The organism is Anaeromassilibacillus sp. SJQ-1 (genome assembly GCF_046693725.1).
Taxonomy (GTDB): Bacteria; Bacillota; Clostridia; order Oscillospirales; family Acutalibacteraceae; genus Anaeromassilibacillus.
Map to the genome: position 1 here is coordinate 56,769 of NZ_JBKEIV010000034.1, position 228,617 is coordinate 285,385.

At 49.5% G+C, this 228,617-nt stretch carries 226 protein-coding genes, 1 tRNA gene, 2 other RNA genes, 22 pseudogenes, 1 riboswitch and 2 other annotated features (2 of these 254 cut by a window edge); of the genes and pseudogenes, 120 read left to right on the forward strand and 131 right to left on the reverse strand.

What is annotated here, in order from left to right; genetic code table 11:
* From ACGCCZ_RS07745 to ACGCCZ_RS07755, 3 genes are all read right to left on the reverse strand, one after another.
* A protein-coding gene (locus tag ACGCCZ_RS07745; protein WP_054323171.1) for a MarR family winged helix-turn-helix transcriptional regulator crosses the window boundary here: on the reverse strand, positions 1-397 show its 5' portion. It extends 53 nt beyond the left edge of the window; the window shows 397 of its 450 coding nt (coding positions 1-397); it begins with the start codon at positions 395-397; its stop codon lies beyond the left edge, outside the window.
* A 177-nt stretch (positions 398-574) separates the two neighbouring features.
* A complete protein-coding gene (gene nox, locus ACGCCZ_RS07750; RefSeq protein WP_411655729.1) occupies positions 575-1,909 on the reverse strand; it encodes a H2O-forming NADH oxidase in 1,335 nt (444 codons plus the stop codon).
* 89 nt (positions 1,910-1,998) lie between these two features.
* Positions 1,999-2,409 (reverse strand): hypothetical protein, encoded by a 411-nt coding sequence (locus tag ACGCCZ_RS07755; RefSeq protein WP_054323044.1) that lies wholly within the window; start codon positions 2,407-2,409, stop codon positions 1,999-2,001.
* 174 nt (positions 2,410-2,583) lie between these two features.
* On the opposite strand from ACGCCZ_RS07755, the gene ACGCCZ_RS07760 reads away from it, so the two are divergent.
* From ACGCCZ_RS07760 to ACGCCZ_RS07780, 5 genes are all read left to right on the forward strand, one after another.
* The gene (locus ACGCCZ_RS07760) at positions 2,584-2,730 is read left to right on the forward strand and encodes a hypothetical protein (protein ID WP_411655730.1); all 147 of its coding nucleotides are present in this window, start codon (positions 2,584-2,586) and stop codon (positions 2,728-2,730) included.
* A 9-nt stretch (positions 2,731-2,739) separates the two neighbouring features.
* Positions 2,740-3,465 carry a polysaccharide deacetylase family protein gene (locus tag ACGCCZ_RS07765; RefSeq protein WP_082402046.1) on the forward strand — a complete coding sequence of 242 codons (726 nt, stop codon included), beginning with the start codon at positions 2,740-2,742 and terminating at the stop codon, positions 3,463-3,465.
* 16 nt (positions 3,466-3,481) lie between these two features.
* Entirely contained in the window at positions 3,482-3,718 is a 237-nt protein-coding gene (locus ACGCCZ_RS07770; RefSeq protein ID WP_054323041.1) for a hypothetical protein, read from the forward strand.
* A gap of 106 nt (positions 3,719-3,824) precedes the next feature.
* Entirely contained in the window at positions 3,825-4,367 is a 543-nt protein-coding gene (locus ACGCCZ_RS07775; RefSeq protein WP_085532387.1) for a hypothetical protein, read from the forward strand.
* Positions 4,368-4,472: 105 nt separating this feature from the next.
* Positions 4,473-4,670 (forward strand): alpha/beta-type small acid-soluble spore protein, encoded by a 198-nt coding sequence (locus ACGCCZ_RS07780; RefSeq protein WP_054323039.1) that lies wholly within the window; start codon positions 4,473-4,475, stop codon positions 4,668-4,670.
* An 82-nt stretch (positions 4,671-4,752) separates the two neighbouring features.
* On the opposite strand, the gene ACGCCZ_RS07785 is transcribed toward ACGCCZ_RS07780, so the two are convergent.
* Positions 4,753-5,133 carry a hypothetical protein gene (locus ACGCCZ_RS07785; protein WP_054323038.1) on the reverse strand — a complete coding sequence of 127 codons (381 nt, stop codon included), beginning with the start codon at positions 5,131-5,133 and terminating at the stop codon, positions 4,753-4,755.
* A 108-nt stretch (positions 5,134-5,241) separates the two neighbouring features.
* On the opposite strand from ACGCCZ_RS07785, the gene ACGCCZ_RS07790 reads away from it, so the two are divergent.
* From ACGCCZ_RS07790 to glgB, 7 genes are all read left to right on the forward strand, one after another.
* Positions 5,242-7,338, forward strand: a complete 2,097-nt coding sequence (locus ACGCCZ_RS07790; protein ID WP_411655731.1) for a transglycosylase domain-containing protein — start codon at positions 5,242-5,244, stop codon at positions 7,336-7,338.
* A gap of 120 nt (positions 7,339-7,458) precedes the next feature.
* Entirely contained in the window at positions 7,459-7,680 is a 222-nt protein-coding gene (locus ACGCCZ_RS07795) for a hypothetical protein (RefSeq protein ID WP_411655732.1), read from the forward strand.
* A gap of 270 nt (positions 7,681-7,950) precedes the next feature.
* The gene (locus tag ACGCCZ_RS07800) at positions 7,951-9,195 is read left to right on the forward strand and encodes a homoserine dehydrogenase (RefSeq protein ID WP_085532389.1); all 1,245 of its coding nucleotides are present in this window, start codon (positions 7,951-7,953) and stop codon (positions 9,193-9,195) included.
* Positions 9,196-9,224: 29 nt separating this feature from the next.
* Positions 9,225-10,121: a homoserine kinase gene (thrB, locus tag ACGCCZ_RS07805; RefSeq protein ID WP_085532391.1), complete on the forward strand. Its 897-nt coding sequence runs from the start codon at positions 9,225-9,227 to the stop codon at positions 10,119-10,121.
* 127 nt (positions 10,122-10,248) lie between these two features.
* Complete coding sequence (locus ACGCCZ_RS07810) at positions 10,249-11,469, forward strand: aspartate kinase (RefSeq protein ID WP_054323036.1); 1,221 nt, start codon at positions 10,249-10,251, stop codon at positions 11,467-11,469.
* Positions 11,470-11,666: 197 nt separating this feature from the next.
* Positions 11,667-11,810, forward strand: a complete 144-nt coding sequence (locus ACGCCZ_RS07815) for a hypothetical protein (protein WP_411655733.1) — start codon at positions 11,667-11,669, stop codon at positions 11,808-11,810.
* Positions 11,777-13,594, forward strand: a complete 1,818-nt coding sequence (gene glgB / locus ACGCCZ_RS07820; protein ID WP_411655734.1) for a 1,4-alpha-glucan branching protein GlgB — start codon at positions 11,777-11,779, stop codon at positions 13,592-13,594. The genes ACGCCZ_RS07815 and glgB overlap by 34 nt, the downstream gene beginning before the upstream one ends.
* 172 nt (positions 13,595-13,766) lie before the next feature.
* Here the strand turns inward: glgB and asnA are convergent, their stop codons facing one another.
* On the reverse strand, positions 13,767-14,774 hold the full coding sequence (gene asnA / locus ACGCCZ_RS07825; RefSeq protein WP_411655840.1) for an aspartate--ammonia ligase: 1,008 nt from the start codon (positions 14,772-14,774) through the stop codon (positions 13,767-13,769).
* Positions 14,775-14,911: 137 nt separating this feature from the next.
* The gene (locus tag ACGCCZ_RS07830) at positions 14,912-15,079 is read right to left on the reverse strand and encodes a hypothetical protein (protein WP_153802338.1); all 168 of its coding nucleotides are present in this window, start codon (positions 15,077-15,079) and stop codon (positions 14,912-14,914) included.
* Between the two features lie 338 nt (positions 15,080-15,417).
* Between ACGCCZ_RS07830 and ACGCCZ_RS07835 the strand changes: the two genes are divergently transcribed.
* The 7 genes from ACGCCZ_RS07835 (at position 15,418) to ACGCCZ_RS07865 (ending at position 22,297) form a co-directional block, all read left to right on the forward strand.
* Positions 15,418-16,605, forward strand: coding sequence for an acetyl-CoA C-acetyltransferase (locus tag ACGCCZ_RS07835; RefSeq protein ID WP_054323035.1), 1,188 nt, complete (start codon positions 15,418-15,420; stop codon positions 16,603-16,605).
* Between the two features lie 21 nt (positions 16,606-16,626).
* Positions 16,627-17,403: an enoyl-CoA hydratase-related protein gene (locus tag ACGCCZ_RS07840; protein WP_085532397.1), complete on the forward strand. Its 777-nt coding sequence runs from the start codon at positions 16,627-16,629 to the stop codon at positions 17,401-17,403.
* 93 nt (positions 17,404-17,496) lie between these two features.
* Positions 17,497-18,336, forward strand: coding sequence for a 3-hydroxyacyl-CoA dehydrogenase family protein (locus ACGCCZ_RS07845; protein WP_054323034.1), 840 nt, complete (start codon positions 17,497-17,499; stop codon positions 18,334-18,336).
* Between the two features lie 39 nt (positions 18,337-18,375).
* On the forward strand, positions 18,376-19,515 hold the full coding sequence (locus ACGCCZ_RS07850; RefSeq protein ID WP_054323033.1) for an acyl-CoA dehydrogenase: 1,140 nt from the start codon (positions 18,376-18,378) through the stop codon (positions 19,513-19,515).
* Positions 19,516-19,544: 29 nt separating this feature from the next.
* Positions 19,545-20,327 (forward strand): electron transfer flavoprotein subunit beta, encoded by a 783-nt coding sequence (locus tag ACGCCZ_RS07855; RefSeq protein WP_411655735.1) that lies wholly within the window; start codon positions 19,545-19,547, stop codon positions 20,325-20,327.
* A 50-nt stretch (positions 20,328-20,377) separates the two neighbouring features.
* A complete protein-coding gene (locus ACGCCZ_RS07860; RefSeq protein ID WP_054323170.1) occupies positions 20,378-21,394 on the forward strand; it encodes an electron transfer flavoprotein subunit alpha/FixB family protein in 1,017 nt (338 codons plus the stop codon).
* 312 nt (positions 21,395-21,706) lie between these two features.
* Positions 21,707-22,297, forward strand: coding sequence for a GNAT family N-acetyltransferase (locus tag ACGCCZ_RS07865; RefSeq protein WP_158088959.1), 591 nt, complete (start codon positions 21,707-21,709; stop codon positions 22,295-22,297).
* Here the strand turns inward: ACGCCZ_RS07865 and ACGCCZ_RS07870 are convergent.
* Both ACGCCZ_RS07870 and ACGCCZ_RS07875 read right to left on the reverse strand, forming a co-directional pair.
* Positions 22,294-24,024, reverse strand: coding sequence for a sensor histidine kinase (locus tag ACGCCZ_RS07870; protein ID WP_411655736.1), 1,731 nt, complete (start codon positions 24,022-24,024; stop codon positions 22,294-22,296). The genes ACGCCZ_RS07865 and ACGCCZ_RS07870 overlap by 4 nt on opposite strands.
* Position 24,025: 1 nt before the next feature.
* Entirely contained in the window at positions 24,026-25,534 is a 1,509-nt protein-coding gene (locus ACGCCZ_RS07875; protein WP_085532403.1) for a response regulator, read from the reverse strand.
* Between the two features lie 179 nt (positions 25,535-25,713).
* On the opposite strand from ACGCCZ_RS07875, the gene ACGCCZ_RS07880 reads away from it, so the two are divergent.
* From ACGCCZ_RS07880 to ACGCCZ_RS07895, 4 genes and pseudogenes are all read left to right on the forward strand, one after another.
* A complete protein-coding gene (locus ACGCCZ_RS07880; RefSeq protein WP_411655737.1) occupies positions 25,714-27,402 on the forward strand; it encodes an extracellular solute-binding protein in 1,689 nt (562 codons plus the stop codon).
* A 321-nt stretch (positions 27,403-27,723) separates the two neighbouring features.
* Positions 27,724-27,879, forward strand: coding sequence for a hypothetical protein (locus ACGCCZ_RS07885; RefSeq protein ID WP_411655738.1), 156 nt, complete (start codon positions 27,724-27,726; stop codon positions 27,877-27,879).
* 19 nt (positions 27,880-27,898) lie between these two features.
* Positions 27,899-28,054: pseudogene (locus ACGCCZ_RS07890) on the forward strand (InlB B-repeat-containing protein); the annotation flags it as partial.
* Between the two features lie 9 nt (positions 28,055-28,063).
* On the forward strand, positions 28,064-31,111 hold the full coding sequence (locus tag ACGCCZ_RS07895) for an alpha-amylase family glycosyl hydrolase (RefSeq protein ID WP_411655739.1): 3,048 nt from the start codon (positions 28,064-28,066) through the stop codon (positions 31,109-31,111).
* Positions 31,112-31,388: 277 nt separating this feature from the next.
* Here ACGCCZ_RS07895 and ACGCCZ_RS07900 read toward each other — a convergent pair whose 3' ends face one another.
* Positions 31,389-31,640 carry an AbrB/MazE/SpoVT family DNA-binding domain-containing protein gene (locus tag ACGCCZ_RS07900; protein ID WP_054323025.1) on the reverse strand — a complete coding sequence of 84 codons (252 nt, stop codon included), beginning with the start codon at positions 31,638-31,640 and terminating at the stop codon, positions 31,389-31,391.
* Positions 31,641-31,807: 167 nt separating this feature from the next.
* On the opposite strand from ACGCCZ_RS07900, the gene ACGCCZ_RS07905 reads away from it, so the two are divergent.
* From ACGCCZ_RS07905 to feoB, 3 genes are read left to right on the forward strand one after another with little or no spacing between them, the layout of a single operon-like run.
* Complete coding sequence (locus ACGCCZ_RS07905) at positions 31,808-32,389, forward strand: nucleoside recognition domain-containing protein (protein WP_054323024.1); 582 nt, start codon at positions 31,808-31,810, stop codon at positions 32,387-32,389.
* On the forward strand, positions 32,382-32,906 hold the full coding sequence (locus tag ACGCCZ_RS07910; RefSeq protein ID WP_411655740.1) for a spore maturation protein: 525 nt from the start codon (positions 32,382-32,384) through the stop codon (positions 32,904-32,906). Before ACGCCZ_RS07905 ends, ACGCCZ_RS07910 begins: the two co-directional genes overlap by 8 nt.
* Positions 32,907-32,921: 15 nt before the next feature.
* Positions 32,922-34,778, forward strand: a complete 1,857-nt coding sequence (gene feoB, locus ACGCCZ_RS07915) for a ferrous iron transport protein B (RefSeq protein ID WP_411655741.1) — start codon at positions 32,922-32,924, stop codon at positions 34,776-34,778.
* Between the two features lie 60 nt (positions 34,779-34,838).
* On the opposite strand, the gene ACGCCZ_RS07920 is transcribed toward feoB, so the two are convergent.
* Complete coding sequence (locus tag ACGCCZ_RS07920) at positions 34,839-35,624, reverse strand: YhfC family intramembrane metalloprotease (RefSeq protein ID WP_054323021.1); 786 nt, start codon at positions 35,622-35,624, stop codon at positions 34,839-34,841.
* A 288-nt stretch (positions 35,625-35,912) separates the two neighbouring features.
* Here ACGCCZ_RS07920 and ffs point away from each other — a divergent pair.
* The 8 genes and pseudogenes from ffs to ACGCCZ_RS07960 all read left to right on the forward strand — a co-directional run bounded on the left by ffs (position 35,913) and on the right by ACGCCZ_RS07960 (position 41,233).
* Positions 35,913-36,011, forward strand: an RNA gene (gene ffs, locus ACGCCZ_RS07925) — signal recognition particle sRNA small type.
* Positions 36,012-36,208: 197 nt separating this feature from the next.
* Positions 36,209-37,843: a DNA polymerase III subunit gamma/tau gene (gene dnaX, locus ACGCCZ_RS07930; RefSeq protein WP_054323019.1), complete on the forward strand. Its 1,635-nt coding sequence runs from the start codon at positions 36,209-36,211 to the stop codon at positions 37,841-37,843.
* Between the two features lie 99 nt (positions 37,844-37,942).
* The gene (locus ACGCCZ_RS07935; RefSeq protein ID WP_054323018.1) at positions 37,943-38,293 is read left to right on the forward strand and encodes a YbaB/EbfC family nucleoid-associated protein; all 351 of its coding nucleotides are present in this window, start codon (positions 37,943-37,945) and stop codon (positions 38,291-38,293) included.
* Between the two features lie 3 nt (positions 38,294-38,296).
* Positions 38,297-38,899, forward strand: coding sequence for a recombination mediator RecR (recR, locus tag ACGCCZ_RS07940; RefSeq protein ID WP_054323017.1), 603 nt, complete (start codon positions 38,297-38,299; stop codon positions 38,897-38,899).
* A 200-nt stretch (positions 38,900-39,099) separates the two neighbouring features.
* Positions 39,100-39,273 (forward strand): annotated as a pseudogene (locus tag ACGCCZ_RS07945) (sigma factor); the annotation flags it as partial.
* Positions 39,274-39,305: 32 nt separating this feature from the next.
* Positions 39,306-39,593, forward strand: coding sequence for an RNA polymerase sigma factor (locus tag ACGCCZ_RS07950; RefSeq protein WP_411655742.1), 288 nt, complete (start codon positions 39,306-39,308; stop codon positions 39,591-39,593).
* The gene (locus ACGCCZ_RS07955) at positions 39,590-40,468 is read left to right on the forward strand and encodes an RsiV family protein (RefSeq protein WP_082402041.1); all 879 of its coding nucleotides are present in this window, start codon (positions 39,590-39,592) and stop codon (positions 40,466-40,468) included. The genes ACGCCZ_RS07950 and ACGCCZ_RS07955 overlap by 4 nt, the downstream gene beginning before the upstream one ends.
* A gap of 108 nt (positions 40,469-40,576) precedes the next feature.
* Positions 40,577-41,233 carry a Crp/Fnr family transcriptional regulator gene (locus tag ACGCCZ_RS07960; RefSeq protein WP_411655743.1) on the forward strand — a complete coding sequence of 219 codons (657 nt, stop codon included), beginning with the start codon at positions 40,577-40,579 and terminating at the stop codon, positions 41,231-41,233.
* A gap of 23 nt (positions 41,234-41,256) precedes the next feature.
* Here the strand turns inward: ACGCCZ_RS07960 and trxA (ACGCCZ_RS07965) are convergent, their stop codons facing one another.
* The 16 genes and pseudogenes from trxA (ACGCCZ_RS07965) to nth all read right to left on the reverse strand — a co-directional run bounded on the left by trxA (ACGCCZ_RS07965) (position 41,257) and on the right by nth (position 51,214).
* Entirely contained in the window at positions 41,257-41,571 is a 315-nt protein-coding gene (trxA, locus tag ACGCCZ_RS07965) for a thioredoxin (RefSeq protein WP_054323014.1), read from the reverse strand.
* Positions 41,572-41,834: 263 nt separating this feature from the next.
* Positions 41,835-42,299 carry a metallopeptidase family protein gene (locus tag ACGCCZ_RS07970; protein WP_054323013.1) on the reverse strand — a complete coding sequence of 155 codons (465 nt, stop codon included), beginning with the start codon at positions 42,297-42,299 and terminating at the stop codon, positions 41,835-41,837.
* A gap of 26 nt (positions 42,300-42,325) precedes the next feature.
* Entirely contained in the window at positions 42,326-42,514 is a 189-nt protein-coding gene (locus tag ACGCCZ_RS07975; protein ID WP_411655744.1) for a hypothetical protein, read from the reverse strand.
* A gap of 11 nt (positions 42,515-42,525) precedes the next feature.
* Positions 42,526-42,840, reverse strand: a complete 315-nt coding sequence (locus tag ACGCCZ_RS07980; RefSeq protein ID WP_411655745.1) for an SAM-dependent methyltransferase — start codon at positions 42,838-42,840, stop codon at positions 42,526-42,528.
* Complete coding sequence (locus ACGCCZ_RS07985; protein WP_411655746.1) at positions 42,750-43,010, reverse strand: SAM-dependent methyltransferase; 261 nt, start codon at positions 43,008-43,010, stop codon at positions 42,750-42,752. The genes ACGCCZ_RS07980 and ACGCCZ_RS07985 overlap by 91 nt, the downstream gene beginning before the upstream one ends.
* Positions 43,011-43,083: 73 nt before the next feature.
* Positions 43,084-43,212, reverse strand: coding sequence for a hypothetical protein (locus tag ACGCCZ_RS07990; protein ID WP_411655747.1), 129 nt, complete (start codon positions 43,210-43,212; stop codon positions 43,084-43,086).
* Positions 43,209-43,871 (reverse strand): tryptophan synthase subunit alpha, encoded by a 663-nt coding sequence (gene trpA, locus ACGCCZ_RS07995; RefSeq protein ID WP_411655748.1) that lies wholly within the window; start codon positions 43,869-43,871, stop codon positions 43,209-43,211. The genes ACGCCZ_RS07990 and trpA overlap by 4 nt, the downstream gene beginning before the upstream one ends.
* Positions 43,858-45,051: a tryptophan synthase subunit beta gene (trpB, locus tag ACGCCZ_RS08000; protein WP_411655749.1), complete on the reverse strand. Its 1,194-nt coding sequence runs from the start codon at positions 45,049-45,051 to the stop codon at positions 43,858-43,860. Before trpB ends, trpA begins: the two co-directional genes overlap by 14 nt.
* Positions 45,048-45,701 (reverse strand): phosphoribosylanthranilate isomerase, encoded by a 654-nt coding sequence (locus tag ACGCCZ_RS08005; RefSeq protein ID WP_054323011.1) that lies wholly within the window; start codon positions 45,699-45,701, stop codon positions 45,048-45,050. Before ACGCCZ_RS08005 ends, trpB begins: the two co-directional genes overlap by 4 nt.
* On the reverse strand, positions 45,698-46,477 hold the full coding sequence (gene trpC, locus ACGCCZ_RS08010; RefSeq protein WP_054323010.1) for an indole-3-glycerol phosphate synthase TrpC: 780 nt from the start codon (positions 46,475-46,477) through the stop codon (positions 45,698-45,700). Before trpC ends, ACGCCZ_RS08005 begins: the two co-directional genes overlap by 4 nt.
* A 12-nt stretch (positions 46,478-46,489) precedes the next feature.
* Positions 46,490-47,548 carry an anthranilate phosphoribosyltransferase gene (trpD, locus tag ACGCCZ_RS08015; RefSeq protein WP_411655841.1) on the reverse strand — a complete coding sequence of 353 codons (1,059 nt, stop codon included), beginning with the start codon at positions 47,546-47,548 and terminating at the stop codon, positions 46,490-46,492.
* A gap of 81 nt (positions 47,549-47,629) precedes the next feature.
* Positions 47,630-47,761: pseudogene (locus ACGCCZ_RS08020) on the reverse strand (glutamine amidotransferase-related protein); the annotation flags it as partial.
* Positions 47,734-48,168, reverse strand: a complete 435-nt coding sequence (locus ACGCCZ_RS08025; RefSeq protein ID WP_411655750.1) for an anthranilate synthase component II — start codon at positions 48,166-48,168, stop codon at positions 47,734-47,736. The gene ACGCCZ_RS08025 and the pseudogene ACGCCZ_RS08020, both read right to left, overlap by 28 nt.
* Positions 48,146-49,611: pseudogene (gene trpE, locus ACGCCZ_RS08030) on the reverse strand (anthranilate synthase component I). The gene ACGCCZ_RS08025 and the pseudogene trpE overlap by 23 nt, the downstream one beginning before the upstream one ends.
* 56 nt (positions 49,612-49,667) lie before the next feature.
* Positions 49,668-49,940, reverse strand: a binding site (T-box leader).
* Between the two features lie 89 nt (positions 49,941-50,029).
* Positions 50,030-50,554 (reverse strand): cysteine hydrolase family protein, encoded by a 525-nt coding sequence (locus tag ACGCCZ_RS08035; protein ID WP_054323007.1) that lies wholly within the window; start codon positions 50,552-50,554, stop codon positions 50,030-50,032.
* Positions 50,551-51,214, reverse strand: a pseudogene (gene nth, locus ACGCCZ_RS08040) (endonuclease III). Before nth ends, ACGCCZ_RS08035 begins: the two are co-directional and overlap by 4 nt.
* A 206-nt stretch (positions 51,215-51,420) precedes the next feature.
* Here nth and ACGCCZ_RS08045 point away from each other — a divergent pair.
* From ACGCCZ_RS08045 to uraA, 6 genes and pseudogenes are all read left to right on the forward strand, one after another.
* Positions 51,421-51,858: pseudogene (locus tag ACGCCZ_RS08045) on the forward strand (TraX family protein); the annotation flags it as partial.
* A gap of 47 nt (positions 51,859-51,905) precedes the next feature.
* On the forward strand, positions 51,906-52,055 hold the full coding sequence (locus ACGCCZ_RS08050; protein ID WP_411655751.1) for a TraX family protein: 150 nt from the start codon (positions 51,906-51,908) through the stop codon (positions 52,053-52,055).
* A 178-nt stretch (positions 52,056-52,233) separates the two neighbouring features.
* Positions 52,234-53,486: pseudogene (glyA, locus tag ACGCCZ_RS08055) on the forward strand (serine hydroxymethyltransferase).
* Positions 53,487-53,675: 189 nt separating this feature from the next.
* The gene (locus tag ACGCCZ_RS08060) at positions 53,676-54,950 is read left to right on the forward strand and encodes a replication-associated recombination protein A (protein ID WP_054323003.1); all 1,275 of its coding nucleotides are present in this window, start codon (positions 53,676-53,678) and stop codon (positions 54,948-54,950) included.
* A gap of 148 nt (positions 54,951-55,098) precedes the next feature.
* The gene (locus tag ACGCCZ_RS08065) at positions 55,099-55,755 is read left to right on the forward strand and encodes a flavin reductase (RefSeq protein ID WP_411655752.1); all 657 of its coding nucleotides are present in this window, start codon (positions 55,099-55,101) and stop codon (positions 55,753-55,755) included.
* A 356-nt stretch (positions 55,756-56,111) separates the two neighbouring features.
* A pseudogene (gene uraA, locus ACGCCZ_RS08070) lies at positions 56,112-57,420 on the forward strand (uracil permease).
* Between the two features lie 201 nt (positions 57,421-57,621).
* Here uraA and ACGCCZ_RS08075 read toward each other — a convergent pair.
* The 3 genes from ACGCCZ_RS08075 to ACGCCZ_RS08085 form a co-directional block, all read right to left on the reverse strand.
* Positions 57,622-58,215: a hypothetical protein gene (locus ACGCCZ_RS08075; RefSeq protein WP_411655753.1), complete on the reverse strand. Its 594-nt coding sequence runs from the start codon at positions 58,213-58,215 to the stop codon at positions 57,622-57,624.
* Positions 58,216-58,219: 4 nt separating this feature from the next.
* The gene (locus tag ACGCCZ_RS08080) at positions 58,220-58,372 is read right to left on the reverse strand and encodes a hypothetical protein (RefSeq protein ID WP_411655754.1); all 153 of its coding nucleotides are present in this window, start codon (positions 58,370-58,372) and stop codon (positions 58,220-58,222) included.
* Between the two features lie 128 nt (positions 58,373-58,500).
* Entirely contained in the window at positions 58,501-59,613 is a 1,113-nt protein-coding gene (locus tag ACGCCZ_RS08085) for a threonine aldolase family protein (protein ID WP_411655755.1), read from the reverse strand.
* A gap of 113 nt (positions 59,614-59,726) precedes the next feature.
* Here ACGCCZ_RS08085 and ACGCCZ_RS08090 point away from each other — a divergent pair.
* From ACGCCZ_RS08090 to ACGCCZ_RS08105, 4 genes and pseudogenes are all read left to right on the forward strand, one after another.
* A pseudogene (locus tag ACGCCZ_RS08090) lies at positions 59,727-60,171 on the forward strand (YaiI/YqxD family protein).
* 12 nt (positions 60,172-60,183) lie between these two features.
* The gene (locus ACGCCZ_RS08095; RefSeq protein ID WP_054322997.1) at positions 60,184-61,572 is read left to right on the forward strand and encodes an MATE family efflux transporter; all 1,389 of its coding nucleotides are present in this window, start codon (positions 60,184-60,186) and stop codon (positions 61,570-61,572) included.
* 197 nt (positions 61,573-61,769) lie between these two features.
* Entirely contained in the window at positions 61,770-63,191 is a 1,422-nt protein-coding gene (locus tag ACGCCZ_RS08100) for an NAD(P)/FAD-dependent oxidoreductase (RefSeq protein ID WP_085532433.1), read from the forward strand.
* Between the two features lie 79 nt (positions 63,192-63,270).
* The gene (locus ACGCCZ_RS08105) at positions 63,271-64,284 is read left to right on the forward strand and encodes a hypothetical protein (RefSeq protein ID WP_054322996.1); all 1,014 of its coding nucleotides are present in this window, start codon (positions 63,271-63,273) and stop codon (positions 64,282-64,284) included.
* Positions 64,285-64,422: 138 nt separating this feature from the next.
* Here ACGCCZ_RS08105 and ACGCCZ_RS08110 read toward each other — a convergent pair whose 3' ends face one another.
* A complete protein-coding gene (locus tag ACGCCZ_RS08110; RefSeq protein ID WP_411655756.1) occupies positions 64,423-65,253 on the reverse strand; it encodes a MerR family transcriptional regulator in 831 nt (276 codons plus the stop codon).
* Between the two features lie 91 nt (positions 65,254-65,344).
* On the opposite strand from ACGCCZ_RS08110, the gene ACGCCZ_RS08115 reads away from it, so the two are divergent.
* Positions 65,345-66,748, forward strand: a complete 1,404-nt coding sequence (locus tag ACGCCZ_RS08115; protein ID WP_054322994.1) for an MATE family efflux transporter — start codon at positions 65,345-65,347, stop codon at positions 66,746-66,748.
* A 70-nt stretch (positions 66,749-66,818) separates the two neighbouring features.
* Here the strand turns inward: ACGCCZ_RS08115 and ACGCCZ_RS08120 are convergent, their stop codons facing one another.
* The 5 genes from ACGCCZ_RS08120 to ACGCCZ_RS08140 all read right to left on the reverse strand — a co-directional run bounded on the left by ACGCCZ_RS08120 (position 66,819) and on the right by ACGCCZ_RS08140 (position 72,512).
* Complete coding sequence (locus ACGCCZ_RS08120; RefSeq protein ID WP_175055197.1) at positions 66,819-67,115, reverse strand: hypothetical protein; 297 nt, start codon at positions 67,113-67,115, stop codon at positions 66,819-66,821.
* Between the two features lie 49 nt (positions 67,116-67,164).
* Complete coding sequence (locus ACGCCZ_RS08125; RefSeq protein WP_054322992.1) at positions 67,165-67,413, reverse strand: IreB family regulatory phosphoprotein; 249 nt, start codon at positions 67,411-67,413, stop codon at positions 67,165-67,167.
* 296 nt (positions 67,414-67,709) lie between these two features.
* Positions 67,710-70,094 carry a phenylalanine--tRNA ligase subunit beta gene (pheT, locus tag ACGCCZ_RS08130; protein WP_411655842.1) on the reverse strand — a complete coding sequence of 795 codons (2,385 nt, stop codon included), beginning with the start codon at positions 70,092-70,094 and terminating at the stop codon, positions 67,710-67,712.
* Positions 70,095-70,131: 37 nt separating this feature from the next.
* On the reverse strand, positions 70,132-71,154 hold the full coding sequence (gene pheS / locus ACGCCZ_RS08135; protein WP_054322991.1) for a phenylalanine--tRNA ligase subunit alpha: 1,023 nt from the start codon (positions 71,152-71,154) through the stop codon (positions 70,132-70,134).
* 69 nt (positions 71,155-71,223) lie between these two features.
* Positions 71,224-71,459: a binding site (T-box leader), on the reverse strand.
* Between the two features lie 60 nt (positions 71,460-71,519).
* Positions 71,520-72,512, reverse strand: coding sequence for a LacI family DNA-binding transcriptional regulator (locus ACGCCZ_RS08140; protein WP_054322990.1), 993 nt, complete (start codon positions 72,510-72,512; stop codon positions 71,520-71,522).
* 354 nt (positions 72,513-72,866) lie between these two features.
* On the opposite strand from ACGCCZ_RS08140, the gene malQ reads away from it, so the two are divergent.
* From malQ to sigE, 10 genes and pseudogenes are all read left to right on the forward strand, one after another.
* Positions 72,867-74,339, forward strand: a complete 1,473-nt coding sequence (gene malQ / locus ACGCCZ_RS08145; RefSeq protein WP_411655757.1) for a 4-alpha-glucanotransferase — start codon at positions 72,867-72,869, stop codon at positions 74,337-74,339.
* Positions 74,336-76,690 (forward strand): glycogen/starch/alpha-glucan phosphorylase, encoded by a 2,355-nt coding sequence (locus ACGCCZ_RS08150; protein ID WP_411655758.1) that lies wholly within the window; start codon positions 74,336-74,338, stop codon positions 76,688-76,690. Before malQ ends, ACGCCZ_RS08150 begins: the two co-directional genes overlap by 4 nt.
* A gap of 143 nt (positions 76,691-76,833) precedes the next feature.
* Positions 76,834-77,208 carry a holo-ACP synthase gene (gene acpS / locus ACGCCZ_RS08155; RefSeq protein ID WP_054322988.1) on the forward strand — a complete coding sequence of 125 codons (375 nt, stop codon included), beginning with the start codon at positions 76,834-76,836 and terminating at the stop codon, positions 77,206-77,208.
* A gap of 72 nt (positions 77,209-77,280) precedes the next feature.
* Positions 77,281-78,816 carry an NAD(P)H-hydrate dehydratase gene (locus ACGCCZ_RS08160; protein ID WP_082402039.1) on the forward strand — a complete coding sequence of 512 codons (1,536 nt, stop codon included), beginning with the start codon at positions 77,281-77,283 and terminating at the stop codon, positions 78,814-78,816.
* Positions 78,817-78,831: 15 nt separating this feature from the next.
* The gene (locus tag ACGCCZ_RS08165) at positions 78,832-79,323 is read left to right on the forward strand and encodes a hypothetical protein (RefSeq protein ID WP_411655759.1); all 492 of its coding nucleotides are present in this window, start codon (positions 78,832-78,834) and stop codon (positions 79,321-79,323) included.
* A 240-nt stretch (positions 79,324-79,563) separates the two neighbouring features.
* Positions 79,564-79,974 carry a type II toxin-antitoxin system PemK/MazF family toxin gene (locus ACGCCZ_RS08170; RefSeq protein WP_411655760.1) on the forward strand — a complete coding sequence of 137 codons (411 nt, stop codon included), beginning with the start codon at positions 79,564-79,566 and terminating at the stop codon, positions 79,972-79,974.
* Between the two features lie 205 nt (positions 79,975-80,179).
* Positions 80,180-80,362 (forward strand): spore coat protein, encoded by a 183-nt coding sequence (locus tag ACGCCZ_RS08175; protein WP_054322985.1) that lies wholly within the window; start codon positions 80,180-80,182, stop codon positions 80,360-80,362.
* Between the two features lie 13 nt (positions 80,363-80,375).
* The gene (locus ACGCCZ_RS08180; RefSeq protein WP_054322984.1) at positions 80,376-80,639 is read left to right on the forward strand and encodes a spore coat protein; all 264 of its coding nucleotides are present in this window, start codon (positions 80,376-80,378) and stop codon (positions 80,637-80,639) included.
* Positions 80,640-80,813: 174 nt separating this feature from the next.
* Positions 80,814-81,641, forward strand: a complete 828-nt coding sequence (locus ACGCCZ_RS08185; protein WP_054322983.1) for a sigma-E processing peptidase SpoIIGA — start codon at positions 80,814-80,816, stop codon at positions 81,639-81,641.
* Positions 81,642-81,699: 58 nt separating this feature from the next.
* Positions 81,700-82,465, forward strand: a pseudogene (gene sigE, locus ACGCCZ_RS08190) (RNA polymerase sporulation sigma factor SigE).
* A 193-nt stretch (positions 82,466-82,658) separates the two neighbouring features.
* Here the strand turns inward: sigE and ACGCCZ_RS08195 are convergent.
* The 6 genes from ACGCCZ_RS08195 to ACGCCZ_RS08220 form a co-directional block, all read right to left on the reverse strand.
* Positions 82,659-83,969 (reverse strand): alpha-amylase family glycosyl hydrolase, encoded by a 1,311-nt coding sequence (locus tag ACGCCZ_RS08195; RefSeq protein WP_054322982.1) that lies wholly within the window; start codon positions 83,967-83,969, stop codon positions 82,659-82,661.
* 646 nt (positions 83,970-84,615) lie between these two features.
* On the reverse strand, positions 84,616-85,116 hold the full coding sequence (locus tag ACGCCZ_RS08200) for a DNA-deoxyinosine glycosylase (protein WP_054322981.1): 501 nt from the start codon (positions 85,114-85,116) through the stop codon (positions 84,616-84,618).
* A 46-nt stretch (positions 85,117-85,162) separates the two neighbouring features.
* Entirely contained in the window at positions 85,163-86,518 is a 1,356-nt protein-coding gene (locus tag ACGCCZ_RS08205; RefSeq protein ID WP_411655761.1) for a CCA tRNA nucleotidyltransferase, read from the reverse strand.
* A gap of 190 nt (positions 86,519-86,708) precedes the next feature.
* Positions 86,709-87,626: a translation elongation factor Ts gene (gene tsf, locus ACGCCZ_RS08210; protein ID WP_054322980.1), complete on the reverse strand. Its 918-nt coding sequence runs from the start codon at positions 87,624-87,626 to the stop codon at positions 86,709-86,711.
* 96 nt (positions 87,627-87,722) lie between these two features.
* Positions 87,723-88,463 (reverse strand): 30S ribosomal protein S2, encoded by a 741-nt coding sequence (rpsB, locus tag ACGCCZ_RS08215; RefSeq protein WP_054322979.1) that lies wholly within the window; start codon positions 88,461-88,463, stop codon positions 87,723-87,725.
* A gap of 171 nt (positions 88,464-88,634) precedes the next feature.
* Positions 88,635-88,913, reverse strand: coding sequence for a YlmC/YmxH family sporulation protein (locus ACGCCZ_RS08220; RefSeq protein ID WP_054322978.1), 279 nt, complete (start codon positions 88,911-88,913; stop codon positions 88,635-88,637).
* Between the two features lie 210 nt (positions 88,914-89,123).
* Here ACGCCZ_RS08220 and ACGCCZ_RS08225 point away from each other — a divergent pair, with 210 nt between their 5' ends.
* Entirely contained in the window at positions 89,124-89,654 is a 531-nt protein-coding gene (locus ACGCCZ_RS08225; protein WP_054322977.1) for an inorganic diphosphatase, read from the forward strand.
* 171 nt (positions 89,655-89,825) lie between these two features.
* Positions 89,826-90,626, forward strand: coding sequence for an RNA polymerase sporulation sigma factor SigG (sigG, locus tag ACGCCZ_RS08230; protein WP_085534543.1), 801 nt, complete (start codon positions 89,826-89,828; stop codon positions 90,624-90,626).
* A 75-nt stretch (positions 90,627-90,701) separates the two neighbouring features.
* Here sigG and ACGCCZ_RS08235 read toward each other — a convergent pair whose 3' ends face one another.
* The 4 genes from ACGCCZ_RS08235 to asd all read right to left on the reverse strand — a co-directional run bounded on the left by ACGCCZ_RS08235 (position 90,702) and on the right by asd (position 93,981).
* Entirely contained in the window at positions 90,702-91,157 is a 456-nt protein-coding gene (locus ACGCCZ_RS08235) for an ACT domain-containing protein (RefSeq protein WP_054322976.1), read from the reverse strand.
* Positions 91,158-91,170: 13 nt separating this feature from the next.
* Positions 91,171-91,923, reverse strand: a complete 753-nt coding sequence (gene dapB / locus ACGCCZ_RS08240; protein WP_082402036.1) for a 4-hydroxy-tetrahydrodipicolinate reductase — start codon at positions 91,921-91,923, stop codon at positions 91,171-91,173.
* 28 nt (positions 91,924-91,951) lie between these two features.
* Positions 91,952-92,839 (reverse strand): 4-hydroxy-tetrahydrodipicolinate synthase, encoded by an 888-nt coding sequence (gene dapA, locus ACGCCZ_RS08245; RefSeq protein ID WP_054322975.1) that lies wholly within the window; start codon positions 92,837-92,839, stop codon positions 91,952-91,954.
* Between the two features lie 62 nt (positions 92,840-92,901).
* Positions 92,902-93,981 (reverse strand): aspartate-semialdehyde dehydrogenase, encoded by a 1,080-nt coding sequence (gene asd, locus ACGCCZ_RS08250; RefSeq protein ID WP_411655762.1) that lies wholly within the window; start codon positions 93,979-93,981, stop codon positions 92,902-92,904.
* A 306-nt stretch (positions 93,982-94,287) separates the two neighbouring features.
* A riboswitch (Lysine riboswitch) is annotated at positions 94,288-94,465 on the reverse strand.
* A 123-nt stretch (positions 94,466-94,588) separates the two neighbouring features.
* Here asd and queA point away from each other — a divergent pair.
* Entirely contained in the window at positions 94,589-95,680 is a 1,092-nt protein-coding gene (gene queA, locus ACGCCZ_RS08255) for a tRNA preQ1(34) S-adenosylmethionine ribosyltransferase-isomerase QueA (protein ID WP_411655763.1), read from the forward strand.
* A 111-nt stretch (positions 95,681-95,791) separates the two neighbouring features.
* Here queA and ACGCCZ_RS08260 read toward each other — a convergent pair whose 3' ends face one another.
* The 3 genes from ACGCCZ_RS08260 to ACGCCZ_RS08270 all read right to left on the reverse strand — a co-directional run bounded on the left by ACGCCZ_RS08260 (position 95,792) and on the right by ACGCCZ_RS08270 (position 99,927).
* Positions 95,792-97,543, reverse strand: coding sequence for an ABC transporter ATP-binding protein (locus ACGCCZ_RS08260; protein ID WP_085532461.1), 1,752 nt, complete (start codon positions 97,541-97,543; stop codon positions 95,792-95,794).
* Complete coding sequence (locus tag ACGCCZ_RS08265) at positions 97,540-99,291, reverse strand: ABC transporter ATP-binding protein (protein WP_054322973.1); 1,752 nt, start codon at positions 99,289-99,291, stop codon at positions 97,540-97,542. The genes ACGCCZ_RS08260 and ACGCCZ_RS08265 overlap by 4 nt, the downstream gene beginning before the upstream one ends.
* A gap of 69 nt (positions 99,292-99,360) precedes the next feature.
* Entirely contained in the window at positions 99,361-99,927 is a 567-nt protein-coding gene (locus ACGCCZ_RS08270) for a TetR family transcriptional regulator (protein WP_411655764.1), read from the reverse strand.
* Positions 99,928-100,245: 318 nt separating this feature from the next.
* On the opposite strand from ACGCCZ_RS08270, the gene ACGCCZ_RS08275 reads away from it, so the two are divergent.
* The 3 genes from ACGCCZ_RS08275 to ACGCCZ_RS08285 are packed head-to-tail and all read left to right on the forward strand — an operon-like array spanning position 100,246 to position 104,250.
* Positions 100,246-100,701 carry a MarR family winged helix-turn-helix transcriptional regulator gene (locus ACGCCZ_RS08275; RefSeq protein ID WP_054322972.1) on the forward strand — a complete coding sequence of 152 codons (456 nt, stop codon included), beginning with the start codon at positions 100,246-100,248 and terminating at the stop codon, positions 100,699-100,701.
* Complete coding sequence (locus tag ACGCCZ_RS08280; protein ID WP_054322971.1) at positions 100,677-102,440, forward strand: ABC transporter ATP-binding protein; 1,764 nt, start codon at positions 100,677-100,679, stop codon at positions 102,438-102,440. Before ACGCCZ_RS08275 ends, ACGCCZ_RS08280 begins: the two co-directional genes overlap by 25 nt.
* Positions 102,406-104,250 (forward strand): ABC transporter ATP-binding protein, encoded by a 1,845-nt coding sequence (locus tag ACGCCZ_RS08285; RefSeq protein ID WP_054322970.1) that lies wholly within the window; start codon positions 102,406-102,408, stop codon positions 104,248-104,250. Before ACGCCZ_RS08280 ends, ACGCCZ_RS08285 begins: the two co-directional genes overlap by 35 nt.
* 244 nt (positions 104,251-104,494) lie before the next feature.
* Here ACGCCZ_RS08285 and ACGCCZ_RS08290 read toward each other — a convergent pair whose 3' ends face one another.
* Positions 104,495-104,650, reverse strand: coding sequence for a helix-turn-helix domain-containing protein (locus ACGCCZ_RS08290; RefSeq protein ID WP_082402035.1), 156 nt, complete (start codon positions 104,648-104,650; stop codon positions 104,495-104,497).
* 731 nt (positions 104,651-105,381) lie between these two features.
* On the opposite strand from ACGCCZ_RS08290, the pseudogene ACGCCZ_RS08295 reads away from it, so the two are divergent.
* From ACGCCZ_RS08295 to ACGCCZ_RS08310, 4 genes and pseudogenes are all read left to right on the forward strand, one after another.
* A pseudogene (locus ACGCCZ_RS08295) lies at positions 105,382-106,258 on the forward strand (helix-turn-helix domain-containing protein).
* A gap of 69 nt (positions 106,259-106,327) precedes the next feature.
* On the forward strand, positions 106,328-106,474 hold the full coding sequence (locus tag ACGCCZ_RS08300) for a hypothetical protein (protein ID WP_153802337.1): 147 nt from the start codon (positions 106,328-106,330) through the stop codon (positions 106,472-106,474).
* A 1-nt stretch (position 106,475) separates the two neighbouring features.
* A complete protein-coding gene (locus tag ACGCCZ_RS08305; RefSeq protein ID WP_054322968.1) occupies positions 106,476-108,251 on the forward strand; it encodes an ABC transporter ATP-binding protein in 1,776 nt (591 codons plus the stop codon).
* Positions 108,244-110,009, forward strand: a pseudogene (locus tag ACGCCZ_RS08310) (ABC transporter ATP-binding protein). Before ACGCCZ_RS08305 ends, ACGCCZ_RS08310 begins: the two are co-directional and overlap by 8 nt.
* Positions 110,010-110,181: 172 nt before the next feature.
* Here ACGCCZ_RS08310 and ACGCCZ_RS08315 read toward each other — a convergent pair.
* Positions 110,182-110,340: a hypothetical protein gene (locus tag ACGCCZ_RS08315; protein ID WP_153802336.1), complete on the reverse strand. Its 159-nt coding sequence runs from the start codon at positions 110,338-110,340 to the stop codon at positions 110,182-110,184.
* 386 nt (positions 110,341-110,726) lie between these two features.
* Positions 110,727-110,816 carry a hypothetical protein gene (locus tag ACGCCZ_RS08320; RefSeq protein WP_161803640.1) on the reverse strand — a complete coding sequence of 30 codons (90 nt, stop codon included), beginning with the start codon at positions 110,814-110,816 and terminating at the stop codon, positions 110,727-110,729.
* 452 nt (positions 110,817-111,268) lie between these two features.
* Here ACGCCZ_RS08320 and tgt point away from each other — a divergent pair, with 452 nt between their 5' ends.
* From tgt to xerD, 7 genes are all read left to right on the forward strand, one after another.
* The gene (gene tgt, locus ACGCCZ_RS08325) at positions 111,269-112,399 is read left to right on the forward strand and encodes a tRNA guanosine(34) transglycosylase Tgt (protein WP_054322965.1); all 1,131 of its coding nucleotides are present in this window, start codon (positions 111,269-111,271) and stop codon (positions 112,397-112,399) included.
* A 113-nt stretch (positions 112,400-112,512) separates the two neighbouring features.
* Positions 112,513-112,917, forward strand: coding sequence for a preprotein translocase subunit YajC (gene yajC / locus ACGCCZ_RS08330; RefSeq protein WP_411655765.1), 405 nt, complete (start codon positions 112,513-112,515; stop codon positions 112,915-112,917).
* Positions 112,918-112,985: 68 nt separating this feature from the next.
* Positions 112,986-113,396 (forward strand): TIGR04086 family membrane protein, encoded by a 411-nt coding sequence (locus ACGCCZ_RS08335; protein WP_054322963.1) that lies wholly within the window; start codon positions 112,986-112,988, stop codon positions 113,394-113,396.
* Positions 113,397-113,468: 72 nt separating this feature from the next.
* Positions 113,469-113,615: a six-cysteine ranthipeptide SCIFF gene (scfA, locus tag ACGCCZ_RS08340; protein ID WP_082402034.1), complete on the forward strand. Its 147-nt coding sequence runs from the start codon at positions 113,469-113,471 to the stop codon at positions 113,613-113,615.
* Positions 113,616-113,731: 116 nt separating this feature from the next.
* Positions 113,732-115,099, forward strand: coding sequence for a thioether cross-link-forming SCIFF peptide maturase (scfB, locus tag ACGCCZ_RS08345; protein ID WP_411655766.1), 1,368 nt, complete (start codon positions 113,732-113,734; stop codon positions 115,097-115,099).
* Between the two features lie 307 nt (positions 115,100-115,406).
* Complete coding sequence (locus ACGCCZ_RS08350) at positions 115,407-116,042, forward strand: stage II sporulation protein M (RefSeq protein WP_085532486.1); 636 nt, start codon at positions 115,407-115,409, stop codon at positions 116,040-116,042.
* A gap of 14 nt (positions 116,043-116,056) precedes the next feature.
* Positions 116,057-116,950 (forward strand): site-specific tyrosine recombinase XerD, encoded by an 894-nt coding sequence (gene xerD / locus ACGCCZ_RS08355; protein ID WP_054322961.1) that lies wholly within the window; start codon positions 116,057-116,059, stop codon positions 116,948-116,950.
* A gap of 220 nt (positions 116,951-117,170) precedes the next feature.
* Here the strand turns inward: xerD and ACGCCZ_RS08360 are convergent, their stop codons facing one another.
* The 10 genes from ACGCCZ_RS08360 to ACGCCZ_RS08405 form a co-directional block, all read right to left on the reverse strand.
* Entirely contained in the window at positions 117,171-118,322 is a 1,152-nt protein-coding gene (locus ACGCCZ_RS08360; RefSeq protein ID WP_411655767.1) for a glycosyltransferase, read from the reverse strand.
* A complete protein-coding gene (locus ACGCCZ_RS08365) occupies positions 118,309-119,376 on the reverse strand; it encodes a tyrosine recombinase XerC (RefSeq protein WP_411655768.1) in 1,068 nt (355 codons plus the stop codon). Before ACGCCZ_RS08365 ends, ACGCCZ_RS08360 begins: the two co-directional genes overlap by 14 nt.
* Positions 119,377-119,780: 404 nt before the next feature.
* Positions 119,781-120,272 carry a tyrosine-type recombinase/integrase gene (locus ACGCCZ_RS08370; RefSeq protein ID WP_411655769.1) on the reverse strand — a complete coding sequence of 164 codons (492 nt, stop codon included), beginning with the start codon at positions 120,270-120,272 and terminating at the stop codon, positions 119,781-119,783.
* 114 nt (positions 120,273-120,386) lie between these two features.
* Entirely contained in the window at positions 120,387-120,626 is a 240-nt protein-coding gene (locus tag ACGCCZ_RS08375) for a hypothetical protein (protein WP_411655770.1), read from the reverse strand.
* Positions 120,627-120,670: 44 nt separating this feature from the next.
* The gene (locus ACGCCZ_RS08380; RefSeq protein WP_411655771.1) at positions 120,671-121,633 is read right to left on the reverse strand and encodes a protein rep; all 963 of its coding nucleotides are present in this window, start codon (positions 121,631-121,633) and stop codon (positions 120,671-120,673) included.
* A gap of 704 nt (positions 121,634-122,337) precedes the next feature.
* Complete coding sequence (locus tag ACGCCZ_RS08385; RefSeq protein ID WP_411655772.1) at positions 122,338-122,511, reverse strand: hypothetical protein; 174 nt, start codon at positions 122,509-122,511, stop codon at positions 122,338-122,340.
* Between the two features lie 100 nt (positions 122,512-122,611).
* Positions 122,612-123,001: a hypothetical protein gene (locus ACGCCZ_RS08390; RefSeq protein ID WP_411655773.1), complete on the reverse strand. Its 390-nt coding sequence runs from the start codon at positions 122,999-123,001 to the stop codon at positions 122,612-122,614.
* A gap of 260 nt (positions 123,002-123,261) precedes the next feature.
* Positions 123,262-123,492 carry a tyrosine-type recombinase/integrase gene (locus ACGCCZ_RS08395; RefSeq protein WP_411655774.1) on the reverse strand — a complete coding sequence of 77 codons (231 nt, stop codon included), beginning with the start codon at positions 123,490-123,492 and terminating at the stop codon, positions 123,262-123,264.
* A 190-nt stretch (positions 123,493-123,682) separates the two neighbouring features.
* Positions 123,683-124,867, reverse strand: coding sequence for an ABC transporter permease (locus tag ACGCCZ_RS08400; RefSeq protein WP_054323160.1), 1,185 nt, complete (start codon positions 124,865-124,867; stop codon positions 123,683-123,685).
* On the reverse strand, positions 124,860-125,861 hold the full coding sequence (locus tag ACGCCZ_RS08405; protein ID WP_411655775.1) for an efflux RND transporter periplasmic adaptor subunit: 1,002 nt from the start codon (positions 125,859-125,861) through the stop codon (positions 124,860-124,862). Before ACGCCZ_RS08405 ends, ACGCCZ_RS08400 begins: the two co-directional genes overlap by 8 nt.
* A gap of 205 nt (positions 125,862-126,066) precedes the next feature.
* Here ACGCCZ_RS08405 and ACGCCZ_RS08410 point away from each other — a divergent pair, with 205 nt between their 5' ends.
* Positions 126,067-126,240 (forward strand): hypothetical protein, encoded by a 174-nt coding sequence (locus tag ACGCCZ_RS08410; RefSeq protein WP_153802335.1) that lies wholly within the window; start codon positions 126,067-126,069, stop codon positions 126,238-126,240.
* An 11-nt stretch (positions 126,241-126,251) separates the two neighbouring features.
* Here the strand turns inward: ACGCCZ_RS08410 and radA are convergent, their stop codons facing one another.
* Complete coding sequence (gene radA / locus ACGCCZ_RS08415) at positions 126,252-127,622, reverse strand: DNA repair protein RadA (RefSeq protein ID WP_411655776.1); 1,371 nt, start codon at positions 127,620-127,622, stop codon at positions 126,252-126,254.
* 113 nt (positions 127,623-127,735) lie between these two features.
* Complete coding sequence (locus ACGCCZ_RS08420; protein ID WP_411655777.1) at positions 127,736-128,464, reverse strand: N-acetylmuramoyl-L-alanine amidase; 729 nt, start codon at positions 128,462-128,464, stop codon at positions 127,736-127,738.
* Between the two features lie 266 nt (positions 128,465-128,730).
* Between ACGCCZ_RS08420 and ACGCCZ_RS08425 the strand changes: the two genes are divergently transcribed.
* Together ACGCCZ_RS08425 and ACGCCZ_RS08430 are read left to right on the forward strand one after the other, a co-directional pair.
* Positions 128,731-129,297, forward strand: coding sequence for an RNA polymerase sigma factor (locus ACGCCZ_RS08425; protein WP_143255248.1), 567 nt, complete (start codon positions 128,731-128,733; stop codon positions 129,295-129,297).
* A gap of 54 nt (positions 129,298-129,351) precedes the next feature.
* Positions 129,352-130,668, forward strand: coding sequence for an anti-sigma-I factor RsgI family protein (locus ACGCCZ_RS08430; protein WP_054322957.1), 1,317 nt, complete (start codon positions 129,352-129,354; stop codon positions 130,666-130,668).
* A 159-nt stretch (positions 130,669-130,827) separates the two neighbouring features.
* On the opposite strand, the gene ACGCCZ_RS08435 is transcribed toward ACGCCZ_RS08430, so the two are convergent.
* A complete protein-coding gene (locus tag ACGCCZ_RS08435; RefSeq protein WP_411655778.1) occupies positions 130,828-132,270 on the reverse strand; it encodes a sodium-dependent transporter in 1,443 nt (480 codons plus the stop codon).
* 335 nt (positions 132,271-132,605) lie between these two features.
* Here ACGCCZ_RS08435 and ACGCCZ_RS08440 point away from each other — a divergent pair, with 335 nt between their 5' ends.
* The 10 genes from ACGCCZ_RS08440 to ACGCCZ_RS08485 all read left to right on the forward strand — a co-directional run bounded on the left by ACGCCZ_RS08440 (position 132,606) and on the right by ACGCCZ_RS08485 (position 141,367).
* The gene (locus tag ACGCCZ_RS08440; protein ID WP_411655779.1) at positions 132,606-132,875 is read left to right on the forward strand and encodes an RrF2 family transcriptional regulator; all 270 of its coding nucleotides are present in this window, start codon (positions 132,606-132,608) and stop codon (positions 132,873-132,875) included.
* Between the two features lie 47 nt (positions 132,876-132,922).
* The gene (locus ACGCCZ_RS08445) at positions 132,923-133,045 is read left to right on the forward strand and encodes a hypothetical protein (protein WP_411655780.1); all 123 of its coding nucleotides are present in this window, start codon (positions 132,923-132,925) and stop codon (positions 133,043-133,045) included.
* Between the two features lie 291 nt (positions 133,046-133,336).
* Positions 133,337-134,221 (forward strand): methylenetetrahydrofolate reductase [NAD(P)H], encoded by an 885-nt coding sequence (gene metF, locus ACGCCZ_RS08450; protein ID WP_054322955.1) that lies wholly within the window; start codon positions 133,337-133,339, stop codon positions 134,219-134,221.
* Positions 134,218-134,862, forward strand: coding sequence for a vitamin B12 dependent-methionine synthase activation domain-containing protein (locus ACGCCZ_RS08455; protein ID WP_411655781.1), 645 nt, complete (start codon positions 134,218-134,220; stop codon positions 134,860-134,862). The genes metF and ACGCCZ_RS08455 overlap by 4 nt, the downstream gene beginning before the upstream one ends.
* A gap of 4 nt (positions 134,863-134,866) precedes the next feature.
* Complete coding sequence (locus tag ACGCCZ_RS08460) at positions 134,867-137,251, forward strand: homocysteine S-methyltransferase family protein (protein WP_411655782.1); 2,385 nt, start codon at positions 134,867-134,869, stop codon at positions 137,249-137,251.
* Positions 137,252-137,267: 16 nt separating this feature from the next.
* Positions 137,268-137,579 carry a TfoX/Sxy family protein gene (locus ACGCCZ_RS08465; protein WP_411655843.1) on the forward strand — a complete coding sequence of 104 codons (312 nt, stop codon included), beginning with the start codon at positions 137,268-137,270 and terminating at the stop codon, positions 137,577-137,579.
* Between the two features lie 344 nt (positions 137,580-137,923).
* Entirely contained in the window at positions 137,924-138,631 is a 708-nt protein-coding gene (gene pgeF / locus ACGCCZ_RS08470) for a peptidoglycan editing factor PgeF (protein WP_411655783.1), read from the forward strand.
* Positions 138,619-139,518 carry a hypothetical protein gene (locus ACGCCZ_RS08475; RefSeq protein WP_054322952.1) on the forward strand — a complete coding sequence of 300 codons (900 nt, stop codon included), beginning with the start codon at positions 138,619-138,621 and terminating at the stop codon, positions 139,516-139,518. The genes pgeF and ACGCCZ_RS08475 overlap by 13 nt, the downstream gene beginning before the upstream one ends.
* A 57-nt stretch (positions 139,519-139,575) precedes the next feature.
* Positions 139,576-140,274 (forward strand): PAQR family membrane homeostasis protein TrhA, encoded by a 699-nt coding sequence (trhA, locus tag ACGCCZ_RS08480; protein ID WP_242967268.1) that lies wholly within the window; start codon positions 139,576-139,578, stop codon positions 140,272-140,274.
* A 142-nt stretch (positions 140,275-140,416) separates the two neighbouring features.
* Complete coding sequence (locus tag ACGCCZ_RS08485; protein ID WP_411655784.1) at positions 140,417-141,367, forward strand: alpha/beta fold hydrolase; 951 nt, start codon at positions 140,417-140,419, stop codon at positions 141,365-141,367.
* Positions 141,368-141,441: 74 nt separating this feature from the next.
* Here ACGCCZ_RS08485 and ACGCCZ_RS08490 read toward each other — a convergent pair whose 3' ends face one another.
* Positions 141,442-142,194, reverse strand: a complete 753-nt coding sequence (locus ACGCCZ_RS08490; RefSeq protein WP_054322950.1) for a hypothetical protein — start codon at positions 142,192-142,194, stop codon at positions 141,442-141,444.
* A 116-nt stretch (positions 142,195-142,310) separates the two neighbouring features.
* Between ACGCCZ_RS08490 and ACGCCZ_RS08495 the strand changes: the two genes are divergently transcribed.
* Both ACGCCZ_RS08495 and ACGCCZ_RS08500 read left to right on the forward strand, forming a co-directional pair.
* Positions 142,311-143,198: a polysaccharide deacetylase family protein gene (locus ACGCCZ_RS08495; protein WP_085532518.1), complete on the forward strand. Its 888-nt coding sequence runs from the start codon at positions 142,311-142,313 to the stop codon at positions 143,196-143,198.
* 53 nt (positions 143,199-143,251) lie between these two features.
* Positions 143,252-143,995, forward strand: coding sequence for an N-acetylmuramoyl-L-alanine amidase (locus tag ACGCCZ_RS08500; RefSeq protein ID WP_085532520.1), 744 nt, complete (start codon positions 143,252-143,254; stop codon positions 143,993-143,995).
* Between the two features lie 82 nt (positions 143,996-144,077).
* On the opposite strand, the gene trxA (ACGCCZ_RS08505) is transcribed toward ACGCCZ_RS08500, so the two are convergent.
* The 5 genes from trxA (ACGCCZ_RS08505) to ACGCCZ_RS08525 form a co-directional block, all read right to left on the reverse strand.
* Entirely contained in the window at positions 144,078-144,389 is a 312-nt protein-coding gene (gene trxA, locus ACGCCZ_RS08505) for a thioredoxin (RefSeq protein WP_054322949.1), read from the reverse strand.
* A gap of 76 nt (positions 144,390-144,465) precedes the next feature.
* The gene (locus ACGCCZ_RS08510; RefSeq protein ID WP_411655785.1) at positions 144,466-145,800 is read right to left on the reverse strand and encodes a cytochrome c biogenesis protein/redoxin; all 1,335 of its coding nucleotides are present in this window, start codon (positions 145,798-145,800) and stop codon (positions 144,466-144,468) included.
* A gap of 46 nt (positions 145,801-145,846) precedes the next feature.
* Positions 145,847-146,278 (reverse strand): RrF2 family transcriptional regulator, encoded by a 432-nt coding sequence (locus ACGCCZ_RS08515; protein WP_411655786.1) that lies wholly within the window; start codon positions 146,276-146,278, stop codon positions 145,847-145,849.
* A gap of 561 nt (positions 146,279-146,839) precedes the next feature.
* Entirely contained in the window at positions 146,840-147,361 is a 522-nt protein-coding gene (gene bilS / locus ACGCCZ_RS08520) for a flavodoxin family protein BilS (protein WP_411655787.1), read from the reverse strand.
* Between the two features lie 293 nt (positions 147,362-147,654).
* The gene (locus tag ACGCCZ_RS08525) at positions 147,655-148,512 is read right to left on the reverse strand and encodes an AraC family transcriptional regulator (RefSeq protein WP_054322946.1); all 858 of its coding nucleotides are present in this window, start codon (positions 148,510-148,512) and stop codon (positions 147,655-147,657) included.
* Between the two features lie 327 nt (positions 148,513-148,839).
* Between ACGCCZ_RS08525 and ACGCCZ_RS08530 the strand changes: the two genes are divergently transcribed.
* The 8 genes and pseudogenes from ACGCCZ_RS08530 to ACGCCZ_RS08565 all read left to right on the forward strand — a co-directional run bounded on the left by ACGCCZ_RS08530 (position 148,840) and on the right by ACGCCZ_RS08565 (position 156,257).
* Positions 148,840-149,706, forward strand: a complete 867-nt coding sequence (locus tag ACGCCZ_RS08530) for an amidohydrolase family protein (RefSeq protein ID WP_085532532.1) — start codon at positions 148,840-148,842, stop codon at positions 149,704-149,706.
* Positions 149,699-150,127, forward strand: a complete 429-nt coding sequence (locus tag ACGCCZ_RS08535; protein ID WP_054322944.1) for a secondary thiamine-phosphate synthase enzyme YjbQ — start codon at positions 149,699-149,701, stop codon at positions 150,125-150,127. Before ACGCCZ_RS08530 ends, ACGCCZ_RS08535 begins: the two co-directional genes overlap by 8 nt.
* 12 nt (positions 150,128-150,139) lie before the next feature.
* A complete protein-coding gene (locus ACGCCZ_RS08540; RefSeq protein WP_054322943.1) occupies positions 150,140-151,144 on the forward strand; it encodes an aldose 1-epimerase family protein in 1,005 nt (334 codons plus the stop codon).
* Between the two features lie 46 nt (positions 151,145-151,190).
* Positions 151,191-152,129 carry a sugar kinase gene (locus ACGCCZ_RS08545; protein ID WP_054322942.1) on the forward strand — a complete coding sequence of 313 codons (939 nt, stop codon included), beginning with the start codon at positions 151,191-151,193 and terminating at the stop codon, positions 152,127-152,129.
* 64 nt (positions 152,130-152,193) lie between these two features.
* Positions 152,194-152,751 (forward strand): annotated as a pseudogene (locus ACGCCZ_RS08550) (pyruvate formate lyase family protein); the annotation flags it as partial.
* Positions 152,747-154,582, forward strand: a complete 1,836-nt coding sequence (locus ACGCCZ_RS08555; RefSeq protein WP_411655788.1) for a pyruvate formate lyase family protein — start codon at positions 152,747-152,749, stop codon at positions 154,580-154,582. The pseudogene ACGCCZ_RS08550 and the gene ACGCCZ_RS08555, both read left to right, overlap by 5 nt.
* A 12-nt stretch (positions 154,583-154,594) precedes the next feature.
* A complete protein-coding gene (locus ACGCCZ_RS08560) occupies positions 154,595-155,491 on the forward strand; it encodes a glycyl-radical enzyme activating protein (protein WP_411655789.1) in 897 nt (298 codons plus the stop codon).
* Complete coding sequence (locus tag ACGCCZ_RS08565) at positions 155,481-156,257, forward strand: DeoR/GlpR family DNA-binding transcription regulator (RefSeq protein ID WP_054322939.1); 777 nt, start codon at positions 155,481-155,483, stop codon at positions 156,255-156,257. Before ACGCCZ_RS08560 ends, ACGCCZ_RS08565 begins: the two co-directional genes overlap by 11 nt.
* Positions 156,258-156,434: 177 nt before the next feature.
* Here the strand turns inward: ACGCCZ_RS08565 and ACGCCZ_RS08570 are convergent, their stop codons facing one another.
* The 3 genes from ACGCCZ_RS08570 to ACGCCZ_RS08580 form a co-directional block, all read right to left on the reverse strand.
* Positions 156,435-156,791: a rhomboid family intramembrane serine protease gene (locus ACGCCZ_RS08570; protein ID WP_411655790.1), complete on the reverse strand. Its 357-nt coding sequence runs from the start codon at positions 156,789-156,791 to the stop codon at positions 156,435-156,437.
* A 47-nt stretch (positions 156,792-156,838) separates the two neighbouring features.
* Complete coding sequence (locus ACGCCZ_RS08575; protein ID WP_411655791.1) at positions 156,839-157,009, reverse strand: hypothetical protein; 171 nt, start codon at positions 157,007-157,009, stop codon at positions 156,839-156,841.
* A 176-nt stretch (positions 157,010-157,185) separates the two neighbouring features.
* Positions 157,186-157,410 carry a pyruvate formate lyase family protein gene (locus ACGCCZ_RS08580; protein ID WP_411655792.1) on the reverse strand — a complete coding sequence of 75 codons (225 nt, stop codon included), beginning with the start codon at positions 157,408-157,410 and terminating at the stop codon, positions 157,186-157,188.
* A 94-nt stretch (positions 157,411-157,504) separates the two neighbouring features.
* On the opposite strand from ACGCCZ_RS08580, the gene ACGCCZ_RS08585 reads away from it, so the two are divergent.
* Both ACGCCZ_RS08585 and ACGCCZ_RS08590 read left to right on the forward strand, forming a co-directional pair.
* Positions 157,505-157,580 (forward strand) — tRNA-Ala (locus tag ACGCCZ_RS08585).
* A gap of 102 nt (positions 157,581-157,682) precedes the next feature.
* Complete coding sequence (locus ACGCCZ_RS08590) at positions 157,683-158,315, forward strand: CatA-like O-acetyltransferase (RefSeq protein ID WP_411655793.1); 633 nt, start codon at positions 157,683-157,685, stop codon at positions 158,313-158,315.
* 202 nt (positions 158,316-158,517) lie between these two features.
* Here the strand turns inward: ACGCCZ_RS08590 and ACGCCZ_RS08595 are convergent, their stop codons facing one another.
* Together ACGCCZ_RS08595 and ACGCCZ_RS08600 are read right to left on the reverse strand one after the other, a co-directional pair.
* A complete protein-coding gene (locus tag ACGCCZ_RS08595; RefSeq protein WP_411655794.1) occupies positions 158,518-159,282 on the reverse strand; it encodes an O-antigen ligase family protein in 765 nt (254 codons plus the stop codon).
* Positions 159,261-159,752 carry a hypothetical protein gene (locus ACGCCZ_RS08600; RefSeq protein ID WP_411655795.1) on the reverse strand — a complete coding sequence of 164 codons (492 nt, stop codon included), beginning with the start codon at positions 159,750-159,752 and terminating at the stop codon, positions 159,261-159,263. The genes ACGCCZ_RS08595 and ACGCCZ_RS08600 overlap by 22 nt, the downstream gene beginning before the upstream one ends.
* A 484-nt stretch (positions 159,753-160,236) precedes the next feature.
* On the opposite strand from ACGCCZ_RS08600, the gene ACGCCZ_RS08605 reads away from it, so the two are divergent.
* A complete protein-coding gene (locus ACGCCZ_RS08605) occupies positions 160,237-161,553 on the forward strand; it encodes an HAD-IC family P-type ATPase (RefSeq protein ID WP_411655796.1) in 1,317 nt (438 codons plus the stop codon).
* Positions 161,535-162,575, forward strand: coding sequence for an HAD-IC family P-type ATPase (locus ACGCCZ_RS08610; RefSeq protein ID WP_411655797.1), 1,041 nt, complete (start codon positions 161,535-161,537; stop codon positions 162,573-162,575). Before ACGCCZ_RS08605 ends, ACGCCZ_RS08610 begins: the two co-directional genes overlap by 19 nt.
* Positions 162,576-162,770: 195 nt before the next feature.
* On the opposite strand, the gene ACGCCZ_RS08615 is transcribed toward ACGCCZ_RS08610, so the two are convergent.
* The 3 genes and pseudogenes from ACGCCZ_RS08615 to ACGCCZ_RS08625 form a co-directional block, all read right to left on the reverse strand.
* Complete coding sequence (locus tag ACGCCZ_RS08615; protein WP_054322932.1) at positions 162,771-162,965, reverse strand: hypothetical protein; 195 nt, start codon at positions 162,963-162,965, stop codon at positions 162,771-162,773.
* 41 nt (positions 162,966-163,006) lie between these two features.
* Positions 163,007-163,753 carry a tRNA threonylcarbamoyladenosine dehydratase gene (locus ACGCCZ_RS08620; protein ID WP_085532546.1) on the reverse strand — a complete coding sequence of 249 codons (747 nt, stop codon included), beginning with the start codon at positions 163,751-163,753 and terminating at the stop codon, positions 163,007-163,009.
* Positions 163,743-164,443, reverse strand: a pseudogene (locus ACGCCZ_RS08625) (sugar transferase). The gene ACGCCZ_RS08620 and the pseudogene ACGCCZ_RS08625 overlap by 11 nt, the downstream one beginning before the upstream one ends.
* Positions 164,444-165,165: 722 nt before the next feature.
* Here ACGCCZ_RS08625 and ACGCCZ_RS08630 point away from each other — a divergent pair.
* The 3 genes and pseudogenes from ACGCCZ_RS08630 to ACGCCZ_RS08640 all read left to right on the forward strand — a co-directional run bounded on the left by ACGCCZ_RS08630 (position 165,166) and on the right by ACGCCZ_RS08640 (position 167,224).
* Positions 165,166-165,309 (forward strand): hypothetical protein, encoded by a 144-nt coding sequence (locus ACGCCZ_RS08630; RefSeq protein WP_411655798.1) that lies wholly within the window; start codon positions 165,166-165,168, stop codon positions 165,307-165,309.
* Complete coding sequence (locus tag ACGCCZ_RS08635) at positions 165,288-166,118, forward strand: ROK family protein (RefSeq protein ID WP_411655799.1); 831 nt, start codon at positions 165,288-165,290, stop codon at positions 166,116-166,118. Before ACGCCZ_RS08630 ends, ACGCCZ_RS08635 begins: the two co-directional genes overlap by 22 nt.
* Positions 166,119-166,259: 141 nt before the next feature.
* Positions 166,260-167,224: pseudogene (locus tag ACGCCZ_RS08640) on the forward strand (aldose epimerase family protein).
* 599 nt (positions 167,225-167,823) lie between these two features.
* On the opposite strand, the gene ACGCCZ_RS08645 reads toward ACGCCZ_RS08640, so the two are convergent.
* The 4 genes from ACGCCZ_RS08645 to ACGCCZ_RS08660 all read right to left on the reverse strand — a co-directional run bounded on the left by ACGCCZ_RS08645 (position 167,824) and on the right by ACGCCZ_RS08660 (position 173,334).
* Positions 167,824-168,762, reverse strand: a complete 939-nt coding sequence (locus ACGCCZ_RS08645; protein WP_085532551.1) for a transketolase family protein — start codon at positions 168,760-168,762, stop codon at positions 167,824-167,826.
* On the reverse strand, positions 168,763-169,626 hold the full coding sequence (locus ACGCCZ_RS08650) for a transketolase (RefSeq protein ID WP_256366524.1): 864 nt from the start codon (positions 169,624-169,626) through the stop codon (positions 168,763-168,765).
* Between the two features lie 196 nt (positions 169,627-169,822).
* Entirely contained in the window at positions 169,823-171,586 is a 1,764-nt protein-coding gene (locus tag ACGCCZ_RS08655) for an ABC transporter ATP-binding protein (protein WP_411655800.1), read from the reverse strand.
* A complete protein-coding gene (locus ACGCCZ_RS08660) occupies positions 171,583-173,334 on the reverse strand; it encodes an ABC transporter ATP-binding protein (RefSeq protein ID WP_054322926.1) in 1,752 nt (583 codons plus the stop codon). The genes ACGCCZ_RS08655 and ACGCCZ_RS08660 overlap by 4 nt, the downstream gene beginning before the upstream one ends.
* 455 nt (positions 173,335-173,789) lie before the next feature.
* Here ACGCCZ_RS08660 and ACGCCZ_RS08665 point away from each other — a divergent pair, with 455 nt between their 5' ends.
* Complete coding sequence (locus tag ACGCCZ_RS08665; protein ID WP_411655801.1) at positions 173,790-174,365, forward strand: hypothetical protein; 576 nt, start codon at positions 173,790-173,792, stop codon at positions 174,363-174,365.
* Positions 174,366-174,557: 192 nt separating this feature from the next.
* On the opposite strand, the gene ACGCCZ_RS08670 is transcribed toward ACGCCZ_RS08665, so the two are convergent.
* The 3 genes and pseudogenes from ACGCCZ_RS08670 to ACGCCZ_RS08680 all read right to left on the reverse strand — a co-directional run bounded on the left by ACGCCZ_RS08670 (position 174,558) and on the right by ACGCCZ_RS08680 (position 178,348).
* Positions 174,558-175,277: a hypothetical protein gene (locus tag ACGCCZ_RS08670; protein ID WP_054322924.1), complete on the reverse strand. Its 720-nt coding sequence runs from the start codon at positions 175,275-175,277 to the stop codon at positions 174,558-174,560.
* Positions 175,270-177,486 (reverse strand): hypothetical protein, encoded by a 2,217-nt coding sequence (locus ACGCCZ_RS08675; protein WP_054322923.1) that lies wholly within the window; start codon positions 177,484-177,486, stop codon positions 175,270-175,272. Before ACGCCZ_RS08675 ends, ACGCCZ_RS08670 begins: the two co-directional genes overlap by 8 nt.
* Positions 177,483-178,348: pseudogene (locus ACGCCZ_RS08680) on the reverse strand (ABC transporter ATP-binding protein). Before ACGCCZ_RS08680 ends, ACGCCZ_RS08675 begins: the two are co-directional and overlap by 4 nt.
* Before the next feature lie 203 nt (positions 178,349-178,551).
* Here ACGCCZ_RS08680 and ACGCCZ_RS08685 point away from each other — a divergent pair.
* The 3 genes and pseudogenes from ACGCCZ_RS08685 to ACGCCZ_RS08695 all read left to right on the forward strand — a co-directional run.
* A pseudogene (locus tag ACGCCZ_RS08685) lies at positions 178,552-178,680 on the forward strand (DnaB-like helicase C-terminal domain-containing protein); the annotation flags it as partial.
* A complete protein-coding gene (locus ACGCCZ_RS08690) occupies positions 178,635-178,811 on the forward strand; it encodes a hypothetical protein (protein ID WP_411655802.1) in 177 nt (58 codons plus the stop codon). The pseudogene ACGCCZ_RS08685 and the gene ACGCCZ_RS08690, both read left to right, overlap by 46 nt.
* 459 nt (positions 178,812-179,270) lie before the next feature.
* Positions 179,271-179,582, forward strand: coding sequence for a helix-turn-helix domain-containing protein (locus ACGCCZ_RS08695; protein WP_054322920.1), 312 nt, complete (start codon positions 179,271-179,273; stop codon positions 179,580-179,582).
* Between the two features lie 49 nt (positions 179,583-179,631).
* Here ACGCCZ_RS08695 and ACGCCZ_RS08700 read toward each other — a convergent pair whose 3' ends face one another.
* From ACGCCZ_RS08700 to ACGCCZ_RS08710, 3 genes are all read right to left on the reverse strand, one after another.
* Positions 179,632-179,886, reverse strand: a complete 255-nt coding sequence (locus ACGCCZ_RS08700) for a DUF6061 family protein (RefSeq protein WP_054322919.1) — start codon at positions 179,884-179,886, stop codon at positions 179,632-179,634.
* A gap of 384 nt (positions 179,887-180,270) precedes the next feature.
* Complete coding sequence (locus ACGCCZ_RS08705) at positions 180,271-181,878, reverse strand: sensor histidine kinase (protein ID WP_085534557.1); 1,608 nt, start codon at positions 181,876-181,878, stop codon at positions 180,271-180,273.
* Positions 181,862-182,530: a response regulator transcription factor gene (locus ACGCCZ_RS08710; RefSeq protein ID WP_411655803.1), complete on the reverse strand. Its 669-nt coding sequence runs from the start codon at positions 182,528-182,530 to the stop codon at positions 181,862-181,864. Before ACGCCZ_RS08710 ends, ACGCCZ_RS08705 begins: the two co-directional genes overlap by 17 nt.
* Before the next feature lie 282 nt (positions 182,531-182,812).
* Here ACGCCZ_RS08710 and ACGCCZ_RS08715 point away from each other — a divergent pair, with 282 nt between their 5' ends.
* Positions 182,813-183,007 carry a hypothetical protein gene (locus ACGCCZ_RS08715; RefSeq protein WP_152918271.1) on the forward strand — a complete coding sequence of 65 codons (195 nt, stop codon included), beginning with the start codon at positions 182,813-182,815 and terminating at the stop codon, positions 183,005-183,007.
* A gap of 283 nt (positions 183,008-183,290) precedes the next feature.
* On the opposite strand, the gene ACGCCZ_RS08720 is transcribed toward ACGCCZ_RS08715, so the two are convergent.
* The 5 genes from ACGCCZ_RS08720 to ACGCCZ_RS08740 all read right to left on the reverse strand — a co-directional run bounded on the left by ACGCCZ_RS08720 (position 183,291) and on the right by ACGCCZ_RS08740 (position 189,334).
* Complete coding sequence (locus tag ACGCCZ_RS08720; RefSeq protein ID WP_054322915.1) at positions 183,291-184,544, reverse strand: ABC transporter permease; 1,254 nt, start codon at positions 184,542-184,544, stop codon at positions 183,291-183,293.
* Complete coding sequence (locus ACGCCZ_RS08725) at positions 184,541-185,260, reverse strand: ABC transporter ATP-binding protein (RefSeq protein ID WP_054322914.1); 720 nt, start codon at positions 185,258-185,260, stop codon at positions 184,541-184,543. The genes ACGCCZ_RS08720 and ACGCCZ_RS08725 overlap by 4 nt, the downstream gene beginning before the upstream one ends.
* Positions 185,253-187,025 carry an efflux RND transporter periplasmic adaptor subunit gene (locus ACGCCZ_RS08730; RefSeq protein WP_085532577.1) on the reverse strand — a complete coding sequence of 591 codons (1,773 nt, stop codon included), beginning with the start codon at positions 187,023-187,025 and terminating at the stop codon, positions 185,253-185,255. Before ACGCCZ_RS08730 ends, ACGCCZ_RS08725 begins: the two co-directional genes overlap by 8 nt.
* Positions 187,026-187,270: 245 nt before the next feature.
* Entirely contained in the window at positions 187,271-188,653 is a 1,383-nt protein-coding gene (locus ACGCCZ_RS08735) for an MATE family efflux transporter (protein WP_411655804.1), read from the reverse strand.
* Positions 188,654-188,761: 108 nt separating this feature from the next.
* Positions 188,762-189,334: a TetR/AcrR family transcriptional regulator gene (locus ACGCCZ_RS08740; protein ID WP_411655805.1), complete on the reverse strand. Its 573-nt coding sequence runs from the start codon at positions 189,332-189,334 to the stop codon at positions 188,762-188,764.
* 248 nt (positions 189,335-189,582) lie between these two features.
* On the opposite strand from ACGCCZ_RS08740, the gene ACGCCZ_RS08745 reads away from it, so the two are divergent.
* Positions 189,583-189,840 (forward strand): ECF transporter S component, encoded by a 258-nt coding sequence (locus ACGCCZ_RS08745; RefSeq protein ID WP_411655806.1) that lies wholly within the window; start codon positions 189,583-189,585, stop codon positions 189,838-189,840.
* Positions 189,837-190,133, forward strand: coding sequence for a hypothetical protein (locus ACGCCZ_RS08750; RefSeq protein ID WP_411655807.1), 297 nt, complete (start codon positions 189,837-189,839; stop codon positions 190,131-190,133). The genes ACGCCZ_RS08745 and ACGCCZ_RS08750 overlap by 4 nt, the downstream gene beginning before the upstream one ends.
* A 92-nt stretch (positions 190,134-190,225) precedes the next feature.
* Here the strand turns inward: ACGCCZ_RS08750 and ACGCCZ_RS08755 are convergent, their stop codons facing one another.
* Positions 190,226-190,894 carry a CatB-related O-acetyltransferase gene (locus ACGCCZ_RS08755; protein ID WP_411655808.1) on the reverse strand — a complete coding sequence of 223 codons (669 nt, stop codon included), beginning with the start codon at positions 190,892-190,894 and terminating at the stop codon, positions 190,226-190,228.
* Positions 190,895-191,322: 428 nt separating this feature from the next.
* Between ACGCCZ_RS08755 and smpB the strand changes: the two genes are divergently transcribed.
* The 3 genes from smpB (at position 191,323) to ACGCCZ_RS08770 (ending at position 194,459) form a co-directional block, all read left to right on the forward strand.
* Positions 191,323-191,787 (forward strand): SsrA-binding protein SmpB, encoded by a 465-nt coding sequence (gene smpB, locus ACGCCZ_RS08760; protein ID WP_054322909.1) that lies wholly within the window; start codon positions 191,323-191,325, stop codon positions 191,785-191,787.
* Positions 191,788-191,795: 8 nt separating this feature from the next.
* Positions 191,796-192,144: a transfer-messenger RNA gene (gene ssrA / locus ACGCCZ_RS08765) on the forward strand.
* 536 nt (positions 192,145-192,680) lie between these two features.
* Complete coding sequence (locus tag ACGCCZ_RS08770; RefSeq protein WP_054322900.1) at positions 192,681-194,459, forward strand: GmrSD restriction endonuclease domain-containing protein; 1,779 nt, start codon at positions 192,681-192,683, stop codon at positions 194,457-194,459.
* Between the two features lie 726 nt (positions 194,460-195,185).
* On the opposite strand, the gene ACGCCZ_RS08775 is transcribed toward ACGCCZ_RS08770, so the two are convergent.
* The 7 genes and pseudogenes from ACGCCZ_RS08775 to pflB form a co-directional block, all read right to left on the reverse strand.
* Positions 195,186-195,329, reverse strand: a complete 144-nt coding sequence (locus tag ACGCCZ_RS08775; RefSeq protein ID WP_411655809.1) for a helix-turn-helix domain-containing protein — start codon at positions 195,327-195,329, stop codon at positions 195,186-195,188.
* A 120-nt stretch (positions 195,330-195,449) separates the two neighbouring features.
* On the reverse strand, positions 195,450-195,596 hold the full coding sequence (locus tag ACGCCZ_RS08780) for a hypothetical protein (RefSeq protein ID WP_153802334.1): 147 nt from the start codon (positions 195,594-195,596) through the stop codon (positions 195,450-195,452).
* A 278-nt stretch (positions 195,597-195,874) separates the two neighbouring features.
* Positions 195,875-196,918 (reverse strand): hypothetical protein, encoded by a 1,044-nt coding sequence (locus ACGCCZ_RS08785; protein WP_054322898.1) that lies wholly within the window; start codon positions 196,916-196,918, stop codon positions 195,875-195,877.
* Between the two features lie 568 nt (positions 196,919-197,486).
* Positions 197,487-198,897: pseudogene (locus ACGCCZ_RS08790) on the reverse strand (MATE family efflux transporter).
* Positions 198,894-199,343, reverse strand: a complete 450-nt coding sequence (locus tag ACGCCZ_RS08795; protein WP_054322897.1) for a MarR family winged helix-turn-helix transcriptional regulator — start codon at positions 199,341-199,343, stop codon at positions 198,894-198,896. Before ACGCCZ_RS08795 ends, ACGCCZ_RS08790 begins: the two are co-directional and overlap by 4 nt.
* Before the next feature lie 276 nt (positions 199,344-199,619).
* Positions 199,620-200,405, reverse strand: a complete 786-nt coding sequence (gene pflA / locus ACGCCZ_RS08800; RefSeq protein WP_411655810.1) for a pyruvate formate-lyase-activating protein — start codon at positions 200,403-200,405, stop codon at positions 199,620-199,622.
* Positions 200,392-202,644, reverse strand: coding sequence for a formate C-acetyltransferase (gene pflB / locus ACGCCZ_RS08805; protein ID WP_411655811.1), 2,253 nt, complete (start codon positions 202,642-202,644; stop codon positions 200,392-200,394). Before pflB ends, pflA begins: the two co-directional genes overlap by 14 nt.
* 786 nt (positions 202,645-203,430) lie before the next feature.
* Between pflB and ACGCCZ_RS08810 the strand changes: the two genes are divergently transcribed.
* The 4 genes and pseudogenes from ACGCCZ_RS08810 to ACGCCZ_RS08825 all read left to right on the forward strand — a co-directional run bounded on the left by ACGCCZ_RS08810 (position 203,431) and on the right by ACGCCZ_RS08825 (position 207,903).
* The gene (locus tag ACGCCZ_RS08810) at positions 203,431-204,117 is read left to right on the forward strand and encodes a response regulator transcription factor (RefSeq protein WP_411655812.1); all 687 of its coding nucleotides are present in this window, start codon (positions 203,431-203,433) and stop codon (positions 204,115-204,117) included.
* Positions 204,104-205,092, forward strand: a pseudogene (locus tag ACGCCZ_RS08815) (ATP-binding protein). Before ACGCCZ_RS08810 ends, ACGCCZ_RS08815 begins: the two are co-directional and overlap by 14 nt.
* Before the next feature lie 83 nt (positions 205,093-205,175).
* Positions 205,176-205,864: pseudogene (locus ACGCCZ_RS08820) on the forward strand (ABC transporter ATP-binding protein).
* Positions 205,861-207,903 (forward strand): ABC transporter permease, encoded by a 2,043-nt coding sequence (locus tag ACGCCZ_RS08825; RefSeq protein ID WP_411655813.1) that lies wholly within the window; start codon positions 205,861-205,863, stop codon positions 207,901-207,903. Before ACGCCZ_RS08820 ends, ACGCCZ_RS08825 begins: the two are co-directional and overlap by 4 nt.
* Positions 207,904-207,907: 4 nt before the next feature.
* Here the strand turns inward: ACGCCZ_RS08825 and ACGCCZ_RS15805 are convergent, their stop codons facing one another.
* A complete protein-coding gene (locus ACGCCZ_RS15805) occupies positions 207,908-208,648 on the reverse strand; it encodes a hypothetical protein (protein WP_425117357.1) in 741 nt (246 codons plus the stop codon).
* Between the two features lie 242 nt (positions 208,649-208,890).
* Here ACGCCZ_RS15805 and ACGCCZ_RS08845 point away from each other — a divergent pair, with 242 nt between their 5' ends.
* Together ACGCCZ_RS08845 and ACGCCZ_RS08850 are read left to right on the forward strand one after the other, a co-directional pair.
* On the forward strand, positions 208,891-209,130 hold the full coding sequence (locus tag ACGCCZ_RS08845; protein ID WP_054322892.1) for a helix-turn-helix transcriptional regulator: 240 nt from the start codon (positions 208,891-208,893) through the stop codon (positions 209,128-209,130).
* Positions 209,108-209,335, forward strand: a complete 228-nt coding sequence (locus ACGCCZ_RS08850; RefSeq protein WP_054322891.1) for a DUF6514 family protein — start codon at positions 209,108-209,110, stop codon at positions 209,333-209,335. The genes ACGCCZ_RS08845 and ACGCCZ_RS08850 overlap by 23 nt, the downstream gene beginning before the upstream one ends.
* A gap of 210 nt (positions 209,336-209,545) precedes the next feature.
* On the opposite strand, the gene ACGCCZ_RS08855 is transcribed toward ACGCCZ_RS08850, so the two are convergent.
* From ACGCCZ_RS08855 to ACGCCZ_RS08935, 17 genes and pseudogenes are all read right to left on the reverse strand, one after another.
* Complete coding sequence (locus ACGCCZ_RS08855) at positions 209,546-209,803, reverse strand: hypothetical protein (protein WP_411655816.1); 258 nt, start codon at positions 209,801-209,803, stop codon at positions 209,546-209,548.
* A 203-nt stretch (positions 209,804-210,006) separates the two neighbouring features.
* Positions 210,007-210,666 (reverse strand): hypothetical protein, encoded by a 660-nt coding sequence (locus ACGCCZ_RS08860; RefSeq protein ID WP_411655817.1) that lies wholly within the window; start codon positions 210,664-210,666, stop codon positions 210,007-210,009.
* Positions 210,654-210,890: a hypothetical protein gene (locus tag ACGCCZ_RS08865; RefSeq protein ID WP_054322888.1), complete on the reverse strand. Its 237-nt coding sequence runs from the start codon at positions 210,888-210,890 to the stop codon at positions 210,654-210,656. Before ACGCCZ_RS08865 ends, ACGCCZ_RS08860 begins: the two co-directional genes overlap by 13 nt.
* Entirely contained in the window at positions 210,880-211,161 is a 282-nt protein-coding gene (locus ACGCCZ_RS08870; RefSeq protein WP_411655818.1) for a hypothetical protein, read from the reverse strand. The genes ACGCCZ_RS08865 and ACGCCZ_RS08870 overlap by 11 nt, the downstream gene beginning before the upstream one ends.
* Positions 211,145-212,311 (reverse strand): hypothetical protein, encoded by a 1,167-nt coding sequence (locus tag ACGCCZ_RS08875; protein WP_411655819.1) that lies wholly within the window; start codon positions 212,309-212,311, stop codon positions 211,145-211,147. Before ACGCCZ_RS08875 ends, ACGCCZ_RS08870 begins: the two co-directional genes overlap by 17 nt.
* Positions 212,312-212,387: 76 nt before the next feature.
* Complete coding sequence (locus tag ACGCCZ_RS08880; protein ID WP_411655820.1) at positions 212,388-213,014, reverse strand: hypothetical protein; 627 nt, start codon at positions 213,012-213,014, stop codon at positions 212,388-212,390.
* 181 nt (positions 213,015-213,195) lie between these two features.
* Positions 213,196-213,630: a carbohydrate-binding protein gene (locus ACGCCZ_RS08885; protein ID WP_054322884.1), complete on the reverse strand. Its 435-nt coding sequence runs from the start codon at positions 213,628-213,630 to the stop codon at positions 213,196-213,198.
* Positions 213,623-213,979, reverse strand: a complete 357-nt coding sequence (locus tag ACGCCZ_RS08890; protein ID WP_054322883.1) for a hypothetical protein — start codon at positions 213,977-213,979, stop codon at positions 213,623-213,625. Before ACGCCZ_RS08890 ends, ACGCCZ_RS08885 begins: the two co-directional genes overlap by 8 nt.
* A gap of 15 nt (positions 213,980-213,994) precedes the next feature.
* Positions 213,995-214,576, reverse strand: a complete 582-nt coding sequence (locus ACGCCZ_RS08895) for a hypothetical protein (RefSeq protein ID WP_054322882.1) — start codon at positions 214,574-214,576, stop codon at positions 213,995-213,997.
* 12 nt (positions 214,577-214,588) lie between these two features.
* Positions 214,589-214,954, reverse strand: a complete 366-nt coding sequence (locus ACGCCZ_RS08900; protein WP_411655821.1) for a hypothetical protein — start codon at positions 214,952-214,954, stop codon at positions 214,589-214,591.
* Positions 214,942-215,604: a hypothetical protein gene (locus tag ACGCCZ_RS08905; RefSeq protein ID WP_411655822.1), complete on the reverse strand. Its 663-nt coding sequence runs from the start codon at positions 215,602-215,604 to the stop codon at positions 214,942-214,944. The genes ACGCCZ_RS08900 and ACGCCZ_RS08905 overlap by 13 nt, the downstream gene beginning before the upstream one ends.
* 11 nt (positions 215,605-215,615) lie before the next feature.
* Positions 215,616-216,151: pseudogene (locus ACGCCZ_RS08910) on the reverse strand (Gp37-like protein).
* Between the two features lie 13 nt (positions 216,152-216,164).
* On the reverse strand, positions 216,165-216,731 hold the full coding sequence (locus ACGCCZ_RS08915; protein ID WP_411655823.1) for a Gp37-like protein: 567 nt from the start codon (positions 216,729-216,731) through the stop codon (positions 216,165-216,167).
* 38 nt (positions 216,732-216,769) lie between these two features.
* Entirely contained in the window at positions 216,770-217,645 is an 876-nt protein-coding gene (locus tag ACGCCZ_RS08920) for a phage tail family protein (protein WP_054322879.1), read from the reverse strand.
* A 13-nt stretch (positions 217,646-217,658) separates the two neighbouring features.
* On the reverse strand, positions 217,659-218,183 hold the full coding sequence (locus ACGCCZ_RS08925) for a hypothetical protein (protein ID WP_411655824.1): 525 nt from the start codon (positions 218,181-218,183) through the stop codon (positions 217,659-217,661).
* A complete protein-coding gene (locus tag ACGCCZ_RS08930) occupies positions 218,084-219,679 on the reverse strand; it encodes a hypothetical protein (protein ID WP_411655825.1) in 1,596 nt (531 codons plus the stop codon). The genes ACGCCZ_RS08925 and ACGCCZ_RS08930 overlap by 100 nt, the downstream gene beginning before the upstream one ends.
* Positions 219,666-219,875, reverse strand: a complete 210-nt coding sequence (locus tag ACGCCZ_RS08935) for a hypothetical protein (protein WP_411655826.1) — start codon at positions 219,873-219,875, stop codon at positions 219,666-219,668. The genes ACGCCZ_RS08930 and ACGCCZ_RS08935 overlap by 14 nt, the downstream gene beginning before the upstream one ends.
* A 1-nt stretch (position 219,876) precedes the next feature.
* Between ACGCCZ_RS08935 and ACGCCZ_RS08940 the strand changes: the two genes are divergently transcribed.
* Positions 219,877-220,248: a hypothetical protein gene (locus ACGCCZ_RS08940; RefSeq protein WP_411655827.1), complete on the forward strand. Its 372-nt coding sequence runs from the start codon at positions 219,877-219,879 to the stop codon at positions 220,246-220,248.
* On the opposite strand, the gene ACGCCZ_RS08945 is transcribed toward ACGCCZ_RS08940, so the two are convergent.
* Entirely contained in the window at positions 220,242-221,267 is a 1,026-nt protein-coding gene (locus tag ACGCCZ_RS08945) for a hypothetical protein (RefSeq protein ID WP_411655828.1), read from the reverse strand. The genes ACGCCZ_RS08940 and ACGCCZ_RS08945 overlap by 7 nt on opposite strands.
* Before the next feature lie 23 nt (positions 221,268-221,290).
* Between ACGCCZ_RS08945 and ACGCCZ_RS08950 the strand changes: the two genes are divergently transcribed.
* On the forward strand, positions 221,291-221,647 hold the full coding sequence (locus tag ACGCCZ_RS08950) for a hypothetical protein (protein WP_411655829.1): 357 nt from the start codon (positions 221,291-221,293) through the stop codon (positions 221,645-221,647).
* A 96-nt stretch (positions 221,648-221,743) separates the two neighbouring features.
* Here the strand turns inward: ACGCCZ_RS08950 and ACGCCZ_RS08955 are convergent, their stop codons facing one another.
* The 11 genes and pseudogenes from ACGCCZ_RS08955 to ACGCCZ_RS09005 form a co-directional block, all read right to left on the reverse strand.
* Entirely contained in the window at positions 221,744-222,010 is a 267-nt protein-coding gene (locus ACGCCZ_RS08955) for a hypothetical protein (protein ID WP_411655830.1), read from the reverse strand.
* Positions 222,011-222,272: 262 nt separating this feature from the next.
* Entirely contained in the window at positions 222,273-222,791 is a 519-nt protein-coding gene (locus ACGCCZ_RS08960; RefSeq protein WP_054325059.1) for a hypothetical protein, read from the reverse strand.
* A gap of 198 nt (positions 222,792-222,989) precedes the next feature.
* The gene (locus ACGCCZ_RS08965; RefSeq protein WP_411655831.1) at positions 222,990-223,256 is read right to left on the reverse strand and encodes a hypothetical protein; all 267 of its coding nucleotides are present in this window, start codon (positions 223,254-223,256) and stop codon (positions 222,990-222,992) included.
* 318 nt (positions 223,257-223,574) lie between these two features.
* Positions 223,575-223,841 carry a hypothetical protein gene (locus ACGCCZ_RS08970; RefSeq protein WP_411655832.1) on the reverse strand — a complete coding sequence of 89 codons (267 nt, stop codon included), beginning with the start codon at positions 223,839-223,841 and terminating at the stop codon, positions 223,575-223,577.
* A gap of 408 nt (positions 223,842-224,249) precedes the next feature.
* Entirely contained in the window at positions 224,250-224,462 is a 213-nt protein-coding gene (locus ACGCCZ_RS08975) for a hypothetical protein (RefSeq protein WP_411655833.1), read from the reverse strand.
* Between the two features lie 877 nt (positions 224,463-225,339).
* Positions 225,340-225,720: a DnaT-like ssDNA-binding protein gene (locus tag ACGCCZ_RS08980; RefSeq protein ID WP_411655834.1), complete on the reverse strand. Its 381-nt coding sequence runs from the start codon at positions 225,718-225,720 to the stop codon at positions 225,340-225,342.
* A 220-nt stretch (positions 225,721-225,940) separates the two neighbouring features.
* A complete protein-coding gene (locus ACGCCZ_RS08985; RefSeq protein WP_411655835.1) occupies positions 225,941-226,462 on the reverse strand; it encodes a hypothetical protein in 522 nt (173 codons plus the stop codon).
* A gap of 68 nt (positions 226,463-226,530) precedes the next feature.
* A complete protein-coding gene (locus ACGCCZ_RS08990) occupies positions 226,531-226,710 on the reverse strand; it encodes a hypothetical protein (protein WP_411655836.1) in 180 nt (59 codons plus the stop codon).
* 339 nt (positions 226,711-227,049) lie between these two features.
* Positions 227,050-228,060, reverse strand: coding sequence for a DnaB-like helicase C-terminal domain-containing protein (locus tag ACGCCZ_RS08995; RefSeq protein WP_411655837.1), 1,011 nt, complete (start codon positions 228,058-228,060; stop codon positions 227,050-227,052).
* Between the two features lie 40 nt (positions 228,061-228,100).
* A pseudogene (locus ACGCCZ_RS09000) lies at positions 228,101-228,406 on the reverse strand (DnaB-like helicase C-terminal domain-containing protein); the annotation flags it as partial.
* Positions 228,399-228,617, reverse strand: the 3' portion of a protein-coding gene (locus tag ACGCCZ_RS09005; RefSeq protein ID WP_411655838.1) for a hypothetical protein. 15 nt of this gene lie beyond the right edge of the window; 219 of the gene's 234 nt are visible here — the last part of the coding sequence; its start codon lies beyond the right edge, outside the window; the stop codon is at positions 228,399-228,401. The gene ACGCCZ_RS09005 and the pseudogene ACGCCZ_RS09000, both read right to left, overlap by 8 nt.

The following is a 228,617-nucleotide window of genomic DNA, read 5'->3' on the forward strand; positions in this document are numbered from 1 at the left end:
TATTTTCGATCAGGGTATCGGCCCGATCTTTACCAAGTCGTTCCCAGACAATTTCTTCACAGTGCTGTAGTGCACTGGCAACCGCTTCAAAAGTTTCCTTGCCCGTTATGGTCAAATGAATCACCTTATTCCGATGATCTTCTTTGCAGGGGGCCAGTTCGACCCATCTATGTACAAGAAATTTTTTAAGAATGGTATTGACGGTTTGTTTTGGGAGTTGCCAGAGCTGGCAAATATCTTTTTGCTTACATGTATCCTGATTTTCAACTAAGGATAAAATCACAAGCAATTCGCAGTAAGACCAGCCACGCTGTTTTGCCCATTCCTCATAGATTGCGTTTGTTTCCCGCCAAAGGGCGTTATAAAGGGCATGGTATCGCTTTAATTGTTCGATCATTTCCAATAAGATTCTTCCTCTCCAAATTAGTCTGTTAACAGACTAATTTTACCATTGAAATATCGTCCCGTCAAGTGTGACTTGCGTGAATTCTACCTTTAAACAATCGAAGAATGGAAAAGGCGATCGGGGTATCTCTCAAAAAGAGAAGAAAACCCCGTCGCCTTTTCTGTTCTTTCATTCGGCTCCCAAAGCAGCCATTGTAATATAATTATAAGGTTGGTTAAAGTGTGGCAAAAAGAAAAGATCCAGCAGTTTGAGCCGGTCAATGGTTACCCGCTCCTGAATTGCCAAGGAGAACAGGTGGATTCCCATGGACATGTCGTAGCGAGAAGCCATCTGAGCGCCAACGATTACCCGATTATCCCGGCGGTAAACGATCCGAATTTTAACGGATTCATTATGCTTCATAAACTGGGGTTTCTGATAATCTTCAAAATCAGCGGAACAGACATCCATTCCATATCGCCGGGCTTTTTCGAGCGTAAGACCAGTAGAGACCATATTATATCCCCATATGCTGATGCCATTGGAGCCTTGGACACCTTCTGTCTCCATGTGACCGCCGCATGCGTTCACAGCAGCGACAATACCTGAGCGTACGGCATTGCTGGCGAGCGCTATATAATTGACCTCTCCAATCGCATTATCGAAGACAGTTGCACAATCACCGATGGCGTAAACATCCGGAAGGTTTGTACGCTGTTGCCGGTTGACCCGATAGGCGCCGTTGCGAAAGCGTTCTAAGTGTTCTTCGCCAAGTTTTGCATTTGGCTGGAATCCAACCGCAAGAACCGCCATATCGACCGCATATTCCTTTTTATCTGTAATGATTTTTTCGACCCTGCTTTTTCCGGCAATTTTGGTGACACGCTCGCCAAAGGCCAGCTGGACTCCATTTTTTTCGAGTACATCCGACATATGATCTGTAAAATCACGATCATAGTAACCCGATAGACAGGTGGGGGCACAGTCGATTAAGACAACCTCTTTTCCGTTGCGTTTAAAAGCCTCTGCCAATTCTACGCCGATGTACCCAGCTCCAATAACAGCCACTTTTTGAACGCAGTTGGAGTGAAGTTTTTGGATGACCTCTTCCGCGTCTTGATAGCGTTTGACCAGCTGTACATTTTCGAGGTCTTTTCCTGGAATGTCCGGAACGATGGGTTGGGAACCGGTTGCTAAAATGAGTTTTTCATATGGTTCCTCATACCGTGTATGGTCGCCGCCCTCTGCATAGACGATCTTGCGGTCAAAATCGATCTTTGTTACAGTCGTCAACATGTGAACCATAGCACCCTTTTGCTGCAAAAGCTTTTGTGAGGAATAAAATAGTCCTTCTGGGCCGGAAATTTGGCCTCCAATCCAAAGGGCCATTCCGCAGCCCAGAAAACTGATGTTGGAATTAGCGTCAAATACAACCACTTGGTGTTGGTCGGGCGCTGTATCCAAAATAGTATTGACTGCGGCTGTTCCAGCATGATTGGCCCCGATCACAACGATTTTACTCATAACAGTATCCCTACTTTCCTGTTTGTCCCCTGAAATACAGGGAAGAATCACACTGTAGTATGTGCGAATTTTACAGGAAAATCCTCTGCTTATAGGGAAAGCTCCGTGTCGTCCTGTGTGATCAGAAGTCCAAAGCGGATCATCCCCGCAATTAGAACCAGAAGATTGGCGGTATGGTTAAGGGAACTGTTGTGTACTTGTCTAGGATTGCACTGCCGTTTGGCCTGTCGCAGGCTTTCTCCAGAGAGTCCTACATAAAAGAAGAGCGCTAAAAGGATCATAATGTTGGAGAGCGCTTGGATCGGCATCACTTTTGGTAGACACTGGCAGAGCTCTGGATCAGTTGCCGTACACACCAATTTTTGCTTAATAATTCCGACTGAATAATAGGACAACAGGATTGCACAGACTGTAACAATGATATACCATTGAGACTTTGATAAAATGCCCAGCTGCTGGCAGAGTTCTTTGGAAAAAGCGCCTGTTTTGTTTTCAGGCATCGCGTTTCACCTCCATTTTTGATAAAATAAGAGAGGTCTTTCCATCTTATGCGGCGTACAGAGAAGCGGCAGCATATTCCCACGTTCCCCTTGCATATCTATTGTTCAGGCATATGCAGAACCAATCCAATTTGGCCCTGCGGTGTGCTGAAAGCAATTGAAGGGGTGGCATGGATGATGAAGGACAGAATGGAAAAACCGGTGTCTAAAAAGGAACAGGAACGGAGAATATTCGTACGCCGGGCGGCATTGGGGATGGAACGTTTCTTCCAGAAAAAGGACAAACTCCCACGTCATTTCGGTGAGAGAATCCGTTCTTAAAGTCCAGAAATGCGATTCATTGGTTTTTTACACAAACGATTGCTTTCTCTATTTTGTATAGCAGCTGCTGTTTTGGCTGTCTTGTTTTGGATTGTGCCGCCAGTTGTTCTTTCGACACAGGCAGATACGCCGCGATTCCAGGAACCGGTCTGCCGTGTAGATACAAAAGAAAAACAGATTGCCCTTACATTTGACGTAGAATGGACGGACGTACAGACCGATGAATTGCTGAATATCTTAAAAAAGTATCAAGCGACCGCAACTTTTTTTGTTGTGGGACACTGGGCAGAAACCCATGATGAATCGGTGCTTCGGATTACCATGGCGGGATGTGAACTGGGGACCCACTCGATGACACATGTCCGCATGGATCAGCTTTCGCACGGGAAACAAAAGGAAGAACTACAAGCCAGCAGCCGGACTTTGGAGCAGATTACAGGAAAACAGCCCCGTCTCTTTCGTGCTCCATACGGGGCTTATAGCCCCGAACTACTATCCACAGTGCGAGAAGAAGGGATGGTTTCTATTCAGTGGGAGATCGACTCGCTCGACTGGAAAAACATTTCTCCAGAACGCATCTGTGATCATATTGTACAGCAGGTCCGGCCAGGGGCGATTGTGCGGTTTCAGAGTAGTGCCCTGAATACACCCACGGCATTGGAAAAAGTATTGGAGGTTCTTTGCGAGCAGGGATATACCTTTGTGACCGTTACAGAACTAATGGATAAAGGATAGGAGCGGAGGAAATAAAATGGCAAGAATTACCCATATCCGTAAATGTAGCCGGCCGATTCGGGTAGAAAGTCGTACAGTGATGGATATAAATACCAATTCGACGTATTTTTCTATGTGGGTACATGCAGCAGGACAGGAGATGGGCACAGAACTGCGGCCCCTGAGCATTCAGTTGGACCACAACATGGCACAGCAACTGAGGGATTATTTAGAGGACTTTCTATCAGAAGAGAAAAGGAAAGAGAATCCATAATTTTGCTCGCCTTTTTACATATTCTTTGAAGAAACGGTACATACTGCACTTGTGTCGTCCCGGTTTCAGAATGTTCGGCTATAGCCGGTTTGGAGCGTGCAAGTGAATGACCGATATTCTTCTCTGTGGAAAAAGTACGGATCAGTCCATTGTCAGGGCTTTGCTGCCAGCTTTGGCGAGATACGGTGGCGTCCGATATGTCCATCCGGATTTACTCCGGAAGATCGGAGAGGATGAACCTCGTTTTTTAGTCTGCGATTGTGAACGAATTCCGAAGGTAGAGGGAAACAGCGGCATTCTGTTTTTTAAAAACAGTTTTGATTCGGATTCTCCAATCTCTATTCCCGATGGCTTTCTGTGTGCTTTTGAACCGCAGAATCAGCGCGCTGCAGCGTTGTTGCGAGCTGCAGGGGCAGCGGCTGTGACTTGCGGCATGTGTGCTAAGGATACGCTTTCCATATCCAGTCTGGATTATGGCGCCGCAGCGCTTAGCCTCCAACGAAGCATTACAACGTTGGATGGCGACGTAGTAGAACCCCGCGATATTACGGTAGAACTCCATTCGACCGTCAGCCCACGTCAGATGCTTGCGGTCTGTATGGTCCTGTTAATGGCGGGAGTGGACTCTTCCCGCGGTTATGTTATTTAAAATGCTACAAAAAATTGACAATCATAAAACGACACCGGATACGCAAAATAGGAAAGCAAACGCAAAACAAATTCAAAAACAAAATTTTTTAAGGAGTGTTTTATGATGTCTAGATCTAATAACAAGAATGTTGTTCCGGAAGCACGTGCGGCCCTCGATAAGTTTAAGATGGAAGCAGCAGCAGAGGTTGGCGTGAACCTGAAGCAGGGTTACAACGGCGACTTGACTTCCCGTGAGGCCGGTTCCGTCGGTGGCCAGATGGTCAAGACGATGATTCAGCGTTATGAGGAAAACATGAAATAAAACCATTCCCATTTTATAAAAACGCCACGCCAAACGGTGTGGCGTTTTTGCATATAAAGAGTTAACGCCGTTTGATCCGACGTCAACTCTCATAATCTTCAATTAAACGGTTCAAACGGTCTCGGTCCGTCACGCGAATGCCCTCTCGCAAAAGGATCTGATCGGCTTCCGGAAGAAGGTCAAGATCGACATCCAATTCTTCAAAAGGAGATTCACTTTCATTCAAAAAGATACCGATATGACCTTTGTATGCACGCACTGTATATACGGCGACATTGCTCGCCATAGCGTAGGTGCCGCTGCTTTCTTGACTTGACGGTGCCTCGGGGGTATAATACATTATATTTGAGCTGGATGATTCCTCCAATGGTTCCGTTTGGAACCACCGTTGTGGATACCCCATCAGGAGGAGTGCAAGGACAACAATGTCCAGGCAGGCCAGCACAAGTATCAGTTTTTTCACAGATCATCACCTCATGGGTATTATTTGGAAATTTCGGTAAAATATACAGGTCACCAGCACTTTCTGAACATGTGCGGGGCTTGTGGAGAGCGTGAAAGGAGGCGCGGAATGCGAAAAACGGACATCAGTAAGTTCAGCAATACCGGTCCTGTGCAGGACAACAGTGCATCCGATACAGCGCGGTCGATCGGAAAAATCTTGGCAAAGGCACTGCTTACGCTGCTGGCCATTCTCATAATCACAGGAATGATTGTGGGCGCTTTTTTGGTTTCCTTCGTTTGGAGTATGAAGGATGAAACCATGAGTTACGACCTCAACAAACTCAAGCTCAATTACACAAGCTTTATTTATGTGTACGACGAGAATGGAAATCCGGTGGAATATCAGAGCCTTTACAGCAACGAAAATCGTATTTGGGTGGATTATGACCAGATCCCCCAGGCGATGAAAGATGCAATTGTTGCCATTGAGGACAAACGCTTTTGGGAGCACAATGGGGTGGACTGGCGCAGAACCTTTGGAGCAGTGACACAGCTGTTTTCAAACGGCAGCAGCTATGGCGGCTCCACCATCACGCAGCAGTTGATCAAAAATGTGACGGGGGATAAGGATGTCAGCCTGACCCGAAAGGTCAAGGAGATTTTCCGTGCATTAAACCTGAATAAAGCGTACAGCCGAGAGCAAATCCTGGAAGCGTATCTCAATGTGGTGAATTTTGGCAGCGGCACCAATGGGGTGCAGGCTGCTGCAAACCTCTATTTTGGGAAGGACATCCAGGACTGTGACATTGCGGAATGTGCTGCAATTGCAGGAATCACACAAAATCCATCCCGTTATACGCCTTTGGTGCATCCAGAAAATAATATGAAGCGTCAACAGACTGTGCTTTCGGAAATGTATGACCAGGGAAAAATCACGAAGGCAGAATACGATCAGGCGATGGAAGAATCCCGTCATATGACTTTTGTCGGAAAAAAACAAGAGAACGGCGGGGGCAGTACGGAAATTTGGAACTGGTACGTGGAGACCATGTTCGAGGATGTCAAAGAAGATCTGATGGAGTTATATAGCTGTACCAGCGCAAAAGCGGAGGATATGATCTACCACGACGGCTTGAAGATTTATTGTGCGATGGATCAGGAAATGCAAAGTCTGGCGGAGTCTGTGGTAAATAATGCGGATAACTTGCCGGCAAATCAAAAGATCGATCTTGGATATATCGCTATGGATTACGATGGGCGCGTGTTAGCAGTGGTAGGTGCTCGCGAAAAAACAAGGAACCGTCCGCTGAATCTTGCGACCGACGCGCAGCGACAGCCTGGTTCTACGATCAAACCGATTGGTGTATATGCTCCTGCCATTGAGTTGGGGACAATCAATTATTCCACGATTGTGGAGGATGCCCCAATGGAAAATTGGAATGGGAATAAGCCGGGGCCTAACAATTTTGATAATCGTTATCTGGGGAATATGACCGTGGAATTTGCCCTGGAGAATTCCAGAAATGCGCCTGCGGCCCGTATCTGCAAGGAGATTACGCCGGAAGTTGGCTATACGTTCCTAAAGGACAAACTCAATTTTACGAGCTTGCAGCCTGCGGATAACAATATTGCGCCAATTGCAGTGGGTGGTATGAGCGAAGGCGTTACAGTCCGAGAGATGACCGCAGCATTCCAGATCTTTGCAAACGGCGGTGTGTTTACAGAGCCGTACACGTACTACTACGTAGAAGATCACGATGGGAACGTCATTTTGGACAATCGAAATCAAGAGAAGGTACAAGCGATTTCGTCCACGACCGCTTCTGTGATGCATCATCTGCTCAATCGCGTAATTACTGGTTCGGAAGGCAGTGGCAGGAGAGCCGCCATTTCCGGCTGGGAGGTATTCGGAAAGACTGGTACGACCAATGACCAAAAGGACAGTTGGTTTATTGGTGGCACTCCCTATGCGCTTGCAGGTATTTGGACGGGTTATCGCGATACGCCGACTGCGATGAGCAATGCAGAGACGAAATATGCCATTTCCATTTGGCAGAAAATTATGGCGCAGTACTTGGAAAATAAAGAGCCGCTGAAGTTCACATATGACGAAAATGTGATTTCCGGCGACATTTTGCCAGCAGAGCGGAAAACTGGCAAATGCCACTTGTCCAAAGACAGGCACAGGCTGGTACAAGAAGGACGAATTACCCGATCGATGTGATCTGGCACATGAAACCGAAGGGGAGGGAACTTCATCGGCTGGGGAAGAAGGACCCACACCTGAAGTGGAAACGCCGTCCGATTCCCGACGACTTCTTCTCAGCAGGCGAGTGAACATCCAATGGAGTCCAATGCATCCAGTGAGAACACATCGGTTCCAGAGGCGCCGCCTTCCCAACCAGAAGTTCCCTCACAGGAACCGGAGGAGAATCCAGACGACAATATTGTAGTAGTACCTGGAGAAACAGGATCTGCCCCCGGGAATTGTCCCGGTGGGATGAACGAATTCTTTTTACAGATTGTGGGGATGCGAAAACGCGTCCCCTTTCTTTTTGGATTTTGACAACAGTTTCATAAATTAATCTGTTAAAGCAAAGAATGTTGTGCTTTTTGATATTGAATGTCCGATTAAAAAATGGTAAACTGTAGACATGTTTCTCATCTTCTGAACGGAGAAATCCTGTTTTATGGGCGTTCAAATTGTTAAATATGGCAAAGTTTTAGCCATGCCCTGTGCAAAACTGGCGAGGGCGAAGGGAAAACAGCCTGTCCATATGCCGGAAAGGTATCTTAGGACAGGAGTGACTAATATATATAGGGAGTGCTGGTGAAAATGGTTCAGATAGCGGTTATGGGCTATGGGGTTGTCGGTTCGGGCGTGGTGGAAGTTCTCACAACGCATACGGATCACATCGCAAAGCGTGCAAAAGAAGAAATTGGTATCAAGTATATTCTTGATTTAAGAGAGTTTCCTGACAGCCCTTTTGCGGATAAATTTACAAAGTCCTTTGACGACATTGTCAACGACCCAGAAGTCCGTGTGGTGGTGGAAGTGATGGGGGGCTTGCATCCAGCGTTTGAGTATACAATGCGTTGCATCGAAGCGGGAAAAAGCGTCGTAACATCCAATAAAGAACTGGTGGCGACCAAGGGTGCAGAAATCCTCAAGTTGGCACAGGAAAAAAATGTGAACTTCCTGTTCGAAGCCAGTGTGGGTGGAGGTATCCCCATTATCCGGCCGATTAGCCAGTGCCTGGCGGCAAATGATGTGATCGAAATTGCGGGAATCTTAAATGGTACTACGAATTTTATTTTGACAAAAATGATTCACGAGTCAATGGATTTCCAGGATGCGTTGTCCTTAGCACAGAAGCTGGGGTATGCAGAGCGGAATCCTGCAGCCGACGTAGAGGGCGACGACGCCTGCCGGAAGATTTGTATTCTGGCCTCTCTGGCGTTTGGCCGGCATGTTTATCCGGAACAAGTTCATACGGAGGGGATCACAAAGATTTCTTTGGCCGATGTAGAATATGCAGAGCAGTGGGGCGGCGTAGTAAAGCTGATCGGCCGTGTCAAACAGATGGAGAGCGGAAAGCTTCAGATCATTGTCTGCCCGATGTTTATTCCCCGTGAGAGCCAGCTGGCCAATGTGGACGATGTATTTAATGGAATCATGGTTCGTGGCGACTCAACCGGCGACGTAGTGTTCTATGGAAAGGGCGCTGGTAAGCTGCCGACCGCCAGTGCGGTGGTAGCCGATGTGATCGATTGTGTCAAACATTTTAAGGCCAGGAAGTATCTCTATTGGGGAGAGGGAAGCCCGGATTATATTGAGGATTATCTGGATGATAAGGTGAGCATGTATGTGCGCGCTAGTACGGATAACGAGGCGCTTGCCCTTGGCAACGCCGGTCACCTGTTGGGGAAAATTAACCATTTGACGCGCAAGAATGCACCGGCCGGCGAAATCGCCTTTGTCACAGAGGCGATGCCGGAACGTTTGATTGTTGCCAATTTAAAAAAGCTTTCTGAATTGGGAGTCACCATTGAAAATACCATTCGTATCGGAGAGCTGTGAGTGATATAGATATAGGAGAGAAGTAGAGCATGATAAGAATACAGATTCCGGCGACCAGCGCCAATTTGGGTTCTGGTTTTGATTCCTTGGGAATCGCTTTGACCATGTATAACCAGGTTTGGATGGAGGAGTCCGATACATTGGATATTTCCTCCAAAGATGATGTTAAGATTCCTACTGATGAAAATAACCTCATTTTTTGGGCCGCAAAACAGGTCTACGAGAAATGTGGCCGGAAGTTACCAGGGCTAAAACTGATTCAGCAGAATGATATTCCCATGGCGCGTGGGCTGGGCAGCAGTTCGGCTTGTATTGTGGCTGGCATTCTGGGCGCCAACCGTTTGCTGGGCAGTCCTTTGAGTACGACGGAACTGATTAATTTAGCGGCAGAAATTGAAGGCCATCCGGACAATACAACCCCCGCAATTGAGGGCGGTTTGGTGGCTTCTGCAATTGAAGCAGGCCGTGTTTACAGTGTTAGTGTACCGGTTTCAGAAAAGATTCGCTTTGCCCTGTTTATCCCTCCGTTTGAGTTAAAAACGGAGAAAGCCCGTTCCGTGTTGCCAGAGTCATATGCCCGAGCAGATGCAGTGTATAACTTGTCGCGTTCGGCACTGATGACCGCATCCTTGTTCTCAGGAAAGTTGGAAAACCTGCGTGTGGCGGTACAGGATAAGATTCACCAACCGTACCGTTCCGGATTGATCGACAACCTGGACAATGTGTTCCGCCTGAGCTATGAGCTCGGTTCACTCGGTACTTATGTCAGTGGCGCCGGCCCAACGATTATTTCGATGATCGACGTAGCGGATACAGATAATTTTGTCAAGTATGCTGCGGGACATTTAGAAGAGAAGGGCATTGCCGGCTGGCAGATCCGAATTTTGAAGGCGGATTCCAACGGCGCACAAATCTCCATTGCCTGAGGATGAGCTGACAAAGTGGGATAGACCGGTTTTCCGGTTTTGATAGGCGAGGTCTCTGCTTCCAGGATCGTGGTTCGGAAGCGGCGCTTTGCGTATTTTTATTGATTGAGAGATGGAGGATGAACCAATGAGCCTTATCGTTCAAAAATTCGGCGGCAGTTCTGTTGCAAATGCCGAACGCCTGTTCAACGTGGCCAACATCGTCACCCAAACATATAAGGAGGGCAATGATGTGGTCGTAGTGGTTTCCGCTCAGGGCGATACCACGGACGATCTGATTGCCAAGGCAAATGAAATCAACCCGAATGCATCAAAACGTGAAATGGATATGCTATTGACTTCTGGCGAACAGATTTCTGCTTCCCTCTTGGCGATGGCAATTGAAAAACTGGGCTTTCCGGTGGTTTCCCTGTTGGGGTGGCAGGCTGGCTTTTACACCAGTTCCGCCTATGGTGCGGCACGTATCAAGCGTGTAACGCCGGACCGCATCAAAAAGGAGATTGACAAGAAAAATATCGTGGTGGTGACTGGCTTTCAAGGGGTAAACCGTTACGACGATATGACCACATTAGGGCGCGGCGGTTCAGATACCAGTGCGGTTGCTATCGCAGCGGTTTTAAATGCAGACCTGTGTCAGATCTACACCGATGTGGAAGGGGTATTCACGGCCGACCCACGCAAAGTAAAAAATGCACGCAAATTGAGTGTGATCTCTTATGATGAGATGTTGGAATTGGCGTCTTTGGGGGCGCAGGTTTTAAACAATCGTTCTGTAGAGATGGCGAAAAAGTATAACATAGAGCTTGAGGTACTTTCTAGCCTGACCAAAGCGAAGGGCACCATTGTGAAGGAGGCAACAAAAGTGGAAAAAATGGTAATCAGCGGAATTGCAAAAGATGAGGATGTCGCACGCGTTTCCATCATTGGCGTGCCGGACCGTCCTGGTCTAGCATTTAAGATTTTCTCAAAACTGGCAGCGAAGAATATCAATGTCGATATTATTCTCCAGTCCATCGGAAGAAATGGGACAAAGGACATCAGCTTCACCGTCAGCCATGACAATTTGAAGGCGACCATTGATTTGTTGAATCCTTATGTGGATTTGATTGGTGCGACTAGCGTAGTTTACGATGAAAATGTAGCCAAAGTTTCTGCGGTTGGCGCAGGGATGGAAACTCACCCGGGCATCGCGGCGGAAATGTTTGAATCTCTTTATGAAGCCAATATCAATATCAAGATGATCTCCACCAGTGAGATCAAGATCTCTGTTTTGATCGATAGCAAGGACGCCGATAAAGCGGTTGCTGCAGTTCACGATAAATTCTTTGGCAGTGCATTGGATGCTTAATGATCGAACCTGGTTGTTGTTTGGGTCCCCTGAATGGGGACCCATTTTTTATTAGATCGATAAAGCAGAATGGTTTGCTTATAAAATTGTAATGATATAGATTTTTTTTGTGAAATATGTTATATTATGAACGATAAGAATTTTTGATCTGGCTATAAAAAAGAAACAGATCGTTTCTAGAGAGAGGGGAGTCTTGGATGGATTTCAGAAGGATTGATGCTTATCTCCAAGGGGCATCTCTGGATGGCTATCAGGATTTGGCGCACATTTTAGCCATGAATACGATCAAGATGGCGCGCGCTTTACGGTGTATGCGCCGAATGCTTCTCGCGTCATGTTGATTGGTTCGTTTAATGGTTGGACCGGTTACGATATGGAGCGGATGCCTTCCGGTGTTTGGACCATTTTTGTTCAAGGAATTCAGGAAATGGATATGTACAAATACCGGATCTTTACGGCGAAGGGGGAGGTGTATGATCGGGCGGACCCGTTTGCCTTTTACAGTGAGTTGCGGCCAAACACCGCCTCGTATGTGTACAACCTGAATCATTTTCCTTGGACAGATGGAAAATGGATGACCACCCGTGATAAGAACTACAATAAACCATTGAATATCTACGAAGTACATGCCGGTTCTTGGAAGGTCAAAGACGCCCCGAAGGATGCACGTTTTTATCGCTATGATGAATTGGCTGAGCTGTTGATTCCTTATGTCAAAAAGATGGGATATACCCACATAGAGTTACTTCCTTTGACAGAACATCCTTTTGACGGGTCCTGGGGGTATCAAGTGACGGGATATTTTAGCGCTACCAGCCGGTATGGAACCCCAAAACAGCTGATGCATTTTGTAAACCAATGCCATGAGCAGGGAATCGGTGTCATTATGGACTTTGTCCCTACTCATTTTGTCTCTGACTTTTATGCGCTGCATCAATTTGACGGCGGATTCGTCTATGAGAGCGAATATGAGGATCAACGGTACAGCGAGTGGGGAACAGTCCTCTTCGATTATTCAAAGCCCCATGTGATTAGTTTTTTACGTTCAGCAATCGACTTTTGGCTCACATATTACCACTTTGACGGAGTACGGTATGATGCGGTTGCAAACCTAATTTATCACAAGGGCAATCCCAATGACGCAGTCAATGAAACAGGGATTTGGTTTTTAAAAACCTGTAATTATGCGATTCAAAAACGTCATCCCAACGTGATGTTAATTGCAGAAGATTCCTCCAATTATTTGAAGGTCACGGCGCCGGTGGAATACGGGGGATTGGGGTTTGACTACAAATGGGACCTTGGCTGGATGAATGATACGCTCGACTACTTGGCGGTTCCTCCGGTACAGCGATCCGGCGTACACACAAAAATCAGCTTCTCCATGAGCTATTTTTACAATGATATTTTTTTGTTGCCGTTTTCACATGACGAGGTCGTACATGGAAAAAAGACGATTATTGATAAAATTGCAGGAAATTACGAAGAAAAATTCCATCAACTTCGCACGTTGTATCTTTATATGTTTACCCATCCTGGGAAAAAACTCAATTTTATGGGAAACGAATTGGCGGAGTTTAAGGAATGGGACGAGCAAAAGGAACTTGGTTGGAATTTGTTGACCTATCCTGCCCATGACGCATTCTGGAATTATCTCCAGACATTGCAACATCTCTACCTAGAAGAGAGCGCCCTTTATCAAGAGGAATATCATGCAAAGAGCTTTCAATGGTTGGATGTGAACGATGCAAGCCGCTGTGTGTTTGCGTACAAGCGGAGTGATTTAGCAAAGGAAGAGCTGTACATTGCCTTGAACTTTTCCAATCGCATGCATATGCATTATCCGCTGATGGTGGACCATTATGGGATATATGCGGAGATGCTGAATACGGATGAACTGCATTTTGGTGGAAAAGGAAAGACGAATGAGGGGGAATTGCGCACACAGCTCCAGAGCGGAAAATATTATCTGGACATCAACCTGGCGCCATTTGCCTCGTGTATCATCAAACGGATTGATACCACCGTACCTCGGATGCAGCCGGTTAAACCAATTGGCCGAACACATCAAAGTGCGCAAAAGGAAAAACAGCCAACAGAAGAATTACCTGAGGGAAGGGAATAAGGACAAAAAGAGGATGCCCCAAAACTACGAATCGTTCGATTCATAGGAAAGGGGCATCCTTTTTCTGTCTGGAAAAATATCTGGATTTCTAAAAAACGAGGGTATCCTGAAGTCATTTCATTACTTTTGGGACACCCTCCCTTGATCGATCTGTAAAGTTCTTCGTAACTTTTTATAGCAAATGAATGGCATACCCTTCGCAGGCATTCCGCATGCTATCCGGCCAGACAGAGGCCTGTACTTCGCCGATATGTGCCTTTTCCAATAGCGCCATGCATATGCGGGACTGCCCGATGCCGCCCCCCATGGTGAGTGGCAACCGCCCTTCCAATAACATGCTGTGGAAGGGCAACCGGGCGCGTTCTTCACAGCCTGCTGCGGCAAGCTGATGGCGCAGGGCTTCTGCATCCACGCGAATCCCCATGGAAGAGAGCTCCAGGGCGCGATTCAAAACCGGATACCAAATGATGATGTCGCCATTGAGAGACCAATCGTCGTAGTCCGGCGCGCGGCCATCATGAGGCTTGCCGGATTTCAATGCTCCACCGATTTGGGAGATAAATACTGCGCCATATTCCCTTGCCGCGGCATCTTCCCGCTGCTTTGGGGTCAGATCTGGATAACGGTCTTCCAGTTCCTGGCTGGTTACAAATGTGATTTCCTCGGGAATATAGGAATCTAAAATGGGAAAACGCTCGGTAAGAACCGCCTGCGTTTTATGTAAGACACCCATAATGGATCGAACAGCGTTTTGTAATGTTTCCATGTTGCGTTCCTCAGCCGTGATGACGCGCTCCCAATCCCACTGATCGACATAGACAGAGTGGAGGTTGTCGAGTTCCTCGTCCCGGCGAATCGCATTCATATCCGTATAGAGGCCCGTGTCTGCACGGAACCCATAGCGGGCAAGGGCCATCCGTTTCCACTTGGCAAGAGAGTGGACGATTTGAACATCGGCATGGATGTCTGCAACATCAAATTGGACAGGGCGTTCCACACCGTTTAAGTCGTCATTTAAGCCAGTTTCCGGGCGTACAAAGAGGGGGGCAGACACGCGGGTGAGGGAGAGGGCTGCGGCCAGCTCACGCTCAAAGGTATCCTTTGCAAGCTTAATTGCGACTTCGGTCTCTATAATATCGAGCTTTGATGTGTAATCCTTAGGTAAAATCAGGTTGCTCAAATCCATGCTTGGTTCATCCTTTCTCAAATGACAGCGCGGAAGACCAGTATAAGAGGGATACCGCTGCTGAACGTGCAAAATTTACGCCTTATTATAAACCAAAATGGGATTTTTTGCAATCCTAAAGGGAAGAAGTTTCATTTTTCTGGTTCTAACAGGAGATTTATATAGGATACATAGGCTTTCGTCTGCGGCGTAGTGGGGCTGCTTCCCGTCATAGCGTCTTGCAGAGGCCCCGGCAGTGACATAAAGAAACGTTGTACCTCCTGATGCTCCCTTAAAAAGTCGTAAAGCTGATCCTCCATGTGCGGCGCCTTCCTTTCTCGAAATCGGTGTGTATAGGGAAAGAATCCTTCATCTGATCCTATCTTTTACAAAACCGCCTTCTTTCATACAAAAGAAGCATGGAAAGGGTATTTCTGAGAACAGCCGATTTCGGCAATTTGAACGAAGCTGAGCAACGGAAATACAGAAAGTGGCGAATTTGTAACAAGAATGATAAATTTCCTCGAAATCGTATTAGAATCCCTTGCATATTCGATTTGATTGTGATATATTTAACATGCAATAAATTATTAGAAGATTGACCTGTGAAACTTTTGGTGGATCGGGTTAGTGAATTATGAAATGGAGGAACAAAATCATGTCTAAGAAAATCGTATTAGCAGGTGCTGTGCGTACTGCAATCGGTAAGATGGGCGGTGCACTGGCAAATGTTCCGGCTGCCACACTTGGCTCCATCGTGATCAAAGAGGCTCTCAAGAGAGCAAACGTTGCTCCCGACCAGGTTGATGAGGTTTTGATGGGCTGCGTTCTGCAGGCTGCTCTGGGCCAGAACGTTGCGCGTCAGGCTGCTGTCAATGCAGGTATCCCGATCGAGGTTCCGGCTTTGACGTTGAACAACGTTTGCGGTTCCGGCCTGAAGTGTGTGAACATGGCTGCTGCGATGATCGAAGCTGGCGAGGCAGACATCGTGGTCGCTGGTGGTATGGAGAACATGTCCTCCGCTCCGTATGCGTTGACCAAGGCTCGTTTTGGCTATCGCATGAACAATGCTACCATGATCGACACCATGGTGAACGATGCACTGTGGGATGCATTCAACGGTTATCACATGGGCATCACTGCTGAGAATGTTGCGGAAAAGTACGGCCTGACCCGCGAGATGCAGGACGAATTTGCTGCTTGCAGCCAGCAGAAGTGCGAGAAGGCACAGGCAGAAGGCCGTTTTGACGATGAGATTGTTCCGGTTCCGGTAAAGGTTAAGAAGGAAACCGTTATGTTTGCAAAGGATGAGGGTCCGCGTGCAGGCGTTACCGCTGAGGGCATTGCAAAGCTTCGCCCGGCATTTAAGCCCGATGGCGGCACGGTTACGGCGGCAAATGCTTCCGGCATTAACGATGGCGCAGCTGCAATCGTTGTGATGAGCGAAGAGAAGGCAAAGGAGCTGGGTGTCACCCCGATGGCTGAGTGGGTTACCGGCGCTTCCGCAGGTGTTGAGCCATCCATCATGGGTATTGGCCCGGTTGCTGCTACAAAGAAGGCAATGGCAAAGGCAAACCTCAAGGTGGAGGATATGGACCTGATCGAGGCAAACGAGGCATTTGCAGCGCAGTCTTTGGCCGTTGCAAAGGACCTCAACTTCGATATGGCGAAGGTCAACGTCAACGGCGGTGCAATTGCTCTGGGCCATCCGGTTGGCGCTTCTGGCTGCCGTATCCTGGTTACCCTGCTGCATGAGATGCAGAAGAGAGGTTCCAACTATGGCCTCGCTACGCTGTGCGTCGGCGGCGGTATGGGCGTTGCCTCCATTGTGAAGAACTACAAATAAGAAGCTGGGAGCGTTAAGACGATGAGCTATATTAAATATGAGCAGAATGGCTTCGTCGGCGTGCTGACGATCGACCGTGAGAAGGCTTTGAATGCATTGAATTCCGAAGTTTTGGCGGATCTCGACGCTGCTTTGGATGCAATTGATCTGGATTCCACCCGCTGCCTGATTATTACAGGCGCTGGTCAGAAGTCTTTTGTCGCCGGTGCAGACATCGGTGAGATGAGCACGTTGACCAAAGCAGAAGGAGAGGCCTTCGGCAAAAAGGGCAACGATGTGTTCCGTAAAATTGAAACCCTGCCGATCCCGGTGATCGCCGCAGTAAACGGCTTTGCACTCGGCGGAGGCTGTGAGCTTTCCCTGAGCTGCGACATCCGTTTGGCAGCGGAGAATGCTGTTTTTGCACAGCCGGAGACAGGCCTGGGCATTACTCCTGGCTTTGGTGGCACACAGCGTCTGGCCCGTACCATCAACGTGGGTAAGGCAAAGGAAATGATCTATGCTGGCACAAAGGTCAAGGCGCCGGAAGCTCTCAGCCTGGGTCTAGTCAATGCCGTGTATCCGGCAGAGGAACTTATGCCTGCTGCAATGAAGCTGGCGGAGAGAATTGCTGCCAATGCGCCGATCGCTGTCCGTGCTTGCAAGAAGGCGGTCAACGATGGCCTTCAGGTCAACATGGATGAGGCAATTGTCATCGAAGAGAAGTTGTTCGGCAGCTGCTTCGAGACGCAGGATCAGAAAAACGGCATGACGGCGTTTGTTGAGAAGCGCAAGCCCGAGCCGTTTGTCAATAAATAATTTGTATTTACATTCCGCACCGGCATCGCGTTCAAAAGGAAGGCGATACCGGTGCGGGCCAACATAATAAAGATTTAACAGGAGGTTTCTACTATGAAAATTGGTGTTATCGGCGCAGGAACCATGGGCTCCGGCATCGCACAGGCGTTTGCTCAGACAGAAGGCTATGAAGTAATGCTCTGCGACGTGAAGGCAGAGTGGGCTGAAAACGGCAAGGCAAAGATTGCAAAGGGACTCAATAAGAGAGTTGCAAAAGGCAAGATGGAGCAGGCTGCTGCGGATGCAATCCTGGCAAAGATCACCACTGGCACGAATGAAATCGTAGCAGATTGCGACCTCGTTGTAGAGGCTGCTTTGGAGAAGATGGAACTGAAGAAGGAGATCTTCAAGCAGCTGGAAGGCATCTGCAAGAAGGATTGCATCTTTGCAACCAATACTTCCTCCCTCTCTATCACAGAAATCTCCAATGGCCTTGATAGAGCCGTTGTCGGCATGCATTTCTTCAATCCGGCTCCGGTTATGAAGCTGGTTGAGGTCATTGCAGGCGAGACCACTTGCCCCGAGACCGTGAAGAAAGTCATCGAGGTTTCCGAGTCTATCGGCAAGACCCCGGTTCAGGTCAATGAGGCTGCTGGTTTTGTTGTCAACCGTATTTTGATTCCGATGATTAATGAAGCAGTCGGCATCTATGCTGACGGCGTTGCTTCCGTAGAAGGCATTGACACCGCCATGAAGCTCGGCGCAAATCATCCGATGGGACCGCTCGCTTTGGGCGACCTGATTGGTTTGGACGTTTGCTTGGCCATTATGGAAGTTTTGCAGTCTGAAACGGGCGATCCGAAGTACCGTCCGCATCCGCTGCTCAGAAAGATGGTTCGTGCTGGCAAGCTCGGCCAGAAAACTGGTAAGGGATTCTACGATTACACCAAATAAGAAACGATTTGGCGTAAATTTTAATTTGGAGGAACAGGTATGGATTTCGTACTGAGCAAAGAACAAGAAATGGCCCGTACGCTCTTTAAGGAGTTTGCGGAGAATGAAGTAAAACCTCTTGCACAGGAAGTTGACGAAACGGAACATTTCCCGAGAGCAACCGTTGAAAAGATGCAGAAGCTCGGTTTCATGGGAATTCCGCAGCCGAAGGAATTCGGCGGCCAGGGCTGCGACACACTCACCTATGTGCTGTGTGTCGAAGAACTCTCCAAGGTTTGTGCAACCACGGGTGTTATCGTTTCTGCTCATACTTCTCTGGGCACAGACCCAATTAAGAAGTTTGGTACTCCGGCACAGAAGGAAAAGTATCTGCGTCCGCTGGCTTCTGGCGAGTTGTTGGGCGCATTCGGCTTGACCGAGCCCGGCGCAGGCACGGATGCTTCCGGCCAGCAGACGAAGGCTGTCCTGGAGGGTGACCACTATGTCCTCAACGGCAGCAAGATTTTCATCACAAATGGTGGCGAGGCAGATATATATATCATCTTTGCAATGACGGATAAGAGCAAAGGCACCAAGGGCATCTCTGCGTTTATCGTTGAGAAGGATTTCCCGGGCTTCCGCATTGGTACAAAAGAGAAGAAGATGGGCATCCGTGGTTCTGCTACCACAGAGCTGATCTTTGAGAACTGCATCGTTCCAAAAGAGAACCTCCTTGGCCAGGAAGGCAAGGGCTTTGGAATTGCAATGACCACACTGGATGGCGGTCGTATCGGCATCGCGGCACAGGCGCTGGGCATTGCTGAGGGCGCGTTGGAGGAAACGATTGCCTATGTGAAGGAAAGAAAGCAGTTCGGCCGTCCGATTGCGAAGTTCCAGAATACGCAGTTCCAGATCGCCGACATGGCGACCAAGGTAGAGGCTGCTCGTTATCTGGTTTATCGCGCAGCGATTGCGAAGGATACAAAGAAGCGCTTCTCCGTCGAGGCAGCAATGGCAAAGTTGTACGCTGCAGAAGTCGCGATGGAAGTGACCACCAAGGCGGTACAGCTCCACGGCGGCTATGGTTACACGAGAGAGTACCCGGTCGAGCGCATGATGCGTGACGCTAAGATCACGGAAATTTATGAAGGCACCAGCGAAGTACAGCGCATGGTCATCTCCTCTAATGTAATTAAATAGTCGATAAAGGCCAGAAGGAGTGAAAATCTTTGAATATCGTAGTTTGCATTAAGCAAGTTCCAAATACCAACGAAGTGAAACTTGACCCGGTGACCGGTACCCTGATTCGTGAAGGTGTACCGAGCATCATCAACCCGGACGATAAAGCAGGTCTCGAAGCTGCTCTCCGTTTGAAGGATTCCATTGGTGCACATGTGACTGTGCTTTCCATGGGCCCAGCACAGGCGGATGCTGCTTTGCGCGAAGCACTGGCAATGGGCGCGGACGAGGCAATCTTGGTTTCCGACAGAGCTTTCGGTGGCGCTGACACTTGGGCAACCTCCACAACAATTGCCGCGGCGATCAAGAATCTCGATTATGATCTCATCATTACGGGCCGTCAGGCCATTGATGGCGATACGGCTCAGGTTGGACCGCAGATCTCTGAGCATCTCGGCATCCCGAACATCAGCTATGCAGAGGACATCCAGGTCGAGGGCGATTCCGTGATCGTTAAGCGCCAGTATGAAGATCGTTATCATACCGTAAAGGCAAAGATGCCCTGCCTGATCACCGCACTGAGCGAGATGAACAAGCCGCGCTATATGACGCCCGGCGGCATCTTTGATGCATACAGAGAGAAAGAAGTCAAGGTTTGGGGCCTGAAAGACATCACAGTTGACCAGGCGAATATCGGCCTGAAGGGCTTACCCACCAGAGTGTTCCAGACGTTCACGAAGAGCTTGAAGGCAGCTGGCACAGTTGTCCAGCTGGACCCGGAAGAGTCTGCCAACTACATGATCGAGAAGCTCAAGGAAAAGTTCATTATTTAATTTTGTAGTTTGTGATGACAACTGAGAATATTGAAAGTGGTGAGCAAAAAATGAATTTACAGGATTATCAGGGCGTATTTGTATTCGTCCAGCAGGTGGATCATAAAATCACTGGTGTTTCTTATGAGTTGCTCGGCAAAGGAAAGGAGCTTGCCGCAGACTTGGGTACAGAGGTTACCGCTGTTCTGCTTGGCTATCAGGTAGAAGATCTTTGCCCGAAGCTTGCCCGTTATGGTGCGGATAAGATCATTCTGGTGGATAATGAGGCATTGGAGCCCTACACTACAGAGCCTTATGCACATGCAATGTACAATGTGATTGAAAAGTACAAGCCCGCTGTGGTACTTTATGGCGCAACAGCAATCGGCCGTGACTTGGCACCGCGTGTGTCCGCTCGTGTACACACTGGCCTGACTGCAGACTGCACGAAGTTGGAAATCGATCCGGATACGAAGAATCTGAAGATGACTCGCCCGGCATTCGGCGGCAACATCATGGCGACCATCCTTTGCCCGGAGCATCGTCCGCAGATGGCAACGGTTCGTCCCGGCGTTATGCAGAAGATTAAGCCGATCGACGGTGCAGAGGCTTCGGTCGAGAAGTATGATCTGGCGTTCGAGAAGAACAACAAGTATGTTGAAGTGCTTAACGTTGTCAAGAAGGTCAGCGATAAGATCGACATCCAGGATGCCAAGATTTTGGTTTCCGGTGGCCGTGGTATGGGTTGCCCGGAGAACTTCAAACTTCTGCGTGATTTGGCAGATGTTCTCGGCGGTGAAGTAAGTGCGTCCAGAGCTTGTGTGGACGCAGGCTGGGCAGAGAAGGATGTACAGGTTGGCCAGACTGGTAAGACGGTTCGCCCGAACCTTTACATCGCTTGCGGCATCTCCGGTGCTATCCAGCACTTGGCCGGCATGGAGGATTCCGATGTGATCGTTGCGATCAACAAGGATGAGAATGCGCCGATCTTTGAAGTGGCGGATTATGGCATTGTTGGCGATGTCACCAAGATTCTGCCGATCTTCACGGAGAAGCTCAAGGAAGAGTTGGCTCTGCGCAACGCATAAGTAGTTTTTTCTTGAAAAAGCGGAGGGTGTCCCAAAAGTCATGAAATGACTTCAGGATACCCTCGTTTTTTAGAAACGCAGATATTTTTCCAAACAGAAAGAGGATGCCCTTTCCTATGAATCGAAAAATTCGTAGTTTTGGGACACCCTCTTTTTGTATCATGCAACACGAAACTAGACGAGAGGAGAGATACGATGTTATCATCCGAGTGTGCGGCTCATTTTTTAGAAAGGGATCAGCTGCTTCATATTGACATGTTGGAATGTATCCGGCGCGGAAACGCAACGTGTTTGTATGTGGGGGAAAGAGGTGTGCTACTTCGAGATGAGCCGTCGGGTACATTTATGCTCAGTGCAGAAACGAAAGCGGTTGTTGAAGAGTGCCTTCCTCTCATGCAGGGCGCGGAACTGTTGGTTTGTCACCAAGAGTTTTATGAAGAATTTGTATCGGAAGAATTGGGGTTGTCCCTAGGGGAACGTTGTCACCAAGCTGCCTATTTTAAGCAGACTTTTTTGCCGGAGACCGAACAGAAAGGGCAAGTTCGTCCATTGGATGAATCCTATCAACTTTTTGTACAGGAGCATTACCAGATGGTAACGGATGAGGACTATATCAAAGGACGCCTGCGTTCTGGAACCATGTATGGCATGTTTATCGATGGAAAACCGGCTGGATTTATCGGTATGCATGCGGAAGGGTCCTTGGGCCTTTTGGAGATTCTGCCAGAATATCGTCGTTGCGGATTGGCTTTTGCATTGGAGTCGTATGCAATCAACCGGATGTTGGAAAAAGGATGGACCCCATATGGACAAATTATTCTGGGGAATGCTGCTTCTACGAGTCTACAGCAAAAGTTAGGGCTATCGATTTCAAAGCAAACTTGTTATTGGTTGAGTCGTTAATTGTGACATTCTTTTGGACAAGCGGGAATCGTAAGGGTAACACGTGTGCCAACATTTTGTTTGCTTTCCAACTGTAGTCCATACTCCTTGCCATAATAGAGTTGAACACGTTCATGTACATTTTTGATACCGTACCCATCGGAATCCTGTGTCAATAGATTTGGAAGGATTTGCGGATTAATCCCTACACCATTGTCTTCTACGGTAAAGACGATGGTGTCTTTTTTTTGTGTTGCAGTAATTCGGACGGTTCCTCCGCCTTCAGGGCGTTGATCCACTCCATGGATAATTGCGTTTTCGACCAATGGCTGTAAAAGAAGGTTGAGCATCCAATCGGAATAGAGGCTTTCCTCAATGTCATAGATTGCATGGAATTGATTACTATGCATAATCCGTTGAATGTCGATATAAGAACGTGTGTTTTTGAGTTCATCGGCGACCGTAGTGACCTTTTTTCCTTTGTTGAGTGTTGTCCGATAGAACGTAGAGAGCAGTTGTGCCATCTCACTGATATCCGGAGCGTTTGCGCGTATGGCTCGCCAATTGATGAGGGAAAGGCAGTTATATAGAAAATGTGGATTGATCTGGGCCTGAAGAGCGCGCATTTCGGCTTCTTTTTGGGCCAACTTTCCTGTGTACACTTCATTGATTAATGCATTGATTTCATGTAGCATTCTTTGAAAGCTGCGAATGAGGTCTCCCACTTCATCGTGGGACTCGCTTGTGATGGTCACTTCCAGATTGCCAGCCTCCACCTTTTGCATGGCCTTACGAAGTTTTTCAATGCGATTGACTACAGCGTAAGAGAGCAGCCAACCGATTAGAACAACCAGAACTAAACAAATCAGAATAATCAATAGAACCGTCAAGACAATAGGAGTAGCCGCATCTGTAATCAGGTGAATGGGCTTGTACAAATAGACATTCCAATTGCAGGAGGGAATCTTTGAAGAGATGACACTATACTCCATGCGATTCCAGTGGACAGATGATGAGGGCGTTCCTAGAACAATCTCTACTGGAGGAATATTGGCTGTGTCCAGACCTGAAAAATCCTGCGCGTAGATTGTTTGTCCTGCTGAATCGACAAGATAGATCCCGCATGCGTTTTTAGAGAGTTCTTGTAGAGGGGAAAAGAGTTTTTCCGATTGAATGCCAATGTACAGAAGATTTTCGATAGAATTTCCACGGTAATAGGGGTCCGGCATACGACGGACAGAACAAATGGTACCTTTCGTGGGGGAGAACCAGTTGATTGTAGAAGAATGGATACTCACATCATACCAGAGTTCCGATCTAGCTTCTGCGAGAGGTATGACCATATCGCCATGTTTTTCCATGTTGGTTCCAGAATATAGGGTAATACGTTCGACTCCATCGTGTAAATTCTTCATAGAAAGGAACAAGGGAGAAATCGTCTCTGTATAAACGTCGTAGAGTTCCATATAATTGCTGTAAACTCGATTAGCTGCATCGTTTAAATCGGTATCGAAAGCTAAATAATCGGAAAGATTGTTATAAATTTGAATTTGGTTATCCAACGAGGCTGCAGCTTGTTGGAGAGAAGTCTGTAGATTGGCTTCCTCCTGTGCGACGAGAAGATCTTTTGTCTGTTGATAGCAAAAAGCTCCCAGAATGGTCACCGGGATGATACTCACCAGTAAAGAACACATCAATATCTTTTTACGAAATGTTAAATCTTTCAATAATTGGATGGGGGATTTCATATTAATCTTCCTTTTGTCGGAATTTCTCGGGACTACTTCCAAAATACTCTCGAAAACTCTGAATGAAATAGGAAACATTGGTGTAGCCAACGGCGTCACAGATAGCAACAACCTTCATATGCGTGTGTTCCAAAAGGTCTCTGGCCTTTTCCATACGAAATGCTTTAATATATTTGTTTAAGCCGCAACCCGTTTCTTTTTTGAAGATGGAACTCAAATAGCGAGGTGATAGATAGACAATTTCTGCCAGACTCTCCAAATTGAGTTCCTGATCGTAATGCTTACTGATGTATCGCTTTACAGTCTCAACGTAGTTGGAGGAAGTAGGGAAGCTCTGCGGAGATTCGTCCAAGCTTTTATCCAATATATTTTCGATTTCGTGATAGCTGTTGCTGCGGTAAATTGCCTCTACCTTTTTAAAAAGTACCTCTTCTGGAAAATGTGCCCAGGAAAGGGAGATGTCCCGCAACAGATTAGAAAAGAGGAATTTTACATACAGATGAGAAAAATTGGTCTGCCCCGCGTACTTTTCACAAAGGGTATGAATGTTTTGACGAACCAGGTCCAGATGATGTTCCTGCAGCGCTTGCTCGATGGATTCAAAGAGAGTAGATTCATCCTGTAAAAAAGCCTCCGAGCGAGGCGAAGCTACAGATGTTGAAAAGATATAGGTATTGGGCAGGAAAAAGCGCTTTTCCATTGCCTGTTCCAATGATTCGAATATGGTAGGAATTGCAGACGGCTCTGAGAAATCCTCACTGTAAGCTAGATAACAGTCTGCCTGATAGCGACGGCGAATGGCCCTTCGTAAATCCGCAGCTAAAGAGGGCCAGTCCGTTCTTCCAGCCGCATGAGGGAAAAACAATAGGCTTTGGCAGGGATTCAAATTGAGATAGTCAAATGGGATTGTCAATTGCTGCTTGAGTTCTTCAACAATACCAATACCTGCGTGTTCGAAGAAATCGCGGTTGAATTCCAAAAGTAGCATATTGGTATACTGAAACAAAAAAGAGAGATCGAATAGCGCTCCTGCGTCCGCCATGAGCGTGTGGAAGGGAATACCATTGACAAGTGAGTAAAGGAGATGTTCTCTCGCATAAGCTAGCCTCTGACTATCGCGTTCCTTTTCCATGCGGCGGGAGAGAACTTCTTCACAAACACGCTGGATGACTGTACAAAATTCTTGAATATTGACTGGCTTTAATATGTATTCCCGTACGCCTAACGACATAGCCGTTTTGGCGTATTCAAATTCACTGAATCCGCTGAAGAGAATGATGCGGATTTCTGGCTGTATGGTGAGGGCCTCTTTGGCAAGAGTCAATCCATCCATAAAGGGCATTCGGACATCTGTAAATAAAATATCCACAGGATGTTCCTGGAGATACTCTAGGGCAATTTTTCCATTGGGAGCCTGTGTGGTTGAAATGTCAAATTGGTATTTTTGTAACAGAAACAGGATCCCTTCTCGTTCTTCCAATTCATCATCAACGATCAACATCTGTAGCATTACAAAAACCTCCTTTTGGAAAAATAGATCTATTTTTCAAGATGATTTCAATGGGTTTAATCGAACAAACATCCACGGCGGAGGAAAGAAATTTTGTAAAATTTCGCAGAGGTAGTTTTTGGCCTTCGGTCCCCTTATATAATAAATATCATGATATGTGGAGAAAAGGGGGATATTGCATGAAACGATCAAACCATAGATGCAGGATATGTGCGTGGTTGATGCTTTTAATGCTGGGGGTACTGGTTGGATGCGATCTAGCAGAACAACCTCAAAAAGAATCTATACATCCTCCTGTAGCAGAAGAGCAAGAGGGGGAGCTCTCTTGGGAGACAGCGCAGCATACTCCATTTGGAAAATATCCGGAGCCAGTGGCCTGCACAGTTGGACGAAAAAGGAATGGCTATACTTTGGAACAGGCGGTCCGTGAAGATGTATGGACTTACCAGCGTTTTTTAGCAGACTTTTTGAACATCCAGTTTACCAACGCATTTGACGTTCGTAACGAGGAGGATTTTCAACAAAAGGTCTCTATGGCCATTGTAAGCGGCGAAATACCGGATATTATGACGGTCAACGAACAACAACTTTTGCGATTGTATGAAACCGGACAGATCGCAGATTTAACAGAGGCTTATGAGGATTGTGCCAGCGATCCTATCAAGGAGATTTATGCGTCTTATGGCGGCAAGTGTTTGGAAGCAGCCACATTTGATGGGCGATTAATGGCTCTACCCACGACAGAAATGTCGCACGGCCCTGGGATTTTGTGGTTGCGTAAGGATTGGATGGAAAAACTTGGTTTGGCAGCTCCAGTGACAATGGAAGATATTGAAGAGATCCTTCGACGCTTTGTTGAAGAAGATCCTGGTGGAAATGGAGCCGGCAAAACCGTAGGGCTTTTATGTAGTCCGGAAATTGCTGGAGATTCCGGCGGATTGTATATGTTAAATAGTGTTTTTACTCTTTATGGAGCTTTTCCAAAACAATGGATCGAGCGAACCGATGGCAGTGTGGTCTACGGTTCTATTCAGCCAGAGATGAAAGATGCCTTGGAAGAAGTGACCAAATTGTACCAGGAAGGTCTTTTGGACCAGCAGTTTCTCTTACGTACAGAGGAAGACTGTCAAGAACTGTTGACAAATGGAATCTGTGGTGCATTCTTTGGCAATTATTGGAGTAGTGAAATCCTTCCCGATTCCTTATTGAAAAATCCACAGGCGGATTGGACACCCTATATCGTCCCGAAAAATACGGAAGGGGAGGTGACGATGTTTGAAGGGAATCCAAACAGTAGTTATATCGTCGTGCGCAAAGGGTATTCTCATCCAGAAATAGCAGTTAAGATGGCAAGCGTTCAGTTTGACTATGTACAGGATAAGGAGCCGGAATTCACTGAACAGCTCAATAAAGATGGGATGCTGTTGAATATGCATATTGGCTATGACGATTCCTTTATTCGCTCCGGAGCTGTATTAGAAAAAGCGCTCAAAGGAGAAATACGTGAAGATGAGATGAGCGCTGGGCAAAAGGCAACTTTGCGGAAGGCTACTGCCTATCTTCAAGCCGTCCAAGAGGGGAATGTTCCCTCTCCAGAAGATTGGGAAACTTATAAATCCCGCGTGGAGGCGTATCAACTTCTCTTAGAAACCCCACTTGTAACGATCAGCCCCGTATTTGTCCGTCAGACAGACAGTATACAGAAAAACCTGCCAGAGCTAGAGGAACTGGAACAGCAGACAATGTTGCGGATTGTTACAGGGGAAAGGCCGCTGGATACCTTCGATATATTTGTAGAAGAATGGCTGTCATCTGGCGGCGAGCAGATCACAGAGGAGGTCAACCGATATAAAACACAAAATGAATAAGTTGTTTTTCCCTAGGAGCATACCATCGATTGGTATGCTCCTACTTTCTTGTTTATCATAACACGAAAGACTTTATAAAAAAAGCGCGACATATAAAATGCATGAAAATCTAATATATATTGGATTTTTTTTATATTTACTGGTGAACTCCTTCAATTTATAATAAAATCACCGAATAACAGATGAATTCGTTGAACAAAAAGCGATAACGAATTCGAAAGGTAAGGCCACCGGGCTTATGAAAAAATGGAATTTGAAAGAGAAGGAGGGTAGCTTCTGGGTGGGCTTACTGAGAAAACATGTGATAAGGAGGGGTTAAAAATGTCAAAAATGAGTAAAAAGATAATCGCCCTGTTGTTGGCTGTTATGATGGCATCTTCCACTTGTTCCGTTGGAATGGCTGCACAGGAGCAGGTAGAGGGGATTCGGGACAACCGTTTCCACTTCCACAGAAGAGGTTGTCACAGTAACATTTGATTCCCAAGGAGGTTCTGAACTGACGCCGGTTCAGACAACCGTTGGAGAAACGGTTCTTCTTCCGGAGAATCCATCAAAACCCGGTTATGCGTTTCGAGGGTGGTATACAAAACCCAACGGGGAGGGGAGTCTCTTCTATATTGACACGCCGGTCACTGAGAATCTTACCGTCTATGCAAACTGGGTGGAAATCCCGACCGATGGAATTGACGAACAACCTTCGGATAATTTTTATGAGATCTTTGTACGTGCCTTCTGCGATTCCGATGGCGACGGGATCGGCGATTTCAATGGTCTTGCCAGCAAGATGGATTATTTGCAGGATTTGGGGATCACCGGTATTTGGTTGATGCCAGTTACGGAGTCCGGCAGTTACCACGGCTATGATACAGTCGATTATTATAGTGTGGAACAGGACTATGGCACGATGGAAGACTTTGAGAACATGTTGGATGTAGCACATGAGCATGGAATCAAAGTTATTATGGACTTGGTAGTCAACCACTGTGGGCGAAATAATCCGTGGTTTATTGATGCAATCAGCAATCCGGAGACGAGTCCATATCGAGACTACTTTAAGATTGAAAAGAGCACAGACTACGATGAGGACAAGGACAATAATGCGACGGATGATGCCCATTCCGGGAACAAACGCGTCTGGCAAAAGTCCGATTTAGCCCCTGGTTACCGTTATCTAGGGATCTTTGGCGGTGGTGTGCCGGATCTGAATTACGACAACCCAGCTGTACATGAAGAAATGATCCAGGCTGGCCAGTTCTGGCTGGAAAAGGGCGTGGATGGATTCCGATTGGATGCCGCCCGCCATATCTATGGCGACTATCTCGACACAATGTATACTCCGGCGATTGCAGACAAGAATGCAGCCTGGTGGAAAGAATTCCGCGCAGGAATGGAAGAAGTCAATCCGGATGTTTTCCTAGTGGGAGAAGTCTGGGAAGAGAATACGGACCGCATGGTTCCATTTGTACAAGAAGGTGCTCTGCAAAATACTTTTGATTTCAGTTTAGCGAGCGAGCTGTTAGAGGCCGCGCAAAACGAAGAAAACGGCGACTTGGTGGCTGAGCTTTGCGAGGTGTTTGATAAGTTTGGTTTTGCCTCCAATGGGGAGTTCGAGGATTGTACCTTCCTGACCAACCATGACCAGAACCGCACCATGAGCGTGATGGAAGGCAATAAAGACCATGCTAAGACAGCGGCTTCTCTGTACTTGACATTGCCAGGAAACACCTTTATTTACTATGGCGAAGAAGTTGGCTTGGAGGGCATGAAACCCGGCCAGAATATATGTGAGCCTATGCCGTGGTATGAGAGCAATGAAGGAGAAGGTTTGACGGATTGGCTCAATGGGGAAAACAAGTACAGCTTGGGTGGAGAAACCTCTGTAGAAGCGCAGGTCGATCAACCTGACTCCATGCTGAACCACTATAAAGAACTGTTGAGTTGGCGCAATGAGATTCGTGCTTTAAAGGATGGCGACGTGGCGGAATATAAGACCGGCAACGACGGAGTGGCCGCCTACATCCGCATGACGCAGGACGATAGTGTTTTGGTAGCTACCAATTTAACCGGAGAAACCGTGACAGTTACGGTGAACCCCGACGAGGTATTTGGCTCGTTTAGCCATCTCTTGAAGAAGTTCCGTGTGGATACAGTGTCAGAGCTAAAAGATGGCCAGCTGACAATCGCACCATACAGCACGGTGGTCCTTTCCGGAGACGTGAAGCCCGGTCAGTATAGCGTGGTATATAGCAACAATGTGACATTGTCTGTTGACGGCGAAGAACAAAAACTTGCGGATCTGGTTGGCAGGTATACGGCAGACGTTGAGGATCGGGATGTTTCACTGGAATTCAAGCCACTTGTAAAGGGCAAAGAGATCGCTGGCGTCCAAGTCGATGGCGAGGACATGACCTTCGATGACAGTGCAGTTTATACTTATGAATTGAATCCAAGTGAAAAAATGCATTCGATTTTTGCTTTTAACGTAGTGGATAAGCGCATCCTTCGGACAACCCTAGAGATCGCACAGAAGGCATTGAAAGAAGCAGATAAAGATGCAATCGTGCCGGCAGTCCTGGAAGCGCTCGAGAAGGCCATTGCACAAGCGCAGGAAATCGATCAGAATTTAACCGTCACACAGACACAAATCGACCAAGCGTGGAGTGAATTGCTGGATGCTTTGCACTGCATTGATTTTGTCAAGGGAGATAAAAAGTACCTCGAAGAATTGGTGAAGATTGCAGAACGGATTGATCTCAACGAGTTTACTTCCGCCTATAATAAGGAATTCCGTATTGCCCTCACAGATGCACAGGATGTTTTAGAAGATGAAAACGCTATGGAGGACGAGATCGTAGAAGTAGCGGATGCTTTGGAACAGGCGATGCTCGCTTTGGTGCGCAGAGCAGATATTTCTGAATTGGAAACGGTCATCGCTACGGCAAAAGGCCTGAATCTGGATGATTTTATTGAAGAGGGAAAGGCAGAACTGGCCCAGGCATTGAAATCTGCACAAGACGTGGCAAAGGACCGGGATGCAACCCAAGAAGCAGTAGATCAAGCGGCTACTGCGTTGGTTGAAGCTTTATCCGCTATGCGCAAAGTGGCCAATAAGGACGCTCTTCGTGCATTGATTACTTCTATGGAAAATATCGACTTAAACCGCTTTACCGCACAAAGCGTGGCGGCGTTCCGCAGCGTACTCGAAGCTGCAAAAGCGATGGTAAATGACCCGGATTTGAGCGAGGACGACCAGGCTGCAGTGGATGCGATGGGAGAAGAACTACAGAATGCATACGATCGCTTGGAAAAAAAGGACACGACGGTTCATCATGGTTCCCATTCCAGTGGTTCCAATTCAAAAGACCGGTATGAGAATCCAGCAACCGCTACAGCGGTGGCAATTCCCTCCACGATACAGGGTACAACCACATCGACTGTACGTTCGGTTGTTTCTGATACCACTCTACCATTCTCATTGAAGCGTGGCAGTGCCTATTGCTTCAAGATGACGGTGACCAATGGCAGCACGGCTGTACCTTCCTTTACGGTAGGCGATGGAACGGTATTTCAGACACAGTTCGTGGCCAAAGTAGGAAATGACTACTATTTCCGTATTTGGTCAGTCGGGGCTCCTGGACAAAGCGCAGGAATCTATACACAGATGCCCGGTGAAATGCCGCAGCGCCATTGCGTGGTGACGGTTGCCTGACATATGGCTATAAAGTAAAAGTTTGTACTTAGCTGTAATGGAAATTTTATAGGTTTACCATCCGATTTCTTTCTCCTGTCCTAAGTTCATAGGATACACAGACACATCGTTACTGCTATTGGAAAAACGAATCCCTACAGCGGAGAGATACTCATCGACCGCTGTAGGGATTTCAGGTATTTTAATGACAGAATTTTTAATAAGTCAATCAAAACAGCGCAGTCTAGAGGGCCGCGCTGTTTTTGGTCTATAAACCCGAACGAGGGCCTCATCCAGATCAATCCTGCGAAAGACTTGCGAGCTTCTTCAGGCAGTTTTGACAGATGTTGTGTCCGCGATAGGTGGTAATGTTGACGAGACTGTTACAGAAAATACATGCTGGCTGATATTTCCGCAGAATGATGTCAGAATCCTCAACAAAAATCTCCAAAGGGTCCTTTTCTTGAATATTTAAAGTACTGCGCAGTTCTTTTGGCAGCACAATTCGCCCAAGCTCGTCAACTTTACGGACAATTCCTGTCGATTTCAAAATAGAAAGTCCTCCTTTATGGATGATTTTGGAAGTTTTGTCACTTCCTGTAAAGATGGTAACATTTTTTACCATTTTTGTCAATCTATTCAAGGCAAAAAATATACTATACGTTATTAAATTCGAATACAGATTGGAATAGAACGCGATGGGTTGGAGGGGAAAGAATGCTGAACAAAGTATGGGCAGCTATGATTGCAGTGAGTGTCTTATGTGCTTGTGCAACAGGTCGCATGCAACAATTGTCAGAAGCTGTGCTAGCGGGAGCGGGAAATGCCGTACAGTTGATCTTGGGCATGATGGGTATGATGTGTGCCTGGACGGGCCTGATGAAGATTGCAGATGCAGGTGGCCTCACTGCTATCCTATCCCATGTATTGGGCCCCGTGCTTCGGCGGCTGTTTCCAGCGTATCCGCCGGAAAGCCCAGCGGCGAAGGCAATCTGTATGAACATTACAGCGAATCTCTTGGGGCTGGGAAACGCCGCAACACCCATGGGATTGGCCGCTATGAAGGAGATGGCAGCGCAAAACCACGGTTCCAAGGTGGCGAATAATTCGATGGTGATGTTTGTGGTTTTGAATACGGCGTCGCTGCAACTAATCCCGACTTTTATGGGGACATTACGGGCGCAGTATGGTTCCACGACGCCATTTGATATTCTACCGGCAGTTTGGGTGGTTTCCGCTATTGCGTTGGCTGCAGGCCTTTTGGCGGCAAAACTGATGGAGGGTTTTTCCATTGGATAAATTGGGAATTTATGTAGTGCCAATGGCCGTTTTGTTGATGGTTTTGTTTGGGGTGATACGTCGCGTACCCGTATTCGATACTTTTGTAGAAGGCGCAACAGAAGGTTTGCACTCCTGTTTTTCGATTCTCCCGACACTGGTGGGACTGATCATGGCGGTTACGATGTTGAGCGCCTCAGGAGCGTTGGATCTCTTCTCCTCGTTTTTAGCTCCTGTGGCAAAATTCTTGGGCATTCCAGCAAATGTATTGCCTCTAGCGCTGATTAAACCGATTTCGGGAAGTGGTGCTACGGCCCTTCTGACCCAGATCTTTGGGGAAAGTGGTCCAGATAGCTTTGCCGGGCGAGTTGCATCCGTGATGGCTGGCTCCACGGAGACAACTTTCTATTGTATTGCGGTCTACTACGGAGCCGCTCAGATCCAGAAGACGAGACACACCATACCGGCTGCATTGGTTGCTGATTTAACGGCCTTTCTGGTCGCTGGATTGGTTGTGCGTGCGTTCTTTGGGACGTAATAGGGGGAAAAGAGGATGCAGGAAAAACAAAACTCTATCCGCGTATTATTGGCAGGAAATCCAAATTGTGGAAAAACAACACTCTTTAACCGTTTAACCGGAGATAACCAATATGTAGGAAATTGGCCCGGTGTTACGGTCGAGAAAAGGACGGGGCAATGTCTGACCGGAGATCGTCTTTTGATGATCACGGATTTACCTGGCGTTTATTCCTTATATCCCTATTCGCCAGAGGAGGCAATTGCGGACCGTTTTTTGCATGAAAAAGAAGCAGAAGTGGTCGTCGATGTAGTAGATGCTACCAATCCAGAACGAAATCTGTACCTAACGATGCAGCTTTTGGAACGAAAGCTGCCTGTGATTGTTGCACTTAATATGATGGATGAATTGCAGAAACATGGGGACAGGGTGGATTGTGGGATATTGGAAAAAGTTCTGGGGGTTCCTGTAGTCCCCATTTCAGCAGCGACAGGCTTGGGAATGGACAGCCTTCTTTCAGAAATACTCCGCTATGCAGATCAACCTCAAGCGCAAACCGCATGCCCCTATATATTGCCGTCGCCGGACATGCCCGACTATGATGTGCTTTTGGCCAAAAAACGTTATGATGCTGCTGAAAGTGCCGTGAAACAGGGATTTTGGCAGGCACCGCGGCCGGAAAAAAGTTTAAGTGACCGAATTGATGCCCTTGCGACACACCGACTTTTGGCAATTCCATTGTTCTTTCTTCTGCTCACCCTGATTTTCGTACTAACATTTGGAAGTGTTGGTTCTTTTTTGTCCAACGGACTTTCCAAAGGCTTTGATGTCTGTTCTGCTTGGATGGAACGGATGCTTCTATCAGCGGGCGCATCGGATTGGGTACGCAGTCTCGTAATGGATGGAATCTTTTCCGGCTTGAGCGCAGTAGCAACGTTTTTGCCGCAGATTATCCTGCTCTTTTTTTTGCTATCTCTTTTGGAGGATAGTGGTTATATGACGCGGGCGGCATTCATTATGGATGCGCCGATGCGAAAGCTTGGATTGTCTGGAAAAGCTTTTGTACCACTTTTGATGGGGTTCGGATGTACGGTTCCAGCAGTGATGGGAACCCGGATCTTGGAACAACAAAAGGACCGGCGTCTTACCATTTTGACCTTACCTTTTATGTCGTGTAGTGCCAAAATGCCGGTTTATGCACTATTCATCGCTGCTTTTTTCGCAGACTATGGCCCGTGGGCAATTTTGGCAATTTATCTGCTGGGGGTTGTCCTGGGAGCATTGTCAGCATTGTTTTTCAAATCGACGGTTTTACGTGGAGAATATGCGCCTTTTGTAATGGAGTTACCCCCTTACCGATTGCCAACTTGGAAAAGCCTTCGCATTCATGTCTGGGAACGGGTAAAAGACTTTTTTTTGCGAGCAGGAACCATTTTGCTCTGTGCGACCATCCTTGTTTGGTTCCTACGTTCATTTTCCCCTCAGTTTCAATTCGTGACCGATCAATCGCAGAGCATCTTGGCTGTGATCGGAAAAACGATTGCACCGGCTTTCCAGCTCTGTGGATTCGCGGATTGGCGGGCTTGCGTTTCTTTGTTGACAGGGCTGGTAGCCAAAGAGAGTGTCGTCAGCACCATGGGGATACTTTATGGTGGAGAGATGGAACTCTCTTGTGCATTAGCAGCGGCCTTTACGCCTCTTTCTGCATGTTCTTTTTTGCTGTTTGTATTGCTTTATACGCCGTGTGTTGCTGCGCTATCCGCAATTTACCGGGAGATGAAAAGCATCCGATGGACAGCGGTATGCGTCATTTGGCAGTTATGTGTGGCCTGGTACACGTCTGCCTTGTTTTATCAGACAGCCTCCCTCTTGACAAAGTTTTTCTGTACATAAGTATATTAGGATAACAGCCCTGCGGATTTATTCCGCAGGGCTGTTTGGAATTGTTCCATTTCATATCGACGGCGCTCCGTTCGAAAAATTTTTCCGAGTACGTAGAACATAGAACAGTGCGCACAATCCTAAAAGAAGTAAAACGCCTTCACAGATCCAGACATTGCTGTATTGAGCCAGAATGACCGCGACTAAGTTAAACACTGTGTGGGAGAGAACGGCGAGCAACCAATAACTTCCAGCATGCCCACGGTTGACGCCTTGGAAAATTAAAACGGTAGCGAAAATATGGAAGAGGACCGCCGAAACGCGCTCCACAATTCCCAGATAAATACTGGTTGTGGATACTGCAGCCAAGGCTGTGGTGACTTGCTGCAACAAATCTGGGGAATCAGCAAAAGCCGCCTCCATGGAGCCATTTTGAAGCATGACACAGTAGAGCAGGTTGCCAACAGAACTCATTCCTACCAGCAGGATGACCTCACACAGGCCGTGGCCTAAGCCGAAAGAAAACGCATCCCGATAGCTGCGCTGTTCTTTACAAAAGCATTTGACCCCGATGAGGCGGGCCGATTCTTCGAACAATCCAGCTGTGGAGCTAAGTAGTACAAGATATAGGATCATCTGCTGCTGTGCGAAAGAAAGAAACCAACTCTGCGTGGAAAGCACATTGAGGATTGGAACGCGGAGTAAAATCTGTGAGACAAAAAAGGCCAACATACCGATCAGCAGAGGGCGTGGGGCTATTTTTTGCTTTGCCACCAAAACGATCATAAGTATGATGGGAAAGAGAAGGGTGAAGAAGGAAGAGATACCAAAGGCAATTATAGTTTCAACAGGAATCATATGAGCTCATCTCCTTTAGACCCTTATTGTAGCACAGGTCTTTTCAAAAACATAGAGGAGCCCCCTTTGAAAGTAAAAAATTTTTTCATAGCTTTCTTGGCCGACAGAAGTTTCCCGTATGAATAAAGATGGACGTAAGCGCTCTTTAACAGAGGGAAAAGTTGTGAACTTTTGCAAAAGGATATAAGGAAGGCCTTGCGTTTTTGCGTAGAATAAGCTATAATATCTCAAGTCAGGGACAATCCCTGGAGAAGCAAGGCAGGAATGCGTGTAACAGGATATGCAGGCGGGCGGGCTCTGTGCGACGGAGCGCCGTGAACCATGTCAGGCGGGGAACCGAGCAGCATTAAGCGGAAGGGCCCGTGCGATGCAGGTGGTCTGTTCGTCTGCATATCCCGTTACACGATACCGTCGCAAGGCGGCTGTCCTTGCTTTCCGTTTGTTTACGGACTGTCTTGAGATGCGGGAGAATAATTGTGTTTTTCAAGAGAATGCGAGTATTCCATGGAAGAAAGCAGATGAACAGAAATACAATTATTTGAAAGGAAACTCCCATTCGCGATCATTCAGAGGGAGGTGCGCATATGTATAAGGTTTTGTACCGAAAGTGGCGGCCCCAGGTTTTTGCAGATGTGGTGGGACAGCCGCAGGTCACCATAACGCTCAAAAATGAGTTGATGGCAGGCCGAATTGCACATGCGTATCTGTTTACTGGGTCGCGTGGAACAGGAAAGACCACCTGCGCAAAAATACTAGCAAAAGCAGTCAACTGCCTTGATCTGCACGACGGCGACCCGTGTGGGAACTGTGAGATATGCCGCGGAATCGAAAGTGGTTCTGTGATGGATATTGTGGAGATCGATGCGGCCAGTAACAACGGTGTGGACAATATCCGTATGCTGCGAGAAGAGGCCAATTTTACTCCTGCCGCAGCCAAATATCGCGTTTATATCATCGACGAAGTGCACATGCTTTCTACGGGTGCATTTAATGCGCTTTTAAAGACGTTGGAGGAACCGCCAGAGCATGTTATCTTCATTTTAGCAACTACGGAAGTACACAAGCTCCCTGCGACCATCTTGTCCCGGTGCCAGCGGTTTGACTTCCGGCGCATTCCCCCACAGGAAATTGCTGGACGTTTGACCTATGTAGCGGAGCAGGAAAACGCGGTTTTGGAAGAACAAGCGGGACTCTTGCTTGCCCGTTTAGCGGATGGCGCTTTGCGGGATGCGCTTTCGCTCTTAGATCAATGTCTGGGACGAAGCAAACAGGTCACCTTGGAGGTCGTTCAGGAGACGGTGGGGCTGGTTGGCAGAGATCACCTCTTTGCACTGTCTGAGGCTGTGCGTGGACACGACTCTTCTTCCGCCTTGGAGACGATTGACCGACTGTACAACGCGTCCAAGGATATGGCCCGCCTTTGTGAGGAGCTTTCTGCGCACTACCGCGGGTTAATGCTGATTAAAACGATGAAGGATGCGCGGGGAATTCTTGCCGTGCCGGATGACGAATTTGCTCGGATGACAAAGCAGGCGCTTTCAACTCCTCTCCCGGAGATTTTGCACAGTTTGGACACCTTACAGGGTGCGTTGGACAAGATGTATCGTGGCGGTGACCGCCGTGTCGAAATGGAAATGGCTTTGATTAAGCTGTGTTCCCCAGAGTTGGATGATTCGAATGCAGCGTTGGTTCGGCGCATTGAAGCACTAGAACGCGGAATTCATCGGCCGGGTGTTTCAGCCCTAAAGCAGGCAATACCGGTTGCGGAGGAACCGACCGAGCCAGTCCTGAAAGAAACTTCCGAGGAAAGTTCTTTGCAGGAAGTGGTTTCGGAACAGGTTGCGCAAGCTTCTATCGCTCCACCGGAGATTTCCCAAACCAAAAAGCCGTTGGAAGAGGGCGCAAAGCGTTTGGCAGAATGGCCGGAAATTCTGCGAATCTTAAAGGAGTATTCCGTAGCAATTTCTGCGGCGTTTACTGGGTCTTCTGCTTATGTAAATGGGGATTATGTGTTGATCGACGCCAAGGAGATGGCTTTTGAGTTGCTTCGAAAATCCGCACAGCGCGATAAGATGCGCGAAGCAATCCAACAGGTGACGGGACGGGTGTACAAGCTCGGTCCTTATCGCGCCAGAAAAGAGGAAGAGGCGGAAGTCGATCCCCTGCTGAAATTAGCTGGTGAAGCTGAAGAGGCGGGAATTCCAGTGACACGGACATAAATCGTGTAAGTAGACGGAACAAACAAAGCAGTTCTCATGAATTTGATGTTATAGAAAGCCTGCAAGGGCAAAGAATATTTTGAAAAGGAGTTTTGACTTATGAAGGCAAGATTACCACAGGGATACGGCGGGGGCGGTGCTGCAAATATTCAGCAGTTGGCTCGTCAGGCCCAGAAAATTCAGGAGGAGATGGACGCAGCCAGCGCAGAGCTGGATAAGAAGTTATATACGGCGACTTCCGGCGGAGATGCTGTTAAGGCAACGGTCACCGGCAGTTTGGAAGTGCAGTCCATCGAGATCAAACCCGAAGTGGTTGATCCAGAGGATGTAGAAATGTTGGCGGACTTGGTCCGTGCAGCGGTCAACGAAGCGCTTCGCTCTGCTTCAGAGGAAAAGGCGGAAAAGATGGAGAAGATTTCCGGCGGTTTTAACATGCCGGGACTCCTGTAAAATATGCCCTCTTATAACGTTGCACCGCTGTCGCGTCTGATCGAGCAGTTTGAGAAATTGCCCGGCATTGGACACAAAAGTGCCCAGCGGTTGGCCTATTATGTGTTAGGCTTATCCAAGGATGGGGCGGAAGCTTTTGCTAATGCCATATTGGATGCACATGAGAAAATTCACTACTGCAAAATCTGTTGTAACTTGACCGACCAAGAGTTGTGCCCCGTTTGCCGAAACGAAGCGAGGGATCGATCCATCATTTGTGTGGTGGAAGACCCCCGCGACGTAATTGCTTTGGAGCGCACGAATGAATTCAATGCCACTTACCATGTCCTACACGGGGTAATTTCCCCGCTCAGTGGGGTAGGGCCGGATCAGCTCTGTATTAAGGAACTGTTGGCTCGCGTCCATGGAGGTGGGGTGAAGGAGGTCATTATGGCTACCAATCCTACAGTGGAAGGAGAAGCGACGGCGATGTATATCTCCCGTCTTCTCAAGCCGCTCGGTGTACGAGTGACGCGTTTGGCTTATGGAATTCCGGTTGGCGGCGATTTAGAGTATGCAGATGAAGTGACCCTTTCTCGTGCAATCGAAGGGCGCAGTGAGATTTAAACCAAATAAGCAATCCCCGGTGTGAATGGAGAAATCCATCCGTACCGGGGATTTTCTTTGTTATACATTTACCAAAAGAGTGTTTTTCTTTTAAAGTATTGGCTCGGGGCTCTGTGGGGAAAATTTTGTGCCGGGCTGACTTTTGCCGAGTTCCATTGGTCTAAAGATTAGAACGGAAACAAGACGAAGGAGGGTCTTTTATGAAAGATCCATTGCGTGAAGAGATCATCGGGTATTTATTGACGAATCAGGAAAAATTTTACCGGCTTGCATTTTCCTACGTCCATAACCCGGATGCCGCGCTCGATGTTGTACAAAATGCGATTGTTAAAGCTTTGGAACATTACAACTCCATTCGAAACATCAAATACATAAAGACTTGGTTTTATAGGGTGCTGGTCAATGAGTGTTTGACCGCACTTCAAAGGGAAAAAGAGAGTGTGCTTATGAACCGGAAGATCTACAGCGCATACAGGACCAGCCGGTCGAGGAAAACCATCAGGCAATGGAGATCTATGAGCAGGTGCAAAAACTGCCTGAGGAGATGAAAACAGTGGTGATTCTCCGTTTTTATGAGGATTTCTCTTTGGCAGAGATTGCTGAAGTTACAGGGGCAAAGCTCAGTACGGTCAAATACCGTCTCTATGCTGGACTAAAAAATATTAAAGCTACTTTTGAGGAGGGATTGGCATGAACAAAGAAGATCGTATCCGTGACTCAAAGAAAATATATGATGCGACGGAAATTCCAAATGGACTTTCAGAGGTGGTTCAAAAGGCAATCCAACAGACCAATAAAAAGGGAAAGGTGATTCAGATGAAACGATATGGGAAACGAATCGCTGCTACGGCGGCATGCCTGGTGATTGGATTTATCGCAGCGCTGAATATCAGCGAACCCTTTGCCGCAGCAGTTGCCAAGGTACCAGTGGTGGGAGAACTCGTTCAGGTTGTAACGTGGAGAAGCTATGTTTATCAGGATGACGATAAAACAGTTCAGGTAGAAGTCCCACAGATCGAAGGACAAGAGAATAACAGCGCGGTAACCGATGTCAATGCGCAGATTCAGAAGATCGTAGCAGACTATGAGAAACAAGCGGAACAAAATATTGCAGAATACAAAGAAGCATTTTTGGCGACCGGGGGCACCGAAGAAGAATTTACAGAGAAGGGAATACAAGTAGATGTACAATACAATGTGAAATATCAATCGGACACACGTTTATCTCTAGAACTTATTGCAAATGAGAACTGGTGCAATGCGTATAATGTGCAATATTTCTACAATATCGATTTGAAGAACGAAAAAACGTTGACGCTTGAAGACATTCTTGGAGAGGATTACATTTCAATAGCCAATGAAAGCATTCGTGAACAGATGCAGAAACGGATGGAAGACGATGAAAATCTTGTCTATTGGGATGGCAGCGATGGGATAGAGGGATTTACAACAGTGGATGAAAACACCAAATTCTATTTAAATGAAAAAGGCAATCCGGTTGTTGTATTCGCTCCTTATGAGATTGCCCCTGGTGCGTTTGGAGCACAGGAGTTTGAGATTATTCTATAAATAAACCTCCGATGGAAATTTCCCATCGGAGGTTTTTCCATACTTTTTCCTTTTTCTCTGACAATTATGATATACTGAATAAAAGGTGCAGAGCAAGGAGGGTTGGATATGGAACCGCTGGACCAAAACTTCTATACAGAAGTTTTTCCATTTTGGAAAGGACTAACGCTTGTGGAGCAACAAAAAATCATATCACATACAAAGCGCTATGTGTATGAAAAAGGGCACCGCATCCACAGTGGACTAAAGGAATGTACGGGTGTACTCGCAGTGAAACGAGGGCAACTGCGGGCGTACCTGATGTCCGATGAGGGAAAGGAAATCACTTTATACCGCTTGATCGACGGAGACGTTTGTTTTCTCTCAGCGTCGTGTATTTTAAAAAATATCTCCTTTGAGATTTATGTGGATACAGAATGTGAAACGGAACTGTATCTCATACAAGCTTCTGCATATGACGCCCTGGGGAAAACGAATCTGGCAGTGCAAACCTTTTTACAGGAAACGATTTCTGCGCGATTTTCGGATGTGATGTGGGTGGTTGAACAGATTGTTTTCATGAAGTTTGATCGCCGGCTCGCTATTTTTTTGCTGGAACAAGCTGCACTGGAAGGTGGGGACACGATCACACTTACGCACGAACAGATCGCACGCCATATGGGAAGTGCTCGAGAGGTCATTTCACGCATGTTGAAATATTTCCAAAGCGAAGGTTTGGTAAAGGGGTATCGTGGGGGATCCGTCTACTGGATCGGAAAAGGTTGAATATTCTGGCGAATGAATAAGGTTTAAACAGGAAGCATCTGTTTGATTTGCTCCTTGGCTTTTAAGCCAACGGATTGATCGACCACTTTGCCTTCTTGAATCACCAGAAGCGTAGGGATGCTCATTACGCCAAAAGCTGAAGCCAACTCGGGTTCTTCGTCGATATTGATCTTACAGACCTTAGCAGAGTCCTTTAACTCCTGCGCAATTTGATCGATCATGGGGGATACCATCCGGCATGGACCACACCAAGGAGCCCAGAAATCGATTAAGACCGGAAGCGAGGTGTTTAGCACCTCCTGTGCAAAAGTTTCTTTTGTCAGGTGAAGAACAGACATAAGTACGTCTCCTTTCGTGTTGTTTGATTTGTTCTTAGTATATGAAAAATGCGCTCAAAGTTCTGTGATCAAATCACCAAAGGCAAAGTCCGCTGTGTACCAGTTCTAAAGTACACAGCGGACTTTTGTAGATTCTGTATGTTGTCGCGGGAAATATATCGAACAGGGAACCAAAACGCCTACCAAACGGGCAGGACAATAGCGATCACTTGGGAAGGGCGAAATGGATTCCAACGAAATAGTAGCATTCCTTCAGCAGATCCCTATTTGTGAGGCCATGACCACCAGTGGAAATGTTTTCCCTCCGAACGCCCTTTTTTATAGGCCCTCTGCCTAGACTCCTCTGGGGTTTTGTGTGCCTGCATTTCTTCCAAATAATCTGCAAGCCAAGCTTCATCCTCCAGATCAAGCCCGTTTTCGCCAGCCAATGCCTCCACATGATGACGGAATTCATGTCGAAGTGTATCGCGCAATTCACGGCGCAACTCCAACGGGGATAAATCTCCGCATACAGGTTCAATGGAACCATAATAGATCACGATGCTTCTACCCAAGTAAGGATCTTCACAGTACTCGCCCAAAATGTAGAGGTCTTCCCCTGGGAAATCGGGGTCTTGTTTGGCTTCGGGAAGCAAGCAGACACCGCCATTGAGTTCTTGAAAAAAGGCATCCGGGAGTTCGTCCATCAATTCCGCCAGTATTTGTTCCGCTTTTTCAATGGAAACCATGTTGCGTCTTTCTCCTTTCCTGGATATTATGATTCTTTGACGATCAGCAAAGTGAAGTATCCTGCCGTATCTTCGGATTCGATCAAGGTGGGAAAGATTGTTTCCCCTGGCAACCCACAGTTTTGTACAACACGGGTGCGCTCTGCAACCCCCTTTTTGAGCAAAAGCTGTTTCACTTGCCCAAATTGCTTTCCACTTTTCATCAGCACTTTCACACCCGGGGCATCTAGCTCCGGTTCGGTACAGGGATAAGAGGCGGGGAGAATCCGCAGGGTTGATCTGCTTCGGTCAGACTTTCCCCGAGGGATGCCGCGGCCGCACAAAAGGATGGTACCCCGGCTACCATCTGATACGAAAACCCCATTGCACGAATTTGGTTCTGTATGTACATACAGGTGGAATAGATCGATGGATCGCCTAGTGTGAGAAGCGCAATATCCTGATTTTTTTTCAACTCTTCTGCAACTGTCCAGCAGCTACCCGATGGCTTTCCTGTAAGATCTCCGGATCGCGTGTCATGGGAAGGTGCAAGGAAAGGCACGGTTTACCAGCTATTTCTGGAATAGCTTGTTCGGCGATGCGATAGGATGTACTATCCCGTCCGCCGGGGGCTGCAAGGATCGGGCAACTGCAAATGAGGCGCTCTGCTTTGCGTGTAAGAAGTTCTGGATCACCTGGACCAACGCCAATGCTATATAAAACTCCCGCCATGGTTTTCATTCCTCCAATGTTGTCTAAGAATTCGGAGTTTATGATACCATGGCGGGCGAGAAATTGTAAAGGATTATTGATCCAACGCTGCACGAAGAGAAGCGGCGAAACTTCCGACGGGCTCAACACAGTCCTTCCCATATTGTGCCACCATTTTTACAATAGCGCTGCCGACGATCACACCGTCGCAATAAGCGCTCATCTTTTTGCCTGCTCCGGCCCGGAAATTCCAAATCCCACCGCATAGGGAACCCGTGCATATTGACTAATCGTACCGAAAAAGGCATCAAAATCGGTGGTAAACGTTTTGCGCGTGCCAGTGACGCCAGTGGAAGAGACACAGTATAGGAAACCTTGTGCAGAACTAGCAATTGCGGCAATGCGTTCGTGCGATGTGGGCGCTACCATACGGATAGAGTAAACGCCTGCACGGTCTGCGAAGGCCTGAATTTCATCTCTTTCTTCGAAAGGCATGTCGGGAACAATGACACCGTCGACCCCGCATTCAGCACACAGCTGAAAAAAGCGCTCTGTACCAAATCCGAAGATGCTGTTGATATAGAGCATCAACAAAAGGGGAATCTGTGTCTTTTTCCGAAGACGTTTGACCAAATGAAAGATGTCCACCAGCTTGGTTCCATTTTTTAGGGAACGGACACTGGCCTCTTGAATAACGGGTCCCTCAGCGATTGGATCGGAAAACGGAACCCCCAATTCAATGATATTAGCTCCGGCGGATTCCAATTGCAGGACCAGCTGTTCAGTAGTATCCAATCCCGCATCGCCGGCCGTTACAAATGGAATCAGCGCTTTGCGGCCCTGCTTTTTGAGTCCCTGAAATGTTGCGTCAATCCTGTTCATTGAGCTGTACCCCCCTGTATCTTGCCACTTGGTAGACATCCTTGTCGCCTCGTCCGGATAGGCAGATAATGATGCTTTGATCGTTGCGCATAGTCGGAGCAACCTTGCATGCCAATGCAACGGCATGTGCGGACTCAATCGCCGGGATAATTCCCTCCATTCGGGAGAGATATTCAAAGGCGCGGACGGCCTCCTCATCGGTGATGGCAAAGTATTCACCGCGCCCGGTTTTAGCCAGTTGGGCATGTTCCGGTCCAATACCCGGATAATCCAGACCAGCGGAGAGGGAATAGACCGGTGCAATCTGGCCTTCCTCATTTTGTAAGAAGATCGATTTCATGCCGTGAAAGATTCCCGTACGGCCTCTGGTGATGGTTGCTGCAGTACGGTCGGTGTCAACCCCTTCGCCAGCTGCCTCGGCGCCGAGTAGCCGTACCGATGTGTCCGGAATAAAGTCGTAAAACATCCCCATCGCATTGGAGCCGCCGCCCACACAGGCGCAAACAGCGTCCGGCAGCTTGCCCTCACGTTCCATTAGCTGGCGCTTGGCCTCCACACCGATGATTTTTTGAAAATCGCGCACCATTTGTGGATAGGGATGGGGGCCCATCGCAGAACCGATCAAATAATACGTGGTGTCGATATTAGTCGTCCAGTCCCGCATGGCCTCGTTAATTGCATCTTTCAGGGTCGCAGTTCCACTGTTGACCGGCGTTACCTTTGCACCAAGCAATTCCATCCGATAAACATTGAGCGACTGGCGTTCCACGTCGGTTGCTCCCATGTAGACTTCGCATTCCATGCCAAACAACGCGGCAGCGGTCGCTGTTGCAACGCCGTGTTGGCCAGCGCCGGTTTCTGCGATGATGCGTTTTTTCCCCATACGTTTTGCTAGCAAGATCTGCCCCAACACATTGTTGATTTTATGGGAACCGGTATGATTGAGGTCTTCTCGTTTGATATAAATCTTTGCCCCGCAAAGGTCCTTGGTCATTTTCTCCGCGTAGTAAAGCATGGAGGGGCGGCCGGCGTAATTCTGGTAATACCAGGAGAGCTCCCTCTGAAAATCCGGGTCATCCTTATATTTTGTATAAGCGGCTTCCAGTTCATGGACGGCATTCATCACCGTTTCGGGTACATACTGACCGCCATATTCGCCATATCTTCCGATCTTGTTCATGTTGTCCTTCCTTCCTGATTGATCCCCTGTCTGTGCTGAAGCGCCCGAAATTGCGCGACCACGGCACGGATTTTTTCCCTGTCTTTGCAGCCATCTGTTTCAATACCGCCGGAAAGATCGACGCCGGCCGGCTGAACCGCCTGTATTGCCTCGGAGAGGTTATCGATCGTCAATCCACCCGCGAGAAAAAAGGGCTTTTGCGGGTGGGCCCCTCGTATGGCATTCCAATCGGCTATCTGTCCACTTCCTCCGTAGACAGCGGGGGAAAAGCTGTCCAACAGGAGTAGATCCGCCGGGAGTTTCTCCGCACGGCGAATGCTCTCTGCATTGGTGACACGGACGGCTTTCCAAATAGGACATTTTGTCCGTTGGCGCAACGCGTGAATATAGGATGCATCCTCGTCCCCGTGGAGCTGCAATATATCCAGTCTAACACGTTCTGCAGTTTGGAGCAAGTGTTCTAAAGGAGCGTTGACAAATACACCCACCGTCTGAATCCCCGGATGGAGGGACTGGGCAAGCGTCGCGGCCTGTTCTACAGAAACCTGCCGCTTACTTTCTGCAAAGACAAAACCAATATAGTCCGGCGGAAATTCATTGATATAGCCGATGTCCTCCAGCCTGCGAATACCACAGAGCTTTAGTTTCATACGCCATCCCTCAATTCTCGAAGAGAACGTCCAATATCACCACTGCGCATCAATGTTTCTCCAATCAGAACAGCATCTGCACCGTGCTTGCGCACAATTTTCATATCGCCGTTGTTGCGTATTCCGCTCTCCGATACCAAAACACACCCATCGGGAACCTGAGAAGCCAAACGTTCCGTGACAGACAAGTTGACTTCGAAGGTCTTGAGATTGCGATTATTGATTCCAAGGAGATCGCAGCCAGCGTCCAAGGCGGAAGAGAGTTCCTCTTCGTTATGAACCTCTGTGAGGCATGCAAGCCCCAGACTGTGTGCGATTGCGGCAAATTCCTGCATGGTTTTTGTGTCCAACAGGGCGGCAATCAGCAAGATGGCATCCGCGCCCATGGCGCGGGCTTCATAGATTTGGTAGGGATCGATAAAGAAATCCTTGCGCAGGATCGGAAGGGAGACCGCCGCACGAATCGCACGCAGGTAGTCGCTCTTTCCCTGGAAATAATGCTCTTCCGTCAGTACGGACAATGCATTTGCTCCATTTTGTTCATAGGCCTTTGCAATCTCCACCGGATGAAAGTCTGCGCAGATCAGCCCCTTTGAGGGGGATGCTTTTTTTACTTCAGCGATCACAGCTAACTGGCCGCCTTTTAGAGCCGAAGCAAAATCCCGTGTTGGTTCCTGCCGTTTTTGCGCTTCCTTTTGAACGGCTTCAAGCGGCGTACGAGCCATTTCCTGCGCAAGCTGTTCCCTTCGTTTACAAACAATATCATCCAAAATCATCGGGGTCTCTCCTTACGAAATGGAATGGGTAAAGGCCTGAAATGCATGGAGTTTTTCCATTGCTTTTCCAGAATCGATGGAATCTTTTGCAAGTGCGATTCCCTCTTCGATGGAATCCGCCCTACGGATGGTATAAAGCGCACAGCCGGCGTTCAAAAGGACAATGTCCCGACAGGGGCCGGGCTTCCCTTCGAGTACGCCAAGCGTAATCTGGGCATTCTCCTGGGCGGTGCCCCCGATGACTTGAGAGAGGTCTGAGAGCTCTATACCATAATCGCGCGGGTCCAGATCATATTTGATCAGCTTTCCATCGCGAATTTCACACACGCGCGTGGTGCTGGAAATGGTGATTTCATCCAGGCCGTCGTTTCCATGTACGAGCATTGCCCCTCGAATGCCCAGATTCATCAAGACACGCGCCATAGGTTCCATCAGGTCTTCATCGTATACTCCAAGCAGAATATAATCTGCTTGTGCGGGATTGGCGAGCGGACCGAGAATATTAAACACAGAGCGCACGCCGATCTCTTTGCGGGGGGCAGCAGCAAAACGCATGGACCCATGGAATGATTGGGCGAAGAGGAAAGAAAGGCCGCAACCATTCAAACACTGTGCCGCCTGGTCGGGAGTCATGGCGATCTTTACCCCTAGCGCTTCTAGGACATCCGCTGCACCGCTCTTACTGGAGACACTGCGGTTGCCGTGTTTTGCGACGCGTGCCCCCGCGCCAGCTACGACAAAAGCGCTGGTAGTGGAGATATTAAAGGTGCCCACCATGTCGCCGCCTGTGCCAACAATATCGATGGAATCAGAACATCCCGGCATGGGCTGCGCCTTCTGGCGCATGACGCGGGCAAATCCGGTAATCTCTGGAATGGTTTCACCCTTCATACGCAACGCGGTCACAAACGAGCCAATTTGAGCGTTCGTAGCGCCGCCGGACATGATACAATCCATTGCTTCAACGGCTTCTTCCTCGGTCAGATCGTCCCCTTCAATGATTTTAAAGATATAGGGCTTTAAAAGGTTCCGTTGTGCAGGTGGGACGGCAGATTCGGTGTGGCCTGTGATGGGAAGGTGTGCGATTCGGTCGCAAAAGTTTTCCAGAATTTTGGGGCCGCACTCGGTCAAGATGGATTCCGGATGAAACTGTACGCCATAGGTGGGATGCTCCTTATGAGCAAATGCCATGATTTCGCCTTCCTCATCCGCAGCGATGATTTCTAAGCACGCAGGAAGGGAGTCACGGTCAGAGATTAAGGAATGATAGCGTCCGACGACCACTTTTTCCGGCAGGCCGGAGAAAGAGGATTCTTATTTTGAACCGAGATCTCGCTGGCTTTGCCGTGCATCAAGGTTTTTGCATGTACGGTTTTTCCGCCGAAAGCTTCACCGATGGCCTGATGCCCCAAGCAGACGCCAAGAATTGGAATGGTCCCGCTGAATTTTTGGATAACGGCGATGGAAATACCGGCGCTTGCCGGGTAACCGGGACCGGGGGAGATGACAATTGCCTGCGGAGCAAGCGACTCGATTTCTTCCAACGTGATTTCATCGTTTCGTTTTACCATAATGTCCGAATAAAATTTGCCAATATATTGATAGAGATTATACGTAAACGAATCGTAGTTGTCGATCATTAAAATCATGGCTGTTTCCCTGCCTTTCTCAAAGGTTACATGCTTGCTCAATGGCGTTGATTACTGCGCGGGCTTTGTTTTCACTCTCTTCGAATTCTTTTTCCGGTATTGAGTCCGCAACAATACCACCGCCCGCCTGCACATAAGCACGATTGTTTTTGAACAGGACTGTACGAATGGCAATACAGGTGTCGATGTTACCGTCAAAGCCTAGATAGCCCACGGTGCCACCGTAAAGACCGCGCTTGGTGGGCTCCAATTCGTCGATGATCTCCATGGCGCGGACCTTTGGCGCGCCAGAGAGTGTGCCGGCAGGCAGAACAGAGAGCAATGCGTCCAACGCGGTTTTGTCCTCTCGAAGCATCCCTTTTACATCACTGACAATGTGCATGACTTGAGAATAACGTTCTACCTTCATAAAGCTAGTGACTTCGACCGTACCAAACTTGGAAACCTTTCCGACGTCATTGCGGCCCAAGTCTACCAACATGGTGTGCTCCGCCTTTTCCTTTGGATCTTGAGCAGGTCGCGCTCCAATTCTTTATCCTGTGCTTCGGTCAAGCCGCGCTTGGAAGTGCCTGCGATTGGTTTGGTGGAGACAATCCCTTTCGTCACATTCACGAGCATTTCCGGGGAAGCGCCAACAATTTCATAATCTTTGAGCTTAAAATAGTAGAGATAGGGAGAAGGGTTGGCAGAACGCAAACAACGGTAGACGTCAAATGCATCCGGCGGGTTGGGAACTTCCAACCGGCGGGAAAGAACCACTTGAAAAATGTCGCCGTTGCGGATATATTCCTGTGCTTTGCGAATATTTTCCAGATGTTGCTCTTTGGTGATGTTTGTTTCGACCACAGGGGACGGGTGCTTTTTTGAAGCGTGAGGGAGTGGGGAAAATTCGGTCAGGTAAGATCCCAGCTGTTCCGCTTCGGCCGCACATGCGGTATATGCGGTTTCGGCGTCTCCCAGGCGTGAGATGTTTTGGATAATCACCGTCTTATTCGAAAGATGGTCGAATGCTACCAGCTGATCGTAAAGGAAGAGGTGGCAATCCGGCAGATTCAGATCGTCTTTCGGCGGATGAATCAGTGTTTTTTCCATATAGCGGATGGTATCATAGCCAAAATATCCGACCAGGCCGCCGGTCAATTTGGGGCGGTTGGGAAAACTGGGGGATTTGTAATGATCCATAAGTTCGGTCAGGAAGGAAATTGGATTGTCGATTGCAGAGGAAGATTCGGTTCCGTCTTTCACAACGGTTGCCAATCCGTTTTTGATACGGATCTCCATCTTTGGACGAATGCCGATAAAGGAGTAGCGGCCCCACTGTGTATTGTCGACACTTTCTAAAATAAAACAGGTGTCGCTTTTCTCCTTGAGGGCATTGAAAATGTGGATAGGGGTCATAGAATCGGACAGGACCTCATAAAACACGGGAACAACGTCATATTCCTTTAAAAGCTCCTGTACTTCCGTCAAGGTGGGGTACAACATATGCGCATCTCCTTTAACAAGATTATAAATTTGCAAATAAAAAGAGCCTATCATCCGCATGGGACGATAGACTCGTGGTGCCACCCAAATTCCGAAACCAACTGGTTCCGCTTGTCACAGGTACACGGCAAAATCAATGCAGGTACGCAGCTTTTGCCTCAATACCCTTTCCCTTAACGCGGGAACCACGGCGATGGTTACTCAGAAATTCCTTTCTCCACGCTCCTCACAAACCCATTCGCCTGTATCGTATGCCCCGGCTTTTCACCATCCGCCGGTTCTCTGTGCCACCGTTTTACAGGGTACTTACTTTTGCTCGTCGGATTTTAAACTGTTTTATTTTGGTGCCATTATACGCCGGACAAGAGAAATCTGTCAAGGGTTTTTTCGAATTTTTTGTTTCTTTTGATTGGCTTTTTCAGCGATTTAGGACATCAATATGCAGATTCTCTAGCATGTCGAACGCTTTTTCCTGCATAACGGAATCGTTGCTGGCGACGCACTGTGCATCAACAATGATTTGCGCTTCCGGTTGCGCAGCCTTTGCCAATACAGCATTCGAAATTACACAGATATTGCTGACGACTCCGACAAACTCAATAACATCATAGCGCTTTTCTTCCAAATAGTGCAACAGATCGAGGCTTCCAAAGGTGTTTTTCTCGAAATAGGGGCAATAAGCCAGTTGGTAGCGCAAGCGGCCATGGAGCTGCCAGCCCTCTGAACCACATATGCAGTGGGGAATAGGGAGCTTTTTGCCTTCCTGTGTTTCAAGATAGTTTTCCCCATGGGTATCCATGGTGTAGACAACATCATCCTTTGCGTCAAGATAGGCTTGCACTTTGTCATGTAACTTTGGTTCCAATGCCGCCGCTTCAGGGAATCCAAGGGAACCGGTTACAAAGTCATTTTGATAATCTACCACAATCAACAGTTTTTTCATTTCTTACCCTCCTTTGCTGCTTCCACAACGGTTTCTTTCGCAAATTTGCAAAACGTACGCATACAACAGATGTCGCACTTGGGTTTACGTGCATCGCAGACAGCGCGTCCATGTAAAACCAGCCGATGGCAAAAGTCATTGGCTTCTTCCATTGGCAGGACTTCGCGGAGTTGCTTTTCGACCTTTAGTGGATCTTTCCCTTCGCTCAACCCCAAGCGTCCACAGATGCGGATACAATGGGTATCTGTCACAACAGCGGGTTTGTGATAAATATCGCCCACGACAAGATTGGCTGTTTTGCGTCCTACGCCGGGGAGTTTGGTGAGCTCTTCCACGGTATCCGGGACAACGCCATGATAGTCACTGCGGAGTTTATTGCACATCGCGTAAATATCACGCGCTTTGGTCTTGTACAGCCCGCAGGAGCGAATGATCTCTTCAATGTCCTCCACAGGGCCGTCGCAAAAGGCGTCCAAAGCTCGGAAAACGCTCGAAGAGCGCAGGCGTCACCAGATTGACACGGGCATCGGTGCATTGTGCGGATAGGCGTGTAGCGATCAATAATTGAAGTGGTTCCGTATATGTTAATGAACAAATCGCATCGGGATATTCTTTCTTTAAAGCTTCTACCGCCCAAACGGCTTGTTGCTTTTTGGTCATTCCGTAACATCTCCTTTATCCAGTCTCATTCCTTCCAAAATCGCTTCCGTCTCCCCAAATTTTTGGTTCGACAACATTCGATTATGGCTTTATTGTATACGAAAACGGGCGAAAGCACAAGTTGACAAACAGCGTAAATTTCCCTATGATGAAGAAAATCTCTGATAAAGGAGGAATTTGCTTTGTCCGGCCTTTGGCTGAAGTTCTTGGCACTGTTGTCCATGATGGTGGATCACACTGGAATGGCCTTGTTTCCACAGATACAGAGCCTTCGGCTGGTGGGCCGGCTGGCGTTTCCTCTGTACGGTTTTCTTCTGGCAGAAGGAGCCGCACATACAAAAAACAGCAACCGTTATCTGGGGCGCCTGCTGCTTTTTGCACTGTTGTCTGAGGTACCGTTTGATCTGGCTTGCCGAAATGTGTTCGTTTATCCGCAAGCGCAGAATGTATTTTTCACCCTATTTTTGGGATTGGCCGCTTGCGAAATCTTGAAGCGTTTCATGCAGAGTAAACCGGTTTGGAGTTTTGCAGGGATAGCCGTACTTGCCTTGCTTGCGGAGGGAATACAGGCCGATTACGGAGCTTTTGGCGTGATGACAGTGGTGGCCTTTTTTGTTTGCCGGATTTATCCTTCCAGGGGGACGGCCCTCTTTACTGTGATGAATACAGGGTTTTCTCGCTCAACCATACGATGCTGCAATTGGCGGCGCCAGCCGCGGCGGTCCCCATTTTGCTGTACAATGGCCAGAGGGGAAGGCCGGTCAACAGGTATGTATTCTACCTGTTTTATCCGGCCCATCTTCTGCTTTTGTATCTGTTGCGCCAGTGGTTTATAGGGTGATGCAGAAAAAGAAATTGCATGTTATGTCCAATTCCTGCATAAAATGGAAACCCTGGTCGGAAGGTGTTGCGTTTTATCGGCAGAAAGGATATAATGGATAACAAGATACAGGCGAGAGTCGTGCCCGGGACCGGGACGGCTGGCGGCCAATACCAACCAAGGAGAGGAACGAGCGAAAATGTACAAAGATATGATGGATACGATTGGATTCGTGTCCCAGGCAGATCCCGAAGTCGGCGCGGCCATGCAGGATGAATTTAAGCGTCAGCAGCGAAATTTGGAAATGATCGCTTCCGAAAATATGGTTTCCCCGGCGGTGCTCGCCGCGATGGGCAGTGTACTGACCAATAAGTATGCAGAGGGGTATCCGGGAAAGCGGTACTACGGCGGTTGCGAATATGTGGACGTCGTTGAAAATATTGCGCGTGACCGTGCATGCAAGTTGTTCGGTGCAGAACATGCGAATGTGCAGCCGCATGCGGGTGCACAGGCGAACTTGGCGGTTTATTTTGCGTTGCTCAAGCCCGGTGATACGGTTATGGGCATGAACTTAGCGGAAGGCGGCCATCTGACGCATGGTTCCCCGGTCAATATGTCGGGAAGTTATTTCAATTTTGTCGCATACGGCGTCAGTCCGGAGACAGGCCGAATCGACTACAACCAGCTTTATGAGCAGGCTATGCAGGTAAAGCCAAAGCTGATTGTCGCGGGCGCCAGCGCCTACCCGAGAGTGATTGACTTCGCAAAATTCCGTGAGATCTGCGATGCCTGTGGCGCGCTCTTCATGGTCGATATGGCGCATATTGCCGGCCTGGTGGCGGGCGGCGATCATCCCAACCCGGTCCCGTATGCAGATGTAGTGACAACAACTACCCATAAGACCCTGCGCGGTCCGCGCGGCGGTATGATCCTTTGCAAAGAAGCGTATGCGAAGGCGATCGACAAGGCAATTTTCCCCGGCACCCAGGGAGGTCCTTTGATGCACATCATTGCAGGCAAGGCGGTTTGCTTTGGGGAAGCTTTGAAGCCGGAGTTCAAACAGTATTCGCATGACATTGTAGCGAATGCTTCTGCCTTGGCGGATGGACTTCTCAAGCGCGGTGTGAAGCTCGTTTCCGGTGGTACCGATAATCACCTCATGTTGGTGGACCTCAGCGGCCAGGAACTGACAGGCAAGGAGTTGGAACATCGTTTGGATGAGGTGTATATCACTGCAAACAAGAATACGGTTCCGAATGAGCAGCGCAGCCCCTTTACCACAAGTGGCCTGCGTCTGGGAACAGCAGCTATCACGACCCGTGGTTTGACGGTAGCGGATATGGACACCATCGCAGAATGTATCGCATTGGCAATCAATGACTTCGACAACAGCAAAGAAAGATCCGCAGCATGGTCAGTGAGATTTGTGCGCGGTATCCGCTTTATGCGTAAGCTTGTTTCCATTCCATCGAATAGTGAATCAAAAAGAGGGTGTCCCAAAACTACGAATCTTTCGATTCATAGGAAAGGGGCATCCTCTTTCTGTTTGAAAAAATATCTGCGTTTCTAAAAAAACGAGGGTATCCTGAAGGCATTTCATGACTTTTGGGACACCCTCTTCCGGTAAAGGAGGAAGGTAGGATGCGCCCATTGGCGGATCGTATTCGCCCGCAATCCCTGGATGAAATTGTAGGCCAGCGTCACCTGCTTGGAGAGGGAAAGCCTCTGCGGAGAATCATTGCGTCCGGTGAAATTCCCAACATGATTTTTTATGGCCCCTCCGGTATAGGAAAAACGACATTGGCTTCCATCATTGCAAGGCAGACCCATCGGAAGCTTTGTAAATTGAATGGAACCACAGCTTCCACCGCCGATATTCGCGAAGTGGTTGCCAGCTTGGACCGGCTGGACGCGGTGAACGGCGTATTGCTCTACTTAGATGAGATCCAGTACTTTAATAAGAAACAACAGCAGACACTTTTGGAGTTTATCGAGAATGGGCAGATTACATTGATCGCATCCACGACAGAAAATCCATACTTTTATGTGTACAATGCAATCCTAAGCCGTTCCACGGTATTTGAGTTTAAGCCTGTACAGCCGGAGGAAGTCTGCCGCGCGGTTGAACGGGCATTCGGCCTGATGGAAGACGACCTGCACAGTACATTACAGCTGGAGGATGGAGTTGTAAAGCATATTGCTGCCGCCTGCGGTGGAGATGTACGCAAAGCAATGAATGCAGTAGAACTCTGTGCATTGTCTGCACAAGAGAGGAATGGCGACAGCCGTTTTGTCTCTCTGGAGAGCGCTAGGGAGTTGACGCAACGCAGTGCAATGAAATACGACCGCGAAGGGGATGAACACTACGACATTCTTTCCGCATACCAAAAGTCAATGCGCGGCTCCGACCCGGATGCGGCGATTCACTATTTGGCGCGACTGTTGGAAGCAGGAGATCTCCCGTCAGCGTGTAGGAGATTGTTGGTATGCGCGAGTGAAGATGTAGGGTTGGCTTATCCGCAGATCATCCCCATTGTAAAGGCTGCGGTGGATACGGCCCTGATGGTTGGATTGCCAGAAGCGCGGTTTCCTTTGGCGGATGCAGTTCTTTTGGTGTGCAACGCACCAAAATCCAATAGCGGGCACGATGCGATACTCGCTGCGGCTGAAGATGTACGTGCGGGAAGGGCGGGGCCGATTCCCCGTCAACTGCAAAACAATCATTACGATGGAGCGGATAATCCCAATAAAGGGCAATTCTACAAGTATCCGCACGATTATCCGAACAGTTGGGTTGCCCAGCAATATCTCCCCGACAATTTGCAAGGGGTTCATTATTATCATTATGGGGAGAATAAGACGGAGCAGGCTTATCGTGCGTATTGGGAGCGCATTAAGAAATCTGGGAATATGTAGCAGTTTGCTGTCCAAAAAAGCGGAGCCCGACGTGGTTTTATAAAATAATTTGTTGGAAAACAGCAAATTTACCTTGTATCTGTCCGCTCTTCGTGGTAACATAGATAGGAATAGGGGCAATGAATGCTCACCGGAGGTGTTTGTTTTCATGAAGGACGAGACACTTTTCAATCTCTCGTACGGAATGTATGCCATTGGTGTAAAAAATGATAAGCGAGTATCCGCCTGTATTGTGAATACGGTGTTTCAGGTGACGAATACACCCAACCAAATTGCAATTAGTATGAATCGCAACAATTACAGCCACGAATGCATTGAAAAGGAAGGCATTTTTACGGTTTCAGTGCTTTCGGAGGATACCTCGGGAGCGGTAATCGGCGCATTGGGATTTAATTCCGGCCGGGATACAGACAAGCTTAAAAATATCCGCCATAAGATACTGGTGGAAGGGTTGCCTGTGGTCAAGGAGAATATTTGTTGCTGGTTCTTGTGTAAGGTGGTCAACCGTGTAGAGACAGCGACCCATACCGTTTTTATTGCAGAAGTGATGGCGGGAAGCGACACCTCTAAGGGGAAGCCAATGACTTATGATTATTATCATAAAGTAATCAAAGGAACAGCGCCAAAAAATGCTCCTACTTACCGTGCAACAGAGGCTGTGGATGACCGCAACGATGGGGAAGAGTTTATCTGTACCATCTGTGGATATGTATACGATGATCCGGATTTTTCTTTTGAGGAGCTTCCGGACGATTGGGTGTGCCCGATCTGCGGCGCACCGAAGAGCGCATTTAAGCGCCAATAAAATAGAATCCCTTAGAAGCTGTGAACAATTTGTCTCTCTGTAGAATCAGTAGAACGGTGAATCGGCCGGTCGCGGCTTCTAAAAGGCTCACTCCGAAGTGATTTTTCTCTTCGGGCGGGCCTTTTTTTTCGGTGAATCCGGTGGTGCAGGGGTTTTGGAAGAGAAGTGTACCGCAAAATAGGGGAAGAGAATCCATCGTTTGTGAAGAGACCGATAAACATTGGAATTCAAAAAGCACCCCACATTTTGGGGGGATTTTGTCAAAAATTCTCCTGTCGCCGTTTCATAAAATATGAAGGCCCAGTTCGTTGGGAAATCCCCCAACGAGTGGGTTGAAAGGAAATGAGGAGAGTACCATGTCAAGCAAGATCATCCAGGTTAACGAGCGGCCGCCTCTTCGGCAAGCCATCCCCCTGAGCATCCAGCACATGTTCGCCATGTTTGGCGCCTCGGTGTTGGTCCCATCCGTCTTTGGCATCGACCCGGCCATTGTACTGTTTATGAATGGTGTGGGAACCCTGCTGTTCATTCTCATTACGAAAGGCCGCGCGCCGGCATACCTTGGCTCCAGTTTTGCCTTCCTAGCGGCAGGAGGGGTTGTGATCCAAAAGTATGGCTTTGAATATGCCCAAGGCGGCTTTGTTGCAGTGGGTATATGCGGCTGTATTTTAGCGTTGATTGTGTATAAGTTTGGAACCAATTGGATTCGACTGCATTCTTCCTCCGGCAGCGATGGGGCCGGTTGTGGCGTTGATCGGGTTGGAGTTGGCTTCCAATGCAGCCAGCAATGCGGGCCTGTTGGACGAGAGCATTGATATGAAAAATGTCCTGGTCTTTTTGGTGACACTCTGTGTAGCGGTATTCGGTTCGGTATTGTTCCGTAAATTCCTGGCGGTTATCCCCATCTTGGTCGCAATCATTGCAGGATATATCACTGCCTGTATCGTAGGGATTGTAGAGTTTCAACCTGTCGTGGATGCGTCGCTGTTCTCCTTGCCCCATTTCCAGATGGCAAAGTTTAACATGGAAGCCGTTCTTACCATGTTGCCCGTCCTACTGGTAATCGCATCTGAGCACATCGGCCATCAGATTGTCACCAGCAAGGTGGTTGGCCGCGATCTGTTGAAAGATCCGGGGTTGCACCGCTCTTTGTTTGCGGATAATTTCTCTACAGCCCTCTCTGGCTTGATTGGTTCGGTTCCCACGACAACCTATGGGGAAAATATCGGCGTTATGGCGATGACCAAGGTATACAGCGTTTGGGTTATTGGCGGCGCGGCGGTATTCTCGATCGTTTGCGCATTTATTGGCAAGCTATCCGCACTCATCAGCAGCATTCCGGGGCCAGTCATCGGTGGAATCTCGTTTCTGTTGTATGGAATGATTGGCGCTTCTGGCCTGCGGATTTTGGTGGATGCTAAGGTGGACTACGGCAAGGCGCGCAACCAGGCGTTGACCGCAGTGGTGTTTGTGGTTGGGTTATCCGGTATTGCATGGAACATCGGCGGCGTACAGCTCAAAGGAATGGTACTCGCTTGTGTCGTTGGTATGGTGATGGGCCTCCTATTCTATATCTTTGACAAACTTCACTGGACCAACGATCAGGAAGAAGAGCCAAAGACGACGGCAGAAGCGGCAGATGCCCCGGTTGTTCCGAAAAAGTAACCAATCATATTGTAAAGGCCAATGGAAGTAGAGCCTTTGTATTTCAAATCTAGGAATAAAAACAGAAGAGACGCTCTGTGTCCAGCCAATGGCTATATACAGGGCGCCTCTTATTTTCATACATGGATGGTTTTTTGCAGAGATTCTGTCGGCCTTTCTTGCACAATACGTTCTCTCGTACGTTTCTATGTTTTTTCTCGCTTAGGAAATCTTTTCAATCTTTGTTACTGTGACCTCGGTCGTGTCAGAACCATTGATTGTCCCATCATAATAGATACGCAGCCGGTCGCCGATCACCAATCCGTCCGGTTCGTTGACTTCTGCACCTTCTTTGTTGAAGAGAAGTTCCTTGCCGTCGCTGGTTTCGATTGTGATGGTATTCATCGTTCCGTCTGTGAGCGTTCCATCGATATAGGCGGTTTCAGAACTGGAGGAAGATGTATTGACGACAGTGAACCCTGCTTTGACTTCGTCCAATTGAATGGCCATTTCGCTGTAAAGAACAGCATCCTCTTCGTCGGAAACGGGGTTCTCCGCTGGAATATCCGCCAAATAGACGGTATCCCCGCTCTCTTGAATCAGGGAGGGAAGCTCCGCGCCCACCGTATTTTGGTCATCCCACCACGTTTTAGGAGCTGCCCAAATGGAAAGCAGTGGAGTGTCTGTATTTCCCTTGAACAAGAAATCTACATGGCTATATTCTACGTCTTGGGTACTCATCACATCGTCTTTCGTAACTTTGACGGTATAGTGCTCTTTATTCCAACGGGAAGGAACAGTAAAAGTAAAATCCATTCCATCAAAGCCCGAGTGTTTGCGGAACACTGGCCTCAGAGGACGATGGAGCCTCGCTTGAAGGCAGAGTTGAAGATGATTCTTCGCTGCCATTTGTACAAGCGCAGACAGAAATCGCCAAGATCACAGCCAACAGCAATCCAACGGTTTTTTTCATAAAATATGCCTCCTTAAACAAGAGGGAAAGTGTTCGTAGAAACCCTTTCCCAAAAGGATTGATATGCTTTTTGACGCAATCATTTTACCGCGAATCCATCCGAAAAGAAAGAAACAGTTTGTTAACTTTCATAACAATTTTGTTGGATTCTCACTGGCTGTATAGTTGTGCAGATCTTGAATAAATTCCCGAACAATCTCCTCTGGAGTGGCCCACGAAGTTACGAAACGGACTGCTTGGTGACCGGCATCAACACGTCCCCAGGCTTCAAAGGCATAATCCTTAATAAAGCTGCTCCAATAAGGCATCAGAAAGAATGGGAAATACCTGATTGGTCGGAGAATCAGAAAGAATCGAAACCCTAAAGCGCGAAACGCTTCACGCAACAGATCTGCCATATGGTTGGCATGTTCGGCGAGTGCGTAGTAGAGACCGTCTTCAAAGAATGCTTCAAACTGTGCCCCAAGGACAAAACCCTTTGCCAACATACCGCCACGCTGTTTCAAGATATAACGAAAATCCGGTTTGAGGGTTTCATTGCAGATGACCAATGCTTCACCCAACAGAGCGCCGTTTTTCGTGCCACCCACATAAAAGGCATCGGTTAATGCGCCGATGTCCTGCATGGTGAGATCACTTGCACACAAGGCGCTTCCCAGACGGGCGCCATCCATGTAGAGGTAAAGACGATTTTCTCGGCAGCACCGATGAAGTGCGTTCAATTCCTCTTTTGAGTAGACCGTTCCGCATTCAGATGAGTTGGAGAGATAAGCCAATTTGGGTTTTACCATGTGCTCGTCCGGATGGGCAGCCAATACACGCAGAATTCCCTCCGGCGTCAGTTTACCGTTTACGCCCGGCGTGATGCATACCTTGTGTCCGGTGGCCTCAATAGAACCGCTTTCATGTCCTGCAATATGGCCGGTTTCCGCCGCAATGGCGGCTTCGTGAGGACGCAGGAAGGCGGTTAAGGCGGTCAAATTGACCTGTGTGCCGCCTTCCAGAAAGTGGATGTCCACATCTTTACGGCCAATTTCTTTGCGTAGCAAGTCGGCTGCGCGTTTACAGTGTCCATCGTTTCCATAGGCTGTATTCTGTTTGCTTCCGGCCAGATTTAGGGCCTTTAAAAGCTTTGGATGTGCGCCTTCGCTGTAATCATTTTGAAAACTGTACTTCAATCGGATTCCCGCCTTTTTGTCAAATTCATTGCGACCATTGTCGTATAAAAGATAGTATAACATATTTCTTAGGACAAGAGAAGAGATTGCCCGAAACAGCTTTCCATCCTCTCCCAATTGGTATATAATGAATAGGTGACAAGAATGGGAACAGGAGTGGATCAAAGAAAACGCCTATGAAAATTTTGGTGGATGCGGACGCTTGTCCGGTGAAGGAGATCATTGTAAAGCATGCCAAAACCTGTCGATTGCCCGTTGTAATGCTTTTGGATACCAGCCATATTCTGAACGATGGGTACAGTACCGTCATCACTGTGGATAAGGGACATGACAGTGCAGACCTTCGGTTGGCAAATCTTTTCGGAGGCAGGAGACCTGGTAGTGACGCAAGACTTTGGTGTGGCAGCGTTGGCACTGGGAAAGCGTGCAAGAGCGATAAACCAAAACGGGATGATTTATAACGACAGTAATATGGATCAACTTTTGTTCGAACGTCATCTGGGGCAGAAGGTCCGGCGGGCAGGGGGAAGAACGACTGGAGCCAAAAAACGTACACGCCAGGACGATGTGGATTTTGAGAGAGCGTTTGTGCGCCTATTACAAGAAATGGGAAATGAATAAGGGGGATGCTTTTTGGCACAGTCGCAAACAAACCGATTGGGAGAGGAGCGCGTCGGCAAGTTGTTATTTCAGCTTGCTGTTCCCGCCATTACAGCGCAAATCATCAACGCACTTTATAATATTGTAGATCGAATTTATATAGGACATATTCCAGACATCGGCGCAACAGCTTTGACAGGGGTGGGAATCACATTTCCTATTATCTTGTTGATTGCCGCGTTTAGTTCATTGATTGGTATGGGCGGAGGCCCACGCGCATCGATCAAAATGGGAGAAGGCGATTATGCAGGGGCAGAACGTATTATGGGAAACTGCTTTGCCCTGCTGCTAGGAATTTCGGTTGTATTGACAGCGTTTTTCCTGCTTTTTCAGAGGCCGTTGCTCTTGCTATTCGGCGCTAGTGCGGACTCCTTGCCATACGCCATGCAATACATGACCATTTATGTCAGTGGGACGATCTTTGTTCAGTTGGCTTTGGGGCTGAACAGTTTTATTACAACCCAAGGATTTGCAAAGACCAGTATGTTTACGGTTATAATCGGCGCTGGTCTGAACATTGTATTGGACCCGGTTTTTATTTTTGTGTTTCAAATGGGAGTACAAGGGGCCGCTGTTGCGACGGTTCTGTCACAGGCTATTTCTTCGATTTGGGTTTTATGGTTTCTATTTGGAAAACGTACGATTCTAAAGCTTCGCCCCAAAAATTTTCGTCTTAACCATAAGATTGTCCTTCCGGTTTTGGCGCTAGGGCTTTCTCCATTTATTATGCAGGCAACAGAAAGTGCAGTTAATATCGTTTTAAATTCCTCGTTACAGCGTTATGGCGGCGATACAGCGGTTGGTGCGATGACCATATGTAGCAGTGTTATGCAGGTAGCGTTTATGCCGTTGACGGGTCTGGCGCAGGGCGCACAGCCGATTGTCAGTTTTAATTTTGGAGCTAAACAGAACGACCGTGTAAAGAAGGCATTTCATCTATTGTTCCTATCTTCCATTGCTTTTTCTATGTTGTTCTGGTTGGCGCTCATGCTTTTTCCAAATGCATTTGTCCGCCTGTTTACCCCTGAGGTGGATTTGGCATCTTTTACCGCTTGGGCACTGCGTATTTATATGTCAATGTGTTTGGTCCTTGGGGTGCAGTGCTCTTGCCAGCAAACTTTTGTAGCGATTGGGCAGGCAAAGACATCGCTTTTCTTGGCATTGTTGCGCAAGGTATTCTTATTAATTCCCCTCATTCTGTTCCTTCCTCACTTTTTTGCAGACAAAGTATTAGGCGTATTTCTTGCTGAGCCAATTGCGGATTTTTTGGCAGCTACTACGACAGGACTGATCTTTTTTATTCGCTTTCGAAGGTTGTTGGCCAAGAACCAGACAAAATCTACTGCAATTGAATCAATTTGATCGATTTGAGAACTCCACTTGCCACAGGGCCGGTGGAGTTTTTGTATAAGAACATCTGTTATAAAAGAAAAAATCTTTTCACTTTTTGGAGATTTTATAGGAATAATAGTCGAAACACTTGACAGAATGATGAAAACGAGCCTATAATACATTGTTTTGCCCACACATCGTCTGAACAAGAGTGAGGTTGATAAAAAATGTTTGATTATGATTTATTGATTATTGGCGCCGGCCCTGCAGGTATTTTTACTGCGTTAGAGATGAACCGCCTGATGCCGGAAAAAAGGGTTCTGGTTGTCGATTCTGGGAGTAGTATTGACCGCCGGGCCTGTCCGGCGCGCACCAGTGGACAGTGTGCACACTGTAAGACCTGTAGCATTATGAATGGTTGGGCGGGAGCTGGAGCATTTTCGGATGGAAAGCTCTCTCTGTCAGAAGAAGTGGGGGGAAACCTAACAGACTATCTTCCGGTGGAGACGGTGCGCAACCTGATTCATTATGCGGATGAAATGTATCTGCATTTTGGAGCACCGAAAAAAATCTATGGAAAAAGCGACAAGTTTGCAGAAGAGCTTGCTTATGAAGCGCATAAGGAAAATATCCAGTTGATTCCCTGCCCTGTTCGGCATATGGGAACAGAATATTCCTTTGAAGTGCTGCGTGCCATGTATCAATATCTTTCTGCTTGTCCAAATTTCACATTCTGGGAACATACGACAGCGGATACCCTGTTGGTAGAAGGAGAAACGGTTCAGGGAGCCTGGTTGAATATGCCCGATGGAGAGCGCAAGTTAATTCGTGCGCCCTATGTGATTGCCGCCCCGGGGCGCGGGGGAGCAGAGTGGTTACATGGAATTGCACAGCAGAATGGCCTTTCTACTAAGAATAATGCAGTGGACATCGGTGTGCGGGTCGAAGTACCAAATGCAGTCATGGACCGTCTTACAAAGCATCTATACGAAGCGAAACTTGTCTACTACTCGGACACCTTTGAAAACAAGGTGAGAACCTTCTGCATGAACCCTGGAGGGATTGTCAGCGAGGAACACTATGACGGGGAGGATGGTGGAATCGCTGTGGTGAATGGCCATTCATATGCGGATGAAGATAAACGCACCGAAAATACCAATTTTGCGATGTTGGTTTCTACTGAATTTACAGAACCGTTTCACCAGCCGATTGAGTATGGCCGTTATATTGCTCAACTTGGAAATATGCTGACCGGTGGGGGAATTATGGTACAGCGGTTGGGAGATCTGCTCAAAGGGCGCAGAACCGATGCCTCGCGCCTAAAAAAATCAACTACGGTTCCAACTTTAAAGAACGCGGTGCCTGGAGATCTTTCCTTTGTTTTACCGCACCGGCATCTTACCAGCATTGTAGAGGCGCTACAAGCATTTGACAAGCTGGCTCCGGGACTATACTCAAAAAATACGCTGCTGTATGGCGTAGAGGTCAAATTCTATTCTTCTAAGATTGCGGTAAACACCCATTTTGAGACGGAGGTTAAAAATCTATATGCTATTGGCGACGGTGCTGGAATTACTCGCGGGTTAATGCAAGCCTCCGTGAGCGGTGTTGTGGTGGCGCGCGATATAGCATCCAAAGGAAAGGTTTAAAAGATGGATATTTCCTTTTTTCGGACCATACAATAGAAAGTGGAAAAAATACAATATATGGTGGGAAAGGGGAATCTTTATGCAAAGGCAGGCAATTCATTACTTTGTAAATAGCAATAGTTCGCGTGGATATGTCAGTTTTTATGAATCAAATTTTGGAGGATTGGATCGGGTGGTTCCCCTGCATGGTTACCCGCAAAAGCCGCTGCAGGAGCTCTTGGAGGATATTTGCAATTATGCGGCAGAGCAGAAGCAACGGACAGAGCTCATTCACAACTGTTTGGACAATACCTTGGAAGGTGTGATTTTGCCAGACCTTTCTGCCGGTGTAATTCATATTCCATTCTATGCAGAAAACAATGGGCTGAATCTGCTGGAGGACTATAATATTCGTCAGATGCGAGAGGCACTGGGGGAGGCTCATGGGTATTTTGCTGCAGCATTACGCATACACGATGCGTGGGAAAAGGTTTACATCGAAAAAATGGACTTTCAAGCAGCTGATGAACTCGCGAAGAAGACAGAGGATCGTCTGATCGGTGACCGTCATACAGAAAAGAAGGGGCATGCTGTAGACCGCTATTTTGGTGCGGCTACGATCAATGGTTCCTTTGACTATATTGCCAATCTCACACAATGTCTAGGGAAGCGATATTTTATCAAGGGGCGGCCGGGGACAGGCAAATCTACCTTGTTGAAAAGATTGGTAAAAAAAGCCGTGTGTGCAGGTTTTGAAGTAGAAGTATATCATTGTGCGTTTGATCCACAGAGCCTGGATATGTTAGTTGTTCGGGAATTGGACTTCTGTATTTTTGACAGCACCTCACCGCATGAATATTTTCCTTCTCTACCGACAGATGAGATTATTGATGTCTATGAGGTGGCTGTAGAGCCGGGGACGGATGAACAGAATGCCGGCAAATTGACTCAGTTCCGGCATGACTATAAAGAACAGGTGGGAATGGCAACAGAAAAATTACGCTTGGCAAAGGAATCTTACGATCGTGCACAGCAGACCCATCTTTCACGCTTGGATGAGGCTGTCTGTAAAAAGACCATCGAGGAGATTCGCTCAGCTTTATTTCAAAAATAATATTTCGAACATAAAAAGCGATACGCCCTATTGCCAGGGCGTATCGCTTTTTTAATCTGCTTTAGCGAAACGAGAACCCCCGGCAAATGAACTGTACCGAACGAAAAGGACAGTTCATTTGCCGGGGGTTCTGACGATCTAATCGGCAATGGGAATAGAGATCTTTGTAAGAAAATCGCGGCAATCTGGACTGGTGATTTCATCCAATAAGTTGTCCTCGTAGGAATACGGCTGAATCAAAAGTCCATTCTGTCGAATAAACAAGGTTAAGCGCTCATATGCCTCTGTAATCGTATCGTAGTCCCCTTTATGGTAAGCAACAACATAGGTTCCAGCGGTACGGCGATGCGTTGAAAGATGGGAAAGCTCGTGGGGAACCTGTGTGTAAAAAAAATAGGTACAGTCTGTATAATTACAATCTAAAAATGCTTCCCATTTTACCATTGTACCATTTGAGTGGCCTCGAAACAGTTTTTCGTTGTTGCACAGATTCAAATATTCGGTCAGAATGGGCAGATATTCCTGTTCTTCCCAACTCTTCATCGGTTGGCTTAGAACCAACTGTCCTTCCGCTTGTTGTTCCAGAGAAATCTTTTGGAAATCGACCTCTAGCGCATGACGTGTAATGGCGATCTTATTTTTCATCATCTGACGTATCTGTTCCAGATTTTGAAGCGTTTCTTCCAACTCTTCTTTTTGGCGTTCAAATAGACGAATGAACGTATGCGGGCTACGCCCATCTAAGTAGGATTTTATTTCTTGAATCGGGGTTCCCATCTCACGTAGAGTGGCAATCACATGGAATGTCTCCAACTGTGGATAGGTATAGACGCGATATCCGTTTTCTAAGATTCGTTCTGGTTTGAAAATTCCAACGCGATCGTAATAGAGGAGTGTCTGTTTACTTACCCCACAAAGCCTTGCAAATTCTCCGGTCGAAAAGACCCATTCTGTATTTTTTTCCATCATTTTAAAAAATCCTCTTGACTATATAGTTACTATATACTTTATCATAAAGAGTATCGGGTTGCAAATCAATAAGAAAGGAGATGTTTTTCAAATGAATTCATTGGCAAGGGAGTTTCGCTTTTTCTCCTTGCTTCGATTTGCATTGCCCACTATCGTAATGATGCTGGTCCTTTCCTTTTATACCATTGTGGATGGCATTTTTGTTGCGCGGTTTGTGGGTTCAAATGCATTGTCGTCGATTAATATTTCCATGCCGTTAATCAACATCATTGCGGGAATTGGAATTATGTTTGCGACAGGTGGTAGCGCAATTGTAGCAAAGGAGATGGGAGAGGGCAAGGAGGAACATGCACGGAAACATTTTACATTGATTGTTCTGGCTTCCACTTTTGTGGGCGTTCTATTTTTGCTTGTTGGCCTTTTCTTTACAGGCCCAATTGTCCGTGCACTTGGAGCGACAGAGGTGTTGTACGACGATTGTTACGTTTACTCGTATATCTGCCTGCTGTTTGCACCAGCCAACATTATAAAGTGCCTGTTTGATTATTTTATGGTGACAGCGGGCAAGCCGCAGTTGGGATTGTTAAACAGCGTGCTCGGCGGAATCATCAATATTGTTTTAGATTATGTTTTTATTGTACCCATGAATATGGGGGTGGCCGGGGCTGCCATCGCTACAGGCCTGGGACAGTTGTTGCCAGCGGTTATTGGGATTTTTTACTTTTTATTTGGAAAGAATACACTGCATTTTCAAAAGCCAGTATTTGCAGGGAAGATGTTGGCGCACTGTTGCGTCAATGGTGCTTCCGAGATGGTTACCAATTTATCTATGGGGATTACCACTTTCCTGTTTAATATGGCCATGCTGCATTACCTTGGAGAAAATGGTGTTGCCGCCATTACCATCGTCCTCTATGCGCAGTTCCTGATGGTTTCCATTTTTCTGGGCTTTACTTCGGGGGTGGCACCCATCATCAGCTTCCACTATGGGGCGCAGAACTGGAAACAGGAGCACCGGATCATTCGATATTGCTACGTCTTTATTGTCGTTTCCTCGGTGATCATTCTAGTGTTGTCCTATATCTTTGCACCGTTTTTGATGGGAATTTTTTCACCACAGGGTACAGAGGTCTACGAGATCGCTCTGCATGGATTTTATCTCTTTGCAGTGAGTTTCTTGCTAGTGGGGGTCAATATCTTTGCCTCGGGGATGTTTACTGCATTTTCCAACGGTGTGATTTCCGGCTTTCTGTCCCTTCTGCGCACACTGGTCTTTGTGGTACTTGGCATTGTTTTATTGCCATGGATATGGGATCTGGACGGCGTTTGGTTGACCATTCCGGCAGCCGAACTCGGCGCGATTCTTTTCTCTCTGTTCCTGACCTGGAAATACCGCTTTCGGTACGGCTACGGAAGTGGGGCGGAACGCTTCAAGAGGGAAGAGCAGGAGAAAGAGTATCCGACTGGAAAGCTGGATCAATCGTACGATTCCTAGTTTTTGATTAAATATAAAGAAAAACCGGATGGAATCCAGAAGCATTCTGGTCCATCCGGCTTTTTTATCTTTATTCTGCCAACGCTCTGGTAAGCCAGGCATCCGCAATATCCATTGCGAGGTACAAGCCTTCTTTCTCACTGGTCTTGACAATTTGCTTACGTGCGCGGATATTAGGGTCGGTATACATCAACTGTACCGTCACACGGTCCGCAACGTCCATATCTTGTACTTTTTTCTTGCTCTTAATTTCGAGTTTCACGACGTATTTATCCTTCATGCTGCCGTAATAAATCACATCGCCACACCGAACAAGCGGTTTTCCCTTATAAGTCGGGAATTTCGGCTGATCCTTCTTTTCACTCATAGCTGCAACCATCCTCTTCGATTCGTATTAATATCATTCGTACGGTGATTTACTCGCCCAGATAGGATTTCAGCAATACCTGAAGCAGTTCATCGCGGTCAATTCTTCGAATCAAACTGCGTGCATTGTTGTGTGTGGTAATGTACGTGGGATCTTCTGATAAGATATAGCCGACTAACTGGCTGATCGGATTATATCCCTTTTCTTTAAGGGCGTCATATACGATCGTAAGAATTTGCTTGATATCATCCTCGCGATTCTGGCCAAGAGAAAAGGTCATCGTCTTATCGTCAAACATGGAAACACCTCCAATGGTTCATACTTTCATCCTTGCATAAAACAGGGAATTTATGCAACGTGCACCGAAAACACAATGATATTTATAATATATAATACCGCATATAGCCCATGATTTCAAGAATTAATTTATGAACAATTGCTGAATCCTATATACACGATCAGGTTGGCATGTGGAAGGATTGCCGCATAGGAAAAAACGCAGAAGCGTAAACCGGACAATTTTAACGAAAAAGTAGGGAAAGGGCCCATGTGTATTTTACACATGGGCCCTTTGACTCTTTTTATCGCTAAGAATTAAGAACGTAAGACTGCGCCAGCCTTTTCCAGCTCTGCCATGACTTTTTTCATGACATTGTTGGTCTGTTCGTCCGTTAAAGTGCTGTCGCTGGAACGCAGAACAATATTGAAAGCCACGCTTTTTTTGCCCGCCTCAATCTGTGCGCCTTTGTAAACGTCAAACAGCTTAATCTTTTCCAAAAGATTTCCAGCGCCGCGGACAATAGCCCGTTCCAACTCCAGAACCGGGATAGAGTCTTCACACAGAAGGGCCAGGTCGCGCGTAACGGCTGGGAACTTCGGCAAGGGGGTATAGGTCTTGTCTGTTTTTGCATGGGCAAACATGAGGTCCACATCCAATGTAAAACAGTAGATCCGCCCGTCGATATCATAGCTTTCTGCCACTTCTGGGTGAATTTCGCCGATCACACCCAGGCGTTGCCCATCGATGGAGAGCACGGCGCAACGGCCGGGATGGTAGCTATATTCCTCACTGGAGGCAACAATATCGTAATCCGTAACACAGAGCTTTTCCAAGAGCTGTTCAGCCATGCCCTTGATGGTGAAGAAATCGGCATCGCTGCCATACATGCCTACCACCAGGGTGGATTTCTCCTCCGGAAGCGAATCCTCGGTGGTGGGGATATATTCGCTGGCCAATTCAAAGAGGCATGCAGCCTCATTGCGATTGTTGTAGTTGCGCGAGAGGACTTCCAACATGGACGGCAATGCGACTGTGCGCATGATGCTGGTATCCTCGCCAAGCGGATTAGAAATGACAATGGACTTGCGCAGTGGATCATCTGCGGGCATACGAATTTTGTCGTAATATTTGGGACTGATGAAGGAATACGTCATGATCTCGCTGGCGCCCAGTGCAAACATGGTATTGCTGATCGTGGAAAGGAACTTTTGACGCGGCGTGTATTTTCCCTGTGCACCACCGTCCAAGGAGGTGCCGGGGACCTTATTATAGCCATAGAAGCGTACAATTTCTTCTGCAATATCCGCCTTATGCGCAAGATCGGGCCGGAAGGTGGGAATCAGAATATCTTTGCCGTCAAACTGGCAGTCAAGTTTGGTTAAAATCGCCTTCATTGCGTCTTCAGAAAGATCGGTGTCCAGGAAACGATTGATCCAATCCACGTCCAGATGAATTCTATGGCGCTCGCTGGAGGAGTGGTCATCTACGATGACCCCATCCATCACATCGCCGGCATCAAGAAGCTCGACGAGTTCGCAGGCACGCTCAAGTGCCGGCAGGCAGTTGTTGGGGTCCAATCCCTTTTCATAACGTGCAGATGCATCGGTACGCATGCCCTGGTCGCGCGCTGTGGTGCGGACAGAAGCGCCGTTGAAGCAAGCCGACTCAAAAACGATCGTCGTGGTGTCATCCATGATGCCACTGTATTCGCCTCCCATAACGCCTGCAATGGCAATTGGCTTGTGTGCATCTGCAATGACAAGTTGCTTTTCGGTAAGGGTACGGTCAACGCCATCCAGGGTCGTGATCGTCTCACCTGCCTTTGCACGGCGTACACGGATGGTCGCTTCATCCACATAGCGCAGGTCAAACGCGTGCATTGGCTGACCATATTCCAGCATCACGTAATTCGTGATATCGACAATGTTGTTGATGGGGCGAACACCCATTGCCCGCAGACGCTCACGCATCCAGCGGGGAGAAGGTTTTACCCGCACATTTTTGACCACTTTAGCGGAGTAGATATAACACAGGTTCGGTTCTTCCACTTTGACATCCAAAAGCGGAGTGCAGTCACCATGGCCACCTTTGACCACCGGTGTGTGCAGCTGCAACTCTTTGCCAAAGGTTGCGGCTGCTTCGCGCGCCAGACCGATCACAGAGAAACAGTCCGGGCGGTTGGAAGTGATTTCAAATTCGACCTTTGTGTCGTCGAAACCGATTGCCTGGCAAACCGGCATCCCGAGGGTATGGTCACAGTCGTCGCCCAATACAAAGATACCGTCCTCAATGGCATTCGGAAAATCGTGCTGTGTCAACCCTAGCTCACCCAGAGAGCAGAGCATACCGTTGCTTTCTACGCCGCGCAGCTTGCCCTTTTTGATTTTTTTCCCGCCCGGCAGGAGAGAGTTGTGCAGTGCCACCGGGACAAAATCCTGTTCCTGTAAATTCTGTGCACCGGTGACAATTTGCAGCGGTTCTCCTGTACCCACGTCGATCTGACAGATCCAAAGGTGATCGGAGTCCGGATGCTTTTCCAGTTTGAGAACCTGACCAACCACGACATTCTCAATTTCGCTGCCTTCTTTTTCCCAGCCTTCTACCTTAGAACCGCTCATTGTGATTGCTTCTGTGAATGCACGCATGGGCATTTCATCGAGCGTTACAAATTCTTTCAGCCATCTCATCGAAAGATTCATCGTCATTTACCACGCTTTCTATATCATCATCTAGTCATCAACCGAACTGCTTGAGGAACCGTACGTCGTTCTCATAGAACAGGCGCAGGTCGTCGATGTTATAACGCCGCATCACGACGCGTTCCAAACCCATTCCAAGGGCGAAACCGCTATAAATCTCCGGATCGATATCGCAATTGGAGAGCACCTTTGGATGCACCATGCCGCAGCCGAGAATTTCAATCCAACCTTCTCCTTTGCAGAGACGGCACCCCTCTCCATGGCAGTTGAAGCACTGCACGTCCACTTCGGCACTCGGTTCCGTGAATGGGAAGTGGTGTGGACGGAAACGGACAACCGAGTCTTCTCCGTACAGACGTTTTACAAAGGTCTCAAGAGTTCCCTTCAGATCTGCAAAGGTAATCCCTTTGTCCACTACGAGGCCCTCGATCTGATGGAAAAGAGGGGAGTGGGTTGCATCCACCGCATCCGAGCGATACACACGTCCGGGAGAGATGATGCGGATCGGCGGCTTTTGTTTTTCCATAACACGCACCTGTACCGGGGAAGTCTGGGTGCGCAGGACGATGTTTTCATTGATATAGAAGGTATCCTGCGTGTCACGCGCCGGATGGTCCTTTGGAATATTCAACGCTTCAAAATTATAGTAATCGTATTCGACTTCGGGGCCCTCTACAATGTCAAATCCCATACCCACGAAGATTTCCTTAATCTCATCCAGGACAATGGAGAGCGGATGTTTGACGCCCAATGTGCGGTGTTTGCCCGGCAGAGTGACATCGATACGCTCCTCTTCCAGACGCTTCTGAGTCGCTTGCGCCTTTAATTCCGCTGCGCGTTTGGTCAAATCGTCTTCGATAAAGGCACGGACTTTGTTGGCCAATTCACCGATGACGGGACGTTCTTCAGGAGAGAGTTTGCCCATCTGTTTGAGGATAGCAGTTACCTCGCCTTTTTTTCCAAGGTACTTGACGCGCAGGCTCTCCAGTGCTTGAGCATCGCTTGCTTCCGCCAGTTCCTGCGCGGCATTTGCGCGGATTTCCTCCAGCTTCTGCTTCATTGCGTAATCATTCCTTTCAAAACGATAAAGTATTGGGACGATAAACAAAAAGCCTTCGTCCCTCTTCAATAAAGGGACGAAGGCGTAAAACGCTCCGCGGTACCACCCTGATTCACACCGTTTTCGTGCGGTGTGCAGCTTTTTGACCGATAACGGGGTCCACCGTCGCGGCCTACCAGAACTCCTTCAACCGCGCCGCTCCAAAGGGAACTTCTCTTTTCTCATGCACAAGCACGCTTACAGCCGGTGGCGCGCCCTCTCTGTCTGCTGGGGGAAAAGCTACTTTCCTTTTTCCTTGCGTTATTTTTTAATATAGCATCTTTTTTGAAAAAATACAAGCTTTTTTGTGGAATTTTCAGCGCTTCTTATTCTGGACATGGCCCGGTCGATTCCCGAATAATCAGCTCTGGGCGCAAAAGAAGCTTGCCAATACTGACCCCTCCGATGAGTTCCTCTAAAAGCATAAACGCGCTTTTACCAAGAGAGACCCGATCTTGCCGGATCGTGGTGAGGGCTGGACACAGATGTTGCGCAATGGGTAAATCGTCAAATCCGGTGACACTGACATCTTCCGGCACACGTTTTCCAAGGCGCTTCAGTTCCGCAATCACCCCGGACGCGATTAAGTCGCTGGCACAGACAATCGCGGTTGCTCCTTGTTCGAGAAAATGGGCGACATGCTGTTTGGCGCAGTCTGCGACGAACCATCCATTTTGTACGAGAGAAGGGTCTACTGTCAGTTTATGGCGTTCCATCGATTCTAGGAAGGCCTCCTGCCGCTCTTGTGTAACCATACTGTTCTTGGCACCGTTTAGAAGTGCGATACGCTTATGTCCACCAGCTGCCAAAAGGCGGACAGCCAACTCGATTCCCTCGTAGCCATCCGTACCAACACTTCCCACATGCCGGTTTTGGATGATGTTGTCGAAGAGGACTGTCGGAACGCTGGTTTTATGGATCTGTGAGATGTAATCATCATGTAGGGCGAATCCGAGCAAAAAGGCGCCGCTGAAACCATTTTTTAGCATGAAGGAGTCATATTTTTCCTCTACTTGCATATTGAGATTGGTGGGGAGTACTGTGACATCATAGTGACGGCGTGCTGCTGCCAACTTAAATCCGACAATAATCTCATAGCCAAATTGGTCGATGCTGTTGTACTCCATATTTTCAATTAAAATACAGACCTTGTGTGTCCCTTTTCGTTGGACGCGCTTGACAGCATACCCCATCTCCACAGCGGTATCCAGCACCAATTGACGGGTTTCCTCGCTGATGTCCTTGGCTCCATTTAACCCTTTGGAAACTGTACTGGTTGCAATACCGAGTTTTTTTGCAATGTCTTTGATCGTCGCCACGGCATCACCTCCCTGACAAATCAATGATTTCAATAAAAACAGCAGAAAGCCGCATCGTTTCTTTTTGGTATGGTTGGAAAAAACTTCTTTTAGTATATCGTGCCTAAAGCGGGGTTGCAAGAGCTTTTTCCATGGATTGCCGGATGGTGATCTGGTTGCGGAAGAGTATTCAATCCTATATCAAAAAAACAGCTATATTTCACAACAAATTCCCAACGAAGAGATAGTGCATTGGTTGACATTGCCAAGAAGATTTGCTATCATATTTTCTGGCAAGATTTCGAATATTTTCGTGATTTAGGTGATTTTATGCCAAATAAAAGCAAACAATTACCCCGAGGAGCGGGTATTTTATTGCCGGTCAGCAGTTTACCGTCCCCGTATGGGATTGGTACGTTGGGCAAAGCGGCATTTACATTTCTGGATTTCTTAAAGGCGGCGCGGCAAAAGTACTGGCAGGTGCTCCCAGTAGGGCCGACCAGCTTCGGCGATAGTCCCTATCAGTCGTTTTCTGCATTTGCGGGAAATCCATATTTCATTGATTTGGATACACTCTGTGAAGAAGGACTGCTGCAAGAGGAAGAGATCAAGGAGTTTGATTGGGGGAAAGCCCCGGATGATGTGGACTATGCAAAGCTCTACCAATCGCGTTTTCAAGTTCTGCGGTTGGCATTTCAAAGGAGCAAGCACATCGGAACACCGGCCTACGAAGCGTTTTGTGAGGAGCAAGCCCTGTGGCTGGAGAACTATGCCCTTTACATGGCGTTGAAGGACTCGTTCCACGGACAAGAATGGCTTCTCTGGCCCGAGCGGATTCGTATGCGGGATGCGGAAGAGGTGGAAATCTGGTCTGCACTTTTGGAAGAGGAGCGGAATTTTTGGAAATTCTGCCAATTCCAGTTTTATCAGCAGTGGGATCGTGTTCGCGCCTATGCGAAGGCGTGCGGTGTACAGATTATCGGGGACATCCCCATCTACGTCGCATTGGACAGTGCAGACGTATGGGTTCACGGAGAATTATTCCAGCTCGATGCGCAACACAGGCCAACATGTGTAGCAGGTGTTCCCCCGGACGCTTTTTCTGAAACCGGTCAACTCTGGGGAAATCCTCTTTATGATTGGGAGGAGATGGAACATACAGACTTTGCCTGGTGGAAAGCGCGCATGGCCCATTCAGCGCGCCTGTATGATGTCATTCGCATTGACCATTTCATTGGGACGGTACGCTACTATGCCATCCCTTACGGCGCAGAGACAGCCGCACGGGGAGAGTGGCGGCAAGGGCCGGGAATCAAGCTGGTCAAGGCGATCGATTCGGCGGTGGGAACGTCCAAGATTATTGCAGAGGATTTGGGCGCCTTGGTTCCAGAGGTGCGCAAGGTACTGAAGCAGGCGGGGTACCCCAGTATGAAGGTGATGCAGTTTGGCTTTGATTCAGATGCCCAAAACGAGCACCTTCCGCACAATTATTCTCAGAATATGGCTATTTATGGCGGAACGCATGATAATGAGACATTGGTGGGGCATTATGTGGAAAAGAAGGGCAAGGATGCGCGCTATGCGATGCGCTATTTACAGGTCCACCGCCGTAAAGATATTCCAAAGGCAATGATCGTGGCGGGTTATGCGAGTGTGGCCAATACGGTTTTATACCAGATACAGGATCTTCTGTTCCTACCAAACAGTGCCCGGATGAACTTCCCATCTACGCTGGGAGGAAATTGGCGTTGGCGCTTGGTGGAAGGAGCAGCTGACCGACGAGCTTGCAGATTGGCTCTGCGGATTGGCAGAGATCTATGGAAGATAACCAGGAGGGGAAAGCAATGAACACCTTTAAAAACGATATATGCGAGGCGCTGGAATTGGACTATGGAAAGAACATCCAAGAGGCCAGTACCGTAGAACTGTATGATGCGGTTTCCAAAGCGGTTATGAAGGCGGTTGCCGCTGACTGGAGAAAGCCTTTGAAGGAGAAACGGGCGTGCTATTTTTCTGCCGAATTTTTGGTGGGCCGCTTGATCTACAACAATTTGTTGAACCTAGGATTGCTCGATCAGCTCGCAGAGCTATTCAATGAGAACGGAATCGAGCTTTCGATCTTTGAAGATATTGAGGACGCGGCGTTGGGAAACGGCAGCTTGGGCCGTTTGGCCGCGTGTTTTTTGGATTCAGCCGCAACGCAGAATCTCCCATTGGATGGGTATGGAATCCGCTACAGATACGGCCTGTTTAAGCAGTATTTTGAAAATGGATTCCAGAGGGAAACAGCGGATGACTGGCAGCGGTTTGGCGATCCTTGGTCCATCCGGAAAGAAAGCGAGAAGGTCCGGATCGACTTTAAAAATCAGCGGGTATATGCGGTTCCGTACGATACGCCTATTATTGGATACGGCGGAAAACGAATCAATACACTTCGCCTTTGGCAGTCTGAACCCATCCATGGCTTTGATTTTCAGCTGTTCAATGAACAGAAATATGACCGTGCCGTGCTTGAGCGAGATGAGGCTGAGGCGATCTCGAGCGTTTTGTATCCAAACGATGATACAGACAAGGGGAAGCGTCTGCGCTTAAAACAGCAGTACTTTTTCTCCAGTGCATCCCTTCAAGATCTTCTGCGAAAATACCAGGCAAAGCATGGCGAGGATTTCTCTGCGTTTCCGGAGGAATACGCCATTCAGCTGAATGATACCCATCCGGTGATCTCCATTGCAGAATTGGTACGTCTATTATCAGAGAGAGGGGTCCCCTTTGCACGCGCTCTAAAGATTGTACGGCAGACTTTTGCCTACACCAACCACACCATTATGGCGGAAGCGTTGGAAAAGTGGGATGTACGTCTGTTTAAGTCGGTGGTCCCTCAGGTATATCGTTATGTGGTGTTGATTGACAAGGCTCTACAGAAGGAGCTCGATCATCGGGGGATCCGTGGAGAGGATCAAAAGCCTTATCGCATTTTGGACGGTGGCATGATTCATATGGCCCGGATGGCGATTTTTGCCACACACTCCACCAATGGTGTGGCGAAAATTCACACGGAAATTCTCAAAAATACAGCTCTTAACGAGTGGTATCGTCTATATCCGGAACGCTTTAACAACAAGACCAATGGAATTACCCAGCGCCGATGGTTGGCCCTGTGCAACCAGGAACTTTCCGGTTTTATCACGGATAAAATCGGAGGCAGTTGGGTGACAGATCTTTCAAAGTTGAAGGGATTGGAAGCGTTTTGGGATGATCCGGAGACCTTACAGCAGTTTGCTGAAATTAAGCAGCTGAAAAAGCAGCAGTTGGCTGATTATATAGAAAAACATGAGGGGGTTCGCCTGGACCCGCGTTTTCTCTTTGATATTCAGGCGAAACGTCTTCATGAGTATAAGCGGCAGCTGTTGAATGCATTTTCCATTCTCGACATCTATTTTGGCCTTAAGGATGGAAGAATTTCGAATTTTTATCCAACGGTTTTTCTGTTCGGGGCAAAGGCTGCTCCGGGATATTACCGTGCAAAAGGGGTAATTAAATATATCCATGAGATTGCGAAACTGGTCAACCACGATGAAGAGACAAAGGATCGGCTCCAAGTCTTGTTTGTGGCCAATTACAATGTCTCCTATGCAGAAAAATTAGTTCCAGCTGCGGATGTTTCGGAACAGATTTCAACGGCTGGGACCGAGGCCTCCGGTACTGGGAATATGAAGTTTATGCTCAATGGCGCGGTCACACTTGGCACCTATGATGGAGCAAATGTTGAAATCGTAGAGCAGGCAGGCAAGGAAAATAACTACATCTTCGGCGCGCGAGTAGAAGAGCTTCAGCAGGTCGAAACAGTTTATGATCCCAGAATGGTTTACGAGACTTATCCGCGCATACGTAAAGTGGTGGACACCTTAATCGATGGGACGTTCAGTGACGGCGGCACAGGGATGTTCCAAGAGCTGTATGATTCTCTGCTCAAGGGGGCGAGTTGGCATAAACCGGATCACTATTATCTGTTGCTTGATTTCTTGCCGTACTGTGATGCAAAGTTACAGGTTAACGCGGACTATCGAGACAATCGCATGCAGTTTATCCGCAAATGCTTTGTGAACACTGCCAATGCAGGGAAGTTTTCCAGCGACCGGACCATTGTGGAATATGCCAAGGAGATCTGGCAGATCGGTGAGGCCTCTCATACGACTTAAAATGCTTTTATTCAGCAAATTCGGACTGAATAAAAACCAGGAATTGTAAAAATCACTGGAATATGGTACAATTATAAAATCAATTCGTATGGCCTGCGCAGATGGATTTGTGCGGGCCATACCAGACAGGCAGGGTACCGCACATGCTTTTGGTTGGGATCGATCTGGTTGAGGTCAAGCGAATCAAAAAATCCATACAGAATCCGCGTTTTTGTGAAAGGGTATTTGGACCCGCTGAACGGGCCTTTTTGCAGGAGCGCGGATTTTCCGCGCAGAGTGCGGCAGCTTCTTTCTGTGCAAAAGAGGCCTTTGCCAAAGCGTTGGGAACAGGTGTGCGCGGTTTTTCTCTCAGGGAAGTAGAGTTGTTGCGCGGGAGTTTGGGGGAGCCCAGCCTGCATTTGAGCGGGCAAGCGCAACGCATTGTTTGCGAGCGTGGTTTGGTGTTTTCTGTAAGTGTCACCCACACAAAAGAGTATGCATCTGCTGTGGTCATTGGGCAAGCGTCTGTGGATTCCTGATATTTGAATTGGGAAAAATATAATGGTTTTATTGCACCCAAAGCAGTCCGGATAAAAAGGAGAGGTACATACATGAAGGTATTGAATGCGGAACAGACCCGCAATCTGGAAAAGAGCGCCGTCCGATCGGGAGTTAGTTATTTGCAGCTGATGGAAAATGCAGGCGCGGCAGCGGCCCGGTTTATTAAAAAGCGTTTTCCAGTCGATCAGAAGCGCGTAGTGGTGCTTTGTGGAAAAGGAAATAACGGCGGCGATGGCTTTGTGGCAGCACGCCACCTTGCAGAATTGGGAGCTAAGGTGATCGTGGTTCTAACCGAAGGACAGCCCGGCACGGAGATTGCACGGGAGATGTTTGAAAAACTCTCCGGAACAACGGTCAAGACAGTCGATTATCTGGAAACCCCTGAAATCATTGCACCCATGCTTTCTTCAGCGGATTTCATTGTGGATGCAATCTATGGAATTGGGTTTCATGGTTCGGTTCCAGAATATTTACATCCGTTGTTTATTGTAGTGAAGAGCTGTACAGCAACGGTGATTTCTTTGGATATTCCCAGCGGTGTGATCTGTGATACCGGTGGGATTGAGGGGAAATGTATCCGAGCGAATTATACGGTTTCGTTTACTACGTTGAAAAATGCTCATCTATTGCAGCCTGGCAAGACGTATTGTGGACAGGTGGCCGTCGTACCAGTTGGGATAACAGCCGCTTTGGTGAACCGTCAGCCGACGACTTTGGAGGTAACGGAGCAAAATGTAGCGCGCACCATGGTAAAGCCGCGTAAACCAGAGAGCAATAAGGGGAGCTATGGCCGTTTATTGTGTGTATGTGGCAGCGCAGGGATGGCTGGTGCGGCTGTATTGAGTGCAAAGGCGGCGATCCGCTGCGGGACAGGATTGGTAAATGTTGCACTTCCTTCGACTATTTATCCCATTGTAGCTTCTCAGGTGGTGGAGCCGGTTTACACGTTATTGAATCATCTGCCCAACGGGGCGCTTTCCGGGGAAAGTGAGCGCAATCTGTTGGCTTTCCTTTCACGGTCAACCGCTTGCCTCATCGGCTGTGGTCTTGGAAAATCTGCCGCGTCAGTAGCTTTGGTTACAAAACTACTGGCGACAGCAAAATGCCCGCTGGTAATCGACGCAGATGGAATAAATATCCTTGCGGAGCATATAGATATTTTGAAAACAGCAAAGGGACCGGTTGTTATGACGCCGCATCCCGGCGAGATGGCTCGCTTGTTAAAAACAAATGTGGCGGATGTTCAGGCACACCGTTTGGAATATGCCCGCAGCTTTGCTGCGGAACATCATGTGACTTTGGTGCTCAAAGGGGCTGGCACGATTGCAGTTTCTCCGGAGGGAAAGGCGTTTCTCAATATTACGGGGAATCCCGGTATGGCAAAGGCGGGAAGCGGCGATGTTCTAGCAGGAATGATTGCTTCCTTCGTTGCGCAGGGAGTACAGCCATTGACAGCTGCAGCGGGCTGCGTATATCTGCATGGTATGGCTGGTGATCGCTGTGCACAGCGCTTGTCCAAATGTGCGATGTTGCCTTCGGACATGATTGAAAAGCTTCCGGAGCTGTTTTTAGAAATTGAACGATAGACCGGGGGGTTGTCCATGCGCAGGACTGCGCTGTTCCTATTTCCATTTCTTGCTTTCCTATTGTCCGCATGTACCGTACCCACGCAGCCCTTGGAACCCGCAGACTTAGTGTTCAATATCTCTTGTAGAGCGGCGATCACATCGGGGGAAACACAGGTTACCTGTGAAGTCAATCGCACTGGCCCTGGAATCCTGCGTGTCTCGATTTTACAGCCGGAAGATCTGGCTGGGATGGACTACTATTGGAGCGGCGAGGGGTTCAGCGTCGCCTATGCAGGGTTGGAAGCGCAAAGCGAGGTCTGCACACTGCCACAGACCAATTTTGCGTTGGTCTTGCAGCAGGTATTGGATTATGCCTGCCGTCCAGATGTATTGACAGTCGAAGAAGATCATACCTATCATGGGTCCTTTGACGGATGTGATTTCTCTCTTACAGCCGATCCAGAGACGGGGCAGATTTTGTCCCTCGCGATTCCTCAAAAGGATTTTATGGCACAGTTCCTCTGATGATCCGCCGGCAGAGCGGATGCTGGTGGTCAAATAAAAATAGAACGCTGTTCATCGACGGATGAGCAGCGTTTTTTCTTTTAAGCCTCAAAAAATGAGCTGGAATCGATCCAAAATTTGTTTTTGTGTCCACTACCTCACTCTTCTAATATTATGATAACGAGCACGACAAGTTTTTTGACAGAGAATTTTTCAAAGCGAATAATCTCGGAAACCCCTGTCAAAAATACAGATAAGCTCATGAGCGGAATATATCCTTGTATTCGGAGAGTGAAAAGTGTGAACATTAGAAGAGGCGATATTTACTATGCCGATTTAAGCCCTGTCGTCGGTTCTGAACAGGGTGGAGTACGCCCGGTGCTAATTGTTCAAAACGATGTTGGAAACCGGTTTAGCCCGACCGTCATCGCAGCAGCCATCACCAGCCAACGGGCCAAAGCAAACCTTCCGACGCATATTATGCTGCATTCGGAGGACACCGGGCTGGCAAAGGACTCGGTAGTCCTATTGGAACAAGTGCGTACCATCGATAAGCATCGTTTAAAGGAACGCATGGGGCGCATCGACCGCCGTTCGATGGAACAGGTGGACCAGGCACTCAGCATCAGTTTTGGGCTGGGCGGCACCGAAACCGTTCGACGGGCTACATAGATATTGCCGTATGACGGCGCTAGGTAGCCCGATTTGAAAATTTTGATTCGTCTGTACAAGAGTATAATCTCGGTGTACAGATCGAAAAATAAAGGACACGCTACCGTTCTTTGCGGGGAGGCGTTAGGAAAGCAAATGCGGAAAATCCGCATAGGAAGCGCCGCTGATAGCTTAGCGGTATCAAAAAGAAGGGATGTGTTTCAAAATGGCGTTGACGGAAAAGGAACTTTCTGCCATTGAAGATCAGCTTAGCAGCGAAAAATTGCTCATTGCCAAGTGCAAAGAGTATGCGCAACAGTGTACAGACCCGGAACTTAAACAGAAGTGCAATGCAATCGCGGGAAAACATCAAACCCACTATGAAAAGCTCTTGAGCTTTTTAAACTAGGGAGGGATTGACTATGGCTATGCAGGAAAAAGAAGTATTTGACGATGTCTTAGCTTCGCAAAAATTTATTACTGAGATGTACAATACCTTCGCCAATGAATGCGCTACACCGAATATCCGCGATGAATTTATGAATATCCTCAATGAGGAACATCAGATTCAGGCAGATGTATTCGATGAGATGAAAAAACGCGGCTGGTATCCAACACCGCAGGCGCAGCAGCAAAAAATTCAACAGGCAAAACAAAAATTCCAGAACGCAAATCCTCAATCATAAAAGAAATCCTTTCTATAGACAGGGCCAACCCAAAAGAAATTACTTTGGGTTGGCCCTGTTACGTTACTGCCAAATTAGACAGAATGGTTCCCTCTGTTTTTGACAGAAATAGCAAAAACAAACCGCTATAATAAAAGAGCCGCTTGAAAAAGAACGGCTTGGAAAAAAGGGGGGATGGGACACACGCAGACCGTATACATAGACGTATTGATCGGTGTAAACTTGTTCATCAACTATTTTCTGTTGCTTGCAGTCGCACGCTTCCTACATCTTCCAGTACGGCGCGGACGGATGATTGCTGGAGCTGCATTGGGGGCATTTTATGCTCTGAGCATCTTTCTACCCGAACTTCCTTCGATCTTGGCTCTGTTTATCAAGTTATTGATGTCTGCTACCATCATCTGGGCTGCATTCCCTCTACAGGGCTGGAAACTCTTTTTGCGGTCCCTAGCCGGCTTTTATTTGACGAGCTTTGCCTTTGCGGGGTTTATGCTTTGCCTCTGGTATTTTATAGCCCCGCAGGGATTGCTGATTAAAAATTCTGTGGTTTATTTTGACGTCTCGCCGTTATTTTTGCTGGTAACAACGGTGATTTGCTATTTTGCAATTCGCTTTATTCAAAGAATAACTGGTAGACAACAATCGGAAACACTTCTTTGCCCCATCGCCGTGTTTTGTGAAGGAAAGGAAATACACTGTACGGCAAAGGTGGACACAGGAAATACTTTAACAGAGCCGTTTTCAGGGTTTCCGGTGGTTGTGGTACAGGAATCGGTCCTTCCTGCGGAGATACTCCAGCAGAGGGAACAGACAAATTTTCGCCTAGTACCCTATGGGGCTGTGGGCGGTGAAGGGATTCTTTCTGCATTTCGCCCAGAAAAGTTGACGATCTCTATGGGAAAACGCCATATCGAAACAAAGGATGTTTATATTGCTGTATGTCCGGAATCCCTTTCCAATGGGGAATTCGATGCGTTGCTTCATCCGGACCTGTTGGCTTAAATTCGGATCATTCCATCGGTTCAAATTTGGCCGTGGACAGATGGAACAAACAGTACATATGCCGAAGCGGCAGCGGCAAAGAGGGGAGTACGTGTTTCAAACAAAAGTAAACAACCTATTTCATTGGTTGAAAGAAAAATGGTCGTTTTTGTTGTTCCGATTTCGGATACGGGGAGAAATTCATTACATCAATGGACCAGAGACCTTACCGCCGCCCCTTACAGCGGAGCAGGAAGCAACGGTGATGGAAAACATCATGGAGGGAAAACAAAACGCACGTGAGCCGTTGATTACTCATAATCTGCGTCTGGTTGTATACATAGCAAAGAAATTTGAGTCTGAGTACAGCAAACGTGGAGGACTTAATCTCAATTGGAACCATTGGTTTAATCAAAGCGGTCAATACTTTTTGTCCGGAACGGAAAATTAAGCTGGCGACCTATGCATCCCGCTGCATCGAGAATGAAATTCTAATGTACCTGCGAAAAAGCTCTCAACAGAAAAATGAAATATCCATTGATGATCCGCTAAATGTGGACTGGGATGGAAATGAACTATTGCTTTCAGATATTTTGGGGAGTGAACAGGATACAGTAAACCACGGACTAGAGCAAGAGGTGGAGCGTGATCTATTGCTCAATGCGGTGGAACATTTGGCGCCACGCGAAAAGAAGATCATGCAACTTCGCTTTGGGCTAAATCATACCAAAGAGCATACGCAAAAGGAGGTGGCCGATAGCCTGGGAATCTCACAATCTTACATATCGCGTCTGGAAAAGCGCATTATTGAACGCTTGCGCAAAGATTTGGAGCGTGTAAGTTAAGGGGCCATTCTGAAAAACCACCCACACAGGATCATTTGATCCCGTGTGGGTGGTTTTATTTGCGTAAGAGTCCTCTTAAAAGAGATCGGTTTTAAACTATATTGTATGAAAAGGCTATTCTACATAACGGTTTAACAGAATCGTTCAATATTGTGAAGTGTATCATTCAGATTGCAATCGGATTTTGACTCAATCAATCGATCTCCCAGTACGCGGCGCTGTAGGGTGGGAGCTTGCTTCCCCCGCCAAAATCGTGCATTTCTCCGGTCAACAAGTCGCGTGCCCGGCCAGCATTGGCGTTAAAATGGGCATCGTATGCCTCGCTATCCGCGTTGACTGCAACTAAAACGCGCTTTCCCTCATAAGAACGCTCAAAAATAAACTGTTTATTGGTCAACAGGACAGATTGAAAATTGCCGTAACAAAGTACTTGGCTTTCTTTGTGCGCCTTTGCACATCTTGCAATCCATTCTGTCAGTGCATTACTTTGCGGTTCTTCAAAACAAGGGCGCAAAGAATCGTCACTGCCATGTTCCTTTTTCCCAAGAGCTCCCCATTCACTGCCATAATAAACGCAGGGGATACCTGGCATACCGAACAGCAACGCATAAATAATGGGAAGATGTTTTTCATTTGTCAAATTGCTCGCAATTCGGACAACATCGTGATTGTCCACAAAGTTAAGAAGATGTTTTCCCTTGTAGAGCGTCCAATTTTCCGGCCCAAATTGGCGCAAAAGGGAATGGCCGATTTCGAACAGGTTCATGGAGTTCAAACTGGAGAACAACCCCTTATAACATTCGTAATTGGTGGCGCTGTGAAGCATCTGATCGTTCATAATCTGGTTGTAATCCCCGCCAAGAATCTCTCCCACCAAGAAGAAGTCCGGCTTCAATGTATCACAAAAACTGCGTAGACGGCGAAGAAAATCTCGATCTACACAGTAGGCGACATCCAAGCGTAAACCATCGATATCAAATTCCTCTACCCAACTGCGAATACAAGAAAAGAGGTGGTCGATGACAGCTTCATTGCGCAAATTTAGCTTTACCAGTTCATAGTGGCCTTCCCAACCTTCGTACCACAAGCCATCGTTATAGCCATCATTACCGCCAAAATTGATATGAAACCAATCTTTGTAAGGTGAATTTTCGCGATGCTTCAAAACATCCTGAAAGGCCCAAAAGCCACGCCCCACATGATTGAAAACACCGTCAAGGACGACCTTTATTCCGTTTTGGTGTAATTCTCTACACACGGCTGCAAAGTCCTCATTGGTACCAAGGCGGCAATCCAACTTACGATAATCACGTGTATCGTACCCATGCGCGTCCGATTCGAATAGGGGAGAGAAGTAGATTGCATTGGCTCCACAGTCTAAAATATGTGGAATCCAGCTGGTCACTTTCTGGATGCGCGGTGTGAGGATACCATCGTTTTGTTTGGGAGCCCCACAGAAGCCGAGGGGATAAATCTGATAAAAAACACTCTCATAAGCCCACATCAGAAAAAACTCCAATCTCCGCTGACGAAAAAATTTTTATAGGAAGGGGAAGAAGAGCTTGTTTCCAGCGGCAAACAAGCTCAGATCGCACAATTATAGAGAATATATTTTTATATGAACTGTTACTATTATACAATAAAAAATAGAAAATGTCACGAAAAACATAAGTATAATGAACCAGAAGCTACAAATGAGAACTGTGACAAACGGAACATCTCACGCCAGGTTTTCCCTGTAATATTCAAGAGACTATCTGGATACCAACCACAGCGCCCTGTTATGGCCTTTTATTTTGGAACAATAGAGATCATGCGGAGGAAGGGCGATTGACGGGGATATTTTATTCTCGACTATAGCCTTTTTTACCCTCCTGCATGATTTCATTAAATGGAGATTAGCAACAAATATGTCTTTTCTTTAACCAATTCAGGGGTTTGCAACGATGTTTCCCTATTGGGCGGATAACCTTGATCGAAAGATTTAATGAAAGGAAACTAGAAAAGGATGTCCGAATGGTCATGAAATGATGGAAGAATCTCTTCGTTTTTTAGAAACGCAGATATTTTTCCAAACAAAAGAGGATGCCCCTTTTCCATGAATCGAAAGATTCGTAGTTTTGGGACACCCTCTTCTATCAAAAGTGGTGTTAAGGAAAACATAAGTCCGGTAAAATAGCGTAGGCCTCAACGAGTCGTGTGTAGGGGTAATGACGGCAATTGGCCGGACTCGTGGAGGGCAGTGCAAGGGCTGGCCGTCCGGTGGAGGGCAAGCATAAGCGTTTGTAAAGAGCGGCTGCTTTTGTGCCTGTTGTACAAATGGTACGGATAGGAACACTTTGTAACAAGGGGGATAGGTCATTTGCAACCGGTTCTCGGATACTTCCATCGTCAGCGCCTTCAATCGAGCAACTTTTTAGCACATCCCAAAGCGCAATATGATTGTATAGGCAGAAAGCAGCCTTTTCATCATTTGTAACCGGCAAAGCCTGCTGGAATACATCCGACAGAACACGCCAAAAGCGATTTTGTGGGTGGGAGTAATAAAAACCAAAGGCTCGGCTTTTGGGAGAAGGCATTGTGCCAAGTATTAAGACTTTGGAATTTTTATCAAAGAGAGGCGCCAATGTATGCTGTACATATTCTGGCAAGCCTATTCCTCCTTTGGCTGGGAAGGCATCGAATAGAGTTGTTTCGCTACGGCAAGAAGGTCTTCATACTGGTTGGCACATCGGTTCTCCAATACGGCATCCAGAAGTTCCTGTAAATCCGGCCCACTTCTGGCCCCTCTGGGATACCGAGCTGCAAAAGATCTTGTCCTTTTATAGCGAGGTCTTTGCGTTGAAAGCAAGCCTGTTCAGCGAGAATTCTATTGAGAGCTACGGCTTCCCGTTCAATCATTTCCATGCGCAGAGCAGCGGCGGGGGAGTGAGCAGCCGTATCTGCCTGGTTAACAGCCAGCAACATACGGAAAACAGGTTCTCCCAGTCGATTTAACCAACGTTTGATACGAACGTCTTCATCGGTGATAGACACATCGTGATATTTGACCAAAGTATAGACGGTTCGGACGATCTCATTGCTAAAACGGAGGCGAGTGAGTATGGTTTTGGCGATGTCTGCACCCAGATTTTGATGCCCATAAAAGTGTCCGACTCCTTTAGCATCCATAGAGAAACATTGTGGCTTACCAATATCATGCAGTAAAACGGCAAGCCGCAGTTCTAGTTTCGGTTCTATCGCAGAAATCGCATGAAGCGTATGCTCCCATACGTCGTAGATGTGGTAGGGACTGTGTTGCTCTAATCCGACCATGGGGGTAATTTCGGGAAGAAAAACGGAAATGACCCGTTGATATTTCCGTAAGATTCGTTCCGCGTCCCGGCCGCACAAAAGCTTGGAAAATTCCACTTGAATGCGCTCCTCAGCAATCCGATTGAGCAGATCCCTTTGCTGAAAGATTGCATAAGCAGTCTTTTTTTCAATGGTGAATCCTAAAGTAGAGGCAAAGCGAAGCCCACGAAGAATTCGAAGTGCGTCTTCCTGAAAACGCTGTTCTGGCATACCTACACAGCGCAATGTACGGCTGTGTAGATCGTGCAAACCGTTGTATGGATCGACCAACCCCCGATTGGGATGGTAGGCAATGGCATTGACTGTGAAATCTCGACGGGCCAAATCGTCCAGAAGATTCCTAGAAAAAGATACAGAATCCGGATGCCGTCCGTCAGAGTAGGCACCATCCACCCGATAGGTTGTAATTTCTACGGATAGACCGTCGATGAACACCGTCACAGTACCGTGTTGCAGACCGGTGGGAAGGACCGGATAATCGGACAAGGCTTGGGCTACCTCTTCTGGATGCGCCGAACAAGTGAGATCCCAATCGTTTGGAGAAAGCCCTAGTAAACTGTCGCGGATACATCCGCCCACCGCATAGGCCTCAAAGCCATGTTTTTGCAGCCGGTCGATCAGGCGCAGCACCTGTTTCGGTGGATGAATGGGAAGAATCGAATTTCTTTTTCGGGATGCGCGGCGCCTGGATGATGGCATAATATCACCTCTTTCCATATGCTTATTATAACGAATTTTTCTTAAAAGAGATAGCTTTAACCGGAATAAGAGAAGAAACTTTCCGATTGGTAGGGGTGCCCATTGATTAAATAATAAAAGAGTTCCTTTTTATTGAAATAAAAAACAGCGCGGAAAATCTCCGCGCTGTCTCTATTGCAATCACGAAAAATTATTTAATCATGTTGGCAACTTCATCTGCAAAGTTGTCCTCGCGCTTCTCAAGGCCTTCGCCCTTCTCAAAGCGTACAAATGCAACAATCTTGATGTCGCCGCCGAGTTCTTTAGCTGTATTCTCCGTATACTGCTTAACAGACAGGTCGCCGTCCTTTACATAAGCCTGCTCCACAAGGCATACTTCCTTATAGAACTTGCCAAGTCTACCCACGACGATCTTCTCAGCAATGTTGGCCGGCTTACCGGACTCAATCACCTGCTCTGTGAGAATCTTCTTCTCATGCTCAACAACGTCGGCCGGAACAGAAGCCTCGTCCAGATAGGACGGGTTGATCGCAGCAACCTGCATAGCAATGTTCTTTGCGTACTCCTGGAAACCTTCCTTTGCAGCAACTTCCGGAGAAGTCTCGAACTTCACCAGGACGCCAATTCTGCCACCGCCATGGATATAGGAGACCACTGTGCCCTCAAAACGCTGGAAACGACGAATCTTAATATTCTCGCCGATGGTGAGGATTTTCTCCTTGAGGAGCTCATCGACCGTCAGCTCGGAATCTGCTGCCTTGCAGGTCAACAGAGCATCAACATCCGCCGGATTCTGTGCCATAACCGTATCGGCGCAGGTCTTTACAAAGTTCTGGAAATCTGCGTTCTTTGCAACAAAGTCAGTCTCTGCATTGACTTCGATTGCAACGCCAACATTGCCAGCTTCATTGGTGCAGGCATAGGCAACGCCTTCTGCTGCAATACGGCCAGCCTTCTTGGTGGCAGCAGCCAGGCCCTTTTCTCTCAGGAAGTCGATCGCGGCATCCATATCGCCGTTTGCTTCGGTCAATGCCTTTTTGCAGTCCATCATTCCGCAGCCTGTCTTCTCACGAAGCGCTGCAACGTCTTTTGCTGTAAAAGCAGCCATTGATTATCCCTCCGTTTTTTAAACGCACCGGGAGAATATCCTCCCGGCGCTTTTTGATCGATTGTTTTACTGATTTGATGGGGGAATCCTACTGGATTAGCCCGCGACCTCCTCGGCCTCATTTTCTTTTTCCTGTGCCTCAGCAGAGCCCATCTGGCCCTCTCTGCCTTCGATGATCGCATTTGCCATCGTAGCAGAAATCAGCTTGACAGCGCGGATTGCGTCGTCATTGCCCGGAATGACATAGTCGATTTCGTCCGGATCGCAGTTGGTGTCAACGATTGCAACGATCGGAATACCGAGCTTCTTTGCCTCAGCAACAGCAATTCTCTCCTTGCGCGGGTCAACAATGAACAGAGCGCCTGGGAGCTGCTTCATATCCTTAATGCCGCCCATGAATTTTTCCAGCTTTTCGATTTCGAGTTGGAGCTTCGTAACTTCCTTCTTCGGAAGAAGATCGAACGTGCCGTCGGCTTCCATTGCCTTGAGTTGGTTCAAACGGTCAATTCTGCGGCGAATGGTGCGGAAGTTGGTGAGCATGCCGCCCAACCATCTTGCGTTTACAAAATAAGCGCCTGCACGCTCTGCCTCGTCGCGAACGGATTCCTGGGCCTGCTTCTTTGTTCCGACAAACAAAACAGATTTGCCTTCCATCGAAAGCTCGCGGATGAAATTATATGCTTCCTCAAGCTTCTTAACGGTCTTCTGCAGGTCAATGATATAAATACCATTGCGTTCGGTGAAGATATAGGGAGCCATTTTCGGGTTCCATCTTCTGGTCTGGTGGCCGAAATGGACGCCGGCCTCCAAAAGCTGTTTCATAGATACAACTGCCATGATAAATCCTCCTTGGTTTTTCCTCCGCCGCGTTTTATTTTAGACGCAGAACCTCAGAGAAAGCTCTCTAAAGCACCGGTTCGTCCAACGCTGGCGTGTGTTTTGCGCGCATTATTATACCACAATCAGACAGAGATTGCAAGATTTTTTCAGAATGTTGCCGGATAACGGTCAACTTCCAAACATGCGCGGTTTCTTTTTCACTCGATAAAAGTCATTATAACACACCAGAATGGTTTCGTCACCAATGACTTCAATATCTTGCCACTTAATGATGATGTCATCCTCACGGCCGAGCAGGCCAAAGAAACGCAGCCGGCCATAAATGACAAGGGAAAGAACCCGTGCGGTGACGGTATCGATCTCCACATCGCACACATAACCAATACGTGTGCCATCCTTTGTATTGATAACCTCCTTATGCCGCATGTCCGCGATTCTGCAATTCATGGAACATTCCTCCTGCACTACTGATCGTTTCATATGTATGCACAAACATTTTTTCAAATGCAGAAAACAGATATAACCCATTAGGAAATCTGTTTTTAATGAATTTGTATAAGGTTTCCGGGAAATTTCTTGATTCTTTTTATGCGAAATGATACAATATAAAAGAAATATAGCCGGGATTTGTACCGGCGAACTGAAGGAGGAATCGGAATGAATATCTGGCATGATATCTCCCCAAAACGCATAAAAACAGACGATTTCTGTGCAGTTATCGAGATTACAAAGGGAAGTAAGGCCAAATATGAGCTGGATAAAGAGACGGGATTGCTCTTTTTGGACCGTATCCTGTACACGTCCACACATTATCCAGCAAATTATGGATTTATTCCACGAACCTATGCAGAGGACCACGATCCACTCGATGTTTTGGTGCTTTGTTCGGAAAATATCCATCCTTTGTCCTTGGTACGTTGCTATCCGATTGGTGTAATCAGTATGGAAGACAATGGGCATAAGGATGAAAAGATTATCGCGATTCCATTTAATGACCCGACCTACAACGGCTATAAGGATATCAGCGAGTTACCGGCCCATATTTTTGATGAGATGTCCCATTTCTTTTCCGTGTATAAGGCACTTGAGGGGAAAACGACGGCGATCGACAACGTTTGCAGCGTTGATCGTGCAAAAGAAATCATTCAAGAGAGCATCGAAAGCTATCTGGAAAACTATTGTCGTTGATGTTGTTTCATTGGACAAGTACGCTTCTATAAAAATTTTTTAAATGGGTTTGAAACCGGGGAAAAGCCACAGCACACGTGGTTTTTCCCCGGTTTGCAATGTCAAAAACAAGCCACTCCACTTGCTTTTTCCTTCCTATCCAGTGCATGTTCCCACCCGATCATGGCAATAATGATTGCGAAAGCCGGATGGGAGGAATGTGCTGTGTACAACAAAGTGGACATCTGTGGAGTAAATACTGCAAAGCTCAAAGTCTTGACGGAAAAGGAAAAAACAGAACTGCTGCGCCGTGTCAAGGAAGGGGATAAGCAGGCAAGGGAAGAATTGATTAATGGAAACCTGCGGTTGGTCCTCAGTGTTATCCAGCGATTTACAAATCGCGGGGAAAATTTAGACGATCTTTTTCAAGTGGGGTGTATTGGGCTTATCAAAGCAATCGACCACTTTGATATGAATCAGGGCGTACGGTTCTCTACCTATGGCGTGCCGATGATTATTGGAGAGATCCGCAGATATTTGCGCGACAACAACAGCATTCGTGTCAGCCGATCCCTGCGAGATACAGCGTACAAGGCGATGCAGGTGAAAGAAAAGATGACCGCGCAGAACAATCGGGAACCCACGATTGAAGAAATCGCAAAGGCGCTGGATCTTCCACGGGAAGATGTGGTGTTGGCGTTGGAATCCATTGTGGAGCCGGTATCCCTATATGAACCGGTTTTTTCGGATGGGGGAGATACCATTTATGTGATGGATCAGGTGGGCGACAACAACGACGACAACAATTGGTTGGATGAAATTGCTCTAAAAGAAGCGATTAGCGATCTAAGTGATCGGGAAAAACGTATTTTAACCATGCGTTTTTTCCAGGGGAAAACCCAGATGGAAGTTGCCTCGGAAATTGGTATCAGCCAGGCGCAGGTCTCTCGCTTGGAAAAAGGGGCGTTGGGAAAAATAAAAAGGGATATTTAAAGAAAAGGGGTTCCACAGTCCGATTTTTGAAAATCGGACTGCGGAACCCCTTTTGATGTAACACATAGGGATGCCTTAACCAATTTGGTTTTCAATTGATTCCAATGTTTGCTCGAAATCAGCCGCTGTTACAAGCATGGAAATCTCTACATCGGAGGTGCTGATGAGGCGGATGTCCGTATTGACATCCGCCGCAGCCTTCAAAATTTTGGCCGCGATTCCGGGCGTATTTTTCATATGTTCATCATACACCGCAATCTTGTAGTTCCCACTGCTGACGATGGTTTTAATATCGTGATTGTCGTATAGGGCAGAGGTGAATTTTAAAATTTTACCAAGATCTTCGTCATCAATGGTAAACGAGATGGTGGTATATGCTCCGTGCGTAGGCGCCAGGGAAATCATATCCACATTCACGCCCAAATCCGAGATTTTTTGAAAGATCTTTGCAATGGAGGTGAGCGCCACTGGACAATTCTGTAAATTGACCAGAGTGATGTCGCTGAGGGTTGTGATAACCGATTGTTCCATAATCGTATCCCCTTTACTTTAATAAGTCAGACATATTATAGAGTCCGGCGGGCTGTTTTGCCAGGTATACGGCAGCATTGATGGAGCCATTGGCAAAAATCTCCTTTGATTGTGCGGAATGAGAAAGGGTGATGACCTCATGCGGTCCAGCAAAAATCACTTCGTGCTCTCCAACGATTGTTCCGCCGCGCACTGAATGCATTCCAATCTCATTCTTATCGCGCTTTTTGCGTTGGGAATGGCGATCGTACATATAAGTCATACGGTGATCCTCGACGGAAGAAATGCCGTCCGCAATCATGAGTGCCGTACCGCTGGGGGCGTCGATTTTTTGATTGTGGTGTTTCTCAATGATTTCAATATCAAAATCTTCGCCCAAAATTTGCGCCGCTTTTTTAGAGAGTTCAATCAAAAGATTGATCCCCAAGCTCATGTTTCCAGAATAAAAGACAGGGATTTTGTGAGATGCCTGCTTCAATTCATTCACTTGTTCATGGTTATAACCAGTTGTGCAGAGCACTAAAGGGAGCTTACGCTCCAAGCCAAACTGTAACAGGGGGGTGAGCAAGGCCGGATGGGAGAAATCGATCACAACGTCTGCTTCTTCCCGCACATCGGCAGGAGCAGCATAGACAGGAAAATCCCCAAAGGGATCTGTGTGAAGGTCAATACCGGCTACAATTTTACAATCTTCCCGTTCTTTGACACATGCGGCGATCACACGGCCCATTTTACCGTTGCATCCGCAGAGAAGAATCCTGGTCATTTTTTATCCTCCCAAAGGTGATCTTCGTTTAGATCAGCTGATATTTTTTTAGAATGGTCCGGAGCTGATTCAGCGCCGGTTCGCTCATTGTTGTCAGAGGCATCCGGCAGTCGCCTACGTCAAAGCCCATTTCATTCATCGCAGCTTTAACGGGTATGGGATTGACATCCATAAAGAAAGCGTTCATCAATTCCACATATTTCAGTGTAAGCTCACGGCTCTTAGCCGCATCCCCGGACAGGAACGAAGCGCATAGATCGTGCATCTCCTGCGGCAAGACATTGGCAAACACCGAGATAACGCCCTTACCACCCAAAGCGAGCATCGGAAGGGTCTGATCGTCATTTCCGGAATAAACGTAAAGATCATCCCCACACAGGGCAATCGTCTTAGCTACCGAAGAAATGTCCCCGTTGGCCTCTTTAACTGCATTGATGTTTGGGTGTTTGGAGAGTTCCAAATAGGTCTCCGGTTTAATGTTGCAGCCTGTACGCGAAGGGACATTGTAGAGGATCATCGGCAGATGAACGCGATCTGCAATGTATGTATAATGCCGTATCAAACCTGTTTGGGATGTTTTATTGTAATAGGGTGTCACAGAGAGAAGCGCATCTGCACCCATACGCTCTGCTTCCTGAGAAAGTTGTACTGCATAGGTCGTATCGTTACTGCCTGTACTGGCGATAACGGGAACACGCTTGTTTACCTTTTGAATGACATATTCCAACGCCTTGCAGTGCTCTTCGTGGTTCAAGACAGGGGATTCACCTGTTGTCGCACAGGCGATAATCGCGTCCGTGCCGTGGCTGATCTGAAATTCGATCAACTCCCCGTACTTTTCGTAATTGATGGAGCCATCCTTATGCATGGGAGTGACCAGCGCAACGCCAGAACCGGTGTAGATGAGTTTCTTCATAGTCGGACCTCCAATTCATTAGTTAACTGAGAATATGTATGTATATTCGTTCCCTTTGGAAATCAGTCCAAGTATCCCTTTGCACAGAGCAGCTCTGCCATCAGAACAGCGCCGCCAGCGGCGCCTCGCAGCGTATTATGAGAGAGACAGACAAACTTGATGTCGTACTGGGTATCCGGGCGCAGGCGGCCGATCGAAACGGCCATACCGTTCTCCAAATTGCAATCCAAGCGGGATTGCGGACGGTCATCCTCGCGGAAATAATGCAAGAACTGCTTCGGCGCGCTCGGCAACTCGAGCTCCTGCGGGATACCTTTATAACTCTCCCAACGGTGGATAATCTCCTCCAGCTCGATTTTCTTTTCATAAGAGACAAATACGGCTGCGGTATGCCCATCGGAGACCGGCACACGCAGGCACTGGGAGGTGATGCAGGGAGAGGTAGCGTTTACAATTTTTCCGTCCTCCACATGTCCCCAAATTTTCAGAGGCTCGTTTTCAGATTTTCCTTCTTCTCCACCAATAAAAGGAATCACGTTGTCAAGGCTTTCCGGCCAAGTTTTAAAGGTTTTTCCAGCGCCGGAAATGGCCTGATACGTGCAAGCCAACACCTTAGTGACATTCAAATCCATTAGTGGGTGAATGGCTGGGACATAGCTTTGCAAGGAACAATTGGATTTTACAGAAATAAATCCGCGCTTCGTACCAAGACGTTTGCGCTGTGCTTCGATTACAGCAGCGTGATCTGCATTGATCTCCGGAATAATCATCGGCACATCCGGGGTACCGCGATTTGCACTGTTGTTTGACATAACGGGGCATTCTGCCTTTGCGTAGGCCTCCTCCAATGCCTTGATCTCGTCCTTGTTCATATTGACGGCACAGAAGACAAAATCTACCAGCGAAGCAACTTTTTCTACATCCGCTGCAGCATCAAAAATGATCATTTCTTTCATGGATTCTGGCATGGGGGTACTCATAGCCCAACGTTCGCCCACTGCTTCTTCATAGGTCTTGCCGGCTGAACGGCCGCTTGCGGCGAGCGCCTTTACTTCAAACCACGGATGGTTTTCCAGAAGCGTTGCAAAACGTTGTCCAACCATACCTGTAGCTCCAATAATTCCAACTTGATATTTTTTCATTGTACCATTTCCTCCTATATGATGATATGGGAATAGCTGAAAAGAAAGAACCTGACAGAACGAAAAGATACCCCTCCTGAAACAGTCCTTAGAAATGTATCCAGGGCAATCCTTGAAAGATTGAAATGGCCAGATTGTTTCTTTTCGGTTTGACCGGAACGGCAGCGTCCGGGCGGGCCGCGCGTGTTCCCCTACTGTGTTATGGTGGGACAAATCTCCCACGTACATAGCGCAATAAAAAACCGGTTGAAAACCGGTCATCAAAATCAATATAATAGAACTTGCTCGGTATTCCTTACGGACTTTACTGCCGATAGCGCTCCATCATAAATCTATGATGACAGTTGCAGCGTTCTTCACTCTGCCCCCAGAAGAACGCCGGCCAAACGCCGCTCTCCTTCGGCGGTTTTCCCTTTCACAGGCGTTCCCGGGCTTTGGCACCCTCCCGCGTGATACTCTTTAAAACCGCACCTCTATCCATCTATTCAAATTATCATCATCATACCATGGGTTTTTAGGGTTGTCAATTTATTCTTTGTTAAAGTTTTTCCTCGTTCTTTGTATGGCGGAAAAGAATGAGAATTTATCAATTTTAGGAGAACATAAAATGGAAGAAATGAAACGGAATTGGAGCACACATGACTTTTATTACGATCTTCCAAAGGAACAGATCGCTCAGACGCCGCTGGAGCCGAGAGATTCTTCGCGGCTGCTTGTTTTACATAAGGACACAGGTGAAATGGAGCACCGGCATTTTTTTGATATAATCGATTACTTAAACCCAGGGGATTGCTTGGTTTTAAATGATTCCCGTGTGCTTCCAGCGAGGCTTTACGGAATCAAGGATGGTACGGGCGCCAAAGTGGAGTTTCTTCTGCTGACGCACCGCGAGGGGGACATTTGGGAAGTGCTGGCAGGACCGGGTAAGCGTGCAAAACCTGGAACGCATTTTACATTTGGCGACGGCTTGTTGCGTGCAGATGTGTTGGAAGTTGTAGAGGGCGGCAATCGGATTGTTGAATTTCATTACGAAGGAAACTTTTACGCGATTTTAGATCAAATCGGACAAATGCCGTTGCCCCATTATATTACGGAAGACCTGAAGGACAAGGAACGCTATCAAAACGTTTATTCCAAAGAGATCGGTTCGGCTGCAGCGCCAACGGCGGGGCTTCATTTTACGCCAGAACTCTTAGAGCGCATCCGAGAAAAAGGAATCAAGACGGCTTTTGTGACGCTGCATGTAGGCTTGGGGACATTCCGCCCGGTGACGGTCGAGAATGTTTCAGAGCACAGGATGCATTCGGAACATTATGCGATAAGTAAAGAGGCAGCCGAACGCATCAATGAGACCAAACGCCACGGTGGCCGCGTGATCGCTGTTGGAACCACAAGCTGCCGTACTTTGGAATCCGTCGCATTAAAGGAAGGTTGTATTCGAGAGAGCGCCGGATGGACGGATATTTTTATCTATCCCGGCTTTCAATTTCAAGTGCTTGACGGCTTGATTACCAATTTTCACCTGCCAGAAAGTACGCTGATTATGTTGGTCTCAGCCCTGGCAGGCTATGACCTTACGATGCAGGCCTATCATACGGCAGTAAAGGAAAAGTACCGCTTTTTCAGCTTTGGTGATGCGATGTTTATAACAGGCAGGATGCCAGAGCGTAAGGAAGGGGACAAAAAAGCCCAGTTCTAAAAGTACTTTTTTGGGGATACGTCCAAATAATAAAAGAGCCTGTGGATTCCATTTGACAATGAAATCCACGGGCTTTTTGTCTTTCTCCGCGAAACACAGGGATTATATCCATTAAGCTGTGCCATTACGGTTCCAACCGCGGCTGTTTTCTCGGACGGTGACGAAATCTTTGTAGATACCACCTGCCTGTATGAGCTCTTCATGGGTCCCGGACTGGGCGATTTTACCGTTGGCTATGACAAGAATTTGATCGGCCCCCCGGATCGTGTTCAGACGGTGGGCGATAACCAAGAGCGTCTTGCCCCGACAGAGTTCATTGATAGCCTCCTGGATGTAACTCTCATTGTCAGCGTCCACACTGGCAGTTGCTTCATCCAGAATTACAATAGGGGCATCCTTTAAAATGCAGCGCGCAATCGAGATCCGCTGTTTCTCTCCTCCGGAAAGGGTCTCGCCGCCCTCACCGACCATCGTTTCAAATCCATCGGGTAAGGCCATAATGAAATCGTAACAGCGCGCTTTTTTGGCTGCTTCCATGACTTCTTCGCGTGTAGCATCCGGACGGCCCATACTAATGTTATTATAAATGGTATCTTGAAATAGATATACTCGCTGAAACACCATACTGATATGATTCATCAGATCGTTCAACTTGACATTTCGGACGTCCTTACCGCGAATCATTACTTGACCGGATTGAACATCCCAAAAACGGGTTAAAAGGTTGGCAATCGTCGATTTTCCTCCACCCGAAGGACCTACCAAGGCGATCATTTGGTTCCGCTTTAGATCGAAGGAAATATTGTGCAGTACCTCTTTGTCCCCATATGCGAAGCGGACATCTTTGAACTGAACCTCCGGCGTTTTACTTTTCTCGGGAATCCGATCCGCGCCGTCATCAGGGAGTTCTTTTTCGTGGAATACCTCTTCAATACGATCCATGCAACTGTTCATTACCGTCAAGCGTGTGGCTTGCCCATATAATGCTTTCAAAGGACCGAAAAGGTCGAAAACAAAAAGCATGATGCCAACTAGGAACGTCACATCCAATAGAGCTTGGCTGTTGAGAAACATAGCAACAGCGATAATCGTTGCTGCTCCAAGCCCATAGACCATATTTAACCAGCGTTGCCAGGGGGCATGATTTTCCTCAAAACGGAGATTGGTTTCACAGCTTTGCCGGAAATTTTCGGAGAGTTCCTTGGATTTTTCTCCCAATAGATTATAGGTCTTGATGATACTGATGCCTTCGGTGAAATCGAGAACTGCTTCGGTTAGATTCTCGCTTTGTTCTTGGCGGGTGTAGGAATCTATAACAGCCTCCTTTTTCATGCCCTTGGCGACCAGCAGAATGACCAATAAAATAGCAAGGCCAGCAAGGCCAATCCAAATGTTGAAAAAGAACAAAAAGACCAACATAATTGCTTCTGCAAAGATATAGCTCATCATGTCGGCAAGGACGGTCATACAGTTTTCTTCGATAAATACCATATCGGTGGACAGAACAGAGCTGATTTTTCCAATGTTGCCTTCGGTGAAATACCCCATGGGCATCCGCCGCAGATGGGCGCCAAGCTCCATGCGCATATCCGAAAAGACCATAAATCCAGCTGCGGATTGTAACCGATCTGCAATGTGATGGAAGACAACCTGCAACAGGACACAGGCGACCATTGCGATTCCATACCATAGGCACAGTTCCTCTGTAATAGTATTTTCGTAAAAGGCAGCAAGCGCCAGGAAAGCCAACATGATGGGAGCCTTGGCAAGGAGGGACTTTAAAAAGGAAAAAATAAACGCAATCTTGATTCGATTTTTATAAGGGCCAGAAACCGCAAGAATTCGTTTCATCAGAGTAATCATTTGTTCTCCACTCCTTTCGCGGTGCTGACTTTCCACTGCGCACTGCCTTCTGCCGCTTTCCAAAGTTTCTGATATTCTGGACAACTTTCCAGGAGTTTCTGATGCGTACCTACTGCCGAAAGTTTGCCGTTTTCCAACACACAGATTTGGTCGGCCCCAACAATGGAATAGAGACGGTGCGCAATGACGATGACGGTTTTTCCCTTGATAACCTCCGCAATTGCTTCGTTCATTTTCTCTTCATTTTCCGGGTCCATAAAGGCAGTCGCTTCATCCAGAACAACAATGGGGGCGTTCTTTAAGATTGCACGGGCCAGCGAAATACGCTGCCGTTCACCGCCGGAGAGCTGTTTGCCGCCGTCGCCAGCCATGGTGTGGATGCCATTCTCCAATCTGGAAAGGAATTCTCCGCACTGGGCCTTTTCAGCCGCAGCCATGACTTCTTCATCGGTGGCGTCCAACTTTCCCAATCGAATATTCTCCATCAGGCTCATATTGAATAGAAACTGCTCCTGAGCTACATAAGAAATCTGGTTATTCAGTGCCTCGATACTCATTTCTCGAATATCTTGCCCTCCAATCCGGATGGAGCCACCGGTGACATCGTAATAATGGACCAACAGTTTCGCTAACGTTGATTTTCCGCTTCCAGATTCACCGACAAAAGCAGTGAGACTCCCTTCTGGAACGTTGAGCGTTATTCCGTGTAGAACTTCGTCCTCCTTGTATGCGAAATGGACATTCTCAAAGGAGATGTTATGGTTTTTCCCTCGGAAAGAATTGTTTGTCTGCTGAAGAGCGGGAGCACTCATCATTTGCTCCAAAGTCGTTATTTTGAAATTGATCTGAGGAAGAGTGGACATAAAACCCAATGCCCGCAACAACGGTGCACCAACGCCAAAGGACATACACAGGACCAGAGCGAGATCCGGCAAAGTAGAGTTCCCTTGTAGTACCAGATAGGCGCCGATTGGGAGGGTAAACAGTGCAACGCAGGGGAGAATGCTATTATACAGGGCCATCCATGGCCAACATACTTTATACCAGGCTAGGGTAAAGTCCCGATACCCGCGGACATCCTTCTCAAAACGGTGGTAGGATTCTCCATCCCGGTTAAAGACTTTCACAACCTCCATTCCATTTATGTATTCAACGATAGTGTTATTCATCTTTTGAGCAGCCGCATAATACTGTCCCATTTTGCTAGTACCTGCGCGGTACATGGCCATCATTGCCGCCAATCCCAGAGGCAGAGAACACAGGGAGAGGAGGGCAAGTTTCCAATCAACAAAAAACATGGCAATAAAAACAAGGGCAGGAACAGCCAGATTCGCAATCCCTTCCGGCAATGCATGGGCTAAAAGAAGCTCGATGGACTCGATGTCATCTATGAACATCTTTTTGATCGAACCGACGCCTTTTTCTTGGATGACACCGAGTGGTTGCTTCTCCAGTTTTCCCTGTAGAGAGATGCGCAAATTCTTCAGGGTATGATAAGCGGACCGGTGGGAGAGGGAGAGCCCCCATACGTAAAATACCGCATATAAAATACCGCAGACGGCAATCGCAAGGATGCGCCAGATCACATATCCAGCGTCGACTGACTCCCGCATGAGCAGGGGGCGTATAAGCTGGTAGATGAACAGAAAAGGAATGACGTTCATCACCATGCCAATCAGCATCGCAACCATGGCAGAATAGGTGGTTTTTCGGTATTCGCCGGCATATTCCAATACTTTTTTAAACAACGTTCCTTCCTCCTTTGCTAATTAGCCTTAGCTAACTTTGCGACAAAAAAGAACCTCTCTTAGGAGAGGTTATGAGCCGGGCTCACAGAAAGCAAATGCTTTTTGCCAGTTAAAGAGATTACACACAATCCGGCAATGGGCTTCAATTTGTTCCCAGGAAAAGTCGTGGATGAAAGGCTCATAAATCGTGGCCCAAAATGCCGAGAGAAGGATATGAAGTTCCTGTTGTGAGATATCTGAACGGCAGAGATTTCGTTTTTGGGCTTCCTTCAAAAAAACGCTGGTTGCCTCGGTTAACATCTCGACCCAATCATGCTGAAAATTGGCATAGGCAGTCCCTTCAGCACATTTGAGCAAAAGGGTAAAACCATCATGCCGTTCATATAAAAATCGGAACCACCACATCATATCTTCTTCGTCCATGTACCATTCTCGGATTAATTCATCATCGGATAAAGCGCTTGCATCTCTGCCACCTCTTTGTTTGGCGACAGCATTTAAATCAGCGACCGTATTGGCAACCACAACACAAAATAGGTCCTCTTTTCCCTTGTATCGCTTATAAAGGGCGCCTGTGGTAATTCCTGCACCATCGCAGATTGCTTTGAGCGAAGTGCGTTCAAAACCATTTGCCAAAAATTCTTTTTTGGCACTTTCGTAAGATCCGCGGATCGATGGAATGATCTGGAGTTGCCAGAGAAACCACTCCTTTCCTATGCTGATAATTTAATTATCGATAATCTAATTATCAATATATCATGCAATCGTTGTTCTGTCAAATTTCTTTACAAGGGGTAACTTTAAAAGCTTTTTTTGAATATGTTTTTCATTTAAAGGATAACAAAAATATCCAAAGATTTGTTGGGAAGACCATTGACAAGGAAACGGGGTATACTATAATTGATATATCAACTGTTGATATATCAATTAGAGGATTGCCAAGAGGTGAAAACAATGGAAAACACATTTTATATGCGGTTATACCGTACATTTCATGCCCAGAGGGGATACCTTCGCTCGCATTTGGGCCTGTCCGGATTGGGAAATGGACAACCGAAGCTGTTGGTCTATTTAGCGGGGCAAGGACCTTGCAGCCAGAGACAGTTGGCAGAATATTTCGAAATTGATCCGGCTGCCGTGTCCCGCATGCTGTGTACGATGGAAAAAAGCGGATTTATAACAAGAGGAATCAATCAGGAGAGCCGGCGAAGCGATCGAATTGAACTTACAGATCAAGGGCGCCGTTATGCAAAAATATGGAGAAAAAACTATCAGGATATGGAGGAGCGGATGCTTAAGGGATTTAGCGATCAGGAGCGGGAGCAATTTGCCGAATATCTGTTGCGTTCCTATCAAAACTTTCAAAACCAAAAGGAGGAACAGGTATGCGAGACATCAAACGACTGTTAAAATACATGGGCCCCTATCGGAAGGATATGGTGATTGGAGCCCTATTGGTTTTGGTGGAGACTTGTTTTGAGCTCGTTATCCCCGTATTGATTGCCGACCTAATTGATGTTGGTGTGGTGAATCGCGATGTCGATTACATTATTTCTAAGGGACTCCAGATGGGGATTTGTGCCATATTAGCGCTGATTACCGGTCTATTATATGCGCACTTTGCTGCACGAACGGCTTATGGCTGGGGTGCCCAAATCCGAGAGGCGCAATATGAGCGGGTTCAAAATTATTCTTTTTCCAATTTGGATCACTTTGATACCTCCTCTTTGATTACGCGCATGACGACGGATGTAACGGTGCTTCAGAATGCAATTAACGGCGGCTTCCGGCCATTGGTTCGCGGCCCGGTGATGCTGATTATGGGAGTGGCGTTGTCCTTTTGGATGAACCCGCAGCTGGCTTTTGTCTTTGTAATCTGTGCTCCTTTGTTGGGGATCGTCCTGTTCTTTATTCTCCGCAAGGTAGGACCGATGTACAGCCATTTGCAAAAGGTGGTAGACCGGTTAAACAACGTCGTCCAGGAGGGGTTAACTGCGATTCGTGCAGTCAAAGCCTTTGTGAGAGGAGAGTATGAAGAAGAGAAATTTCAAAGTGTCAATACAGATTTGATGGAATCCAGCCGGACAACGTTTCATTATGCGGTTTTGAACCTTCCTGCTTTTCAATTTGTTATGTATACCGCGATTGTACTCATCATGTGGTTTGGCGGAAATATGATTTTGGCTTCTACGTTGCAGGTGGGAGATCTTACCGGTTTTTTGAGCTATGTCATGCAAGTGATGAACTCTTTAATGATGATTGCAAATGTGTTTCTACTGCTTACGCGTTCATTGGCCAGCGCGCGCCGTATCAGCGAGGTTTTGGACGAGCAGATTGTGTTGTCCACCCCCAAAAATGCCATGACAGAGGTCCATGACGGGAGTGTTGATTTTGAAAATGTCTCCTTTAAATATCGCGAAGATGCGCAGGAATATGCACTCTCTGGGGTAACTTTGCACTTTAAGCCTGGGCAAACGATTGGAATTTTAGGCGGAACCGGTTCCTCCAAAACGACGCTGGTACAGCTGATTCCACGGTTGTATGATGCTACAGAAGGCGTTGTAAAGGTGGGCGGACGCGACGTACGGGAATATGATCTTAAGGTATTGCGCGATTCGGTTGGAATGATTTTACAAAAAAATGTACTTTTTTCCGGTACTGTGCGAGAAAATTTGCAATGGGGAAATCCGGAGGCCGATGACGACACCCTATGGGCGGCTTGCCGGGCAGCTTGCGCGGATGAATTTTTACAGCGGATACCCAAAGGGCTGGATGCAGATCTGGGCCAGGGAGCCAATAATATCTCCGGTGGACAGAAACAGCGGCTATGTATTGCCCGTACATTGTTGAAACATCCGAAGGTGCTGATTTTTGACGACTCCACCAGTGCGGTGGATACAGCGACGGAGGGAAAGATTCGTACAGCCTTGTCTGCTCTTACCAATGTGACGAAGATCATCATTGCGCAGAGGATTACCTCCGTAATGCATACGGATCAGATTGTCATTTTAGAGGACGGCAAAGTGCACGCTATTGGAACCCACCAGGAGCTATTGGAAACCGATCCAATCTATCAGGAAATTTATCGATCTCAAATGAAAGGGGGAGAGGAATATGGCGGCGCAACAGCTCAGTGCCAAAAAGCCTAAAAATCTCCGCTATACGATCCGCATGTTGTTGTCCTATATGGGGCGGCACAAATTGATTCTCCTGGTGGTGGCGGTTCTGGTAACCATCAGCGCCTTGGCGAATTTGTTGGGAACGTATATGATACGCCCGGTGGTCAATAACCTTGTATCTGGAGAAGTGGATACATTGCTCAGTGGGGTGATATTGACAGCGGCGATTTATGGAATAGGGGCACTCTCCGCCTATGGTTATACACAAGCGATGGTCAAGGCGGCACAGCAGGTATTGTTTGATATTCGCCGGGATCTGTTTGCGCATCTACAAACATTGCCTCTCAAATTCTTTGATACGCAGAGGCACGGCGATATTATGAGCTATTTCACCAACGATGTGGATACGATATCCGATGCGTTAAACAACAGCTTTGCAATGGTTATTCAGAGCTTTATCCAGATGGTGGGGACGCTGGTTATCCTGTTTATCTTGAATTGGCGCCTATCGCTGATCGTTGTGGTATGTTACGCAGCGATGTTCCTTTATATCCGTTTCAGCGGGAAACGCAGTAAAAAATACTATACCCGTCAGCAGGCCAGTCTTGGCGATTTGGATGGCTACATTGAAGAGATGGTCAATGGGCAAAAAGTCGTAAAGGTATTTAATCATGAAGCAGCGAATCTAAAAGAGTTTCAAAAGAAAAACGAGGCCTTGCGTAAAGCGGGTACAGGAGCCCAAAGTTATGCAGCTACAATGATTCCCGCAGTGGTCAGCATTTCCTATATCAACTATGCCATTGTCGCTGTATTGGGGGGAATCATGGCACTACAAGGGACAACGGATGTCGGAAGTTTAGCAAGTTACTTGGTTTTTGTCCGGCAGGCTGCCTTGCCAATCAATCAGTTTACTCAGCAGAGCAATTTCCTTCTGGCAGCTTTGGCAGGCGCGGAACGCGTCTTTAATGTGATGCAACTCAAGCCAGAGATTGACGAAGGGAAGGTGGACTTGGTCAATGTGGAAGAGAAAGCAGGGCAATTCGTTCCCTGCGAAAAAAAGACGGGTCGTTGGGCATGGCGCAAAATGGATGGGACATTGGTTCCTTTGTGTGGCGATGTTCGATTTCAAAATGTCGAATTTGGCTATGAATCCAATCACCCGGTCCTGAAAAACATCACCCTCTATGCAAAACCAGGACAGAAAATTGCCTTTGTAGGCTCTACAGGGGCGGGAAAGACCACCATTACGAATCTGATTAATCGGTTTTATGACGTACAGGGCGGCTGTGTCACATACGATGGGATCGATGTCAAGGACATCAAAAAAGAGGCACTTCGGCATTCCTTGGGGATTGTCTTACAGGATACCCACCTCTTTACCGGGAGCATTGCAGATAATATTCGCTTTGGAAAGTTGGATGCGACCGATGAGGAGATCAGGCGGGCAGCTCGCATTGCCAATGCGGATTCTTTTATTCGACGGTTGCCACAGGGATATGACACCATGGTGACCGCTGACGGCGCCAATCTTTCACAAGGGCAGCGGCAACTTTTGGCCATTGCCAGGGCAGCTGTGGCAGACCCACCGGTACTGATTCTGGATGAAGCAACCTCCTCCATCGATACCCGTACGGAATCTCTGATTGAAAAAGGAATGGATCAGCTGATGGAAGGGCGTACAGTATTTGTGATCGCCCATCGTTTGAGTACGGTGCGCAATGCTGACGCGATCATGGTACTGGAACATGGACAAATTGTGGAGCGCGGGGACCACGAAGATCTGCTTTTGCAGAAGGGGCGATATTATCAGCTTTATCATGGCATGTTTGAACTGAGTTGACAAGATGCGGCCGCTGAGACCATTTCTACGTAAAAAAGCAAACAATTGCATTGTAGAAAATCCTGTGGTTGAATTCATAACAAGGAAGCCATTTTTTTAGAAAAATGTGAACATGAAACAATGTTTGCTGCAATGATACCGACTCCGCAATCAAGAAAAAGAGCGCCCCGAAGCTGACCAATGGCCATGATTCGGGCGCTTCTTTTATCGAATCCATTTAAGATTCGTTTGAATAGCGGTTTACCTATTTTTGCGCTTTTTTTCGAAATTCTCCAGGCAATAATCCTGTGCTCTTTCGAAATAATTCTGCAAAACGGCTGGCACTGGTATATCCTACTGTTTTTGCTATCTGACCGATGTTCAAATCTGTGTCAGAGAGAAGGTGTTCTGCTTGACTTATGCGGGATTACTGGAGATACTCTGTAAGGGTACAGCAATTGTATTGCTTAAAATTTGTTTGCAACTTAGTTTTTCCCATGCATGCGATTTTTCCCAATTGCTCTAATGTGACATCTTGGACATAGTGGCCGTTGAGAAAACAGGCGATAGTTTCCAGCAGCTCTATATCCTGCGGTGAAAAATGCTATTTGTTCGCCTGCCTTTCCTTAGACTTTTTACTCCGCTCAACAATCAGGGTAACTTTTCCCTCATAGAAGAGTTTGGTGGCCGTTCCTCTTTAGAAAAAGTCCAAATGGTACAAAGTTGTCTATTCGGAGTAGAATTTGTGGAAGGTTTCCTGTATGGTTGATAAGGATGGACCAATGTTGATTGTATTGATATGAGTTTTGACGAATAACCAAGAAAGGAAACCCTGCTATAGATGAACTCTTGAAAAGGAATCATCCCACAACGATTGGAATCGATTCAATGACGGATTGGTAATCCATTGGAGATTCGATGAACCGACCAGCGAATTGAACGGTCACGGATGAAGTAGTAGCCAGAGAGATTCACTGATTGACAAATCTATTTATATAGGGATAGGGTAGGGAAATTTTACAATATGCTTTTGAGCGCTTGCTGAAAATGGAATAATAAAAAACAAAGGGGTGTGAGAGGTTGACAGAGACTATCCTGTGGAACAGCTCGTTGATACCAGTGGCACAGAGTGACCGCTGTGCTGTTTTCCAGATGAAAAACGATACAGGTGAAGGCACTATGACCATGTATGACGTATTTCCCGGCGTCATGTTGGCTTACAACGACTATCATATGGAACATTGCGAATCTGTATTTCAGACGCCGCAGGAATTATTTTGTATAGACCATTGCCGGGAAGGACGCTTGGAATATGCAGCCAATGAAAGCGCTTACTCATATGTAGAAGCTGGAGATCTGAAGATGGATTGCCGGTTGGAACATACGGGCCATTTCACTTTTCCACTGTCTCACTATCATGGAATTACGGTAAGTTTTACACTTCCGGAAGCGGCGCGCCGCCTAAAAGAACAGATACAAGATTTTCCGGTAGAACTCTATGCTCTGCGGGAAAAATTTTGCAACGGTGGGCATCCAATGGTCATTCATGGAGCCCCATCCATTGAACATGTTTTTGGCGAGCTGTATGCTGTCCCGGAAAAGATCAAATTGCAGTACTTTAAAATCAAGGTTTTAGAATTACTTCTTTATCTGGAGGCAATTGAATTGCCTCAGCAGAGGGAGGAACACCCCTATTTTTACAAGTCACAGGTAGAAAAGATTAAAGCGATTCAAAGGCAAATGACAGAACATTTGGAGCACCATTATACCTTGGAGGAACTTTCAGAACAGTTTGATATTCCGCTGACGCCGATGAAAAGCTGTTTCAAAAATGTTTATGGAAGTCCAGTCAATACGTATATGCGTGCTTATCGAATGAATCGAGCTGCAAGTCTGCTTCGAAGGGAACGGGAACGCAGTGTTGCAGAAATCGCCGAGTTTGGTAGGGTATGACAGTCCTAGCAAGTTTGCAGCCGCCTTCAAGGCTGTCATCGGGACAAGCCCCCTGGAATACCGGAAAAATGGATAGTTTTATGTAATAAAAAGATGGATAAAAGGCCCCTCTTCATGACAGAAATCGCATGAAGGGGGCCTTGTTTTGTATACAGACCACTCACAGAAGGTTTTCATTCCCGACGAAATGGAGCAGAGTAGTCCAACAGGAGCGGAAAAGACGATTGTAATCTTCTATGATAAAAATAATCCGCAAAAGTGGATGAATATGTTGTATGAAGGGAGTCTTTGACATGAAACAAGAAAGCTGGTTAAAAACCTTGCTTTCATTTGCATCCCCTTGTAAGGGAAAGATGGTTTTATCCGTTCTATGTGCAGTCATCAGCGTAATAGGCGGGTTTGTACCCTATTTAGGCATTTATGAGGTTTTGCGCATGTTTATCGATGAAACTGCGGGTTGGTACAGCCTCCTGTTTTGGTGCGGGATTAGTCTGGGCGGTTACCTTGTAAAGATTGCTTTTTATGGGATTTCAACGGTTCTGTCCCACGTTTCCGCCTATACAATTTTGGAGGGATTGCGCTTAAAAATTGCGGATCGTTTAATGCGCGCTCCTTTGGGAGAGGTACTGAACAAGTCGATTGGTAGTGTCAAAAGTACAATTGTTGATCGTGTGGAGGACGTGGAGCCGCCTTTGGCCCACATGATTCCAGAGTTAAGTTCCAATCTATTGCTACCATTGGGGGTGGTCGTTGCTTTATTTGTAATGGACTGGAGAATGGGCTTGGCCTCTCTGGTAACAATTCCAGCGGCGCTTATTCCTATGATCTCCGGTTTAAAAACGTATAATTCACAATATGCCGCTTATATGAAGGCAAACAACCGGGTGAACAGCGTTATCGTAGAATATGTTGAAGGAATTGAGGTCGTCAAGGCATTCAATCAGGCTTCCAGCTCCTATGAAAAGTTTACAGGGGCCGTTCGTTCCTTTAAGGAGTTTACGATGGCTTGGTTTGAGAGTACTTGGAAATCCATGAATTTGTGCTTTGCCATTCTGCCAACCACATTGCTGGGGACACTTCCTGTCGGGGTTGCCTTATACCTGGACGGAAGTATGGGACCAGCGGAACTGGCATTGTGTTTTATGTTAGCTTTAGGAATTGTTACACCGCTTCTTAAAGCGACACAGTTTTTAAATGAAGCCAAAAGCATGGAATATGCAGTGAGGGATGCCAACCATATTTTACAATTGCCGGAACTCAAAGAGGCACCGAAGCCAGCTCAATTAGAGAACAATGATATTGTCCTTCAAGACGTATCCTTTTCTTACACAGGTAATTCTGAAGATGAAGTTCTACACCATATCCATTTGGCAATGCCTGAAGGAAGCTTTACCGCTTTGGTAGGGCCATCAGGAGGTGGAAAATCGACGGTTGCAAGGTTAATTGCACGTTTCTGGGATGTGACGAATGGAAGTATCAAAATCGGTGGCGTAGACCTTCGGGACATTCCTCTGAAACAGCTGGCGGATACAGTCAGTTTTGTCACACAGGATAACTTTCTTTTCGATTGCTCTCTCAAGGAGAATATCCGATTGGGAAATCCACACGCAACGGAAGAGCAAGTCTTTGCAGCTGCGCGGGCTGCACAATGCGAAGATTTTATTTGCCGTTTGGAAAAAGGATGGGATACGCCAGCAGGAGAGGCTGGAAAACAGCTTTCTGGTGGAGAACGTCAGAGAATAGCCATTGCACGCGCCATTCTAAAAGATGCCCCCATTGTCATTCTTGACGAAGCGACTGCATTTACAGATCCAGAAAATGAGGACAAGATACAACGATCTATTATGGAACTTTCCCGAGGGAAGACTCTGCTGGTAATTGCCCATAGGCTCTCTACCATTCAGAATGCAGACCAAATTGTCGTGTTGAAAAAGGGAGCGATTGTTGACATTGGAAAACAGGACGAATTATTGCAGCGATGCCCACTATATCAGCAGCTGTGGCAATCCCATGTGGGGGCAAAGCATTGGTCGGTTACTGAGGCAAAGGGAGGTTATGCACATGTTTAAGACCATTAGGCGTATTATGCGATGGGCAAAAGAATACCGGGGACGGCTCTACTTGGGATTTGTATGTTCCTTTTTTTCAACATGGTGCGCGGCTGGCCCTGTGATTGTTGCAGCTTGGGCATTGGGAAAAATGGTAGAGGATAGCCGTGGTGGAACGCCGGTAACCTTCCGGATGATTTGGATTTGCCTGGCTGCGGTAACGATTTTCATTCTTTTGCGCTTTTTCTTTTCATTTTGGAAAAACAAACTTCAAGAAAGTATTGGCTATGAGGTTGCTGTGGAACAACGCGTACAAATCGGGGATATTCTGAAACGCGTATCCTTGGGGTATTTTGCGAAAAATAATATTGGTGACATATTAGCGGCTATTACGACGGAACTGTCAACCCTAGAACTTCAAGGTATGAAAATGATCGATGCAGTTGTGAACGGATACATACAGGTGACGGCGATTATTTGTTGCGTTGCATGTTTTTGTCCAGTTGCTGCAGTGGTTTCCATTATTGGGGTGTTACTCTCCGCTGTGGCTTTACATGGAATCAACCGTCAAAGCGCCCGAACCGCACCGGTGGGGCATAAAGCCCAGGAAGAACTTTCGGGGGCGTCCATTGTAGTATGTACGCGGCTTATCAGTCGTTAAATCCTTTGGACAGGAAGGAGCCTCTGTAGGTCGTTTCCGTCAGGCTGCCAAAAAGAACAAGGACATTCGTATAAAAAATGAGTTTGGATTTGTCCCTTGGAATTGCCTACATCTTCTGTTTTTAAAGGGAACCTCGGTAGCCTTGGTATTAGTTGCCGCATGGCAAACGCTACAGGGTGGAATGGAACTCCCCCTGCTGTTGATGATAGCCATGTTTTCCTTTACGGTCTATGGGGGAGTAGAATCCATCAACGATGCTGCCCATGTCCTGTCTGTGATCGATTCGGCGATGGATCGTTTAGAAGATATTGAACATGCGGAGTTTATTGATGAGAAGGGAAACGATCTCTCCATAAATCGTTATGATATAACCTTTCATCATGTATCCTTTGGCTATAATGACCGAGAGGTGCTGCACGATGTCTCGTTTACCATACCAGAAAAAACGACGACTGCCATCGTGGGACCATCTGGAAGTGGAAAGACCACGATTTGTAGCTTGATTGCCAGGTTTTATGACGTTCATGCAGGAGCCATATTGATAGGTGGGCACGACGTACGGGAGTTTACCTGCGATAGCCTTTTACGAAACATTTCTATGGTTTTTCAAAACGTATATTTGTTTCACGATACGATTCGAAATAATATTCGGTTCGGAAATCCCCATGCAACAGACACAGAAATCGTTGCAGCCGCCAAGGCAGCCCACTGTCATGATTTCATTATGGCACTTCCCGACGGATATGATACCGTGGTAGGGGAAGGGGGCGGAACGCTTTCTGGAGGGGAGAAACAGCGGATTTCCATTGCCCGGGCAATGTTAAAGGACGCGCCGATCATCATTTTGGATGAGGCGACCGCGAGCGTGGACCCGGAAAATGAACACGAAATTCAGCAGGCAATTTCGGCTTTAGTCCATGGGAAAACGATTATCATCATTGCTCATCGTCTAGCGACCATTGAAAATGCTGACCAGATTCTGGTGGTAGACAAATGGACGAATTGTACAGAAGGGGACCCACTTGGAATTGCTGGAGCAAGAGGGTGTTTATCGCCGGTTTGTGAAAGTGCGTGAACAGGCGGAAGGCTGGCGAATGGGAAAACCCAAAGGTCAATAGTTCTGGTTGTATTACGAGATAAATGGAAATCGATATAAAACGATTGGGGCATCCCGCATTCGGTTGAAAAAGCCGAATGGTAGGATGCCCTTTATGCGGCGGATGATGTAAGGGCCCAATACGTTTCTAAACAGAAACAGTGGAAGTTTTCCCGTTCTATATGGAATAGCCTTTATTCGGCACTTTCGAATTTGGTGCTGGTTTGTCCAACTGCATTGGTCAAGGGTTCGCCATCCGCTGTGACGGAGATCTCACAGCTTTTGATCATGCAGCCCTCTGCACGGCCGGCAATTGCCCCCGGCGTGACCGTACCTGTGATGGTTGCTGTCACAGAGCAATCTTGAATTTAAAAGACACTTTCCATGTCCGGAGTGTTCATATAAAGCCCAGTGCCAATGAGACCACCCACGTGTGTGGCCCCCTCGCTGCACTCGATCTGTGCATTTACCGTGCATCCTGACACCAGAGCAGGGGCGGAAAGATCGAAAGTCCCAGAAAAACCGCAAAGTCCACCCTATCCCATGCGCATTTTTTCCGGCACGTATGGTTACATCCGCTGAACAGCCAGTAATGCTCTTCATACTTTCTAAGCACCGGCAACACCGCCCCCCATTGCATCATAGCCTTCCGAAATAACAGTGCCCGTACCGGAACAATTTGCAATCATACCCCCAAAAGATCCTCCAATTACCAAACCGCCGCATTCGTTGGAATCCTCTAGATATACCGGCCATCTGTATAGTTATTTTCACCGAGAACGGTTACAGTAGAATCTTCTGTAGAGCATCCGGATACCGCTCCTCCCATGTTGCCACCAATGATACCGCCCACACATTATAAGCAGTGGAAGTGACTTTTCCGTTTGCCTGTAGGTGTTCTGCTGTTCCACAATTATAACCAATTACAGCGGTCACAGCCATCATACCAGAACAGTCTGCTTGGCTGATCGTAAGATTTTTCACAACTTTTAACGAATAGCGCGGTTGGCCAAATTGTATAGAAAAACAAAACAGCCGTTTCATGCTCACTTTGTATTTTCTATTAAAACGAACTCTTTTTCTTACAAGGTATCTATGCTATAATTACTTGGCGTTGAGGGCAGAATCGCTGGTACAGAGGTTTTGCTTTTGAAAATTTTGCTATTAAAGACGTGGTTCAAGGGATGCCTTTTGGTTGTTCCGGACACAATTTTGAGCTGCTTTCGTTGCAAAGAATTTTTATTTATCCTAGGAATACCCAAATGAAAGGAACAGAAATCTATGTATCGACTTATCAAACAAGAAGGAAAGGCCCGGCGTGGTGAATTTTTGACTCCACATGGAATGATCCAGATGCCAGCCTTTATGAATGTTGCAACAGCGGGTGCCATTAAGGGGGCAGTTTCTGCGCTTGATTTAAAAGAGCTAAAATGCCAGGTACAGCTTTGCAATACATATCACCTCCATTTACGTCCAGGGGACGAAACGGTTCGAAAGCTAGGAGGATTACACACCTTTACACGGTGGAACGGTCCCATCCTGACGGACAGCGGTGGGTTCCAGGTATTCTCTTTGGCAAAGCTGCGTAATATCAAGGAAGAAGGTGTGACGTTCGCTTCTCATATCGACGGACATCGTATTTTTATGGGGCCGGAGGAAAGCATGCGGATTCAATCCCACCTGGGCTCCACTATTGCGATGGCCTTTGATGAATGTATGGAGAATCCTGCCGAATATGATTACGCCCGAGCTTCCTGCCAAAGAACGGTACGGTGGCTATACCGTTGTAAGGAGGAGCACGATCGGCTGAATGCTTTGCCAGATACAATCAATCCAAAACAGATGCTTTGGGGGATCAACCAAGGAAGTACCTATGAAGATCTTCGTGTCGGGCATATGCGTGAGATTCGGAAATTGGATTTGGATGGATATGCGATCGGCGGGCTGGCGGTAGGAGAACCAGCGGAAGAGATGTACCGCATAATTGAAGCGGTCGAGCCGGAGATGCCTGTGGACAAACCGCGTTATTTGATGGGGGTGGGAACACCAGTCAATATACTGGAAGCGGTTAGACGCGGCGTAGATATTTTTGACTGTGTGATGCCGAGTCGCAATGCACGCCATGGCCATGCTTTCACTTGGGAGGGCTGCCGTAATCTGATGAACGCCAAGTATGAGTTGGATACGCTTCCCCTTGACCCGACCTGTGATTGCCCGGTGTGCCGCAACTTTACTCGTGCATACATCCGCCACCTTTTTAAGAGCGGAGAGATGCTGGCCATGCGATTATGCGTCATGCACAATATTTATTTTTACAATACCCTTTTGGAGCGAATCCGCATGGCTATCGATAATGGGCAATTTGAAAAGTTTTATCAAGAAAACGTTGAGAGGCTTGGAAAGAGAATTTAAAACGGAAATTCCTTTGGGAAAGCGATGAAAATGCTTGCATGCCTTCCCATTTATTGCTATAATGGGCAGTACTGGTGCCTACCCAAAACTGATCGAATACACGATGGTTGTAAATGGTTGGGCTTATCATTATGGAGGTGCAGTATCGTATAATGGAAAACTTTATGGTTCTAGCAAACAGCACAGACGCAAATGCTGGCGGCAGCATGTGGACAATCCTGATTTTCTATGCAGTCATCATTGTGGGCTTTTATCTGTTGCTGATTCGTCCTTCCTCAAAAAGAAAGAAGAAGGAAGAAGCGATGCGCAAAAATGCGCAGATCGGCGATGAGATTACGACCATCGGTGGAATCGTGGGCCGTATCATCAGTGTAAAGGAAGAGACGGACACAGTTGTAATTGAAACAGGTACGGATCGCGCGAAACTGCGTGTAAAACGTTGGGCGATCGGCAGCGTGGATACAGAGCGCGAGGAGCCCGCTGAAAAGAAGGAAAAAGCGGACAAGTCCAAAAAATAAGTACGGTGAAAGAATACCAGGCACGTCCTTTGCATATCTATCAAGCAGATAGTGGAGGAGGGCGTGTGATGAAAATGACCAGATCCAATAAGAATCGTACGGTTTTAGGAGCGGTACGCGCGGTTGTGATAGGGGCTGTATGTGGTGCAGTCTTGTGCGCGGGGCTTTTGGCTGTGTTTGCCTTTAGCTTTGTAAAGGTTGGTTATATCCCACAGTTCGCTATCAATCCGATTATAATTGCGGTTTCTGCATTCAGTGCATTTGTGTCCGGCTTTTTCGCGGCGAAGGTATCCAAAAAGAACGGCCTTTTGTTCGGTGCAATTTCCGGACTTCTATTGTTCGTACTGTTTTTGCTTGCAGGTGTGATTGCCTTTCAAGGGCCTCCTGTGTTGACAACGCTTACACGGTTTGCTGTGATGGTTTTGGCAGGGGCAATCGGAGGGCTGCTTTCTGTGAGCAAGAAGAGCAAAATAAAATAGTCCTTTTCTTATCGGATGGATTGTGTTATAATAAGCGAAGGAAATTCAAGATTTAGAAATGGGGGTTTTATCATGGAGCAGATCAAAACGTTGAATAAGGCCAATCTGAAGGAGAGCGCTGTAAAAGGCGGTTGCGGTGAGTGCCAGGCGTCCTGCCAGTCCGCATGCAAGACTTCCTGCACGGTTGCCAATCAGAAGTGCGAAAACGTCAATCGCTAAAGGTTTTAAATTGCGAGAAGGAGGCCCTGTGTGGCCAGCTGAATCGCGTATAAACCAAGAAACCAAAGGGACAGGGAAATCTGTCCCTTAAATTTTGTGCAAATGGGGAAAAGTACATGATACATAAATATCGTTTGAATGGCTATCGCATCGTAATGGATACGAATAGTGGAGCAGTACATCTCTTTGAGGAAGCACCGTATTTGATGTTGGATTATCTGGAAAAAGAAGATTGTGTTCCGGAAACACCACCTCAGGATATGTTGGAGGCGCTTCGCGGCCAGTTTGATGAAAAGACCCTCACCCAGGCTTATGCAGAATTGCGCGAGCTATATACGTCTGGACAGTTGTTCTCTGCTGATGAATACGAAAAGTTTGCCTCAATGATGACAAATGCGCCTGTGAAATCCATGTGTCTCAATATTGCGCATGACTGCAATTTGCGTTGCGAATACTGTTTTGCAGCAAAGGGGGACTTTGGACGCGGCAGAATGCTGATGCCATTGGAGGTCGCTAAAAAAGCCATCGACTTTCTGGTGGAAAAGTCAGGAACACGGCATAATCTGGAAGTGGATTTTTTTGGTGGAGAACCATTGATGAATTTCGAAGTGGTCAAAGAGACTGTCGCTTACGCGCGGAGCCTCGAAAAGCCCCATAATAAGAATTTCCGGTTCACCATCACAACCAATGGCCTTCTGTTGAACGATGATAAGATCGATTTTATCAATCGCGAAATGTCCAATGTGGTGCTTTCGATTGACGGGCGCAGAGAGGTCAACGACCGCCTTCGTATCCGTACAAATGGAGGCGGCAGTTATGATACGATCGTGCCGCGTTTTCAGAAACTGGTTGCCACCCGCGGAAAGGACAAGGACTACTATGCTCGTGGTACATTTACCAAGTATAACTTGGACTTTACGGAAGATGTTCTTCACTTGGTAGACCTTGGTTTTGATCAGGTCTCTGTAGAACCCGTAGTGTCCGATCCCAAGCTTAGCTATTCCATTCAGGAGGAGGATCTCCCAAGAGTGTTCGAGGAATACGAACGTTTGGCGAACACGATTATCGCCCGTAAAAAGGCGGGAGAGGGATTCAATTTCTTCCATTTTATGATCGATTTGAATCAAGGTCCTTGTGCGATCAAACGCCTACGCGGCTGTAGCTGTGGCAATGAATATGTAGCGGTCACACCAGAGGGAGACATTTTCCCTTGCCATCAGTTCGTTGGAGAGGACGATTGGAAGATGGGGAACGTACTGGATGGCAGTTACGATTTGGAACGGAAAAATGAATTTGCACTGGCAAATGTTTACAGCAAAGAGCGTTGCAAGAATTGTTGGGCAAAATTCTATTGTAGTGGCGGCTGTAATGCTAATAACTGGCAATATGAAGGAGACATTCATAAGCCGCATGAAATTGCCTGTGCGTTGGAGCAGAAGCGCTTGGAATGTGCAGTGATGATTCAGGCTGCTTTGGCCGAATAAACGGCGTTAAATACACGCGGATGCGGAATATACACCCGCGTGTATTTTTATGCAAATTGATTTTACATAATCTAGTTTACATAAAAATATTAAGTTTACATAATTTGAAATGTATCCAAAAGATATACATGTATGAAAATGCAAGAAATATGTCTTGGGATATTGCACTACATTTTGAAATGTATTATAGTATATACTAGATAATTTGATAAGAGCGGGAGGCTTTTTTAAAGGAAGGAACAGAAAATCATATTTGTCCCGAGCCGCGCATACCTTTAAAGTGAGCAACCTTTGGGGAGGCGGTTTCATGAAAATAAAAGGGACAAACGTTTTTCAGCTTGATAAGTGGAAGGGGCGTCTAGTTGACAAAGCCAGTTTGATCCAGGCGGTTCGTGCCAATACAGCAGCTATTTTTTTAGCGTTGTGCTTCCTGGTAGGAATGATCGCAGGTGCGATTGTCACTCGAAGTGTAGCGCCTTCCATTCTGGACAAGATGGATTTTCTGTTTTATAGCAACTTCCAGGAAAGGGCGACACAGCCGGCTTTTTCTGTTTTTTCTGCATCTTTTGCGTCCTCTTTTTTGTTTGTGCTGGTGTGTTTCCTTTGTGGCCTTTCATTATGGGGAGTCTTTGCAGTTCCAGCAGTTTTGTTTTTTCGTGGTTTAGGATTGGGCTTGACTTCCGGTTATTTATATGCCGCTCACGGTTTTCATGGAGTGATTTTTCACTTCTTGGTCATCCTTCCCGGTGCGTTTGTATGTTGTTTGGCTTTATTATTGGCAGGAAGGGAGAGTATGCGGTTCTCCCGTCGGATCACAGGGACTGCCGGTTCAGGGATGAAACTTTACTGCCTTCGCTACGGCGCTGTTTTAGCGATGTGTTTTTTGGCAGCGCTTCTTGACCTGTTGACAACGGTTTGCTTTGCGGGGCTTTTTTCGTTTTAAGGGGTAGAAGAAACATGAAAGACTTTTGTTTGGATTTCAGCGACTACTTGGTGAATCAAAAAAATGTCTCAGACAATACGCTGGACTCCTATCTTCGGGATGTGGAGCATTTTCTTGCGTATCTATCGCAGCAAGGAATGGATGACCCTGCCTTGGTTGATGAAGCCCAAATGGAACGATACGTCGATCGTTTGTTGGAGTTAAAAAAATCCAGTGCGACAATTACAAGAAATGTGGCATCGATCCGTTGCTTCTATTATTTTTTGATGCAGAATAACTTGGCAACTGCTAATCCAGCTCGAAACATAAAGCTGGAAAAGACGCCGAAAAAGCTGCCACAGATTCTAAGCGGGGAGGAAATTGACTTACTCCTTAGCCAGCCCGATCCAACGGAACCGAAGGGCTGCCGCGATAAGGCTATGTTGGAGTTACTCTATGCGACAGGAATTCGTTCGTCGGAATTGGTGGCTCTCGATGTCAATGACATCAACCTACGGGCTGGAATGTTGTGTTGTAGAAACGGCAAATCAGAGCGTATGATCCCGGTGTATGCGACAGCAGTTGCAGCTATATCGGACTATATTCTTCGTGTACGCAGTCTTATCCTTTCTCCGGATGGCGGACAAGCTTTGTTTACCAATCTGAATGGAAAGCGTTTGACCCGACAGGGATTCTGGAAGATCGTAAAAGGATATGCAGAACAGGCAGGTATCATAAAGGAGATTACTCCGCATACTTTACGCCACTCCTTCGCTCTGCATCTATTGGAAAATGGAGCAGATCTCAAGGACATTCAAGCGATGTTGGGGCATGCAGATATATCCTCCACACAGGTGTATGTACATCTACTGAACGATCATTTTAAAGAGGTATATAATCAGTGTCATCCGCGGGCAAAGTTAGGGTAAAGATAAAAAGTTAAGAAAGTTAAGATAAAAGAATCATTGGGACAAGCATTTTACTTTTCTGTAACATGGTTATATGAGGCCTTTCAGTAAGAAAGCCGGGCGGATTTATTATCCGTCCGGCTGTTGTGTTATTTTCTGTTGCTTATTTACTGTCTATCAGACTATCAGATATGGATTCATTGATAATCTTATGCGAATAGTCAATAAAAATCAACGCTTTCTATTGACTATTCATTTTCTTTATTTGATCGATAGCATCCAAATAAAAACCCATATTTTGCGGTAGGACATGTTGTAAGTTATATTGTTGAACGTGCTGTAAGGCATTGGCTCGGTAATATTCAAATTGGCTCCGCGATTGATAGGCTTTTTCCAGCTGCTGTGCACAGGCGTCTTGATCCCCGCTGGAGAACAGAAAACCAGTCTGCCCGGGAATAACCAGTTCTTGGTGCCCTTTGATGTTGCTGGCTACTACAGGAAGGCCGCATGCCATGGACTCCATTACATTAAAAGGCAATCCTTCAATTCGACTACAAGTGACAGATACATCACAGAGGGGATAGAGATTTTCCATCTGTTTCACATAACCTAAAAAGGAGACTTGTCTTTCGATGCCTAAGGTTTTTACAAGTTCTTTACATGCTTTCTCAAGATCGCCATTACCCGCTAATAAAAGTCTTCCTTCAGGATGGTTTTGAACAAAGGACGCAAATGCGTGAATCAAAAGAGCTTGATTTTTTCGATCTGAAAATTCTGCAGCATAGACAAAAAGAAACTCCTGTTCGGTGTATCCCGCTTCCTCGCGTTTATGTTTACGTTCTTCTTTCGAGTACGGACGATATTGATGAAGATCTAGTCCCATTCCATTTGTAAAACACAGTTGTCCTTTATAGAGATGATGCTTTTGGGCAATACCAAAATCCTCGCGGTTCATCACGAATGTAACATCCGTAATGTTTGCACAGAGCTTTTCTGGCAAAAGATAACGCCATTTTTTTAGACTGTCTTTTTCAGAAAACAGATAACCATGCGAAGTACAAAAAATGAGAGGTCGCTTTTTGGCAGGAACTGTTAAAAGAGCCGCTCGAATTACTGCGCTTGCCAATGTAGTATGTGTGCTAACAATCGCAAAGTCTTGCTCGGAAAACAACTTTCGAGCTGCGCAGATTGCGTGGATATTTTGGGTGCTCAATAGACTTTTTTCGAAGGGCAAAGAAATGACCCGATCTGCAAAAGGAATTTCTACATAGCGATTTACTGCAACCCACACTTCGTATCCCAGAGAACGAAATGCCCGAAGATAGGGGAGATGAAAGTGTAAAATATGACCCGGGGTTGATGCGCAGTATAGTATTCTTTTATTCAATGTCATGTGGTAACCCTCTTGTTGAAGAATCTTCTTCTTTTTCTTTTGCCTTTTCGGGGGATGTAATGGCTGTAGTGTTTTTTATACGCGGCTTTACATGTGCTAAAGGATTGGCATTGGCAGCTTGTTCCATCTGCTGATCGGATAAATGGGTATAGATCTCTGTGGTACCAAGGTTCTCATGTCCTAAGATATCTTTTAAGACTCGAATATCCACATGGCCATGTTGGTACATCAATGTAGCCGCAGTATGGCGCAGTTTATGCACAGAATACCCAGGACCACTTAAGTCAATCTGAGCAAGATACTTTTTGACCAGATACTGGACGGTTTTGGGGCTGATCCGTTTGTGTTGTCCACTGATGAACAGAGCCTTTCGATCGATCAATCCATCGTGCGGGCGTACAGCTAGATAACGTTTAATGGCATCTTGACAGGCGTCGTTTAAATAGACAATCCGTTCTTTATTTCCTTTTCCAAGAACTCGTATGGTGTGGGAACTCTGACGGACATCGCTGATATTTAATCCAACCAATTCGGATAGACGTAAGCCACAATTGAGAAATAAAACTAGAATACAATAATCCCGTTCTTTATTTTTTCCCTCAACTCTTGCCAAAAGATCGATGCTTTGTTCGAATGTTAAGTATTTTGGCAGAGCTGAACGTAGCTTAGGAGTTTCTAATTCTAAAACTGGATTAACTTCCAGTTGATTGGTTTTATTGGTCAAGTATTTAAAAAAAGTACGGAGGCTCGAAACCTTACGTGAACGTGTTGCAGGTTTATTGTTCCGAACGTTTGTTAGATAATTCATATATTCAAATACTTGGGTTAAAGTTATGGTTCGTATCAAATCGATATTGATATCTGCAATTGAAATTTCTTCAAACGGTGTACCATTTGGAACCAAGTTTCTTGATAATTTAATATATCGAAAAAACGTGCGTAGGTCTAAATAGTATTCTTCAACTGTTTTTTCTGATTTTCCTTTTATGGTTCCTAAATATCCCAGGAACTCTCGGATAATTTGTGGCGCCTCGGAAAGTAATTCTGGTTTCATTATGTATCATCAACTTCTTAAATATAGATTTTCAAAAGATTCGATAAAATGAAAGTTAATTGAAGTCATTCATCGAATGGTTACAAACAATTATACCATGAGAAATTTGGTTTTACAAAACGGTATTATGTAATTCTACTCCTACCTAAATTATACAAAATATTTATTTTGTCTAATTGCATTAGGCCCACAAGAAGGAGCCCCCTCACGGGCTCCTTTTTTCTTTCTCAGTTCGATTTCCATTAGAAATCCTAATAGACCATGCAATTTACGCTGCGCAGACAAAATAACGTGTTTTGTACGAATGAGCGTTGCCCATCCTCCTTTCTGTAGGAATCGCAGCGCCTAATTTAAGGGTAGCAGTAAATACAGTGTAACACAAGAGGATGCTACCAAACAGTGGCTTATTTTTTCCTGCGGCGCAGTTCAAGTTGATCTGCCATTGCATACAAGATTGTCACAGCCTCATCCTCATGGTTCAGCAGTTCCTTCACCCGCTCAATGCTGCCGGTTCTGCGGTACTCACTCACTGCATAAAGCTTGCGGGCCGAGTGCGGCGAAACGTGAATATCTTTGACCCGAAAGAGCTTGGCCGCGCGGCGAAGGTCTTTGTAGACCGCCTGTCTTGTGCGGGGCTTGCGGTAGTCGAGGCGGTTTTCAAAGACATAGATGCGTCCGGCCTGTGCAAGAAGGCGGTCCAGCAGGGACCTAGGCAAGCGAACGCGCTTGATCTTGCCGGTTTTAAGCTCCCGGACAGAGAAGCGTTCCGCGAGCTTAGCGGTGCGGAGATTAAGCACGTCGGAGATGCGCAAGCCGGTGCAAGCGCTGACCTCACAGGCGAGGCGGTTTGGCGGCATGAGCGCCGCGAGTAGATGTTCAAATTCGTTGGCTTCCATAAAGCCAGCCCTCATAAAATCCCCCCAGTGTACAAACCTGAAAAAGACAACTCGGAAAGGCGGAGCCAGCGCGCGCGGGAAAGAGCGCCTCCTCCCTGCCCAGGGACTGGAAGATCAGTCGAGCTCGGTCCATTTCTGCCAATAGGCGGCGTCGGCGCGTGTGTTGACCATGAGATTGCGGAGTGCGCCGAAGATGGTGTGACCGGCGCCAATGGCTTCGTGGCCGTCCTGGAAGAAGACTTCGATCATCGCGCAGAGTTCGTTGACGCGCGCTTCGCAGTCGTAGGTGAGGCTGATGGTCGAGACAGGTTTCCGCGCGGCGGATAGGATATAGAGCACCATTTCAGAGCTCATAGAGGATTCCCCTTTCATGTCGAAATTTTTCACAAGTAAATGAATCAAAAAAGTTCGCGATACAGACCGTCGATGAAGGAAAATTTCCGAGTTTGGCCGGAGACGGCGGCCTGTTCGCGGTCGTCGTTGATGTTGATCTTCAAGGCGCGTGCGGCCTCGGCAAAGACGCCATAGAGTTGGATGAGACGCCGCCGGGCCATAGCGGAGTGGAGGACGGGCAAGACGCGGCAATAGCCATCGAGATCGAGCTCCAAGTGGAAGGGTTTGACGGCATATTTGGCGACTTCAGCGACCGCATTGTTACGTTCGGCCTCTTTCACCCGAGAGATATAGACTTGCCAGAGGCCGTCATGGGGATCCCCAAAGATTCCGGCGCTATGGCCGGTCCAGAGGACGCGCAAGAGCTCTTGGGAGATGTAGTCCCTGCTCTTGAAGTAAGAGGGCCTGACGGCAACGAGGCAATGCAGATGGGGATGATAGTCGTCACGAACGGGGTTATAGGTGATTTCGAGGCAGCGCATGATGCCTTTGAAGGCGCGCTTAAAATGGGACTTCTCATGAAGCGGGTCGCTTTTTGGATAGAGGCGGTCGCCAAAGAGCGCGCTGCTGCGCCAGTAGAGCCAATCGCAGTGGGCGGGGAGATCGTCCGCAGAGCAGTTTGGGAGCGTAAGGGTCATATGAAGATAAGCGAACCCCTGAGGTTCCAGAGAATCCAAGATACGCTGGGTCTGGCCGTAGATGCGGAGACTTCTGCGCCATTGGCACATGGGACAGAAGCGATCGCGGCAGAGATTGGAGCGGACGAGTTTGCCGTCCTGATCGAATTCGATGTAAGTGCCGCATTCCCAGAGATGGCGGGCGCGGTCGTCCCAGCCGGGGATTTCCTGCATGGCAGAAGCGACAAGAGCGGCGAGTTCCTTGTGCTCCTGGAATCTTTTTAAGACACCATTATCAGGATCGTCCAAGGAAAATAAGGGATTCGAACATTCATTCGGTATACAAGGCATATGCGGAAAAACCCAGGCAGGATGCGGCTTTCACCCACTTTTTTTGGTTAGAGATGTTTCTATAGTATCAAGATAAGGAAGGGGCTTCGCCCCTGCGTGCAAACCCTGATCGGGTGTGCACTTGTGGCGGTCCGCTCGGTGGCCCCCTGCGAGCGATCGCGGGGGCCCGCTCGCGTCCCGCTTTGCCCGCGTGCCGCCGCAACAAGATTGCGGCGGTCGTGCGGGCTTCTTCGGTGTGCGGCCCATGCGTCGCGCCTGCGCCCTTGGCAAGCGGCGGGGCCCCATCCCCGCCGCTTGCCTTCGGGTCTTGGCTTGCGCGGGCCGCCCGCGCCCACAGGCTTCCGGCCACCCCCCCGGCTCGGTAACACGCCCGCTTTGCCGTGGCAAGGGGCGCGCCCGCTAACGCGGCGGCTGCGGCCGCCCTTGCCGCGGCTTCGCGGGTGTGTTGCCGTGTGGGGTTGCGCGCGCGTCGTAAGGCTCCGCGCGCGCGGCCTTGCGGGGGGTTGCGCCGGGTCCCCCCCGTCCGGCCCCCTCCGGGGGGTCGCCTGGGCGCTCCACGGCGGGGGGCTGGGCGGGCGGCCTTTGGGCCGCCCTTTTGGGCGCGTTGCGCCCCCCGCCGTTGCTCCGTGTGGGCTGTGTGCTCCTTGCTTGTTTGGCCCGTCCTGTGGTGCTTGTCTCCTCCCTTCTCCGCCGTTTCGGTCCTCTCATTCTAGCGCCTTGTCAAGGACGGCTGGGCCGCCGCTTGCGCGGTCCAGGGGCGCTAAGAGCGCGCCCTGCTGGCCGCGTCCAAGCGCCCCTTGGCTCCTTGACTTGCGGCGCTTTTCCGGGAGCGCCCAAAACGCGCGGAAAATGCGCAGAAAAGCGAAAAAAATGCGCAAAACTGCCCGTTTTGATAAAAAATATGCAGAAAAGGAGAATGCCCTATGACCAGTAAGGAAGCAAGAATCATCGTAAACGAACGCCGCTATATTGCGGCGATCATCGAACGGAACCAGCAAAAGCTTCACGATCAGATGCGCGGGAATAGCGCCGAGTGGAGCCGGTGGGCCATTGCCAATCAATGGTTGGCGCTGGAGAAACAGCGCCTTCAAATTCTCGGTAAAGTCGATTACCGCGAAGCAGGAACGCTAAATTTCCACGCCCATGAATTCCCCACCGCCGAAGAAAAGCCAGCCTCCCCGGTCCCCAACTTCCCAATTTTGAGGCGGTCCGCTCAGCAACAGCGTCTGCCCCAAAGCGCGGCCGCCGTCCCAAAGCAGCAAGCCAGCCCTCGGCCTTGTCCTCATCCCCTTCGGCCTCCTCGTCCGGCGCTGCAACGCCTTCCCTCTCCCAAAAGGGTATAAAAAAAGCGCGGTGAAAATCCACCACGCTCATTATACAAAACTTTTATCTTATTTTGTCTAATTGCCTAACCTTCAAAAAATAGGGGCCCTTCGGGGCTCCTTCTCTTCTGTTGTGTTCCCGGCGCTCTCGCGCAAGGTATTGCCGGCAATTTACGCTGCGCAGACAAAATAAAGGGTTTTGCCCAATCGGCGTTGGCCATCCTCCTTTCCGTAGGAATCGCAGCGCCTAATCTTAGGGTAACAGTAAATGCGTAGGAGCGTAACGGAATGCTACCAAACAGTGGCTTATTTTTTCCTGCGGCGCCGTTCAAGTTGATCTGCCATTGCGTACAAGATTGTCACCGCCTCATCCTCGTGGTTCAGCAGTTCCTTCACCCGCTCAATGCTGCCGGTCCTGCGGTACTCACTCACTGCATAGAGCTTGCGGGCCGAGTGCGGCGAAATGTGAATATCTTTGACCCGAAAGAGCTTTGCCGCACGGCGGAGGTCTTTGTAGACCGCCTGTCTGATTATCAATTCGAAGCGCTTAGACTTTGGAATAACGGTAAATGTGCAAACAAAATACTACCAAATGAATGATGGTATGGTGGAGTCTTTCAAGAGAGCTATCATCAAGTAGTTTCACTAGGTAAGTTATATCCATAGAATGGAGTATAAGGGTTGCTAAGCCCTATAACGGCATTCTATGGATCACTTTCCCCATTATCTATTCCATTCTTAAAGCATCTACTGGGCGAAGCTTGGACGCTTTGTAAGCTGGATAGACTCCGAAAATTGTACCTGTACATAAAGAAAAAAGGATTGCTAGAAGGAGAACATCCCATCGTACCCCAAGGGACATTCCAACAAGAGAGGCTCCGGCAAAAGAAACAAGGTATCCAACCATGATTCCAATGGCACAGCCAATCGCTGAAATTAAAATAGCCTCCAATAGAAATTCCATCATAATATTGACTTGTCTAGCGCCAATGGCTTTTTTTATGCCGATCTCTCGTGTTCGTTCGCTAACCGATACTAACATAACAGTCATAATGCTTAGACTTGCCACCAAAAGAGAAATTGCCCCTACGGCAGATAAAACGAGCGTGACAATGTCCAAGATTGAGGTCAGTCCATCTTTTTGTTTGGCAAGATTATTAGAGACAAATGCATCTGCTGTACCATTATTTTGATTTAAAATTGCTGTGATGGATTTCCCTGCGCTTTCTACGCTGCTATCAGAATCAATTTTCACAGCTATTTGGTCGAAATTACTGCGGCCCAGGGCGGTCTGTACAGTTGTATAGGGAACATAGACGAAGGTGGGAATGTAATTGCCCAACATATTTTGGAGCAGACCGCTACCTGTCTTAATGACGCCTACGACTTCAAAGTCTTCCAAAGAACCACCACATTGAATCGAGATATGTTTTCCAATGATATTACTCCGGTGATATGCCTTCTGGGAGAACGCTTCATCTACCAAACAGACATTGGCTGCAGTACTCACTTCTTTATTGCTGAACATTCTACCATATAGGATTTGGATGGATACAATTTGATTTGCAGAAGTATCGATTCCCCAGAGTAAAGCGCTGGTATCTTCGTTCCTCACAGAGACAGAAGTGCTTTGCATCAATATGGGGGTGGCTTGCTCCACTTGGTTACACTCTTTCACTAAATGTAGCTCTTCTTCATCTAGGGTTACATTTGCTTCTGAATTACAAGAAATGGTCAATCCTCCCAGCCCCAAGCTCTCCAGTTCATTCGTGAGCGCGTTTGTCCCACATTGACTGATATTCCCGATCAAGATAACAGAAGCGACCCCGATGGCAATGCCTAAAATTGTTAGTGCGGTACGGCCGCGCTTTCTACCCAAACTTCGGTACGCAGAATGGATCAGATCAAGCATCGGAATCACCCGTTACCCTTTCCTCTTGTGTTGCAATGACGTGTTCTCCATCCGAGATTGTGTCAGGATTAATAATAATTTGATCGCCCTCTTCAATTCCGGAAGTTACACCGAATCCATCTTCAAATTCTCCTTCTGTTTGGACAGGCGTTTTTATTGCACGTTGCCCTTTCAGTTTTAAGACATATTCCGTGCCATCTTCTTCGGCACGAACTGCCTCATATGGCGCGATTAAAACATTATCATTTTGAGCGGTAATAATTTTGGCCTTGGCTGTATAGCCGGGTTTTATATCGTTTCCTGGGTTGTCAACACTTACAATTACCTCTACAACGGTTTCCTGCCCGGTTGTAGAAACGACCTGCTTGGCTTCAGAGGATATATTTTTTACAGTCCCTGTATAACACGTATGGAATCCAACGCCGGTGATTTCTGCTTTTTGCCCAACCTGGATATCTGAAATCTGTGACTCATTGACGGAAAGACGAACTTGCAGTCCCTCATCGCTGGCGATGGTAACTGCTGGCTTTCCAAACTCTAACGTCCCCTGATTGGTTATAGATACAGCAGTGACTTGACCGCTGATCGGAGCGGATAAACGCTGTTCATCCTCCTCTTGCTCTGTGGAAGAGAAATCTGCTAAAGGTAAATCAGCCTGTGTATATTCACTCAACAGGGCAGCATATGTTTCCTGTAATACTTCCTTTTCTGATGCAGAAGCCGTCACAAGAATGTCCATTAAAGTCTCCCCTTCTTCTACATGATCTCCTACCTCCACGTAGACATTCTTGACTGAGGCTGGAGCAGGAGGATAAACGCTTCGTACGGACACACGTTCGACCTTCCCGCTGCAAGTAACAGAGCTTTCTGCTGTCAAGCTTTCTACCTTTACTATGGTTGCTTGCGCTGTAGTGCCTTTTATAACATTTCCTGCTATAAAAATAGCGGCAATTGCTACACATGTAAAGGAAAATAACTGTACATATTTTTTCATTGCCATCCCCCCGTTTTTTCTATTGTGTGAGTGTGGGGAAGAAATATACTCCTCTCTCCTATAGGTTTTCGATCAAAAAAACACGCTTTGACCGATCTATATAGTCGGTCAAAGCGTGTTTTAGAACCCGTGCATATTCTTCACGAAAAAGGATCAAAATATCCATGCCACTTTATAATTTTCAGATGAAAAGAGGTGAATGGGAATGAGTATCATTCAATGTGATGAGGATTGTATTTATCAACGGGACGGCTATTGTAGCTTGGAGATGCCGTCTGCCATCACAAACTATACAGGAGATGGTTGCGTTCATTGCATCAAAGTAACCCCACGGGTGCGACCGGAAGTACAGACAAGCGAAATTCCACCGCATGTTTGAAAACGATCCTATCATGAAGTTAATGCGTCAAATGCTTCCCGAACATCTTTAACGCCGATCAGTTCCATACCGGCATGTTGTGTATGAATCTGCTTTAAGTTAGAATAGGGCAACACACAGCGATGAAAGCCAAGCCGTTGTGCTTCACCAATTCGGGCATCCATTCGGGAGACAGAGCGCAATTCACCGGCCAGCCCAACTTCTCCGATAACCATGGCGTCATCACGGATGGGGACATCTTTCAGGCTGGACACCAGCGCCATGGCAACCGCAAGATCAGCGGCAGGTTCATCTAAGCGAAGTCCTCCAACCACATTGATGTAAGCATCCAAATTGGAGAAGTAGTATCCAGCTCGTTTTTCCAGGACGGCTAATAAGAGAGACATGCGATTATAATCAAAACCAGTTGACATTCTACGAGGGTTTCCGAAGTTTGAAGTGGAAGCTAAGCCTTGAATTTCTGCTAAAATGGGACGAGAACCCTCCATCACACAGGTGACACAAGTCCCAGAGACATGAATAGGCCGGCCGGCCAACATAGCCAATGAGGGGTTGTCCACTTGGTGAAGCCCGTTGTCCCCCATATCAAACACACCGATCTCATTTGTAGAGCCATAACGGTTTTTTACAGCCCGCAAGATACGGTAGGTCATCTGTCGGTCTCCTTCAAAATAGAGAACGGCATCTACAATATGCTCTAAGACTTTTGGACCGGCGATAGCGCCATCCTTATTGACATGTCCCACTAGGAGAATCGGAATTTCCAGCGCTTTGGCTGCGCGCATCAATGTATTCGTACATTCGCGCACTTGTGTGACGCTGCCAGGCGAGGAATTTAAATCTGTAAAATTCATGGTTTGAATAGAATCAACCATGACTAAATCGGGTTGATCGCTGCGAATTTGCTCCACGACATTTTGAACGTCCGTTTCGGTCAAAATATAAAGGTTTTCGCTATGAACACCAAGACGTGCAGCGCGGAGTTTGATCTGCCGACCGGATTCCTCGCCGGATACATAGAGAATACGCAATGATTTCCCCAAAAACTCACAGATTTGCAGCAGTATAGTGGATTTGCCAATGCCGGGTTCCCCACTTATGAGGATAAGAGATCCCTTCACAATCCCCCCACCAAGTACACGATCGAGCTCTGTTAGGCCGGTATGATAGCGAGCTTCTTCTTCGGCGCTGATTTCATCGATCCGCATAGGGCGATGAAGCGTAGGTCTTGCCGATATAAGACTGCTTTTAGCAGAGATGGATTCTTTTATCTCCTCATTCATGGTATTCCATTGTCCACATCCCGGACATTTTCCATACCATTTGGCAGATTCAAATCCACATTCCGAGCACACATAGATGCTCTTTACTTTTGGCGCCATTTTATCGCTATCCCCCATCGTTTCCAAAAACTTATTCATTATTATACTGAAACGCGGGAAGAAAAACAAGTGAAAGTAGAGCCCTTATAATATAATGATATGGAAACGAGTGTTTAACGGGTAGCTTGGTAGTAATCTAAAAAGCCACTGTAGATGGCAAAGGCCATTTGTTCCTGATATTGTGGATCGTTGAGTTTTTGTGCCTCACTTTCATTGGAGAGGAAACCGCATTCTACCAATACAGCGGGCACCTGTGCGTTCCACAACAGATAGATCGAACTGGTTGCCGGTTTACAAGCGCGGGTGTTCTCCGGTTGTAGAAGTGCAATGACCCGCTCTCGGATTGCCTCCGCTAAATCTTGACTAGAAAGATCATTTGTGGAATAAAATACCTGTGTACCATAATACCGACTGCTGGTAAAATGGTTTTGATGAATGCTCAAAAAAATACAGTCTCCCTGTTTTTCGATCAAATTTAAACGGTTGTGGAGATCAGAGACTTTCCGCTCTTTTACAGTATCTAAGGTAGCGTCTCCAATGGAAATGTCCTCTTCACGGGTCATAACCACACGAAATCCGGAAAGCGTCAACATTTTTTCTAGTTTTTGCGCAATAGCAAGGTTGATGTCCTTTTCTAATACGTTCGCGGAACTTTGCGCCCCACCATCTTCTCCCCCATGTCCAGGGTCAATTACTACGATGGGCTGTTCCCGCGCTGCAAGATTGGAGGCCATCTCTCCAACTTTTTGGTAAGATAGATAGGATAATAGTAAGAAAATCAGACAGCATACCACTAAAACAGCTACTGGTACAAAATACCCACCTTTGCGTACCTCATCCAAGCCGATTCCCCCTTTTTCAGATATATATGAAATAGGAAGAACCGCTATGCAGCTTTGGAATAGGGGAAAAATGTGAAAAACCTAGAAGCGTTTTACGGAGAGGGCTTCCCAAAACAGAATTTTTCCGATATAATGATAAGGTATGTTTCAAAGTACAGCTGTTCCTTTATTTAGGAAGATAGTAAAGCAGCGAAAAAATTTAAAAAATTTTTTAATGGCTGCAATAAAAACGATGACTCGTTCATTATGTTGATAGAGGGATGAAAATGTTGGTTCCAGGAAACCGTGACAACGGGAAAAAGGAACGATTGTCAGATTCTCTGATGCAAAAGGTTGCGGACGGTGACAGGGCCGCTTTCGAACAACTGTATTGTATCACGCAGAATTCTGTATATTGTTTTCTTTTGTCCATTGTCAAAAGCCACTCGACGGCGGAGGATCTGATGCAGGATACCTATCTTTCCGTCCGCAAGTCGATACAACATTATATTCCTCAGGGAAAGCCCCTGGCTTGGATTTTTACAATTGCTAGAAATCTGGCCTATATGGAGCTTCGCCGGGCCCAAAGGCAGGAGTCTTCTGACTTCGCAGAAGAAGAGAACCACGTCGGAGTAGATGTGATCTCCAATACCATTGATAATTTGGTGTTGCAGAAGGCGCTAGAGATCCTGAACGAACAGGAGCGGAATATTGTTCTCTTACATGTAACCCAGGGGTTCAAGTTTCGAGAAATTTCCTCCCTGCTCGATATTCCAATTGGCACGGTTCTTTCCTGTTACAACAGGGCGATCAAAAAACTTTACAAAGCTGTAAATGAAGATCGTTTTGGTTGATTTTTGGGTTCTGGTCTGAGCACTTTCTACAAGGAATAGGTGCGATATGAGACTATGACAAAGAAAGAAATGAAGCAATCCTTAAGGAATGCCGTTCTGACAGCGACTCCGGATGTACTGGGCGAGATCCTGGCAGTACAGAATGATTCGTCTGTTGTGGAGTTTAAAAAGGAGAGCAACCCAAAATCGCATATCATCTCCTTTAGAATGGCAAGTTGTGCGATTGCTGCGGCGTTGATGTTGTTTGTTGGAATTTTCTTTATGGTTCAACCAACAGTGGATTCCATTGTCAGCATTGACGTGAACCCGAGTATTGAGCTATCTGTGGATCCGCAGGATACGGTAGTGAAATATCGGGCATTGAACGAGGACGCCGTAAACGTTTTGGACGGTATGGACCTGAATCGGATGGATTTGGGGACAGCAACAAACCTCATCATTGAAGCGATGCTTCATGATGGGTATCTGTCCGCGGATAGTCCAGAAAACACAATCTTGATCTCTGTAGCCAATGATGACACGGAAAAAGTGCAGCACTTACAAAGTAAAGTGACCAACAGCGTGGATACCACATTAAAGCAAAATCATACGAAAGCGACGATTTTGCAGCAAGGGGACCCCGTTACAGATGATGTGAAATCCTTTGCAAAGGAAAACAACATCTCGGTTGGAAAAGCGGACTTTGTTAAAAAGATTGCGGAGACAGATCAAAATCTGAATTCGAGTGATCTTGCTGCGATGTCGATTAAGGAGCTTACCTCTTTGGTTGATATCCATCAGATTGATCTCAGCGGAATTGTTACAACGGAAATCGAACCAGAAGTTCCAGAGGAGCCTGATTTTGTTGATTCGGATGGCGACGACAACATAGTCAAGAACCCCGGAGTAGATAGTTCGAAGCCGGAAAACAACCCGAGCAGTGTGCCGGAACAGGAACCGGTGCAACCGCCGGCGAGTAGTGGCAGTGACGCGGTCAAGGACAGCGGTATCCCTCCTCAGACTTCTCCAGAAAGCAGCGAACCTGCCGAGGAAAAGCCATTGGAGAACAGCAGTTCGGCAGTAACCAGTGATCCAGCAGGTACGACCCCCATTGATGATCCGGATCAAAAGGTACTTATTGAGGAAGGCGATTCTAGCCCCTACTGTGAGTACTGTGGGAGCTTGCTTTCCGTCTGTGAAAGTAAATGTGACCAGTCCGAAGGAAAACAGTATTGTAAATATTGTGGTCAATTGCTTTCCGTGTGTAACGGAACTTGCCCTGGGGCGCAACCGCCCGAGCAAAGTGATCCCCCCGCGGAAATGAAGTTGGACGAAAATCCTGGCAACATTGATGGTATTGTCACGCAAGACACTGTGATACAAAAAGGGTAATAAATACCTCCAATAAAGAAGAAGCCGTGGTAAGTTTCCACGGCTTCTTCTTTTTGTATTTGTATTCCTCTTCCCTATTTCTTTTCTATGAGGATTGTCCCGAAGAAAGTTTCATATTGCGCTTGGAAAGTCTACCCATTCGGTTTGAAATGTGATTTCTTAGAGAGGGGCAGGTATAAAAAGGCCTTGTACAGAGTTTTTCCGTACAAGGCCTTTTTTATTGAAACAGCTGCGGAAAAATTTGGAGAGGTATCCTTGGACAAAAATGACCAATATAATTACAGGTAGAATGAACGTCACATAAAAACGAATCCATTTAGGAAACTTGACACCTTTTCCTGTGTTGGCTTCTTGAAGGAAGTTTTTCCATCCCCACCCACACTTTGAAACACAGAATAGCAGATAGACCAGAGACCCTAATGGCAACAGGTTACTGTTGCTGACAATGAAGTCCTCCAAGTCCATAATATTGCTTCCTGGTCCAAGAGGCTGAAAACCACTGAGCAAATTAAAACCCAGCACACAGGGCAGCGAAAATACAATGACTACTGCGATGTTTACAAAAGCCGCTTTTTTACGGCTCCAATTCCATAGATCGATCGCATACGAGATAATACTTTCAAATACGGCAATGATCGTAGACAAGGCGGCAAAGGACATGAAGAGGAAGAAAAATGCGCCCCAGATACGGCCGCCACTCATCGAATTGAACACATTGGGCAACGTCACAAAAATCAGGCTGGGGCCACTGTCCGGATTGACGCCAAAAGCAAAGCATGCGGGGAAAATAATCAAGCCAGCGACCAGGGCGACCCCCGTGTCTAAAAGGGTTACATTGATGGCTTCCCCCATCAATGCGCGTTCCTTACCAATATAGCTGCCAAAAATGGAGATAGAGCCGATCCCTAAGCTGAGCGTAAAGAAGGCCTGTCCCATTGCAGCGAAAATGGTATTGGAAAGCCCATTATCCATTACTTTCTTAAAATCCGGGTACAGGTAAAATTTTAATCCTGCGTTGGAGCCTGAAAGTGTAATGGAACGAATGGCCAACAAGATCATGATGATAAATAGGCTTACCATCATCACCTTTGTTACTTTCTCGACACCCTTTTGAAGGCCAAAAGAACAAATTCCAAAACACAGCAGTACGACAAAAATCATAGCCACTGTCATGAGTCCGGGATTCCAAGTCATTTGAACGAAATTCTCGTTCACCTGTTGTGGGTTCAGTCCTTCGAATTCACCGGAAAGCATTTTCACAAAATAAATGAGCATCCAACCACCGATGGTTGTGTAAAAGAACATCAACAGGTAATTGCCGAACATGGCAAAATATTTGTGAATGTGCCATTTGGTTCCCTTTGGCTCCAACACATCAAACGACCGTGCTGCGCTCTTCTGACTACCTCTTCCTACGGCAAATTCCATCACCATGATAGGAAGACCAAGAATGACGAGAAAGAACAGATAAATTAGTACAAAGGCTGCGCCCCCATACATTCCCGTTATATAGGGAAAACGCCAAACATTGCCGAGGCCGATGGCGCACCCCGCGGAGATCAAAAGAAATCCGAGCCGCGAGGAGAATTTTTCACGCTGCATGACAAGACCCCTTCCCTGCCCCCAAAAATTTTCTCAATAGTGGGGCATCCATATGAATATTTTGTGAACTCTATTATATTAAATTTTTTTGCTATTATTTTACGAAAGAAGCATATATTCCCTACTTCTGCTAAAATCTTTTCCGTATAGGTCTTTAAAACGATTTTAAAGAGCAGAATTATGGAGTATTTGGAACGAAAGACAAATGGGATCTTTCGGATTGGGCGATATGTATGGAGTTGCAATGAAATAGGAAAATCAGGATGGCCTTTTCATGAGGTGCCTGATTTTTCTTGTATTGATATTTTGTGCAAAGCTAAGGAAGGATGTTCTGAATGAAAATATCAACGAAAGGTCGCTACGCCTTACGACTGATGCTGGATCTGGCGCTGCAGCCCCAGGGAGAATACATTTCCTTGAAGGATATTTCGGTTCGGCAGGATATATCCGGCAAGTACATGGAGCAGATTATCAGCCAGTTATCGAAAGCGGGATATGTGCGTAGTGCTCGCGGCGCAAATGGAGGCTATATGTTGTCTTACCCGGCAAAAGACTACACGGTGGGCATGATTTTACGTATGGTAGAAGGGAGTCTTTCCCCGTAGCCTGCCTGGATGCTGCGGTAAATCCCTGTTCTCGCGCGGAACACTGTGTGACATTAGAGGTATGGGAACAATTAAAAAAAGCTGTAGATGATGTGGTCGATCATATTACGCTACAGGACTTGGTTAACCGGCAACTTGAAATGGATGAGAAGAAAAAGAGAGCGGATTGACCAAATCCCCTTTCGGCGTATGGGATATTCTACAATTTTCTATTAAATGATAGGGACATAGGAAGATTGTCATGGAATAATTCTAGGGGCCGAATGCATCGACGGCTTGCTCTGTGATTTAGGGCAGGCATTCGTACAACAAATAACCGGTAAGAACAAGATGAAATGAAATCCGAAGGAAAACCATGGATTTTATTTCATCTTTTCTACATGATATGGTATAATAGATCGAATAACCTAATGGAATGGAAACGGGGCGTGTGTTCGCTCGATCGGAAAGGATGAATGAGATTGAAGATAAAAGACCTCTTACAGAGCGGGAAGGTTACCTTCTCCTGCGAGATTTTCCCGCCCAAAGCAGGTGCAGATATGAGCAAAATGGATGGAATCATCCAGCAGATTGCTGCCCTGCACCCCGATTTTATTAGTGTTACCTATGGCGCAGGAGGCAGCACCTCAAAGCGTACGATTGAGATTGCCTCGAAAATTCAAGATACATATAGAATCCCCGCTTTGGCCCATTTGACCTGTGTCTCGTCCAGCAAGGAAGATGTCGCAACCATGTTGGAACGTATGAAGGAAAACCATATTGAGAATATTCTGGCGTTGCGAGGGGATATTCCCCAGGATGCAGAGTTCCCTTCTCCCCGGCATTACCGCTATGCCAGTGAGTTGATCCGCGACATTCGTAGCCAGCAGGGTAATCTTTTTTGTATTGGCGGCGCATGCTATCCAGAAGGTCATGTAGAGTGTGCACACAAAGAGGATGACATCGATTTTTTAAAACAAAAGGTAGAAAGCGGCTGTGACTTCCTTACAACACAGATGTTTTTTGATAACAACGTGCTTTACAATTTTCTATATCGAATTATGGCAAAAGATATTCGCGTACCTGTGGTCGCGGGTGTTATGCCGGTGATTAACAGCCGTCAGATCAAGCGTTCCTGCGAGCTTTCTGGGACAGCCCTACCGCCTCGTTTCAAGGCCATTGCGGATAAATTTTCGGACAAGCCGCTGGCAATGAAGCAAGCTGGAATCGCATATGCGACGGAACAAATTATCGATCTGCTTTCCAATGGGGTCCGGCATATCCATTTGTATACAATGAACAACCCCGAGATCGCAGCCAAAATTATGGGGAATCTCTCCGACATTCTCCGGGATGAAGAAGTATGAACATCGATCAGGAAGAAGTCCTACGTTATTTGGGATACCGGTATGCAAAGCCGGACACAGAAATTTTGCGTACCATTGCGGATTGTGCGCGGGAATTGGAAGAGGCTGCAACGCCACACCATATTTTACAGACAGTCGAGCTTTCCCGCCCTGCAAGGGATACGCTGTCCTTTGCGGGGATAGTCGTGCACAGCAAAGATCTGTTTCAGCATCTTTCCGGCTGTGAGCAGGTGGTTTTGTTTGCAGCCACCCTGGGTGCACCGGTTGATTTACGTTTGGAGCGCTGCACAAAGCTATCGATGAGCCGTGCTGTGGTGATGCAGGCGTGTGCAGCCTCCTTGATCGAATCTTATTGCGATGCGTGCCAAGAGCCAATCGCCCGCGAGGCTGCTGCGCGTGGGCTTTACCTGCGCCCGCGTTACAGCCCAGGATATGGAGACTTTTCCATCGCCCACCAACGCGATTTTTTAAATGTTTTGGATTGTCCCAAACGAATCGGTCTGACCATGACGGACAGCTTTATGTTGGCTCCATCCAAATCTGTAACCGCAGTGATTGGTTTGACAGAGGAGGAACAGAGCTGCCATATTGCAAAATGTATGACATGTAAGGCGAAATCTTGTCCATTTAGAAAGGGTTGAAACTATGGGGGTCTTAGAGCTTCTGGGAAAACGGATTGTCTTTTTTGACGGTGCAATGGGAACGATCTTGCAGCAGAATGGTCTGGGAGCTGGTGAACTGCCGGAACTTTGGAATCTACAGCGGCCGGAATTGATCGAGCAGATTCATCGCGAGTATCTAGCGGCCGGAGCAGATATTACCAAGGCTAATACATTCGGCGCAAATGCGGTCAAGCTGCGTGGTTGCGGTCACTCGGTTCAGGAGATTGTCGAGGCGGGTATTTCTCACGCGCGGAGAGCTGTGCGGGATTGTGGACGGGAAGCCTTTGTGGCACTAGATGTCGGCCCCACTGGAAAATTGCTTCGTCCACTGGGAGATCTGTCGTTTGAAGAAGCTTATGATGCATTTAAAGAAGCTGTACAATGCGGTGAAAAAGCAGGGGCAGATCTCATCCTCATTGAAACCATGAGCGATACCTATGAAGCCAAGGCCGCTTTGTTGGCGGCAAAAGAGAATACCTCCCTGCCAGTGTTTGTCACTATGATTTTTGATGAAAAGGGGAAGCTTCTCACTGGAGGCGACATCGCAGCCGCTGTCGCCATGCTGGAGGGCCTGGGAGCCGATGCAATCGGATTTAATTGCGGCTTGGGTCCAGAGCAGATGCATTCCCTTTTCCCGCAATTGTTGGACTGCTGTTCCATCCCGATGATTGTCAATCCCAACGCCGGACTTCCGCGCAGTGTGGATGGGCGTACAGTTTTCGACGTAGGCCCGGAGGATTTTGCTGAGGTAATGGAAAAACTGGTTCGTGAAGGAGCTTGGCTGGCAGGCGGTTGTTGTGGGACCACGCCAGCCCATATTGCAGCAGTAGTGGAGCATTGCAAGGACCTCTCTCCTGTTCCATTACAAATGAAAGAGAGAACGGTAATTTCTTCTTATTCTAAAGCGGTCTGTTTTGGAAAACGGCCGCTATTGATTGGAGAACGCATTAACCCAACTGGAAAATCCCGTTTTAAGCAGGCTTTGCGGGAAAACGATTTGGACTATATTCTCCGTGAAGGGATTGCCCAACAACAGGCAGGGGCACATATTTTAGACGTAAATGTCGGCCTCCCAGAAATCGATGAAACTGCAATGATGTGCCGGGCAGTTACGGAGATTCAAAGCGTTATCGATCTTCCGCTCCAAATTGATACCTCTAATGCGGATACAATGGAGCAGGCGATGCGCCTTTATAATGGAAAACCATTGATCAATTCCGTCAATGGAAAGCAGGAGAGTATGCACAGCATCTTCCCTTTGGTCAAAAAGTACGGCGGTGTGGTAATCGCACTGACGCTGGATGAGGCGGGAATCCCGGAAACACCGGAAGGACGGCTGGCCGTGGCAAAAAAGATTGTTGAGACAGCGGCACAATACGGGATTTCGAAAAAGGACCTTGTGGTGGACGCACTTGTTATGACGATTAGCGCGGGTCAGGAAGCGGCAGATGTCACACTGCGGTCGTTGCAGTTGATTCAAGAGCAATTGGGCGTGCACACTTCCCTGGGCGTCTCGAATATTTCCTTCGGGCTACCACAGAGAGAGACTATCAATGCTGCATTTTTTACGATGGCGTTGCAGTGTGGATTAAGCGCCGCAATCGTTAACCCGAACTCGGATGCCATGCGCAGGGCTTATGACGCATACTGTGCTTTGAGCGGTATTGACCAGCAGTGTATGGACTATATTGCCCGGTATTCGCAACAAGCGTCCGATGCGGCGCCAAAGACTGCTGGGATGGAAATGACCTTAGCGCAAGCAATTATCAGCGGTCTAAAGGAGAGCGCACATTCAGCTGCCGAACGAGAATTGCAGACAAAAGAGCCGCTTGCCATCGTCAATGAATCCCTGATACCTGCATTGGACCGAGTGGGAAAGGATTTTGAAACCGGGAAGCTATTCCTTCCACAGCTGTTGATGAGCGCAGATGCGGCAAAAGCCGCTTTTGAAGAAGTCCGCGCCCAGCTGAATCGTTCGGATACGTCACAAGAAGTGAAGAAGGATAAGATTGTCTTGGCCACGGTTAAGGGGGATATACACGACATCGGAAAGAACATCGTCAAAGTTCTTTTGGAAAATTACAGTTATGATGTCATCGACCTCGGAAAGGATGTTCCACCGGAAAAAGTGGTTGAGGCCGCCGTACAAAATCACGTCAAACTGGTGGGATTAAGTGCCCTAATGACCACCACAGTGGTCAATATGGAAGAAACCATTCATGCATTGCATAAAGGCGCTCCCGGTTGCAAAATTATGGTTGGCGGAGCCGTTTTGACACAGGAATATGCCGATATGATTCATGCAGACCATTATGCCAAAGACGCGATGGATTCGGTTCGATATGCCCATGCGATTTTTGGCAGATAAATCGGCGAGAGGCAACATGGCTTCCAGCGAATCCTATTTGCAGTTTATTTTGGGGCAGCTTGGTGGCCTAGAAGGGATCACCAGCCGAAAAATGATGGGAGAGTACCTTCTATATTTCCGTGGAAAAGGGTTTGGCGGTATCTATGACGACCGCTTACTGGTGAAGAGAACTCCTTTTAGCGCACATCTGTCCTCAGATGGCCGCGAGACCCTTCCCTATCCCGGGGCCAAACCGATGTTTTTTGTCAAAGAGGTGGACGACTGCGCATTTTTAAAGCGCCTTGTCGCCGGTATGTATGAAGAGTTGCCAGAGCCGAAAAAGCGATGAGAAGAAAGCATTGTCCAGTAGAACCGACACCGTACTGCTGGACAATGCTTTTTACGAGAAGCAGATTTTTTTCTGCTGATCGGACCGTTCCAAAACTGGGAAACCGTACATTCTGGTTTGCTTTTCCATGTTACTTATGATAAAATGCAAACGATATTTCTCTGTTGGATCTCAAAAGGAGGGTTATCTATGGCGCCTGTGAAGCATTATAATACCCGAAATATGGAGTTACACGAAAACCAAGGAGTGTCTTATTTGACGTTTCCCTCTCTTCTGCTTTTCCATTTGTCCAGCATGCGTTTTCTACCCGTTTGGGTGGAGTCAGCCGGGGAGAGTTTGCTTCGATGAATCTGAGCTTCCATCGGGGAGATCCGGACGAGACCGTTTTGGAAAATTATCATCGGTTTTGTGATGCTGCGGGCTTTGCATTCGATTCCCTCATCGCTTCCGCTCAGGATCATCACACAGAAATCCGCAGGGTTACAAAGGCGGATTGCGGAATCGGTATCTGGCGTCCTCGTGACCGAGAGAGTGTGGATGGGTTGCTTACCGATCAACCTGGCGTCACATTGGTGACCTATTATGCGGACTGCGTCCCGCTGTATTTTTTGGACCCTGTACATCGGGCGATCGGTTTGGCACATGCAGGATGGCGCGGGACGGTTGCCGGAATGGGAATGAAAATGGCCGAGGCGATGGAGCGGGCATTCGGCAGCAAGCCGGAGGAGTTGCTCGCGGCCATAGGGCCTTCTATTGGTCCTTGCTGCTATGAAGTGGACCAACCAGTCGCAGAGGCGTTTGCCGCCAAAATGGATTGGCGGCCGGAGAATTTTATAAAAAATGGCGGCAATGGAAAATATATGCTCAATTTATGGGAGGCCAACCGGAGAGCTTTGTTGTGCGCAGGACTTCTACCGGAACGAATTTCTATTGCAGAGCTTTGCACGCAATGTCATGCTGACCTGCTCTATTCTCACCGCGCGAGCGGTGGAAAACGCGGCGGTTTGGCGGCATTTTTTGCATTAAAGGAGGCATCTGCATGCCAGAACTGATCGAATTGTGCAACCTGTGTCCCCGAATGTGCGGTGCACGGCGCGATGCAAAAAGAGGCAATGGGTACTGCCGAATGGGCGCGATGCCAGTTGTGGCGCGAGCAGCACTTCATTTTTGGGAGGAACCGTGCATCAGCGGTACAAAGGGCTCGGGCACGGTTTTTTTTACCGGTTGTTCCCTACAATGTGTTTTTTGCCAGAATGAGCAGATCAGTGTACGCCGGGAAGTGGGCCGTGCTTTGACAGCTCGAGAGCTTTCCGATGTGTTTTTTCGTCTGATAGAGCAGGGAGCGCATAATATCAACTTGGTAAATCCCACACATTTTGCATCTGGTATTGCAGAGGCGTTGCGATTTCGTCCACTCCCGGTGCCTGTCGTATATAACTCAGGTGGCTATGAGCGGGCAGAAACCTTGCGGATGCTGGAAGGATTGATTTCTATTTATCTGCCCGACTACAAGTATCGGGATTCTGCGCTTTCTCAGCGCCTTTCCGGAGCGGCGGATTACCCGGAACATGCAGCGGAAGCCATCTTGGAGATGGTTCGCCAGACCGGACCTGCGTCTTTTGATGGAGACGGCATGTTGCAACGCGGGACCATTGTGCGGCATTTGATTCTTCCCGGCCATACACGCAATTCCATTGAAGTCCTCGATTGGCTCAAAGAAAATTTGCCAGAAGGAACCCTGGTGAGCTTGATGGCCCAATATGTTCCCTGCGGTAGGGCAGCGGACTATCCAGAGATTGACCGCCGGATTACCAAGCGGGAATATGAGAAGGTGCAGCAGCATTTATTTGCATTAGGATTGGATGGCTATGTACAGGAGCGGAAGTCCGCCAAGAAGGACTTTATCCCTCCCTTTGATTTGGAGGGGCTTCCATCCTGATATAAGAACACCGCAGAGCAGAAGGTTTTGAAATTGCCACATGAAGGGATGGATGGTATGGGAAAGTCAACCTTCCGGACGCCGCGCCGGAGTGAACGGCGGGCCTGGAGAAGAAAACGGCTGGGCCTGCCCAGCTATACAACCGCAGAGGAAATCTGGAATGCCATATCCCACGGCTTAGGCGCTGCCTTCGCTATTGTGGCGCTGGTTCTTCTGCTGGTCAATGGACAACACAATGCACTCACCATGGTGAGTGTTTCCATTTATGGAAGCACTATGTTTTTGCTCTATACCGTATCTACATTGTATCATGCGTTGGGTGTGGGGCGCGCTAAAAAGGTTTTTCAGGTGCTCGATCACTGTACGATCTATCTATTGATAGCCGGAACCTATACCCCGGTCTCCTTGCTCAGTATCGGCGGGGCTTCGGGATGGTTTTTATTTGGCTTTGTTTGGGCGGTATCCATATTGGGGATTGTCCTCAATGCGGTCAATATGAAACGGTTCCGTGTCGTTTCGATGATTTGCTATCTAGGGCTCGGTTGGTGTGTGCTCTTTTTCCTGCGCCCACTGGTTGAAAGTATCGATACGACTTCCCTCCTCTTTTTGGTCATCGGCGGGGTTTTGTACACCATTGGGGCGATTTTGTACGGTGTAGGCCGAAAGATCAAATATATGCATTCTGTTTGGCACTTTTTTTGTGTAGCGGGGAGTTTTTTCCACTTTTTGGTGGTTTATAACATTGCTGTTCAATAGTTCTTATTTTTGTTCGTCGAAAATTTACAATTCCTTTACGAAGCTTCGGTAGGGCTGCGGTATAATAAACCCAAAGCTCAACCGGAGCTTTTTGTTCAATGGCATTGGAAGGAGGTTCCTAGAATGGAACTTTTGCAGAGAGATGTCCTTCGAATCTCATGCGGATGGGGAACGTATTTTTGTTCGGATTGTGGAGCCCGCTGACCGGACCGCCGCCAAAGGCGTTTTACAGATCGCGCATGGAATGGCGGAACACAGCCTCCTGTATTTGGACTTTGCCACGTTTATGGCTTCCAATGGCTTTGTGGTTGCAATCAATGACCACCTGGGTCATGGAAAAAGCGTTTCTACAGGCGGTTCTTACGGATATTTTGGCGAGAATGGTTGTGAAAACCTCTTGCAGGATATGCACAAGCTGTATACAACCATGCGGCGCGACTATCCGGCGATTCCGTACCTGTTGCTCGGGCACAGCATGGGGTCTTTTCTGACAAGGGCCTATAGCGCTCGCTACGGCAATGAATTATCCGCTGTTGCTTACCTTGATACCTGCGGGCCAATTCAAAGAAGTCTCCTGACGGGACGCCGGACTTTTGCAGAGGCAAAATTACGAAAATTTGGCCCCAAGGCGCATGACGCGGCCTTTGCGCGCCACTCTACCGACCGGTTTAATCGGGCTTTTGCGCCGAATCGTACCAAGTACGATTGGCTCAGCCGCGATAATCAGTTTATAGACCAATATCAAAACGATCCGCTTTGTGGCTTTGACCTGACGGTCTCTGGTTATTGTGTCATTCTTCAACTACAGGAGCAGATCAGCTCTCCACAATGGTATCGCAGTGTCCCCCGCAATATTCCAATTTTGTTGATGAGTGGAGAGCGTGACCCGCTGGGCAATTTCGGAAAAGGCATTCGCCAACTGGCGCAAAGACTTGTGCGCACGGGACACGATGTTCAATTGATCTTATACCCTGAAGCGCGCCATGCGCTGTTGGGAGAGACCAACCGTCAGGAAGTTTATCAGGATCTATTGCAGTTTTGCCAATCCGTCGTGTCTGCCTCAGAAGGTCTGCCACAGGCAGTATCCGAATAAGAGAAATGAACAAAATGACATGAAAAAAGCCTGTTCCTTCCCCTGTGGAATGGAACAGGCTTACTTCTTTTGATCTATTTTAGGTTCCAATTCATACGCCGCAGACCATCAAAGGTAAGAGTCACCTTACCGGTAGTCTCCTGTACCGGAATTGTATAAGTGAAAAGAGTTCCGATGTCGTTTGTCTCTCCGGGGGTTCCTGTAAAGGTCTCGTCGCCATAGGTCCCCTTCAGTTCCGCCTTCAATATGGCTAAGTGGGCAGTGCCATCCGATACGATTTGATATTCCTCTTGGGTTGCAGAGACGAGAATGGCATAATTCTGGAAAAAGTCATATTTGGGTGTCGCCATGAAAGTAAGCAGATATCCATCGTCCGTCTTTTCGACGGAGGATACTTCTATGGAACATTCGCCATCGCTATAGACGTTATTGCCGCTGTTGCTTTCCAGGTTGTCTAAATTGATGGTAAAAAGCACTGGCGTTTCCAACGTTTCGACATCATATGTATAGGAGTTTACAGTCTGCACGATCATACCAAAGCCATTTACATGGGTACGATAGATCGCAATGACAAAGAACACAATGAGCAGAGTAATGCCGCAGATATAAGCCTTTTTATTGAGTTTTCTACGGGGCTTTCCATTGGAGTCCAACTCCGGCTCAACCGACGGTTCTACAGGCTGTTCGGGAGAAGGATTTTGCTCTTCTACTATCTCTTCTTTGGGTTCCTGTGATACTTGGTCCTGTTTTTTGTTCTCATCCAAATTGTTCACCAACTTATTTTGAAATTCCGCTTTCCACTCAAATCGTTTAAAAGCGTCTTGCAAAACATTATATCATAAATGCACGGCATTCTCTATATATTTTTTATAAATGTTCTGTTGCTTGAATGGAATTCCTCCTTTCAGGCACCAATCCAGATCGTGTAAGGAGCGTACAGAGAATGTACATAACCATTTCAATCAAGCGGATATTGGCGTTATTTTTGTTCCTGGTGGGAGCAGCTGCGGGAATCCTGACCTGTGTACAGATCGGTCACGCGGAAGCGACCAGCGCCAAGGTGCAGACAGAAGAGATCGAGTTACCGATCATCATGTACCACAGCATGCTGAAAGATGGAAGTGGGAAATACATCATCTCTCCGGACACCTTTGAAGAAGATCTCCAGTACCTAAAAGATAATGGATACACGACCATTCATATGCAGGACCTTTTAAATTACGTCAATAAAGGGACGGCTCTGCCGGAGAAACCGATTATGTTGACCTTTGACGACGGATATTATAACAATTATCTGTATGCTTTCCCACTGGCAAAAAAATACGAAAGCAAAATTGTTATTTCGCCCATCGGCTATTTTACCGATCAATTCAGCAAAGCAGACGCGAATCACGCGACTTATTCTCATATGACATGGGATCAGATCAAGGAGATGATGGACTCCGGCTATGTAGAATTTCAGAATCATACCTATAATTTACATGCGAGCGATGGAAAGCGGTTGGGAACCAAAAAACTGCGCGGAGAGAGCTTGGCGGAATACACGGCCTTATTGACAGAGGATGTCACAAAAATGCAACAGGAGATGCAGGAACACACCGGTTATACCCCCACCACCTTTGTCTATCCTTTTGGGGTGATTAGTGACGCTGCTGTGCCTATCATACGAAGCCTGGGATTTTCTGCAACGCTTGGGTGCGCCAATCAGAAGAATACCATCACTCGAGACCCAGAATGCCTGTATGGTCTGGGGCGATTTTTGCGTCCACCAGGGCAAAGCAGCGCATCGTTCTTCAAAAAAATTGCTCCACCCAAAGCAAGCACGTCCTGACCTGCATATTGTAAAGTATACACTGAAAACCATTGATGGGAGGAACCAACACCATGCCGATTATTTATCTTAGTCCATCCCTGCAACCTTTTAATAAATACACGGGTGGCGGCGATGAACAATACTACATGAACCTGGTGGCAGACGCCATGGAGCCGTATCTGCGTGCCAACGGAATCCAATATGTGCGCAGCAGTAAAGACATGACCCTAGGGCAGGCTATCCGGCAGTCCAACGAAGGATACTACGACCTGCATCTTGCCCTACACTCTAACGCCGCGCCTCCCAGCCTGTCCGGGCAGCTTCAGGGAACGGATGTCTATTACTATCCGGCCAGCGTGCGCGGGAAACAGGCTGCGACGATCATTGCAGACAATTTTAAGAACATTTATCCCCAGCCAAATCTGGTAAAGACGGTTTCGACCACACGGCTGGCTGAGATCACGAAGACGAATGCGCCGTCGGTCCTGATTGAAATTGCCTATCACGATAACCCGGAGGATGCCGAATGGATTCGCAATAACATCGATCGAATTGCCGCGAACATTGTTCAGAGCCTGACGCAGTATTTTGGGCTGCCCTTTATCGACAATCCACAGCCGCCGCGCCAGGGAACTGTACGCACACAGGGGGGAAATTTGAACATTCGTGCAAGGCCCAGCCGCGACGCGCAGGTGGTTGGCCAGGCGCCCAACGGTGCTACACTGACGGTCAATGGCGAATGGCAGGGTTGGTACGTGGTCGCCTACAATGGAATTGTCGGTTATGTGGATAGCTCCTATATTACAGTCAGTTAAGTGGTCCGTAGGCTCTTACGAATCATACTATAGAAATAAGGAGGCCGCTTTCTGGGGAAATCCCAGGAAGCGGCCTCCCTATTTACGCCTCTGCAATCATTTGCAAGATTTTCTGTTTCGGACGAACTCCCACAGAAGATGCTACCGGCTTGCCGTCCTGCATCACAACCAAAGTGGGGATACTCATCACCTGGAACTGCTGCGCCAGTTCCGGACAATCGTCGATATTCACCTTGCAAACTTTCAGCCCATTCGGGGCTTCCTCTGCAATTTCGTCGACAATAGGAGAGAGCATCTTGCACGGTCCGCACCAGCTCGCCCAGAAGTCGATCAACACTTTGCCATGTGCGGTTTCTGCGTTAAAATTGTCTTTTGTCAATTCAATTACTGCCATTTTTATACCTCCTATTTCCTTATCGTTTCTCCGTTTATTGCGATCATACCACAAGATTTACCTTTTATGCGATTCTTTACGATGAGCGTCTGCCATCCAACGTTTGCTGCACAATGTCGTGCATCAGGCTGTCTGTGAGAGTACCTGTGATATAACCAAAAACATTTCCCTCTTTGTCGATCATAAATGTAGTTGGAAAAGCCGTTACACCATAAGAAGCGAAGATTTCTCCGGTTGTATCCATGACAACGGGGTACGTATAGCCATTGTCTGAAAGGAACTGTGTGACTTCCTCAATGGTCCCATCCTGGTTGTATGGAACTTCGTCGGTTTTGGGGTTTGCTACCCCAAGAATCACAACGTCATCGTTATTTTGGTTGAACTCCTCGTACATTGCCTGAATGTCGGGCATCTCCTGCTTACAGGGACCACACCAAGTGGCCCAAAAGTTGAGAAATACCACCTGTCCTTTGTAGTCCGAAAGGGTGTGCGTATTACCATTCTGATCTGTTAGGGTAAAGTCGGGCGCTGGAATCTCAGGGATTTCTTCTTCTGGCTCGGAGCTTTCTGCTTCCGAAGAGGCCGGCGCACTGTTTTCGGGTTCTGAATGGTTGTCCCCTTCCCCACTGGAAACTGGAGGCGCCACAGAGGCGCTTTCTGAAGTGGTATTCCCCGAAGAACCACCAAAGCTAGATAGATAACCGGTCACACCGTTCATCCAACCCGTAATCATCATTACGCCCATCAGGATCATCAAAATGCCACCGATTTTTACCGTATATTTGACGACGCGCTGGTGCTTTTTAAAGAAATCAAGAAGTGTGCTGGTAAATAAGCCAACGGCTAAGAAAGGAATCACAAAGCCCAATGTATAAACACCGATCAGTGCGAAACCAGTTGCCGCAGAATTGGCGGAGGAAGCCATCAACAAAACACTTGCCAGAGCGGGACCCACACAGGGCGTCCATGCAAAACTGAAAGTGAATCCCAACACCAGGGCAACCAGTGGATTCATCGCCAGCCGGTCAAGCCGGAATGGGAGGCGATGTTCATTGCTGAGGAGACGGGAGCCGAAGATGCCGAGCTGATATAAGCCAAAAAGAATGACGATAACGCCACCGATACGCGCCAACAACAGCCGGTTCCCACTAAAAAAGCGTCCTGCCGCTGTGAAGCCAAAACCCAGCAGGAAAAATGCAAAGCTAATGCCGATCACAAAGAACAGCGTGTTCAACATGACTTTTTTTCGCTGATAGTGGATGATACCATCCGAACCGACCGTTTTGGTGCCGCCCGCCAGATAACCAATATAGAGCGGAACCAACGGGAGCACACATGGAGAAAAGAAACTCAAAATGCCCTGCAAAAAGACGGTGATGGCAGATACGCCGGTTTCAACTGAAAAGCCCATATAGGACCTCCTTTAAGTGAATTTGAGACCCACCGCAGCACCGCTTTTATAGCAGTTCCTGTGTCTCATGGTGAAAAATGCGATTTTCAATCATCTGAATGGTGATACCGTCCAGATGTACCTGACAAAGCTGGTCAAGCTGCCCGTAGATGTCGTCCATAATGGCGGCCATTCCGGATGCAATCAAGCATTTCATATCCGTGTCTCCGCTCTGCCAGGTGGCAGAGACGAACCGCATCTCGAGTGCTTCGCTGACTTCACGAAGGGTCACTGTAGAAGGGTCTCGAATAAAATGATACCCACCGTCAATGCCCTCTTTGGTGGCGACCAGCTCAGCTTTTTTCAGCTTTGCCATGATCTTGCGGATTCGCGCCGGATTGGTGCACACATTTTTTGCCAGCTCTTCGCTGGAAAGTGTGGTTCCCCTGTGATTTAAAAAGACAAGTGAGTGAACGGCTACGCTAAATTCGCTGTTCAAAAAGAATCCCACCTCCGTTTGGAATCCAGATTTCCCCTTGCACGTCAGAGGTAAGCGGCAAAGCGCTTGGCCTTATAAAGCCCACTTTGCGATAGACTTTTGCAGATAGGGGCAACAAACTGTTCTTTTTTTAATTTCAGTTTCTAACGGTTAGTATAGAGAGAACGATTGGCTTTGTCAACCCTATTCTACAAAAAATGGGATTTTTTCTTATTTTTGAGCAGATGAATATTTATAAGAACATCTTCTGCAAAATATAAAAAACGCCTGAAATCAAGACGGATTCGGCCAGATTTCAGACGCTTCAAAAAATCTATTATTTAATAGTACATGTTTGTTTAACTTCAATGTAAGGTCTACTTTTGTTGATACTCGCTCATATTTATATACTCTCCACTAGAAAAGCAAACCATAGATAGCGTTGGCTACTGTGATCGAAACAAATTCGGCCCGTGGATATACCAAAAAGGAAAAATCATGTTTTATATTGACCTTCTCTTCCTATAGCGATTCCTACTTCCCTATACGCTCAAAATGTACACAAAAAATGCAAATGGCCCGTTACCTAGAAGTTGTTTGTTCAAGAATCCGTTTTGCAAATTCCTTTGCGGCCTGTAAATCGCTTTCGTCAGGGTGAGTGCGGGCATGGTCAAAATTTTCCAGAAGGCCTTGCAGATGTGCGTCGCCTGGAGTTTCTGCCAACTGTGCTGCATAACGGTCCCGCACAGTGGTTGGCATCTTTCCTTGGCAGAGGTAGCTCCCAAGCAATCGATTGTCCTCTGGAAGAAATGCTTGGACTCGTGCGGCGATGGCCGCAAAATAGGTGGAAGAGGCCCCGAAGCCGGCAGTCCCAAACAGGGCAACCTGTTTGCCGTGGAGCGTTTGCAGAAGGGCTTGTATCTCTGAAGGACAGGTGCCTTTGTCAACCCAAAAACCAACGAGGATCACAGGCTCAGAAACAGATATTTGTTTTTCAGAGACCGCTTCGATGCGAGTTTCCTTCTCAGGAAATGCTTCATAAATGGCCTCTGCAAGCTGGCGGGTATTCCCGGTCTTTGAACAATACATAATGGCATATTTCATGACACGTTCCTCCTTTATGATCGGGCGGCAGGTAGATTCCACGGCCGGTGTAAGTACATTCTGCAAGAACTCTTTTTTAAAAGTATACCATTTTTACTGTAAAAAAGACAGCTTCTTTCTTTATTTCAAGAGGGTTTTTGCCACAAAGGAGGACAAAAGCCGGTTGCCGGACGGGTTCGGACAGACGTACAAAAAGGACGCTCTGAATCACGTCCTCTTTAACCAGATTCAGAGCGTCACATGCGAAGAGGTATCCTTTTGTTGCAAAGAGTAGTTACCCTCGCGTTTTTGGGTTATCTTACCTCGGATGCCTTGCGGACAGGAATCCAAACCTCAAAGGTTGCATTTTTCGGATCAGGGGTGAGATAAACCTCCATATCCGGGCCATCCGCAAATTCATAGCCGGATGTCGGGAGCCATTCGGTGGCAACACGTTTTTCCAGTTCTTGAATGGCTCCGGGCATGGGACCGGTTCCGGGGAAAATCGCCCAAGTAAAGGCAGGGACGGTGTAAGAGGCAAAATCACCAGCGGGCAAATCGCTCGCCACAGCAATCCAATAGCGCCAGTCCTCTTTTTCCCCACAGGCACAGACACCGAGTACCCCCGAAGGCTGACCGTTCATCAGCGGAATAAGTTTCTGAAGCATCCCTTTTGAGGCTGCCTTGTTCCAAAGTTCCGGAACTGTTTGAAAGTTTTTCTCAATTTCCTTTTCCAGGGGTGCGCTCATGCCGACAATGCGAAATGCATCCTTTTGTTCCATACGATAATTCAATTCGACCTCTCCTTTGATAGTAATGACGAAGCTGATCGGCGGAAAGGAACGAAGCGGAACTCCTGGCTCCTTAGCGTTTGAGGGGGAAACCCCATGAATCCCCCGGAATGCGCGGTTGAAGGCTGTCGGGGATTCATAGCCATACTTTAGAGCAACGTCGAGAACTTTGGCGCCGTTTTGTAAGTCCAGCGCTGCCCGGGTCATTCGCCGCCGCCGGATGTACTCGGAAAGCGGAATTCCCGCCAGATAAGTGAACATTCTTTGAAAGTGGTAGGTGGAACAGTAGGCAAGTTTTGCCGCTTGTTCCAACTCGATTTTGCCATCCAGATGTTCCTCAATGTACGCCAATGCCTGATTTAACCGTGTGATCCAGTCCATGCAGATCAACTCCTTATCTTTAGGATAGAGGATTTTTAGAGATTCTTCCTCGCAATCGATGCACGAAAATGCGAGCTACTTGTAAAGGGGATTTTCTGTATCATACCATAAGCCCACTGGAATGTATCATTGATTCGGCAAGAATTTACGCTGGAAGCACAAAATAGAATCTTTGGAAATTTGTAGCTTTTTCCTAAAAACAGTCTGTGCGCATTCTACAAAAAATATGTTGTATTTTCGTACGAAAGTAAATTGATATTCGCACGGAAAAGAGATATAATGAAGCCGTTGAAAGAATCCACATACAATTGGTAAAGGAGTAATCACATGGTTATCGATGTATATGCCTTCCCCGGCTTTATCAAAGAAATCTGTCAAGACCCAGAGCGCGTGGAATTCCGCCGCCAGCAATACTTTCTCTACAAACAGCATGTTTGGCCGATGGAGTTGTTTATCAAACAACTCAATGCTGCGGGCATTGACAAGTGTATCATCAGTGCAGAGGATGTGACAACCCGTGCGGGGGACACCATTGTTTCCAACGAAGAAGTGCGGACTCTGGTGGATTTACAGCCGGAACGCTTGATTGGATTCGCCAGCGTAGACCCACAGCGGCCGGATGCGGTGGAGGTTTTGGAAAAAGCCTTCAAGGATCTGCACCTTGCAGGACTTAAGCTAAGTCCTGCGATGCAACACTTTTCGCCCAATGATTTTTCTCTGATGGACTCAATCTATCAGATCTGTTTGAAGTACAACAAACCCATTCTGTTCCAGTCCGGGATGACCTGGGTGAAGGACAGCCCCTCCACCTATTCCCGCCCCGTTCTATTTGAGGATGTAGCGATGCGTTATCCGGATCTGCGGGTTTGCCTGGGCCATTTCGGCTGGCCTTACATCATGGAGACCGCCATGCTACTGCTCAAATATCCGAATGTTTATGCGGATACGGCGCTGCTCTATTTTGATTCACCCAAGCAGTTCTTCCACACCACTTTCAATGTCCAGATGGGTGAATATTGGATTGATCGCATGCTGGCGGATAAAGTTATGTTCGGCAGTACCTATCCCCGTATCGAGCAAAAGCGCATGATGGGTGCAGTGGATGTTTTGAATCTGCGTCCAAAACAGAAGGCGATGGTATTGGGCGGCAATGCCCTGCGTTTCTTAGGATTGGAGGAAAAAGAAAATGGTTAAGCATTATCAGTTCAGTGTCCTGACCGACGACGAGTATTCCTACCATTACATTGGGGATCGGGTCAAGGAGTATGTCAAGGAATCCGGGGTTACGAGTGGGATTGTCACAACGGTGGTCGCACATACCAACTGTGGCATTGTGGTCACAGAGCCGTTGGAATGTATTATGGATGACTTCAAGGTCTTGTTACATAAATTGGTGGACAACGACGCCGAATATTCCCATGCACATTTTCTGCCCACCTATGGGCGCACCAGCGCAAATGCCTATGGCCATCTGAGAAGCTTCTTGACAGGGAACAGTTGTATCTTCCCCATCCAGAATGGCAACATGGTGATGGGCGCCGCGCAGGAGATCACCTTGATGGAATTTGATGGCCCCCAAGAGAGAACGGTCTTTGTCGATGTGATTGGCGAATAAGGAGGGGGATATATGGCGCGGGATGTCTTTGCTTATATTGGAGAGCCGGATCAATTGATGAGTGTACGGGAGGCACGGTTATTGGGCGGGCGGCAGGACGGCGTCCGTATGATTCAGCTGGATAACGGCGGCGCATTGGAATGCACCATACTTCCTGGACGCGCGATGGACCTCTATCAGGTGCGTTATAAAGGGGCCAACCTGAATTACATTGCACCGTGTGGCATTGTAGCGCCGGCTTACTACGACGCCCGTGGAACGGAATGGTTGCGTAGTTTTTATGTGGGATTTCTGACCACGTGCGGTTTACAACATATTGGTTCACCGGCGGAGATCGCTGGCGAGGTTCGTGGGCTGCACGGCCGGGAGGCCAATTGTCCTGCAGAGGATGTGCGCGTTACGCGCGACCGCGCAGGGGATTCCATGGAACTGACCGTGGAGGGTACGATGCGAGAGGCGCGCATCTTTGGGGAAAACCTGCGCCTGCACCGCACGTACACGTTCTCCTATGGAGAGGATGCCTTCACGCTTACGGATACGGTGACAAACCATGGGTTTGGGGCGCGGCCCTTTCTGCTCTCCTATCATATTAATTTTGGCTATCCGTTGCTTTGTGAGGATACAGAGATTCTTTTGGACAGCTTGGGCGTGGAACCGCGTGATGCACATGCCGCGCAGGAAATCAGCCGTTGGAGGGAGATCAAACCGCCGACATACCCCTATCAAGAATGCTGCTATTTCCATGAGCTGGCGGAGGATGCGCAGGGCCGAAGCGGTTATACCATCTATAATCCGCGCAGGCACATCGGCGTCCGGGTTTCCTGGAAGCATGCCGATCTTCCCTGCTTCTGTCAGTGGAAAATGCTGGGAAAGGGTGAATATGTCCTGGGAATGGAACCCCTGAACGCACCTCTGGATGGCAAGAAAATCGGCGAAGAGGGCTGTACAGCGCCTGTTCTTCAGCCGGGAGAAAGCAAAACCTACACTCTGTACTTTACATTTATAGAGGAGTTGTAATAAAGACACATTTGGTGTAATATTTTATGGAGAAAGGGCGAACAACATGGCATACGATCTTGTGACAGTCAGTGCAATCCTGTGTGAAATCATGCGTAAGGAATTGGATAAACCTTTGGATAAACCGGCAGACTTTACCGGGCCATATGCGAGCGGCGATACACCCATCACGGTCAATGTGGCTGCAAAGCTGGGCGCAAAGACTGCCGTTATCGGCAGTGTGGGCCCCGACCCATTTGGAAAGTGCTTTAAAGAGCAGATGGTTTCCAGTGGCGTTGACGTGAGCATGGTTAAGGAGATCCCCGGCGCCTCCACCGGATGTGCATTTGTCTGCTATTATACGGGAGGAAGCCGTGATTTTCTGTATCACAGCCGCCATGCTGCGGCCGGTATGACCCGCGCAGAGGATCTCGACATGGAGAAACTCCAGGGAACCAAGTGGTTCCATCTCACTGGCTACAATATGAGTGTGAGCAAAAGTTTGCAGGAGACTTGTTACCGCATTGTCAAAGAACTGCCTGAAGGTAGCCGCATCAGTTTTGATCCCAACATCCGTCCCGAATCCCTCAGTGTGGAGGAGGTGCGGGAACTCTGCCGTCCAGTGATCGAAAAGGCGAGCATTCTTTTCCCGAGTAAAACAGAGGCCGCAATGTTTACCGGCCGTGCGACCGATGAGGAAGGATGCCGTCTATGGGCCAATCAAGGCAAGCTGGTGGTTTTAAAGAACGGCAGCGATGGTTGCATCCTATACCAAGGGAGTGAAAAGATCGCCGTCCCCAGCTTTTCTGTGGAAGAAGTCGATCCTACCGGTGCCGGGGATACCTTCTGTGGGGCCTTTTTAACCGCTCTGATCGAAGGGAAGTCTCTCGAAGAGTGTGGCCGGTTTGCTTGTGCAGCCGGCGCAATGAGTGTACGCAAACAGGGGCCGATGGAGGGCGCCCCCAATCGCGAAGAGCTGGAAGCATTTTTGAAGGCGAACGTATAAGAAATCTATTTAAGAACGATAGAACAAAGGATCAAGAACGACGGAACGAAAGGAAGGAATCCATATGACGAGGACACAGCGAATCAAAGAATATATTCGCTCCTATCCCCCGGAAATCTGCATGGAGCGTGGACGTATTTATACAGAAGAATTCTTTTCCCACCCGGAGCACCCTCTGGTGATCCGGCGTGCAGAGGCTTTTGCGCGGTATTTGCGGGAGATGACCATCTATATCGGCGACGATGATCTGTTGGTGGGCAATACGGCCAGCAAGCCGCTGGCGGCCGCCCTGTTCCCGGAATTTGCGGTGGACTGGATCGAAGAAGAGCTCGATACCTTTGAAGAGCGCGAGCGTCAACGCTTTATAGTGCCAGCGGAGCTGCATGACGAAATTTTGGCCATGTGCGAAAAATGGAAAGGATATACCCACTATGACCGGGTGGGGTACAACCTGAAAAGTACAATCGGGGAATATCTGCTGGGTGAACAGCACCCCAGCGTCAACGAAACGATGATTATTGAGCACAACCAGAGCGGCGATGGGCATATCATTCCGGATTATGTGAAACTGCTCGACATCGGCTTGGAAGGTGTGATCGACGAAGCAGAGCGCAACCTTGCCCTCCTGCGCGAAGACGACCCGGAATATTTGGAAAAGAAGGCCTTTTTGGAGAGCGTCATCATCTGTATGCAGGGGGTACTGGATTATGCAGACCGGCTGGCAAAGCTGGCTTTTGAAAAGGCCAAGACAGCGCCGACCGCGGAACGCCGGGCAGAGCCTGACCGAAATCGCCCGCATCTGTGCAAAGGTTCCCCGCAAGGCGCCGGACAGCTTCTACGAGGCATTGCAGTTTGTTTTGTTTATCCATCTCATGATTCAGATCGAGTCGAACGGCCACAGCATTTCTATGGGCCGTATGGACAGCTATTTAAAGAAATACTACGACCGCGATCTTGCGGAAAAGCGGATCGATGCGGACTTTACCCAGCAGCTCTGTGAATGTTTCCTGCTGAAATGCTTTGAGGCAAATAAACTGCGCGACTGGGGCACTACCGAAAACTTGGGCGGCAATCAGCTCTTCCAGACCATCACATTGGGAGGACAGACCCAAGACGGTAAGACGGCGGTGAACGATCTATCATACCTTTTCTTGGAGGCACTCGGCAATACCAATATGAATATCCCCACTGTGATTGTCAGTATGGGCAGCACAACGCCGCTTGCGTTCTACGAGGCCGCTCTCCGGGCGCTGGTGCGCCATGGCGGTGGTATGCCCGCTTTCTTCAACGACGATGTGGCGGTTGATATGATGGTCCGCGCAGGAATCCCGTTGAGTGATGCCCGCAATTGGGCTGGTATGGGTTGCAGCGAGGTGCGGATTCCGGGCAAACATGGTACCGGCGTTACGCCCGTCTATGTCAATGTGATGAAGCTGTTGGAGTTGGCACTTCACGATGGCTATAATCCCAATACAGGCAAGTGCCTGTGCCCGTCCAGCCGGCCTTTTTCCGAGTGCCGCAATCTCAAAGAGGTCATCGCCCTTTGGGAAGAACAGCTTGACTACTATCTCCCCTTTATCCCGCGGATTGAGCGGGCAATTGCGGAGAGTTATTATACGCTCACCCCAACCCCCTTCCTCTCCGGCGTGGTCGATTACCGCATCGAGATGGGAAAAGACATCTCCTGGGGGCGTGGCCCGAATTACAACGATACCATTGTACACGCGCACGGCTATCCGAATGCCGCAAACGCTTTGGAGGCACTGGACCGCGTATGTTTCAAAGATCAGAAGTACACGTTAAAAGAGGTCATCGAGGCCATGGATGAGAATTTTGCCAGCGATAAAGGTATGGCAATTCGCAAGGCTCTACTCAATGCGCCGAAGTTTGGAAACGACGACGACGAGGTGGATGATCTCTGCCGCGACCTGTTTACCATCCTGCCGGCCAAGATGCGCAAGTTCACCCCATTGCGCGGAGGTCAATTCGGTTGTACGGCGCAGACCGTTGTCATGAACGTGACCGATGGAGCCGTGGTTGGTGCAACCCCGGATGGACGGCGCGCAGGGGAAAGTTTGGCAGATAACATGTCCCCCACCCCCGGTACGGATCTACAGGGGATTACCGGTGTGTTCAATAGCTTATCAAAGATTGACCACGCCTTGATGGACAATGGCTCCATTCTCAACATCCGTTTCCATCCCTCTGCTCTGAACAGTCCGGAGAAAATTGAAAAGATTGCGCAGGCCATAGCGGTCTACTTTGAAAAGGGCGGTTTCCAGGTACAGTTTAATGTAGTCGGCCGCGAAATCCTGATCGACGCGCAGCAGCATCCGGAAAATTACCGTTCTCTGGTGGTCAAAGTTGCTGGATTCAGCTGCTTCTACTGCGAACTGGAAAAGAAGTGGCAAGATCACTTGATTGCCCGTACAGAATACGATGCATTTGCTTAATCGGAGGTCCCTATGACAGGTCATTTGTTCAATATCCAGCGGTTTAGTCTGGACGACGGTCCCGGTATCCGCACAGTTGTTTTTCTCAAGGGCTGCAACCAGGTTTGCCTCTGGTGTCACAATCCGGAATCGCTCCTTCCAAAGCCGCAGGTTTTGCGCAAAGATAGCCTGTGTACAAGGTGTGGCCGATGTGAAGAGGTTTGCCCTGAGGGGGCTATTTCCCACGATGCGGATGGATACCGTACCGATCACAAAAAATGTGTGCGCTGTGGCCATTGTATTGACCTGTGCCCAAATGATGCTCTGATGCTGGTGGGATATGACCGGTCGGTGGAAGAGGTGGTCAAGCTGGTCTGTAAGGACCGGGATTTTTATCAACGCAGCGGTGGTGGGGTCACGTTTTCCGGCGGGGAACCCGCTATGCAAGGAGAATTCCTTTTGCAGTGTTTGGAGGCTTGCCGTGAGAATGGAATCCAGACTGCCATTGAGACGAACGGAAATTATCCGTTGGAGCTGACGGCGCGCCTCTCCCCCCTTCTCGACTATGTGATGGTGGACTTAAAACATACGGATGATGAAAAGCACCGCCGGTTTACAGGTGTGACCAACCAACAGACGTTGGCGTCCATCCAGTATTATTTGACGCACAATGTAACCGATCTGCGGGTCCCCGTGATTCCGACGTTTAACGATACTGCGTCAGAATTGCAAGATATTCTCAATTTTGCCTGGGAGAATGGCGCCCAAAAGGTCACTTTACTCCCCTATCACACCTTTGGAATCAGTAAATATACCAATCTCAGTATGCCCTATCAACTGGGCAACGAACCGTTGTCCGTTGCCTCGGTACAAAAAATTGTGGACCAGTTGGACAAAAAGGGGCTTATTGTGGAAGTAAATGAACGTTAATCCGGATGGGAGAATGGACATGATCGAACGCCATGTAAAGATGATTGAGCTGGTAGCAGACCGTGGAGAAATTGAGACGGGTGAGCTTGCCCGCCTGCTAAATACCAGTGAAGTGACTGTACGAAATGATTTAAATACGCTTTCGAAAAAGGGGATTCTAGCCCGGCGGCGCGGTTATGCCACCCTCCCAAACCCGGATGACACCAATTATCACATGGCGTTGCACTATGAGGCCAAGCTGAAGATTGCCGCTGCCGCAGCCCAAAGGGTACGGGATGGCGAAACAATCATTGTTGGAACCGGTAGTACGTGTGCGATGTTTGCCGCTCAGGTGGTGGAAACCCGGCGCAATGTGACAATCCTTACAAACTCTGCTTATGTAGCGGCGAATCTCTGTAAGGAGCCGGATGGTCGGATTATTCTGCTGGGAGGTAGCTACCAGAAGCATTCCCAGTGTATGGTAGGGCCCTTAATCAAACGTTGCTTAGAGGATTTTCATGTGGGTACTGCCTTCGTAGGAGCAGACGGTTTTACCGATTCCGGCGGCTTTTTTGGTGTGGATATGGAACGCGCGGAAGCTCTCCGGGAGATGGTGCGAAGTGCAGAGCGCGTCTGCATGCTCTTGGATGGCTCAAAGCTTGGAAAAAGTGGAACGGTTTCTTTCTTGAATGCGGCTTGTGTGGCAGAATTGTTCACAGACAGCAGTGCGGACTCTGTACTTTGTGAAAATCTGCGGATACGAGGGATGCATGTCAACATAGTCTAACAGAAAAGGAAAAGAGGGTGTCCCAAAAGTCATGAAATGACGGAAGGATACCCTCTTTTTTAGAAACGCAGATATTTTTTCAGCCAGAAAGAGGACGCCCTTCCCTATGAATCGAAAGATTCGTAGTTTTGGGATACCCCCTTTGCCGTATTTTATATGGTGATAGGAGCGCTTTTGTCAGAGACGCTTTTGAGCGATAATAAACCCAAAAATAGTACCACAAGTGCCACCCACCAGATGCATAAAATGAGCTACGTGATCTTGTACAAAAAGAGCCGAATAGACTTCTTGACCAAGATATAGAACCGCAACTAGAATGAGGGTTAGAGGAATTCGCCCTTCCTTCATGCCAGCCAATGAAGAGAGCATAATGAGCATGAACACAATGCCGCTTGCCCCCAACAGTGCTGTAGAAGGGAAAAAGACACATTGCAACAATCCAGAAATCCCCGCGGTCAGCAGAATCCCTAACAAAAGAACTTTACTGCCATATTTCTCTTCCATCGGAGGCCCTACAACTAAAAACAAAAGCATATTTCCAGCAAAATGCTCATAATTGGCATGGCCAAAGACGTGGCCAATTAGGCGTGCATAACTAAGAGGGTACCGTCAAGGGGGCGCGATAGACGGAAAAGAGGCCTTTGCGTTGTCCAGCCATTGCTCATCGCGCCGAGAAGCAGTGCAGCCAGAGAGAGCAAAAAGAAAGTTAAAATCACAGGTGCGTTGTAATGGATTCGTTTTAGCAGTGGCATATCGTCCCTCCGTTCAATAGAAGCCAGCGCGTACCGATCAGGGATCAAAATTCCTTTGATCGGTACTTGTGGGAGTCGTTGTAAACTTTTGGCACCTTTCCATATTATTTATTGTACCATAATCCTTCCAGATTTGGGATTACCTTTTTACTTATCCCCTGTTGGAGGCTGAAAGATCAAAGCCTGGACGGGCACAGACACTTGCCTGTATTGGGATTATAACCATCGTGAAATGCCAACTCCAACAGCTTCATCACATTGACATAGACGGGCGTAACGCCGGTACCATGTTTGCCCGGAATCCGTACCTCGCTGCAACCCATACCAGCCCAATTGCGAGCATCACTCAATCGTCGCAACCAATCGTATGAAAACGTCGACTTGAGAAAATCCGGCAACATTTTGTCAAAAATTTTGCCTGAGGGCTTGCATTATACAGCAGAACATGCTATAATGAATCTCGCCGTTAAAAAGAAATCGTTTAGCGGAAAAAATGGGCCTGTAGCTCAGCTGGGAGAGCGTTCGGTTCGCATCCGAGAGGTCGTGGGTTCGAATCCCTTCAGGTCCACCATTCAATTGAGTCTGAATGCATAAATGCGTTCAGACTTTTTTTATTGTTGGTTGTCATGGAAAACCTATTTTTCAGATTCGAGAGCTTTATTGGGAGGGAACTATGGCTTTTATACGAATTCCTTACGATCAATGGGAGAGAAAGGAATATTTGGAGTTCTTTCAGAATTCCTCTATTTATATAACCGAACAGCTTGATATGACAAAGTTGTATTGTCACATCAAACAGAAGGGTTTACGCCTGTACCCTTCCCTAGTTTATTGTACTGCTAAGGTCGTCAATCAATATCCCGAATTTCGATATGCTTATGATGAGCAACACTGTGTTGGAATCTGGGAGGAACTCCATCCATATTACACAGTGCCTAGGGTAGACAATCCAACACTTTTTTCCATGAAATATTCTGTGTATTCCCCAGACTTTCTGACATTTTACCATACGTTTGAACAGGACTACAAGGTTGCTGAACATTGTGGACGTCTACTTTGCGATGAAACTATGCCCAAAAATATCTTTGGCGTCTCAATTGCTCCAGGTGTACCATTTACCGGTTTTTGCTTTGGAGGAGAACCCAAAGAAGATTTTGTTCCTTTTGTTCTTTTTGGAAAGCTTACTCACCAAGGAGACCGTTTCCTTTTGCCGGTTGGCGCAGAATTTTCACATGCAGTAAACGATGGCCAGCATATCAGCCGCTTTTTTGAGCAGTTAAAAGAGACGGCAGACAACCTCCTATAAGTGGGATTATATTCTTGAAAACATCGAAGTACAAACTCAGAGTCAATTTTATAACGGCCTTTTTTGTCTACTTCGTTTTAAAATGCATATAAGGGTATTATTGGTAAATGATCGTGAAGTTAGCTTATAGGAAACAAATAGCAATAAAAAGCTTCCTAGGGACCTTTCGTTCCCCAGGAAGCTCTTTTTTGTAATCCGGTATTCAATACACAGAATGTGTATGTGTTTTCGCTGGATAGCTTGGGATGTGAAGCAACTTTGGCAAACGGAGCTTACTCTCAACATAGTCTGCACAGATTCCTGTGCTAGAAAATAGAATCAAGAACAACATTCCCGTTTGAATCCAATATACCGTCACATCGGTAACACCGTGAGCAATCACGGCAGCAAAGGCGGCCGTCAAGAGAATGTTCATCTCGTTGCAGATATGGTTTCGGAACCGAAGCCATAGGATTTTACACTGAACAAAGATATAGAGTCCCATTGCCCCTGTCCCGATGATTCCATAATTCAAGAGGGTATCCAGCAACAAGTTATGGCAATGATACGTCTGATACCCATCAAACACACGATAGATCATCTGATATGACGTAGGCCCCATCCCGAAGATAGGATGGGACTGAATCCCCTGAATGGCTGCCGCCCAAATAGAGAGGCGTTGTCCAAATGTGGTATCAATCGCTTCGACGCGTGGGAAAAGAATTGGAAATAACAGGCTACTAGCTGCGGCAAAGACCGCCAGTGCTAAGAATAGTCCCATCCATTTATAATACTTCTTGAGATAAAACATCACCAATACGGCACAGAGCAATCCCATACAAGAAGACATACTTGCGCAGAAATAAAGTCCCAGCAAATTGACAGCAATCACAACACTGTAAAAAACACGCTCTTTTGAATTGGTAAACAGGCGGTACAATGCGATCAGAACTAAAAATTCGATCATCATACGCATAGTAATTGGCATTGGAAAATACCGACGTCGGCCGGTAATCCGGTGCTGTAGAAAACAATGCGGCTTTTTGCAAAAACGCAAGTCCTGCGCAGAATATAACTTGCCACACAGGCTGCATCCATCATGCGGTTGAATAGAGAACCGGTCATCACGCTGCGCAGGTAAAATGCACAAATCACAGCTGCCAAAACCAGCATACTGTAAAGCATGCCCATATAATTGTTATACACGGCTGAAACGAAGAAAGGTACGATCAGTGCCCCAAGCAGTGCCTTGCAATAAGGAGATTCCAATGCTTTTGACCGCATTCGATAGTTGACCATTGTCATCACTGCAATGGCGCTTACCGTGACAACAGAAAGATAAAGGGAAAAAACAAAGAGATCACCAGCGCCATTGGCGCGGCGGTATCTATATCCAATTGCTTGACCCACGCTTGCAAACGAATCGAAACAGATTCCATTGTCTGAGTGATAGACCATTCCTCCTTTCGTAAAAAATCGTTCTTTTCCCACAGGATGTCCCACCCCTAGCTGGACGCAAAAATAAGAGTTTCTGTCCAATTGGCGGAACAATAGAACGCGGATATGCCCATTCATACGGTACTTTATTATATACAGCTTTTCTATTTTGAGCAAGAGGAATATTCTATTGAATCAAATCACAGTTTCCGGCGTTTTTTAGCTATTGCGCTGAATTTATGAACGCTTTTTTAACGTTTCTTACAATTCCGTCAGAAACTAGCAATTTCTTACGTTCAATAGTATAATAAATAGGGATTTTGTCCTCTTTTTTCCGTTTGATGATGATTGCGTGCATTTGAATGCCGTATAAGAGGGGATGAGTCTGCCAAAATTTTTAACAGATCGAATGGAAGAGCCATGCCAATTGGTTCCAAAGGAGTTTTTATGAAAAGACACAGAGAGCTGCTGGTGGACACTGCTGAGCGATCGGATCAGAAATATTGTGAGCGGTTTGAACCTGACTATACACGGACTCAATCCCCAGCAGGTCCAGATGCGCCAACAGCAGGGACTGACAAACGGAGAGGGCGAAATCAAGACTAAAACAGTTGGACAGATTATCCGCGGGAATCTGATTACGCCTTTTAACATTTTAAATATCATTTTGGCAAGTATGGTTTTTTTGGTGGGGTCCTATAAAAATCTGCTGTTTATGGGTGTGGTCATTTGTAATACGCTGATCGGCACTTTTCAGGAAATTCGAGCCAAAAAGACCATTGATAAGTTGTCCTTAATTGCAGCCCCTAAAGCGCGGGTGGTGCGCAGCGGAGAGGAACAAGGCCTCCCGGTGGAAGAGCTGGTTTTGGACGACATCCTGCACCTCTCTGCAGGGAATCAGGTCTGCGCCGACTGCATTGTACAATTTGGCGAGTGCGAGGTGAATGAATCTCTGCTGACTGGCGAAAGTGACCCTGTGGTGAAAAAACCGGGCGATCTTCTTTTTTCAGGAAGTTTTATCGTCAGCGGAGACTGCCATGCTCGTGTGGAACATGTTGGGGCGGAGAACTATGCTTCCCAAATTACAAATCATGCCAAATATTTAAAAAAGCCCAATTCCGAGATCATGACGAGCATCAACAAAATTATCAAATTGCTCGGTTTTGCCATCATTCCGGTGGGCGCAGCGCTGTTTTACAAACAGTATGTTCTTTCCGCACAGCCATTTTCCCAGGCTGTGGTCAGTACGGTTGCCGCGCTGATCGGGATGATTCCAGAGGGATTGGTATTGCTCACCAGCGTCGTATTAGCAGTCAGTGTGATTCGGCTTTCCCGTTATAACGCCTTGGTCCAGGATCTCTATTCCATCGAGACCTTGGCTCGCGTGGATACTCTGTGTCTGGACAAGACCGGCACGATCACCGAGGGAACGATGCAGGTGGATGGAATCGAGCCGCTTTGCCCGATCCCACAGCCTCAGGTGGAGGATGCCATTGCAGCAGTCACCCATGCTTTAAATGACGAAAATCCCACCTCTATGGCCATGAAGCAACTGGGCCTGGTTGTTCCAGATTGGATATGCGTCGATTCAGTGCCCTTCTCGTCTGCGCGCAAATGGAGTGGCGCCAGCTTTGCAAACATTGGAACCTTTGTCATCGGCGCAGCAGAGTTTGTGATGCGGGACCGCTTTGAACCCCTGCGTGAGAAGGTGGAACAGTACTCTTCGCAAGGGCAGCGCGTATTGTTATTGGCCTATTCCCAAAACCCTTTTCAGGATAAGGGGCTCCCTAGGAGCTCTCCCCTTTGGCTTTGCTCCTGTTGAGCGATAAAATCCGCGATAACGCGCGAGAAACGCTGGAATACTTTGCCGACCAAGGGGTAGAAATCAAGGTGATTTCCGGTGACAATGCAGTGACGGTGGCCAACATCGCCAAACGTGCAGGTTTGCAAAACGCAGATCGGTTTGTCGATGCGACCAACCTGAAAACCTATGAAGATATTCAGAAAGCCGTGGAGGAATACACCGTATTTGGGCGTGTGACGCCCCAACAAAAACTCGATCTGGTCAAGGCGCTTAAGGAACAAAAGCATACAGTTGCCATGACAGGCGATGGAGTAAACGACGTATTAGCCCTTAAGGAGAGCGATTGCAGTATTGCGATGGCTTCTGGCAGCGACGCTGCTCGTGCAGTTTCGCAGTTGGTGCTATTGGACTCCAATTTTGCCAGCATGCCGCGCATTGTTCAGGAAGGGCGGCGTTCCATCAATAATTTGCAACGTTCCTCCTCCCTATTCCTGGTGAAATCCATTTTCTCCACCATTATCGCGGTTTGCTTTATCTTCCTGCAATGTGACTACCCGTTCCAACCCATTCAATTTACGCTTATCAATACCTTTACGATTGGGATTCCTTCCTTTATCCTGGCCTTGGAACCAAACAAAGACCGTATCCGCGGGAAATTCTTGGTCAATATCATACGGAAATCCTTGCCGGGTGCTTTGACGATGATTACCAACATTCTATTGTTGGTGGCAGTTTCGCTGTTCCTCCACCTGCCCAACGAACAAATTTCCACCTTGGCGGTCATTTTAACTGGATTTACAGGACTTCTCACTCTATTAAAGGTTTGTGTTCCATTTAATCTGTTGCGGTCTGCGCTGTATACCCTGATGGTGGTTGGTTTTATTATGGCAATGCTATTTTTCCAGCCGCTGTTCTCCCTGGTCGATCTTACGGTCCCCATGGTCGTGGTTTTGGTGCCATTGTTGCTCTTTGCCATCTGCATGATGAGTGTAGTGTTACATGTTATTGAACGCATCATTATGCGCAATGCGGAGGATTGAGTGGCATTTAAGGGTGACAATCTTTAAAAAGAAAAACGGTTGTGTGCGGTCCATAGAAAGCACACAACCGTTTTTAACTTTATAATAGAATAGACAGTATGCTGCATTTCCCTATTCGGAAATGCAGGCGCGTATAACAGGTTATCAAGGATGTTTCAAATGCATTTCCTATTGGCTACTCCCGGCTTTATCGAGTTACAGGTCGTCTGCATCCTGGACGGGATAAAGATCGTCCGTCGGCGTGCCGGTATAGCTGCCGCTGACGTCCGATGGGATGCTTCCTTTGTTCATGTCCGGAAGCGCGCACGCAGCCTGTTCGGCTCGTATCTCGGCTTGGGACTGTCCGGTGGTAGGTTGGGGCTTGGCTGCTTGTTTTTTTCGATCTTTCATCGTCAATCACCTCGCGGATAGGTTTCCCAATCCCGAGCAATTTATGAATGAGACGCCCATTCGGGGCTCGGGCGAAGTCCATCGGTCAAATCTTTAATGACCTCCCCAGCGAGAATAAACCCGGCGACCGGTGGGACGAACGCCACGCTTCCTGGTGTTTGCCGGCGCGGAAATGCATCTTGGAGTTCTGGATTCTCTTCACGCGGTACAGGCTCTTCTTTGGAATACACAACTTTCAAAGATGAAATTCCGCGTTTTTTCAGTTCACGGCGCATGACCCGGCATAGGGGACATACCGAGGTCTGATAGATGTCTGCCACTTCAAAGCGGGTGGGATCGAGTTTGTTCCCCGTCCCCATACTGCTGATGATGGGGATCCCCTTCTCTTGCGCTACCTGCACCAGCGCCAATTTTGCAGATACCGTGTCGATAGCGTCGATAATATAGTCACAATCGTTTAAAAAGTCACTGGGCGTGTCGGGAAGATAAAACAACGGAAAGGTTTGAACATCCACTGCCGGATGGATGCGTTGGGCGCGTTCCCTCATCACGTCAACTTTCTGTTTTCCAATGGTGGAATGGTCAGCGAGAATCTGCCGGTTAAGATTGGTTAAACTCACGGTGTCATTGTCGATCAACAGCAGGTGGCCGACGCCGGTTCGAACGAGTGCTTCCGCAGCAAAACTGCCTACACCGCCGAGGCCAAAAACGGCTACCCGGCTGTTCCGCAGTCGCTCCATGCTGCGTGTACCCAATAAAATCTGGGAACGAGAAAACTCATTGCGCATTCTCTTTTCCTCCTGACAAAAATACCGCGGCCGCTGTCTGGAAGATTACAGACAAATCATAGAGAGGAGAGATATGCTCCAAATATTCCAGGTTTAGCTCCATTTTTGGCGGTAAATCTGTTCTACATAGACCCGTTCCGGATCGTCAGCCGCGTCAAGGAGCTTGTCCTCATCCTTAAACGCGATACTCGAAGGCGCAGTAATCCCCGGGCGGACCAATAAGGTAGCCATCTGCTCCGGTGTATAGAGATCGACGTATTTGCGCACCTCTGGCCGCGGTCCTACCAGGCTCATCGTACCGTTGAGAACATTCAACAGTTGGGAAAACTCGTCCAACCGGAGCCGACGAATAAATCTTCCAACACGCGTGATACGCGGGTCTTCTCCCGTTGTGACAGCAGGACCGATCTGATCCGCATTTTGAACCATTGTACGAAATTTAAAAATTTTGAAATCCTGATTGTAGCGTCCCACACGGACTTGCCGGTAAAAAACAGGCCCCTTGGAATCGAATTTAACAGCAAGCGCCAAAAGCAACAGAAAAGGAGAAAGGATAACCAACATCACAAAAGAGGCGATCATGTCCAAAAGGCGCTTGAAAAACAGGGAGACACGCTTTTTTTGGAGGAGTTCCCAATAAGGCCTAATAGCATCCTCCTGCATACTTTTTGGCAGCTCTTCATAGTTCATAACAAATGCTCCAACTTTCCTTTTTGTTCTCTTTACAGAATTGTATTTCTATTATATCATATAGAAAAGAGGATAATGGATTCTTTGGCTCAAACTCAAAACGGATGTGTTGATTTTCAAAAGAATGATGTACTTCATTCGCATTTTGCGACATCGGTCTCCGTTTCGGCGTGAGATTATTATACCATAAATCTCCAAATAGGACAAATCCAGCGATTTGTTTCTCCACTTCATTATTTGCAGAAACCATAGAAAAAAAGCAGGATGCTGCTTTACAATTTATCCAAAAAAATGTTATAATAGATTAAGATATAATTTAACATGACTTGCATGGGAATGAGACCGTCGATGGGGCTGTATCTCCAAAGGTTTGGAAGTAGTCATAATGGCGTGAAGAAGAAATTGGTCCGATCGGAGTGAGGACAGCAGCTTGTTGTAGTTCCAGAGGTGCGCGTGTGGTGGCGAACGTTCTGGCTTTTGGAGAACCGGTACAGAGGGAAAAAGTAAATCCAGATATTTTTACGTGTGCGGGCACAAAGAGGTTCGGATGAAGAGGGAGTTCTGCCAGTATCTGCACACGGCGAGAGAGACATCGGAAATTTGGGCAATTGCCTATTGAGGAAGAACTTGAACATTGTGTGCCGTTCCTCCTTTTCCACTGTACCAAAGCAGCTGTGGAGCCGGGCCCTCATCCAGTATAAAAACACAAGGAGGACATGAAAATGGCATACTATCTTGGCATTGACCTCGGCGGAACGAATATCGCTGTGGGAGTAGTGGATGAACATTATCAGATTATTGGACGGGGAAGAATAAAACACGCGTTCCCTGTTCTTCAGAAGAGATGTGCGAACAGCTTGCGGTAACAGCCTTCGCTGCATTGGAGGACGCTGGCGTCACGATCGATGACATCCCGTGGGTAGGGATTGGCACACCCGGTACGGTCAACCGCGATCTGGGTGTGGTGGAATTTTCCAATAACCTGTACTTTAATAACTTTGAGTTGCGCCGGATGTTGCAGGAGCGCATGAAAAAAGAGGTTATCGTTGAAAACGATGCGAATGCGGCTGCATATGGTGAATACCAGGCTGGTGCTTTAAAGGGTGCGCGCAATGCTCTTGCGATTACTCTTGGAACAGGCGTGGGCAGCGGCATTATTGTTGATGGAAAAATCTATTCCGGTTCCAATTATTGTGCCGGCGAGATGGGACATACGGTTATTGTGTTTAACGGACGTCACTGCTCCTGCGGGCGTGACGGATGTTGGGAATGTTATTCCTCCGCTACGGGTCTGATTCTCAGCACGAAGGAGGCTATGTTGGCACATCCGGATAAGGAAAGCCCCATATGGAAGCTTGTTGATGGCAATCTCGATCATGTGAGTGGCCGTACGGCGTTTGACGCAATGCGGGCTGGTGATCCGGTTGGAAAGAAGATTGTTGACGAATACATCGCGTATCTCGGCTGCGGATTGGCTAACTGTGTGAATACCCTACAGCCCGATATTCTGTGTGTCGGCGGCGGCATTTGTAATGAGGGTGAAACTCTGTTGGCGCCGGTGCGGGAATATGTGGATCGCGAGCAGTACGGCGGCGCAAAAGTACGTACCAAAATCTGCAAGGCACAGCTGGGGAACGATGCAGGAATCATCGGTGCAGCACTGTTGGGGAAATAATTTTCTTTATTTGGCAGATTGATATTTTATTGAGAGGAATCGGCTATGAGCATAGAACAAAAAACATTTGGTACAATGCCGGATGGGACGAAGATCCACTTATATACCCTAAAGAATACCAATGGTGCCTGTATCCAAGCGATGGAATACGGTGCGCGCGTGGTCAGTATTCAAGTGCCGGACCGCAAAGGAACGTTTGGAAATGTTGTGTTGGGCCATGACACTTTGGAGGAATATCTGGCGGATGGGGATTTTCTCGGCGCAGCTGTCGGGCGCTACGCCAATCGAATAGGCGGCGGAACAGCCGAAATCGACGGTACCCCTACTCCTTCAGTCAAAATGAGAATGGGAATACACTGCACGGCGGCTTTCAAGGATTCCATCAAAAGGTATGGCGTTTAAAATGTAGCAACAACGATGATGAGGCCCCTTCCATCACTTTTGCATATCGCAGTATCGATGGCGAAGAGGGATTCCCTGGAAACCTGGATGTGTCAATCTGTTATACATTAACAACGGATAATGCGTTGGTAATCGATTACAAGGCGAAAACCGATGCTTCTACGTTGGTAAATCTGACAAACCACAGCTTTTTTAATTTGACAGGGGACCCGGCACGCGATATTCTTTCGCACGAATTGCAGATCTATGCGGACCACTTTACAGCGGCAGGACAAGATTTAGTTCCCACAGGAGAGTTTACTCCAGTCGCAGGAACACCGGCGGACTTCCGAACGGCCAAGACCATTGGGCAGGATATTCGTGCAGCCGACCCTTTCCTGCGTAAATGCAACGGTTATGACCACAACTTTGTTTTGGCAGGCGAGTCTGGGAGGAAGAAAGCCGCAGAAGTATACGACCAGTCCACCGGACGTGTGATGTTGGTGTTTACCGATATGCCGGGAATGCAGCTCTATACGGCGAATGGTTTCTCCGAAGGTGTCGTTGCCAACGGTGGGATTCCCCTGCAAGCCCATCATGCGCTTTGCCTGGAGACACAGTTTTTCCCGGATGCCCCCCATCATGAAAACTTCCCCAGCGCAGTTCTCCGTCCTGGAGAAGTATATCAGCACACAACTACATACAAATTTGAAGTGCGTAAATAAATGGTTGTGTAGGTTTACGGATTTTCCTTTTGACAAGGATGGTGCGGAGAGAGTTCAATTTTTCATGGAATTCTTGGCCTGCATACAGTATCTAAAGGCCGAATACAAAATATCGGATAGAACAAAAATTAAGCGTGCAGAAAGCGGTAGAATCCGCTTTCTGCACGCTTTTTATATGGATATTGTTTTGTGGCGCTTGCAATTTTTGCGCAAGAGAAAGGGATTCTTTGGTGGGTAGATGAAAGGGCGTTCGATACTCCCAACATTCTTTGACATATTTTTACGATTTCCTTTTCCTTTCTTTAAGGAAGCGAATGTTTAATGGGAAAGCATGTTCTGCCAAAGAGGCCCTTTTTCTCCATTTCTATACTACAATGGCGCATATATAGAGCAGAACCGACAAATGATTGGCAGGATAGAAGAAACATTGAAAAAGTTCCCATCCAAAGAAGCGCCTTTTCTTCTCTGCCAATAATCCAAAAATCCCCGATACCGGCGAAGAAACGCCGTATCGGGGAAATAACATCGAAGAGAAGGCTGTAAAATGATAAAGACACTTCCCTCTCCTTTGAAACGCCATTGTAAAAGATTTCTTACAATTATTTTTTCAGAACTTCTTTGACGACCTCTACCACGTGATCGGCACACAGACCAAAATCTTTGAGCAGATCAACCGCCGGGCCAGAGTAACCAAAGCAATCGTTCACGCCAATTTTGGTTACGGGAACCGGATTCTCTCGGATTGCCTCGCATACGGCATCACCAAGACCGCCGATAATGCTGTGCTCCTCGGCCGTTACAATACGGCCGGTTTCCTTGGCCGCCTTTTGCAAAAGTTCCGCATCGATCGGCTTGATCGTATGGATATTGATGACACGTGCATCAATCCCTGCTTCTGCAAGCTGTTCAGCCGCCTTGAGGGACTCCCCTACCATAAGGCCTGTAGCAACAATGGTGATGTCTTTGCCGTCGCGCATGGTTATACCCTTGCCAAGTTCAAATTGATAACGCTCATCGTTGATTGTTTCAATCGCCAAACGGCCCAAACGGACATAAACCGGGCCGTTGTAAGCGGCAATCGCTTTGACCGCGGCTTTCATCTCGTAATAGTCGGCCGGATTGACAACCGTCATTCCTGGAATCGTGCGCATCAGTGCAATGTCCTCACAGCACTGATGGGTTGCACCGTCCTCGCCGACAGAGATTCCCGCATGAGAACCGCCAATTTTGACGTTCAGATGCGGATAGCCAATTGAATTGCGCACCTGCTCATAGGCACGTCCGGTGGCGAACATGGCAAACGAACTTGCAAATGGAAGCATGCCAGCAGCTGCCAATCCAGCTGCAACACCCATCATATTCCCTTCTGCGATACCGCAGTCGAAAAAGCGCTCTGGATGCGCCTTTTTAAACATACCGGATTTTGTAGCTGCGGCCAAGTCCGCGTCGAGAACCACTAGGTTCGGATATTCATCCATCAGCTCGACCAAGGCTTCGCCATAGCCATCTCTTGTCGCTTTTTTGATTACCTCTGCCATTTATTCCACCTCCAATGCCGCAAGCGCCTGTTTCAAGTCCTGCATAGCAACTTCATACTGCTCTTTATTGGGGGCGGTACCGTGCCAGCCCACCTGGTTTTCCATGAAGGAGACACCCTTCCCCTTCACAGTTTTGGCGATGATGACACAGGGCTTCCCCTTCACCTCTTTGACGTGCGCAAATGCCGCTTCCATCGCATCAAAGTCGTGGCCGTCGATCACCACAGTGTCAAAGCCAAAGGCACGGAATTTCTCGTCGATCGGATACGGGCTGCAAACTTCGTCCAGGGTTCCGTCGATCTGCAAGTCATTGTTGTCCACGATCAGACAGAGGTTGTCCAGCTTTTTGTGAGAAGCAAACATCGCTGCTTCCCAAACCTGACCCTCTTCAATCTCACCGTCGCCCAGCATGGAATAGACACGATAGTCTTTACCACTGAGCTTGGCTGCCAACGCCATACCGCAGGCTGCGGAAACGCCCTGTCCTAAAGAGCCCGTGCTCATATCAATGCCGGGAGTGTCCAACATGTTGGGATGCCCCTGTAACATCGCGCCAATATGGCGCAGTTTTTGCAGCTCTTCCATGGGGAAATACCCTTTGAGTGCCAATGTCGCGTACAGAGCCGGACAGCAATGCCCCTTAGAGAGCACAAAACGGTCCCGGTTTTCGTCTGCCGGATGGGCGGGATCTACGTGCATCTCCTTAAAATAGAGATAGGTCAGCACGTCTGCCGCGGAGAGAGAGCCGCCGGGATGTCCGGATTTTGCATGGTATACTCCCTCAATCGCGCCCATACGGATTTTACAGGCAGCAATTTGCAGGTCTTTCTTTTCTGCTGTATTCATAATGTCCTCCCTTGAAATGATATGAGAAACAACCGCAATTATTATAGCGCATCAACGCGAAAAATGCAATTTTCGTTGGGCATTTTTTGCCTATTTGCGCCATGCGACGACTGTGTTCGCGTTAGAACACAAAATTTTGTTGGAAACAACCGGAAAAAATACTTTTTTGAACGGGCTCTTTACGCTTTGTCGCTCTTTTCTGCTCTTCGCCTGTTTAGCTGACTGCAAACTGGCTATTGTAAAGGTTGGCGTAGAATCCGCCTTTGGCCAGAAGTGTTTCATGGGTTCCCTGCTCTACAATATGTCCCTGATTCATCACGAGAATCAGGTCTGCCCCCTTGATGGTGGACAGGCGATGCGCCACGATGAAGCTGGTCCGTCCGCGCATCATGTCCTCAAATGCCGTCTGAATTTTCCATTCGGTACGGGTATCGATGCTGCTGGTCGCCTCGTCGAGGATCAGCATGGGCGGGTCGACCAACATCACGCGCGCAATGCAGAGCAACTGCCGCTGTCCCTGTGAAAGATTTCCGCCGTCCTCAGAGATCACGGTGTCGTAGCCCTGTGGTAGACGCATGATGAAGGAGTGCGCGTGCGCTTTTTTAGCGGCCGCGATTACCTCTTCCATGCTGGCATCCTCCCGTCCATAGGAGATGTTTTCCCGAACGGTCCCAGAAAACAGCCAGCTTTCTTGAAGCACCATTCCATATTGCCGGCGCAGGCTGCTGCGCGTGACCGATTGGATGTTGTGACCATCCACTGTGATCGATCCGCGATCCGCATCGTAAAACCGCATCAAGAGATTGATGATCGTCGTTTTTCCGCAACCGGTTGGACCGACAATTGCAATCCGGCTGCCCTTATGCGCAGCGATATTCATGTCCTCGATCAGTTTCCGTGCGGGATCGTAGGAGAAAAAGAGATGTTCCACCGCTACATCGCCCTCACAGTGCTCCAATACAGCCGCATCCCGGCTGTCTGGCCGTTCAGAAGCCTCGTCCAGTACGGCAAATAGGCGCTCGGCGGAGGCAAAGGCGGTCTGTATCTGGGTGAGTACGCCGGTCACTTCATTAAAGGGTTTTGTGTACTGGTTGGCATAGGAAAGGAAACTGGTGATCTGACCGATGGTCAGTGGCGCCGGCCATCCTGTGATGGCACAGACCGCGCCGAAGGCCGCTACGGCTGTATACACCATATTGTTGACAAAGCGCGTGCTGGGGTTGCTTAGAGAGGAATAAAACTGCGCTTTGACCCCACAGTTGTAAAGGCGTCCATTGATCTCTTCAAACTGTTGCTCCGCCCGCTTCTCATAATGGAAGGTCTTTACAGTCTTTTGGCCGCCGATCATCTCCTCGACAAAACCGGACAGCTCCCCCTGTGTCGCCTGCTGTTCGACGAACTGCCGATGAGTCAACCGCGCAATAAACGCGGCGACAAACAGCGAGAGCGGGGTCACCAATACCACCACAACAGTAATGACAGGGCTAATGGTCAGCATAAACAGCAAGGTACCGACGATTGTCACAATCCCTGTAAAAAGCTGCGTGATGCCTTGCAGCAACCCATCGGATACTTGATCCACATCGTTGACAATGCGGCTGATGAGGTCGCCGTGTGCATGGCCATCGATGTATTTTAACGGCAGGGTGTTGATTTTCTCGTAGGTCTGAATGCGCAGGTCGCGGACCGTCTTGTAACTGACGCGGTTGGTACAATAGGTCATCAGCCATTGGAAAGCTGCACTCACCACGATAGTGACTGCTAAGGTAAAGAGAATTGGCAGCATGGCGGCAAAATCCACCTGATCCGGACCGATTACGAAATCGACTGCACGCCCAACCAGGATGGGGCCGTAAAGCGTCAGGGATACGCTGATGATGGCGCTTACCAACGCCAGAAGGAGAAACGCCGCATGTGGCTTGGCATAACGCAGAAGGCGTTTCAGGACCGAACGATTCATACCCGATTTCTTCTTCATTTGCGTTCCGCCTCCTCTTTGCTCAGCTGGGACAGACAGATCTCTCGGTAGACTTCACAGCTTTCCATAAGTTGGTCATGGGTACCCAGGCCCGCCATGGCTCCGTCGTCCAGGACCAGGATGCGGTCTGCCGCCTTCACGGTGCTCACACGCTGTGAGACCATTAGGACGGTCATCCCCCGTGTTTCATCTTTGAGTGCCCGGCGCAAAGCGGCGTCTGTTGCAAAATCCAATGCACTGGCGCTGTCATCCAAAATGAGAATCTCAGGCCTTCCAGCAAGGGCGCGGGCGATGGTGAGGCGTTGCTTCTGCCCGCCGGAGAAGTTTTTACCTCCTTGACTGACAGGGCTGTCTAGGCCCTGCGGAAGGCGGTCCACAAATTCCTTTGCCTGGGCAATACGCAGGGCATCTTCTAGATCCTGCTCGGTGGCCTGTGCGTTACCCCAGCGCAAATTGCTGGCGATGGTACCGGAAAAGAGCTCTGCTAACTGTGGAACCATTCCGATCTTACTTCGCAGTTGTGAAAAGGGATATTCCTTTACATCGATCCCCTCTATATAGACGGAACCCTCTGTAACATCGTAAAAACGGGGAATTAAGCTGACCAGTGTCGATTTGCCAGAACCAGTACCACCGATAATTCCCAGGGTTTCTCCGGCCTTAACCGTAAAGTTCAAATCCTTTACGGCGAATTTTTCGCCATCTGTTCCGCCATCGCCGCTGTAGGAGAAGCTTGCGTGAGAAAATGTAATCTTTGGGGCGCCCTCCTTGGTTAGAACAGCTGATTTGGCTGTTTCGGGAACGGAGGTTTCTGTCTCTAACACCTCATTGACACGCCCCGCAGAAGCAGCTGCTTTGGTAAAAGTCACCACCAGGTTGGCCACCACGATCAAGGCGAGCAGGGTTTGCGACATGTAATTGACAAAGGCGATTACTTCTCCTTGGGTCATCCCTCCGGAGGTCACGCGCATGCCCCCAAACCAGACAATGGCAATCACAGCAAAGTTCATAATCAGATATGTGAGTGGATTGAGCAATGCAGAGAGCTTTCCTACCCGGATGGCGGTATCTGTCTGGTCGTTTGCAGCCGCGCGGAATCGAGATTCTTCGTGCTCCTGTTTGGAAAAAGCGCGGATTACGCGCGCCCCGCTCAGCCCCTCACGGGAGATCAGTGAGATACGGTCGAGTTTTTTCTGCATGACCCGGAAATATGGGACCGAACGGCTCATCACCAGATAGAGCACCAACCCGATCAGCGGGGTCGCCACTAAAAAGATAATAGCGAGTGGAAAATCCAACAACATGGCCATTACAATGGCGCCAATGGCCAGAAATGGCGCACGAATCACCAGGCGGATGAGCATGGCGACTGCGTATTGCAGCTGGTTGACATCGTTGGTGATGCGTGTAATCAACGAAGGGGTGCCGAAGCGATCGATCTCTTTGTGGGAGAATGTATTGATGTGGCGGTACATTTCATTGCGCAGGACCGTGCCGAAACCCTGGGAGGCGATGGAGGCCATTTTTTGGCAGACCAGCGCGCAACACAGACCGACAACCCCTAACAGCAGCATGACGCCTCCCATGCGCCAAACGTAGTTCACGTCCCCTGTACGGACGCCGTTGTCGATAATCTGTGCAGTGACGATCGGTACGATCAATTCAAAGATGGCTTCCGTCAATTTGAAGACCGGCCCCAAAATTACTTGAAGCCGGTATTTCTTCAGGAAGCGTGCGAGTTTTCGCATAAGACCAAATCCTTTTCTATAACATACCTTTTATTTTACCTCTCCTGGACAGAAATAGCAATTTTTTTTACCGGTGATCCCCAAGACGTGGAAGTCGTTCCAATACGGTCGCGGAACTTTTTAGACAGAAACATGTAATAGGAACACAGAAATCACTCTGACAATTTCTCAAACAGAGCTTTTCGAAAAAGGCGTTCTTTGCAGAGAAAATAAAGGAAGTTTTCTAAGACAAAAAGGATGTATTTTCTTTGTATGATTTGTCGATTGTATTCTTCTGAAAATATGATAAAATTTAAAATAAGAAAAATGTCAAATATATTCTCCTGAATTTTATTGGAAAGAGGTCATTTAAAAGAGAATATCGGCATTTTTGAAAAAATACGGGTGTATTTTATCGGCATATTGCTTTAATAAAATGAACGCAAAAATACACCAGTATATGGGAGGGAATTCCTGTGAGAAAGAAATGTACGCCGTGGATTGCGCTTTTGCTGTCCTTCGCCCTGCTCTTTTCGTCATTTCCTATGGCCTTTGCTGCGGCAGAGCCCTATGTGGAAAGCGATACCACGATCAATTTTACAAAAGCGCAGGGGGACTACTACTGGTTTAAGTTTACGGTACATGGTTCGCATGAGGACCCACAGATTGCGGCCGGAAATGGCAGCGTTCTGAAGACCGGCAACTGTAAAAAGCTAAAAAATGCCAACGGCGAAGACGAGTATCGGTTCCAGGTGTGGGCGGTCGGAAAGCCCGGTGAGGCTTCTGCCATCTATACGACCTTACCTGGTCAAGAGCCTGTCAAACACTGTGTTATTACCGTAGGGGAACCGCTTCCTGCCGCGGCTGTCGCTCCGGAGCCGCAGACAAGCACGGAGACGTCCGCGTCCAAGCAGGGACATACGATTTACGTCACCAGAACCGGCAAAAAATACCACTACAATAACCACTGTAATGGAGGTACTTATTACGAATCCACCCTAGAGCAGGCTTTAGCCCGTGGGTTGGAACCCTGTAAAAAATGTGTTGGATGACCTCCTCTTTTTGATACGTAAAACGCCCTCCGGCTTTTTAGCCAGAGGGCGTTTTACGTATCAAAAGGTTACAAAAAAGCAATAACATGTACCTGGGAATTAAAAAATGACGTTGGCAGGATGTGCCCCTTTGGAGAACCGTAAATCGGCCATTGGGAACGGAGGAATGCTCCTGTCTGCATCCTCGGCTCTTTATGACGATTTGGTTTCCAGACGGATGGTAAGAGCGATCAATCCCATTCCTACAAGCAGAAAGATGGTCTTTATGCCCCAAACAGAGGCGGGCAGAGCAAATGCAGGGTCCAACGTTTCAAGGGTCAGTGGATATTCGGAAAACCATGTAGCCCCAAACAACCCCCACTCTGCGGGAAGCGGCAACAGATTGATAGACAACATCACGGGCATCAATACCAGAATCAGGGCCGGGTGGATATGGCCGGCTGCCATGCCCAGCCCCAGGACAAAGACAAATGCCGGAAGCAGAGAAACCAGAACGGGGATGAGCAGTTCTCCAATGGAGACAACCGCCCCGAACAGTGTGGCCAAAAAGCCCATCCCCAGTGCACAGACACACACGGCCAACAACAGCCAGGCCGCCCCTACAGCAGCACATTTCCCCATGAGATAATTTCCAGCATTCACGGGGGTTGCGTCGGTCAGGGGTTTGACCCGGCGGGCCTCCTTTGAAAAAATCCCCCAGAGAAAAAAGAGCAGTGCCACGGACAACAGGGGCAAAACCTGTGCCGAATAATAGCCAAAACTCCACGGAGAAAACGGCGCGGTGTGAGCAATGCCTTTGATGACTTCACTGTTTAGTGTCTGCCATCCGAAATAGAGGCTCACCACCAGAAGGCCCAGGAAAAATTTATTGCATACGGCTCGCCGCAGCTCATATCGAAAGATCTTACGCAAGGTTCAAATCCTCCTCTGTCAGAGCGCAGGCGCTCAGAAAGTCTTGATAGGTAAGGTAGGGATAGGTGGGATCAAGTTGCCGGGTAAAGAGCTTGGCGAGAATGGCATCCATCGCCTCTTCCCCACCGACCAGCTGCTCTGCTTTCAGGATTTTCAGAGGCATTTCACAGTACTGCCGCACCTGAGAGAGGCTGTTGGCAATGTCTGCGCGGTACTGCTCCGGCAGCTGCTCCAGATATTCGGGGTGGCGGACATAAAAGTTTTGATAGTAGTCGTCCACCTGCTCTTGCCAGACGTCCACATAGTTCTTTTTCGCATAGGCGTCTCCGTACTGTTCCTTCATCATCCGATAGGTGGTGTAGACGGTCAGCCCTTCTGCAGACCAGGGATCAGAGGCGTCCTGTGAATCGAACATATTTCCAAGCCCCCACCACTGATGGACGATCTCATGGGCGAGAACCTCACTGCCCCCGGCACCCTTAAGCGGGTCTTTCAGGCCTTGTTCGTTAAAGCTGTCCTCCCCCATCGCGCTGGCGCCATTTGCGGCGTAACCGCCGCCGACCATGCCGATCTCGATCAACTTCATAGAGGAATCCCCGTAGAAGGAGAGCGGGCCATAGTGCTCGGTGCAATAGTCAAACACCTGCTTTACAACGCTGTCCACATTACATTCCTCCATCACTTGTTTGTGTTTTGCGCTGTAAAAGAATTCTACATCAATCCCTGCAGCGTCAATGTGATGCGAGATATAGTCTCCGGCGTAAAGGATGATATTCTGACCGCGGTCGATCAATTTCCAATGATAGCTGCCGTCTGGATTTTTTCCCATCTGTTCGACCGTTCCCTCTGCAAACAACACCGGCGTCATACCGGCCGGTAGGTCGATCTCCGCTGTAAAGGGCGGTTGTTCCTCCGTCTCCCAGACAAAGTCCTTTGGCATGGGGGAAAAATCCTGATTGGCCAGATAGATATAATCGCGGCTGATCTCGAGGGCCCCTTGGGATAATTCCAGCAGGTTCCACTCCTGTGGAAAGCCGCCGTACTCGATGACCAGCTCCATTGTCTCCACTGCGGGAAGATCGACCTCAATCGTTTTGGTATTCTGGTCGTCGTCCTCAAGATCCCGGAAGGTTACCGGCACTTCGTTTACAGTTGCCGATTGAACCTGATACCCCGGATTTGTTTGGAAGGAGATGGTCTGCGGTTCCCCGCTGATGTTATGCAGGGAATATACCGCTGTACCGTAAAAACATCCGGTGGAGAGGTTGGGCCGGGCATCAACGTGAATGGCGTTGGAAAATACCGACTCGTTGTATGTGATATTGTAGTAGGAATCCATGTCTATTTCCGCTTTGCTGTGGTCCAAAAACGGCTGATATGTATAGACGGCATAGCCGGAGAGCAGGGACGTAACCACCAGCAGCGGCAGGTATACCTTGCGGAGGTTCCGAGCGGCAGAGCCGAAGATTCCTTTCCCGTAGCGCCGGACACAGAGAAAGGACAGCGCGCAGAGCCCACACAGCAGAAGGAGCCAGAAAAGCCGGTTGTACAGAACGGACCGCAAAAGCCGGACGTTGCCAAAGTCGTCCGACATCGAATTGACCGCAGGGTTCAGCCAGCGCAACAGCCAGTTTTCCTTCCAGGCGGTCAAACTCAAGAGGGCGAATGCAGCAAACAGAACCAGGGTAAGGTCAAGCCGCCGCGTGATTTGATAGGCTGAAGCGGTAAAGAGAACTGCGCACAGAGCAGCCGGCAACATAAAGGTCAGGTAACCCGCCACGTACAACCACCCGTGGAACACCGAACCGATTTGAGCGGCGGTGAATGGCAACCAGACGGTCAGTGTAAGCGCCTGTGCAGCTACTGCTGCGAGGAGCAATGCGCCGATGCGGCAAAAGCCCGCCTGTAGAGGGGAAATCATGGCGTCTGTAAGGATGTCCACGTGGGAGCGGTGTCCGCGGCTGCATTCCCAGGCGGTGAGCAGAGCAAAGGCGACAGCGCTTCCGATTGCGCCAGCCAGGGCGGGGTTCCCCAGGTAAGCTCCTGTCAAAGAGGTGGCATAGGAAGTTGCGGCGGAAGAGGAAAACAAAGGCCGGTAGAGCCACAGCCCGGCGGCTGGGGATAACACGGAGACAGCGAGCGCCAACCAAGTCAGTCGATCCCGGAACAGCCGTGCTACCTCTACGCGGAAGAGAGACCATCCCTTCATTGTGCAGCCCCCTCCCCTGCAATCCAGTATAGATAGGCATCCTCCAGGCTGGGTTCGACCGGCTCAGCAAACGGCGGCAGCTTTTCCGCTACACCCCGGCATGCAACCCCCTTGGCGGTGTTGACGCGGGAGGTAATCTGCAAATCGTGGTTTGCCAAGCTCTCTTCACTTTCCAGAAATACACCCACGTGTCCTTGTGCAGAGGCAATAAGCGCTTCCGGCGTCCCTGTGAAGAGAATGGTTCCGTGGTGAATGACAATCAACTGGTTGCATACCGACTGGACATCCTCAATGATATGTGTGGATAAAAGTACGATCTTATCTTGCGCAGTTTGGGAGAAAAAGTTGCGGAAATGGATGCGTTCTTCCGGGTCCAGGCCGACGGTGGGTTCATCGAGAATCAAAAATTCGGGCTCTCCCAGAAGCGCCTGCGCGATGCCAACCCGTTGGCGTTGCCCTCCGGAGAGCGTTCGAATGCGGGCCTTGCGCTTTTCCGTCAGGTTGGCTGCTTCCATTGCCCGGTCAATGGCTGCCCGGCTGTTTCGGAGCCCTTTTAATGCCGCCATATAGTCGAGAAATTGCCAAACGGTTAGCTCGTCATACAGGCCGAAGGACTGCGGGAGATAGCCAAGTTTGGCTTTTAATGCTTTTTCACACCGGTGAAGAGGCGTCCCATCCACTGAAATATTCCCGCTGGTGGGCAGCAAGCCCGCCACCAAGAGTTTCATTAGGGTAGATTTCCCGCGCCGTTCGGTCCTAACAGACCGATCAAATTGGGGCTTTCCAGTGTGAGGTTTACATCCCGCAGGGCCTGCTTCCCTGTATGGTAGGTCATGTTCAGTTGTTCAATGGAAATCCGCATGAAGGGTACCATCCTTTCCAAATTTGGGATGCCTATATCATATAAAATCCATTTGGAGCCGCTGTGCAGATTTTTTGTAGATTTTGTGGAGAATTTGCCCATGCGCGAGCCAGTATCGCGGAAAATACTGTGGGAATGGAACCCAAGAGAAAAGAGGGTATACCAAAAGCCATGAAAGGACGGAAGGGTCCCCTCGTTTTTGAAATAAAGACTCTGAAAATAAGAATATTGCAGAGACTATCATTGCAAAACAGAGAAACGGACCTATTGGCACGGTAAACCTGGTATGGATGCCAAATTATACAAAGTTTGTGAATATGAAAACTATATAAAAGCAATTACTTTTTCTCAAAAATCATTGTGTGGCAAGGCCGTCACCCGGATGAAACCTTTCCCTTCCTCTTCCTTGCATATTCCAGAAGATCTCTTGCGTTGCTGGCAGGGCGCCACGCATAGGCAATGAGAAAATCGGTATGATCGACCATATACCGATTTGCCCGGACAATAGCAACCTTGCGGGTACCTTTCCATGCCCGGAGGATAATAGGTACTGTCAAACCCATCTGGTACAGGAATAGGACGTTCTGCCGGATGGTAGGGCAACAATAAGGTAAGTTCAACTTCTGGATGGCTTTGTTTTGTGGTTTTTACAGCTTTTGCCACAAGACTGTCAAAATTGCCGTAACGACCAACCATAAATTCGGTGACACCGTAGCGGGTTGTATGTTCCTCGATGGCAGCATACAGTGCTGGATAGATTTTTTCGGAGGCTTTTTCTATGGCCTATCAAGAAACAGCTTTTCTGACTCATCGTAAGCATCCTCTCAGTGCTTGTATATATCGTTAAAATCATACGATTAAAGTGATTAAAAGGCAACGACAAACAAAAGTATAATTTACGAAGAACACAAATAAAGGGGTGATGCAGGTGAAAGATATTCTCTCTGCCATAACCGCATATCGAGAGGATCGGGGCTGGACGGAGTATCAGCTTGCAGAACGCTCTGGCTTGCCGCAGTCTACAATCTCCTCGTGGTATCGCAAGAATATGGTCCCTACGATTCCGTCCTTGGAAAAAATCTGTACAGCTTTTGGTATCACACTTTCTCAGCTGTTTGCAGAAGAAGATACTCCCGTTTCTTTGACGGTTTCACAAAGAAAGCTTCTGGAGCGATGGTCGAGATTGAGTGAGGAACAGCAAGCCGTAGTATTTGCTTTGATTGATAAAATGTAAAAAAGCCGCCAGAAGCAGCATCTCTTGGATGTGCCTCTGGCGGTTTTGCTTATCCATCAAAATCGAACGGTAGAGGTTCTGTTACGGTTTGTAAATATTCCTTCGGGTCTCCGTTCAGAATCAATTCCGCATAGGACAGCGGATCGTTGTAGATGAGCCAGTCCCGTTCAGGCCGCTGGAAGCGGCTGTTCGCGAGCTCGTCCTCTACAGAGGTACAGTGAATGGAAATCATGCTGCCGTCGGAGTACCGCAGTTCAACACGACCGGTACCCATGTTAAATGCACAGGAAAGTAATTTTTCCATCATGATATTCTCCAAAATAGTTTGCTGTATTTGCCTATATCCGCATATAGGCAAGCAAAGCAGATTATCAATATAGTCTCTGTTAACAAGAAAAACTCCCGCCTAATTCCTGTTAGGAATCAGACGGGAGTTTCGTATGCACCCGAAAACCGCCAGCTAACCGTTGATAAGTCATTTATTTCCTTATCACTGTTAAGCCAACATTTGGGGGGCTTTCCGCTCATTTTTGTTAGGGTGTATCCCCTCCAAGTTAATCGGGACAGTATAACGGCCCGATTCGACGCTCAATCGAAAGAGTGGATAGGGACACACGGGCGGAGAGGTTTGCACAGGCCTTGCGGGGGCCGCAAAAGGACCTTCCAAAAGTCCTTGGAGACCGTGCGGTCAGGGGGCGGGGAAAACGACCGTGGCCTGTACCCCCTGCGGGGTATTTTCCATCCGGTAATCCGCCCCATGCCGGTCCAATACCATTTTGACGATATACAGCCCCAGACCACTACCGCCGGTCCCCCGATTTCGAGAGGCATCCACCCGGTAAAATGCTTCAAAAAGGTGTGGAAGGGCTTCTTCCGGAATATGAATGCCGCCGTTTGTGATGGTCAGTTCCGGCTGTCTGTCTCCGGTAAGCCGGACATGTACGGTTTCCCCTTCCGGCGAATAGAGAAGCGCGTTGGACAGCAAATTGCCAATGGCGCGCTGCAACAGGACGGGATCACCTTTTATCAGTACCCCTGGCGCCGTCGCAATGTGCAACGCCTGTTCACGCATCTGTGCCAACTCCCCGGCCTGCTGCACCTGCTGTTCCACCAGTTGCGTCAAATCCACTTCCTCCTGTTTTAACGGCACGTGCACATTCTCCATACGGGAGATTGTGAGAATTTCCTGAACCAGTCCCTCCATCCGATTGGTGACAGCCAGCGACCGCGCTAGATACTTATCCCGGTCTTTGTAGATGTCCACACCAGCCAACATGCCGGAAAGCTGTCCTTTCAGCACCGTGATCGGCGTTTTTAACTCGTGGGAGGCGGCGGAGAAGAAAGTAATCCGCTGCTGTTCCAACGCCCGCTCACGGTCGATGTCCTGGCGCAGGGCTGCATTGGCTGTGCGCAGTTCATTTAAAGCGGTGGAAAGGCGCTCGGAAAGTTCGTTCAGGTTCCGTCCCAATACGCCGATCTCATCACCGCGTTTTTCCGGACACTTCCAGTCGAAGTCCAGGTCTGCCATCTTCTGGGAAATACCGCTGAGCCGTACGATGGGGCGCGTGATATAACGGGAATAGATGACCGCCCCCAGCAGGGAGATTGCCAGAACCACCACAAGCAGAAAAGGAAGTACCCGCCCCAGTGCCTCGACCGTCTGGTTGGCTGCGGTGACGCTGTTTAGGATGGTCATCGTATAGGGCATGCTGCTCCCCTTGAAGGAGAAGGTGTACTGGGGAAGATCGCGGGTGACGGTGACCAAATCGCCGGAGGCCTGGATTTTCCCACTTGCGGTATCCCAGACCGTCAAGGTACCGGCCGAAGTGGTAGAAAAAGCATCCTCCGAGGAAACCGGGTCGGACTGCGTAACGACAAAGCGGTCCTCCTCGGTTGGAGTATCCGGAATGAGCGTAAGGCTTTCGCCCTCCTCCTCGCTGTAGTAACTGCCGGCAACCGAGTTTTCAGCAGAATCGCTGGCCATGGAGATCGCAATCGAGTTGGGGAGTTCCACCGGATTTCCGTCCGCATCGCTCATCAACACGGTCACGCCGGTATCGATGATAAAACGGTCCACCAGAGGGCCACATTCCGCCAACGTCGTTTTTTCCAATTCCCGGGTAAGCGTGGTCGCCTTTTCCGCGAGATCGCTGTTGACAATCGTCGTGTAGGAGATCGGCGTGGCCCAGGCGATAAAAGCATAGGTCAATGCGCAGGCCGCTGCCAAAATGGCGGCAGTAATCAGAAAAATGCGCAAAGTTAAACTCCCGCCAATCCGTCTAATGCACTTTTTCAACACGGTACCCCACCCCCCGCACAGTCTCGATGTAATCCCCGCGCAGCTTTTTGCGCAGGTTTTTGATGTGGCTGTCCACAATGCGTTCGTCCCCTAGGAAATCGTAATTCCAGAGTTTTCCCAGCAGGACGGAGCGCGTCAATACGCGCCCCTGATTTTGCAACAGTTCCCGCAAAAGTTCAAATTCGCGGCTGGTCAGATCGATGGGGCACCCGCCCTCTGTGACCTGGTAAGCATCGAGGTCGAGGGTCAGTTCCCGGTAGACCAGTAGGCTGGTCTCCTCTTCCCCGCTGCCGGCACGGCGGAGCACAGCGGCAATTTTTCGCAGGAGGATTGGCATGGAGAACGGCTTTGTCACATAGTCGTCGATGTTCAGATCAAAGCCTTTGAGCTGGTTTTCCTCCGCATCCAAGGCGGTAAGCATGATGATTGGGATGCTGGACTCGCGACGGATAAGCTCGCAGACGCCGTATCCGTCCACCTTTGGAAGCAGGACGTCCAACAGGACCAAATTCCAAGTCCCCCCGTGGAACAAATCCAGAGCAGCGATCCCATCCCCAGCCGCGCCGGTCTCATAACCTGCATCGTGCAGATAAGCGCAGAGCATCTCCTGAATATCCGGATCGTCCTCTACGACTAAGATTCGTTTCATTTTCATCAACTCCTGTCGGACAGTATACCATGGGAATTTGAAATTTGTATGGATTTTTTTCAGATTCCAGGTTTTCCCGTTGGAAACCGGAATAGCCAGGAACTTTGATAACCGGCACGCCGGGCAAGCGGCCTTCCCGCCGCGATTATGCCCCCAACAAAGCCGGGATGCTTGAAAAGTTCCATAAAGGCTCTACGCTGGCAAGCCTTGCTCAATTGAAGCTTTTTCCACGAAACCACAGCAGCCCATAAGTGGGCAGTTCATGCGGCAAAGAAGCCTTCTATGGCGGGAACCTTGCCGGGCGCTCTCTGCTGTTGTCCCCGTGTGGACGGTATGCGCGGCGCCTTGGTGATAAAACCGCTGTTCATTTCCCGCTTTACCCACAAGCAAAGCGTGCCTACTCCCTCCAGCAGGACCGCAGGAGTCCCTTTTGAGAAAGCATATCAGTCGCCCCCTCCGGCTGAGCCGGGGACATAAGGAGGCCCCATAAGGCCCATTGCCGGCAAGCGTCTCCAAACGTGCGGAACTTGCTTTCGCTTGCGTCACTCACCCCACAGCGCACAGCCCGTACATGGGCAATTACTGTTCTAACAGCAACCTTCTGCCATCGAAAGATTGTTGTGAACAACTCGCTTCGCTCGATACTGAAAGCGAAAGCTTTTTTATGGGGCTTCTCCATATGCACAGCCGGTGATTTCTCTAACCAAACAGAATGCGCTCAAAGGCCAACTGCCTTTGAGCGCATGAAATGAGTCTGGTATTATTCGTACCGCAGAGCCTCGATGGGGTCGAGCTTTGCGGCCTTGTTGGCCGGATAGTAGCCGAAAAACACGCCAATCAGCATGGAGAAGCCGACCGCGATGACGATGGCTCCTATGGATGGGACTGTGGGCATCCCCAACAGGCTTCCGCCCGCATAACCGAGCAGGGCGCCCAGTAGGATTCCCAATGCGCCGCCGATGACGCAGATAATCATGGATTCCACAATAAACTGCATACGGATGGCGCCATCCGGTGCACCGAGCGCTTTGCGGATGCCGATCTCGCGGGTGCGCTCTGTCACGGAAACCAGCATGATGTTCATCACGCCGATGCCGCCGACCAGCAGCGAAATTCCAGCAATCACCGCGATGGCCGTGGACATTGTGCCCATCATGTCATTGACTTCTTTGACCATGGATTCCAAGCTCTGCGCTTCGCAGTGCATGCTCTCGTTTTTCGCATAGAAGCGGTCGTTAAAAAACTCCGCAGACTCCTCGGCGAACGACTGGTAATCCAAACCCGGCTGAACCGCGATATAGAAATAGAAATACCCGTCCGGCGAGTAATCCAACACGCGGTAAGCGGTCGAAATCGGGATGTAAATGGTGGTGCTCATGCCGGCCGAACCCATCAGGAAGCTGTTTGCCTGATCCTCATAGACGCCCACGATGGTGAAGGTCTGGCGTCCACCGCCATCCATCTCGATCTTGATCTCCTGTCCTACAGCGTTCTGATTGCCGGGAAAAAGCGTCTCTGCCAGGGACTGCGCGATGACCGCCACATATTTGGCGCGCTCTGTGTCCGAGTCGTTGATAAAGCGTCCCCGCACCATGTTCACCTGAGTGCCTGTCGCGCCCGTGGCATAGCCCTCGTTGACGCCTTGCAGACTGACCTTGTTGTCCTCATGAAACTTGGTGACGATGCCGCTTCCTGCGCTCTCCATCAGGCCGATACCGACGATCTTGTCACCGTATTTGTTTTGATACTGTTCGATCATTTCGTCGGTGATGAGGTCGTCCTCAGTATAGGTATAAGAACTGGTGTAATCGCGGGGCGTGACTTGGATTGCAACGTTGTTTACGCCCATGCTCTCCATAGAAGAACTGACCATTCCGGTCATTGCCTCGCCCACCGACGTGATGGCAATCACCGAACCGATGCCGATGATGATTCCCAGCATGGTGAGTAATGCGCGCATTTTGTTGGAAACCAGGCCGGCAATCGCCAGAGAGATGTTCTCAAACAGATTCATGCACCCACCCCCTGCCGCTCCAGGCGCTTGTCGCGTTCCCGGACGATGCTGCCGTCGTGGATGGTGATGATGCGTTCCGTCTCTTCGGCCAACTCGTTGTTGTGCGTAATCAGGACAATGGTCTTTCCCTGTTTTTCGTGCAGCTCATGGAAGATGTCCATCACCAGACGTCCGGTATTGCTGTCCAGAGCGCCGGTTGGTTCGTCGGCCAGGATGATCGCCGGGTCGTTTGCCATGGCGCGGGCGATGGCCACGCGCTGCTTCTGGCCGCCGGAGAGCTCGTTCGGCATATGCCTGGAACGTTCCGACATCTCCACCATCTCTAAAAGTTCCTTGGCGCGCTTACTGCGCTCCCGCTTTGAAATGCCCGCATACAGCATGGGAAGTTCCACATTGGCCTGTGCGGTGCAGCGCGGGATGAGATTGAAGGTCTGGAATACAAATCCAATCTTGCGGTTCCGGATCTGCGAGAGCTTGCGGCTGCTCATTTCAGCCATGGGAACGCCGTCCAGGGTGTATTCCCCCGAGGTCTGGTGATCCAACGCGCCGATGATATTCATCAGCGTGGATTTACCAGAACCGGACGCGCCGACAATGGAGACAAATTCCCCTTCCCGGATGTCCAAGCTGATCCCATGGAGGACTTCCAATTCGTTGGGAGTACCGATGTAATAGGTTTTTACGATGTCGCGCATCTCAATGACTGTCTTACCCATTGGCTACAACACCCACTCCCATCGAGCCGGCGGTATCCTGCGGCAGGACGCCGGCTGCCGGCATAGCAGAAACCGGCATGCCGGGCTGAATCTGTTTGCTGTCCGAGATGATCTGCATGCCCTCTGTGAGGAGATCGCCGCTGATTTCCACCTCATAATCGGTCTCCAAGCCCATCGTAACCGGAACCGCCTCCGCTATGGTAGTCCCGTCCTCCTGCTCCTTGACCGTGTAGACAACCGAACTGCCGTCCGCCGCCGTGGAGATCGCATCGTATGGCACGGCAAAGACATTTTCCTTCTGCTCGGTCACAATGTCTGCGCGGGCGGTCATGCCGATGCGCAGGCCGGTTTCCTTCGAGGAAACCACTACGGTCGCATCGAATTCGACGTCCTTGGAGTTGGCCGTATTGTTGCCATCCGTGCTCTCTGGCGTCCGGACCGCTGTGGGAGATACCTTTTCCAGATAGCCTTCGTATTCATCGTCGCCCGTGGCGTCCGCTTTGATGATGGCTGCCATGTTGGGTTTGACCGTGTTTACGTCGTATTCTTTGATTTTGACGTCCACCTGCAATGCGTCGGTGTTTTCGATCTGGAACATGACGCCGCTCGGCGACGCGCCCTCGGTGGCATATACTGCGGTGATGGTGCCGGAAACGGGCGCAGTCACCGTGCACTTGCCCAACTGCTCCTGTAGATTTTTGAGTTCCTCGCGCTGTACGCGGTCGTCCGCGGAGAGCTTGCTGGTCTCGATCGCCTGCAAATTGTCTTCCAAGCCGTGTGTCACGGCGGTCTGGGTTGCCTTTTGCGCCTTCAGCGCATTGTTATAGGCGTCCTTGGCTGTTGTGAGTTCTGTTTCGTATGTACCCAGCTGGTCATCCACCGCCTTTTTGGCGGCGTCCAGGTTCTGTTTGGCGGTGTCATATGCCTGTTGCGCATCGGTGACGTTCCGCCGCAGTTGGTCCACGCTGAGGGTTTCGGTTCCCTTCATGTACAGGGCATCCGCCTCGTTTTCTGCGTCCGTCAGTGCCTGCTTGCATTCGAGTACGTCTGCCTTGAGTTCTTCGACATCATCGTCGTCATTTTTTACTGCGCGTTCGTATTTCTTTAACGCCTCTTCATAATCGCGTTCCAGGTCGCTGTAGTAGCTGCCGAGTTCATTCCGGCGGTCCTTCAGGGCTTTTTCCGCGCGGCCGAGCGCTGTTGAAGCGGTATCGTAGGCGGACTGCGCAGAGATCAGCTCCGTATTCAGATTGCTGTCCAGCTTGGATTTGGCGGCATCCAGGTCCTTTTGCGCCTGGTCCACCTTCCGCTTGGCGTCGTTCACATTCTGTTGGGCTGTATTCAGCTCGGTGTTCAGGCCAGCATTCAGCGTTTCCATGGCGTCGTCGTATTTCTTCTGGTTGGTTTCAATCTGCTGCTGGTTGTTGGCGCTGGCCGTCGCAAGGGAAAGCTGCTTCTGGGTGATCTGCTGTTGCAGGTCCTCCGAATCCAGGACGCACAAGACGTCCCCCTCGTTGACGTGATCGCCGACCTCGACCAAAATATCCTTGACCGGATAGGTCAAATTGGTGTAAACGTTTACCGAATCCGTGCTCTCCACGTTGCCGTTGGTGCTGATTGTGCTGCGCAGCGTTGTTTTTTGCAGGGGAGAAAGTTCAACGGGAAGTGCGATTGTCCCCGTGTCGGTGGGACGAAAGACCATCACGCCCACAGCCACGGCAGCCAAAACGCCGATGACGATCAAAACCTTTTTCTTTCTTTTCACGCTTTTTAGCCTCCATCACATATTCCATGCGCCGTGGTCCTGCCAAAAGCTGGCCAAATGGCGCAGAAGAGTCTCTGCAAAAATGGGACGGAAGATTCCTTGGAAAGGAATCTTCTTTGGCAGATCCCACTTATGCAGGCACATTGTACCAGTTGATTAATACAATAGTACATATATGATTGCAAAAAGTCAATACTTCAAACACATAATTAAGATTTATTTAAGTTTCTTCACGTTTTTGTAAATTATATCATTTGTTTATTGGGCAAATTGTATAATGATAGAGGAAAAAACCGGATATTTCTTTCAATATTTTTCCTGTAAAGACAGCAAATGCCTCCCAGAAAAACCGCTGCACCGGCGGCCACGATATGGCTGGTCAAAACAGCCCACCAAATACCATCCAAGCCCAAACCGACGTTCGAGAGCAGCCATGCCAAGGGCATACGGATCACCAGATAATACAATACCATGCAGAACAGACTTTTCATTGGACGTCCCATACCGTTGACAGCCCCTAGGAAGCAATTGGTGACCGTATTGAGGACATATCCAATACCGACAATGTAAAAGGAATGTTGCACGATTGCCGCTGCTGGTGCGCTGGAGACAAAACCCTGTGAAAGCGGCCCGGCAAACCCCACAACCAGCGCGGAAAGAAGGAGCAACAAGCCGCCGCCGTACAGAAGAGCGGCGTTCAAATAATCCCGCGCGCGGTCAAAGCGTTTCCCCCCGGCGCATTGTCCCACAATGGTTGTCAGAACCATATTCAAGGCCATGGCTGGATAAAACAGGATGGTCTCCAGCTTGCCGATGATTCCATAAGCGGCGATAGCCGTAACGCCGTACCCGCTCACCAACGAAGTTAAAAAACCCGTGCTGAGGGCTGGGATGCTCTGCTGAAAAGCGGCCGGGACCCCTTTTGCAAAAAAGGCGGAAACTGCCTCCCAGGAAAAGGCCGACAGATGAATAACAAACAGCTTTTTCCTCGCCAGGTAGACCAGCATAAAGACCAGGCAGAGCGTCTGGGAAAGAAGGGTTGCGATGGCAGCGCCCTGAAAGCCGAACAGGTGGATAAAGAGCGGGTCCAGGGCCGCATTCAGCGCGGTGCAGATCAGCATAGCTACCATTTGAAAGACCGCGTTGCCAAAGCTACGCAGGACCGCCGTAAAGTAGCAATAGAGGAAAACGGTAAGATACCCGAGCAGATAGATGGAGAGGTATCCATAGGCCATTTCAAAAGTTTCTGCCGGGGTTTGTAAAAGAGAGAGAAGCGGGCGCAGACACAGCTCTATTCCAGCGGTAACCGCGATGGAAAACACCACTGCAACCGCCAGAGATGTGGCGATCAGGCAGTCAATCCGCCTGGTGTCCTTTGCCCCAACCGCTTGGGATAACAGGATGGATACGCCGTTGGTTGCTCCCATTGCCACCGCATTTAAGACCAAAATGACAGGAGTTGCACCAGTCAGTGCGGCATATGCGGTTTCTCCTAGGAGATTGCCAATCCAAAGGCTGTCCACCAGGTTATAGGCCAAGTTCAGGAACATGGCTGTCAACACCGGAACCGCCATCTTGAATAGGCACCGCCGGGTGTTTCCTTCAATAAATTGGATTGTTTGAGACATCGAGATCATCCTTTCCAGTTGAATGAATGAATATTATTCATTATAAAAGCATTTTTAAACGCATGCCGTCCAATGGTTCTACGACAACATGCGTTTGATGAAAAAGGCCTATTTGAGATGTAGCATCTCCAACAGAAACGCCTTTGTGCGCCGGACACGTTCCTCCCCTGGAATCTCTGCACACAGCAGGACCCCCAGCTGCCCATAGACGCAGAAGGACGCCACAGTCCGGGTATCTTCGACTTGGATTTCCCCACGCGCTTTTGCCAAGTCCAACTGCTCCTGGACGATGGGCTGCATTTTCGCGCACACCGCCATGGAGAGCTGCTGATGGAGTTTGTGCCCCTGCGGGCCATGGCAAAGTTTGTAGGTAAAGTTGTCGTCGGCTTCCGTATCCAAGAAGGTGGGCATTTGCAGGATGATCTCCCGCAAGGTAAGCCCCGGCTGTCGGAGAATCTCCGTCATACGGCCGACCAGCTGGCCGGCATATTGGTCGATGGCGGTGTCAAACAGCGCCTCTTTGGAGGGAAAGTATCGGTAGCACAACCCCTGCGCGACGTGCATTTCCTGCGCAATATCGGCGATAGAGGTTTTTTCGTATCCGTTTTGGTAGAACAACCGCATAGCAGTATCCAGAATCTCCTGGCGGCGTTCCTCAGGGGCTTTTGTAATCCGCGGCATAGAATGGCCTCCTTTTTGAGCTCAAAGCCAGCATAACACAATTATGCGCAAACGTCAATGAATAATATTCATTCATAGGTGAGAGATTGACAAGGGCCGCGTTTCCCGCTATACTCGGTTTGTAATCGCTGTCTGAAGACAGCCGGAATTGATTTTTTGATCTGCGCAACCCCACAGGATGGGACGCGGCAGGAAGCCGCACAACGCCCACCGGGACCCGTGCGCGGAATTTGTCAAGGAGGGCTTTTATGTTTCAGACACAACACCGTCAGGCGGTTCGCCTGACAACGACAGCACTTTGTATTGCACTGGGGCTTCTGTTGCCCACAGTGTTCCATGTGTTCGGTACGGGCGCCGGAACAGCGCTTTTGCCCATGCATCTTCCGGTTTTGCTGTGCGGCCTTCTCTGCGGCTGGCAGTATGGAGCAGCATGTGGCATCCTGGTCCCGCTGCTCTCGTCCATCCTCACAGGGATGCCCCCATTTTCCCGACCGGCGCTTCCATGATGGTGGAATTGTGTGCCTATGGGGTGCTCACAGGGCTTTTTTATCAGACGCTGCACCAGAAACTTTATGTATCTTTGGTGGGCGCCATGCTGGGCGGCCGTGTCATTTATGGGCTGGTGAACGCTGTCTTTATGGGCGTTGCTGGGAAGCCGTATGGATTTGCGGCATTTTTGTCCGGCGCATTCCTCACCGCCTGGCCGGGCATTCTTCTACAGCTGATCGTTGTCCCGTTGTTGGTGTTTACGCTGCAAAAGTCAGGGCTTTGGTCCCGCACGCTGCGGCAGTCGGAATAATCCATGAAAACAGGGCGCAGACCGGAAAGGAATTCCGGCTGCGCCCTGTTTTGGCTTTCTGTTCGGCCGCCTGTATCCGGCAGCCTTTGCGGTTAAGGCCGCTGTTCCAGCATCTGTTGGAGCTGTGCCCGCACGAAGTCCAGGTCCGGGTCACATAAAAGGGGAAGGACCTCTACCAGCTTTTCCGGGGGAAAGTCCCACCAGCGGACCTGTAAAAGTAGCGCGATGAGTGCATCGTCAAACCGTTTCTTGAGAAAACGCGCGGGATTTCCTCCCACCACTTGGTAGGGGCCGACGTCCTTTGTCACCACGGAATGTGCAGCGATGATGGCGCCGTCCCCGATCTGGACGCCGGGCAGGATGGTGCTGTTCCTGCCGATCCACACGTCATTCCCCACAACGGTGTCGCCCTTAAAGGGAAGCTGTTCCAAATGCGGCGGGGTATGTTCCGCCCAAGCCCCGCCAAACACGTGGAAGGGATAGGTCGTGACGCTGCTGATGCGATGGTTGGCTGTGTTCATAATGAACTGCACACCGCTTGCAATCGAGCAAAATTTTCCAATCAACAGTCGGTCGCCGAATTCCGGCCAATTGAACAAGACATTGTTCTGTTCAAAACGGGTTGGGTCCACAGGGTCGTCGTAATATGTGTAGTCCCCCACCAAAATGTTCGGCGCCTTGATGACATTTTTGAGGAAACAGGTGGTCCCATATGCGTTCGGAAAGACCGCATTGGGGTCCGGTATGGAATATATAATCATTCTCCTTTCAAATTGCGCAATCACACCCTTTCCCCTGTATCTGCCGTAGCGACGGCCCTCTTCTTTCGAATCTCCCGCATGACCTATTTCTCCTTTATTTCTGAGTTGCGCTCATGGTTTCCCGTCCATGGGCGTGTCATCGATACCTTTTCCCCATAATTTTACGCATTGCATCTGTTTTTTTCAAGGAACCGCGGAGTAGATTTTTAAGACCGGGATAAAAGAACGAGAATAGTGGAAGTTCCTTGCAAGCATCCCTGGAGATCGGAACGCAAAAAATAGGGCCAATCTGTATTCCAGTAGGGGCCTGGATTCTCTATTGGAGCGTAAAAGGCTGGGGAAACCTTTCCAGGGGAATTAAATTTGACAGACAAGTCAAAATATGCTATGCTATAAGACCACAGAAGAAGCGGAAGGAGGGCTTTTTTATGCCGAAGGCTTCTTTAAAAACCATCGCACAAAATAAGAAAGCCTTTCACGATTATTTTGTGGAGGAAAGCATGGAGGCCGGCATTGAGCTGTGCGGCACCGAAGTGAAATCTCTGCGCAAAGGACAGTGCAATCTGAAAGATGCGTGGTGTTCCATCGACCATGGAGAGTTGGTTGTCAACGGGATGCACATCAGCGCCTATGAACAGGGCAATATATTCAATAAGGACCCGATGCGGGTGCGCCGCCTCTTGATGCACAAGCGGGAGATCATGCGGCTGTTCGGACTGGTCAAGCAGGACGGGTATTCGCTCATTCCCCTTTCGATCTATTTCAAGGGATCGCTGGTAAAGGTGCAGGTGGGCCTTTGCCGCGGTAAGAAGCTCTATGACAAGCGCGCGGATCTTGCAGCGCGCGCGGCCAAGCGAGACATCGACCGGGCGCTCAAGGAAAAGAACCGGTGATATATTATGGGGCTGCAATGGTTTCGACGGAGGTTGTGAACCTTGGTAAGCGAGTAGCGGCGCGGAAACGCTTGAAACTCCGCAAACTTTAAAATTAAACGACAACAATACTGTTGCGTACGCAGCCTAATTAGGCTGCCGTCTTTACCGGGAGCACCGCGGCCCGGATAAAGGCGTCGATGAGCGGTGAACGTGAACAGGGGAACGCCTTTACCCTTGTCATGACCAAAAGGCTACTGAAGTAGGAAGCCTGCCTTTGGGCGTCCTACAGAGGGAATGTAAAAACACCGGCTACACTCGTAGAAAGCCAGGGCAAGTGATTTTCGGACAGGAGTTCGATTCTCCTCAGCTCCACCAGTCGAGAGCCTCGACGCGCAAGTCGCGTTCGGGGCTTTTCTTTTTATATGGCTCGGTGTTCGCGTTTATAGCGGGCATCTATTTTGTCGATGTTTCCCATCAGGCTGAGCCTGGACGCACTTCGCGTTCCGGGCTCAGCTTTTTGTTTTGCCTTTTCACTCACATTTGCAGCAGGCATCTATCTTGTCAGCATTTCCCAGATGGGTATTATATGAACGCCTACTTTTTCAAAGGCGGCTTTGCCGTAAGGGTGTGGCTGTGATGTCAAAACAGAAAGCCCGAGGGATAAAGTACTTAGTACCTTGCCCCTCGGGCTTTATTTCTTTGGAAGCTAAATCTAATATCATATTCAGTAGAAATAAAACTATACATTCTTGTTTTATGGACTGTCTTGTCTTATAATATAACAAAATGATGTGATTCAATAGAATATGCAAAAAAACGGAACTTTAGAAGTAAACTAGAAAGCTGTTTGATTTACAATCTCTCAGATTATTGAGGGGTTGTTCAAAGTACAAGTTGCGGGGAGGCAGTTCATGAAAACGAATGACAGACCGCTTACCGATTTAATGAAAGCTGTGGACACTGGCGCAGCACAGTTACCTGATTTTCAGAGGGGCTGGGTGTGGGATGATGGCCGCATTAAGGCATTAATCCTCAGCGTGATCCATAACTTTCCGGTGGGTGCAGCGATGTTTCTGGAATACGGAAATGAAAGCATCCATTTCAAGCATAAACTGATTGAAGGCTCAGTTGCCGACCCTAACGCCGAGCCGGATGAGCTTATCCTTGACGGGCAGCAAAGATTGACGTCTCTTTACAATGCCCTGTACAGTAAGAATCCCGTCCATACAAAAACAGACAAGGGTAAAGAGATAGACAGATATTATTATCTGAACATTGAAAAGGCGCTTGATCCAAGTTCCGATGATGAAGATATTATAATCTCGGTTCCTGCAACGAGACAGGTTACATCTGATTTTGGCAGGAAGATCGAAATAGACCTCTCAACCAGGCAGAATGAATTCAGCCTGAAGATGTTTCCCCTTAATATCATCCTGAATTCCGGTGAGGAGCAGAGATGGCAAAATGAATATTATGCCTATTACAACTATGATCCGGCGACTATCCAGCAGTTCACGGAACTTTTCTCTAAAATAATCATGCCGACACAAAAGTACGCTATGCCGGTTATTCTGCTAGACAAAGAAACTCCGAAAGAGGCAGTGTGTCAGGTTTTTGAAAATGTGAATACCGGCGGCGTTTCTTTGACGGTTTTTGAGCTTGTCACCGCAATTTTTGCCATGGACGATTTCCTGCTGCGTAAGGATTGGAAAGACCGCAAGGAAAAATATTTCTCAGGGGATTTGCTGGATATTGTAACAGCTACAGACTTTCTAACCGCTCTTACGCTTCTCTCTTCGTTCAAAGCAGGTGGAACGGTGAGTTGCAAGAAAAAAGACGTACTAGCTTTAAAGCTGACATCATATAAAAAGTATGCAGACGACCTTTGTGTAGGATTTTCTGTTGCAGATAAGCTACTGCAGGAGGAACGGATATTCTCAAGTCGTGACCTTCCATACAGCACACAGCTGATTCCTCTTGCGGCCATTTGCACTGTTTTGATGGATGGGAACAAGATTAACACTACCACTGTCAAAAATATGGTAAAGCAATGGTATTGGTGCGGCGTTTTCGGTGAGTTGTACGGCTCGGCAAACGAGACAAGGTATGCCAATGATATATCGCAAGTCATCAAGTGGATTACAGATGGCGGCGATTTCCCAAAGACGATCACAGATTTCTTCTTCAACCCGACGCGCCTACTCAGTTTGCAATCCAGACAGTCGGCGGCGTATAAGGGTATTATGGCGCTGATTCTTAAGAACCACGCCCGCGATTTCATTTCCGGTGCGGAGATGGACTTCTCAACATACTCAAACGAGAAAATCGATATTCATCACATCTTTCCGAAGGATTACTGCATCGGACAAGGGTATGACAAGAGCAAATGGAATAGTATTGTGAATAAGACACCGATTTCCGCAAGCAGCAATCGTGAAATAGGCGGTGTTGCGCCGTCCACCTATCTTGGAAAGCTTGAAAAGAAAGGTTCTGTATTACCGTCCGATTTGGACAGCTATGTGGAGACACACTGGATCGACCACAATTTGCTAAGAAATAATGAGTTTCAAGATTTTATCATTGACCGTGCTAAGAAACTGTTATGTGCAATTGAAGCGGCTACTGGCAGAACAATATCTGGAAGGAATTCCGATGAAGTGCAACAGATGTTTGGAGCACTATTGAATTAAACCTATTTGTTAGGGGTTGTAACCCATCCCCATTGAACACAGAATCACATTCTGTGGCTTCGCGTCCTCTGGACTCTTTTGAAGGTATTCCAAAACACAGCCCCCTTTTCTAGCAGTATAGGGTGTAACGAAAAGTGACACCCTTGCCCGTTTAAAGGTATCGTGAAACACGACATCCTTTCGGATCATGGAGCAGGTACGTCGCAAAACGCAGCGCACCCAATATGAACGGGCAGGCAAAACGCCCACTCATCCCCAAATGAGAGGAACATCCCTACGAAACAAAGCTTTCCTCCCTATTATTGCGACAAAAAAGGATGCCCCTATCGGGGCATCCTTTCGCATATCATCTTTGAATTTTACTGCACTCCTTACTTTTATCAGAATACTTCTTTTTCTATTCTTCCAGTTCCTTCTGTCCCTGTTCGCTTGCATAGAATTTCTGGATTTCAGGTACAAGGAATCAATGACGGACTGCGGCAGTTCAATCTCGTACCGCCTTTGTAGAGCCTCTTGGTTGGTATGATATGTATCCCCTCTCATATTCAATTTTCAAGATGCAAAATTTCTTTCTATGGTTTCGTCCGGCAGCATTTACCGCTGATGGATGTTACGCAAGAAAGGTCGTAACGGCATGTTTGGCAAGCGTTACCGTTGGAAAGGGAATGTGGTCAATCCAAATGGAACTGAAAGATGGCCGCCACCAATTTGCTTTCCAGCCGCTGGTTATAGATTGTAGTCGAGGTGGAACCGGCAGATGCCCAAGGAATCAAAGCGTGTCCACATAGACAACTGGGCCATGTAGCCGGAATAATACCGAATCACCCGTGCTACTGCGTCAGGATCGCCATTGACTGCGGCGGCAATCACCGCCCTTGCTTCACATTGCTGAATCGTTCCGCACAGGCCCCCTCAGAATAGCTGGCCATCCGGCAAACTTCTCCGAAGATACCTCTTCCCCAATATGTCCATATACGCCGGATGCTTTCTTCATAAGGGCACGCTCCTTTCGGTTTCCCCGGTTATCGGATAAAACGGATGTACGGCCGGTGTGGGGGCGCTTTCCAGCGCCAACCGATAAGTGGTCTCTTCTTCCTGCGTCATTTCCCGAACTTCTCCGTTGCAGTCGATTTTCATTCCTCATTCCTATGACCATTCCTTTCCGCTGCGCTACAAGGCACCAAAGGGACATGAAACCCACTTGACCTATGTAGAATAGTAACCTCCCGGTGTTTGGCGTAGGATTAACCGTCAATTTTGCGACTGACATGCAGGTGTTGTGGCAAATGCCTTGGCCCATTCTTCCACCGAGACGGAATAGCGTGCAAAAGCAGTCCAGATACTGGGCTTGTTTTTTGTACGCTTTTTTTCGTTTTTGCCCTATTTCCGGTTTATTCCTGATGTTTCAACCTTTGTCACCTCAATCCGATCACTTGAATGGTCGCCCCGACCGGCAATGCAGACGGTGTGTAGATCAAAAGCTTTGATATAGGAGCGGATGCCGGCAGCAAAGTGCCGTCCATACGTTCCTGCCACTGTGCGAGCGTGGTATTCGTGGAGGTAAAGCTGGATATGCGGCTCTTCCAGGCCCCATGCTCAACGGTGAATTCGTATTCCGCGTACGGTGTCTTTTCGCTCTGCATATAAGTTCTGGAAATGGACGTCACATACGAGGGACAATAAATGTCCACGATTACATTTTGGTCGCTCTCCCCTGCAGGCAATCCGACAATGATTCGCGCCCCCCACAAAGCATAGGGCGTGCCATCCGGCGCCTCTGTACGCGCAACGTTGACAATGCCATCTTCCTCTATGGCGATGGTTTCGATCTCCTGCCAAACTGGTTCGGAAATCCAGTTGGTATCATAATCGGCGCCGCTCGCCTTTTTCAGCACCGCGCCGGTAGTGCCGCCCGCCGGCCCGCCGGCCCCCGGTTCCCCTTTGGCACCCTCCGGTCCGGGTTCTCCGGGAATGCCCTGTACCCCCTCTGCCTGCACGCCGGTGTCCTCGTATTCCCCCGACTCCGCCTGAAATACCCCCCAGTTCCCATCCTGTATTTTGGGGACTCTTTGTGCGGCTTCCTCCGCCCGGTCCGCTGCATCTACCGCTTCCCGGTACGCCGTATGGATGTGGGCCTCCATCTGGTGAAACGCAGATGGGAACTCCGGCCAGGCGGTATCCCCGAAAAGGGACGGCGGCATATAAAGTTCGACCATGTTTGTGTGATTAACCGTTGTTCCATCCTTTTGGAACGTGCCGCGCAACTGCATGGTATAGGTTCCAGCCTTAGCCAGCATATCATCCGTCAGGATGACCCCAATCCCTGTTTTCATGGGTTGCAATCGAGTGATGTTGAGATCACCCCCTGCCTGTACAAGCATGTCCCAATCCCACCCATCGGGTATATCGCCGCTGACGGTCAATGTTGCGCTGCCATTGTCATGCTGATGGGCGATCATCTCCCCCGATGCTTTACGTCCAGTCTTTCCATTCGATCATTTTCTGCCTCCATCTGTCGCAATTCGGTGATTAAGTTTTGTCGATAGCCTCTGTTGGGTTACCCTTCCCTTCTGCCATCCCGGTCTTTCTTTCACTTTTTTCTTTTAGGAGCAAATAGAGCGCCTCTTGATTCACAAGGCAAGGACGTTCGGGCCAGATACGGCAGAAGTGGTGCCCCGGCAACACATAGAAAAATCGCCCTCGAAACGGAGGGCGATTTCCTGAACTCGATGCTTTAGAGGAGATGGCGCACAGAATTCCAACCCCCAAATCTCCCTTTATGTTTCTACAAACATGGCGGTATAGGAAAGCTGGAAGGCACTTTCTCCTCTTTCTAAGGAAAAAAGCATTGTATGGATACAAAAGGGCATTTCTGCCGGAAGCACGAACCAGAACGTCCCGCTCTGGAAACGGCTTTATCCCTTATTGAAACGTTTTTTCAAGGTGTTCTCTTTTTACGAAACGGAGACATGAAAAGTTAAGATAGAAATGGCCGTCCATTTTTACTCGTTCAATCGTGTCGGAACATCATCCTTCCTTTTGGCAATTTTCCAAAGGCGAGCATTCTTGGACGGGTTCTGCAATTTGCCGCAGAGCTTTTTTGAATTGGAAGGTAAAAAGAACCGCTGTAAAACTGACGGCAAAGAAATCTGCAACCGGTTCCGCCATATACACCGCTGTGGTTTGATTGGACGAGAACAGCAGCGGCAGAAGATAGATCAGAGGGATCAACAGAATGAATTTGCGCATCACCGCGACCAAAATAGAGGCTTTTGCATTTCCCAGGGATGTAAATGTCATCTGGCAGGCGATCTGTACGCCAAACAGCAGCAGGCAGGCCATATAAATGCGCAGGGCGGTCCCTGTGAACTCCAGCAGGGCAGCGTCCGAGGTAAACATGGCGGCAAACCCCTGCGGGAACAGCATCACAAGCGCCCAGAGCAAGGTGGAATAACACAGGCTGGCCTTCAACAGCAGCTTAAAGGCCGCCTTCACCCGCCCGGCGTTTTTGGCGCCGTAGTTGTAGCTGATGATCGGCTGCGCCCCCTGTCCAAGGCCCTGTAGGGGGAGCATTGCAAACTGCATGACGCTGGTTAAGATCGTCATGGCGCCGACCGCGATGTCCCCGCCATATTTCAGCAGAGAGGAATTGAAACAGACGGAAATCACGCTCTCGCTCGCCTGCATGATAAAGGTGGAGAGGCCGAGGGCGAGGCTCGGAAAAATGATGTTGGCTTTTAAGCGCAGGTTCTCCTTCCGGATCTTCAGATGCGTCTTTTTCCCAAACAGGAACGACAGCACCCAGGTACAGGATATTGCCTGCGACAGAATGGTGGCGAGCGCCGCCCCCTGTACCCCCATGTTCAGTCCAAAGATGAAGATGGGGTCCAGAACAATGTTGGCAACCGCGCCAATGAGGACTGAAAACATACCGGTCTTTGCAAAGCCCTGTGCAGTGATGAAAGCATTCATGCCCAGGGTCATCTGCACAAAGATGGTGCCGACGGCGTAAATGTTCATGTAGCGGACGCCGTATTCGATGGTGTTTTCACTGGCGCCAAAGGCCATCAGGAAATCCCGGTTCCAAAGAAGCAGGGCGGCAGTCAAAAGAAGCGAAACGATGATCTGCACCAAAAAACAATTTCCAAGCGTCCTTTCTGCGGATGCATGGTCGCCCCTGCCCATGAAGATCGAGGCCCTTGGCGCCCCGCCAAACCCGACGAACGCGGCGAAGGCAGTCACGATCATAATCAGGGGCATACAGACCCCGACGCCGGTCAAGGCTACCGCCCCTACCTCCGGGATGTGGCCGATATAGATGCGGTCCACGATGTTGTAAAGCATATTGATGATCTGCGCCAATACGGTGGGAAGGGCCAATTTCAGCAGCAGCTTGCCGATCGGCTCCCTCCCCGAGGAAATCTTTCTCTTCGTTCATTGCTTCTCTCTCCTTGCGATGGCATTTTGAGTGTTGACGATGATCTGTTCATTGACCCGGTCAAAGAGTTCCAATTCTTCCTTGGACAGCCCAAAGAACAGTTCCTCATGGAACTGCTGAAAGAGTTCTTTCAGCGATGCTGTGATCGGTTGGGCGGCCTGCGTCAGAGACAGGTGGATTTTCCGACGGTCCTCGGTGTCCTGCCTGCGCTGCAACAAGGATTTCTGCATCAAGCTTTCCACCGCCTGCGAGACGTTTCCCTTGGACAGCATGCGCAGCTCCACGATGTCGGCAGCCGTATCCTTGCCGGGGTTGTTGTACAGAAAACTGATAATCGTCGCTTCAATCAGCGAGAGCCGGTATGTTTCACAGATCCCCTTGAGCATGCTCTCATGCAGCTTGATAATCCGGCGGATGTTGGTCAGGAAATCGGTCGGCCGTTTCATGATGGGCCCCTCCATTCTCGATGAATAGTTCTAAATAGAACGGTTCTACAAAGAACATTATAGATCGAAATTTGAGCCCGTCAAGGGAAGCCGCCGGTTTTTCATAATTTGTTCATATTTGTAGGCCTTTTCCGAAGACGATTCCCTGAAAAAAGGATAGAAAAAAGCCGCGGCGGGGTTCGTTCCCCACCGCGGCCTGCGGACTTTTTAAAGCCGTTGAATGGCTCTATCTATGATTGTTCTAGGAGGTTTCTATGTCCCTGGCAAAAATGAAGGTCAGGCGCGTTTTTTCCCGGCCGTTCCGTCCTGCCTGCTCTGATACCGGCTGACCTGCAAAAGCTCTTCCGCCCGCTTGACTTCCTCGTCGGTGGGCGTGCGGACCCCCTCCAACGGATAAGGGATGCCGAGTTCCTTCCACTTAAAGGTCCCAAGCGTGTGATAAGGCAATACTTCCACCCTCTCGACGGTGCGCAATGTTCCAATAAATTCATTCATGTGCCGCAACCCGTCCTCATCATCGGTCAGACCGGGCACCAACACATGGCGAATCCACATCGGCGTATTGTGATCGGACAGATAGCTCGCCATGTTTCGAATATTCTGGTTGCCGTGCCCGGTCAGGGTGCGGTGCTTTTCCTCATCCATCTCTTTGAGGTCGAGCATCACCAGATCGGTATACCGCAGCAGCGAATCGAACTGCGTCAAAAACAGCAGGTCATAGCGGAACGGCTGGCCGCAGGTGTCCAATGTGGTGTGGACGCCGTGCGCCTTTGCCTGACGGAACAGCTCGGTCACGAAAGAGAGCTGCACCAAAGGCTCGCCGCCGCTGACGGTCAAGCCGCCGTTTTTGCCCCAGTAGCGCCGGTAACGCCAGGCGCGGTCAAACAGGGCTTTCGCGTCCCATTCCTCGCCCTTCCGTGCGTCCCAGGTTTCCGGGTTGTGGCAATATTGACAGCGCATGTGACACCCCTGCAAAAAGACCACAAACCGAACCCCCGGGCCATCCACCAAACCAAAGGTTTCCAGCGAGTGAACGCGGCCCTTGACATCACATGCGTGCATGGCACGTACGGGAAATGACGTCCATCTGCTGCTCGCGGGTCAGGTCGATAAACTTGACCGCATAGCCGGAGACGCGGATCGTAAAGTTGGCGTATTCCTCCTTCTCCGGATGCTCCATCGCGTCCATGAGCTTCTCCTTGCCAAAGACGTTGACGTTCAGATGATGCGCCCCCTGGTCGAAGTAGCCATCCATGACCTGCACCAGGTTGTCGGACTGTTCCTCTTCGCTGTGGCCCAGGGCGTCGGGGTTGATGGTCTGGGTGTTGGAGATTCCGTCCAGCGCCCAATGGTACGGCAGCTTGGCAACCGAGTTCAGGGAAGCCAGCAGGCCGTTTTGCTCTGCGCCGTAGCTCGGGTTTGCGCCCGGCGCGAGAGGAGCGCCCGCCTTACGGCCATCCGGCATGGAGCCGGTCGCCTTTCCGTAGACGACGTTGGAGGTGATGGTCAGGATGGAGGTCGTCGGCTCGGAATTGCGGTACGTATGGTGCTTTTTAATCATCTCAAGGAAGGTCTTGAGCAGCCAGACGCCGATCTCGTCGGCGCGGTCGTCGTCGTTGCCGTATTTCGGGAAGTCGCCCTCGGTGATGTAATCCACCACAATGCCGGTCTCGTCGCGCACAGTCTTGACCTTGGCATACTTGATCGCGCTCAAGGAATCGATGACGTGGGAGAAGCCCGCGATCCCGGTGGCAAAGGTGCGGCGCACATCGGTGTCGATCAAGGCCATCTCGGCGGACTCGTAGTAGTATTTATCGTGCATGTACTGGATCAGGTTCAACACATTGACGTACAACCCGGCCAGCCAATCCATCATGGCCAGATACTTTTTGACCACCTCGTCGTAATCGAGGTACTCGCTGGTGATGGGCGCATAGGCGGGGCCGACTTGCTCGCGGGACTTGACGTCCACGCCGCCGTTGATCGCGTACAGCAGGCACTTTGCCAGGTTGGCGCGTGCGCCGAAGAACTGCATCTCCTTGCCGGTCTGGGTTGCGGAAACACAGCAGCAGATGGAGTAATCGTCGCCCCATACCGGCTTCATCACGTCGTCGTTCTCATACTGGATGGAGCTGGTGCGGATGGAGATCTCCGCCGCATACTTCTTGAAGGGAGCCGGCAGCGCGGAGGAATAGAGCACCGTCAGGTTCGGCTCCGGGGACGGGCCCATGTTTTCCAGCGTGTGCAGGAAGCGGTAGTCGGTCTTTGTGACCATGGAACGGCCGTCCATGCCGATGCCGGCGACTTCGAGCGTTGCCCAAACCGGGTCGCCGCTGAACAGCTGATTGTAGCTGGGGATACGGGCAAACTTGACCATGCGGAATTTCATCGTCATGTGGTCGATGATCTCCTGGGCCTGGGATTCTGTCAGGATGCCGCGGTCCATATCGCGCTGGATGTAAATATCCAGGAAGGTGGAGATGCGGCCCACGCTCATTGCAGCGCCGTTCTGGGTCTTAACCGCAGCCAGATAGCCGAAATACAGCCACTGGGCGGCCTCTTTGGCGTTGGCGGCCGGCTGGGAGATGTCGTAGCCATAGAGCTCCGCCATCTTCTTCATATCGCGCAGGGCCTGAATCTGCATGGCGATTTCTTCGCGCAGGCGGATCACGTCGTCGGTCATCGTGCCGTCGCCACAGTTGTTAAAGTCGTTCTTCTTTTCCTGAATCAGGAAGTCCACGCCATACAGCGCCACGCGGCGGTAATCGCCCACGATGCGGCCGCGGCCATAGGTGTCCGGCAGGCCGGTGATAATCTTATTGTGGCGTGCGCGCTTCATCTCCGGGGTGTAAGCGTCGAACACCGCCTGGTTGTGCGTGCGGGAATATTCGGTGAAGATCTTGTGCAGTTCCGGATCGGGCTCATAGCCATAGGTCTGGCAGGCCTCCTCCGCCATCTTGATGCCGCCAAAGGGCATGAAGGCGCGTTTGAGGGGCTTGTCTGTCTGCAAGCCGACGATCTGCTCCAGCTCCTTGCCATCCTCGCAGATGTAGGCGGGGCCGTATGCGGTCAAGGTGGAGACGACATGGGTCTCCATGTCCAATACGCCGTTCTTGGCGCGCTCCTCTTTTTGCAGGGCCTGCAATGCGCCCCACAGCTTGTTGGTCGCCTCGGTCGGACCGGCCAGGAAGGAGGAATCGCCGTCGTACGGCTTGTAGTTTTTCTGGATGAAATCGCGGGTATTGATTTCTTCTTTCCAGATGCGGCCTTCAAAGCCTTCCCATTGTTTAAAATTGGTCATGTGCAACCTCCTTATATCGTTAGACAGAATATTCGCTTAGGTTAGCTATCGCTAACCGATCTATATCATACTAGGTTTATAGGAAAAAATCAAGAGAAATCTTATCAATTTTTGAAGCGAAAGCGCAAAACTTTTCTGGATTTTAGAGAGTTTTTCTGTAAAAATTTGCCTATTTCATAAAGGACGTTGCAACTGTTTCCGTGTTTTGTCCGCTTTGGCTGTTTGATCTTGACAAAGTTTTTATTATCTGTTTGATTCTTCTGGTTAAAAAGGACGAAGCCGCAGACGCAACCCTTCCCGCCGGAAAATCCGCCCGACTGGGACCGTTCGGCCGAAAACCGCTGGCTATACGCCTTTGACACATCTTCTGTTGCAAGCCCTTCCCAGAGGACGAATGTAAAAGCCTTCACCCCTGCGCCCGGTTTCAGATGCAAAACCGCGGCCGCTATAAGCGCCCCAGATCCGGGGACGGCGGCCTTTCCTCCCCGGCAAAAGCGGGTTTGGTGCGAATTTCAGCTTGTTTTCTTCTGCGACACGAAGTATGATACGTTTATGCAGGCTTTGATTATAGAACATAAAGCAGCCAGTATCATTGCAAATTCGCAATAACGGCAGAAGCCAAAAGGAAATCAGAAAAGGGTGTCCCGAAAGGCCTGACGGAAGGATACCCCGTTTTTTAAAAACGCAGATATTTTTTCAAACAGAAAGAGGATGCCCCGTTCCTATGAATCCAACGATTCGTAGTTTGGGGGCACCCTCCGGTACACAAAGGAGGACAGGAGATCCATGAAACGAATATTCTTGGTGGAGGACGATTTGGAGATCGCCAAAAACCTGATGCGCCTGCTCCACGCGGAGGGGTTTGGCGTCGTCCATGCCCCCACCCAGCGGGCAGCGGCCTCTCTGCTGGCCGGTAATCCGTTCGATCTGGCGTTGGTGGACATCTCCCTGCCGGACGGAAACGGCTTTGCCGTCTGTACGGAAATCAAACAGGCGCAGGATATTCCGGTCATCTTCCTGACCGCCTCCGGCGACGAAGCCAGCGTTGTCACCGGGCTAAACATGGGGGCGGACGATTACATCACAAAGCCCTTCCGCCCGCGCGAATTGATTGCGCGGATTGGGAACGCCCTGCGGAAATCCGGCCGCGCTCCATCGGCGTTTCAACTCTATGGGCTTTGGGCCGATACCGCCAGCGGCATTGTAAAAAAGGATGGAAAAGAGGTATTCCTCTCTGCGCTGGAGTACCGGCTGCTGCTGGTGTTCCTCAACAACCCCCATCGCATCCTTACGCGGGACCAGCTGATCGACGAGCTGTGGGATGCAGCGGGCGAATTTGTCAATAACAATACCCTGACGGTCTACATCAAGCGGCTGCGGGAAAAAATTGAGGAAGACCCCGCCAATCCGCAGATCATCCGGACGGTCCGCGGCACTGGCTACCGGCTCGGAGGCGGCGATGTTTCGGAATAGAGAACTGCGGCGGTTTGCCGCTCTGTTTGTAGGGATTGCCGCTGTTGCCACTGCGGTGGGATTGGCCCTCCACCCGGCGGCCGGCGTCCTGGTCCTTGTCTCCGCCGCCGCTTTTGGCGCAGTTTTTTGGGGATTTACCAGAGCCCGGTACCGGCGCATCGCAAAGCTTTCCGAACAGATCGACCGTGTGCTCCATCAGCCCGGTCAGCTGTTTATCAGCGAATCGGACGAGGGGGAACTCTCCATCCTGCAAAGCGAGATTGCCAAAATGGTCCTGCGGATTCAGGAACAAAACGAGGCCCTCAGACGGGAGAAAAATCGCTTGGCGGATTCCCTGGCCGACATCGCGCACCAACTGCGGACTCCGCTGACCTCTGCAAACCTGACCCTGTCGCTCCTGAAAAACAGCGCCGGTGAAGCGGAGAGAAGGGCGCTTTTGCGTGAAACCGAAGAGCGGTTCCTTCAAATGGATTGGCTGATTACTTCCCTGTTGAAGCTTTCCCGGCTGGACGCGGGGATTGTGGTTTTCCAGCGGGAGCGGGTCGATGTGCAGGATCTGATACACACCGCACTTCGCCCCTTCTCGATTCCGATGGAACTGCACAACATCGCCCTGCGGGTGGACGTTCCCAAAGAAGCCGTGCTCTGGGGCGATAAGGGCTGGCTGTCCGAGGCCATGCAGAATATCCTCAAGAACTGTATGGAGAGCGCGGGCGATCACGGGTCTTTGGAAATCGCCTGTACGGATACCCCGCTGTACACGGAGATCACCTTCCGCGACAACGGCGCGGGTATCGAGCCGGAGGCACTCCCCGCCTGTTCGACCGGTTCTACCGCGGGAAAAACACGGATGCCGCCGGATATGGGATCGGCTTGGCGCTCTGTAAGACCATCCTTGTCCGGCAGGGCGGGACCATCACCGCAAAGAACCATCCGCAGGGAGGCGCGGTGTTTTCCATCCGCTTCCCAAAGTGACGGATCTCTCACCGGAAAGTCACGCGCTTGTAAGGGTAACGTTCTATGATATGAGTAACCCACATGAAAAGGAGGCTCATAGAATGGAGTTTTTGAAGGTCGAGGACCTCTGCAAGGTATACGGCAGGGAGAAAATCGGGTCGCGGCGCTGGACCATGTTTCGCTTTCCGTCGAACAGGGGGATTTTATCGCCATTGTCGGTTCCTCCGGCTCGGGCAAATCCACCTTGCTTCACGCCATCGCCGGCGTAGACATCCCAACGAGCGGCAGAGTGCTCCTCAATGGGCAGGATGTTTATGCCCAAAGCAGCGAAAAGCTAGCTGTTTTCCGCAGGCGTCAGGTGGGGCTGATCTATCAGTTCCACAACCTCATCCCTACGTTGGACGTGGTGGAAAATATCACCCTGCCCATCCGGATGGACCGGCGGAGGGTCAACCGGGAACGCCTGGAAGAGCTCCTGGAACTGCTGGGCCTGCAGGACCGGAGAAACCACCTGCCCAACCAGCTTTCAGGCGGACAGCAGCAGCGCGTCGCCATTGGACGCGCCCTGATGAACGCACCGGCGGTCGTGTTGGCGGACGAGCCCACCGGCAGCCTGGACAGCCGCAACGGGCAGGAGATCATCCGCCTGCTGAAAGAGAGCCACAGGAAATACCGGCAGACCCTGGTGATCGTCACCCACGATGAAACCATCGCCCTGCAGGCAAACCGCATCGTCACCATCGCAGACGGAACCGTGGTGCGGGACGAGAGGCAGGTGCCGCTGGGATGAATGTCTTTCACAAAGTCGCCCTACAGGGGTTGCGGCGGAACCGGACCCGCACCTTTGTGACCGTGGTGGGGGTTGCGCTGTCGGCCGCATTGATTACAGCGGTCGCCACTTTTGTCGTCTCCCTGCAAACCTATATGGTCAACGGCGCCATCGCAAAGTACGGGGATTGGCAGGTTGCCTTTGTGGACGTGGATTCCCCCTTCGCACAGGAGCAGGCCAAAGACCCCCGGGTGGCAAAGGTTGTTTCCTTCGAGAACATCGGCTATGCCATGCTCGACGGAGGCAAAAACCCCGACAAGCCATATTGGTTTATCGCCGGGTTCCGCGACGAGGCCTACGGCGCCCTGCCCCTCCAATTGCTCTCCGGCAGGCTCCCGGAAAACGGCACGGAAGTCCTGGTCCCGGCCCATGCCGCCGCCAACGGCGGCGTCCGGATAGCGTTGGGCGACACGCTTTCCCTTGCGGTGGGAACCCGGCGGGCGGGGGCGGAATCCCTCTGCCAACACGACCCCTACCGCTCTGGGGAAGAAACCCTGTCCCAGACAACGGAAAAAACCTATACCGTTGTCGGCATTTATCAGCGCCCCTCCTTTGAGGAGCACTCCGCCCCGGGGTATACCCTGATTACCACAGCGGATGCAGAAAATCCATCGGGGCGCCTTTGCGCCTTCGTCACGTTGGAAAAACCGGAACAAATCCACGCCTATGTGAAGGACGTTGCCGCGGGCCGCGCATCGATCAAAAACGACGAAGTGTTGCGCTTTCTGGGGCTTTCGGACGATACGCTGTTCCGCTCGCTGCTCTATTCGGCCGGCGGCATTTTGATTGCCCTGGTGATGCTCGGTTCCGTGTTTTTGATCTATAATGCATTCCATATCGCGCTGAACGAACGCACACACCAGCTCGGCATCCTCATGTCGGTGGGCGCTACGGAAAAGCAACTGCGGAATGCTGTGCTGTTCGAGGCGCTCTGCATCGGCGCGATGGGGATTCCCCTCGGCATCTTGGTGGGCATTCCCAGCATCCAGCTTGTGCTCTCGCTCGTGGCGGTAAATTTTGCAAACGTCCTATACGGCAACGTGCCCTTGACCCTGGTACTGTCTGCGCCCGCTCTGGCCGTTGCGGCGGCGGTCAGCTTGGCCACCCTTTTGGTTTCGGCCTATCTCCCGGCGAGAAAGGCGGCCAGAACCCCTGTGTTGGACTGTATCCGCCAGACCGACGCGCTTCAGGTGGAGGCCAAGGCCATCCGGACGGCAGCCCTGACAGAACGTCTCTTCGGCGTGGAGGGGACCCTTGCGGTCAAGACCTTTCAGAGAAACAAACGGCGGTACCGCAGTATTTTGCTGTCGCTTACCTTGAGCGTTGTGCTGTTTGTGTCGTCCAGCGCGTTTGGGGAGAATCTGAAGCAGGTTGCGGAAGAGGCAAAAGTCGTCACCGACTATGACATCGGTTTGAGCGTACAGGCGCTGGATGAACAGGCGTTTTACGCGCTATTTGACCAGTTGAAAACCACGGAGGGCGTCACAAAAGCCTCCTACCAGGCAGTTCTGGAGTATTCATGCGCCGTACAGGCGGATGATCTCGCCGGGGAATTCCGGCAAGCGGCCGGCGAACCGCAGTCCAACGGTACAGTCGCCCTGCCGGTAGACATCCAGTTCCTCGATGACCAGGCGTATCTGCAAATCCTCCAGGAGCTGGGGTTGCCCGCCGGGGAGTACACCGGAGAGCACGCCCGGTTGCTGGCGGTCGCCAAGATGGAGGACGCCACCGGCCAGGCGGAAGAAGTCCGCCAGCTTCCAGACCTGTTTGCGAGCGCTTCACTGGAGGTGTCGGTTTTTCCAAAAGTGAATGGGCAGTCCGTGCCGGAACGGGGGCGGACGGTCGGCATCACCTGTGTGGAAAGGACGCTGCCGGATACGCCCCCGTATACGGGCGCCCCCGCGGACAGGCCGTATGTCTTTCAGATAATTGCCCCTGGTCGCTCAAGGAGGCATTCGCCCCCGCCGGGCTCTCTGTGGACAGCAAGGTCGAGGGCCTGACATTTCAGTCGGAGACCCCCTCGCGGTCGGCAGAGCAAATGCAGGCGCTGCTGGACGGCACGGGCCTTTCTGCGGACTGCACGCTGTACAACGTCGATGCAATGATGGAACAAAACCGGAACCTCCTGTTTATCGTGAATCTGTTCACCGTGGTGTTCGTTCTCATGATCTCACTGATTGCGGTTGCAAACGTGTTTAACACGATCTCCACCAACATCAAGTTGCGCCGGCGGAACTCGCCATGCTCCGCTCGGTGGGGATGTCCGACCGCGGGTTTCAAAAGATGATGTGCTTGGAATGCGCCCTGTACGGACTGCGTACCCTGTTGTTCGGGCTTCCCCTTGCAGGGGGATTGTCCTGGCTGATCCACTGTGGAATGGTGGCCGGGGGTGCGCACGTGGTTTACCAGTTCCCGTGGGAGAGCATGGCGGTCAGTGTACTCGGCGTGTTCCTTGTCATTTTCATCGCGATGCTGTACGCCGCAAGCAAGATCAAACGGGAAAACATCATCGACGCGCTTCGGGACGACCTGGAATAACCGGTCAAAAGGGCGGCGGCCGGGCGGCGAAAAGAGCCGGAAGGGCAGCGTGTGGGAACGTGTATTGCGCAAAGCGCGCAGGAACCGTGCGGAGGACAACCGGTTGCCTAAAAGCAGATGGGCGTATCGCTCCTTTTGGGGGTGATACGCCCATCTGTTTTTTGCCCGGCCCGGAGGCGCCTTTTCCTTTCCGGGGCGGGCGATCAACGCCCGGCAAACGATCCGTCCCGCCTGCTTCTCGCCGTCCTTTGCGGGGACGGCCCCGGCGGCCGGAGAACCGTTTTGTCCGGCTTGCCGGTGGAAACGATTTGTAGGCCGAACGAATTGTTGAGCAATTCCTTAATTCAACAAAATCGTGTGACAAAATTCGACAATGCTTACAATGTGCGCGTCCGTTCGTGTTCTCATTGGGGAGATTCGAATATTCTTCTTTTCAAGGAGGAATATTCATGTCATTAAAATCACATTTTTCACACGACGTCTTCCACGCCCGCACTGAAAAACGCAAGATGACCCAACAACAGGTGGCTGACGCCCTATGGATCTCTGTGCGGGAATATCAAAAAATTGAGAAAGGAGAACGGCTGCCCGGCACCCGGATTTTTCTTCGCCTTGTCTTTTTCTTTGAGCTGAATTTTGAGGATTACCGGGAGGATGCCATGAAAGATGTTCCAATATATCCCCTATAGAGAAACCCTGTTTTCCCCCTACATCGGGCTTTATCATTCCTATGGGATTGCCGCTCTGCTGTTTACGGACCTGGATTGGGAACTCCAGGCGTATGTCTCGGACATCTCCCCGGACGGTTCCTTCGTATTCGCGCTCGCACAGCGCTGCACCAGGGGCCAGCTGTCCCCCATCCATCTCCTGGACGTTGTTCTGGACGCCCTATGAGGGCCAGCCTTTTGTTTGGCAAGGCAGCACGGATTGGCCCTCGGCCGGGTCCTCCCATCCACAAAGACGTCCGCCGCACGCTTGACCAGAGCCGTCCCCAGGCGCCCTCCGGTACGGCATAGGAGGGGAGGAACCGAATGCGTGACGGGGGCCTTTCTGGGCCTTATTCCGGCCGTCCCCCGGTACAACATAAGAGGAATCCCCCAGATACTATTTTCCAAGATGTGCCGTCCCATCTCTGGAAAGGCGCCAAAATCCGTGGATGAACCCGCCAGCGGCCGTCCCAGATTGGAATTCCCTCATCCCCCACGCCCTATGTTCCCCTCGCCTAGAGGGGCGGCCCGCCTCGAATTGTAGGCGCAGGATACGTTCGCCGCTGTGACCATCCAAAGAAAGGCATTCCTTTTTAGCATGTTCCGTCCCCATTTCAAGCCCCTTCTTCTCCCGGGAATCCTTGACAACCGGCATGCACCGTGCTGCCCGTCCCGCCCATACCGGGGCCAAGGGGAAAGCCGGCCGGGTTTCCCCTTGGCCAGCTTGAGAACATTAAAAAGCTTCCCCAAGGGACGGTGCGCGGCTTGTACCATAGCGTTGGCGTGCTCGTCCTTTTTTCAGATTGGCCTGTCCCTTGCGACGGCATGGCGCCATTCGGAATGACGGCCAGAGACGTTTTAGATTTCTCCCTCCGGGGACTGCGCGGGTTCCCGGCCGGTGGTGACAATCTGGTACGCAGACCGGTAGTCTGCAAGCGAACCGGGGTGGTCGCCCAAATTTTTGAATATTTGTATTTTGTTTGTCCCCACGATTGTGGTGACGCAACAGGTCGGATTCGTCGACGTGACCGATAAAGTCCAATATGGATTGAGGCCATAGCTGGTGATGTGTACCAGGATCGCTTTTGGCTGGCCCGGATACGTGACCAGATTTACGTTTGCAATGGCACTCCCTTGCAGGTCTACAGGGTCCCACCAATTGGATTCCGAGATGTTTCGCTGGGTAAAGCTCCACGTATTATAGTCCAGGACGGAAATACCCGCGGTCCCGCCATCCTCTGTAAAAGTCAACAGGACATACATTTCGTTGTCGGCTTCCGCCTTTGGAATATCTGGAACCGTGCCGTCATTTCCCGCCTGCATCGTTCCCGTCACAAGCCCGGATTGGACAATCGCCTTTTTCCCCTCTGCAATGTCGGCCGCCGTCGCGTCTGTCCGGTTCCGCGCGGTCTGCCAGCCTTCCACGGCGGTGTCAATCTCAGCGCCGGTGTGCGCCAGGATATAGCGTCCGCCTCCCTGGCCGCCCGGCCCGGCGGCGCGTGTTGTCATGTCTCCCATGTTCTAAGACCTCCAATCGCTGCGTCAATTTCCACACCGGTATAGGGAAGCACACAGTCCAAACCGTCCGCCGTGTGCAGCACGGCTCCTGTGTTTTCATAGAGCACGGCCCCGGCGCTGTTTTGGAGCAGGCCGTACCATTCCACCCCCACAGCCAGATGAACCATGCTGCCGGCCGTTGTGGTCTGTGGGGTCAACTGCGCCTCTGTAATTCTAATGGACATCCACCATCACCCGCACCTTCCGCGTCTCCGGCGGCAACTCATATGTGATCTCCAAGGTGTAATTTCCAGTCTTCTGCGGCTCAATCAGCGCACGGATGCGGTTGCCTTCCACTTCACATGCGCCGCTCTGCTCGGCCTCCACCGCCGTCTCCGGCGTGAGGGACCAGCTCGCGCTTGGAATGGTCACCTCGCCCTTTTGGGTGCTGCATACCTCCAACTCGACATACTTGTCCTCACCTAAAATCCACGATCGTTTATACACTGGCAGCACAGGAACACCTCCTTGTCAATTGCACTTCACAGCGGTCTTTTTCCAGATGGGCTGTTTGACGCTCTGGCAAGAGCATCACCCGATAGGGGTCCTCCACCAAAAGCGCACAGATCGGACGGCCGTCCTGCAGGGAGAGCGTCCCTTCCCAATAGGCCTGTTCCCCATCCGCGTTCTCCGCCCAGATTCGAACTTCATAAGCCTGGCCCGCCCCGCCGGCCGGGACCAGCGCCTGCCAAATATCCGGCCCGGCCTTTTCAAAGGTGAGGTCGTGCTGGCCAGCTCGTCCCCACACCGCTTCGGCTGTTCCCCCTGCAATCTCCACACAGATCACATGCGTCTCGCCCGCATCCTCGGGATTGGCGGAAATCGAGACGCGGGCAATCTGTAGGGAGGCTTCCTGGAACGTCCCCCGGAGGACGGCCGAAGCGGTCCATCCCGCGCGGTCCTCCGCGGTTACCAGTAGGGTATTTTCCCCCTTCCGCAAGGGGACGGTTTGGCTCCACGCGCCGGAGGGACCGGCTACAACCGCGCCCTGCGCGCTTCCGTTCAGGGTCAGCCGGATGGTCACCGGGCCGCTGGCGGCGTCGGTGGCCGTCCCGGATACCACCAGGGACCCCTGTTTCACAACAAAGCCGTCCTGGGGCTGTGCAACGGCCAGCACAGGGGGCTCTGTGTCGGTGGTAAAGCTTCGCGATGCCGTCTCCGCCTGGTTGCCGTCGTGGTCGGATACCGCGGCCGAAACCGTATGGACGCCGTCCTTCAGGGCGCTCTGGGGGACGTAGGAGACATCATAACCGCCTTCCACTGCTGTGACAGACATTCCCGGCGCGCGGCTGTCCAACACATCGCCTTCGTCCAGGCGAAGCTGGAAGGTCTCCACAGCGACGCCGCTGCCGGTATCGCGCAGTTGCAGGGCTACCACCGGCTTCGGGTCCGCCAGATAGGCCCCAGCCTGCGGTGAAAGGACTGCAACGTTGGGCGGCTCGGTCTCCTTGACAAACAGCCGTAGAGAGGCGCCGAGCGTTCCGTCGGAGGAAGCATCGGCGGTGCTGCTGTTCCTGCGCCGTCCGAAGCCGTCACCGCGACGCTGTAGAAATGCCCTTCCTGTCCATAAGAGGATTCCTCCGGAGCCTTGCACTCCGCTTCCCATTTCCCGGTTGCTTCATGATAAGCGAGGGCGTATGTCTGCCCATCGATGCGCGCGGTCACACTCGTTCCAGCCATCGTCATCCCTCCGTAGGCCCGCGGCTCTGCACGCGGGTTACCGCTTGAAATGCGCCGTTGCTCGCCAGACTCACCAGGACGGCGTTGAGCGGCACCAGCGCCCAGACGGTCCAGGGCTGGGTCCATCCGCCCGTGGCTGCGGTTGTGACGGTCAGCAACAGCGCCGCCAGGATGTAGGAAAGCCACTGTGTCGGAAGCTTTCCAAAGGAGCGTTTGAGTAGTTGGGTGCACAGCCCGGTACAGGCCGTCGCCCCTGCAAAGGTCGCCAGGCTCTCCCAGCTCCAAAATTGATTCAAGTCCATCAAGTTTCCTCCCATCAAAACCGGGCGGCTGTCGCCGCCCCCACTGGGCCCGCGGCGGGCGCTCCGGGCCCTTCGGCGAACAGCGTCTCCCGACATAGGTTGGAACGGGCGGCCCATTCCGTCACCTTTCGCCGGATTTTCCGGAGGTCCGTTTGTACACCGGGGCGTTTTCGATTCTGCGGCCATGGCGGCCGCAAAGCGGCGCATGCTTTCCGGCCGGTCCCGGCGACGGCGGGCGGGTTTGGCCCGGTCCAGCGCCTGGATTCCGATGTTCGTCTCCGAATCCAGGCAGTCCTCCGCTTCGGGTGGAGAGCACCTGCGGCCCATGCGGGCATTCCCGCCCTTTTTCCGTTCGCCCAAAGCCGGGGGCCGGGACGCCTTCCACGGCGGATTCCCGCCATTGCCTCTGAAAGGAGAGGGAATTGAAACCGCTCCGTTTCTCCGGCACACTCCCCTCCTCCCGCCACAGCCTTATGCCGGGCCGTTAAGAGCGCTGTGCATTCCATCCCTATAGATTTGCCCCGTCCGGGACCTCGGTCCAGCCGGAGACGCCCGGTTCCCAAACATTCGCCTCCACGTCGCTTACCCAATGCTTTCCGTTGTGGCTGACCTTTGCGCCCTTGGAATAGGCGTCCGTGCTTCCGGCAGGCTGTCTCCATTCCGGCCATTCCACCGCGGGGTCATCCACCCTTACCCAAAGCGAGGGCGCAGTATCCGGCCTCCAACTGTCCTGCGACGTGTGCCCGGTCAAGCAGCGATACAACACGCCGCCGTACTGCACGCGCTCTCCCTCTGCATACGCATGGCCCCCGCCATCCCAAAGGGGGAACATCCACGCGCGTTCATATGCCTGCTCATCGGACAAGGCCGCCGCCGCTGCTTCGATCTGCGCCCGCTTGGCTTTTGCTTCGGCAATCAGTTTATTTCTATCAAATTCAGCCATTGTATGTACCTCCCATCAAAATAGAAATTGCTTTCTGTTGTGCTGCAACTTGCTCCTGCAACTCTATAATTTGTGTATCCACGTTTTTCGCCATAGTCACTTTGATCTGGCCGCCCTCATATACGGTTCTCACCAAGGCCGTATATCCTTCAATGGGAGAACCATCATCAATGGTCATCGTCTGTGTCTTTTCGGTGTTACAAAAGCTCTCGCGCAGTTGGGGGTCTTGGTAGGTTTCCGCATCAAAGCAAAAGCGGATAGCCTTACAACGCTGCCCGTCAATATATTCTTCCGTTCCCTGCGCGCCAATTAGGGAAAGTGTCGTACCGTTTGCAAATTTGAGTGTCATTTTACTACGCCCCTTTTATAGAACTTTTTTACCATTCAAAATAATGTCGCATATATCAATTTGGGCCTCCCCATAGCTTTGTGTTTCTGCATCCCAGCTAAAAATGTAATCTCCATCAATATCCTTGTTTGCTGTACGAGTTATTGATCGTACATTAGGATCAGGATATTCCGTTCGTCCGATACTCAAAAATAATAAATTTCCACCCCATAGTCTATAAACGTTGATCCCGGTTTTTCTCAGCTTAAAGCGAAGTTTGATTTCATCTCCTGCCTTAATTCGTAAATTTGTTGCACATATCATTGCCTTATAGTATAGATAATCAGGATTTTGGTTTTTCGAATATCCAACTTTGAGGATAGTCGGCGTAGATTCAGATGCAGGATTAACAATCTGAACATCTCCGCGGTCTCCATATCCATTGCTGGACTTAATTTCAATCCAGTTGATTCTATTGCGAAACACTAACCGGTTGACTTCACTTTTATCTGTCTGCCAAACCTCTCTGATTTCTCGTTGAACATTACTTTCGTCGGTCTGGTAGATATTGTACACTTCACGCTCCACATTGCTGCTGTCCGGAACATAAATCGGCATCCGTCATCCCCCTTATGCCTCATATACGAATGTAATACGTCCTGCCGGTGCGCTGGTTGGTTTCTTATCGGCTACCGCAAATGTAAAGCCGTTGACACTGGGTGCATCCGCAGACCAGCCCGACCAATGCCAAACGCTATCTTCGTTGTAGGCATGACCAATGTATTCCACTACCGATTTTTCACCTTGATTTTTTGGCACATATGTAAACTTTACTCGTAAGAGATCAATTTTAGTAACCTCCAAAAAACCATATTGATTCGGATATATAGATGCATTACGATCATCTACTCTTAAAATCAGTTTTGTTCTCTCGTTTAATTCCTCTGCTATATCTGCGATTGTTTCGCTGCCTGTTGTTAGCCCTATTTGTTCCAAGCGGACAAATGTCCGCATTTGATGGTCGCTCTTCTCCGCCTTTCCATTCCACGCCTCTTTTCCTTCTTCGTCACGTGGATGTCCCCGTCCTCGATGTGCTCGGTAAAGGGGCCGAGGAATTGGTTCAGGTCCTCGAAGTCGCTCATGTCCAGGGTGTAGAGCCCCTGGCAGATGCCGCAAAGTTCCGCATCGTAACGCTCATCCGTCACGGTCTCGACCTGTAGGGCGTTGGCCGGGATGTACAGCTGTGCGAGGGAGATGTCGTAATAGTTGTTGTTTCGAAGCAGCTTTGGCGGCTGCGGCGAAGCGGTGGCTTCGCCCTGCAAAATCTGCGCCGTGATCGAGCGGACCTCCGTGCTCAGGTCCAGGCGGAGCACCACCCGGTCGATGCGCGCGAACGACGTGCTCGCCGCGGGGACGGCCAACTCCTTGGCCTGTTCGGTCAGCCAGTAGGGGCGGCCGTCCACAACCGCTTCGCCCGGCTGGACGGACACCGCCAGCTTTTCCGTGTTTTTGGTGACCTTCAGGCGGTCGCCGCCCTGAACCACGCCGGTGGAGTAGAACAGCTTCATGAACTGCGCAAAATCCGCAGAGGAGTAGAGCCGTTCGTCGTTTTCCGTGGAGTCAAAAAATAACGATTTTTCTGCCAATGGGATTCCTCCTATCTCACTGTATTTTTGAGGCTTCGGATGACGCGCCCCAGATGTTTCGGCGCTTCGCCGAAAGTGATGTCCACGCCGTAGCTTCCCGCTTCATAGCGTTCGGTCACCTGTGCGATGCGCATGTCGGCAGCCACGCCGAGGTTGCGGTCCAGCACCGTCACCAGGTCTCCCAGGTCCCAGTGCCGGCGGTATTGGAACGAGCCCCCTGCGGCAGAGTTGCGGTGAGGCTCTCGGTCCGGGGATAGTCCAGCAGCTTGTGCTTTCCCTCCTCCTCCAGGCTCATTGCGGTATCGCTTCCGACAATCTCCAGGGTTCCGCAGTCGATGAAGGTCTCAAAGCGTTCGAGGCCCTCCGGCTCTTCGGCGTTGTTTGTCACCTTGAGCACCGTGCGGTCCGCGCCCTCTCCGGCGCCGCCCGCATAGGCGAGGTTCCGGTGCCCCGAAACATCGCGCAGGTATTTTAGCGATTCGACGCTCTCGAATTCCAGGGCGAACACCACTGCGCTGTTCTCGGACTGCTGGTCTGTGCGGTCCACCCCGGGGAGTACGTCAAAGACCAGATTTCCCCGTCGGGGTCCAGGTGGATGCCCATCCCATGTCCGTGTATTCGCCCACCGCTTGCAAAACCTCGTCGAGCGGTTCAAACCGGCTCATCCAAACGGTCTCCATACCGCGCCCCTGGTCGGGCGCAAGAACCAGCAGGGGGATCTTCCGCTTGGGGTCCAACGGGTTGGCCAGGTGCCGGCCCGCGTACGTCTTGAGGATCGTCTCCGCCGGAACGGGGTCCGGCGTCTGCCCGGCGGATTCCAGGGCGGGCACAACGTCATATCCGCCGTTCGCCTCGCCCTCCAGCGGCAGCGTTGTGCGCTGGCCGGCCAGCCCGTTCAAAGTCTGGCCGCGCACCGTCACGGTCACGCCGCCCTCGCCGTCGTCCTGTTCCACCGAGCGGATGATGCCGGCCCGCGTCCCGTCGGCGTCCAACAGGACCAGGTTGCCCTGGGCGAGCACGCGCTCATCCAGCTCGCCGAACAGATGAAACTCGAAGTCCCCCACCCCCTGCCAGAGCCGGCTGAACTGCAGGGAGGTGTACGCGTCGAACTCCCCCAGAAGCTCCAAGGCGGGTGAAAGGACCCGAATGCTCGGTATCTGCATCGTCACACCCCCGCATACCATTCACGGAACCGCACCGTCACGCGGGCGTGTTCCGTCTCGTTGTCGCTCTCATACCGCAGTGCATTGACGCCGGGGACCAGCTGAAAGAATGTGGAGCGCAGGTCGATGTATTGGAATGCATCCTCCGGCTCCTGCCCCGCGCGGAAGAGTTTGACGCTCTTTTCGCCGCGCTTGGTGCGGATCTGTAGGGTTTCCCCTTCCGCGAGGTCCCGCCGGACCTGGAAGCGTTCTCCGGTGGTCTCGTTGACCACGGCGGGATTGGTCGCCGGCCCCCGAATGGTGATCTCCACCGGGGCGGCCACAGAACCCGCGTTGGTCAGGCTGGTGCGGTTGCGCAGGGCCGCGAAGGAGATGGACGGCTTGAACTGAAACGGGAACCGGAATCCCCCGTCGATGTAGGCCATATACCCGCTCTGGGCGACGGTGTCCTCCCAGTAGGGCGACGGGCACAGAAAGCGCAGTTCGGCCCGGTTGTAATTCTGAATGCGTTCCGTAAAGCTCGGGGAGGACTGCGGAAACGCCGCGATGCGTTTGACCGTATAATCGTTGAAGTAGTAGAGCAGGCCCGGCTCCTGCCCGGGGGTCAGTTTCTTGATGAGTTCGAACCGCTTGCGGTACATATCCTTGCGGTCCTCGCCATCGACGTGGATGAAGCAGGTGACCTCCCGGCTCTCCGTGCGGATGCCGTGGACGAATACGCCGTCCACCCCGGGGACGCTGGAGGAGATCACGGTGGTCTCCGGGCCGCCGGTTCCCGTCACGCTGCCGATGATGTACGGCGGCGCAAGGGAGAACTCCACACAGGTTTCCGGAAGTTCCACATTGCCGCCCGGCGGCACGTATACCATTCTCTGCATGTTTTCATCCTCCTTATCCGATCTGCCGCGCGATCTCGTTCATGACGGATTGGATGGCGCGGCGCGTCTCGACGGGGCTCTCCACCGGCTGGTTGAAGTTGACCGTCACCTGGACCTGTTTTTCCCGCGCAGCCGAAAGGGAGGCCGGCGGCTGCGGCAGGTCCGCCTGCTTTTGGTGCGTCTGATAGAATTTGTCCGCGGCGGCGTTGGCCTGGTCGATCAAGGTCTGCTGGTAGTTGGAGATCGCGTCGGTGACCTCCTGCACGTAGTCCAGCACGCTGCCGAATTTGTCCTTGAAGCCCTCCGCCAGCTTTTGGCCGATGCTCTGGCCCGCCAAGTCGTACTCCGGCGCATACGACTGGATGAGTTCGATGATCTCCTTCTGCGTCTTTGCCATGATGGCCTTTTCGGCCTCGGCGCGCAGTTGGAAATCGCTGGTCATCTTGTCGTATTCCTCGTTGATCTTGTCCAGTTCCTGTTGAAGGGCGTCCTGCTGCTTCTGCGATTCCTCCTGGACCTTCTGGATCTCCTCTTCCAACCGTTCGCGTTCCGCCTCGCGGGCCTCCTGGTCCAGGCGTTCCTGTTCCTCTTTTCCAGGCGGGCCAGCTCCTGCTGGTACTGCTTGCGCTGGTAGTCGTCCTTTTCATAGGCGAGCTGTAGCTGTAGGGCCTGCTTTTTCTGCTCGTACTCCCGGCGCTTTTCCTCGCTCTCCTCCTGTTTTTCCAGCTCGTCGAGCGCGTCGATCTGCCCCTGAATGGCGGAGACCGTCTCGTCCTCCCAGGTCTGCCAGTTCCCGATGCTCTCTTGGATGCGGTCCTGTTCCGCTTTGCGCTGTTCCTCGTAGCGGTTGCGCAGGGCCTCTACCAGGGCGCCGGCCAGCGAATCGATCGCGTCGATCTCCTCCTGTTGGAGCTCTTTTTTGAGGTTGTACAGCTCGATCTCCAAGTCCATCTGGATTTCCTTGTTGTTCTTATATTTCCGCTGCAAGCGTTCCAGGTGTTCGATTTGTTCCTCTGTGGAAAGGTCCTCCAGGACAATCCGGTTTTGGAGGTTTTGGTACTCCTCTTGGTAGGCCTGTTTGCGCGCTTCGTGGATTTTTTCTTCCAGCTCCAACTTCTGTTCGGCGTTCAGCACATATTGGGCCTGTTCCTCGGTGAGCTGGGCGAGGGTGCTGGTGGTCAACTCCCCAATCTGCGCGCTCATCTGTTCGGCCTTCCGCTGGATGGTCTCCAAAAGTTCCAGCTCCTGCGCGGCGGTCATCCGGTCCATCGCCTTTTCGTGGGAGATGTCGCCGTAGGCGTCGTCCAGCATGCCCTGGGCGGCCTCTTTTTGCATTTCCGCCAGCCGTTTTTGGGATTCGTACAGGCGCGCATTCAGGTCCAGATCCTGCTCCTTGGTGAGCAGATAGGCGCGCTGTGCTTCGCTGGCCTTGTCCCAATCCGCGTCGGGCGCATACACATACTCCTTGCGCAGTGCGTCGAGCTTGCGGTATTCCTCTTGGGCGAGCTGGATGCTCTCCTCGCTGAGCTTCTCCTTCTGGTCCAGTTCGTCATAGGCCGCGTCCAGTTTTTCCTGGACGCTCTGGCGCTGTTCCTCCCGGATCTCCTTTTCCACGGAAAAGATGCGGTATTCGAGGTTCATCCGGTCGTCGGCCAAATCGTTGTACTTCTGTTGCAGCTCTTTTAGCCAGGCGAGCTCCTGCTGCAAATTGAGCTGTTCCATCTTCTTCTGATGGTCCATTTGTTTCAGCTCGTCCGAAAGGCCGCTGTCCTTCCGGACGGAAGACGGCACGTTGGAAGCGGCTGGCTTTGTGGAGTTCCAGGTCGAATGCCGGATGGTTTCGATCTTGCGCTTCATCTCTTCGTACAGGGCGATCGTGCTTTCGAGCTGCTCTTTCTCCTGCGCAAGCTGCTGCCAGAGGGCGATCTTTTTCGGGCTGTTGGTTACGCGCTGTTCCTGGCGCTGCTGTGTCGTGACGGAGGCGTACTCCGAGGCCGCGGCGATTTGATAAACCTGTATCTCAGACTCCAACATCTCGATCTTTTTCTGCGTGGTGTCGATCTGGGATTCCAGCTGCTGCCGGTTGTTTTCCAGGAAGGAGACGGTCGCCTCCTTCTGTGCGTCGGCGGCCTCCCGGAGGACCTCGCCGTTGCGCAGGGTGAGATCGTTCGTCTTGGAGGTAGTCGTCGATCTGCGGATATTTCGACCGCATCTCTTCGAGCTGGTTCAAATTGCAGGCTCTGCCCGGAGGAGAGGGTCTGGTAGGCGGTGGAAAGCTCATTCAAATTGTCCGCGTCAGATTGATACTGGACCTCCATCAAAAGCTGCCCGCTCTGCAACGTCAGGTCCCCGGTCTGTTGGAGGTAGCTGTGGACCTCGGGGAGTGCCTGCGCCAATTGTTGCAGTTCCTCTTTGGAGAGCGCCACCCCGCCGGAAAGCTTTGCGTAGGCGTCGGAAAGGGTCTCCATGGAGACGGCTTGCTGCCCGTACTGCTGTGTCAGGATATACGCCAGGTCCGCTTGCCTTTGGGCTTCCTCGTTTGCCTTCCGCCAGGAAGCGGCGTAGCGTTCAACCAGTTCGGGGTCCTTCGAGCATCTCATTGATGTCGGAGGCAATCCCTTGAATCTGGTCTTCCAGAGACGGTCCCCTGAAAGAGCTCGTCGTACTCCTTCAGCATTTCGCGCACAGCCGTCTTGTACTGTTCGCTCATGTTGGTGAACGAAGTGATGATCTCTCCGTTGGAATCGGTGATCCCGGTGGCTTCTTCCACTGCAACGTAGTAATAATCCCTGGCCTCCTGGGCCACTTCACGGTATTGGTGCTTTAGCTCTGCGAGCTCTTCGGATTGGCTTTTCAGCTGTTCCTCAAGCATCGTTTTCGACAGCGTTGGATTGACGTCCATCAGCGCTGCGTCGCTCCATTCCAGCCATTCCCGGTTCTGCGCCATGCTGGCCTCAAGGTCCTGGATCTGTTTTTGCAAGGCGCCGGCGTCGTTTGCGTAGACCGCGCCGTTGTCCACTGCCTTCTGGCGGTAATATTCTTCCTCCTCGCGCATCAGGCTGAGCCGTTCGCGAAGCTGCTCGTTGCCTGCTAGGATGGCCCGCCCTTCGCTGTCGTACCCGACGATGAGGTTGGGCATGAGGTTGGCCAGGGATTCTCTGGCCGCGCGCACCTCCTGGGTAGAGGAAGCCGCATCCTGTAAAACCGCCAGATTGGCCTCTGCCGTGCGGATCGTTTCTGAATAGCTCTGCGCCTGCTGGATTCCCTCCTGAAAGGCGAGCATCTGTTCCGCGCGCATCTTTTGATAGGCCTCGGCAATCATCCCGACCACGGAAGCGGCCAAGTTCAGCCCCGCTACAAAGGAGCCGATCAAATTCACCCCCGAAGCGAGGGCGCTGAGGCCGGAGGAACCGGACTCGCGGAGTTTGTCGATCCGGCTGGCAAGCTCCTCCAATTTCGAGAAAGCATCCGGCAGCGTATCGGTGAAAACCGACAGGCCGCTCTGCAAAGCGCTGCTGCCGGACGTCCCTGCATCCGCCTTTGCGCCGCCGGCCTGCAGCGGCTGAATCGCCCGCAGCGGCGCGGAAGAAATCTTGTTCTGCTGTGCGAGGAAGGAACGCATCGCGTCGTACGTCTGCGGTCGAATTGTATTTCCAGCTCCTGGAGCTTGTTGCGCTCCAACTCCAACTGAACGGTCGCCCGCTGTGCTTGCAGCGCTGTATCGGCCCCTGCGGCGGGCGTGCCGGCGAGCTCTTGCAGCTGGATCATGGTCCTGCGCTGCTGTTCGAGCTGTTCAGCGATCTCCACGAGCTTTTTCCGGTATTGTTCAGCGCCCTCGACCATGGTCTGGTTGAATTCTTTTGCCGTTTTGTCTGCGTCGCTGTACATGTCGTCCCAAAGGCCGGCAAGATCGGCGACACGCGTTTCCAGCAAGCGGGTGTCCAGGCCGAGCCCGGAACCGTCTTTTCCCAATGTTCGATCCGGCAAATCGTCACCTCCTAAATTTGTGCATCAAAAAACCGCCCCCTAAAAGAGCGGCGGGATCAGGAACTTTTTAAGGGCATCCCGCAGCCATCTTCTCTATTTTTTAACAGAACCCTAGAAGGCGCGCTGAGGCAAAAAGCCTGCGCGGGATGCGAACCGCATTCTTCCCCGGCGGGTTGTTCGCCCCACCGGGTTCCTTAAAGCCGCGCCCAAACCGGTTTCTTTGAGGCCGCCCCCCAACAGGCGCGCTGAGTCCAACAGCCTGCGCGGGATGCGAACCGCATTCTTCCCCGGCGGGTTGTTCGCCCCACCGGGTTCCTTAAAGCCGCGCCCAAACCGGTTTCTTTCGAGGCCGCCCCCCAACAGGCGCGCTGAGTCCAACAGCCTGCGCGGGATGCGAACCGCATTCTTCCCGGCGGGCTGTTCGCCCCGCCGGTTTCTTTAAGGCCCGCCCCAAAGCGGAGTGCGGTCAAGCGGTGTTTCTGCGGGCGAATCGGAGGCGCTTTGAAAAAGCAGGCCGGAACAAACGCCGGTTACCCCTCCCACTCGTCCGCAAAGACCTCTTCGTCCTTCCCGCCGGGCGTGTGCAGGTCGTTGTACTCGTCCATCACAGCGAGGAACTCGTCGAAGTAATAGCTTTCCATCAGCTCCGTCCGGGGGATGCCCACACTTTGCGCGATTGCGATCCAGCGTTGGAACCAGAATTCGGCGTTTGCCCCGCCGGTGTGAGCAGCCGGCGGACGGTCCCGAAAAAACCCGACAAGTCGTTGGCCTTCCAGGCGGCCTCCAAAATCTCCGCCAATTCCGCCAGCCCGAGCGCGTCGGACGCGTCCGGGTTGAGCAGGCGTTCCGATGGGATGTCCAGCAGGCTGGAGACCATCCGGCAAAACTGTTCCGGCAGCACGGCCAGCAGCCGGACGGCGAGCTTGGTCATTCCGCCGCGGTCGATGTGTTCCAGCATCGAGAGCATTTTCGGCATGGAATCGCACCCGGGAAACAGTTCGCCGAGCACAACCGCCGGCAAGTCCTCCATCGCGCGCAGAACCTGCAGGTACTTGCCCATGGGCAGCTTGCGAATCTTCACCCCATACAGCTCCTGGACGGGCGGCGCGCTCATGCGCAGGCTTTTGTCCGGGCGGCGCAAAAATCTCTGTACATTCATGGATAGCTTCCTCCCATAAGGAGAGGGTGTCCCAAAAGTCGAAAAAGGACGGAGGGACGCCCTCGTCTTTTTAGAAACTCCGGTGTTTTTTCAAGCAGGAAGGGGATGCCCCTTTCCTATGAATCGAACCATTCGTAGGTTGGGGCGTCCTCTTTGTCCTGCAAAGCGTCCGCTCAGGGACGGAGGGATTGCAACCGCTTAATCGCCAACCTCCGGGAAGGCCGGGATCGTGTCCAGCCAAGTCAAAGCGGTGCCCTTGTCCACATCCTTGGTGCCGCGGATCTTGCCGTCGCAGGCGCGCGGGCTGCGCTTAAAGGTCAGTTCATAGGTCTGGGCCTCGTTGTTTTCGCCGCGGGTGCTGTGGGTGATCTTGTAGCCGGAGCACTTTGCCACATAGTAGCGATAGAGGCGGTAGCCGCCGTCGGCGCGCAGTGCGGAGAAGGTCAACGCGAACTCCGGCGGCACGTCGAAGGTGCTCTCTTCCAGCTCGTCGGTGAGATCTCCTCCATGTCCACGCCGCCGAGCGCCGCGAGCGGGAGAGCTCCATCTCGTTGACTGTGACCACCAGTGTGGTGTCCGTCCATTCGGCGCCGCTGTCGTACACGCCGTCGTCGCCCGGGATGCTGAACTCCGTGCGGTTGTCGGTCGGCGCGCAGGTGCGTGCGCCTACCAAACTTTTTTCTCGCCGGTTGCGGAGTATGCGGTGGCGGTGTTGGTCGCTACCGGGATGATGCCGAATTTTCAAAACCTTTCAAATACTTTTTTACCCATAAATATCCTCCTTTAATTGCGGCCCCATCGGCCAATTCCCAGTAAAATGTGGTGTATGCGTCGCCGGATTCCAGCTTGAGCGGCCCTTTGACCGGCCGTGCAATGCGAAATTTCTTCCGGCGTCAGGTCGATGAGGGTCTCCTCCGGGCCGCTGTCCAGCAGGCGAAAGAGCTCCTCGCACAGGGCGCGCGCGTCGGCATATGCCTCCCGCCGCACCTGCACTTGAATGTCACGTCGTGCCGGTCCCGTCGTCTGACCTCCCCGACAGTGTGATCCCACTCCAGCAGTGCGATCATGTCCCGCTGTTCTCCAGGAGCCGGGACGGTATCCACATAGATGTCGGATAGCCCCAGCTCTCCAGATAGCATTTCAGCGCATCGAGCATGGTTTTGCTCCACCTCCTCCCAAATCCCGTTGACGATGGGCCACCGGAAGCGTCCTGTTCAGGAAGGCTTCTTATGCAAGTCCCCTGGTTCAAAGGGCCTCGTTCCGGGACCTTGTCCATGAAAGTCTTTCTGGCTAAGAAGAAACTCTCTGGCTAAAAAAACTCTGTCCAAGAACGCTTCCTATGCAAGCCCCCCTGGTTTAAAGGGCCTCGTTCCGGGGCCTTGTCCATGAAAGTCTTTCTGGCTAAGAAGAAACTCTCTGGTTAAAAAAACTCTGTCCAAGAACGCTTCCCTCTCTGGCTCAAAGGGCTTCGTATCCAAAGTCCTTGTCTCCATGAAAGCCTTTCATCTGAGAAGCCCCTTGTCCAAACCTCCTAGCCATAAAAACCTCCCCATCTAAGAATCCCCCTGTCCAAGTCCCCTTGCCCAAAATCCCTTCCCCAGCGTCAGGCCGGTCAAAAGCGCCCAGTTTGCCTTTGGACGTTCCCGCTACTTTCCCCTTTGTGCCTTCCACCGTTTCAGGCTTCGAAGAGCCTCATGGCGGCTGGCTAGGCGGCCTTCTCATCCAGGAGATTTTTTGGCTAAGAAGCTCTCTAGCTAAAAAACCTCTGTCCAAGAAGGCTTCCTATGCAAGCCCCCCTGGCTCAAAGGGCTTCGTATCCAAAGCCCTTGTCTCCCATGAAAGCCTTTCATCTGAGAAGCCCCTTGTCCAAGCCTCCTTACCCAAAAGCCTTTCATCTAAGAAGCCCCTGTCCAATTCCCTTTGCACAAAAGTCCTTCCCCAGCGCCGGGCCGGTCAAAAGCGCCCAGTTTGCCTTTGGACGTTCCCGCTACCTTCCCCTTTGTGCCTTCCGCCGTTCCAGGCTTCGAAGGGCCTCATGGCGGCTGGCCAGGCGGCCCTCTGTACCAGGAAACTTTCTGGCAAGGAGGTCCTCTGTCCAGGAGACTTTTTGGCTAAGAAGCTCTCTGGCTAAAAACCTCTGTTCAAGAAGGCTTCCTATGCAAGCCTTCCTGGTCCAAAAGGCCCGTAGCCAAGGCCCTTGTCCATGAAAAGTCTTTCTGGCTAAAAACCTCTGTCCAAGAACACTTCCTATACAAGCCTTCCTGGCTCAAAGGGCTTCGTATCCAAAGCCCTTGTCTCCATGAAAGCCTTTCATCTGAGAAGCCCCTTGTCCAAGCCTCCTAGCCATAAAAACCTCCCATCTAAGAATCCCCTTGTCCAAGCCCCCTTGCCCAAAATCCCTTCCCCAGCGCCGGGGCGGCCAAAAGCGCCCAGTTTGCCTTTGGACGTTCCCGCCGCCGTTCCTATGCCCAAAGCAATCGAGAAAAGAAAGACCGGGCGTCGGGCCTGAACAGGTTGAAACCAGGTACGCCGGGTAGGCGGCGGGGCGTCATCCCGGCCTGTGGCTTCCCAACAGGTACGGACGCAAGAGGCTTGCCGCCTCCATGCTGTACATCGTTGGTTCTCTTGCCGGTTCGCCCGGATTCTGCGCGCCGGCTGTGTCCGGTAGGGCTAGAGCTTCCAATGCCTGGGCCAGCTTGATGTTCACGGGAATGCTCCGGCTCAGGTCGCGGGGAAAGGCCATGTCCTGAAAAATGCTGTGTTTTCTGCCCGCATAGTGCAGGGCTTCCAGATGTTGAGCCGCCCGTTTCAAGCGATCCTCTTTTTGAGCATCATGGAACATCATCCACGACTCGCCGCCGGATCTCCCTGTGAGAAGTCCGTCCGCCTCCGAAAGGGTGAGGCATGTGTCGGTCCCGACTTTGAGCAAGTCCCATCGCCTCCTTCTAGGGCTGCCGGTTTGGCTCTTGTATCGCGTCCCCTGCGGAGCCGCACAAAAATCTCGAAATTGAAATCAAAATCTTAACAAGATACCAAAACCCTACAGCTTTTGATTTCGTCCTCCGGTTGTCCCGGATTCCGTGATTCTATCGTATCACAAAGGAACTGCTTGTGAACGCCAATATCCGCTGGAAAACGCCGGAACCTGTTTAAATGCGTTGGACCGCTGCGGCAGCTTTCCAACAGGGGTTATCTTCCTGCGAGCGGGCAGCCAGCTTGCGTACTGCCTGAACGGCGATATGGCGCGTCTGGCTTTCGCTGTAGGCCACTTCGTCTGCAATTTCTTTCCAGGCAGGGCGGCGTTTCCATTGGTTCCGGGCGCGCAGATCCTGCGGCCCCATGTAGGCCAATTCTAACACGCGGCGTTCCACACGTCCGAGTTCATTTAAAACCGAGCGGCACCAGTTCTTTTTCTCGCGCAGTTCCACCGCACGCGCACGGCAGGCATCCGCCTCGCGCTCGTATTCCAGCAGGATTTCAGACAGTGCCAACGCAGCAGACGGGTCGCTGTAGCGCCCCTTTCCGCCCGGCATGCCGGTCAGATTGGGAGAGGGCAGGCAGATACACTTCTGTTCCTCCTCCAGCGCTTTGATCTCCTCCAATTCGCTGTGGATCATCCGGGGGAGGTCGTAATACTCTGCAAGCAGCTTTTCGATTTCCTTGGGTGTCATAACAAAATGCTCCTTTCAAATGTTCCGATGCTGGCCCATGCCCGCTCGAATGGGTGACTCTGCGCCCTTTAGCGCTCCATATGTAAAACTCTGGTTACTATGTCGGACGCCGCTCTGTGCGCCCCGCTTTGCCTTCCATGTCCATACTTCTCAAGCAAATTCTCGCCCGTTGTTTCCCCCTCTAAGGAGATTTCCTCGTCCGGCCGCCCGGTGCTTTCCCTTCTGCGGAGATTGCCTCGTCGGTTCATCTGGCGCTTCCCCCTTTGTGAAGATTCCCTCGTCGGCCGCCCGGCTTTTCCCATATCGGAGGCTGCACCGGCCTGCACTTCTGCGTTGCGCCCCCGGACAATACCCTGTGCACCTCGCTTTGCCTTCCATGTTCATGCTTTTCAGACACGTTCCTTCCGGTGCTTTCCCTTCTGCGGAGATTGCCCCGTCGGTTCATCTGGCGCTTCCCCCTCTGTGAAGGTTCCCTTGCCGGCCGCCCGGCTTCTTCCTGTGTCGGAGGCTGCACCGGTCTGCGCTTCTGCGTTGCGCCCCCGGACGATACTCTGCGCGCCTCGCTTCGCCTTCCATGTTCATGTTTTTCAGACACGTTCCTTCCGGTGCTTTCCCTTCTGCGGGAGATTTCCCCGTCGGTTCATCTGGCGCTTCCCCTCTGTGAAGATTTCCTCGCCGCACGCCCCGCTTTTTCCCGTGTCAGAGGCTGCACCGGCCTGCGCTTCTGCATTGCGCCCCTGGACAATACCCTGTGCGCCCTGCTTCGCCTTTCCATGTTCATGCTTCTCAAGCAAATTCTCGCCCGTTGCTTTCTCCTCTGTGAAGATTCCCTCGTCGGCCGCCCGGCTTTTCCCGTGTCGGAAGCTACACCGGCCTGCACTTCTGCGTTGCGCCCCTGGACAATACCCTGCGCGCCCCGCTTCGCCTTCCATGTTCATGCTTTTAAGGAAATTTCCTTCCAAGTGACAGGCCCGCTTAAACCCTAGCAGCGCCGCAATCTCCTGTGCCGCGCTTTGGTATTCCTCCGGAGGTAACCCCATCTCCCGCAGCTTGTCCTTCAGGCATTCGTAGTGGGCCCAGCGGCGCAGAAGGCCATCCTTGCGCCGCCTGCGCGCTTCATCGAGCAGCGCCTTCCATTCATCCGTCATATTTTGACTCCACCTCCATAAATGTGTGATACTGCGGTTGCCAATGGAACCGGAACTTCCCGTCTGGCCGTTCCGGTTCTTCGCCAACGTCAAGTGGATGTCCGTCCAGGCTTCGCCGGAGAGCCGTCCCTGGGGCTGTTCCCCGTCTCGCCAGAGAAACAGCACATAGTCGGCGTCCTGTTCCAGATCGCCGGTCTCGCGCAGGTCCGCCAGGCGGGGACGTTTGTCCCTGCGTCCGTCCGATTGGCGATTCATCTGGGCCAGTTCTACAATGGGCAACCCCGCGTCCAGGGCGATCTGCTTGAGCTGATTGCTTACCCAACCCAGTGCGCGATAGGCGTCCCGCATGGATGGGCGTTCCATCAGGCCGATGTGATCGATAAAGAGGATGTCCGGCTGATAGAGTTCGATGCACTGGCGCACCCGGTCGACCGAGAGCCGAGGTTCCACGCGAAAACTGGATGCGTGTTGATTCGCGGAATTGGCACAAGACGCGCTCGATGTCGCCCTTCTCTTCGTCCGAGAGCAGGCGGTCCCGGATGCGGGTGCCGTCGATGTGCATGAGCCGGGATGCCACACGCTGCATGAGTTGTTCATCGGGCATCTCCATCGAGCAGTAGAGCACCTTTTTCTTCCGGCGTGCGAGGTGCAGGGCGAGGTTGAGCGCAAAGTCGGTCTTGCCGCCGCCGGAGCGCGCCGAAGAACGGTGACGGTGCCGGGCAAAAATCCGCCGGTTGCGCGGTCGAGGGCCCCATAGCCCGATTCGGCAGGCGCGCCCTTTGGGGCGTTCATCGATTGAAGGAAATGATCGACCGCCTGAGCAAGGAAACGCCGCTGTCGCCTTCGGCGCGGGTGAGGGCGTCCTGTTCCACTACCAGATTGCGCAGGCGCTCGACGGATTCCTGTGCCGTGCAGATGGGGGCGTCCGCCGCGATCTCAGCCGCCGCGGTACAAATGCAGCGTCTCCGCCACGCATCCCGCACAATTTTCACATAGTCAAAGCGGTG

Coding starts and splice junctions, on each gene's coding strand:
- nox (WP_411655729.1), bottom strand. CDS start 1,909: ATGAGTAAAATCGTTGTGATCGGGGCCAATCATGCTGGAACAGCCGCA.
- ACGCCZ_RS07755 (WP_054323044.1), bottom strand. CDS start 2,409: ATGCCTGAAAACAAAACAGGCGCTTTTTCCAAAGAACTCTGCCAGCAG.
- ACGCCZ_RS07760 (WP_411655730.1), top strand. CDS start 2,584: ATGATGAAGGACAGAATGGAAAAACCGGTGTCTAAAAAGGAACAGGAA.
- ACGCCZ_RS07765 (WP_082402046.1), top strand. CDS start 2,740: ATGCGATTCATTGGTTTTTTACACAAACGATTGCTTTCTCTATTTTGT.
- ACGCCZ_RS07770 (WP_054323041.1), top strand. CDS start 3,482: ATGGCAAGAATTACCCATATCCGTAAATGTAGCCGGCCGATTCGGGTA.
- ACGCCZ_RS07775 (WP_085532387.1), top strand. CDS start 3,825: ATGACCGATATTCTTCTCTGTGGAAAAAGTACGGATCAGTCCATTGTC.
- ACGCCZ_RS07780 (WP_054323039.1), top strand. CDS start 4,473: ATGTCTAGATCTAATAACAAGAATGTTGTTCCGGAAGCACGTGCGGCC.
- ACGCCZ_RS07790 (WP_411655731.1), top strand. CDS start 5,242: ATGCGAAAAACGGACATCAGTAAGTTCAGCAATACCGGTCCTGTGCAG.
- ACGCCZ_RS07795 (WP_411655732.1), top strand. CDS start 7,459: ATGGAGTCCAATGCATCCAGTGAGAACACATCGGTTCCAGAGGCGCCG.
- ACGCCZ_RS07800 (WP_085532389.1), top strand. CDS start 7,951: ATGGTTCAGATAGCGGTTATGGGCTATGGGGTTGTCGGTTCGGGCGTG.
- thrB (WP_085532391.1), top strand. CDS start 9,225: ATGATAAGAATACAGATTCCGGCGACCAGCGCCAATTTGGGTTCTGGT.
- ACGCCZ_RS07810 (WP_054323036.1), top strand. CDS start 10,249: ATGAGCCTTATCGTTCAAAAATTCGGCGGCAGTTCTGTTGCAAATGCC.
- ACGCCZ_RS07815 (WP_411655733.1), top strand. CDS start 11,667: ATGGATTTCAGAAGGATTGATGCTTATCTCCAAGGGGCATCTCTGGAT.
- ACGCCZ_RS07830 (WP_153802338.1), bottom strand. CDS start 15,079: ATGGAGGATCAGCTTTACGACTTTTTAAGGGAGCATCAGGAGGTACAA.
- ACGCCZ_RS07835 (WP_054323035.1), top strand. CDS start 15,418: ATGTCTAAGAAAATCGTATTAGCAGGTGCTGTGCGTACTGCAATCGGT.
- ACGCCZ_RS07840 (WP_085532397.1), top strand. CDS start 16,627: ATGAGCTATATTAAATATGAGCAGAATGGCTTCGTCGGCGTGCTGACG.
- ACGCCZ_RS07845 (WP_054323034.1), top strand. CDS start 17,497: ATGAAAATTGGTGTTATCGGCGCAGGAACCATGGGCTCCGGCATCGCA.
- ACGCCZ_RS07850 (WP_054323033.1), top strand. CDS start 18,376: ATGGATTTCGTACTGAGCAAAGAACAAGAAATGGCCCGTACGCTCTTT.
- ACGCCZ_RS07860 (WP_054323170.1), top strand. CDS start 20,378: ATGAATTTACAGGATTATCAGGGCGTATTTGTATTCGTCCAGCAGGTG.
- ACGCCZ_RS07870 (WP_411655736.1), bottom strand. CDS start 24,024: ATGAAATCCCCCATCCAATTATTGAAAGATTTAACATTTCGTAAAAAG.
- ACGCCZ_RS07875 (WP_085532403.1), bottom strand. CDS start 25,534: ATGCTACAGATGTTGATCGTTGATGATGAATTGGAAGAACGAGAAGGG.
- ACGCCZ_RS07880 (WP_411655737.1), top strand. CDS start 25,714: ATGAAACGATCAAACCATAGATGCAGGATATGTGCGTGGTTGATGCTT.
- ACGCCZ_RS07885 (WP_411655738.1), top strand. CDS start 27,724: ATGTCAAAAATGAGTAAAAAGATAATCGCCCTGTTGTTGGCTGTTATG.
- ACGCCZ_RS07905 (WP_054323024.1), top strand. CDS start 31,808: ATGCTGAACAAAGTATGGGCAGCTATGATTGCAGTGAGTGTCTTATGT.
- feoB (WP_411655741.1), top strand. CDS start 32,922: ATGCAGGAAAAACAAAACTCTATCCGCGTATTATTGGCAGGAAATCCA.
- ACGCCZ_RS07920 (WP_054323021.1), bottom strand. CDS start 35,624: ATGATTCCTGTTGAAACTATAATTGCCTTTGGTATCTCTTCCTTCTTC.
- dnaX (WP_054323019.1), top strand. CDS start 36,209: ATGTATAAGGTTTTGTACCGAAAGTGGCGGCCCCAGGTTTTTGCAGAT.
- ACGCCZ_RS07935 (WP_054323018.1), top strand. CDS start 37,943: ATGAAGGCAAGATTACCACAGGGATACGGCGGGGGCGGTGCTGCAAAT.
- recR (WP_054323017.1), top strand. CDS start 38,297: ATGCCCTCTTATAACGTTGCACCGCTGTCGCGTCTGATCGAGCAGTTT.
- ACGCCZ_RS07955 (WP_082402041.1), top strand. CDS start 39,590: ATGAACAAAGAAGATCGTATCCGTGACTCAAAGAAAATATATGATGCG.
- ACGCCZ_RS07960 (WP_411655743.1), top strand. CDS start 40,577: ATGGAACCGCTGGACCAAAACTTCTATACAGAAGTTTTTCCATTTTGG.
- trxA (WP_054323014.1), bottom strand. CDS start 41,571: ATGTCTGTTCTTCACCTGACAAAAGAAACTTTTGCACAGGAGGTGCTA.
- ACGCCZ_RS07970 (WP_054323013.1), bottom strand. CDS start 42,299: ATGGTTTCCATTGAAAAAGCGGAACAAATACTGGCGGAATTGATGGAC.
- ACGCCZ_RS07985 (WP_411655746.1), bottom strand. CDS start 43,010: ATGGCGGGAGTTTTATATAGCATTGGCGTTGGTCCAGGTGATCCAGAA.
- ACGCCZ_RS07990 (WP_411655747.1), bottom strand. CDS start 43,212: ATGAGCGCTTATTGCGACGGTGTGATCGTCGGCAGCGCTATTGTAAAA.
- trpA (WP_411655748.1), bottom strand. CDS start 43,871: ATGAACAGGATTGACGCAACATTTCAGGGACTCAAAAAGCAGGGCCGC.
- trpB (WP_411655749.1), bottom strand. CDS start 45,051: ATGAACAAGATCGGAAGATATGGCGAATATGGCGGTCAGTATGTACCC.
- ACGCCZ_RS08005 (WP_054323011.1), bottom strand. CDS start 45,701: ATGAAACTAAAGCTCTGTGGTATTCGCAGGCTGGAGGACATCGGCTAT.
- trpC (WP_054323010.1), bottom strand. CDS start 46,477: ATGATTTTGGATGATATTGTTTGTAAACGAAGGGAACAGCTTGCGCAG.
- ACGCCZ_RS08035 (WP_054323007.1), bottom strand. CDS start 50,554: ATGAAAAAACTGTTGATTGTGGTAGATTATCAAAATGACTTTGTAACC.
- ACGCCZ_RS08050 (WP_411655751.1), top strand. CDS start 51,906: ATGCTGCAATTGGCGGCGCCAGCCGCGGCGGTCCCCATTTTGCTGTAC.
- ACGCCZ_RS08060 (WP_054323003.1), top strand. CDS start 53,676: ATGCGCCCATTGGCGGATCGTATTCGCCCGCAATCCCTGGATGAAATT.
- ACGCCZ_RS08065 (WP_411655752.1), top strand. CDS start 55,099: ATGAAGGACGAGACACTTTTCAATCTCTCGTACGGAATGTATGCCATT.
- ACGCCZ_RS08075 (WP_411655753.1), bottom strand. CDS start 58,215: ATGGATTTTACTTTTACTGTTCCTTCCCGTTGGAATAAAGAGCACTAT.
- ACGCCZ_RS08080 (WP_411655754.1), bottom strand. CDS start 58,372: ATGAAAAAAACCGTTGGATTGCTGTTGGCTGTGATCTTGGCGATTTCT.
- ACGCCZ_RS08085 (WP_411655755.1), bottom strand. CDS start 59,613: ATGTTATACTATCTTTTATACGACAATGGTCGCAATGAATTTGACAAA.
- ACGCCZ_RS08100 (WP_085532433.1), top strand. CDS start 61,770: ATGTTTGATTATGATTTATTGATTATTGGCGCCGGCCCTGCAGGTATT.
- ACGCCZ_RS08105 (WP_054322996.1), top strand. CDS start 63,271: ATGCAAAGGCAGGCAATTCATTACTTTGTAAATAGCAATAGTTCGCGT.
- ACGCCZ_RS08110 (WP_411655756.1), bottom strand. CDS start 65,253: ATGATGGAAAAAAATACAGAATGGGTCTTTTCGACCGGAGAATTTGCA.
- ACGCCZ_RS08115 (WP_054322994.1), top strand. CDS start 65,345: ATGAATTCATTGGCAAGGGAGTTTCGCTTTTTCTCCTTGCTTCGATTT.
- ACGCCZ_RS08120 (WP_175055197.1), bottom strand. CDS start 67,115: ATGAGTGAAAAGAAGGATCAGCCGAAATTCCCGACTTATAAGGGAAAA.
- ACGCCZ_RS08125 (WP_054322992.1), bottom strand. CDS start 67,413: ATGTTTGACGATAAGACGATGACCTTTTCTCTTGGCCAGAATCGCGAG.
- pheT (WP_411655842.1), bottom strand. CDS start 70,094: ATGAATCTTTCGATGAGATGGCTGAAAGAATTTGTAACGCTCGATGAA.
- pheS (WP_054322991.1), bottom strand. CDS start 71,154: ATGAAGCAGAAGCTGGAGGAAATCCGCGCAAATGCCGCGCAGGAACTG.
- ACGCCZ_RS08150 (WP_411655758.1), top strand. CDS start 74,336: ATGAACACCTTTAAAAACGATATATGCGAGGCGCTGGAATTGGACTAT.
- acpS (WP_054322988.1), top strand. CDS start 76,834: ATGCTTTTGGTTGGGATCGATCTGGTTGAGGTCAAGCGAATCAAAAAA.
- ACGCCZ_RS08160 (WP_082402039.1), top strand. CDS start 77,281: ATGAAGGTATTGAATGCGGAACAGACCCGCAATCTGGAAAAGAGCGCC.
- ACGCCZ_RS08165 (WP_411655759.1), top strand. CDS start 78,832: ATGCGCAGGACTGCGCTGTTCCTATTTCCATTTCTTGCTTTCCTATTG.
- ACGCCZ_RS08170 (WP_411655760.1), top strand. CDS start 79,564: ATGAGCGGAATATATCCTTGTATTCGGAGAGTGAAAAGTGTGAACATT.
- ACGCCZ_RS08175 (WP_054322985.1), top strand. CDS start 80,180: ATGGCGTTGACGGAAAAGGAACTTTCTGCCATTGAAGATCAGCTTAGC.
- ACGCCZ_RS08180 (WP_054322984.1), top strand. CDS start 80,376: ATGGCTATGCAGGAAAAAGAAGTATTTGACGATGTCTTAGCTTCGCAA.
- ACGCCZ_RS08185 (WP_054322983.1), top strand. CDS start 80,814: ATGGGACACACGCAGACCGTATACATAGACGTATTGATCGGTGTAAAC.
- ACGCCZ_RS08195 (WP_054322982.1), bottom strand. CDS start 83,969: ATGTGGGCTTATGAGAGTGTTTTTTATCAGATTTATCCCCTCGGCTTC.
- ACGCCZ_RS08205 (WP_411655761.1), bottom strand. CDS start 86,518: ATGCCATCATCCAGGCGCCGCGCATCCCGAAAAAGAAATTCGATTCTT.
- tsf (WP_054322980.1), bottom strand. CDS start 87,626: ATGGCTGCTTTTACAGCAAAAGACGTTGCAGCGCTTCGTGAGAAGACA.
- rpsB (WP_054322979.1), bottom strand. CDS start 88,463: ATGGCAGTTGTATCTATGAAACAGCTTTTGGAGGCCGGCGTCCATTTC.
- ACGCCZ_RS08220 (WP_054322978.1), bottom strand. CDS start 88,913: ATGAATTGCAGAATCGCGGACATGCGGCATAAGGAGGTTATCAATACA.
- ACGCCZ_RS08225 (WP_054322977.1), top strand. CDS start 89,124: ATGAATATCTGGCATGATATCTCCCCAAAACGCATAAAAACAGACGAT.
- sigG (WP_085534543.1), top strand. CDS start 89,826: ATGATTGCGAAAGCCGGATGGGAGGAATGTGCTGTGTACAACAAAGTG.
- ACGCCZ_RS08235 (WP_054322976.1), bottom strand. CDS start 91,157: ATGGAACAATCGGTTATCACAACCCTCAGCGACATCACTCTGGTCAAT.
- dapB (WP_082402036.1), bottom strand. CDS start 91,923: ATGACCAGGATTCTTCTCTGCGGATGCAACGGTAAAATGGGCCGTGTG.
- dapA (WP_054322975.1), bottom strand. CDS start 92,839: ATGAAGAAACTCATCTACACCGGTTCTGGCGTTGCGCTGGTCACTCCC.
- asd (WP_411655762.1), bottom strand. CDS start 93,981: ATGAAAAAATATCAAGTTGGAATTATTGGAGCTACAGGTATGGTTGGA.
- queA (WP_411655763.1), top strand. CDS start 94,589: ATGGAAGAAATGAAACGGAATTGGAGCACACATGACTTTTATTACGAT.
- ACGCCZ_RS08260 (WP_085532461.1), bottom strand. CDS start 97,543: ATGATTACTCTGATGAAACGAATTCTTGCGGTTTCTGGCCCTTATAAA.
- ACGCCZ_RS08275 (WP_054322972.1), top strand. CDS start 100,246: ATGGAAAACACATTTTATATGCGGTTATACCGTACATTTCATGCCCAG.
- ACGCCZ_RS08280 (WP_054322971.1), top strand. CDS start 100,677: ATGCGAGACATCAAACGACTGTTAAAATACATGGGCCCCTATCGGAAG.
- ACGCCZ_RS08285 (WP_054322970.1), top strand. CDS start 102,406: ATGGCGGCGCAACAGCTCAGTGCCAAAAAGCCTAAAAATCTCCGCTAT.
- ACGCCZ_RS08305 (WP_054322968.1), top strand. CDS start 106,476: ATGAAACAAGAAAGCTGGTTAAAAACCTTGCTTTCATTTGCATCCCCT.
- ACGCCZ_RS08320 (WP_161803640.1), bottom strand. CDS start 110,816: ATGGGAGGAGCGGTATCCGGATGCTCTACAGAAGATTCTACTGTAACC.
- tgt (WP_054322965.1), top strand. CDS start 111,269: ATGTATCGACTTATCAAACAAGAAGGAAAGGCCCGGCGTGGTGAATTT.
- yajC (WP_411655765.1), top strand. CDS start 112,513: ATGGTTGGGCTTATCATTATGGAGGTGCAGTATCGTATAATGGAAAAC.
- ACGCCZ_RS08335 (WP_054322963.1), top strand. CDS start 112,986: ATGAAAATGACCAGATCCAATAAGAATCGTACGGTTTTAGGAGCGGTA.
- scfA (WP_082402034.1), top strand. CDS start 113,469: ATGGAGCAGATCAAAACGTTGAATAAGGCCAATCTGAAGGAGAGCGCT.
- scfB (WP_411655766.1), top strand. CDS start 113,732: ATGATACATAAATATCGTTTGAATGGCTATCGCATCGTAATGGATACG.
- ACGCCZ_RS08350 (WP_085532486.1), top strand. CDS start 115,407: ATGAAAATAAAAGGGACAAACGTTTTTCAGCTTGATAAGTGGAAGGGG.
- xerD (WP_054322961.1), top strand. CDS start 116,057: ATGAAAGACTTTTGTTTGGATTTCAGCGACTACTTGGTGAATCAAAAA.
- ACGCCZ_RS08360 (WP_411655767.1), bottom strand. CDS start 118,322: ATGACATTGAATAAAAGAATACTATACTGCGCATCAACCCCGGGTCAT.
- ACGCCZ_RS08365 (WP_411655768.1), bottom strand. CDS start 119,376: ATGAAACCAGAATTACTTTCCGAGGCGCCACAAATTATCCGAGAGTTC.
- ACGCCZ_RS08370 (WP_411655769.1), bottom strand. CDS start 120,272: ATGGAAGCCAACGAATTTGAACATCTACTCGCGGCGCTCATGCCGCCA.
- ACGCCZ_RS08375 (WP_411655770.1), bottom strand. CDS start 120,626: ATGAGCTCTGAAATGGTGCTCTATATCCTATCCGCCGCGCGGAAACCT.
- ACGCCZ_RS08380 (WP_411655771.1), bottom strand. CDS start 121,633: ATGCCTTGTATACCGAATGAATGTTCGAATCCCTTATTTTCCTTGGAC.
- ACGCCZ_RS08400 (WP_054323160.1), bottom strand. CDS start 124,867: ATGCTTGATCTGATCCATTCTGCGTACCGAAGTTTGGGTAGAAAGCGC.
- ACGCCZ_RS08405 (WP_411655775.1), bottom strand. CDS start 125,861: ATGAAAAAATATGTACAGTTATTTTCCTTTACATGTGTAGCAATTGCC.
- ACGCCZ_RS08410 (WP_153802335.1), top strand. CDS start 126,067: ATGAGTATCATTCAATGTGATGAGGATTGTATTTATCAACGGGACGGC.
- radA (WP_411655776.1), bottom strand. CDS start 127,622: ATGGCGCCAAAAGTAAAGAGCATCTATGTGTGCTCGGAATGTGGATTT.
- ACGCCZ_RS08425 (WP_143255248.1), top strand. CDS start 128,731: ATGTTGGTTCCAGGAAACCGTGACAACGGGAAAAAGGAACGATTGTCA.
- ACGCCZ_RS08430 (WP_054322957.1), top strand. CDS start 129,352: ATGACAAAGAAAGAAATGAAGCAATCCTTAAGGAATGCCGTTCTGACA.
- ACGCCZ_RS08435 (WP_411655778.1), bottom strand. CDS start 132,270: ATGCAGCGTGAAAAATTCTCCTCGCGGCTCGGATTTCTTTTGATCTCC.
- ACGCCZ_RS08440 (WP_411655779.1), top strand. CDS start 132,606: ATGAAAATATCAACGAAAGGTCGCTACGCCTTACGACTGATGCTGGAT.
- ACGCCZ_RS08455 (WP_411655781.1), top strand. CDS start 134,218: ATGAACATCGATCAGGAAGAAGTCCTACGTTATTTGGGATACCGGTAT.
- ACGCCZ_RS08460 (WP_411655782.1), top strand. CDS start 134,867: ATGGGGGTCTTAGAGCTTCTGGGAAAACGGATTGTCTTTTTTGACGGT.
- ACGCCZ_RS08465 (WP_411655843.1), top strand. CDS start 137,268: ATGGCTTCCAGCGAATCCTATTTGCAGTTTATTTTGGGGCAGCTTGGT.
- pgeF (WP_411655783.1), top strand. CDS start 137,924: ATGAATCTGAGCTTCCATCGGGGAGATCCGGACGAGACCGTTTTGGAA.
- ACGCCZ_RS08475 (WP_054322952.1), top strand. CDS start 138,619: ATGCCAGAACTGATCGAATTGTGCAACCTGTGTCCCCGAATGTGCGGT.
- trhA (WP_242967268.1), top strand. CDS start 139,576: ATGGGAAAGTCAACCTTCCGGACGCCGCGCCGGAGTGAACGGCGGGCC.
- ACGCCZ_RS08485 (WP_411655784.1), top strand. CDS start 140,417: ATGTCCTTCGAATCTCATGCGGATGGGGAACGTATTTTTGTTCGGATT.
- ACGCCZ_RS08495 (WP_085532518.1), top strand. CDS start 142,311: ATGTACATAACCATTTCAATCAAGCGGATATTGGCGTTATTTTTGTTC.
- ACGCCZ_RS08500 (WP_085532520.1), top strand. CDS start 143,252: ATGCCGATTATTTATCTTAGTCCATCCCTGCAACCTTTTAATAAATAC.
- trxA (WP_054322949.1), bottom strand. CDS start 144,389: ATGGCAGTAATTGAATTGACAAAAGACAATTTTAACGCAGAAACCGCA.
- ACGCCZ_RS08510 (WP_411655785.1), bottom strand. CDS start 145,800: ATGGGCTTTTCAGTTGAAACCGGCGTATCTGCCATCACCGTCTTTTTG.
- bilS (WP_411655787.1), bottom strand. CDS start 147,361: ATGAAATATGCCATTATGTATTGTTCAAAGACCGGGAATACCCGCCAG.
- ACGCCZ_RS08525 (WP_054322946.1), bottom strand. CDS start 148,512: ATGGACTGGATCACACGGTTAAATCAGGCATTGGCGTACATTGAGGAA.
- ACGCCZ_RS08530 (WP_085532532.1), top strand. CDS start 148,840: ATGGTTATCGATGTATATGCCTTCCCCGGCTTTATCAAAGAAATCTGT.
- ACGCCZ_RS08535 (WP_054322944.1), top strand. CDS start 149,699: ATGGTTAAGCATTATCAGTTCAGTGTCCTGACCGACGACGAGTATTCC.
- ACGCCZ_RS08540 (WP_054322943.1), top strand. CDS start 150,140: ATGGCGCGGGATGTCTTTGCTTATATTGGAGAGCCGGATCAATTGATG.
- ACGCCZ_RS08545 (WP_054322942.1), top strand. CDS start 151,191: ATGGCATACGATCTTGTGACAGTCAGTGCAATCCTGTGTGAAATCATG.
- ACGCCZ_RS08560 (WP_411655789.1), top strand. CDS start 154,595: ATGACAGGTCATTTGTTCAATATCCAGCGGTTTAGTCTGGACGACGGT.
- ACGCCZ_RS08565 (WP_054322939.1), top strand. CDS start 155,481: ATGAACGTTAATCCGGATGGGAGAATGGACATGATCGAACGCCATGTA.
- ACGCCZ_RS08570 (WP_411655790.1), bottom strand. CDS start 156,791: ATGCTTTTGTTTTTAGTTGTAGGGCCTCCGATGGAAGAGAAATATGGC.
- ACGCCZ_RS08575 (WP_411655791.1), bottom strand. CDS start 157,009: ATGCCACTGCTAAAACGAATCCATTACAACGCACCTGTGATTTTAACT.
- ACGCCZ_RS08580 (WP_411655792.1), bottom strand. CDS start 157,410: ATGTTGCCGGATTTTCTCAAGTCGACGTTTTCATACGATTGGTTGCGA.
- ACGCCZ_RS08590 (WP_411655793.1), top strand. CDS start 157,683: ATGGCTTTTATACGAATTCCTTACGATCAATGGGAGAGAAAGGAATAT.
- ACGCCZ_RS08595 (WP_411655794.1), bottom strand. CDS start 159,282: ATGCCAATTACTATGCGTATGATGATCGAATTTTTAGTTCTGATCGCA.
- ACGCCZ_RS08600 (WP_411655795.1), bottom strand. CDS start 159,752: ATGGTCTATCACTCAGACAATGGAATCTGTTTCGATTCGTTTGCAAGC.
- ACGCCZ_RS08615 (WP_054322932.1), bottom strand. CDS start 162,965: ATGAAAGATCGAAAAAAACAAGCAGCCAAGCCCCAACCTACCACCGGA.
- ACGCCZ_RS08620 (WP_085532546.1), bottom strand. CDS start 163,753: ATGCGCAATGAGTTTTCTCGTTCCCAGATTTTATTGGGTACACGCAGC.
- ACGCCZ_RS08630 (WP_411655798.1), top strand. CDS start 165,166: ATGGCATACTATCTTGGCATTGACCTCGGCGGAACGAATATCGCTGTG.
- ACGCCZ_RS08635 (WP_411655799.1), top strand. CDS start 165,288: ATGTGCGAACAGCTTGCGGTAACAGCCTTCGCTGCATTGGAGGACGCT.
- ACGCCZ_RS08645 (WP_085532551.1), bottom strand. CDS start 168,762: ATGGCAGAGGTAATCAAAAAAGCGACAAGAGATGGCTATGGCGAAGCC.
- ACGCCZ_RS08655 (WP_411655800.1), bottom strand. CDS start 171,586: ATGAAGAAGAAATCGGGTATGAATCGTTCGGTCCTGAAACGCCTTCTG.
- ACGCCZ_RS08660 (WP_054322926.1), bottom strand. CDS start 173,334: ATGCGAAAACTCGCACGCTTCCTGAAGAAATACCGGCTTCAAGTAATT.
- ACGCCZ_RS08675 (WP_054322923.1), bottom strand. CDS start 177,486: ATGAAGGGATGGTCTCTCTTCCGCGTAGAGGTAGCACGGCTGTTCCGG.
- ACGCCZ_RS08690 (WP_411655802.1), top strand. CDS start 178,635: ATGGATGCCAAATTATACAAAGTTTGTGAATATGAAAACTATATAAAA.
- ACGCCZ_RS08695 (WP_054322920.1), top strand. CDS start 179,271: ATGCAGGTGAAAGATATTCTCTCTGCCATAACCGCATATCGAGAGGAT.
- ACGCCZ_RS08700 (WP_054322919.1), bottom strand. CDS start 179,886: ATGGAAAAATTACTTTCCTGTGCATTTAACATGGGTACCGGTCGTGTT.
- ACGCCZ_RS08710 (WP_411655803.1), bottom strand. CDS start 182,530: ATGAAACGAATCTTAGTCGTAGAGGACGATCCGGATATTCAGGAGATG.
- ACGCCZ_RS08715 (WP_152918271.1), top strand. CDS start 182,813: ATGGCGGGAACCTTGCCGGGCGCTCTCTGCTGTTGTCCCCGTGTGGAC.
- ACGCCZ_RS08720 (WP_054322915.1), bottom strand. CDS start 184,544: ATGAATCTGTTTGAGAACATCTCTCTGGCGATTGCCGGCCTGGTTTCC.
- ACGCCZ_RS08725 (WP_054322914.1), bottom strand. CDS start 185,260: ATGGGTAAGACAGTCATTGAGATGCGCGACATCGTAAAAACCTATTAC.
- ACGCCZ_RS08735 (WP_411655804.1), bottom strand. CDS start 188,653: ATGTCTCAAACAATCCAATTTATTGAAGGAAACACCCGGCGGTGCCTA.
- ACGCCZ_RS08740 (WP_411655805.1), bottom strand. CDS start 189,334: ATGCCGCGGATTACAAAAGCCCCTGAGGAACGCCGCCAGGAGATTCTG.
- ACGCCZ_RS08745 (WP_411655806.1), top strand. CDS start 189,583: ATGTTTCAGACACAACACCGTCAGGCGGTTCGCCTGACAACGACAGCA.
- ACGCCZ_RS08750 (WP_411655807.1), top strand. CDS start 189,837: ATGATGGTGGAATTGTGTGCCTATGGGGTGCTCACAGGGCTTTTTTAT.
- ACGCCZ_RS08755 (WP_411655808.1), bottom strand. CDS start 190,894: ATGATTATATATTCCATACCGGACCCCAATGCGGTCTTTCCGAACGCA.
- smpB (WP_054322909.1), top strand. CDS start 191,323: ATGCCGAAGGCTTCTTTAAAAACCATCGCACAAAATAAGAAAGCCTTT.
- ACGCCZ_RS08770 (WP_054322900.1), top strand. CDS start 192,681: ATGAAAACGAATGACAGACCGCTTACCGATTTAATGAAAGCTGTGGAC.
- ACGCCZ_RS08780 (WP_153802334.1), bottom strand. CDS start 195,596: ATGAAAATCGACTGCAACGGAGAAGTTCGGGAAATGACGCAGGAAGAA.
- ACGCCZ_RS08785 (WP_054322898.1), bottom strand. CDS start 196,918: ATGATCGCCCATCAGCATGACAATGGCAGCGCAACATTGACCGTCAGC.
- ACGCCZ_RS08795 (WP_054322897.1), bottom strand. CDS start 199,343: ATGAAACGGCCGACCGATTTCCTGACCAACATCCGCCGGATTATCAAG.
- pflA (WP_411655810.1), bottom strand. CDS start 200,405: ATGCACGCATGTGATGTCAAGGGCCGCGTTCACTCGCTGGAAACCTTT.
- pflB (WP_411655811.1), bottom strand. CDS start 202,644: ATGACCAATTTTAAACAATGGGAAGGCTTTGAAGGCCGCATCTGGAAA.
- ACGCCZ_RS08810 (WP_411655812.1), top strand. CDS start 203,431: ATGAAACGAATATTCTTGGTGGAGGACGATTTGGAGATCGCCAAAAAC.
- ACGCCZ_RS08825 (WP_411655813.1), top strand. CDS start 205,861: ATGAATGTCTTTCACAAAGTCGCCCTACAGGGGTTGCGGCGGAACCGG.
- ACGCCZ_RS08845 (WP_054322892.1), top strand. CDS start 208,891: ATGTCATTAAAATCACATTTTTCACACGACGTCTTCCACGCCCGCACT.
- ACGCCZ_RS08850 (WP_054322891.1), top strand. CDS start 209,108: ATGTTCCAATATATCCCCTATAGAGAAACCCTGTTTTCCCCCTACATC.
- ACGCCZ_RS08855 (WP_411655816.1), bottom strand. CDS start 209,803: ATGCCGGTTGTCAAGGATTCCCGGGAGAAGAAGGGGCTTGAAATGGGG.
- ACGCCZ_RS08860 (WP_411655817.1), bottom strand. CDS start 210,666: ATGGGAGACATGACAACACGCGCCGCCGGGCCGGGCGGCCAGGGAGGC.
- ACGCCZ_RS08865 (WP_054322888.1), bottom strand. CDS start 210,890: ATGTCCATTAGAATTACAGAGGCGCAGTTGACCCCACAGACCACAACG.
- ACGCCZ_RS08875 (WP_411655819.1), bottom strand. CDS start 212,311: ATGGGAAGCGGAGTGCAAGGCTCCGGAGGAATCCTCTTATGGACAGGA.
- ACGCCZ_RS08880 (WP_411655820.1), bottom strand. CDS start 213,014: ATGGGCCGCAGGTGCTCTCCACCCGAAGCGGAGGACTGCCTGGATTCG.
- ACGCCZ_RS08885 (WP_054322884.1), bottom strand. CDS start 213,630: ATGGCTGAATTTGATAGAAATAAACTGATTGCCGAAGCAAAAGCCAAG.
- ACGCCZ_RS08890 (WP_054322883.1), bottom strand. CDS start 213,979: ATGACACTCAAATTTGCAAACGGTACGACACTTTCCCTAATTGGCGCG.
- ACGCCZ_RS08895 (WP_054322882.1), bottom strand. CDS start 214,576: ATGCCGATTTATGTTCCGGACAGCAGCAATGTGGAGCGTGAAGTGTAC.
- ACGCCZ_RS08920 (WP_054322879.1), bottom strand. CDS start 217,645: ATGCAGAGAATGGTATACGTGCCGCCGGGCGGCAATGTGGAACTTCCG.
- ACGCCZ_RS08930 (WP_411655825.1), bottom strand. CDS start 219,679: ATGTTGGAGTCTGAGATACAGGTTTATCAAATCGCCGCGGCCTCGGAG.
- ACGCCZ_RS08945 (WP_411655828.1), bottom strand. CDS start 221,267: ATGCGTTCCTTCCTCGCACAGCAGAACAAGATTTCTTCCGCGCCGCTG.
- ACGCCZ_RS08960 (WP_054325059.1), bottom strand. CDS start 222,791: ATGAATGTACAGAGATTTTTGCGCCGCCCGGACAAAAGCCTGCGCATG.
- ACGCCZ_RS08985 (WP_411655835.1), bottom strand. CDS start 226,462: ATGACACCCAAGGAAATCGAAAAGCTGCTTGCAGAGTATTACGACCTC.
- ACGCCZ_RS08990 (WP_411655836.1), bottom strand. CDS start 226,710: ATGAACCGACGAGGCAATCTCCGCAGAAGGGAAAGCACCGGGCGGCCG.